Here is a 226,777-nt window from a genome sequence, read left to right on the forward strand (position 1 = left end):
TATGGCCAATCCCAACGTGCCGACCGTCCACATGAACACGCGCATGGTGGTGACTTCCAGGCAATGGTTCGGCGGCGGCGCCGACCTGACGCCGGTGCTGGATCGCCGCCGGACGCAGGATGATCCCGATACGATCGCCTTCCACGCGGCAATGCAGGATGCCTGTGGCCGCCATTCCGTGGCGGATTACGCCCGCTACAAGGAGTGGTGCGATACCTACTTCTTCCTGAAGCACCGCAACGAGCCGCGCGGGATTGGCGGCATCTTCTATGACGGGCTGAACTCCGGTGACTGGGAGGCCGATTTCGCCTTCACGCAGGATGTCGGCACCAGTTTCCTCGCCATCTACGACCGGCTCGTCCGCGCCAATTTCAGCACGCCATGGACCGAGCCCGACCGCGACGAACAGCTGATCCGCCGGGGCCGCTATGTCGAATTCAACCTGCTCTATGATCGCGGCACGATCTTCGGCCTCCGCACCGGCGGCAATGTCGATTCGATCCTCTCCTCGATGCCGCCGCTGGTGAAATGGCCGTGAGCGCCATCGTAAGGCAGTCCCCCTCGGGCCGCGCCCGGCCAATGCGATCCTCACGCACCTTTCGCGCACGAGCCGGGGCTGATGGCCAAGCTCGGTGCCGCCGCTGGCCGCGTTCTCCGTCGTTGATGCCGGATTGCGCACCGCGCGACTGGACGCGGCGCAAAAGCTGGGGCAAGCCTTAGCGCCAACATGCGCGGCTCCGTCCGCGCCATCCCGATTCCCGAAAGGGCCGCGAAAGCCGTCATGACCTCCGAACCCTTCGACTACGCCGCAGCCATCAGGACCATCCCGGATTATCCGGCCAAGGGCGTGATGTTCCGCGACATCACAACGCTGCTCGGCAATCCGCGCGCCTTCCGCCGCACCATCGACGAACTGGTCCAGCCCTGGGCCGGCGCCAAGATCGACAAGGTCGCCGGCATCGAGGCGCGCGGCTTCATCATCGGCGGCGCGGTCGCACACCAGCTTTCGGCAGGCTTCGTGCCGATCCGCAAGAAGGGCAAGCTGCCCTTTGAGACGATCGGCATGGACTATGCCCTCGAATATGGCCAGGACCGGATCGAGATCCATGTCGACGCTGTCGAGAAGGGCGAGCGCGTCATCCTCGTCGACGATCTGATCGCCACCGGGGGCACGGCCGAAGCGGCGATCAAGCTGCTGCGCGAGGCCGGGGTTAAGGTCGAGGCCGCCTGCTTCATCGTCGACTTGCCGGCTCTTGGCGGTGCCGACAAGCTGCGCGCGCTCGATGTTCCGGTGCGCACGCTTGTCGCCTTCGACGGCCACTGACGGAGCGGCGCCATGGCGGATTTCACGCTGCATGTCGGTACGCGCATCTGGTCGAGTTGGTCGCTGCGTCCCTTCATGGCGCTGGCCGCGACAGGCGCCGATTTCAAAACCATTTTGACGCCACTTCGCAGCGCGACCTCCAAGGCGGCGATCACAGCCTTCAGTCCATCGGGCCTCGTCCCGGTGCTGGTCGACCAGCGCCCCGCCGAGCCGGTGACGATCTGGGATTCGCTCGCCATCTGCGAATATCTAGCCGAGAGCTTTCCCGATCTCTGGCCACGTGATGCGGCCGCGCGGGCCATCGCACGCGCGGTTTCCGCCGAGATGCATTCCGGCTTTCGAGCGATGCGCATGGCGATGCCGATGGATCTCTTCGCCGCACGTCCCGGCGAGGGACTGGACGCCGAGGGTGTCGCAACCGATATTCAGCGCATCGATGCGATCTTCGCTGATTGCAGGTCGCGATTCGGCGCAGCTGGACCGTATCTTTTCGGCCGCTTTAGCATCGCCGATGCGATGTTTGCGCCGGTTGCGAGCCGTTTTAGAACCTATGGACCGACGCTTTCGGACCCTGCCTCAGCCTATGTCGCGACGCTGCTCGCCGATCCGGGCTTCAAGGCCTGGGAAGAGGCGGCTCTGAAGGAAATGTGACGGCGGCACAGTGCCTTGCCGCCTTGACCATGGTCTCCCTTAGCTTCAGGCTCGCGAAGGGGTGGCATGCTGATCCTACCGGGATGACGGTATGAATTCCTTCTTCGATGTCTTCAAATGGGATCGTTTCGTCGCGCCATCCGCGATGGAATTGCTCTTCTGGCTTGTCTCCGCGGTCGCGGTGCTGTTTGGCATCTGGGGCCTCGTGGCCGGCCTTGCCATGGTCAACGAGAATGCGCTGCCGGGTCTGATTCTGATCGCAGTCTCGATCATCGGGACGCTGGTCGCCATCATCGCCGCGCGCGTCGCCTGTGAGGCGATCGTCATCCTTTTCCGCGTCAATGAAAACCTGATGGACATCGCCGAGCGCGGCGGCTTGGCGCCCCAGCCGCCGGCGATGTCCGAAAGCGACACCGCCCGGCTCGACCGACGCGCTGCTGACACCCGCGAGCGCCCCGCCGCGCGCTCCGAACCGACGACCGAGCGGCCGGCGATCGACCACCGTCCGGCCGAACTCAATCCTGCGCAGCCGGAGGACCGCGCGCGCGATCCGTTCGCCCCTGACCAGGGCCGTGTCGAACCAAAGGCTTGGGATGTCCGCCCCGCGGAATCCCGCGTCAGCGACGCGAAGCCTGTCGTTGAGATCGAGCCGGTCGAACCGCCCGTTCGTGTTCGTGAAACATCGGCGGAAAGTCGCACAACCGAGCGTCGGACGCCGCCGACCATCGTGCTGCCGGACCGCAGCGAGCCGAAGGCCCCGCAGCGCGAGATCAGGCGCCCGGGCGGACGACCCGACCCGGCGATCGAGCACGCGCTGAAGCGCCTCTCCGAGCCGTCCAGCAGCGAAGCAATGCGCTCGAGCCTCGCCGAGGGACTGGAAAGCCAGTTGGTCGAAACACGTCCGCAGGCAGCCGAGATCACCCCCGCTTTGCCCGAGCCGCGTCGCCCTGCTGTCGCCGCACCCGCTGAGAGCGACGATGTCACCGCGCTCCCCGCCTTTATCGGCACACGCCATTCCGCGGTGCCGGAGCCGGCAGACGAGCCTGTCGAACTGCCGCCCGGGCTCGCCAGGGACAAGGCACGTCGTCGCAACGGACAGGCCGTCGACGCCGTCAGCGAGGTCGAAGGCGCCGCCCCGATCAGCATGCCGCCGACCAAGGTCGCGTTCGACGAAGGGGGAACCGTCGCGCCGAAGGTCAGCCCTTTGCGGGCTCCTGCGGCAAAGCAGTCGGAGAGCGAGCGGGACAAGCCGAAGGGGCAGCAGCCGCAGAAGTCCGCCGGCAAGAACCGCGGCAATGCGCGGCATCAGCCGGCCAAAGGCGGGCAGGCGCCGCTGAAACGCCGTCGGCCGCCGCGCCCGGATCAGGACGGCGGCTGATGTCGCCGCCGCATCGCGTCAGGTATTGAAGCGGAAGAGCAGCACGTCGCCGTCGGCGACAACATATTCCTTGCCTTCATCGCGCGCCCGGCCGGCTTCCTTGGCGCCGGCTTCGCCGCCAAGGCGAACATAGTCGTCATAGGCGATCGTCTGGGCACGGATGAAGCCACGCTCGAAATCGCTGTGAATCACGGCTGCGGCCTGCGGTGCCCGCGTTCCGGCGACGATCGTCCAGGCGCGCGCTTCCTTCGGGCCGACCGTGAAATAGGTGATGAGCCCGAGCAGCGCATAGCCGGCGCGGATCAGGCGATCGAGGCCAGGCTCCTCGAGCCCGAGCGTCTCCAGAAACTCCTTCTGCTCGGCCGGATCGAGCTGCGCGATCTCCGATTCGATCGCCGCCGAGATCACGACACAGCCGGCGCCCTGCGCCTTGGCCATGACCTCGACCTTCTGCGAAAAGGCATTGCCGGTGGCGGCGGACGCCTCCTCGACATTGCAGACATAGAGCACGGGCTTCGACGTCAGGAGGTTGAGCGCGTCGAAGGCGGCCCGATCCTCAGCCGAGACCTTGAGCTGACGGGCCGGCACGCCCTCACGCAGGAGCGCGAGCGCGCCCTCCATCAGTTCGACCTGCTGCTTGGCTTCCTTGTCGGTGCCAGCGCGCTTCTTCAGCGGCACGACGCGGCGCTCGAGACTATCGAGATCGGCGAGCATCAGTTCGGTTTCGACGGTCTCGGCATCGGCGACCGGATCGATCCGGTTCTCGACATGGGTGATGTCGCCGTCCTCGAAGCATCTGAGCACATGGGCGATCGCGTCCACCTCGCGGATATTGGCGAGGAACTGGTTGCCGAGGCCCTCCCCCTTCGACGCGCCGCGCACCAGGCCGGCGATATCGACGAAGGTCAGCCGCGTCGGCACGATCTGCTGCGACTTGCCGATGCGGCAGAGCTCGTCGAGACGCGGATCAGGCACCGCCACCTCGCCGGTGTTCGGCTCGATGGTGCAGAACGGATAATTCGCCGCCTGCGCCGCCGCCGTCTTGGTCAGCGCATTGAACAAGGTCGACTTGCCGACATTCGGCAGGCCGACGATCCCGCATTTGAAGCCCATGATGCTCTTTCAGTTCATTGAAGACGATGAGGCAGAGGACCGCGCGCCGATCAGCGCCGCGCCTGCCAAGCCGATGTTCCGCTGCTCCATAGCCCCCGGCAGCCCCGATCGGCAACCCGCCATTCGCCGCGCCGCGCCGAAGTCGTGATCAACCCGGGCCAGAAACGATCGCTTTGGTGCAAGAACGGCTATTCGCCCTTGCCGAACAGCTTCTTCAGCCCGGCGGCAAGCGGATTGTCAGCGACGGGCGCCTTGGTGGGCCCTGGGGCTGCGGCGGCCGGAGCGACCGGCTTCGCGACGGGCTTTTCGAGCTCGGCCGCGCGGTGGAGGCGGTTGGCGAAGGTGTTGTCCTTGCCATCGGCGAGCAGGCCGACATTCTCCGCAATCGCATCGAGCAGCGGGTTGACCCATGCGCCATCGGCGCGCGCGAAATCATGCAGCACATAGCCATGCACGAGTTCCTTGGCGCCGGGATGGCCGATGCCGAGGCGCAGCCGCCGGTAGTCGTCGCCGAGATGGGCCGTGATCGAGCGGAGGCCGTTATGCCCCCCATGCCCGCCGCCCTGCTTCATCCGAATCTTGCCGGGCGGCAGATCCAGTTCGTCGTGAAGCACGATGACGTCGGCATTGGGAATCTTGTGGAAGCGTGTCGCCTCGGCGACGGCGCGGCCGCTCTCGTTCATGAAGGTCTGCGGTTTCATCAGCAGCACCTTGCGCCCTTGCAGCACACCTTCGGCAACCTGTGCCTGGAAGCGCGCGCGCCAGGGAGAGAAGCCATGGCGGCGGTGGATCGCATCCGCCGCCATGAAGCCGATATTGTGCCGGTTCAAAGCATATTGGCCGCCGGGATTGCCGAGGCCGACGATGAGGAGCATGACGCCCTCCCCGCTCTGAACCGGGATTGCGCCTTAGGCCTTGGCGGCCGCAGCCGCCGCATCCTCAGCCTGCTCTTCAGTCGTCAGCGCAGCCGGCGGAGCGATCGTTGCAAGCGTCGCGTCCTCGGCAGAGGTCGGCTTGACGCCTTCCGGCAGGGTGATCGACGACAGATGCACGGAGTCGCCGATATTGAGACCGGTGAGATCGACAACGATATGATCAGGGATCGCATCGGCAGGGCAATTGAGGTCGATTTCATGCGTGACGATATTGAGCACGCCGCCTGCCTTGAGGCCGGGAGCCTTGTCCTCGTTGATCACCTGGACAGGGATCTGGACGTGGATCGTGGCGCCAGCGGTGATGCGCAGGAAATCGACATGGATCGGCTGGTCGGTGACCGGGTCGAGCGCGAAGTCGCGCGGAATGACGCGGATCTTGTCGCCATCGACGTTGATCGTGGCAACGGTCGTGAGGAAGCCGCCAGCATGCAGCTTCAGGAACACGTCCTTGTGCGACAGTTCGATCGCGAGGGGGGACTGCTTGTCACCATAGATGACAGCCGGGATCTTGCCTTCGCGACGCGACGCCCGGGCGGCCCCCTTGCCCACGCGGTTGCGCACGGAGGCCGTGAGCTCGTAGGAAGTGCTCATCGGAATTCTCCTTTAAAAACGAAAAACGGCCGCGGTGCCTCCAGGGGTGTCGGCGCAGCCGCGGTGCTTATAGACGAGGCGGGGCGCGAGAACAAGGCGAAGGCGGCAAAGCTGCGACCGCAGTCGGCGGGACGCCGGGCCGATCGCGGCGGTTCCTCCGAACTCGTGTCAGATGAAGAGACTCGAGACCGATTTCTCGCTGGCCGTGCGGTTGATGGCCTCACCGATCAGCGTCGAGATCGAGGTGACGCGGATGTTGGCTGCGCTCTGGACCGCCTCTGTCGGCTGGATCGAGTCGGTGATCACCAGTTCCTTGAGCATGGAGCCGGCGATGCGCGCCACAGCGCCGCCAGACAGCACGCCATGGGTGATATAGGCGACGACGGACTTCGCGCCCTTGGCGACCAGCGCCTCGGCCGCATTGCACAGCGTCCCGCCCGAATCGACGATGTCGTCGAACAGGATGCAATCGCGTCCCTCGACATTGCCGATGATGTTCATCACCTCCGATTCGCCCGGTCGTTCGCGGCGCTTGTCGACGATGGCGAGCGGCGCGTCGATGCGCTTGGCCAGCGCGCGGGCACGCACGACGCCGCCGACATCCGGCGAGACCACCATGACGTTCCGAAGCTCGTAATGCTCCTTGATGTCGCGGGTGATCACCGGCACGGAAAAGAGGTTGTCGGTGGGGATATCGAAGAAGCCCTGGATCTGGCCTGCATGCAGATCAAGCGTCAACACGCGGTCGGCGCCGGCATGAGTGATGAGATTCGCCACCAGCTTGGCCGAGATCGGCGTGCGCGGACCCGCTTTCCGATCCTGCCGCGCATAGCCGAAATAGGGCAACACGGCCGTGATGCGGCGCGCGGAGGAGCGGCGCAGCGCATCGATGATGATCAGCAGTTCCATGAGATGGTCGTTGGCAGGAAAGCTCGTCGACTGGATGACGAACACATCCTCGCCGCGCACGTTTTCCTGGATCTCGACGAAGATCTCCTGATCCGCAAATCGCCGCACGAGGCATTTGGCGAGGGGGATTTCGAGATAGGCGGCGATCGCCTCGGCGAGCACCCTGTTGGAGTTTCCGGCAACCAGCTTCAAGGTCTCGGGTCCCCGTTCATCCTTGGTGCAGATGGGCTTGGCGATCCGGTTTGGGATCGTTCTATGGCGCGGCGGCGTTGTAGCAACTCGGTTGCCGCACTGCAAACGCGATTCCGCCGGCTTCGGATCAAGCTCAGCCAGATCCGGCCGGCAGCGTCAACGGTGAGGTCTCAGGCATTGTCGCGGGCGGCAGGTTCGTCGAGGGAATGGCATCGATAGACGGCGCCGTCGTCACCGGTGCAGCGGCGGACACCGCGCTCACCGGCGGCGCGCCCCTGCCCCAATCGACCAGCGCGTTGATCGTTTGGCGCGCCACATCTGCCGTGGTCCCCGCATCGACGCCAGACCAGGGATCGCGCGTCGCGCCAGGCGCCATCGACTGGCCGGAAATGCGATGAACCCGCTGGCCGCTGCGATCGAAAACGTCCCAGACAAAGACGAGGATCGTGCCCGAAGCATCGCCCACCGCAGAGAGATAACCCTTGATGATGTAGGTCGCAGCGGGATCGTTCGAGGGGACCAGAGTCACCTGCTGGGTGAACGCCTCCTTGCCGAGCTGCGCCGAAATATTGGTGAGGACGGTTGCCGGCGCGCCCGTCACAGGCGCGAAGGCGATCTTCGCCTGAGAAAGCGGCACAGCGGGCGGAGCCACGGCTGTCGGCGTGATCGCCGTTGCCATGGATTGGGCAGCGCCAGTGATGCCGTCACCGCCGCCACAGGCCGACAGAGCCGTCGCCGCCGTCATGGCGACAAGGGCCCAAACCGGCCAATTTCCCTTCTCATTCATAGTGATCGTCCCACCGGCGCAAGTCCGGAGCCCCTTGGGCCCTGTCTAGCGACAAAACGGGGGTGGGTCCAGAACGCCACCCCTGCATCGCTCAGCCTCAAGCAAGTTCGGGCATCACGTTTCATCATCGTCGAGTGCAATCGCGTGAAGCAGGCGGCCGTAGTCCGCCTCGCCCTGATGCGTCATGCGACGATAGGAATAGAAGCGTGCGGGATCCGCATAGGTGCAGAGCGCGAGATCCTGGAAACAGCCGACACCTGCGCCGATGGCACGCGCGCCGATATAGGCCGGCAGGTCGAAATAGTGATGCCCCGCATTTTCGGAAGGCGAGAAGAAACGGGCATTTGCGGCATCGGCATCAAGGAAGCGGGCGATGAATTCCGGGCCGACTTCATAGGCCGCGGCAGAGATGGTCGGGCCGAGCACGACCGTGATTCGCCCGCGTTCGGCGCCCAGCGCCTCCATCGCGCCGAGCGTTGCCTCGATCACGCCCGTGAAGGCGCCGCGCCAGCCGGCATGGGCCGCGCCGATCACCCGCGCGCGAGGATCGGCGAACAGCAACGGGCCGCAGTCGGCTGTGCCGATGCCGATCGCGATGCCCGGCCGGGCCGTGACGACTGCGTCCGCCTTCGGCCCTGCCCCGGTCTCCCAGACGGCATCGACCGTCGCGACGTCGGGACTATGCACCTGGAACGGCGTTGCCAGCCGGTCGGCCGCGACGCCGAGGTCGCGCGCGACACGGGCGCGGTTCTCAAGCACGCGGTCGCGGTCGTCTTCCGAGCCGACGCCGCAATTGAGGCTGGCATAGATGCCATCCGAAGCGCCGCCCTGCCTGGTATAGAAGCCGTGACGAATGCCTGGCAGGTCGAGCGCTTCGGCTGTGATCTTCATCGGAGGCTTCTCCCTCGTCTAGAATGGCGGCGGCACGAGGCCGTTGCGGGCGACGACCAGCACCTTGAACAGCGTCCCCATCGCGTCCGGCCCGGCCAGCCGCTCGGCAGCGGCGCGGATCACTTGCTGCGCGGCGGCGTCCTTGCCGGCCCCGAGGCGCCCGGCCCGCTCGACGAGGCCGAGGCGGATGAGAAAATCCCCCTGCGTCATCAGCGGAAACGCCGTCGCACCCGCTGCGCGCGCGGTCGCGGCCAGCGCTGCGAAATCGACATGCGCTGTCAGGTCCGCCGATCCAGGTTCGTCGAGCGATGCGACGAAAGCATGGCGGCGCATCGCCTGCAGCGTGTCGCCGAAACCGCCGTCATGGCCATAATCGATGGCGAGGACCGCGCCTCCGAGGGCCGCGATGCGTTCGGCGAGGGTCGCCATCACGGCGGCAGCCGGTCCAGCAATCTCGACGACGGCACCCTCCGGCGGATCGCCCATCACCCCTTCGATCACCGCATCCGGTCGCAGACCGAAGGCCAGCCTGCCATCGACGACGCCGACCATGCGTTCGGCATAGCCGTCGGCAACGCGTACGAATTGCCGGATCGGCAGCGCGTCAAAAAACTCGTTGGCGATGACGATCGCCGGGCCATCCGGCAGGTCCTCGGCGCGCGCGGCGAAGGTGATATCGTGCCCTGCCAGCCGAGCACGCTGCATCGCCATGAGATGCGGGCTGGTCTCGACCAGCGCGATCCGCGCCGCAGCCAGGAAATCCGGCGAAAGCCGCGCAGCCCGAAGGGCATCGGCCATGAGCGTGCCACGGCCGGGCCCGAGCTCGGCGAGGACGAAGGCCCGTGGCTCGCCCATGCGCCGCCAGGTCTCGACCGCCCACAGCCCGATCAATTCGCCGAACATCTGGCTGATCTCTGGCGCGGTGATGAAATCGCCGGACGCACCGAACGGATCGCGCCGCATGTAATAGCCATGCTCGGGATCGCCGAGGCACGCCGCCATATAGTCGGCGATGGTGATCGGTCCCGTCGCCAGGATGCGGGCGATGAGGCGCTGTTCGAGCGTCACGAGCGCGGTCTCAGGCCGTCCTGGCATCACGGCGGCGGACATAGATCAGCAGTCCTATGCCCGCGAGCACCATGGGCAGCGACAGCAGCATGCCCATCGTGAGCCCGCCCGAGAAATAGCCGATCTGGATGTCCGGCTCGCGGAAGAACTCGGAGATGATGCGCGCGAGGCCGTAGCCGATCGCAAAAACGGCCGCGACATAGCCCGGCTGCTGGAGGCGCAATTGCCGATGCGTCAGAAGGCGGAGGACCAGGAACAGCACGATGCCTTCGAGCGCCGCCTCATAGAGCTGGCTCGGATGGCGCGGCTGGCCGTCGGCATTGGGAAACACCATCGCCCACGGCATGTCACTCGGCCGACCCCACAGCTCGCCATTGATGAAATTGGCGATGCGGCCGAGGCAAAGACCGATGGTGGCACTCGGCGCGATGACATCGATCAGCGAGAGGAACGGGATGGCGCGCCGGTGGGCAAACAGCACCATCGCGATGACGGTTCCGAGGAAGCCGCCGTGGAATGACATGCCGCCATGCCAGACTTCGAAGATCGTCAGCGGCGCGGCGAGGAAGGCGTCGAAATTATAGAACAGCACATAGCCGAGACGCCCGCCAACAATGACGCCGATCGTTGCCCACATCACGAAATCATCAAGATCGACCGGCCGGATCGGCGCACCGGACGCGCCCCAAAGGCGCGGCTGCGACACGAGACGTTTGGCGTACCACCAGCCAAACAGAATGCCGACGATATAGGCGAGCGCATACCAGCGGATTGCGAAAGGGCCGATCTCGATCAGCACCGGATCGATGGCCGGAAACGGCAGGACGTTGAGCATCGGCATCCTTGGGAAGCGGGGCGCGGCATTGGTGCGCCGAACCGCGCTTGCCGGTCAAGAGCGTGCCGGTCAGGAGGCGGCGTTTCCTGCCAGCTTGGTCACCGCCCCCGCGACGCTTCCGGCTCTTGTGAGCCGGTGGCGCCCTGCCCATAGTAAAGGTCACAGAAACACCGCCGGAGGGTTGCCATGGACCAGGGCTCGAACCGACTGTTCGACGAATTCGCCAAGCTGATGACCGACGCCGCCGGCGTCGCGCAAGGCGTCAAGCGCGAAGCCGAAACCGTGGTCCGCCATCAGGCCGAACGCTTCTTCTCGGAGATGGACTTCGTGAAGCGCGAGGAATTCGACGTCGTCCGCGAGATGGCTCAGAAGGCGCGGACCGAAAACGAAGCGCTCGCCGCCCGCATTGCGGAACTCGAGGCGAAGCTCGCGCTCCATACCTCTGGCCATGTCGTCGCGACGCCGCCGACGCCCGAGCAAACCTGAGATCGCAGCGAGGCTGTCGCTCACGCCTCGTCGTCGAACAGACGGGCGATATCGATCTCGGCCTGACGACCGGTCTCGAGCAGCGTCTTGAGGCCGGAGAGGATGACAGGCCACACACGGCGCGCCGCCACAATCCGGCGCCCTGACACCGGCGCGGCATGGACCTCGCTGAACGCGAGCCGGCACATGCCGCCGCAATCCGTGATCTCGAACGATACGGCGGATGACATCGCATCCGGTCCCTCCCGCACCGGCGAGAGGTTGAAGCGGACGAGCCTTGGCGCATCGATTTCGGTGATCCGGCCGCTCGCCTCGATTCCGCCATTCGGCATGCGGTAGCAAAGCGCCGAGCCGGCGCCCCAGTCGCTTTCGATTCGCCGACCGAAGAACCAGAGCCGCGAGACGGAAGCATCCGTCAGCGCCGCCCAGATGCGCTCCGGCGCCGCCGCTATGTAGATCTCGTAGTCGATCTCGGCAGTGCCGCCGTCGCTCGCCATGCGCGCCTCGCCCTCCGTTCGGCCGGATGCACCCGTGACTGTCGCCAAAGCGCAACAGCACAACCAATTCACCTGCGACATCTTGCACAGCGACGACGCCGAGCGGAAACTCCGCCGCGTCAGGAAGCGCGCGACATCAGCGCGCAGCGAACGCGAACCAGGAGGGCTGGATGGATAATATCTTTTCGATCATCCGGTCCGCGATGTGTTCGAGCCAAGGTCGCAACCTGACCCTCTGACCAAGACGACCATATGACCCGGCCGGCTGGTGCCTCTTCTGAGGCCCGGCGGCGGATCGCTGCGTCTCCCCATCGCCAGGACCGGCTCGAGCCGGCGCTCGACGCGCCGCATCGAGGCATCTCCCGTTGTCGCTTCTTCGGCCGTTCGCCCGTTCTGGCCGCGCCTTTCCCGGACGCCATCATGTTCCGCAAATTCGAAACGCTCATCGATCCGTTCCGGCCGCATGACGATTCCATGCCGCCGCCGACGCTGCTCGCCTTCTACTGGCGCTACTGCCGGCAGATGTGGCCGTACCTGCTCACATTGATGGCGATCGGCCTCATCGTCTCGCTGATCGAGATCGCGATGCTGCGCTATATCGGCTCGATCGTCGATCTCTTGAAGGCGACCTCGCCGCAGCAGGTGCTGGCGGATTACGGCACGACATTCATCTGGATGGCCATCGTCATCCTGGTGGCGCGTCCGCTCGCGCAGATCGCACACGACCTCCTGAACCAGCAGGCGATCGCGCCGTCCTTCACCAACCTCATCCGCTGGCAGACGCACCACTATGTGATGCGGCAGTCCGTGACCTTCTTCGCCAACGATTTCGCGGGCCGTATCGCCTCCAAGATCGTCCAGACGGGGCCGGCGCTGCGCGAATCGGTGACGCAGGTGATCGACGCGCTCTGGTTCGTCACGATCTTCGCCGGCTCGGCGCTGGTGATCTTCTGGGATACCGACTGGCGGCTCGCCATGCCGCTGGCGCTGTGGATCCTCGCTTATGTCGCGACGCTCGCCTGGTTTGTGCCGCGCATCCGCGACCGCGCGACCATCATGTCGGAGATGCGGTCGATCGTGACCGGGCGCATCGTCGACAGCTACACCAATGTCCAGACGGTGAAGCTGTTCGCCCATCCCGATCGTGAGGATGATTATGCCCGCGAGGCGCTGGTCGACCACACGACGCATTTCCGCAACGAAACGCGTCTGATCACGGCGATGAACGCCACGGTCTCCTGCCTCAACGGCTTTCTGGTCGTCGCCACGGGCGCGCTGGCGATCTGGCTCTGGTCTTGGGACGGCATCACGCTCGGCGCCATCGCAGTCGCCTCGGGCCTCGCGATCCGCATCACCAACATGTCCGGCTGGATCATGTGGGTCTCGATCGCGATCTTCGAGCAGATGGGCACGGTGCAGGAGGGTCTCGAGACGATCGCCCGGCCCTACACGCTGCTCGACACGCCTGGTGCGCCGGACCTCAAGGTCGACAAGGGCGAGATCCGCTTCGAGAACGTCCACTTCCACTACGGCAAGGCGGGCGGGATCATCGAGGATCTCACGATGACGATCGCGCCCGGCGAGAAGGTCGGCCTTGTCGGCCGCTCCGGCGCGGGCAAGTCGACGTTGGTGAACCTGCTGCTGCGCTTCTACGACGTGGAGAGCGGCGCGATCCGCATCGACGGCGCTGATGTCGGCGCGGTGACGCAGGACAGCCTGCGGCGCCGGATCGGGCTCGTGACGCAGGACACCTCGCTGCTGCACCGCTCCGTTCGCGACAATATCCGCTACGGGCAGCCGGATGCGACCGAGGCGGCGATCATTGAGGCGGCGCGCCAGGCGCATGCGCTCGACTTCATCGCCGAGCTTTCCGATCCGCACGGCCGGACCGGGCTCGACGCGCATGTCGGTGAGCGCGGCGTCAAGCTCTCCGGCGGCCAGCGCCAGCGGATCGCGATTGCCCGCGTCCTGCTCAAGGACGCGCCGATCCTGATCCTCGACGAGGCGACGTCTGCGCTCGATTCGGAGGTGGAGGCGGCGATCCAGGAGAGCTTCTTCCGCCTGATGGCCGGCAAGACGGTGATCGCGATCGCCCACCGCCTGTCGACCATCGCGGCGATGGATCGCCTCATCGTGCTCGACAAGGGCGCGATCGTCGAGACCGGGCGCCATGACGAACTGCTGCGTCAGGGTGGCCTCTATGCCAGCCTCTGGCACCGTCAGTCGGGCGGCTTCCTCGACGCAGCCTGAACAAGAACGGCTCGCCGCCCCGAGCGGCGAGCCACCCTTCAGATCACTGCCGGCCCGAATGTCCCGATCTCGGCCACGATGCCGTGGGCAGCGGTGAACGCCGCCCGATCGACGCCATCAGCGGCTGCAGCGGCGGCGATTGCAAGATCGGCGGCATCGAGAGCCGTCTGGTCGGCCCAGGTCGCGATGGTGACATAGTTGAAGCGGCCCGGCCCGCTCTGCTGCTCATAGGCATGTTGCGCGATGAGGCCCGGCTGCTGCTGCACGAGCCTTTTCACGATGGCTGCGCGTTCGACGAACGCGTCACGCGCAGCCTCGGGAACAGCGAGACTTGCGATTCGGTAGACCGGAGACGGGGATAGTTCAGACATCACGAAACTCCTGCATGGGAAGAAGTGGCCACGCATCTGATATGCATGCCTCATGCATTTATATGAGTAACGCATCTATTCGTCAACCGATGGCAGGTCGCTCGCTTCGTGCTAGATCGAGATGATGACCGCGCCCGAACGCCCCGACCCCGACGACGAGACGCCCGAGGCAACTCGCATCGCAGCAGTCGCCGAGATCGACGCCGCGCTCGGCAGGCTGCGCCGCTCGATGGCGCGCCGTTCGCTCGGCAGGCGCGTCCTCGACGAACTCGGCCTCGCAATCGAACCGGCCGTCGTTGAAGTTGTCGACATCATCGCCGAATCCGACGTGACTGAACCCGCGGGGGTTGCAATCGGTACTGTGGCCGCGCGTCTCGATGTTGACCCGTCACAGGCGAGCCGCCTCGTCGCCGAATGCGTTCGCGCCGGCATGGTCGAGCGCCTCGCCTCGCAGGACGATGGGCGGCGCAGCGTCCTGAAACTCACGCCGGCCGGCCGCGACATCATTGCCTCGACGCAGCGCCAGAAGCGCGCGCTGTTGCTTGGCCATGTCGCCGACTGGAGCGATGACGAACTCGCCGGCTTCGCGCGATCCTTGTCCCGTTTCGCAACGCTGGCACGCGGCTGACCATGTCGCGGCCCTGAATGCGCCATGACGGCCGCATTGCTGCCGCGACAATGTGCGCATCGCCGCTGCCGTCTCTGGACATTGAAGGCCGGCGATGGCTAAACAGCTTCACGTGTCATGGGCGTGCTGACCGCGCCCCGGCCGTGTCTGTTCGGCTGCGCGTGCGGCCCATGCCTGGCGCCGCAAGGCGAAGGGGAACGGGCTGCGGCCTTAGGGATCGAGAGGGGATTTATCTTGGCACACAGCGCTGCGGCAGAGCCGACCCGACGCGACTTTCTTTACATCGCGACCGGCGCAGTCGGCGCGGTCGGACTTGCGGCGACCGTCTGGCCGTTCATCAACCAGATGAACCCGGATGCGTCCGCGCTCGCGCTCGCCTCATCCGAAGTCGACATCTCCTCCCTGAAGGAAGGCGAGTCGGTCACGGTGAAGTGGCGCGGCAAGCCGGTCGTCGTGCGCAACCGCACGGCCAAGGAAATCGCCGATGCCAAGGCGGCACAGCTTTCCGACCTCAAGGATCCGGTTGCCCGCAACGCCAACCTGCCCGACGATGCCCCCGCGACCGACGCCAATCGCGCCGCGACAGGCAAGGAAAACTGGTTCGTGATGGTCAATGTCTGCACCCATCTCGGCTGCATTCCGCTCGGCCAGGAAGGTGAGTACAATGGCTGGTTCTGCCCCTGCCATGGCTCGGTCTACGACACCGCGGGACGCATCCGCAAAGGACCGGCACCCGAAAACATGGCCATTCCGGTCTATTCATTCATGACCGACACCAAGATCAAGATCGGCTGACGGGAGCACCACGCAACCATGTCCGGACCTTCGACCTATCAGCCGCAGCACCCCGCCTTGAAGTGGCTCGAGGCGCGCCTGCCCATCCTCGGGCTGGTGCACTCGTCCTTCATCGTGTTCCCGAACCCGCGCAATCTGAACTACTTCTGGACTTTCGGCGGCATCCTTGCCTTCATGCTGGTCGCCCAGATCGCGACTGGCGTCGTGCTGGCGATGCATTACACCGCCCATGTCACGCTGGCCTTCAATTCGGTTGAAGGCATCATGCGTGACGTCAACGGCGGCTGGATGCTGCGCTATCTGCACGCCAACGGCGCGTCGATGTTCTTCATCGCGGTCTATATCCATATCTTCCGCGGACTTTATTACGGCTCCTACAAGTCGCCGCGCGAGGTTCTCTGGATCCTCGGCATGATCATCTTCCTCTTGATGATGGCGACCGGCTTCATGGGCTATGTGCTTCCCTGGGGACAGATGTCCTTCTGGGGCGCCACCGTGATCACCAACCTCTTCGGCGCCATTCCGCTGGTCGGCGGCTCGATCGTGACCTGGCTCTGGGGCGGCTTCTCGGTTGATAATCCGACGCTCAACCGCTTCTTCTCGCTGCATTACCTGCTGCCGTTCATGATCGCCGGCGTCGTGGTGCTGCATATCTGGGCGCTGCACATCCCGGGCTCGAACAACCCGACCGGCGTCTCGGTCAAAGACAAGCAGGATACGCTGCCCTTCCACCCGTATTTCACGGTGAAGGATGCGCTTGGCCTCGTCGTCTTCCTGATCTTTTACAGCTATTTCGTCTTCTATCTGCCGAACTACATGGGCCACGCCGACAACTATATCGAGGCGAACCCGCTCGTGACGCCGGCGCATATCGTTCCGGAATGGTACTTCCTGCCGTTCTACGCGATCCTGCGCTCGATCCCGGACAAGCTTGCGGGCGTCATCGCGATGTTCGGCGCCATTGCCGTCCTGTTCGTGGTTCCGTGGCTCGATACCTCGAAGGTTCGCTCGGCCAATTTCCGTCCGCTCTACCGCCAGTTCTTCTGGATCTGGGCAGTGGCTGCCGTTGGCCTCGGCTATATCGGCGCGATGCCTCCGGAAGGCGGCTACCTGATCGCCGGCCGTATTCTGACGGTCTATTACTTCGCCCATTTCCTGATCATCCTGCCGCTGCTTGGCCTCTTCGAGAAGCCGAAGCCGCTGCCGGTCTCGATCACGGAATCGGTTCTCGGTCATGGCGGTGCGGCCGTTACGGCTGGCGCGCCCTCCGCGCCGCAGACCAAGTGAGCGTGGGACAGGAAACGGATCGATGACGATGAAAACCTTGTCCACGAAGCTCGCCGGTCTCGGCATCAGCGTGATGCTCGCAGTGTCGGCGCTCGGCGCCGGCGCGGCCATCGCAGCCGAGGAAGGTGGCGAGAGCGCGCAGCCGACGCATTTCCCCATCCTGAAGCCGACGCTGGAGCCTTGGTCGTTCGCCGGCCTCTTCGGCAGCTACGATACGGCTCAAGTGCAGCGCGGCTATCAGGTCTACAAGGAAGTCTGCTCGGCGTGCCACTCGATGCACCTGCTCTCATTCCGCAACCTGGCGCAGCCGGGCGGCCCGAGCTTCACCGAAGCGCAGGCACGCACCGTCGCTGCGAGCTATCAGGTTCAGGATGGTCCGAACGATGCGGGCGACATGTTCGAGCGGCCGGGCCGGCTGTCCGATCGCTTCCCCTCCCCCTTCCCCAATCCGCAGGCTGCGGCCGCCGCCAACAATGGCAAGGCCCCGCCGGACCTGTCGTTGATGGCCAAGGCCCGCGCCGTCGAGCGCGGTTTCCCCTGGTTCGTCCTCGACCTGTTCACGCAGTATGAGGAAGGCGGCCCGGACTACATCCACAGCCTGCTGACCGGCTACAAGGAGCCGCCGGCTGGCCTGCAGATCCCGCCTGGCCTGCACTACAACCCGCATTTCATCAGCGGACCCGCGATCGCGATGCCGCCGCCGCTTTCGGACGGCCAGGTGACCTACAGCGACGGCTCTCCCCAGACGGTCGACCAGTATTCGCGCGATGTCGCGGCGTTCCTGATGTGGGCAGCCGAACCGCATCTCGATGCCCGCAAGCGCGCCGGCTTCCAGGTCATCATCTTCCTGGTCGTCTTCGCCGGGCTGCTCTACTACACGAAGAAGAAGATCTGGTCGAAGGTCGCCCATTAAGGCTGACTCGCCGGCTTTCCAGCAAAGCGCCGCGGCTCCTCCGAAAGGAACGAGCCGCGGCGTTTTTTTGTGCCCGAAGCCAGACCCCGATGGGCTCGCTCCGCCGCAGCCCGGACGCTGTCGTCGGCAGGCTTGCATCACGGCGCAGCGTCGGCCGACCGAAAGGCGCTACTGCTGCGCCGCGATCATCGATTGCAGGCGCCGCCGCAGCGCAGTCTCGTCCGGGCGGAAATCCTCGGCCAGCCACCAGCGCTCGAGATCACGAAGGATGACCCCAACCGCCGGCCCGCGACCGACACCGAGATCGACAACATCGCGGCCGCCGAGCGGAAAGACCGGCGGCGTGAATGCCGTGACGGCGTCACGCCGCGCAGCGATCTCGGCGGCGGGCAGCCTGTTGCGCGCGGCCAAGAGGGTCAGCCCGCCAAGCACAGCCTCGCGTCCACGCCTATAGACGGCGACGCGATCGCCGATAATCGTGCCATGCACCAGTTGCTCCGCCGCGGCGAGCACATCGGTCATCCGGTCGCGCTCGCGATTGGAAAGGCGGAAGCGACGGACGGTCCGGTCGACGTCCTCCTGCACGCGAACGAGCAGCACCGCGAAGCGGAGGCTCGCGTCATCGGGCGCGGCGGCATCAGCCACGAGCCGCTCGAAGCTGCCGAGATCGCCGACGCCGGCCGCAACCAGCGGCAGGATGCCGCCTTCCTGCATGGCGCGCAGCGTCGGTGCGGCGCCGACCGCCATCACCAGCTTGCGCATTTCCTGCCCGACGCGTTCTGCGGAAAGCCCGCCGAGATCGTGACGCGCACGGATCGCGGCCGACAGGCCTTCGGCATCCGGCGCGCCGGAACCATATGAAGCGTGGAAGCGGAAGAAGCGCAGCACGCGCAGCCGGTCCTCCGCGATGCGCTGGTCGGCGGCGCCGATGAAGCGCACCCGCCGCGCGGCGATGTCGGTCAGACCGCCGACGGTATCGTAGAGATGGCCCGCGGCATCGACCGAGAGAGCGTTGATGGTGAAATCACGCCGGGCCGCATCCGCCGCCCAGTCAGTCCCGAAGCGCACCACGGCATGGCGACCGTCGGTCTCGATATCCTCGCGCAGCGTCGTCACCTCGACGACGCGGTGGCGGCCGATCAGTGTGACCGTGCCGTGCTCGATGCCGGTTGGCGCCGACTGCATTCCGGCGGCGGCCGCACGGGCGAGAACCTCGTCGGGCTCCAAAGTGGTGGCGATGTCGATATCGCCGGTGACCGGCTGGCCCATCAGTTCGTTGCGCACCGCGCCGCCTATGACGCGCGCCTCGCCGCCATCGGCAGAGAGAAGGCGCAGAACGTCGACAACAAGCGGATCAGACAGGAACGAAGCGCCGGCGAGGGAGGTCGTGGTCATTCGGGGTCAGTTACTCGAAATTGCCGGGGATGAGGCGTCCGTTCTCGATCCGGGCGGGATGATAGACCCGGCCGGCATCACCGCCGGAAAACGAAACCAGCACAGCGATCGCGACCAGCATGGCCAAGGCTCCGACGCCGGCAAGGCGCAGCAGGACGATATTCGGCCAGGTCTCGCTGCCGGGCGCCGCGCCATGGCGTACGAAGCGCCACAGCCCATAAGCGAGGAAGGGCAGCAGGAAGCAGAGAATCGTGAAGCCGAGGAAACGCAGCATGGTCAGGCGAACACTCGCTCATAGAGCCCGCGGATGATCCCGGCGGTGATGCCCCAGATATAGTGTTCGTCATAGGGCATCTCGTAGAAGAAATGACGCGCGCCATCCCACTCGCGGCTGCCGCGGCGATGATTCTCGGGCGTCATCAGGAAAGCGAGCGGCACTTCGAACGCCGCCTCGACCTCATCGGGGTTCAATCTCAGCTGCAAAGCCGGGTCGACGCGGGCGACCACGGGCGTGATGTGGTAGCCGGTCGGCGCGATATAGGGATCGAGAAGGCCGAGAGGCTCGACGAGCCTTGGATCGAGCCCCACCTCCTCCTCGGCCTCGCGCATCGCCGCCTCTGCCACCCCGGCGTCGTCAGGATCGATCTGCCCGCCGGGAAACGAGATCTGGCCGGCATGCTTGCGCAGGCGCGTCGTCCGCTGCGTCATCAACACGGTCGGCGTTTCACGCGCCACGATCGGGATCAGCACCGCCGCCGCCTTGGGGCGGAAGCCATGCGGCGGATGGAATTCGGGATTGAGGACGCGCTCCGCAACGCCGCTGCCGGAGATCGGAATCAGCAGCCGCTGCACTCGCGAAAATACGCGGTCGGGCCGGAAACGATCATCTTCCACCACGACGGTCATGCGCTCTGAGCCGTCCCGGCCTCGTCGATGACGAAGAATTGACCTGATGACATCACGCCGAGCCGGCCCTCGCGCGTGATGGCGAGGTCGGCGAGCTCGGCGGCGACGGAACGCGTCAGCCTGGCTTCAAGACCCGAGCGAACAGTCACATAGGGCACGAAGGGTGCGTCCGGCCCGCCGCCGGGAATCCGCAGCGGATGGTCACGATCGAGCCTCACCGCCTCGCCGACATTGGTCACGAAGACCAGCTCCGGCGGATCGCATGTTTTAACCTCGACGAGATCGGTCGCCAGGAACGGGGCATCCTCAACTGTGATGGTGAGCTTTTCATGAGGCGTCACCAGAACATGGCTCCCATCCGCCTCGCGTCTGAGAACCGTGGCGAAGAGGCGCACCAGCGCGGCCCGCTCGATTCGCCCGCCCTCGTGATACCAGTCGCCATGGCGATCGATCCTTATGTCGATCGTGCCGCAAAGCGCCGGATTCCAGTGCTCGACCGGGGCCGGACGGAAGTCCGTCAGGAGGGTCTCGAGACGGTCCATTGCCGTCTGTCCGTGGCTTCCTTCCGTCATGGCCTTGGTTTCGCCTTGCTTTGACCCTGCCATGATCCGGCATTTCCCACGCGCCGGCGCTGGCGCCGGCGAACCGATCTGCGAAGATGCGTCTGCGGTGCTTCGCGCTTGACGCTCGCCGCAGCGACAACAGAAACTATATGGGCCGACATGAGCGCGTTCAATCAGACACACCTCGCCGACCCCGATCCTGCAGCCATCGTCGCCGAGGCGGATGCGGCGGTTGCCACCATCAAGGCGGCCCGCGCCGCGATCGGCCAGATGATCTATGGCCAGGAGCAGGTCGTCGAGCGCGTGATGGTCACGCTGCTCTCGGGCGGCCACGGCCTTCTTGTCGGCGTGCCAGGTCTCGCCAAGACCAAGCTCGTTGAAACGCTCGGAATCGTGCTCGGCCTCGACGAGCGCCGCGTCCAGTTCACGCCGGACCTGATGCCATCCGACATTCTCGGCTCCGAAGTGATGGACCAGGACGCCGAGGGTCGCCGCGCCTTCCGCTTCCTTAAGGGGCCGGTTTTCGCCCAGCTCCTGATGGCCGACGAGATCAACCGCGCCAGCCCGCGCACGCAGTCCGCTTTGCTGCAGGCGATGCAGGAATATCACGTCACCATCGCCGGCCAGCGCTACGATCTGCCGACGCCGTTTCATGTTCTCGCGACGCAGAACCCGCTCGAGCAGGAGGGCACCTATCCGCTCCCCGAGGCGCAGCTCGATCGCTTCCTGCTGCAGATCGACGTTCTCTATCCCGATATCGAGGCCGAGCGGCGCATGCTGTTCGAGACGACCGGAACCAGTGACGCCGTGGCGACACGCGTCATGACCGCCGAAGGTCTGCGCGACATCCAGCAGCTCGTCCGCCGCCTGCCGGTCGGGACCAGCGTCGTCGAGGCGATCCTCGATCTCGTTCGCTCGGCCCGCCCTGGCGCCACGGCCGACAAGAAGCTGGCCGATTCCATCGCCTGGGGTCCTGGGCCGCGTGCCAGCCAGGCGCTGATGCTCGCCGTGCGCGCCCGTGCGCTGATCGACGGCCGCTATGCACCGTCCATCGACGATGTGCTGGCGCTCGCCGAACCCGTGCTGCAGCATCGCATGAGCCTTTCCTTCGCGGCCCGCGCCGATGGCGAGACAGTGCGCGGCGTCATCGGCCGTCTGAAGTCGCGGATTGGATGAACGGGTGAGCGAGACCGCCGCCTCATACGACGCCGGCAAGGGACTGGGCGTCGGCGCGGGCCGATCGCTCGCCGAGGCGAAGAGCCTTGCCGACAGCCTGCCGGGCCTATTGGTCGAGGCGCGCCGTATCGCGACCACCGTGCTGGCCGGCTGGCATGGCCGCAGGCGCGCCGGGCCGGGCGAGACGTTCTGGCAGTTTCGCCCCTTCGTCGCCGGCGAGGCACCGGGCCGTATCGACTGGCGCCGCTCGGCGCGTGACGAGCATCTCTATGTGCGCGAGCGTGAATGGGAGGCGGCGCACACGATCTGGCTCTCCGCCGACCTGTCGCAATCCATGGACTTCCGCTCCAAGCTCGCCACCGTCTCGAAGCGCGATCGCGCCGTCGTGCTTCTCTTGGCGCTGGCCGAACTGCTGGCAGGCGCCGGCGAACGCATCGGGCTGCTCGGGATTGGCGATCCGGTCCTCGCGCGCAACGCCGCCGAACGCCTTGCCGAAACGCTGGCGCTTCGCGGCGGCGGCGCGACAGGCCTGCCCGATACACGCCGACTGACACGGTTTTCCGATCTGGTGCTGATTGGCGACATGCTCGATCCGCTGGCCGAGATCGAGTCGAAATTCGCCGAGTTCTCCCGCGCCGGCGCGACGGTCCATCTGGTCGAGATCCGCGATCCGGTCGAAGAGACGTTTCCCTATGCCGGTCGCGCCGAATTTCGCGATCCAGAATCCGGCGCCGTCTATCTGGCCGGCCGCGCGGAGCAGCTCGCGGAGGACTATCGCCGCCATCTCGCGGCGCGGCGCGACCATCTCGCCGCCACCTGTCGTCGCATGGGCTGGACCTATCTCCTGCATCGAACAGACCGCCCGGCGACGGAGCCGCTGCTGGCCCTGCACGCCCGCCTTTCCGACCGGTCGCTGGCCGGAGGCGCTGTCTGATGGGCGGCCTGCCGCTCGCATTTGGCGCGCCGCTCGTTCTTGGCGCGCTCGTGCTGCTGCCGGCAATCTGGTGGCTGCTCAAGCTGACGCCGCCGCGACCGCGCATCGAGACCTTTCCGCCGACCCGCATCCTCGCCGAAATCGTGCCGAAGGACGAACAACCGGCACGCAGCCCCTGGTGGCTGACCGCACTGCGATTGCTGCTGGCGGCTCTCGTCATTTTTGCGCTGGCCGCGCCGATCTGGCGTCCGGTCGGCGAAACCGCGCCGGGCGACGGACCGCTGCTGCTGGTGCTCGACAATGATTGGGCCGCCGCGCGCGACTGGCCGGCCCGGATCGACACCGCGAAGCGCATCGCAGCGCTCGCCGAACGCGGCGGCCGCGCCGTGACGCTGATCGCCACCGCCGAGCCGCCCAACCAGGAATTCGCCCCGACCGATGCCCGCTCGGTCGGCGCCAAGCTTGATGCGCTGCAGCCACGTCCGTTTGGCGCCAACCGCGCCGCGATTGCGGCCGCCATGGAGCCAGGCCTTTCCGAGCGGCCGTTCGGCGGCGTCGTGTGGCTGACCAGCGGCCTCGGCGGCAGCGACGCCGAGGACTTTGCCCGCTTCCTGAATGACAGCGTGAAGGCGCCGACCTCCGTCTATGAAGGCGATGGCAAGACCCTCATCGGCCTGACGCCGCCAACCGCGGGAACCGATGCGCTGACGCTGCCCGTCATCCGCAGTGACGGGCGCCTTCCAGGCGGCGGCATCGTCGAAGCGCGCGACCTGAAAGGCCGCTCCATCGGCACGGCGCCGTTCACCTTCAAGCCCGGCGAGACCAAAGCCGACGCGGCCTTCGACCTGCCGGCCGAGCTTCGCAACGAGATCGTGCGCGTCGAGATTGCCGGCAGCGCCACGGCGGGCGCGGTGCAATTGCTCGACGACCGGTTCAAGCGCCGCCGCATCGGCATCGTGTCAGGTGCCTCGAGCGACAACGCGCAGCCTCTGCTGTCGCCGCGCTACTATATCGCGCGCGCGGTCCAGCCCTTTGCCGACGTGATCGAGCCGCGCGACGCCAATGCCGCCACCGCGATTCCGCAGCTTATCGACGCTGGTGCGGCCATCATTGTCTTGGCCGATATCGGCACGCTGACGCCCGATATCGAGCAGCGGCTGAGAAAATGGGGCGAGGATGGCGGCACATTGCTGCGCTTCGCCGGCCCACGCCTTGCCGCCGCGACGGCGGACGAGAACACACTGGTACCCGTGCGGCTGCGCGAGGGCGGCCGCGTCCTCGGCGGCAGCCTGTCCTGGTCGAGTCCGCAGCCGCTCGCCTCCTTCTCGGAAAATGGTCCCTTCGCGGGCATGCCCGTCCCGGCCGACGTCACCGTAAATCGCCAGGTGCTGGCCGAGCCCGATGCCAATCTCGCGTCGCGGACCTGGGCGGCGCTGGCCGATGGTACACCGCTCGTCACCGCCGGACGCCTCGGCAAGGGCTGGCTCGTCCTGTTCCATGTCACCGCCGATACGAGCTGGTCCAACCTTCCGCTTTCGGGCAGCTTCGTCGACATGCTCCGCCGCATCGCCGCCTTCTCGACCGTCCCGCTGGCCGCCGCCGACGCGCAGCCCGTCGAGGGCACGGCTGGCGGCGTCATGCTGCCGCCCTGGCGCCTGCTCGATGGATTCGGCCGCAGCGCCGCGACCGACCCCTTCGCGCGGCCACTGGCGGCGACCGCCGAGAATGTGACGCCGAATCGCGATCATCCGCCCGGCCTCTATGGCACCGACGATGCGTTCCGCGCGGTGAACCTCCTGCGTGACGGTGCGGCGCTGCCCGCCTTCGACGCCTCTCTCGTCAGCGGAGCCGCGGTGCAGCCCTATCCGACCACGGCACCGACCGATCTGTCGCCCTTCCTGCTTCTCGCCGCGCTTGCCTGCCTGATCGCCGATGCGCTCGCCGTGCTGTGGCTGAATGGCGGGCTGCGTCTCCGCCGTGCCGCGCCGGCCGCGATCGTCCTGCTCGCCCTTTTGGCCGCAGCCGCGCCAAGGCCCGCCGAGGCAGATGCGGCTTCAGACCAGTTTGCGATGGATGCGGTCAATGCGACGCGCCTTGCCTATGTCATCACCGGCAATGCCGCGATCGACGAGGTCAGCAAGGCGGGCCTTTCGGGCCTGTCGCACGAGCTCGCCAATCGGACTGCGCTCGAGCCGAGCGACCCGATCGGCGTCGACATCGCCAAGGATGAACTGGCCTTCTTCCCGCTGCTCTACTGGCCGATCGATCCCAGTTCGCCGATGCCGTCCTCGGAGACGCTGGCGCGGATCGACGCCTATATGAAGCAGGGCGGCTCGATCCTGTTCGATACCCGGGATGAACTTGCCCGTCCGCCCGGAACGGATGGCTTCGGCGGCACGCCCGAAGCGGAGCGGCTGCGCACGATGCTGGCCGGGCTGGACATTCCGCCGCTGGAGCCGGTTCCCGGCAACCACGTCCTCACAAAGGCCTTCTATCTTCTCGCCGATTTTCCGGGCCGCTATTCCGGCGGCCCGCTCTGGGTTGAGGCCTCGGCCGCCGGCGAGGATCCCGCCGACGCGGCCGACCGGCCCGTCCGGCCGGGCGACGGTGTCTCGTCGATCCTCATCACCGAGAACGACCTGGCCGGCGCCTGGGCGACCGATCCGGATGGCCGCTATCTCTACCCGACCGTGCCGCCCGATCCGCGCCAGCGCGAGATGGCCTATCGCACCGGCATCAACATCGTGATGTACACGCTGACGGGCAACTACAAGGCAGACCAGGTGCATGTCCCGGCGCTGCTTGAAAGGCTCGGCCAGTGAACTGGTCCTTGACCTTCACGCCGCTAGTCCCGCTGCCTGTCCTGGCGGTGCTTGCTGCGATCGGCCTCCTCGCTATCGCGCCGCTTCTCGTGCGCCGGACGCGCGGCGCGCTGCTGCGCCTCCTCGCGCTAGCGGCGCTGGTGATGGCGCTCGCCGGCCCGATCCTGCTCGAGGAACAGCGCCAGTCGCTCCCGACCGTCGTCGCCATGGTCGTCGACAAGACCGCGAGCCAATCGCTGTCCGACCGGGCAGCCCAGACCGAAGCGATGCGTGCCGAGCTTGCGAAGCGTTTCGGAGACCTGCGCGACATCGAATTGCGCACCGTCGAGGTCGGCGGCAAGGCGGGTGGCGCGCCGGTCGACGGGACCGAGCTTTTCAAGGCGGTCCAGGCCGAGCTTGCCGATGTGGCGCCGGAACGGATCGGCGCCGTCGTGATGCTCACCGACGGTCAGGTGCATGACGTCCCCGCCAATCCGTCCGAAACGCTCGGCAGCGCGCCGCTGCACGCGCTGATTTCCGGCCGCGCCAATGAGATCGACCGCCAGCTCGCGATCCGCTCGGCGCCGCGCTTCGGCATAGTCGGCGAGAAGCAGGTCATCGATTACAGCGTCATCGACAGCGGCACGACATCGGCGGCGCCGGTCAAGGTCACCATCTCGCGCGACGGCGAGCCGATCGCGACCGAACTGGTCGTGCCCGGCGCCAGCAACCGCTTCGAGATCGAGGTCGCCCATGCCGGGCAGAACATCTACGAATTCGAGGCCGAGCCGCTCGCCGGCGAGCTGACCCCCGTCAACAACCGCGCAGCGGCGGTCGTCGACGGCATTCGCGAGAACCTCCGAGTCCTGCTCGTCTCCGGCGAACCGCATGCCGGCGAACGCATCTGGCGCAACCTCCTGAAATCGGACGCCTCGGTCGATCTCGTCCATTTCACCATCCTGAGGCCGCCGGAAAAGCAGGATGGAACGCCGATCGACGAGCTGTCGCTGATCGCCTTCCCGACCCGCGAGCTGTTTTCGGTCAAGATCGACCAGTTCGACCTGATCATCTTCGATCGCTACGCCCAGCAGGGCGTGCTGCCGGTGCTCTACTTCGACAACATCGCCCGCTATGTCCGCGACGGCGGCGCGCTTCTCGTCGCGTCCGGCCCGGACTATGCCTCCGACAGCAGCCTCTATACGACGCCGCTGGCCGATGTTCTGCCGGCGGCACCGACCGGACGTGTCATCGAGAAGCCGTTCACGCCCGAGGTGACGGATCTCGGCAAGCGTCATCCGGTAACGCGCGGACTTGAGGGCGGCGACACAACGCCGCCGCATTGGAGCCGCTGGTTCCGCCAGATCGAGACCGACAAGCCGACCGGCGAGGTCATCATGAAGGGCGCCGACGGCGATCCGCTGCTGGTGCTCGACCGCGAGGACAAGGGCCGCGTCGCGCTGCTGCTCTCCGACCAGGTCTGGCTCTGGGCGCGCGGCTATGAAGGCGGCGGGCCGCATGTTGACCTGCTGCGCCGCCTGGCGCATTGGCTGATGAAGGAGCCCGACCTCGAGGAAGAGGCGCTGCGGGCCAGCGCAACGGGCGGCATGCTGCATATCGAGCGGCAGACCATGCAGGATAGCGCAGGGCCCGTGACGACGATTTCGCCCTCCGGCAAGCGCGGCACGGTCACGCTCAACGCCGATGGGCCGGGCCTCTTCCGCGCCGATCTGGCAGCGGACGAGATCGGTCTGTGGCGGGTCGAGGACGGCCAGCACCGCGCCTTCGCGCTGGTCGGACCGGCCAATCCGCGCGAATTCCAGGATGTGCGTTCGACCCTCGACAAGCTGCAGCCGGTCGCCACGGCCTCCGGCGGCCACATCGCCCGCATGGCCGACGCGAGCGGCAAGCTGGAGGTGCCGCGCGTCGTTCCGGTTCGATCGGGACGCGCCGTCTCGGGGCGCGACTGGATCGGCGTGCGCATGACGGAGGCCTCGCTCTTGACCGGCGTCGACCGATTGCCCCTGTTTACGGGCTTTCTTGGCCTCGCCATCCTGCTTGGGCTTGCCGCCGCGACCTGGTATCGCGAAGGCCGCTGACCCCCCAATCATCAAAGAAATACCACGCGCCTCTGGTGCGGGCGTGGCGATTCCGCTATTTATATCTCAATATTCATTGAGATATTGAAATGACGATGGACGAACCTCGCGCGCTGGATGCCTTTGCCGCTCTCTCGCAGGAAACGCGGCTTAAAATGGTGCGGGTTCTGGTCCAGGCGGGCACAGACGGCATGGCGGCGGGCGCCATTGGCGACGCGGTCGAGGCCTCCTCGTCAAGTGCGTCCTTTCATCTCGCTCATCTCGAACGCGCCGGCCTCGTTCGGTCGCGCCGCGAGTCCCGCTCGATCATCTACAGCGCCGACTATGCCGCCCTTTCCGGTCTCGCCGAATTCCTGATGCGCGATTGCTGCCAGGGCCATCCGGCAATCTGCACGCCGGCGCCGCAGACGAGACAGACCGCCACGGGCTCGCCGCGCCGTGACCTCTAGTGAGGCGCAATCCCGCGCGCGGCTGACGACCATCGCTGCGCTCGGCGTCACGCAGATCTTCGCCTGGGGCGCCACCTATTATCTGCCGGCGGTGATCGCCCGGCCGATCGCCGCGGACACCGGCTGGCCGCTGTCGCATGTCATGGCAGGCCTTTCGGTCGGGCTGTTCGCTTCCGGCATTGTGTCGCCGCGCATCGGCCGGTTCGTCCGCGACCATGGTGGCCGGCATGTCCTCCTGATCGGCGTGATGCTGCTCGCGGCGGGGCTGGCGCTGCTCGGCCTCGCCACCTCGGAGGCGATGTTCTTCCTCGCCTGGCTCGTGCTCGGCTGCGGCATGGGCGCGACGCTCTATGACGCCGCCTTCGCCACGCTGGGCCGCTATTACGGCTATGAGGCGCGCAGCGCCATCACCGCCCTGACGCTGTTCGGCGGCTTTGCGAGCACCATCTGCTGGCCGCTCAGCGCGTTCCTGCTCGAACGATGGGGCTGGCGCGCCACGTGCTTCGTTTATGCGGGGCTGCAACTCGGCCTGTCGCTGCCGCTGCTGTGGCGCTTCCTCCCTGAGGTCGCGCGCGCCTTGCCCTTGAACGGCTCGCCCGGCCCGGCCCGGCGCGATGCTCCCGACGCTCGGCCCGGCCCTGAATTCATCATCCTCGCGGTGATTTTGACGCTGGGTGGCACCATCGCGACGACGATCTCCGTCCACCTGCTCGCGATCCTCGGCGCGCACGATGTCGCCCTCGCCGCCGCGGTGGCGCTCGGTGCGTTGATCGGCCCGTCTCAGGTCGGCGCCCGCCTCTTCGATATGGTCGTCGGCAAGCATCTGCCGGCGATCGCCACCCTTGCCATCGCCACGGTACTGATCGCGATCGGCGTCCTCGCCCTCGCGTCGGGCTTTCCGATCTTCGCGCTGGCCCTGATGCTCTATGGCGCCGGCAACGGCATCTGGTCGATCGCGCGCGGCGCGCTGCCGCTCGCGCTGTTCGGGCCGAACCTCTTCCCGGTCCTGATGGGGCGCCTCGCCATGCCGACCCTTCTTGCGCAAAGCCTGGCGCCGCCGATGACTGCGCTCGTCATCGAGCGCTTCGGCGCGCTGCCCCTGGTCACGGTTCTCGCGGCGGCGGCGATCATCAATGTCGGTCTGGTCGGTCTGCTGTGGCGGGTGGCGCGGGTTCGATCACAGGCGGCGGCCCGGAGCGTTCCGGACGAGGTCAGCGTCTCCTCGCTGGAGGAAGGCCTCGGCAATAGCCTCGCATCAGAGAGCGCGCCGCGCGGCGCCTGACAATCCCTCGATAGCGCCCTCGACCAGAGGGCAGACCAGGACGCGCGCCGGATCGGCCGGCGCCGGCAGGGTGATGCTGTAGGGCGGAACGCGGACAAAGCCGAAGGGGCCGTAATAGGGCTCGTCGCCGACAAGCAGCACAACCTGGTGTCCGGCCTCCCGCGCGGCCGCGAGCGAGGTCCGCATCAGCGATTTGCCGGCGCCCCTGCCCTTCCAGCCGTCGACCACGGCGAGCGGCCCGAGCAGGATTGCCGGCCGCGCGCCGATCACGATCGGCGTCAGACGCACCGATCCGATGAGATCGGGCCCGGTCGTCGCGACGAAGGAAAGGGCCGGATCATGCGGCACGCCCTCGCGCAGCAGCGAGGCGGCACGTGAAAAGCGCCCCGGGCCGAATGACGCCTCATGCAAGGCTTCGATGGCGCCGTCGTCGGTCGGCCGCTCGGCCTGGACCGTGAAACTGTCGATCTTCATGGAAAGTGGCTCTCGTCGGAGGGCGCGGTATCCGACGGAGGCCGCCAATCAGGCGTGGCAGGTCCGGCAGACGAACAGGCAAGCGGCGTCGCGCGACGGGGTGTCGCGGCCGTCGCTTCGTCGTCGCAGGGAAAGCCTCGCAGCCATCAGCGGTTCCACTCGTGAGCCGGAAACGCGCATATCACGCGCCGGCCGCGCTCGTAAAGCGCCAATCACCAGAACGGGTCGACCGCTTCACCGTGCAGGATCTCGGCGAGCCGCCGCCGCGTCGCTGGCGTCGAGTCATCCGGCAGCGCGGCGGGGTCGAAGAAACCGGCCTCGGCGATCTCGCGATTGGGATAATGCGGCGGGTTCGGCCGGCCGAAATCGCGGCTGACATAGACCAGCACATGATCACGCACGCGCCGGCGATTGTGATAGATGCCGAACAGCGCCGGCTCGCCTTCGAGCACGATGCCGCCTTCCTCGCGCAGCTCACGGCCAAGCGCCTCGATCGCCGTCTCCCGCCTCTCGATGCCGCCGCCGGGCAGATACCACCCGGGCATATAGCTGTGGCGGACCAGGAAGACGCGGCCGTCGGCATCGATGCAACAACCCCGCACGCCGAGCGTCATGCCGCGCGTCAGCGGCGCGACCGTTCCGGCGAGACGGGCCAAGGCGGAGAAAACGGGCAAGCGATCTGTCCTCGAAAGAAGGATGTGGTCGGCGGGAAGGATGGCGCAGTTCAGCCGTCCCTGCCAGCGGCGATCGCAGGCGTTTCAGGGAGCGCTTTCGCGGCGCATGCGTTGGGACAAGTCGGCGCGGTCGCCCCGGCGCGCTTTCGCCGATCCCGGAAAGGCTCTAATCGATACGACGATGTTCGTTCTTGCCCACCTTTCCGATCCGCATCTCGGCCCCCTGCCCCGGATCCGCGCCCGTGAACTCGCCTCGAAGCGCGTGCTCGGCTACGTCAACTGGCGGCGCGGCCGCATGCATGCGCTGGCCGGGCCCGTTCTCGCGGGGCTGCTCGACGATCTCATCGCGCACCGGCCTGATCACATCGCGGTCACCGGCGATCTCGTCAATATCGGCCTGCCCGGCGAGATCATCGCGGCGCGCGAGTGGCTCGAGGCTTTCGGTCCACCCCATCACATCTCTGTCGTGCCAGGCAATCACGACGCCTATGTGCCCGGTGTCCTGCGCAAGGCGCTTACCGCCTGGGCTCCCTATCTGACCGGCGACGGTCATTCGCATCCGGGCGCTGTGCGGTTTCCCTATTATCGCCGGCGCGGCAATGTCGCGCTGATCGGCATGTCGAGCGCCCGCGCATCGGCTCCCTTCATGGCCACAGGCCATGTCGATAGCGCCACGTTGCCGACATTGCGCGACGAACTCACGCGGGCCGGCAAGGAAGGCCTCTTCCGCGTCGTGATGATCCATCATCCGCCAACGCCGAATGCCACCCCATGGCACAAGCGCCTCGTCGGTTCGGGCCGTGTGCGCGCCGTCATCCGCGAGGCAGGCGCTGAACTCGTGCTGCATGGCCACACCCATCTCGACAGCCTGGTCGAGATCGAAGGTCGCGATGGGCCGGTGCCGGTGATTGGCGTTCCCTCGGCGTCAAACGCGCCCGGCGGCCCAAAGCCGGCCGGGCGTTACAACCTGTTTTCGATCGATGGGGCGCCCGGCGCCTGGCGCTGCCTGATGACGGAGCGCGGCTATACGGGCCCCGGCTCAGTGGTCGGCACGATCCGCGAGCGCAAGCTGCGCTGACGGCAGCCAGACAGGCGCATGCTCAGCCGACATGCACCCAGGCATAGGCGAGCAATGCCGCCACGCCGACAAGGAGGCCGCCCAGAAAGGCCGACACGATCCAGCCGGGATGCACGCGTGAACGCGGCGCAGCCGGCTCGACGGTTTCGGGCGACTTCCGCAGCAGCGCCGACCGCTTGTCGGTCTTCACCGGCGTGTCGTCCTGGCGCTGGATGCGGTCGGCGAGCCAATCCGCCTCGAGTGCCCGCTCGCGCTCGATGATCCGCTCGGCGACATATTGCGTGACACAATCGGCCATGTCGTCGAGATCGGCCGTCTCGAGAATCACCGTGCGGCCGAGCCGCGTATCCTTGACGAACCGATAGGTCCGGCGGTCGCGGCCCATCAGGACCATCGACGTCATGTCGATCCAGAAGCGCGGCTGGCTGCCGCCCGAGATCTGGAACACGAACTGCTCGTCGCCTTCGGGCACTTCCGCGAAGACGGTGCGGAGTTCGTCGGCCAGCATGTCGAGGCGCGCACGCTCCGCCTCGCGCAGCTCGACGACGACGTCGGTGCGCTCGGATTCCGCGACGCGAACCTTGCGGATTGCGTCGGTCAGGTTACGCACGTTCGACGTGGTGCCGCTCCGCCCGCTCGTGTCATTCATCGCTTGCTCCGAATTGACGCGAAGTTGTTTAGACTCCGTTTAGCAAATTTGGTCACACGACGCATCATCCATCCGCCGTTTGGCGAGCAGGAGGCTTCAATCCGACGATGACCGAGATCAACGGACCCGCATCCCGCGTGAAGGGCGCCGCCGAATCCTTCGGCTTATCCGTGATTCCCCGGATTATGCCCGAGAAGACCCGCACAGCGGAAGAGGCGGCGGCCGCCTGCGGCTGTTCAGTGGATGAAATCGTGAAATCGCTGGTGTTTCGCGGTGCGCAATCCGGCAAGGGCGTGCTCCTGCTCGTTTCGGGCGCCAATCGCGTGGACGAGGAAAAGGTGGCCGGCCCGCTCGGCGAACCGATCATGCGGCCGGATGCGGCCTTCGTGCGCGCGCTCACCGGTTTTGCCATCGGCGGCATCCCGCCCTTCGGCCATGCAACGCCGCTGCCGACCTATATCGACCGCGACCTCCTGGCGCATCAGACTGTCTGGGCCGCAGCTGGCACGCCGCACGCCGTCTTCGCCATCGATCCAAAGGCGCTCGCCGATGCGATCGGCGCCATCATCATCGACGTCAGATAACGCCCGCCGCGCATGGGTCCGAGGCGCCGCCGCAGCGTCTCGCGCCTCGCGGCGACGTGGGCTCCATCCAGCGGTCGCGCATCGGGAGACATTGAGGACATGCAGCATCGCTTCAAGGAGCCGGATGGTTCGACATGGCGGATTGGCGGCGCATTCGCCGCGGCGCTGCTCTTGGGCGGAACTCTCGCTCCGCCAGCCATGGCCGCGACAGTGCTGAAACGTGGGCTTGTCGGACCTGTCACCATCCTCGACCCGCAAAAGGCGGCGACGACAAGCGAAACGGCGCTGCTGCTCGATCTCTTCGAGGGGCTCGTCACGCGCGACGCCGCGGGCAAGATCGCGCCGGGCGTCGCCAGCAGTTGGACGGTCAGCCCCGACGGCCTCGCCTATACCTTTACGCTGCGCGACGGCGCCCGCTGGTCAAATGGCGATGTCGTCAAGGCCGCCGATTTCGTCGCTTCGTTCCGCCGTCTGTTCGATCCGGCCACCGAGGCGACCGACGATGGTCCCTTGCAGGCGATTGCCAATGCCAGCGCCGTCAAATCGGGCGCCGCCAAGCCGGATACGCTCGGCGTCACAGCGAATGACGAGAAAACGCTGACGATCCGGCTCGATCGGGTAACACCGACCTTCCTGGAAAGACTGGCCGCGCCGGTGGCGTTGCCGGTCAATGTCACAGCCGGCAGGAAGCTCGGCACGGACTACGCTTCGGGCGCGAAACTCATCTCGAACGGCGCCTATATGCTGGGAACCACCGGCGCCCGCACTGGCTATGTGCTGGCGCGCAACCCACGCTGGAACGGGGCGGACACACCGGCGATCGACAGCGTCATCTATCGCCCGTTCGACGGGGCCGCGTCCTGCGTCACCGCCTTCCGGGCGGGCGAGGTCGATATCTGCCCTGACGTCCCGACCGAGAACCTTTCAGATCTGAAGGCCGAGTTTGGCGACGCGCTGCATGTCTCTCCCTATGCCGGAACCTACTTCTACGTCGTCAATCAGCGGAAAAAGCCGTTCGACGACCCCCGCATCCGCCGCGCGCTGAGCCTTGCTGTCGACCGGAATGCACTGGCCGCCAAGGCATGGTCCGGCGGCATGCTGCCGGCCGATGATCTCGTTCCAGCTGGATTGGCGCCGACCGACCCTGCTCCGGCTCCCCCGCTCGCCGCGCGGCGCGACGAGGCGCGCAGCCTCATTGCCGCTGCTGGCTTCGGACCCGGCAAACCGCCGCTGAAGCTTGCGATCCGGGTCGGCAGCGGCATGGCTCATGAAGCGACGGCCGACCTTGTCATCGATGACTGGAAGACAATCGGCGTCGACGGCCGTGTCGTGAGCGAAACGGACGGATCGCATTTCGCAGCGCTGCGGGACGGTGCGGATTTCGACCTCGCCTGGTCCGGATGGATCGCCGACGAGCCGAATGCCCTTGCGATGCTGGACATCCTGAAAAGCGATAGCCGTTTCAACTATGGCCGCTACGCGAACCGCGAATTCGATCGGCTCATCGCCTCAGCCGACATCGAGACCGATCCCGAGAAGCGCAAGGCCGCGCTCGCCGACGCGGACAGGCTGGTTGCGACCGACGCTCCGGTCATCCCGCTTCTGTCCTATGCGGCGCTCGGTCTCGTCTCGCCGAAGGTCAAAGGCTGGACCGACAACCTCGTCGACCAGCATCCTTCGCGGCTCCTAGGCCTCGCCGATACAGATTGATCGGCGCCAACGAAAAAGGCCCGGATCCGATCCGGGCCTTCTCAGCTGAATGTCCGCTCTGCCTTAGCGGCAGGGCACGTAGTGACGCTGGCCATAGCTGTCGCGCCAATAGCAGCGCTTGCTCGCTGCATCGGCGATGACCGCACCACCGATCGCGCCGACACCGGCACCGATCGCTGCGCTCTGCACATTGCCGCCGGCGATCCCGCCAACCGCCGCGCCCGCCAATCCGCCGACGACCGCGCCGTCGCCCGCAGGGGAACCGGTCGAACAGCCGGCAAGGGCTGCGCCCGCGAGCGTCACGGCAACGATGAGAATGGATGGCTTCATCTCGAAATCTCCTCTCGGCACGGCACGGTCTCGGCCGCCTTCGCGGACCAAATGCCTGAGGAGGGGATTCCGTTCCGTCCTTTTTTGACCGCCCGGATCTCGACCCGTACCGCATCGAGCCCGCCCGGCCGGCGATATCGGGGGCGGCCTTGAAACAAAAACGGCCGGGCATAGGCCCGGCCGCTTCAAATCCAACCGCGCCTGATCAGCGGCAGGCGGTGTAGTGCTTGCGACCCTGCTGGTCGACCCAGTAGCACTTGCCGGTCGCATCAGCGATGATCGCGCCGCCGATGGCGCCGACGCCAGCGCCGATCGCCGCGCCGCCCCAGGTGCCCGTGGCAAGGCCGCCAACCGCTGCACCGGCAAGACCGCCGACAACCGCGCCATCGCCGGCGCGCGAGCCAGTGGTCGGCGTATTGCAGCCTGCGAGCAGCGCGCCGAACAGCGCAACCGAGACGAGGGTCGTGACCTTCTTCATTCTGTGGTCCTCCTTGGACGATCGGCCAGGCCATACCCGGCTTCCGGCTTTGCAGCCATATTGAACACCCGTTGTCGGAAACAGACCCTTACGACGACGAGCGCCGCACTGAAATCCGTCCCGCGCACGACCCCGGTGGGTCAGGCTCAAGCGCGAGCCTAGCCGTTCCGGCGCGCCCGGAGAAGAGGCAAGCGCCGCCGATTGTTGCTGAAGGTGACCAGTGTCACAGCGACATTCAGACGATGCCGCTCGAACTGCCCCCTGAGGATGGCCGCTGCTCGGTGACGCGGGCGCGGTAGCCGGAAGCCCGATAGGCGCCGATCGGATCGATTGCACCGCCCTTGGCAAGCCGCGCCTTGGCGATGATCGGCCCGACATCGGTGGTGAAGGCCCGCTTCAGTGTCTGGTTGGCCATCAGCGCGTCATTGACGTCCTGATAGCCGGCAAGAACCGAACGGTCGACAAGCAGCGCCTGCGCATAGGCGCGGAGGATCTCGATGGCACTGGCCATCAGGCTCTCGATCGGATCGGTGACGTTGTGCGACTGGTCGATCATGTAGGCCGGCTTGAAACCCGCCGCCTTGCGATGATCCGCATCGACCAGTTCGTTGAAGATCAGGAACAGCTGGAACGGGTTGATCGAACCGGCATCAAGATCGTCGTCGCCATATTTCGAATCGTTGAAATGGAAGCCGGCGAGCTTCTCGAACTGGATCAGCCGCGCGACGATCATCTCGATATTGACGTTCGGCGCATGGTGGCCGAGATCCACCAGGCAGAAAGCCTTCGGACCGAGTTCCTGCGCGATCAGATAGTTGGTGCCCCAGTCCTGCACGACGGTCGAATAGAAGGCCGGCTCATAGAGCTTGTGCTCGGTGAAGACACGCCAGTCATCCGGCAACGCCGCGTAGACCGACTTCATCGCGTCGAGATAGCGCTCGAAGGCCCGCGTGAAATTCGACTGGCCGGGAAAGTTCGATCCATCGCCGACCCAGACGGTGAGCGCCTTGGAGCCGAGTACCTTGCCGATCTCGATCGTCTCGATGTTGTGCTCGACCGCCTGCTGGCGAACGGCGGCATCGGCATGCGACAGCGAGCCGAACTTGTACGAGAGCGCCTGGTCCTTGGCGTCCGAGAACGTGTTGGAGTTCATGGCGTCGAAGCCAAGGCCGAGCTGATCGCCCTTCGCCTTGATCTCGGAAGGATCGGCCTTGTCCCAGGGGTTGTGCAGCGAGACGGTCGGCGTCGAGCGCGTCAACTGGTGGATGACGGCGCAGTCGTCGAGCTTCTCGAAGATGCCGCGCGGCTCGCCCGGCCCGGCAAAGCGGGCGAAGCGGGTGCCGCCGGTACCGACACCCCAGGACGGGATCGCCACGGCGAACGACGCGACCTTTCGGGTGATGGCGTCGATATCGATGCCGCGCCGGTCGAGCTGTTCGCCGAGCGAGGCATAGTCGTTGGCGAGCGCCGCCTCGCTGGCCTTGTTGTTCTCGGCAAGGAGGTCGGCGGAAATCGGAAGATCGGTCATGCTGCGGGTCCTCCCCGGTCTGTTGTCAGCGCTGCGCAGTCCGCCCCGTCATGGCCCAGGGCGAGGCCTGGGCACGACAGGACGAGGCGTCAGCGCGTGAAGCTGATCGCGTTGCCTGCGTCCACATTGATGATGTTGCCAGTCGACTTGGCGGAAAGGTCGGCGGCAAGGAAGAAGGCGGCCTCGGCGATGTCCTCCGGGAAGACCGAGCGCTTCAGCAGCGAGCGGTTCCGGTAGAATTCCTCGAGATCGTCCTCGCCGATCTTGTTGGAAGAGGCACGCTGCTGGCGCCACTCGCCCTGCCAGATCTTCGAGCCGCGCAGCACGGCGTCAGGATTGATCGTGTTGACGCGGATGCCGAACGGCGCACCTTCGAGCGCCAGGCAGCGGGCGAGATGGATCTCGGCCGCCTTGGCGGTGCAATAGGCAGACGCGCCAGCCGAGGCGGCAAGACCGTTCTTCGAGGCGATGAAGACGATCGACCCGCCGAGCTTCTGCGTCTTCATGATCCGATAAGCGGAGCGCGAGACGAGGAAATAGCCGGTGGCGAGGATCGCGATGTTGCGATCCCAGGTCTCGAGCGTGGTTTCTTCGAACGGCGCGGCCGAGGAAATGCCGGCGTTGGAAACAAGGATGTCGATGCCGCCGAATGCGAGCAGCGTCTCGTGGAACGCCTTCTCGACGTCGCTCTCGCTGGTGACATTCGCGATCACGCCGCGGATATTGTCCTTGCCGAACGCCTTGCCGAACGAGGCCACGGTGTCGTCGAGCGCCTTCTGGTCGATATCGGCGATCATCACGACCGCACCCTCGCGCAGATAGCGCGCGGCCGTCGCCGAGCCGATGCCGCCGGCGCCGCCGGTGATGAAGGCGATGCGGCCGGCGAGGCTCTTCGGCTTCGGCATGCGCTGGAGCTTTGCTTCCTCCAGCAGCCAATATTCAATGTCGAAGGCTTCCTGCTCGTCGAGGCCGACATAGGTCGACACCGTCGAGGCGCCGCGCATCACATTGATCGCGTTGACATAGAACTCGCCGGAAATGCGGGCCGTCGCCTTGTCGCGGGCAAAGGTGATCATGCCGACGCCGGGGATCAGGTAGACGACGGCGTTCGGATCACGCATCGCCGGGCTGTCCGGATGCTTGCAGCGCTCGTAATAGGCCGCGTAGTCGGCGCGATAGGCGTCGAGCGCGCTATCGAGGCCGGCGATCACCGCGTCAATATTGTCGGCGGCCGGATCATAATCGAGCACCAGCGGACGGATCTTGGTGCGCAGGAAATGGTCCGGGCACGACGTGCCGAGCGCCGCAAGCGCCTTCAGATCTGCGGAATTGACGAATTCGAGCACAGCTGGCTGATCGTCGAAATGGCCGATCTTCGATTCCGTCTTGCCGATCCGGCCGCGGATCTCGGGCATAAGGCGCGTGGCGACGGCGCGGCGTTTCTCGGCATCGGCCGAAGAGGCGACCGAGCCGCCGAAGATCGCCTTGCCTTCGGTTTCCTTGGCGAACCAGGCGATCGCCTTGTTGATGATCTCGAGCGTCAGCTCGTAGCAATCCTTGGCGTTGTCGGCCCAGGTGAACAGCCCGTGGCTTTCCAGCACGACGCCCTTGGCGTTCGGGTTCTCATTGGCGAATTTCGACAGCCAGAGGCCGAGTTCGAAGCCGGGGCGCTTCCAGGGCAGCCAGCCGATCTCGTCGCCATAGATCGCCTTGGTCAGCTCCTTCGAATTCTTCGAAGCAGCGATGGCGATGATCGCGTCGGGATGCATGTGGTCGACATGCTTGTACGGCACATAGGCGTGCAGAGGCGTATCGATCGAGGCGGCGCGCGGGTTGAGATTATAGGTGCAGTGCGGCAGCAGGCCGACCATTTCGTCCTCATAGGCGAGGCCGCGATAGATGCCCTTCAGCGCTTCAAGCTTCGACTGGTAGAGCGTCGCGAAGCCGTCGAGCTTGATCGAGCCGACATCGCCGCCCGAACCCTTGACCCAGAGCACGGTGACGTCCTCGCCGGTGAGCGGATCCTTCTCCGTCACCTTGGCCGACGTGTTGCCGCCGCCGAAATTCGTGATGCGCTTGTCGGAGCCGAGGAGATTGGAACGATACAGCAGGAGCTCGGACTCATTCATTCCGGCCGCCGTGGCATCGTCCCAGCGATTGTCGAGAAGGAGTGAAGTGCCTGTCATGATCGGAAATGCCTGTTTTCGGAGCCAGGCCGGCTGGCGCCTCGCCCGGCCGACACGCAAAGACGCGCCGCGACGGATGCCGGGCGGGTTGAATGCTCCAGCTTTCTCAGGCGAACGCGACCTTGTCAATCATGAGCGATCACAAACAATCATATTGCGTCGCAATATGCCTAAATATCCGGCTGCTGCGGCGCGATATCCCTGTGCTGCGACGCGGTATAAGTGGTTTTGATCGAAATTGATTGACAAGGCTTCACCTGCCTGCAAGATCAACCGGTCTGGGAGGGCACATGCACGAAATCGAGCGCCAGCGGATCATTCTGAGCGAGATCGCCGACCGCCCGGTCGTGACGGTCGGCCAGTTGGTCGAGCTGACGGGCGCCTCCGAGGCGACCATCCGACGCGACATCAACGCACTCCACCAGGACGGCAAGCTGCACAAGGTGCGCGGCGGCGCCGAGGCGCTGCATCCGCCGCAGCTGGTTGGCATCGGCGGGCGCCACTTCGCGGTCAGCGAAGAGATGAACGTCGCCCAGAAGCGCGCCATCGCAAAGGCGGCGGTCGATCTTTGCGAGGATGGCGATTCCATCATCATCAATGGCGGCACCACCACCTTTCAGATGGTGGATCATCTCGCCAGCCGCCGCATGCAGATCCTGACCAATTCCTTCGCCATCGCCGAAACGCTGGTCCGCACCTCGAAGAACACGATCATCCTGCCGGGCGGCGCCGTCTATCGCGAGCAGAGCCTGATCCTGTCGCCGTTCGAGAACGACGTGACGCGGAATTTCTATGCCCGGCGGATGTTCATGAGCGCGCAGGGCGTCAGCCCGATCGGCATCATGGAAGGCGATCCGCTGCTCATTCAGGCCGAGCAGAAGCTGATCAACCAGGCCGACGAGCTGATCCTGCTGCTGGATTCGTCAAAATTCGAGCGGCGATCCTCGCTCATCCTCTGCGCGCTCGACCGCGTCGGCATGATCATCACGGACAATGGCATCAAGAATAGCGACGCCAAGCTGATCGGCGAGGCCGGCGTGCGCCTGCTGGTCGTCGAGCCCGATCCGACCGAAGTCTCCGAGGCAATGGGAACGCCATGACCACGACCCTCGCAACGGACGACGCGTCGGCGATGCCACTCGTCCAGCTCCGCAACATCTCGAAGACCTTCGCCGGCATCAAGGTTCTGAAGAATGTCGATTTCGACGTTCGCAGCGGCGAGGTTCACGCGCTGCTCGGCGAGAATGGCGCTGGAAAATCGACGCTGATCAAGATCCTCTCCGGCTTCCACCATCCGGACGAGGGCGGCGAGATCGTCGTCAACGGCGCGCCGGTCGCCTTCTCGGCGCCGCGCGACGCCCGCAGTGCCGGCATAGCGACGGTCTATCAGGAATTGCTGCTGTTTCCGGACATGACGGTCGCCGAGAACATCTTCATCGGCCACGCGCCGCGCGCCGGCTTCGCACTCGACTGGAACGAGATGCGCCGCCGCGCCCGCGCCCTTCTCGATGATTTAGATAGCCCCGACCTCGACGTCGATGCCCGGGTCGGCGGCCTTTCGGTCGCCAATCGGCAGCGCGTCGAAATCGCCAAGGCGCTGTCGCAGGACGCGCGGCTCCTCATCATGGACGAGCCGACCGCCTCGCTGGCCGACGCCGATGTGCGGCGGCTGCTGGATGTCGTCCGGCGGCTCAGGGAGCGTGGCGTCGCCATCATCTATATCAGCCACCGCATGCCCGAGATCTTCGCGCTGGCCGACCGCGTCACGGTGCTTCGCGATGGCGCGCTGATCGGAACGCGGCCGATCGCCGAAGTCGACGATGCCGCCCTCGTCTCCATGATGGTCGGCCGGTCGATCGACCAGTTGTTCCCGAAAGTCACGGTGCCGATCGGCGCACCGGTGCTCGAGCTCCGCAACGTCTCGTTCAAGGACGAGGTCAGGGACATCTCGCTCGTGCTCCGCGCCGGCGAGATCCTCGGCATCGCCGGCCTTGTCGGATCGGGACGCACCGAACTCGCGCTAACCATCTTCGGCATCACCCCCGCCACATCGGGCGAAATCCTTCTCAACGGGTCGCCGGTCGTGATCCGGAGCCCCGAGCAGGCACGCGACATCGGGATCGCCTATGTGCCGGAGGATCGCGGGCTGCAGGGCCTCGTCAAGGCCCAGACCATCCGCGAAAACGTCTCCATGGCGCTGCTCTCGCGCATCTCGAAGGCCTCGATCGTCAACCGGGCGCTCGAATCCAGCATGGCTCGCGATGCCATCACCCGTTTCGGCATCCGCGCCCGTGGCCCCGAGCAGCGCGCCGGCCAGCTTTCCGGCGGCAACCAGCAGAAGGTCGTGCTCGCCAAATGGGTCGCGACCAATCCGAAGGTGCTCATCATGGATGAACCGACGCGCGGCATCGATGTCGGCGCCAAGTCGGAAATCCATGCCCTGATGTGCAAGCTCGCCGGGGAAGGTCTCGCGGTGATCATGATTTCGAGCGAACTGCCGGAAGTGCTCGGCATGAGCGATCGCATTCTCGTCATGAATGGTGGCCGCATGGTCAAGACCTTCGACCGCAGCGAAGCGACGCCGGATGTCGTCGGCGCCGCGATGACCCATGCCGGCGCAGCCCATGCCCGCGCCGAACAGGCAGGGAGCGCGGCATGAGCCTCGATATCGCCGCGCCCCGCCGGTCGGCCTCGACGGGTATCTTCGCCCGGACGATCAGCACCTATGGCCAGGAATTCATCATCCTCGCCGCCATCGTCGCGTTGTTCGTGGTCGTGGGGCTGATCGCGCCCCGCTTCGTCAGCCAGACCAATCTCACCAGCATCTTCAGTGGCAATGCCTATATCGCCGTCGCGGCGATCGGCATGTCGATGGTGATCATCTCGGGCCATATCGACGTTTCCGTCGGATCGCTGATCGGCGTGCTCGCCACGATCGCCGGAACGCTCGCGGTCAACGGCTATCCGATCTGGTTCGCCTGGTGCGCGCCGATCGCGGTCGGCATGGTCATCACCTCGCTGATTGGTGTGCTCGTTGCCTATGTGCGCATCCCTTCGATCGTGGTCACGCTCGGCATGCTGTCCATTCTCAAGGGCGGCCTGATCAGCGTGACCGGCGGCGCCTGGATCACCAACCTGCCGCCGGACTTCCTGATCGCGCAGTTCCGCCTGTTCGGCGTGCCCTCGCCGGTCTGGTTCATGCTCGGCCTGACGCTCGTCGCGGCGATCTTCATGCGCTACACCGCCTTCGGCCGGTCGATCTATGCGATCGGCGGCAATGCCGAGGCGGCGCGTGTTGCGGGCATCCGCGTTGAGCGCCAGACGGTCGCGATCTTCGCCATCCACGGCTTCTTCGCGGGGATCGCGGCGATCCTGTTCGCGACGCAGCTACAGGTCATTCAGTCGACTGTACCAGCCGGCCTCGAACTCACCGTCATCACCGCCTCGGTGGTCGGCGGTGTCTCGATCCTCGGCGGAACCGGCACCGTCGTCGGCTCGACACTCGCCGCCATTCTCTTCGCCGCGATCGGCTCCTCGCTGATCTTCCTCAATGTCTCGGCCTATTGGCTGCGCTCGGTGCAGGGTCTCCTGATCCTCGCCACCGTTCTCGCCGACATGGCCCGCCGCCGCGGGGTCAAGTGATCGCCATGACCATGACGCTCCGTTCCTTCCTGCGCCACGAGGCGGTGCTCGGCCTGATGCTGGTCATCGTGCTGTTCCTGCTGGCCCAGCAGTCCGACAAGTTCTTCACGACGGCCAACATCCTGAATCAGGGTCGCCTGATGACGGAAGTCGGCCTGATCGCGCTGCCGATGACCTTCGTCATCATCACCGGCGGCATCGATCTGTCGGTCGGATCGATCCTCGGCCTCTGCGCCATCCTGCTCGGCGTCTTCTGGCATAATCTCGGCCTGCCGCTGCCGGTCGCCATGGTGCTGGCGATCGTCGTCGGCGGCATCGCCGGTCTCGTCAACGGGCTGATCATCACGCGCTTCAAGGTGCCGCCGCTGATCGCGACGCTCGCGACCTTGGCGCTCTATCGCGGCCTTGCGGAGGGCATCAGCCAGGCACGGTCCGTGCGCGGCTATCCGGACTGGTTCTTCGTGCTCGGCCAGGGCGAAGTGCTCGGTGTGCCGACCCAGCTCTGGATTCTCGTGATCTTCGCGATCATCGCCGCCGCCATCCTTGGCCTCACCACCTTCGGCCGCGCCACCTATGCCGTCGGCGCCAACGAGACCGCCGCGCGCTTCTCGGGCATCAATGTCGATCGCACCAAGCTGCTGATCTATACCGGCGCCGGCCTCATCTCGGGCCTCGCCGCGGTGATCTTCGTCTCGCGCGTCTCGACGACGCGCTCCGACATGGGCACGGGCGTGGAGCTCGACGTCATCACGGCGGTGGTGCTCGGCGGCACGTCGATCTTCGGCGGGCGCGGCACCATCATCGGCACGGCGGTCGGCCTGATCCTCGTGCAGGCACTCAAGAACGGTCTCGCCCTTTCGGGCGTCAAGGGCGACGGCACGATCGTCGTCATCGGCCTTGTCCTGATCCTCGCCATCCTGGCGACCAACCTCTTCAGCCGCAACGGCGACGGCTGATCGCATACCGACTGCGGAAGAAGGAGCCTCGCCGACAACGGCTCCACCGAAACATGTTCGAGGAGGAGATGAACATGAAGAAGACATTGTTGCTCGCAGCTGGCCTGGTCCTGGCCAGCTCGGCGTCCTACGCGGCGACCTGGACCGGCGGCGACGAGCTGCCGACCAATCCGCTCGCTTGCGACGCCACCCCCGGCACCGTCTCCGCCAAGCCATATGATGGCGGCGTCCCGACCAATCCGCCGGATCGCAAGGACAAGAAGATCACCGTCGTCGACATTCCGAAGCTGATCGGCATCGGCTATTTCAATGCCACGTCGAAGGGCATCGCCGACGCCGCCAAGGAACTTGGCAACATGGATGCCAAGACCGACGGCCCGACCAAGGCCAATATCGACGAGCAGATCACCTTCATCGACAACTACGTGACCTCGGGCGTCGATGGCATCCTGTTCGCCGCCAATGATCCCGTCGCGATCGCACCCGTGCTGAAGAAGGCACTCGCGGCCGGCATCAATGTCGTCGGCTACGACGCCAATTCTACCCCCGACGCCCGCCAGTGGTTCGTCAACCAGGCCGAGTTCAACGGCATCGGCAAGGCGATGATCGATTCGCTCGCCAAGGAAATCGGCGAGGACGGTTCGTTCGCCATCGTCACCTCGACCTTCACCACGCCGAACCAGGCGCGCTGGATCGCCGAGATGGGCGCCTATGCCGAGAAGTGCCATCCCAACCTGAAGTGGCTGGAGACGGTCGAGGCCCAGGAGGACAACGTCCTTTCGTTCAACCAGGCCACCACGCTGATCAACAAGTATGGTGACCAGCTGAAGGGCATCGTCGGCATGACCTCAGTCGCGACCCCGGCTTCGGCCGAGGCGGTGACGCAGGCCGGCCAGTGCGGCAAGGTCGCCGTCGTCGGCCTCGCCACGCCGAACGCGATGAAGCCTTATGTCGAAAAGGACTGCGTCAAGTCGGTCGTCCTGTGGAACCCCGTCGATCTCGGCTATGCAGCGGCCTATGTGCTGCGCGCCGCGGCTGACGGCACGCTGAAGCCGGGCGACACGTCCGTGAAGGCCGGCAAGCTCGGCGAACTGCAGGTCGTCAACGGCTCCGAGATCCTGCTCGGCGCGCCGTTCGTGTTCGACAAGGCCAATATCGGCCAGTTCGACTTCTAGTTCGGATCGACCACCGCGCGAGGCATGGCGAACCCATGCCTCGCGTTTCCATGTCAGCCAGATGCGGAGAAGGGATGTGGCCGGTCCATCGCGCCTCGAAGCGCTCGTCGCCCTGTCGGCTCGCCTCGGCCGCGACCCTTTGAAGACGCAGGCCGCAGGCGGGAATACCTCGCTGAAGCAAGGTGATGCCCTCTGGATCAAGGCTTCCGGCACCTGGCTTGCCGAGGCCGAGACGCGCGACATCTTCCTGCCGGTCGCGCTTGCGCCGCTTCGAGCCGCCATCGCGGCCAATGACTCGCGCGCCGCCAAGGCGACCGATTTCGTCGTCGCGGAGGACAATCCGCTCGGGCTTCGTCCCTCGGTCGAGACATCGGTGCACGCTGTCTTCTCATTCGCCGCCGTGCTGCATGTCCACTGCATCGAGACCGTGGCGCTCGCCGTCCGCACGGATGCGGCCGCGGTGATCGCCGACCGTCTCCGATCGCTCGACGATGTCGCCCACTGCCATATCCCCTACCTGAAGCCCGGCCTTCCGCTCGCCCGCGCCATCCAGTCCGCAGCACGACCCGGCACCAATGTCGTGACGCTCGGCAATCACGGCCTCATCGTCGCGGCGGATGATGTCGAGGCGGCCGGCGAACTGCTCGGTCGCGTCTCGAAGGCGCTCGCCAGCCCCGCACGCGCCGCGCCCGAGGCGGACACTGCGGCGCTCGCCGCGCTTGCCGATGGCTCCGACTGGCGGCTGCCCGCCGATCCCTTGGCGCATGCCACCGCGACTGACCCGATCCGGCTCGCGATCGCGCTGACGGGTTCGCTCTATCCAGATCACGTCGTCTTTCTCGGCAGCGCCGTCGCGGTCCTTCCCGAGGACACCAGGCCGGCCGATTTCACCAGCCTCGCAGCCGTGCCGCAGATGTTGCTGGCCGTTCCGGGCAAAGGCGTCCTGATCCATCGCGACGTCCTGCGCGGCGGCGACGATCTCGCCCGGGCGCTGGCCGAGGTGACGGGCCGGATCGCCGAGAACACGGCGCTGCGCGTTCTTACGACCGATGAGGAGCGTGAATTGTTCAACTGGGACGCCGAGATTTACCGGCGCGCGCTCGCCGCAACAGCCACAGCCTCACCGCAATCATGACGGCGAAACCGGCCGCTATCGCCGTCCTCGACATCGGCAAGTCGAATACCAAGCTCGCGCTCATCGATCGCGGCAGCCGCGCTATCCTGTCGATCAGCACGATGAAGAATATCGTGCGCGCCGGGCCGCCCTACCCGCATTTCGATGTCGAGACGATCTGGGCATGGCTGATCGATGGCCTCGCCGAGGTGAGCGCGACCATCGATGTCGAGGTCATCGCCGTCACGACGCATGGCGCCGCGATCGCGGTGCTGGACGAGGACGGTCTGGCGCTTCCCGTGCTCGACTATGAGCATCCCGGACCGGACGCCGTGGCGGAGTCCTACCGCGCGGTGCGCGGTGATTTCACCGAGATTCTGTCGCCCGACCTGCCTGGCGGTCTCAATGCCGGACGCCAACTCTTCTGGCTCGCGCGGACCTTTCCAGACGATTTTTCCCGGGCAACAACGATCCTGCCCTATCCGCAATATTGGGTCTGGCGGCTGACGGGCCGGCGCGTCGCCGAGCCGACCTCGTTCGGCGCCCATTCCGACCTCTGGAATGCCACCGCCGCGAGCTATTCCAGCCTTGCCATGCGCGAGGGCTGGGCGGATCTGTTTCCGCCCCGGATCGCGCCCTGGGACGACGTCGGCCCCGTCCGGCCCGAGATTGCCGCGGCCGCGCGGCTGCCGGCGCGCTGCCGCGTCGTCGCCGGCATCCATGACAGCAATGCCAGCCTACTGCCGCATATCCTTTCGCGCCCGCTGCCCTTCGCCGTCATATCGACCGGCACCTGGATGATCACGTTTGCCGCTGGCGGCCGCCTCGACCGCCTCGACCCGACCCGCGGCGGCCTCGCTTATGTCGATGCCTTCGCGAGGCCGGTGCCATCCACCATGTCGATGACGGGTCGCGAATTCGAGATCCTGACCGGTGGGCGCGCGAGCGCTCCGAGCGACGATGAGATCGCCCGTATTCTCGACGAACGGATCATGGCGCTGCCCAGCTTCGTTCCGGGCGCCGGCCCCTATGGCCAGCGACAGGGCCGCTGGTCGCATGATCCCGAAACGCTCACGGATGGCGAGCGGACGGCCGCCGCGAGCCTCTACGCCGCCCTTGTCGCCGACACGTCGCTGCGGCTTGCCGGCGCTGAAGGTCCCGTCCTGATCGAAGGCCCGCTGGCCAAGAGCCCGCTCTTCCTTGCGGCGCTCGCGGTGCTGGTCGAGCGACCCGTGATCGGGCGTCCCGACGCCACTGGCACGACGGAAGGCGCAGCGCTCCTCGCCGACGGGCCCGAACGCGCGCGGCAGGGCGCCGCCGATCCCGCACCGGCGGCTCCGCTTGGCGGCAGCTTTGCAGCCTATGCGGCGGACTGGCGGGCCGCAGCCGGCGACTGACGATCCGCTGCGGCGACGCCGCGTCCGAATCCGGCTATCCTGCCCCCTCGTTTCACGGCAAGCAGGTTCCAATGTCGCTTCCCGAAAGCACCGTCGTCCTCGATATCGGCAAGACCAACGCCAAGCTGGCGCTGGTCGATGCCGCGACGCGCGCGATCATCGACATCCGCACGACGGCGAACGAGGTTCTCCGCGACGGGCTCTATCCACATTTCGACACGGACCGGCTCTGGTCGTGGATCGTCGCCGGCCTGAAGGACTTTTCCGCCAAGGGCACCGTCCGCTGCATTTCGACGACAACGCATGGCGCCGCCATCGCGATCGTCGGGCCGGACGGTCTGGTGCTGCCGATCCTCGACTATGAATATGCGGGCCCCTCTTCGATCGACGAGGCCTATCGACCGCTTCGGGGCGCGTTCTGGGAAACGCTGTCGCCCGATCTGCCGGGCGGGCTCAATGCCGGCAGGCAGCTCTATTGGCTCGAGGAGACATTTCCCTCAGCCTTTGGCCGCGCCAAGGCCATCCTGCCCTATCCGCAATATTGGGTCTGGCGGCTCAGCGGCGCCCTGGTCAGCGAGCCGACCTCGCTCGGTTGCCACAGCGATCTCTGGAATCCCGAAGCCGGTACATTCTCCCGCCTCGCCGAGGATCGCGGCTGGTCCAAGCTGATTCCGCCGGTCGTGCATCCGTGGGATACCGCCGGGACCCTTCGCCCGGCGCTCGCCGAAAAGACCGGGCTGCCGGCGGATTGCCGCGTCGTCGCCGGCATCCATGACAGCAATGCCAGCCTGCTGCCGCATATCCTGCGGCGCAGAACGCCGTTCACCGTGCTCTCGACGGGCACATGGCTGATCGTGTTCGCGCTCGGCGGCTCGATGGCCCATCTCGACCCGGCGCGCGATTGCCTCGCCAATGTCGACGCCTTCGGCCGGCCGGTGCCCTCTGCGCGCTTCATGGCCGGGCGCGAGTTCGAGCGCCTGACCGAGGGCGCCAAGGCCGAATCTAGCGAAGACGACATCGCGTCTGTTGTTGCCAAGGGCGCGATGGCCCTCCCCTCCTTTGCCCCGGGCACCGGCCCCTATGCCTTCCTGGAAGGCCGCTGGACCGTCGATCCGGCGACGTTGACACCGAGCGAACGGATCGCCGCGGCAAGCCTTTATTGCGCGCTGGTCGCGAGCACATGCATGACGCTGACAAGCGCAGCCGGGCCGATCATCGTCGAGGGGCCATTGTCGCGGAACCGCCTCTTCCTGTCGGCGCTCGCCACGATCGCCGACCGCCCCGTCATCGCGCGCGCCGACGCGACCGGCACGACGGAAGGGGCGGCGCTGCTTGCCGACGGCCCTGACGGCGCCGGGCCGGGCGCCCCGGATCCCGCGCCGACGGCGCCGCTTGCGACCGACATTGCAGCCTATGTCGCCGCCTGGCGCGCAGCGCTCGACTGAGACGCCGGCGCGACAGCCCCGCGCCCTTCATGCTACTTGATGTTCAATCAACTACTGGGGGAGCCCGATGATGTCGCGCAGAGGCTTGTCAATCATCGCGGGGGCGGCCACATCCGTCCTCGTCCTGCCGGGCGCCTTCGCGCAGACCGTTCACTCAGCACCGGTCACCCGCGCCGAGGTCGAGGCGGTCCTGCCGCAGTTCGAGCAACTCGTCCAGCAGGCCATTACGGACGGTCAGGTTCCCGGTCTTTCGATTGCCATCGTCGCCGAGGACCAGGTCGTCTATCTCAAGGGCTTCGGCCTCCGCGAAGTCGGCAAGCCCGAGACGGTCGACGCCGACACCGTCTTCCAGCTTGCTTCGTTCTCGAAGCCGATCTCCTCCACGGTGGTGGCCGCGGTCGTCGGCGATGGCAAGATCAGCTGGGATGCGAAGATCGCCGATCTCGATCCGTCGTTCCGCCTGTCCGAGGCGTGGCCGAGCGCAAATCTGACCGTCACCGATCTCTTTTCACATCGCAGCGGCCTGCCGGGCGATGCCGGCAACGAGCTCGAAAGCCTCGGTTTCGACCAGAAGACCATTCTGGAACGCCTCGGCCAGGTGCCGCTCAATGGCTTCCGCTCGAATTACTCCTACAGCAATTTCGGGATCACCGAGGGTGCGGTCGCCGTGGCGAAGGCGGAAGGGCAGGATTGGGCCGATCTGGCGGAAGAACGGCTCTACAAGCCGCTCGGCATGACGGCTACCTCCTCGCGCTATGCCGATTTCCTGAAGCAGCCGGACCGCGCCAGCCTGCATGTCGGCGCGATCGGCGCGTGGAAGCCGGGGCCGGCCCGTGAACCGGATGCGCAAGCGCCGGCCGGCGGCGTTTCCTCGACCGCCCGCGATCTCACAAAATGGCTGCGGCTCGAACTTTCGGGCGGCAGTTTCGATGGCAAGCCGCTGATCAATGCCGAGGCGCTCGCGGCGACGCATGTCCCGCTGATGCAGCGTGGCAAGAACCCGATCACCGGTGCGGCTTCTTTCTATGGCCGCGGCTGGAATGTCGAATTCGGCCGCTACGGCCTCTCCTGGGGCCATGCCGGCGCCTTCAGCAATGGCGCGCGCACGCTTGTCAGCATCCTGCCGGAGCGCGGGATCGGCGTCATCGTGCTCGCCAATGCCTTCCCGACCGGACTGCCCGAGGGCCTCGCCGACTCACTGTTCGACCTGATCTTCACCGGCAAGGTCCAGGAGGACTGGATCAAGAATTGGGATACGGCCTATGCAGGGCTCTACGGCCCGATGATGGAGGCCGGCAAGGCGCGCTTCGCCCATCCGCCGGCGAATGCCGGTGCGGCCCTTCCGAACGAGGCCTATGAGGGCCGCTATGCCAATGCCTATTTCGGAACGGCGGTCGTGAGCGCCGACAAGGATGGACTGACGCTTGGCCTCGGTCCTACCGGGGAGACACGCTTTCCGCTCACGCATTTCGACCGCGACCTGTTTCTGATGTATCCCGCGCCGGAAATGCCCGAATTCCCGTCAGCGGTGACCTTCAGCATCGGTTCCAACGGCAAAGCCGCGTCGATCCAGATCGAGAGCCTAGACGATCTCGGCTTCGGCACCTTGAAGCGCGTCGACTGACGACAGCCATACATTAATGTTTGGATGACAGTCGGGTTTCACGAATTCCGTTGATCGCAGCGATCGGCCAAGGTGGCTCATCGCCCACTTCAACGGAGTTCCCGATGCCAACCGCCAATCCGTCCTTCAGCCCCGCCGTCGCCGGCATCCCGCGACGCCTGTTGCAGGCCGAGGGCGCCGCCTTGCTGGCGGCCGTTGTCATCGCGTATGCCTATCTCGGCGGCAACTGGATCGTCTTCGCCGCGCTGTTCCTCGCGCCCGATCTCGCAATGCTCGGCTATCTCGGCGGAAACCGGGTCGGCGCGGCACTCTACAACGCTGTCCACACGACGCTTGCCGCCTTCGCGCTCGGCGCGGCTGGCTATCTCCTCGGCGCAGGCTGGGCCATCGATGGCGCGCTGATCCTCGCCGCCCATATCGGCTTCGACCGCATGCTCGGCTACGGCCTCAAATACGGCACCGCCTTCGGCGACACCCATCTCGGTTCGAAGGGCAAAAGGCCCTAATCCCCTTCGCGCCGGATCGTTTCGAGCGCTTCGAGACGTGCGCGGCCTTCGGCGCCGCGGGCGGTGGCGACGGCGGCGAGGAGGGCCTCGGTGATCAGCATCAGGCCAGCGCCGGAGTCCCAAACGGATGGCGCGGCGACGTGGGCGGGGAGCACATGGCGCGCCACCTTCGAGATCGGCGAAAGCCACTGGTCGGTTACGAGCACGACGCTGGCGCCACGTGCTGCCGCCCGCTCTGCAAAATCGGCGAGATCGGATGAATAGCGGCGAATATCGAACAGCACGACCACGGCGCGCTTCCGGACGTCGAGCAGTTGATCGAGCCAAGCCACCGGCTGACCGGTCACGCGCCGCACATCTGGCCTGAGCACGCGGAGATGCACCGCCATATAGTCGGCGATCGGATCGGTGAAGCGCCCGCCGAGAAGGTGAACTGGACGACGCGGATCGGACAGAAGCGCCGCCACGGCCGCGAACTCGTCGCGCGGCACATTGGCAGCCGTAGCGCGCAGATTGTCGACCGAGGCCGCGGCAAAACCCGCCAGGGGGTCATCGGCATAGCGCTGAAGGCCCTTGGTCAGCGGCGTAGCCCGCCGCGCGGCCAATTCGGCCTTCAGTTCATCCTGAAAGGCGCCGTAGCTCGGAAAACCGAGCTTGGCGATCATGCGCAGCACGGTCGGCGCGCTGACCCCCGCCGCTTCGCCGAAGCGCGCCGCCGAATCCAGTCCCGCCATCGGGAAATCGGCCAACAGGCGCTGCGCCGCCCGCTTCTCGTTCGGCGTCATCCGCCCGAGATCCCGCCGCAGCCGTTCTGCGATCGAGGCGTCGCTGTCAGTCATCTCGTCGCCCTGCCCTGCGCACCCATCGCTCCATCATCACCCTCTGCCAATTCCGGAGGCATTTGACGCCTTCATTTCAGAATTGACGCAATCCAACGCTGCTGTAACGTATCGTTCAGTCGCCCGATACGTCAAAGCACGGATATCGGCCGGCAACCCTTTTTGCGGAGCCGTGGTCGGCATGTCGAGCCTTTCGACCCCAGGTCTGGCGATGAAGCACGGCGCCGACGACGCGCCGCTTGTCAGCCCCGACGAGCCTGCGCCCGTCGAGGTCATCGCCGCACGCGCCGATCCCTTCGTCTTTGTCTGCGAGCATGCCAGCAACCGGGTCCCGCGCGCGCTCGGTGATCTCGGCCTCCCGCCTGAGGCGTTTGAGCGCCATATCGCCTGGGATCCCGGCGCGGCGCTGCTGACGCGCGCCCTTGCCCGCCGTTTTGGCGGCGCGGCCGTGTTGCAGGCCTATTCGCGCCTCGTCATCGATTGCAACCGCGCGCCAGAGCTTCCCGACGCCATCACGCCGATTTCGGAAGACACGGCCATCCCAGGCAATGGCGACCTCACTTCCGCTGATCGCGCGCGCCGCATCGACGCGGTCTGGACGCCGTTTCATGCGGCAATCGACGCTATGATGGCAGGGCGCCGCATGGCAGGCCGGCCTACGGTTTTCGTTACGCTGCACTCCTTCACGCCGGTTTATCGAGGTGTTGCCCGGCCCTGGCATGTCGGCCTCATCGAGGCTGACGATCGCCGCCTCGCCGAGCCGATGCTGGCGGCGCTCGCGGCCGATCCGGCGCGCGTCGTCGGTGACAACCAGCCTTATTCGGCCAAGGACAATGTCGACTACACGATCCGTCGGCATGGCCGCGATCGCGACCTGCCGCATGTGATGATCGAAGTGCGCAATGACCTGCTGCGGACACCCTCCGACATCGAGGCCTGGACGCGGCGGCTCGGCGACGCGCTGGCCGCAGGCACGCGCGGCCTCGGCATCGATTTCAGCGAGGCCGCGGCAGACGGCTAGAGATTGGCCGGGCCTCGGCCCGTGCCGGACGCGGCGGTACCCTTGGCGCGAAGACCAGGGACCACCGGGACGACGGTGCCGACGACAGCACCGGGAACAGTTGATGTGGGGCATCGCCTGGCGGCGATCCGGGCAGGGCCGGATCAGGCCGGGTCAGCGACGGGAGCATGGCATGAGCGTGCGCGACAGCTACAGCGATCAGGACAAGAAGGCGGACATCCACGTCCTCCATTCCATGGGATATGCGCAGGAACTGGAGCGGCGGATGAGCCGCTTTTCCAACTTCGCGATCTCGTTCTCGATCATCTGCATTCTCTCGGGCGGCATCAATTCGCTCGCCCAGGCAACCTCCGGCGCCGGCGGCGCCGCGATCGGCATCGGCTGGCCGCTCGGCTGCCTGATCTCGGGCGTCTTCGCGCTGGCGATGGCGCAGATCTCCTCCGCCTATCCAACGGCCGGCGGGCTCTATCATTGGGGCTCGATCCTCGGCAACCGCTTCACCGGCTGGCTCACCGCCTGGTTCAACCTGCTCGGTCTCGTGACCGTGCTCGGCGCGATCAATGTCGGCACCTATTACTTCTTCGTCGGCGCCTTCGGGCCGACCTTCGGCTGGGTCGACAACACCACGGATCGCGTGCTGTTCCTCGTCGTCCTGACCGGCCTGCAGGCCCTGATCAACCACATGGGCATCGGCCTGACCGCGAAGCTGACCGACTTCTCCGGCTACCTCATCTTCGTCACGGCGCTGGTGCTGGCGATCGTCTGTCTGGTCGCGGCGCCAAGCTATGACTTCGCCCGTCTGTTCACCTTCGCCAACTATTCGGGCGAGGCGGGCGGCAATGTCTGGCCGTCAGTCTCGGGCTGGTGGGTGTTCCTGCTCGGCCTGCTGCTGCCGATCTATACCATCACCGGCTATGACGCCTCGGCCCACACCTCCGAGGAGACGGTGAAGGCCGCCCATTCCGTGCCGCGCGGCATGGTCATGTCGGTGGTTTGGGCGGCCGTGTTCGGCTACATCATGCTCTGCTCGTTCGTGCTGATGATCCCGAACATGGATGACGCGGCCAAGCAGGGCTGGAACGTCTTCTTCTGGGCCATGGACTCCCAGGTGAACCCGGTCGTGAAGACGATCCTCTACCTCGCCATCTTCGTCTCGCAGTTCCTGTGCGGCCTGGCGACGGTGACATCCGTCTCGCGCATGATCTTTGCCTTCTCGCGCGACGGCGGCCTGCCGGCGTCCAAGGCGCTATCGAAGGTCAGCCCGAAATTCCGCACGCCGGTTGCAGCGATCTGGACCGGCTCGATCCTCGCGGTGCTGTTCGTTTGGGGATCCTCTTTGGTCTCGATCGGCGACACCCCTGTTTATACGATCGTCGTCTCGTGCACTGTCATCTTCCTGTTCTTCTCGTTCGCCATTCCGATCGCCCTTGGCCTCTTCGCCTATGGCACCAGCAAGTGGCCTGCGATGGGGCCATGGAATCTCGGGCGAGGCTTGTTCACTCTGTTCGGACTGCTCTCCATCGTCGCGATGGTCCTGATCTTCGTCATCGGCATCCAGCCGCCGAACGAATGGGCGCTCTACATCACGATCGGCTTCCTGGTATTGGCCGCCATCGTCTGGTTCGTCTTCGAGAACCGTCGCTTCCAGGGCCCGCCGATCGGCGACATGATCGCCAAGCGCAAGGCCGCCATCGCCGCTGCTGAAAAGGCCGTCGGCGAAGCCTGATCGCGAACCCCGAAAACGCGGGAGGGGCCGATGCCCCTCCCCTCCACCGCTTCTGACAAGATGGAACATGCCGATGGCCGGAAACATGACGCTGAAGGAACTGGAGGCGGCGATCGCCAACGGCACGATCGACACGGTGATCGTGGCCTTCCCCGACATGCAGGGCCGGCTGATTGGCAAGCGTTTCACCGGCGCCTTCTTCCTCGACAGCGCGTTGCATGAAACCCATGCCTGCAACTATCTCCTCACCGTCGACATCGACATGGAGCCTGTGCCGGGATACCAGGCGGCGAGTTGGGAGAAGGGCTATGGCGACTTCGTTCTGAAGCCAGTCGTCTCATCACTGCGCCGCATTCCCTGGCTCGAAGGCACGGCTCTGATGCTCGCCGATGTCTGCGACCATCACGGCGACGATCTCGCGCACAGCCCGCGCGCCATGCTGAAGGCGCAGCTGAAGCGGCTTTCCGAGCGCGGCATGTCGGCCTTCTTCGCCTCAGAGCTCGAATTCTACGTCTTCGACGAGACCTTCGAGGGCGCGAGCGACAAGCGCTGGCGCGATTTGAAGACGATGGGCAATTACATCGAGGACTACAACATCCTCCAGACGACCAAGAACGAACCGCTGCTCCGGGCGATCCGCAACGGACTGATGGGTGCAGGCATTCCGGTCGAAAACTCCAAGGGCGAATGGGGTCCCGGCCAGGAAGAGGTGAATGTCCGTTATGCCGAGGCGCTGGAAATGGCGGACCAGCACGTCATCATGAAGAATGGCATCAAGGAGATCGCCCATCTCCAGAACCGCGCCGTCACCTTCATGGCGAAGTGGCGCTACGACCTTGCGGGCTCCTCTTCGCATATCCACTCCTCGCTCTGGGATGCCAAGGCGAAGAAGCCCCTGTTCATGGACGCGAAGGACCCGCTCGGCATGTCAGCGACCATGAAGTCGTGGCTGGCGGGTCATCTGAGGCATGCGAGCGAGATGACCTATTTCCTCGCGCCCTATATCAATTCCTACAAGCGCTTCCAGGTCGGCACCTTCGCGCCGACCAAGGCGGTGTGGTCGGTCGACAACCGGACGGCAGGCTATCGCGTCGTCGGCGAGGGCAAGTCGATCCGCACCGAATGCCGCATTGGTGGCGCCGACCTCAATCCTTACCTCGCCTTTGCCGCGCTGATCGCCGCCGGCCTCGCCGGCATGGACGAGAAGCTGCCGCTGGAAGCAGAATTCGCGGGCGATGCCTATGGCGCAGCCGGCATCCGCGAAGTGCCGAAGACCTTGCGCGACGCGCTGGCAGCGCTCGACGGCTCCGCGATGCTGCGTTCGGTGCTCGGCGACGCCGTGGTGGAGCACTATCTCCATACCGGCCGCTGGGAGCAGTTCGAATATGACCGCCGTATCACGGACTGGGAGTTGCAGCGCGGCTTCGAGAGGTATTGATTGCCGCCATCCGCGCCGACACATGCTTGGCGACACGACCTGATCGAGGCTCATCCATGAACGCCCCCGTCCTGAAGATCGTCACGCCGGTCGACGGCTCCATCTATGCCGAGCGCCCGCTCGCCAGCGAAGCTGATGTGCTCGCCGCGCTGGAACGCGCCAAGGCGGCGCAGCGCGCCTGGCGCAGCGCCAGCATGTCTGAGCGGCAGAAGATCGCCACCGCCTTTGTCGACGCCATGGTCGCCGAGAAGGACAAGGTGGCCGAACTGCTCGCCTGGCAGATGGGCCGGCCGATCCGCTACGGCCATGGCGAGATGCGCGGCTTCGAGGAGCGCGCGCGATACATGATCGAGATCGCGCCGGCGACGCTGGCCGATATCGATGTCGGCCCGAAGGAAGGTTTCAAGCGCTTCATCCGCCGCGAGCCGCTCGGTGTCTGCCTTAACCTGCCGGCCTGGAACTTCCCTTATATGACGGCGCTCAACGCGGTGCTGCCCGCCATCCTCGCCGGCAACACCGTCGTCATGAAGCATTCGAGCCAGACGGCGCTGGTTGCCGAGCATTTCGCCTCGGCCTTCGCCATGGGCGGGCTTTGGCCGGATGTTTTCCAGTATGTGAACATGTCGCATGAGGTGACCGACAAGGTCATCCGCTCCGGCCTCGTCGACCAGGTCGGCTTCACCGGTTCGACGGCGGGCGGCCGCCACATCATGGCATCGGTCGCCGGTGCCTCAAACTTCCCGGCGACGACGCTGGAACTCGGCGGCAAGGATCCGGCCTATGTCCGGCCGGATGTGAACCTTCCCTTCGCGATCGAGAACATCGTGGATGGCGGCTTCTTCAATTCCGGCCAGTCCTGCTGCGCCATGGAACGCGTCTATGTGCATGAAAGCGTCTATGACGCCTTCGTCGAGGGCGTGGTCGCAACCGTCAACGCCTACAAGCTTGGGAGCCCGACCGATCCGGCAACCACGCTCGGCCCGGTTGTGCGTGCGGAAGCCGCGCGGTTCATCAAGGCGCAGATCGACGAAGCCGTTCATGCCGGCGCGAAGCCGCTGATCGACGCTGCCCGGTTCCCGGAGGCATCGGAAGGCACCGCCTATCTGGCGCCGCAGGTTCTTGTCGGCGTCGACCATTCGATGCGCTTCATGACCGAGGAAACCTTCGGACCGGCCTTCGGCATCATGAAGGTCACCTCGGACGAGGAAGCGATCGGTCTTATGAACGACTCGCCCTTCGGCCTCACCGCCGCCATCTGGACCGAGGACGTCGAGGCCGCCGAGAGTATCGGCGACCGCATCGAGACCGGCACCGTCTATATGAACCGCTGCGACTTCCTCGATCCGGCCCTGCCCTGGGTCGGCGTCAAGCAGACCGGCCGCGGCGCGACCCTGTCGCGTGTCGGCTACGAGCATCTCACGCGGCCGAAGGCATTCCATCTGAGGACGAAAACAGACTGACCCCCTCCGCCGTCATGCCCGGGCTTGTCCCTGACATGACGGCGGATATCCCGATTCCACGGAGACCATGATGCTCGACCAATACGCCTCGCTGACCGCCAACTGGTCCTATCCGACAGCGATCCGCTTTGGCGCGGGGCGGATCAGCGAACTGGCTGACGCTGTGAAGGCGGCCGGCATCACCAGCCCGCTATTCGTCACCGATCCTGGCCTCGTTACGCTGCCGGTCGTTGCCAAGGCCCTCGGCGTGCTCGATGCCGCCGGTCTGGCCTACACCGTGTTCTCGAAGGTCGACGGCAACCCGACCCTCGCCAATCTCGATGACGGCCTTGCCGCCTATCGCGCTGGCGGCCATGACGGCGTCATTGCCTTCGGCGGCGGTTCCGGCATGGATATCGGCAAGACCATCGCCTTCATGGCCCGCCAGACGCGCCCCGTATGGGATTTCGAGGATCGCGAAGACTGGTGGACGCGCGCCGATCCGAACGGGATCGCCCCGATCGTCGCCGTACCGACCACGTCAGGGACCGGCTCGGAAGTCGGCCGTGCAGCGGTGATCACCGATCCCGCCGACCACACGAAAAAGATCATCTTCCATCCGAAGATGCAGCCGAAGATCGTGATCGAAGACCCCGAGCTGACCCTTGGACTGCCGCCGAAGATCACGGCCTGGACGGGCATGGATGCGCTCAGCCATTCGCTCGAGGCATGGTCGAGCCCGTTCTTCCATCCGCAGTCCGCCGGCATCGCGCTGGAAGGCATGCGCCTCGTCAAGGATTGGCTGCCGATCGCCGTCAAGGATGGCAGCCGGCTCGACGCGCGCTCCTATATGCTGATCGCCTCGTCGATGGGCGCTGTCGCCTTCCAGAAAGGCCTTGGTGCGATGCACGCGATGAGCCATCCCTGCTCCAGCTTGCGCGGCACGCATCATGGCCTGACCAATGCCGTCGTGATGCCCTATGTCCTTGCCCACAACGCGCCTGTGATCACCGACAAGCTGGCGGCGCTGGCGCGCTATCTCGACCTGCCGGGCCAGTCGGCGGCGAGCGTTATCGACTGGGTGCTGGCGCTCCGCGTGGAACTCGGCATTCCGCACACGCTGAAGGAGATCGGTGTCGACGAAAGCGTCCTCCCGGACGCTGCCAGGATGGCCGAGCACGACCCGTCGAATGGCGGCAATCCCATCGCGATCGGCGAAAAGGAATATGAAACGCTGTTCCGGCGCGCGATCGAAGGCACCGTCTGAGGATCCAGCCTCCGGCTACGCCGGACGGCTCTTTATATAATCGACGAAGGCCCGGAGCGGCGGCGGCACCAGCCGGCGCCCCGGAAAATACAGGAAGGGGCCGGTGAAGCTCAGCCACCAGTCCTCGAGTACGGGCTCAAGCGTACCGGCGTCGAGATGCGGGCGCAGCCAGGTTTCGAAAGCCGCGACGATGCCGACCCCGCCGAGCGCGATATCAATGGCAAGGCCGATCTCGCCCGCCGGCCGGATTTCGAACGGCCCCGGCGGATCGACATGCACGACCTCATCGCCACGCTGGAATTCCCACGGATGGCGCGCTCCGCTGGAAAAGCGGAAGCGCAGGCAGTCGTGGCCGAGAAGGTCGCGCGGATGGCTCGGCCTGCCCCGGCGATCGAGATAGGACGGCGCGGCGGCGACGGCAAAACGCTGCACGCGTGGACCGATCGGAACCGCGATCATGTCCTGCTCCAGCCGCTCGTCATAGCGGATGCCGGCGTCGCAGCCGGCGGCGATCAGATCGACGAAACTGTCCTCGGCCGTGATCTCCAACCGGATCTCGGGATAGGTGGCGAGAAAACCGGGCACGATCGCCGGCAGCACCAGCCGCACCGCCGCGACGGGGACATTGAGGCGGAGCGTGCCGGCGGGCCGGTCGCGATAGCCGTCGACGATGTCGAGCGCGGCCCGCACCTCGCCCAGCGCGGGCTCCAGCCGATCGAGCAGACCCTGTCCTGCCTCGGTGGCGCGCACGCTGCGCGTCGTGCGGTTGAGGAGGCGGAGGCCGAGTTGCTGTTCGAGTCGACGCACGGCCTCGCTGAGGCTCGATGCGCTCACGCCCTCGACGCGTGCGGCTTCACGGAAGCCGCCAGCCCGTGCGACAGCCACGAACGCATCGAGATCGCCGAGATCGGTCTTCATTGTTCGCCTTTCCGTACAGCCCGTGCGGACCGTGCATGATTATCGCGCAGCGGAGCAAGGCCTATCTCCGGGACGTCCTCACCGGAGATTGAGCATGAACCGAACCGACACCTCGACCACCTTCCGCCTCGGCGACCGCACCGTGAAGCGCATCGGCTACGGTGCGATGCAGCTGGCCGGGCCCGGTGTCTTCGGGCCGCCGCGCGATCATGCCGCCGCCTTGGCGGTCCTGCGCGCAGCCGTGGAAAGCGGCGTCGACCATATCGACACGGCCGATATCTACGGCCCGCACGTCACCAATCGTCTCATCCGCGAAGCGCTGCATCCTTATCCCGACAACCTCACCATCGTGACCAAGATTGGCGCACGGCGCGGCGAGGATGCGTCATGGAACGTGGCAGCCTCGCCGGCCGAGCTGGAAGAGCAGGTTCAGGAAAACCTCGCGAATCTCGGTCTTGACGTCCTCGAGGTCGTCAATCTGCGCCTGATGTTCTCGACGCACGGACCGGCCGAGGGCCCAATCGAGACTGCGGTCGAGACGCTTGCCGACATGAAGCGGCGCGGGTTGATCCGTCATATCGGCATCAGCAATGCGACCGCGGCGCAGGTCAAAACAGCACGAGCAATCACCGAAATCGTCTGCGTCCAGAATCTCTACAACATCGCTCATCGCGACGACGACGCACTGATCGACGCGCTCGCCAGCGATGGCATCGCCTATGTGCCGTTCTTCCCGCTCGGCGGCTTTTCGCCTCTGCAATCCTCGGCACTCTCCAATGTCGCGGCACAGCTCGGCGCCACGCCGATGCAGGTGGCACTGGCCTGGCTGCTTCAGCGCTCGCCGAACATCCTGCTGATCCCGGGCACCTCATCAACGGCGCATCTTTCGGAAAATCTCGCCGCCGGCGACCTCGTGCTGTCCGCTGATGTTCTCGCTGTGCTCGACGATATCGGTCTCGCCGCCACCGCACACTGATCGATCGCATCCGCTCGCTCTCCAGCGCTTGCATGAAAACGCTCAAGGCTTCAGAAATGCGCGGCCTTGAGCGAGGAGAAGCACGTGAGCCCCGACATCATCTGCATCGGCGAGCCGATGTTCGAGCTGAACCAGCCGAAGGGCGAGACCGTGTTTCATCCCGGCCATGGCGGCGATGCGTCCAACGCCGCCATCGCCGCCGCACGGCAGGAAGCCTCGGTTGGGATGCTGACGGCCATCGGCACCGACAGCTTCGGGCAGTCCTTCCTCGATCTCTGGATGATGGAAGGCGTCGATGCGAGTGCGGTGAAACGCGATGCCCACGCGCCGACCGGCCTCTATTTCGTGACGCATGGGCCTGACGGCCATGAGTTCACCTACCGGCGGGCAGGCTCGGCCGCGAGCCTTCTCGAGCCCGCCGAACTGCCCCTCGACTATATCCGCGGCGCGCGCATCCTGCATGCTTCCGGCATCAGCCAGGCGATCTCCGCGGCGGCAGCCGACGCGGTTTTCCTCGCGATGCACACGATCCGTGCGGCCGGAGGGCTTGTTTCCTACGATACCAATCTGCGGAGCCGGCTCTGGCCGATCGACCGCGCCCGCGCCGTCATCCATGCGGCGGCCAGCCTTGCCCATATCGTCAAGACAAGCATCGAGGATGCGACAGCGCTGACCGGGCTCACGGATCCCGGCAAGGTCGCCGATTTCTATCTCGGACACGGCGCCCGGATCGCCATCGTCACGCAGGGCGGCGCCGGAGCCCTGGTCGCGACGACCGAGCGGCGGCAGCAGATCGAGCCGATCCCCGTCCGGCCGCTCGACGCGACAGGCGCCGGCGATACGTTCGACGGCGCCTTTCTCGCGGAATATCTCGCCCATGGCGAGCCGTTCGCGGCCGCGGTTTATGCCAATGCGGCGGCTGGCCTTGCAACCGAGGGCTATGGCGCAGTGGCGCCGATGCCTCGGCGCGCCGCCGTCGAGGCGGCGCTCGCGGCGCGCTGACAACCCAGCGCGCCGACGCCTTGAACTAGCTGCCGCTCATGGCTGCGAGCAGTTGGCTCTCATTGTTCTGGAACATCTTCACATAGGTCGGGGCAGGCCCGTCCTTCGGCGAGAGAGCGTCGGAGAACAGCTCCCCGCCGACCTTGACGCTGCTTTCGCGGGCGATCTGGTCGATCAGGCGCGGATCGGTGATGTTCTCGACGAAGATCGCCTGGATATGCTCGTCCTTCACCTGCCGCACGATCTTGGCGACATCAGCCGCCGAGACGTCGGCTTCGGTCGAAAGCCCTTCCGGCGCGATGAACTGGATGTCATAGGCAGCGCCGAAATAGCCGAAGGCGTCATGGCTGGTCACGATGCGGCGCTTGGCCTCGGGCAGCTTCCCAAACTCGGCGGCCAGACGGTCATGGATGGTGGTGAGCTGTTCGTTGAGCGCATCGCCATTGCGCCTGTAGTCGCTTGCGTGAGCCGGATCGGCAGCCGAGAACCCGGCGACGATGTTGTTCACATAGAGAATGCCGTTGCGCGGATCCTGCCATGCATGCGGATCGATCGCCTTGCCGTCGGCGTTCTTCTCCAGTTCCTCGGCCTCATCGGCATCGCCCTGCCAGAGGCGCGGCTCGACGCCCTTTGAGGCGATCACGGTTTCGCCCTTGAAATTGGAAGCGGCGACCAGGCGCTGCATCCAATGCTCGAGGCCGAGCCCGTTCTCGACCAGCACTGCGGCCTCGCCGAGCGCCTTGGCATTTTGAGGGCTCGGCTCGAAGGTGTGCGCATCGCCATTCGGCCCGACCAGCGTCGTAACGTCGACAAGGTCGCCGCCGACTTCGGAGGCGAGATCGCCGAGAACCGAGAAGCTCGCGACGACCTTCAGCTTTTCAGCCGCGAAGGCAGGACTGGAGAGCCCTGCCGCAAGCGCTGCGGCGAGGAGGACTTTGGTAATCCGCATGGATAGCTCCGTTGCAGGAAGAAGAAACTAGCCCCTCAAATGCTGCGCTCGCAGCATCTGTCTCAGGAAACTGCCGTGCCGCCCCACCAGCAGCGACAGCGCATGGATGGCGCCGGCCGTCAGGATGATGGCGGGCGAGGTCGGCACGGCGACATGGTAGGAGACGACGAGACCGACATAGGACGAGACCACGGCGATCAGCGCGGATGCGATGATCTGACCGCCGATCGACTCGCTCCAGAAACGGCTGGATGCGGCCGGCAGGATGATCAGGCCAACCACCATCAGCGTCCCGAGCGCATTGAATCCGCCGACGAGATTGAGCACCACCAGCACCAGAAAGAGGAAATGCACGGCCCCGCCCGCGCCACCGACACTGCGCAGGAAGCCCGGATCGAAGCATTCCGCCACCAGCAGGCGGTAAACGAAAGCAAAGGCCAGGAACGTGACCGTCGCGATCGAGGCGATCAGGTAGATCGCCGCATCGTCGAGCGCGAGCACATTGCCGAACAGCACATGCAGCAGGTCGACATTCGAGCCTTTCAGCGAGACGATCAGCACACCGAGGCCGAGCGAGACCAGATAGAAGGACGCGAAACTCGCATCCTCCTTCAGCGGCGTGGTACGCGAGATGAACCCCGCCGCCAGCGCCACCGCAAGTCCGGCGACGACCCCGCCGAGCGTCATCGCGAACAGCGAGAAGCCCGAGAGCAGGAAGCCGATCGCCGCCCCGGGCAGGATGGCATGCGACATGACATCGCCCATCAGACTCATGCGCCGCAGCACCAGGAACACGCCGATCGGCGCTCCGGAAAGCGACAGCGCCAGGCAGCCGATCAGGGCACGCCGCATGAAGCCGAATTCGAGAAACGGCGCCACGAGCAGATTGAAGGTGGTCATGCTGCCGGACGCTCGCAAAGCTCGGCATCGCTATCGAACGCCTCGTCCAGCCCGCGCGAGCGGGCGATATTCGCCTCGGTCAGCACCTCGGAAGTCGGCCCCCACGCGATGGGGTCGCGGGCGATCAGCAGCGTCTTGGGAATGTGCTGCCGCACGGCATTGAAATCGTGCAGGACGGCGATGATGGTCCGGCCTTCCCTGTGCCAGCGGCCGACCAGCCCCAAAAGTGCATCGGCCGTTCGCCCGTCGATCGCGGCGAAGGGTTCGTCGAGCAGGATCAACCGGGCATCCTGAAGCAGAAGCCGCGCAAACAGCGCGCGCTGGAACTGGCCGCCGGAAAGGCTGCCGACCATGCGCTCCTCAAAACCCGAAAGACCGACCGCGTCGAGCGCCGCCTCGACCTCCCGAAGCAGCGCGGCGCCGATGCGCCGAAACGGACCGGTCCGCCGCCAGAGGCCCATCGCGGCAAGATCGAGGACCCGCATCGGAAAGCCGCGATCGAGCGCGGCCTGCTGCGGCAGATACGCGATATCGCTGCGGCGCGCGCCTGTCACCTCGATCGATCCGCCATCCGGCCGGACCAATCCGACAATGCCCTTGAGCAGGGTCGACTTGCCAGCGCCATTGGGGCCGACGACAGCGGTGAAGGAGCCGGGCGCAAAGGTGCCGGTGAGATGGTGCACGGCCGGGTGACGCCGATAGGACAGCGTCAGGTCGCGGCAATGGATGGCGGGGGACGAAGCCATGATCTCAGCGCACGGCCCAGAAGACGCCGATCCATACGAGACCGGCAAAGACGACGGCGAGACCGAGCCGATCGAGCACCGAGGCGAGGAACGGCGAAAACGTCTTGGCAGCCGCGTCGCTGTCATGCGCCTGAGAATGATTATGGGCATGATCGTGGTCACGATCCCCGCCAGCCTTCATCGCCGAACCAGCGGCAAAGCCGGTATTGCTTTCAATGGACAAGGCCTGCGGGCTCCGCATCTCGCATCTGTTGCGATACGTTATGTTATATCATTTCACTTCGTGCAAGGCCCAATTCGCCGCACGGCGCTCAAGTCTAGAATTGGAATAATTTCAATCAGTTGGATATTCTTGACTCAGGCCTTCAACAAGGCCAAACGTGCCTCCGAGCCGTGTGCCGGCCAATCGATGGAGACGGGACTGATGATCGGAAAGCTTCTTCTCGCCGCCTGCGCGGCTGCGGCCATCGCCGCGGCGACGCCGGCTTTCGCAGCCGACGGACCGACGCCTGAGGCCGTGCTGAAGACCTATGCCGACATTGCCGAGGCCAAGTATCAGGACTCGCTCGACGGCGCCGAGGCGCTCCGTGCCGCGGTCGGCGTCCTGATCGCCAATCCGTCTCCGGCGACACTGGCGCTTGCCCGCGATGCCTGGAAGGCCTCGCGCCCGGCCTATATGCAGGCCGAGGGCTATCGCTTCGCCAATACGGCGTCGGATGACCTCGACGGCGCAGTGAACGCCTGGCCGCTCGACGAAGGACTGATCGACTATGTCGACGCCAAGACCTATGGCGAAACGTCCGATTCCAATCCGCTCTATGCCGCCGACGTGATCGCCAACAAGCAGATCCAGATCGGTCCGGACAAGGTCGATGCCTCCACGATCACTCCCGAATTGCTGGCCAAGCTGCAGAGCGCGGGCGATGTCGAGGCGAATGTCGCGACCGGCTATCACGCCATCGAGTTCCTGCTCTGGGGCCAGGATCTCAACGGGACCGGACCGGGTGCCGGCAATCGGCCCGCAACCGACTATGACGTCAAGAACTGCACGCATGGCAATTGCGATCGCCGCGCCGATTATCTCCGCGTCGCGACGGACATGCTGATCGCTGACCTGCAGAAGGCAGTCGACGCCTGGCAGGTCGATGGTTCCGCCCGCAAGGAACTGGAAGCCAAGGGCGTCAATGGCGGTCTCGCGACGATCCTGACCGGCATCGGCTCGCTCTCCTATGGCGAGCTTGCCGGCGAGCGCATGAAGCTCGGCCTGTTGCTGCATGATCCGGAGGAAGAGCACGATTGCTTCTCCGACAACACGCATAACAGCCACTTCTTCGATGAGGTTGGCATCGTCTCGATCTGGAATGCCCGCTACACGCGTCCGGACGGCTCGCTCGTCGATGGCGCCAGCCTGCGCGATCTCGTCGCCGCGAAGAGCCCCGAAGCGGCAAAGCGCGTCGACGATGCCATGGCCGATGCGATGGCGAAGATGGGCGTCCTCAAGGCGACCGCGGATTCGGGCGAGATGGCCTATGACCAGATGATCGGTGCCGGCAACGACAAGGGCAACAAGATCGTGCAGGACGCGATCGACGGCCTGGTCGCCCAGACACGGGCGCTGGAATCGGTCGTCGCGCTCCTCGGAGTCGAGGTCAAGGTCGAGGGGTCCGACAGCCTGGATAATCCCGACGCCGTCGAGAAGTAAGCGGCAAGGACGGCTCGCGACTGCCATGGCGACACGCCACATGGACGGGCTCCATCGCCGAGCCTAGAGACAGTTCCGGCCGCCGAACCCGGCGGCCGGACCTAGAAAGCGGACACAAGCGATGCTCTCCCGCCGCTCCGTTCTCGTCGGTGCCGCCGCGCTCGCCGGCGCCGGGCTGTTCGGCCGCCCTGACGCGGCGCCCGCTTTCTCCCGCGCTTTGCCGCCGCCGCTGCCGCCTGGTCCCGAGACGACCGTTCGTCTCGATCTCACGGCGGCCGAGCGTCAGCTGGCCCTGCCCTGTTCGAACGGCCACGCGCTCCCGCTCTGGACCTTCACCGATCAGGCCACGCCGCCGATCGTCCGCCTGAAGCTCGGCCAGCGGCTCGACACGCATTTGATCAATGGCCTCACACGGCCGGGCGAGCATGTCTCGATCCACTGGCATGGCATTCGCCTGCCGAACGACCAGGACGGCGTGCCCTATCTGGTGCAGCAGCCCGTCGAACCCGGCGAAAGCTACGACTATTCCTTCGTGCCGCCCGATCCCGGCACTTTCTTCTTCCACACCCATTGCAACACCGTCGAGCAGCTCGGCCGCGGCCTGATGGGCCTCTTGATCATCGAGGGCGACGAAACCGAGCCCTATGACGCCGAGCGCATTCTCGCGGTGCGCGACTGGCGGCTGAACCCCGATCGATCCGGCTTCCTGCCATTCCTGACTTTGGAAGGCGCAGGCAAAGCCGGAACGTTCGGTACGGTGCGCAGCGTCAACGGCGCCAGCAATCCCGATATCGAAGTTCCCGCATCTGCCGATGTGCGGCTCCGCGTCCTCAATGTCGATCCGACCCGCGTGTCCGAGATCGGCTTTGACGGCGCAGATGCAGTGGTGGTTGCCATTGACGGCCTCGCCTGCCCGCCCTTCCCGCTGCGCTCCTGGAAAATGGGCCCGGCGATGCGGATCGATGTCGTGCTGCGCACGCCGGCCGATGGCGGCAGCGTGACGATGTTCGACTATTTCGCGGCGTCGCCAGTGCCTCTGGCGAGGCTCGTCGCGCGCGGCCCCGCGATCCGAACCCAGCGCTTCGATCCCGCGCCTCTGGCCGCCGCCCGCATCGCGCCACCAGACCTCGGCAAGGCCGAGCAGCAGCTTTTCACCTTTTCGGCGACCGCGACGGGTGCGGCGGTGGCGGACGCAGCGGGCGAAGATGGCGGCCCGCTTGGGCCGCTCTGCCTTTCGGCAGGCAGTCTCTGGGCGATCAACAAGCAGTCCTGGCCGGGTTCCGGCATGGACCGCCTGCCGCCGCCGATCGCGAGGTTCACACGCGGCACGACGTATCGCTGCACGCTCAAGAATGTGACGCCCCGCATGCACCCGATCCATGTGCATGGCCACAGCTTCACGGTGCTTCGCTCCAGCAAGCGGACGCTGCCGCCGCATTTTGCCGATACCGTGCTGCTGCTTCCGGAAGAGACGATCGAGGTCGCCTTCGTCGCCGACAATCCAGGGCGCTGGATGATGCATTGCCACATCATCGAGCATCAGGAGACCGGGATGATGGCCTGGTTCGAGGTTGCTTGAACATGCGCCGGGGCCGCCTGCTGCTGGCAGCGCTTCTCGTGCTGCCCGGCTTCGCGCTGGCCGATGGGCTCGAGCGCGCGATGGGCAAGGCGCTGTTCGATCGCCAGTGGGTCGCCGCCCCGTCCTCGACCCTGGCCAATGACGGGCTCGGGCCACTCTTCACCGAGAAGGGCTGCATCACCTGCCACACCGGCAAGGCGTTCTCGGCTCGATTGCAGGCTGCACCTGATGGCACCGTCACGGCGCACGGTCTCACAACCCGGCTCGGCAATGCGGATGGCCGGCCCGATCCCGTCTATGGTCGGCAGATCCAGCCACGCTCCGTGCCCGGCCTCGAAAGCGAAGGCACGGTGACCTACCGCGCGCATGAAGGCCTCCCGATGGCGGTCTCCTTCGCGCCGGCTTTCGGAGCGCTCGCGCCGGGCACCCGGCTTGGTCCGCGTCTCGCGCCGCCGCTCGCCGGCATCGGGCGCATCGCCTTGGTGGACGAGACCGCGATCCTTGCGCGCGAGGACCCGGACGATCGGAATGGAGACGGCATTTCCGGCCATGCCCGCCGCCTCGCGGATGGCTCGATCGGACGCTATGGCTGGAAGGCATCGGCGGCGACGCTCGATCAGCAGGTTGCCGATGCGTTCATGCTCGATATCGGCATGTCGAGCCCGCTCAGTCCCCATCCCTCAGGCGATTGCACGGCCGCCGAGGCGGCTTGCCGCGCGGCGCCGGATGGGCGCGATGCCAGCTTCGATGGCGAAGAGGTTTCGCAGCAAATGGTCGGCCTGATAACGGCCTATCTCGACGGGCTCGCCGCGCCGACCCCGCCGGCGACGGACGATCCTGCATTGGCGCTGTTCGCCGCGACCGGCTGCGCGGCGTGCCATGTCCCCTCGCTGCCGCGAACCGGCGGCGGCACCGTCGCGCTCTATAGCGACCTGCTGTTGCACGACATGGGACCGGACCTCGATGACGGCGTCGGCGAGCCTGGCGTGCGCTCGTCCGAATGGCGCACGGCGCCGCTGATCGCGCTTGCCCTTCGCCGCGATACCGAGACGCGCTATCTTCACGACGGCCGCGCCGCGACGGTGGACGCAGCGATCCGGGCGCATGGTGGCGAGGCGTCACGCGCCCGTGCCAATTACGGCGCATTATCGGCCGACGACCGCATGCGGCTGCTCTCTTTTCTGGACAGGCTATGATCGCGATTACCAAGAGGTTCCTGCTGCTTTCCCCATTGGCGCTTATGGCGCGCAAGGCGTTCGCCGCCGCAACCGGGGAACCTCAGGACCTTGGGCCCGAACCGCCGGTGGTGACCGTTGCGCCGACGCCGCTGACACCGGACGCGCTCAATGCCGTCACCAGGCGGGCCGTCGAGGACTTCATCATACCGGCCTACAAGGATCTTGCCGCCGCGACCGCAAAGCTAGTCGCCGCAATCGACGCGGCGGCACCTCAAGCCCCCGCCGCGCCGGACGACGCGACCCGCGCGGCGTTCTCGGCCGTCATTGCCGCCTTCGCCAAGGTCGATTTCCTGCGCTTCGGCCCTATGGCCGAGCAGGGCCGGCTCGAGAAGTTTTCCTATTATCCGGACCGGCACGGCACGGGTGCGCGCCAGCTCCGCCGCATGCTTGCGACCCCCGATCCGACCCAGCTGGAACCGGGGGCAGTGGCAAAGCTATCCGCCGCCGTGCAGGGCCTGCCCGCGCTGGAGAGCCTCATCTTCACGGCCGATAGCGACGCCGAGACCCGTGACTATCGATGGCGCCTCGCGGCTGCCATCGCAGGCAATCTCGACCAGATCGCGCGCGACACGCTCGACGGCTGGACGAAGCCGGGCGGCTGGCAGGCGCTGATGGAACAGCCAGGCGGCAGCAATATCGTCTATCGCGACGCCGAGGAGCCGGTGATCGAAATCCTGAAAGCGATCACCACCGGCCTGCTGCAGATCCGCGACCAGCGCATGCTGCCGGCACTCGGCGAAGACTTCGCCGCCGCCAAGCCGAACCGCGCCGCCTTCGTCGCCTCCGGCAATGCGCTCGCCTATCTGGCAGCTTCGGGCGCCGCGATCGAGGAAATCGCCCGCGCGGCTGATCTCTTCAGCCTGACGCCGACAGAGGCGCCAAAGCTCGGCGCCGCGAGCAGCGCCGGTTTCGCGGCTTATCGCGCCGGCATCACCGCGAGTCCCTCCTGGCAGGCGGCCTTTGCGAATGCCGCCAGCTACAAGCACCTGCGGGACGCCTTCGACGCCCTGAAGGCGCTGGAGGACCTCTACAGTTTCCGCTTCCCCGCCGAGGCCGGCATCTCGCCCGGCTTCAATGCCCTTGACGGCGACTGAGATGGCACAGCTGTTCCGCCGGATGCGCGAAGGTCTTGCCGCGGTGCTCGGCTTCGAGACGGAGTCCGGCGTCGCGGAACACGCTGTCTTCCTGAGTTCCGTCCGCGTCGGCCCGCGCCAGCATGCCTTGCTTCTCATCGACGAGCACGGCCGCGAGATCGGCCGCATGCCGCTCGCTGGTCGCGGCCATGACATTGCGGTCGACGCCGCCCATCATCGCGTCGCCGTCTTCGCGAGGCGCCCTGGTTATTTCGCCGTCGTCGTCGATGGGCGCAACCTGACCCCGCTCGCCACCATCCGCCCGCCCGAGGGTCATCATTTTTTCGGCCACGGCGCATTTTCGGCCGACGGACGTCTGCTCTACACGACAGAGAATGTCTTCACCGGTGAGCAGCCGCGCGGCGTGATCGGTGTCTATGACGCATCCGGCGGCTATGGCCGGATCGGCGAATTCGAAACGCACGGCATGGATTCGCATGAAATCCTGCTGGCGCCCGATGGCCGCACGCTGGTTGTCGCCAATGGCGGCATCGAGACCCATCCGGAGTTCGGCCGTCAGAAGCTCAATGTTGCGGATATGCGGCCCTCGATCGTGCGCATCGACAGCGCGTCCGGCGAACTCCAGGGCGAGACGCGGCTCGAGGCGGGGCTCAACCAGCTTTCGACGCGGCACATGGCCTTCGACGGCAGCGGCGCGCTCTGGTTCGGCTGCCAATGGGAGGGCGAGAAGGGCCGTCGCCCGCCGCTGGTCGGACGGATCGATGCCGACGGCGAGGCGCTGCTCCTGCCCTTCCCGGACGCCGTCGCACCGCTCGCCCGCAACTATATCGGATCGGTGGTGGCGAGCCGCGACGGAACGGCGATCGCGGCCTCCTCGCCGATCGGCGGAACGGTCTTCGTGTTCGACGCCGCTCGAAAGGCGCTGCACGCCGCGCATACCCTTCGCGACGGCTGCGGCCTTGCCGGAGCCACGGATGCAGGTTTTCTGGCGAGCGCCGGCGATGGCCGCCTGATGCGGGTTGCTGGCGAGACGATCGAGCCGATCACGCGAGTCGGCGCTGTCGAATTCGACAATCACATGCGACGCATCGATCTCGCCTGAAAATGATTCAGCGCCAAGGACTTGCGTCGCCGGGCGGAATCAATCCGCGAACGACTTCACGCAGCGCTTGAAGAAGCGAGCCGCCTTTCCTCGTCGACAATGTAATCGCGGATGACCGGAACCGCGTCGCGCTCATTGGCGAGCAGGAGCTGGAACACGAAATTGGAGCCGTTGAGAAAGCCGAGCTCCACTGAAGCGAGATAGAAATCCCACATGCGGCAGAAGCGCTCGCCCATCATGGCGACTGCTTCGGTCCGCTTCGCCTCATAGCCGCGCCGCCAATCCCGGATCGTCCAGTAGTAATGCAGGCGGAGATTCTCACAGTCGGCGCACCAGATCCCCGTGCGCTCCAGCGACGCGAAGACCTCGCTGAGCGCCGGCACATAGCCACCGGGGAAGATATATTTGCGGATGAACGGCGCGGTCGATCCGGGCGGCGACATCCGGCCGATCGCGTGAATGAGCGCGAAGCCACCCGGCTTCAGCAAGCCGCGGATCTTGTCGAAATACGTGTCGAAATGTCCGACGCCGACATGCTCCATCATGCCGATCGAGACGACGCGATCGAACTGGCCTTCCAGCTCGCGGTAGTCGACCTCCCGAAAATCGATCCGATCGGCGACGCCGGCGGCTTCGGCGAGGCGGCGCGATTCGGCGAGCTGCTCGGGCGAGACATTGATCGCGGTGACACGCACATCGGCAACCGAGGCCAGATAGATCGCGAGCGCCCCCCAGCCTGAGCCGATCTCGGCGACGCTCATGCCCGGCTCGAGCTTCAGCTTGGCCGCGATATGGCGCAGCTTGTCCTTCTGTGCTTGCGAAAGGCCGATCTCGGGCTCCGTATAATAGGCGCAGGAATAGATCATCGCCTCGTCGAGCCACAGGCGGTAGAACGCAGTCGGAATGTCGTAGTGGTGGCTGGCGTTCTTGGCCGCACGACCGAGAGCGTTGTTCTGATGACGCCGCTTCAGCGCGCGCCACGCCCGGCGCAGCGCCTTCTGCACCGGGTGGGCCGCAAGGCCGGTGCGATTGACCGAGAACAGCGAAAGCAGGTCGAAGACGGTGCCGCCATCCTCGATGACCATCCGGCCGTCCATGTAAGCCTCGGCCGACTTCAACTCGGGATTGAGAAAGATCTCGCGATCGACCTTGGCATCGGTCAGCCGAATGGTGACGTCGGGTCCGTTGGCGCCGCTGCCGAAGCTCTGTCTGTGACCGTCATGAAATATGACTGTCAAGCGCCCGTTTCGGACGAAACGCGACAGAAGATTCGGCAACCAACGCATCCTGGACGTCCCCCGTGACCTCGGCTGGCATCATCGCAAGCCAGGCCGCTGGTCGCAATCCCGGGTGGCGCCCTGTTCAGCCAAGCTCGAAGCTGGTGATGCCGAAGATGCGGTCGAGCGGCAGGCCGGGCGCTGGCCCCCGATACATCCGCGCCGTCTCGAAAGCCGGCTCGAGGCCGTAGCGCGCGGCGAGCGCGAGCGCCGCCCCGTTCGGCTCCGGCGGATCGAAATAGACCGTGGCGCCCTTAGCCCTCGCAGCAAGCGCCCGGAACAACAGGTCGGCATCCTCGGCGCTCTCGGCGAAGAGCGGCCCGATCTTGGCGCCGGAGATCGCCGGCCGGATCACGCCGTAACCACGCGCGCTGCCATCCTCCACCAACGCAATCGCGACCCGGCCGCCGCGGCCATCGAGAAAGACATCGAGAAAGGCGGCACGATCGGCCGGAAAGAGAGCTGCATCATAGGCGATGACGGCAGGCTTCAGCGCTTCTGAAACCACCATCAGCCGGGGATCCTGCGGCGTTTCACAGTCGACGATGCCGCCGAAGCGGATGTTGCGGTGCGCCAGCGTAAAGCCGGAACGGCGATAGTTCTCCTGCTGCGCGACGACGCCATCGAGCCCGATGACCCGCTTGCCGAGCCGCGCCATTCCGGCCTGCCAGGTCTGCCAGCCAAAGCCGCGACCACGATGCTCCGGCCGGCAGATATAAAGGCCGAGAAAGCCGAATGCCGCGCCGTAAGCAACGACGGAGATCGCGGTCACTGGCTCGTCACCGAGAAATCCCATCAGGAAGCCGGCCGGATCGGCCGCATGGAACGCCGAGGCATCGTCAAGGCCCGGATTCCAGCCTTCCGCGGCGGCCCAATCCATGGCCCGGTCGAGATCGTCACGCGTCATCTCACGGATCGAAAGCATGGTCCCCTCTCCGGCGAACGGTTCGCGCTTCCAGTCTATCCAACCTTGGGGACGGCGAGCCAGAGTACACTTGCCTTGCTCGCAAGCGGACAGCTAACGTCGCCGCAGCCGGGCTCGGCGCGGCGCATTGCCGGTCGGCAAAGCCGGCCGGAAAGCCCCAGGACGTCACAAGAAAATCGGAGGCCGCATAAGGCCGCCGCGGGAGGAATGCCATGCTGATCGAGACCCGTGCCGCCGGTCGCACATCACTTCAGCTTTCGACGCTTGGCCTCGGCACAGCGACGCTCGGCGGCAATGTCAGTCCGCCGATTTCCGATGTCGAAGGCCGCGCGATCGTCGAGCGGGCTGTCGAGCTTGGCATTCGCTATGTCGATACGGCGCCCTATTACGGCTATGGCCGCTCGGAGCACCTCGTCGGCGATGTTCTGCGCCACCATCCAGACGTCATGATCTCGACCAAGGTCGGACGGATGCTGAAGCCACGCGTCGCGCCGCAGCCGGCCGGCGACCAGTGGGTCAACCCGCTGCCCTTCGAGCATCGCTACGACTATTCCTATGACGGCGTGATGCGGTCCTTCGAGGACAGTTTCCAGCGGCTTGGCGTCGACCATATCGAATTGCTGTTGATCCACGACATCGGCGTCGACCAGCATGGCGAGGCCCTCAATGCGGAGTTCTTCCCGGTCGCCATGGCGGGCGGCTACCGCGCGCTCGACGAGCTGCGTTCCGCCGGCGCGGTGAAGGCGATCGGCCTCGGCGTCAATGAATGGCAGGTGCTGGCGGAGGCGACGAAATACGGCCAGTGGGACGCGTTTCTTCTGGCTGGACGCTACACATTGCTGGAGCAGGAGCCGCTTCACACGCTGTTTCCACTTTGCGAGCAGGCGGGCACCAGCATCATCGTGGGAGGGCCGTTCAATTCCGGCATCCTTGCCGGCCGCGACACCTGGAATTATGCCCGCGCGCCCGAGGCGATCATGACGCGCGCCCGCAAGATCGCTGCGGTCTGCGATGCGCATGATGTCGCGCTGCCCGCCGCCGCGCTGCGCTTCCCCCTTGGCAGCCCGCTGGTGACAAGCGTCATCCCCGGCCCGCGCTCGGCGGCCGAAGTCGGCGAAATTGCCGCCTGGTTTGCGGCCGATATTCCACCTTCGCTCTGGACCGATCTTCGCACCGAAGGCCTGATCGATCCCGCTGCGCCGATCCCCGCCTAAAGGACGACGCAGGCAATTTCGGTTCTGGCTGGACAACCCGCGCTGCCAACCCCAGATAGGGAAGACAGCCCCGCCGCAGCCTCGCCTGACTGACAAGGACACGTTTGTTGATGGATTTCGTGACCGCTGAACTGGTTGCGCTCGCAACCGTTGTCCTGATCGACCTCGTACTCGCCGGCGACAATGCGATCGTGGTCGGAATGGCGGCGGCCGGACTGCCGAAGGATCTGCGGCGCAAGGCGATCGTCATCGGCATCGGCGCCGCGGCCGTGCTCCGCATCATGTTCGCGCTGTTCGCGACCAAATTGCTCGGCGTGATCGGCCTGACGCTGGCCGGCGGCATCCTGCTGCTGTGGGTCTGCTGGAAGCTCTGGCGCGAAATCCGCAATGGCCATGGCGCCGAAGAAGCCGAGGGACACGCCGCGCTTGAGGATCAGCCCGCCGCCACCGGCGGCAAGACCCTCGGCCAGGCGCTCAGCCAGATCGTCATCGCCGACGTCTCGATGTCTCTCGATAATGTTCTCGCCGTCGCCGGGACGGCGCGGGATCACACCTGGGTCCTCGTCGTCGGCCTCGTGCTTTCCGTCGCGCTGATGGGCGTTGCCGCCAACTTCGTGGCGCGCATCCTGAAACGCGCGCCCTGGATCGCTTATGTCGGCTTGCTCGTCATCGCCTGGGTCGCCTTCCGCATGATCTGGGATGGCGGCCTGGAGATGTTCCACTTCGCCGACAAGGCCGGTGTCATCTGACAGGCCGGTCGGCCTCAGCCTTTCAGCATTCCGTCAATTGCATGCGCGTCGATCGCTGCAATCTCCTCCGCCGTAAAGGCGAGATTGTCGAGCGCGTTGACGGCATCCTCGATCTGCGAAATGCGGCTCGCGCCGATCAGCGCCGATGTCATGCGCGGATCGCGCAGCACCCACGCCAGCGCCATCTGCGCCAGCGTCTGCCCGCGCGCCTTGGCAATGCCATCGAGCGCCGCGACACGGCCGAGATTGGCTTCGGACAGCACCTTTTCCTGCAGGAAATGCGAATGGCGCACGCGGCTGTCGGCCGGGATGCCCTTCAGGTAGCGATCGGAAAGAACGCCCTGCTCGAGCGGGGAGAACACGATGCAACCCATGCCCTCCTCTTCCAGCGCATCGAGCAACCCGTCTCGCTCCGTCCAGCGATCGAGCATCGAATAGCGCGGCTGATGGATGACGAGCGGGGTGCCGAGCCGGCGCGCGATCGCCGCAGCCTCATGCGTCTGCTGCGAGGAATAGCTGGAAATGCCGACATAGAGCGCCTTGCCCTGACGGACCATCGCGTCGAGCGCGCCGATCGTTTCCTCCAGCGGCGTGTCGGGGTCGAAGCGATGCGAATAAAAGATATCGACATAGTCGAGCTTCATCCGCTTGAGGCTCTGCTCGAGGCTGGCGAAGAGATATTTCCGGCTGCCCCATTCACCATACGGCCCCGGCCACATGTAATAGCCCGCCTTCGATGAAATGATCATCTCATCGCGGTAGGGTTTGAAATCGCCCTCAACCATCGTGCCGAAGAATTCCTCGGCTGATCCGGGCGGCGGACCATAATTGTTTGCAAGGTCGAAATGCGTGATGCCGAGGTCGAATGCACGATGACACATCGCCCGCATTGTCTCAACCTTGCCGTCGTAGCCGAAATTGTGCCAGAGCCCGAGCGATATGGCCGGAAGCTTGAGCCCGGTGCGGCCGACGCGATTGAAGCGCATCGTGTCGTAGCGTTGGTCGGCGGCGACATAGATCATGAAACGGCTCCAGCGATCTGAATCGATTTAAGGCTTCGTTTTTTGAGCGTTGCCGCCGCTGCCGTCAAGCGGCTATGAACGGATGTCAAACGCGGGAGGCCGGCATGGCGATGAAGCTGTTCGATCTGACCGGGCGTGTCGCGCTCATCACCGGCTCCAGCCGCGGGATTGGCCTCGCCATCGCGCGCGGGATGGTCGAGGCCGGTGCGACGGTTGTGCTCAACAGCCGCAGCGAGACGGCGCTGGTCGAGGCATCGGCAGCCCTGAGGGGGCCCTTCCCGGACCAGGTCTCGACCGCTGCCTTCGACGTGACTGACCCCGATGCCGTGACAGCGGAAGTGGCGCGGATCGAGGCCGAGATCGGACCGATCGACATTCTCGTCAACAATGCCGGCCTGCAGAAGCGCTTGCCTCTGGAGGATTTCCCGCTCGAGGATTTCCGCCGCGTGCTGGAGACCAATGTCGACGCGCCCTTCATCGTCGGCCAGGCCGTCGCGCGCCACATGATCCCGCGCCGGCGCGGCAAGATCATCAATATCTGCTCGGTCACCAGCGAACTCGGCCGCGCGACCATCACGCCCTATGTGACGTCGAAGGGCGCGGTCAAGATGCTGACCAAGGGCATGTGCGCCGAATGGGCCAAGCACGGCCTCAACGTGAACGGCATCGGCCCCGGCTGGTTCAAGACGGAACTCAACAGGGCGCTCGTCGAAAGCGAAAGCTTCAATGCATGGCTGACCCAGCGCGCGCCCATGGGCCGCTGGGGCGAACTGGACGAACTCGCCGGCGCCGCGATCTTCCTCGCCTCCGACGCATCGAGCTATGTCAACGGCCACATTCTCTATGTCGACGGCGGCGTAACGGCCGTTGTGTGAGATATCGGTAGACCCGCCCGCCCAAGCCGGTGTCGGGAAACGCCGCCGCCGCACGTCCTTGGTCAGTGCTGACAAGATGGTCTGGAGGACGGCATGCTGAAGAACAAGCGAGCGGTGATCTATGGCGCGGGCGGTGCCGTCGGAAGTGCCGTGGCCGAGGCTTTCGCCCGCCATGGCGCGACCGTGGTACTTGCCGGCCGGCGCCGCTCGCCCCTCGAAGCGGTGGCAGCGCGCATCGGCGCCTCCGAGGGCTGGGCGTGGGTGCTGCCGGTCGATGCCCTCAATCCTGAGGCCGTCGCCGAGCATTGCGACGAGATGGTCGCCGCGCTCGGCGGTATCGATATCTCATTCAACGTGATCGATCTCGGCGACGCGCAGGGTGGAGCGCTGACCGCGATCGAAGCGGAACATTTCCTGATGCCCGTCGCCAACGCGATGCGCACGCATTTTCTGACTGCAACGGCGGCGGCGCGGCATATGAAGCGCCAGCGGTCCGGCGTGATCCTGGCGCTCACCGCCCAGGCAGGCCGCAAGCCCTATGTCGATGTCGGCGGCTTCGGCGTCGCCTGCGCCGCGATAGAGGCCCTATGTCGCCAGCTTGCCGTCGAGCTCGGTCCGGACGGAATCCGCGTCGCCTGCATCCGCTCGGCCGGCTCGCCCGATACGCCGGGCGTTGCGGCGGCGCTACGGCTACATGCCGAGAATGCCGGCATCACGCCTGAGGAGCAGGAAGCGAAGATCGCATCCGCCTCGATGCTCAAGCGCATGCCGCGCCTCGCCGAGATCGCCGACGCCGCCGTCCTTCTTGCTTCAGACCATGCCCGGGCCGTGACCGCCGAGGTGATGAACCTCACCGGCGGCGAACTCGCCGACTGACCCACGCGTCACCTGATCACCTTCTCGATACGCCGATCCGGCACGAACCAGATCACGGAAACGACCGCGTAGCATGCAATGGCAATGCGGATGTCGATGAAGGCGAATGCGATGCCGATCACATAGAGCACCAGCGAAAGGTAGCCCTTGAAATCGTGCCCGATGGCACGGGCCAGGCCCGAACCAGCGCCTTCATGTTTCAGAAGGACGTGCATCAGCACGGCATAGGCCAGGGCGCACATCACAAGATCCCCGCCATAGAGGGCCACCGGCACGGCTTCGAGATGGTTCTCGCCCATCCATGCCGTCACGAACGGGATAAGCGACAGCGCGAACAGCAGGAACAGGTTGGCCCACAGCACCGCCCCGTTAATGCTTTTCACGACCTGGAAGAGATGGTGATGGTTCGTCCAGTAGATGCCGACGAAAACGAAGCTGAGAACATAGCTGAGAAAGATCGGGATCTCGGGAACGAGGGCGGCGAGGGTCGTTTCGTGGGGCGCGTGCAACTCCAGCACCATGATGGTGATGATGATTGCGATCACGCCATCACTGAAAGCCTCGACGCGCCCCTTGCCCATGCCCAGCCCCCGATTGCGCATTCCGGTCTCGCGGCCGCGAGAGGCCCGAAACCGGAATGAACGGCAGACTAGCGCGATTCGCTTTTCGGCGCCCTGACGGCCCGTGAGAGCATCAGCGCCAGTTGAACAGCGGCTTGTAGCCGAGCATCGACTTGGCCTTCTCGATCGACAGAAGCGTCTCATGCGGACCAAACGGCCGCTTGCGCGTCACGCCGGGGAAGGCTTCGTCGAGAAGTTCATCGTTCGGCTTGCCCATCACGCCGTCTTCGTTGGCGATGATGAAGACCTCGGCGCCGGTGAGCTTCGATTCGAGCGCCAGGCGGACGGCCTGCGCCGCGTCACGCGCGTCGATATAGGCCCAGAGGTTCCACTTGCGCAGATTGATGTCCTTGTCGAAATCCGGGAACTCCGAATAGCGATAGGGCGCCATGATATTGGAGAAGCGCAGTCCGAAGATCTTGAAGGCGGGATCCCAGCGGCAGAATTCCTTCGCCATCTCCTCGGAGAGGAACTTCGACAGCGAATACGCCGACTCCGGCCGGCCGCGATATTCCTCGTCGACCGGCACGTAGGGCGGCGGCGTTTCGAACGGCAGGCCGAGCACGGTCTCGCTCGACGCCCAGACGACGTTGCGGATGCCGAGCACGCGCGCCGCCTCGAAGATGTTGTAGGTCGAGATCATGTTGGTCTCGAAGATGACGTGGTTCGGCGCGAGGCCCGGCGCGGGAATAGCGGCGAGGTGGATGATGCCCTCGACATTCGAGACGCGCTCATCGATGGCCGAGAGCGCTGCGACGGTCTGCCCGTAATCGGTCAAGTCGGTGCGCGAATATTTGGCCGCCTGCCCGGCTGGCTGCGGCGCGCTGTCGATCGACGTCACCTCATATCCATGCGAGACAAGGTCCTCGACCACGGCGCGGCCCGCGAGGCCGCTTCCTCCCGTCACGATGATCATAGTCGTTCTCCTGAATCGATTTAGGGTCCGGACGCGAACTTAGGGCGCAGCGCCGTCTTGCGCCAGCGTCGGCATGCGAATGAGGTGATGAAAATGGATCGCGCCCTTCTTGCGGCAGCCGGGCTTGCCGGCGCGCTCGGCGTCGCGCTGGCCGCCGCCGGAGCCCATATCGCGGGCGCCGAGCGGCTGGTCACGGCAGGCCAGATGGCCATGGCGCAGGCCCCCGCCCTGCTGGCGCTCGGGCTTTATGGAGCGGCGCGGGGGCGCATGATGACCATCGCGGCTGCCCTGATCGCACTCGGCCTTCTCGTCTTTGCCGGCGCGCTCGCCTTTCACGATCTCTCCGGCAGCGCCGCGCTGGCCTTTGCAGCGCCCTGGGGCGGCACGGCCATGATCCTCGGCTGGCTCGGCATTATCGTCGCCGCGCTCGTCCGCAAGCGCTGAGGGCTGGCCTTTCGCGCGCGTGTCGTCTAACCATGCGCGCCACACGGAACATCGCCAGAAGCACGCAGATCCTATGGACGCCTCCACCGGACCCGTCGACCGCCGACGGACATTCGCCATCATCTCGCATCCCGACGCGGGCAAGACCACGCTGACCGAAAAGCTGCTGCTGATGGGCGGCGCGATTCAGCTCGCCGGCGAGGTCAAGGGTAAGCGCGATCGTCGCCAGACACGTTCGGACTGGATGGGTATTGAGCGAGAGCGCGGCATCTCGGTCGTCACTTCGGTGATGACGTTCGAGTATGGAGGCAGGATTTTCAACCTGCTCGATACACCGGGCCATGAAGACTTTTCAGAAGATACCTACCGCACGCTGACCGCCGTCGATTCCGCCGTCATGGTGATCGACGCTGCGAAGGGCATCGAAGATCGCACGCGGAAATTGTTTGAGGTCTGCCGCCTCCGCGACATCCCGATCGTGACATTCGTCAACAAGCTTGACCGCGAGACGCGCGACCCGTTCGACTTGCTCGACGAGATCGAAAAGGTGCTTGCGCTCGACACCGTGCCGATGACATGGCCGATCGGCCGGGGCCGCGACTTCGCCGGCACCTATGACATCATCGCCCGCACGGTCCGCCGCATCGACACCGACGATGCCGTCATCCCGGTCTCAGGCCCGAACGATCCACAGATCGACGGCCTGACCACGCCGGAAGCCGTAGCCACCTTCCGTGAAGAGATGGAACTGATCGAGGGAGCAGGTAACGGCTTTGACACCGACAGCTTTCGCCAGGGTCATCTGACGCCGGTCTATTTCGGTTCGGCACTGCGCAATTTCGGCGTCCACGACCTGATCGACGCGCTCGCCGCTTTCGCCCCCTCCCCGCGCCCGCAGCAGGCCGAGGGGCGGATGGTCGAGCCGACCGAAGAAAAGATGTCCGGCTTCGTGTTCAAGATCCAGGCGAACATGGATCCAAACCACCGCGACCGCATCGCATTCCTGCGCGTCTGCTCGGGCCGCCTGCAGCGTGGCATGAAGGCGAAGCTGGTGCGCACAGGCAAGCCGATCCCGCTGTCGAGTCCGCAATTCTTCTTCGCACAGGATCGACTGCTCGCCGATGAAGCCTTTGCCGGCGACGTGGTCGGCATCCCGAACCATGGCACGCTACGCATCGGCGACACGTTGACGGAAGGCGAAAACCTCGTCTTCCACGGCGTGCCGAGCTTTGCGCCGGAAATCCTCCGCCGCATCCGGTTGCAGGACCCGATGAAGGCCAAGAAGCTGAAGGAAGCGCTGCAGCAGATGGCCGAAGAAGGCGTCGTGCAGGTCTTCGTGCCGCAAGACGGCTCGCCGGCCATCATCGGCGTCGTCGGCGCGCTGCAGCTCGATGTGCTCAAGGAGCGCATGCAGGTCGAATACGGCCTGCCGATCGATTTCGAGCCGTCCCGCTTCACCGTCTGCCGCTGGGTCACCGGGACAGACAAGGACGCGCTCAACACGTTCGTGGAGCGGCACCGCAGCTCGATGGCCTCCGATCTCGATGGCGCCCCGGTCTTCATGGCCCCCTCCGCCTTCGAGCTCCGCTACGAACTCGAGCGGGCGCCGACGATCACCGCAAGCGAGATCAAGGACTATCAGCGCCAGCAGGCGGCTTGAGACGAAACAGGATCCACTCTCTGTTTGCTTGTGACGGCCGAATCCGGTAATCGGCCGCCAGTGCTTCATGGGGTGGATCTATGAGCGAACTGGCGGTCTTCAGCGGTCACGCAAACCCCGATCTCGCCCAGGAAATCTGCGCTCATCTCAAGGTCCCGTTGCTGCCATCGCGGCTTAAGCGCTTTTCCAACGACTGTCTCGAAGTTCAACTGCAGGCCAATTGCCGCGATCAGGACGTGTTCCTGATCCAGCCGCTCACGGCGCCGGTGCAGGAAAACCTGTTTGAGTTGATGCTGATGCTCAACGCCGCGCGCGGGGCCTCAGCGGCGCGCATCACGGCCGTCATTCCGTATTTTTCCTATGCGCGGTCCGACAAGAAGGACGCCCCGCGTATTTCGCTGGGCGGACGCTTGGTCGCCGATCTCCTGTCGACAGCCGGTGCGAGCCGCGTTTTGACCATGACACTGCACTCGCCGCAGGTGCACGGCTTCTTCAGCGTGCCCGTCGACCAGCTGCACGCGCTCGATGAGCTGTCGTCGCATTTCCAGTCCTACGATCTCAGCCGCGCCGTCGTCGTCTCGCCGGACCTCGGCAATGCCAAGAACGCCGCTGCTTTCGCACGGCGGCTCAACCTTCCGGTCGCGGCAGGAGCCAAGGAGCGCATCAGCGATACGCAGGTGCGCATATCGACATTGATCGGCGATGTTCGCGACCGGGATGTCATCGTCCTCGACGATGAGATCGCCAGTGGCGGCTCCGTACTCGAACTGTTGCAGCATCTGCGGGCAGGCGGCGCCCGCTCGGTTCGCATCGCTACGACGCACGGCGTTTTCGCCGGCGAAAGCCTCAAGCGCCTGGCGGCCGAGCCTGATATCGTCGAGATTGTCTGCACCAACACCGTACCGCTGCCGGCTGCCAAGCGGGTACCAAAACTGACGGTCCTGTCGGTAGTGCCGGCCCTCGCCGAAGCGATGCGGCGCATCAACAGCGGCGAATCCGTCAGCGCCCTGTTTTATGCCGATCTGGACGCTGCCAAGATCGCCGCGGAGTAAAAACGGCCACAGCCGCACGCGTTTGCCGGGAGCCAGATGATGGCGACGACCCCAGATGACCTCCGCCGCCTGTTCCTCGCGCTTCCCGGCGTCGCGGAGTCGACGCATCACGGCACGATGTCGTTTGTCGTCGCCAAGCGGTTCCTTGGCCGGATTCGCGACGAGGGCATGGTCTTCGCGCTCCGCTGCGAACTCGACGAGCGCGATTTCCTGATCGAGATCGAGCCCGAGGCGTTCTTCACCACCGATCATTATCGCGGCTATCCCTATGTGCTGATCCGCCTCGCCGCGATCGATGCAGACCGGTTGGCGCCGCTGGTCGAGCGATCCTGGCGCATGGCCGCGCCGAAGAGGCTCGTCGCCGGCTTCGACAATGCTCGCGCGTCGGGCTGCTGACGCGCCAGGTACTCGCCATCGTACTCGCCATCCTGCGGCAGACATGTAACGCGGCGCACGGATCGACCCGAAGGCCCGCATCGGCGTTGCATTCCCGGCGCGGGAATGTCACGTGTCGCCAAGGACATGACGCCTTTCGGAGATTTCACGATGCTGAAGGCCGGGCTGCGGCTCCTCACAATGCTTCTCGCGATCGCAGCGGCGAGCGCTGCCTCGGCCGCGACGTGCGCCACCAACGGTGCCGGTTTTGCGGCCTGGCTGAAGGACTTCGAACGCCAGGCTCTGGCGAGTGGCATTTCGCCAGCGACTGTCTCCTCCGCGCTGGATGGCCTGTCCTATGCGCCCGATGTCATCGCCAAGGACCGCGCGCAGAACGTCTTCGCCCAGAATTTCCTGCAGTTTTCCGATCGCATGGTCGCGAAATACCGCCTGCAGAAGGGCGCGCAGCTCATCAAGGCGAACGCCAAGCTCTTCACGCGCATCGACAAGGACTACGGTGTCACGGCGCCGGTCCTCGTCGCATTCTGGGGTCTGGAGACCGATTTCGGCGCCAATCTCGGCGATATGCCGACGCTCCGCTCGCTGGCGACTTTGGCTTATGACTGCCGCCGTTCGGACCTTTTCCGCGATCAGTTGATGGCGGCGCTCACCGTCATCGATCGCGGCGACCTGACGGCCGCACAGATGAAGGGCCCCTGGGCCGGCGAACTCGGCCAGGTCCAGTTCCTCGCAACGCATTATCGCGACTTCGCTGTCGACTATGACGGTGACGGCAAGCGCGACCTGCTGCATTCGACCCCGGACGTGCTTGCCTCAGCCGCCGCTCTGCTGGTGCATGAAGGCTGGCAGCGCGGCCAGCCCTGGCTGACCGAAGTCCGCGTCCCCGCCACGTTGGATTGGTCCCAGTCCGATCTCTCGGTCCGCAAGAGCGTTGCCGAATGGCAGAGCCTCGGCATCACCGCCGCTCCCGGCTCGACGCTCGGCGCCGCCAGCCTGCCGGCAACACTGATCCTGCCGATGGGGCGCAATGGCCCGGCCTTTCTTGGCTATGCCAATTTCGACGTCTACCTCCAGTGGAACCAGTCCTTCGTCTATGCCCTGACCGCAGCCTATTACGCGACCCGCCTCGCCGGCGCGCCGCCCGTCAGCCGCGGCGGCAATGTCGATGGCCTCTCCTTCAAGGAGGTGCAGGAATTGCAGAAGCTGCTCGCAGTGCGCGGACATCCCGTCGGCAAGGCCGATGGCATGATCGGATCAGGCACACGGGCATCCGTTCGCGCCGCGCAATTGGAGCTCGGCCTGCCGGCGGATGGCTATCCCGACACGACGCTGCTGCAGAAGCTGCGCGCCGGCGGCTGACGCGCAGCGACGGCTCGGCATCGCAACAGACCTCATCGCGCGATGGTAAAATCGGGAGGCTGACGCCGCGCGAGGCATCGCGGCGATGGGAGGCGCATTTCACGGCCGGACAGGCTAGGATCGACGGAAGAGCGCCATCATGGGATCGGACCAATGACCATCTGGATCGTCCTCGCGATCATCGTCGTTCTCGGCGCCTACGCGGTCGCGCTCTACAACAAGCTCGTGCGACAGCGCAATCTCGTCCGCGAGGGCTGGAGCGGTATCGACGTACAGCTGAAGCGCCGCGCCGACCTCGTCCCCAACCTCGTCGAGACGGTGAAGGGCTATGCGGCCCACGAGAAGGGCATCTTCGAGGACGTCGCCGAAAAGCGCGCTGCCAGCATGAAAGCCGGCAATGTCGAAAGCCAGGCCGCCGCCGACGCTGCGTTGTCGGGGGCGCTTGGCCGCCTGATCGCGATCTCCGAGGCGTATCCCGAGCTGAAGGCCGACGCCAATTTCCGCCAGCTGCAGACCGAACTCAGCGCCATCGAGGACGAAATGCAGAAGGCCCGTCGCTACTACAACGCGACGGCGCGCGACCTCAACACCTCGGTCCAGTCCTTCCCGGCCGTGCTGGTCGCGGGCACGCTCGGTTTCCGTGAAGAGCCCTATTACGAGATCGAGGATCGGGCGGCCGCATCGATCCCGCCCAAGGTCACCTTCTGAGGGCCGCGATGCGCCACTTGCTCATCGCTGGCCTTGTTCTGCTGGTGGCGCTGCTGCCGGCCAGGGCCGAAGAGCGCATCCTCACCTTCGTCAGCGACGTCGTCGTCGCCCGCAATGGCGATCTCGGCGTAACGGAACAGATCCGCATCGAGGTCGAGGGTGACCAGATCCGGCACGGCATCGTCCGCGATTTTCCGACCCGCTATACGGACAGGCGCGGCGCCTCGGTCATTGTCGGCTTTACGGTCCAGGGCGTCAGTCGTGATGGCAACGCCGAACCTTACAGCCTCGAACCGCTCGCGAACGGGACAAGGATTCGCATCGGCTCCGCCGACGCGACCGTTCCGCACGGGCCGCATGACTATGTCATCCGTTACAGGACGACGCGGCAGATCGGTTTCTTTCCCGATTTCGACGAACTGACCTGGAACGCGACCGGAACCGACTGGACATTTCCCATCGATAGCGCGGAAGCGCGGATCACCCTCCCCGAGGCGGTGTCGTTCCAGAACTTCATCGCCTATACCGGCCCGCCCGGATCGCGCGATCATGCAGCTTCCGTGATCTGGGATACCGCGCATCCGGGAACCGTGCTCTTCCGCACGACCGAGCCGCTCGCCGTTGGCAGCGGCCTGACCGTTTCGGCCTCCTGGCAGAAGGGGATCGTCGATCCGCCTTCCTTCGAGCGCCGCGCGCGCTGGTGGTTCCTAGATAATCTCGGTGCCCTTGCCGCGCTCGCTGGCAGCTTCCTCACGCTCGGCTATTTCTTCCTCGCCTGGCTGAAGGTCGGCCGCGATCCACCGCGCGGGCCGATGGTGCCGCTGTTCTCGCCGCCCGAAGGCATTTCGGCAGCTGCCGCCCGCTATGTCTCGGCCATGGCCTTCGACAATCGCGCTTTCACGGCCGCCCTGCTCGATCTCGGCGTTCATGGCCGCCTGCAGCTTGCCGACAGCGGGTCAACCCTCGTCGTTTCCCGCCAGGAGAGCGCCGCGCCGGTCGGCCCTCCCGAAGCCGATATGGAAGCCGCGCTGTTTCGTGGTGCCGCCGCGGTGCCGCTGGAGCAGAAGAACCATCAGGTGCTGCAAGCCGCGAAGGCGGCTCTGTCGCGCGGCCTCGCGCGCAGCTATGCCGGCACGATCTTCCACTGGAATGGCGGCTGGCTGGCCATCGGCATGCTGCTGACCGCGCTGACCTATCTCCTGACCGGGCTCGGCCTTGTGACGGCGATTGGCGGTGATCGCGGCGTCCAGGCCATCATCGGCCTGCTCTTCGCCTCGGTCGCCGGCATCGTGGTCGGCATCGCCCTGAACGCCGGCCAGACCGGACAATCGCTGTTCTCGAGGCTGCTGACATGGATCTTCCTCGGCGCCTTCGCGATCGCGTTCGGCGGTTCCGGCGTCATCGCCTTTGTCGGAACGATCGTTGCGCCGCTCGACGCCGCGCCGCTGCTGCTGCCGGCGGTGGTCTTGCCGGTGCTGGTCTCGTCATTCGGCTGGATGCGCAGTCCGACGGCGGCAGGCCAGAAGCTGCGCGATGCCGTTGCAGGTTTTCGCCACTATCTCGGCACCGCCGAGGAGCATCGCCTCGAGATCCTGCATCCGCCAGAGAAGACGCCGGTCTTGTTCGAGCGCTATCTGCCTTATGCCGTGGCGCTCGATGTTGAAAACGCCTGGGCCGCCAAATTCGCCGGTGTCCTCGCGACCGCGGGGGCTTCAGCCGCGGTCGCCAACTGGTATGTGACGAGTTCGCATCGCGACCCCTCCAGCCTTGTCGACCGGCTGGGATCGAGCCTGTCGCAGAGCGTGGCCTCGGCTTCGACGGCGCCCGGGTCGAGCTCCGGCTCGTCGGGCGGCGGTTCGTCAGGATCGGGCGGAGGAGGCGGCGGCGGTTCGGGCTGGTGAGCGTCAGGGGATCGCAAGTTCGGCGATCACCGCAAGATGATCCGAGCCGAAGGGCTTGCTGACCTTGATCCCGGCGAGACCAATATCCTTCGAGACAGCGATGCGGTCGATAGGCGTGCCGAGCGCGGGAGGCAGTCCGAACTCCCGGAAAAAGCGCGTTGGCTGCGGCCAGGGGCCGGGCTCGGTGGTAACCAGCCCCGACTTCCTCAGAATGCTGGCCAGCGTGGGCGACCAGTATGACGTGTTCCAGTCTCCAGCCATGATGACGTCGGTGCCGACAGGCTCGCGCAGGATGCGGCCGGCGATCTGGTTCAGATAGGCGTTGCGGGTGGACCAGCCACGCGCGAGCCGCGTGGTCGGCGCATGGATCGCGTAGAGCACGAGCGGACGGATGGCGCCGGGCCGGTCAATCTCGACCCGCACGGCGCGAGCGCCGCCGGTCCGCCCATCGGGCGCGGCCGCCGGCACCAGTTGCACAGGCGCGGAGCGCATCGGATAGCGGCTGACGACGACGACCGAGCTATTCGGGTCAGGCTGCGTGACATAGCCGAGGCCGGGCAGGCTGGTCGCGGTCGGGCGCCAGGCCGGCACCGCTTCGTTCATCACGACGATGTCAGGATCGGCTCCGGCCACGACCTGTCGGAAGCGATCGAAGTCAGTGTTTGTCCGCAGCACATTGGCCGTCATCACGCGGAGATTGCCCTCCGCCGCCGCCACGGCTTTCGGCAGGCCGGTCGAGATGAGCGGCACCAGTGCCGCGCCGAAGATCAGCACAGAGACGGCGATCCGTGGCACGCTCGTCGTCGTGACCGCCAGCAGGACGAACAGCAAGGCGGCGACCGCGATATGCGGTCGGAAGAAATTCGTCATCTCGAACAGCCAATCCTGCTGCCCCCACCGCCCGACGATGACGAGCACGGCGATCGGCACCAGCGAGGCGTCGAAGACGAAGCGAAGGATGGAAGACATCATGGCGGTCCGCCACGATGCAGCGAGCGTGCCAGACGCGGCTTTCCCGCGAGGAGCCGGGCCCGCGAGCGGCACCGGCTCCGCCAGCGCCACTGCGGGATCGCCGTCCACGACTGCATTTGCCTCGCCGGCTCCGCTCAAATGCAGCGCCTATCGATCGGCGACGGGTTCGACGGCGCCGGAGAGCCGCCGGTTGAGTCCGTCGAGAATCCGTCGCGCCAGCCCGTCATAGTCGCCGTCGAAATGATGGCCGCCGGTGGTCTTGATCAATTCGACGCCAGTCCCCTCGAGTTTCGGACAGAGACTGTCATCTTCTTCCTCGCCATAGAAGCACTGGATCAGCGAGGGCTTCATCGCCTTGATATCAGGCAGCGTTTCGGCGTCGCCCGAATTGGTCCCGAGGAAGGCGCCGACCGAGATGACGTAGTCGACCTGGTCCGAAAGACCGAGCAGCGAAACCTCGCTCACCTGGCTCTGCTCGTCCGGCGGCAGCAACCGATAGGCGGAGGGCAGCACGTCGGCGCCGAAGGAGTAGCCCACCAGGACGACATGATCGATACCCCACTTCTCGGTGTAGTAATCGATGATGCGAGCAAGATCCGCCGATGTCTGTTGCGGCGTCTTGCGTGACCAGAAATAGCGCAGTGAATCGACGCCGATGGTTGGAACACCCTCCTTCTGGAAGGCGTCGCCGATCGACTTGTCGAGATCGCGCCAGCCCCCATCACCGGAGAAGATGATCGCCATCGAGCTGTGCTGCACGGGCGCGGGGAGCTCGACGAGCGGCAGATCGGCCAGCGGATTGTCCGTGTCGGGCTTCGGCGACAGCAGCCGCGTCAGGCGCGACTTCAGCGCAGGAAAGGCGCCTTCCGTCACGTCCTTCGACTTGATCGCGAAACCCTGCCCCTGCAACGTCGTGACATGATCACGGCCATCCTTCGGCGCGGCGCTGGTATAGAGCACATCGACCGGATTGGTGAGATCGCCCTCGGCCAGGCCGTAGATCGAGCCATCGGCGGTCGCCTGACGCGGCGCGTCGGTGCAGAGCGGCTTCTTCAAGGGCAGCGCCAGCGTCGGGTCGACGACGACGCTATGGCCGAAGGTGGCGTCCGGCGTCTGTGCCGCGATGGCCAGCGCGAGCGTCCCGGCCGTGCCGACGCCGGCGATGATCGGCGAATGATAATTCGGCGTTCCGAGCGCGCGCTGGATCTGGTGCGACAGATCCTCGATATCGGCGACGAGATAGATGCACTCATCGTCCTTGTCGGCCTCGAGACCGGCATACATCGCGGTCGTATCGACGCCCACGACGATGGCACCGCTCTTCTGGAGGTCGGTGGCAAGGCTCGACTCGTCCGACGTCCAGCCATCCTTGTCGGCGAACAGGACCACGGTGCCCGTAACGGGCACTGTCGGCAGCAGGATCTGCGGCTTGCCGAGCAGGCCGGCGGTGAATTCCGGCAGCGGCTTCGGGGCGTCGTCCGCGAGGGCCGGAAACGCGAATGCAGCCGCGACGACCGCCGAGGCGAGAAAACGGATCATTTGCCGACGACTCCCTTGAGACCGCCACTGATCAGGACGGTGACATCAGCCAGAACCAGAACCGGGCTCGCGCCGCCGGAAACGGCAAGATAGCGCGGCTGCCATTCGGGCTGGAACTTGGCCTTGAATGCACGAAGACCATTGAAGTTGTAGAAACGCTCGCCGTGATCGAAGACGGCGCTGCCGATCCGGTGCCAGAAGGGCGCGGTCGGGCCGCCGGTCAGCCCCGAAAGCGGCGCCATGCCGAGATCGAAGGTGCGATAGCCTTCGCCCTTCAGCGCCAGCATCAGGTTGACGAACAGGAACTCCATCGTCGAGGCCGGCGCGTCGGGCGCAAAGCGCATGAGGTCGACGGTCGCCTCCTGCTTCAGCGCCGTTGTCATGACGGTGGCGAATGCGATGATCCGCCCTTCACGCCGAACGATGGCTGCCGATTGCGCCGCGACATAGCCGCGGTCGAAGGCCCCGATCGAAAAGCGCTTCTCGCGCGCCTTGTGCTCGGCGAGCCAGAGATTGGACACGCCCTGCAGCGCATCGATCTCCTCCGCCACCCGTTCGGGCGGCAGAAGCTCGAAGCTCAGACCCTCGCGGGTCGCGCGGTTGTTGCCATGGCGCAGCCCTGCCCGTTTGGCACCCTTCAAGTCGAACGTCGCAAGTTCGACCTGCGCCGCCTCGCCAAGCTTGAAGGCCCTGAGGCCGGCATCGGCATAGAGCGAAAGGTTGTGCGGCTGGACCTGGTAGAAGACGGCGCGGCCGCCGGCAGCCTGCGCCATCTCGACGAACTGCCAGACGAGGCCCGGCCAGGCATCTCGCGGACCGATGGGATCGAACAGCGCCACCCAGGAATGAGCCTGCCGTCCGAACATGATGAAGGCACGGCGATCTTCCGAGAACAGCAGGGTCTTGTCGCGCATGCGGGCGAGGTTCGCATCCGGATAGGGCTGCTCGGCCAGGATGTTGACGGCTTCCGCAATTTCCGCGTCGGTCGGCGTGCCGGTCTTGCCCTTGGAGGGGCGGAGCAGCGACCAGGCGGCCAGCGAGCCGGCGGCGATGACGACGCCGAGCAAAGCGCGCAGGCTGCGCGGTGCTTCTTCGGAGAATTCAAACTGCCACCAGAGCTGTCGCGAATAATCGACATCGCTGTAGACGAACAGCAGCACGACGACGGCGCTGCCGATGACGGTGGCAATGGCGAAGAACCAGCCCGGCGTCAGCCGCTGATGAAACAGCGAGGCAGGCCGGCTGAATTCGCGCCGCGTCGCCAGCAATGCGATGAACAACAGCGCCAGCGCGATCGACTCGGTGATGGCGATCGCCTTCAGCAGCGACAGCACCACCGCGACGCCAACCGAAACGACGGCGGCCCACCAGGCTCCGTCGAGCCTGTGCGCGAGGCCGCGCGAGATCGCGATGAGTCCAAGGCCGAGCACGCTCTCGATGAAATGCGCGCCCTCCAGGATCGGCAGAGGGAGAATGTTCGAGAGGATGTCGAGCCGCTCGTCGGCAGCAGGCGTCACGCCGGAGAAGATCAGCGCCGCGCCCATGGCGAGCGTCAGAGCAGAGAGAACGCGCGGCGAAAGATGCGCGCCCGCCTTGATCACCCGCGAGGCCTGCGTGCCGGCCGCGACGCGGCGAAGTTCCAGCGACGTGACGAGGCCGGAGGCGGCGATGAGCGGCACGCCGTAATAGATGATGCGGTAAAGGAACAGCGCCGACAGCACCTGGTCGACCGGCGCTGTGCGGCCGATGACGGCGACGATCACCGCCTCGAACACTCCGAGGCCAGCGGGCACGTGGCTGGCGACGCCGAGGCCGATCGCGACCGCGTAAATTGCGATGAAGGCAGGGAAACCGACATCGGTCTGCGGCAGCAGCACCCAGAGCACGGCTGCGGAGGTCACGACGTCGATCAGCGTGCCGCCGAACTGCATCAGCATGATGCGAGGCGTCGGCAGCGCGAAGGAGACGCCGCGCCAGCCGATCCGGCCAGAGCCGAATGCCGACCAGGCGAGCAGGGCGGCAAGACCGGCGAGGATGGCCGAGCCGATCGTCGTCAGGATCGCAGGCGGCAGTCCAACCGGCGCCGCGACATCGGCCGGATCGAAGAGAAGGCCGAGGGCGGTCACGCCCGCCAATCCAAGCCCGAAGGCAATCGTGATGAAGGCGACGATGCGGGCGACGTCGGCCGGCTCGAAGCCGAGGCGACCATAGAAGCGAAAGCGGATCGCGCCGCCGGTGAGCGGACCGAACCCGGCCGTATTGCCCACGGCATAGGCGCAGAACGACGTCAGCGCCACCATCGGATAGGACACGCGCCGGCCGAGATGGCTGAGCGCCGACCAGTCGTAGATGCTGAGCGACAGGAAGGAGAGAGCGGTGAAGCCGAGCGCCGCCGCGATCGCCGTGATCGGCGTCGCATGCAGCGCGTCGATCACATCGTCATAATCGACCTCGCCGATCAGATGATTGATCGCGAGCCACACGAGGACGAGGACGGCCAGCCCGGCCGCAGCACCAATGGCCGGCTTCCAGGCTGACAGTGTGCCCAGGATCCGATCGAGCGGCCGCGGGCGCGGCGAAACCAAGCCAGCGTCCGATGCCGACTCTCCGGCGGCAGCCGACCGGGGCTCTTCGAGTCCCCCTTCCGAATGGCGAGAGGCTGTTGCAGCCTGTGACATGGTACCCCTGAGGCCTCGCGATCCGGCCGATCAAATGCCGGCCCGCGACGTGCCCTTCCCAGATATTGCGTTGCCTCTGTGATGAGGCCGTAAATCTGGCCGGATTGAGGCCGGCAGGGGCGTGGCGGCATGAGGCCGCGGTGATGGCCGGCGCTTTCCGTCGGCCTCACAGAAATGTGCGCGAGCGACGGCCGCCGCTGACGGTCAGACCCACTCACCCTTGCGCATGATCGGCTCGGCGGCGCCCGATGCGGAGACGCCGTCGATATCGACTTCGCCCGAACCGATCATCCAGTCGATATGGATGAGGCTGCGATTGGCGCCCTTTTCAGCGAGCTCCTCGACGGTCATCTGGTCGCCGCCACGGATGCATTTGGCATAGGCCTGGCCCAGCGCGATGTGGCAGGCGGCGTTTTCGTCATAGAGCGTGTTGAAGAACAGCAGCCCGCTGGCCGAGATCGGCGAGGAATGCGGTACCAGCGCCACCTCGCCGAGCCGCGCAGCGCCTTCGTCGGTCTCGAGTACCTTGCGAAGCACGTTCTCGCCCGACTTGGCCGATGCCTCGACGATACGGCCTTCCTCGAAGCGCACCTGGATCTCGTCGATCAACGTGCCCTGGTAGGAGAGCGGCTTCGTGCTCGACACGGTGCCGGAGACGCGGTCCTTGTGCGGCGTCGTGAACACTTCCTCGGAGGGGATGTTCGGGTTGCAGATGACGCCGTTCTTGGCCGTCGAAGCGCCGCCTTCCCATTCATGATCGTCGGCGAGCCCGACAGTCAGGTCCGTGCCGGGCCCGGTGAAATGCAGCGCATGATAGCGCTTGTCGTTCAGCAGCTTGGTGCGTGCATGCAGCGCCTTGTTGTGCTCCGCCCATGCGGCGACCGGATCGACGCGGTCGACGCGCGAGGCGGCGAAGATCGCCTCCCAGAGCTTGGCGACGGCAACCGTCTCGGCCTCGTCCGGGAACACCGCCTTGGCCCATGACGGCGAGGCATAGGAAACGATGGTCCAGTTGATGTCGAAGCCGGCGATCAGTTCCAGCGCCGGCTGATAAGCCTTCGAACGGGCGCGGTTGGCACGCGCGACCTTGTCTGGGTCCTGCGCCGAAAGCAGCGACGGGTTTTCACCAGCGATCGCAAGGCGCGCGGCGCCGCCGCGGAACGCCGACGCCATGCCCTCATAGAGCCAGGCCGAGGCGACATCGAAGGTGCCATCCGCAGCGAAGCGGAAGCGCATCAGTGTCGAATCCTCGTCGGTAAACAGCGTCGTCACCAGCGAGGCGCCGGCCCTGTACGCGTGCTCGGTGATGCGGCGCGCGAGCGGCAGCGCCTCGATCGGCGCCGTCATGACCAGTTCCTGTCCCGGCTGCAGACCGAGCCCGACGCGCACCGCGACCTCGCCGAGGCGATCGAGCTTCACGTCATGAGTGAGGAAAGGATCGCGATTGATGGCATTCATGGATGACTCCTTGGATCGCGGCGGCAGGCCCTGCGGGGATCAGCCCCGGTGTCGTGCCTGGCGGCTCGTGGGCGCGAGATATTGCCTGTGCCCGCCCGGCGTCAAGTGCGCGGCGCCGCGGCGCTTTCACGATGTCGATGGCGGCTGACAACGGCGCCGGCGTCGCGCGGCAAAGAGAGGCTGTCATAGAGCCCCATCAATCCCAGCACCCCGATGATCAGGAAGGCGTAGCGGAAATCGACGAGGCCGAGCGTCTCGGCGCCAGGCGTCGCGAAACTATCCGCGAAGCGCAGCGCCACGGCGCCGATGGCGATGCCGAGGCCGAAGGTGATCTGCTGGATGAGGCTGAACAGCATATTGGCGCCGGCCATCTTTGGCTGTGGCACGTCGACGAAGGCCAGCGTATTGATCGCCGTGAACTGCATCGAGCGAGCCGCGCCGCTGACGACGAACAGCCCCGCGATGATCCATCCGGGGGTCGCCGGCGTCAGGAAGGCGCAGGCCACCATCGTCGCAACGAACACGAGCCCGTTGCCGATCAGCGTCGTGCGGAAGCCGAAGCTGCGAAGCACAAGGCTTGTCAGCGGCTTCATGCCGAGATTGCCGGCGAACAGGGCAAGCACATAGAGCCCGGCCTGGAACGGATCGAGCCCGAAGCCCAGCTGCAGCAGAAGCGGCAACAGGAATGGCACCGCACTCACTGCCGTTCGGAACAGCGAGCCACCCTTCATGGTGACCGCGAAGGTCTGGATCGACACGGCGGAGAGATCGGGCACCGGATGCGGATGACGCCCGGCGTGGCGCCACGCCGCTACTCCGAAGATGAGGCTCGCGATCAGGATGGCGGCACCAATCACTCCCTGCTGCGCCGATTGCCCGATCAGCTCCAGGCCATACATCAGGCCGGCGCAGGCAAGGCTCGTATAGAGGAAGCCGAACCAGTCGAAGCTTGGCCGATCGCCAGTCCGATCATTCGGGATCAGCCAGAACGACAGCGCCAGCGCGACGATGCCGATCGGCACGTTGAGAATGAAGATCCAGTGCCACGAGGCATAGGTGGTGATGAAGCCGCCGAGCGGCGGGCCGAGGATCGGTGCCGAGAGTGCGGGCCAGGTCAGCGTAGCGATGGCGCGCATCAATTCGGTTTTCGAGGTATTGCGCAGCACCACAAGCCGGCCAACCGGCACCATCATGGCCCCGCCCATGCCTTGCAGCACGCGCGCCAGCGTGAAGGAGAGGACGCTATCGCTGATGGCGCAGAAGACGGAGGCGATCGTGAACACTGCGACGGCCGAAGCAAAGACAGTCCGCGCGCCGAAGCGGTCGGCCATCCAGCCGCTCGCCGGAATGAAGATCGCGAGCGTCAGCATATAGGCCGACATGCCGATGTTGAGATCGACCGGCTGCACACCGAACGAACGCGCCATCGCCGGCAGCGAGGTGGCGATCACCGTCCCGTCGAGGTTCTCCATGAAGAACGCACCGGCGACGAGAAACGCGATCAGGGTCGATTTGGGAACGGTGGATGTCATCGGCAAGGGCGGGGCATTGACCGCACTTCCTTCGCGCGTTCCGGTCCGCCACACAAGCGGCAATGCATAATCGAACGTTCCGGGTCCGTCGGTTCAGAAGGTCAGCGCTGGCGCCCTGCCCTTGCCGAAACCTCCACCACCGGCGCATAGGCGAAATCGCGCTCGAACGGAAATATCGGCCGCTGGCGGCGGCTGTTGCCGATCCGCGGGATATCCTGATCGACGACGCCCTCGCTGAGCGCCATCAGGTTCGGATTGGCGATCGGGCCGAGATCCGGCGAGAGATAGCCAGACTTCACGACCACCAGATCGAAATCCGCCGGATGAAAACCGAACCGCGCGAAGTCCGCGATGTCATGGAACGGACGTCGCCGCGCGGTGAGGATGATCGTCGCGGTCCCCGTTCGGACAACCGCTTCGCGTCGGGGGCCTTCCGCTTCGAGCAATGCGACGACCTCGGCCTCGATCGAGACCGGCTCGCTTGACGGATCGAGCGTGCCGCCGACCTGGAGCCATAGCCGCGCGCCGATCCCGGCGCGATAGGCCGCCTCGGTCGCCGGACGGTCGGCGATGCCGGCGAAGAGTGCGCTGCCCCGGCCCTGCGCGAGAAAGGCGGCGAGCACATCCGCCCTGTCGCCGACGCCGCCGCCGGTCGGGTTGTCGCCGGAATCGGCCAGGATCACCGGGCGGGTCGCCGACGCATTGGCGAGCGCGAGGCATTCATCGACCGAAGTGGTGACAGGCCCGAAGGCGAATGCCTCGCGCGCCTCGAAATAAGCGGCGGCAAGCTTTTCCGCCTCAGTTGCCATTGCGGCGCGATCGTCCCCGGTCAGGATGATCGAGGCGGTGGCGCGCGGCTCATCGGCCCACACATAGCCGACCATGATCGAGGCATCGAAAATGCCGGACACCGCGTCGACAGCCGGCAACCGCGCATAGAGCGACCGCGCCGGCTCGTCGACCGTGCTGGTCCGCTCACCCGGCAGCAGCACCGGAACCTTGGCCCAGACGACGAAGGGATCGATCTCGCCATTCAGCCGGCGATGGAGCATGGCGAGCGCGCGCCGCTTGGTCTCGGTGACATCGATATGCGGTGCCGTGCGATAGGCCGAGAACATGTCGATCGCGTCGATCACCCGCTGGCTGACATTGCCATGCAGATCATAGCTGACGGAGATCGGACAATCGGGGCCGACCACTTCGCGGGCTGCCGCACACCAGTCGCCCTCGCAGTCATCCATGCCGTCGACCTTCATCGCGCCATGCATCGCAAGATAGAGCCCGTCGATCGGCAGCGCCGCTGCGAGCCGCTCGAGAAACTCGGCACGAAACGCCTCATAGGTGGCGCGCTCGACCGGGCCACCGGGGATCGTCCGCGCATGCAGCGTCGGCGCGACGTCCCAGTCCCATTCGGCGAGACAGGCGAAGTCTTCGGCCCCGGTCAGTTCGGCTCCGCGCAGCACCGTGAAATCGTCAGACGTCGCGAGAAGCGGATTGTAGGTCGAGCATTCGGTATGAATGCCGCCGACAGCGATCTTCATGCGCCGTCTCCCGTTGCGTCCTGCCAGCCATAGAGGATCGGCATCAGCCCCGCGATGGAGCGGAAGCGCTCCCAAGATTTATCGGTGGCGCGCGTCCAGCCGCTTTCGGCGATTGCGGAAAGGCGCGGAAAGACAAGGCGGTCGAAGATGGCGCGATCGGCCATCGGTTCGGACCAGATACAGGCCTGGATGCCAAGGAAATGCGCCTGCTGCGCCTCGCTCCAGCCGGCGGTCGGATCGAAGCGATAGGTCTTTTCCGGGCTCGAATAGCCCGCCCAACCGGCGCCGGGCTCCGACCAGTCGGTCGCCTGGGACATATCGAGATAATAAGCCTGTCCCGGCGAGACGACGATGTCGTAGCCCTCGCCGGCGAGTTCCGCCGAAACCTCGTGGTTGCGCCACCCGACGAGATAGACCTTGGCCTTGTCGATGACATGGCCATGCGCGGCCTCTTCCCAGCCGCCGGTGATGCAGCCGCGCGAGGCGAGAAATTTCTGGATGCGGGCGAGGAATTCGGCCTGCAGGACGGCCGCGCCCGAACCCTCGATCTCGTCGGCGCCGTGATGGTTGGTGACGACATTGTTCCGCTTGGCATGCGCTTCCGCCGCGGCCTTACCGGCTATGCTTTCCAGCCGCGCAAGCGCGATCGGCGACCCCGACCAGGCGCCGATCGGCACTTCATCGGCACCGATATGGACGATCTTGTCGGGGAAGAGCGCGATGATCTCGTCGAAGATCGTCTCGAGGATGGCGTAGGTCTCCTCGCGCGCCGGATTGAGGCAGTTGTTCGGGAAGCCCTGCACCGAGAAATACTCGCCGCTCTCGCCGGGATCGCGCAGCTCGGGGATCGCCTTCAGCATCGCATAGCAGTGACCGGGGATATCAATCTCCGGCACCACCGTGACGCCGAGCGACTTCGCATAGGCGACGATCTCGCGGATCGCCGCCTTGGTGTAGTAGCCGCCGGTCTTCTGCGGCCCGGTACCCAGCAAGGGCGGCAAAGCGAGACCATGGCCGCGCCAGGCACCGATCTCCGTCAGAGCCGGATAAGCGTCGATCTCGATGCGCCAGGCCTCGTCATCGGAGAGATGCCAATGGAAGCGGTTCATCTTGTTCCAGGCGAGGATGCGGATCAGCGCCTTGATCTCACCGGTCGAATAGAACTGCCTGCTGACATCGAGATGGGTGCCGCGCCATGAAAGCGCCGGCGCATCGGCGATCATGCCCGAAGCCGGGAACAGGAACGTCGCGGGATGACGCAGCGCGCCGCGCAGCATCTGGCCGAGCGTGATCAGGCCATAGAGATAGCCGCCCTCCGAGCCTGCCGTGACGACGATGCCGTTCGGCGCGAAGTCGAGACGATAGCCTTCGCTGGAGATCCCCTTCCCGGCCTCGAAGGCTACCGGAAGTCCACCTTCCGACACCGGTCGCACCAGAGCATCGCCCGGGAACAGCGCATCCGACAGAGCCATGAAGCTGGCGGCCGCGGCCGCCGCTGCACCGCCGGATGCCTGGAGCGCCAGGCCCGCCGGGGTCGGCGCACGGCCGCTGATCCGGACATCCGCCGGCCACGGGATCACCGAGACGGAAACCGGCGCGCTGACCGGAACGGGATAGACCACCGCGCCGCGCTTCAGCGGCGCGTTGTCGCCGCGGGCCTTCGTCGCCGCGACGCCCACCGGCGCCGTGCTGCCATCGGCGAAGGCGAGATAGGCGGCCGCCGCGCCATCGCTCCAATGGCGCAGCGGGTAGGAAAGCCCGTGCACCGTGACGGTCCAGGTGGCGCCGGGCGCCAGCACGAACCCTTCCGGTGGTTCAAATTCAGAGTGATTGGAAAGCCGCTCGACCAGAACGCCACCCTCGATCTCAGCCGCCGGATCGATCCGGGCCGGCCCGCTGACGCAGAGGCGAAACCCGCTGACGGGCCCGTCGGAGCGGTTGGTCAGCTTCAGCGTATAGGCAAGCGCCACACCCTCGGCGGGCGGTGTCCATTCGGTTTCGAGACGGAAAGCGGCGCGCGGGGGAAGGGTCATGCTGGTCTCACTGTCGTGAATGTCTTGAAGAAGAACGCGTCAATCGCCGAGCGGCTGGGTATCGTCGCCGTCGCGATTGATCATGAGCTGATGCTTGATCCGCCGCATGCTTTCGATGGCGCGGCCCTGCATGCGGGTCGCGACGGTCTGCGCAACGGCATCGATCATCGCAAGAAAGGCGTAGCGCGCCGATGACGGCCGGAGGATGTCGTCCTGTTCAGGCACGTCGATGGCAAGGAGCACATCGGCATGCTCAGCAACGGGCGATCCCGGCCGCGTCAGGACGATCCGGTCGAGGTGATACTCGCCGGCGATCGCCAGCGTATTGGCCAGCGGCAGGTTTCGGCCGCTGGTCGAAGAGGCGATGATCACCGTCCCCTTGGGCGCGCCGGCGGTGCGCATCATCTGCGCCTGGTGATCGATCGAGGAGGTGACGCGGAGGCCGAGCCGGAACAGCCGCGTCTCCAGCTCGTTCGCGATCATCGACGAAGCGCCGCCCGAGCCGAAGGACAGGATGTAGCTGGAGCCGACGATCTTGTCGGCCGCCGCTTCGATCGCCAGCGGATCGATCTGCTCGAAGAACGAATAAAGCGTCGTCTGGGCGCAGTTGACGATGTGGCGGGTGATTTCCGTCGCGGTTTCCGGCCCGCTTGGCGGCACAAGATAGCGCCGCGCGATGAAGCGGCTCTGCGCCAGGCGCACCTTGAAGTCGGCGAAGCTCTGGCATCCGAGCCGGCGGCAGAAGCGCGTCACCGTGGGCGGCGACGTATCGGCCCGCGCCGCGAGTTCGACGATCGATGCATTGACCGCCGACTGGACGTCGGACAGCACAAGATCGGCCAGCCGCCGTTCGGAACGGCTGAAGCTCTCCATATCCGCCTGCAAGAGCCCGACCAGATCGAGCATGATGACCGAACTCCTCCTAAGACGCGCGCCAAAAAGGCTTTGGAACCGCAAGCCCGAGGCGCCGCCGGACCCGTATCAGGCGGCGAGCCCGACCGCGAGGCCCGCCTCGTCGAACAGATGACAGAGGGCCGGATCGACGCTGACCTCGATGTCGGTGTCATCAGCGACCGGAGGATCGCCGTCGAACAGCGCGACGAATGTGTCGCCGTTCGGCAGCGGCGCATAGGCGACCGTGTGGATGCCGAGCCGCTCGATGATGCCGGGCCGGATCGTCAGGCGGAAGCCGCCCGGCGCGTCGAGGCTGAGATGCTCGGGGCGAATGCCGACCTCCAGCCTCTGGCCGACGAGAGCGGGGCTGCCGGCCCGCGGCAGGGTGATCAGCCCGAGCGGCCCGAGATCGACCGTGATGCCGGCGCCATCGGCCGCCGTGCAGGTGCCCTGCAGGAAATTCATTTTGGGATTGCCGATGAAGCCGGCAACGAAGCGATTGGCGGGCCGATGATAGAGGTCGAGCGGCGAGCCGACCTGCTCGATCTGGCCGGCGTTCAGGACGACGATCTTGTCGGCCATGGTGAGCGCCTCGACCTGATCATGCGTCACATAGATCATCGTCGCGCCGAGCTTCTTGTGCAGGCGTGTCAGCTCGATCCGCATGTCGGCGCGCAAGGCGGCATCAAGATTGGAGAGCGGCTCGTCGAACAGGAAGATCTTCGGTTCGCGCACGATGGCTCGGCCGATCGCGACGCGCTGGCGCTGGCCGCCGGAAAGCGTGCCGGGCCGCTGCTGGAGCCGGCTTTCAAGCTGCAGGACACGCGCCGCCTCGGAAACCCGGGTGCGGACCTGATCCTCGGGCAGTTTCTCGACGCGCAGCGGAAAGGCGATGTTCTCGTAGACGCTCATATGCGGATAAAGCGCATAGGACTGGAACACCATCGCGATGCCGCGCTTCACCGGCGGCAGATCGTTGACGGTCTTGCCGGCAATGACGATCTCACCCGACGTGACCTCCTCGAGCCCGGCGATCATGCGCAGCAGCGTGGACTTGCCACATCCCGAAGGCCCGACGAAAACCACGAACTCGCCCTGCGTGACGTCGAGATCGACGCCCTTGATGACGGCGGTTCCCGCAAAGGACTTCTTCAGGCTGGACAGCGTGAGTTCGCTCAAGGGACGTTCTCCGGGGAAGAAGGCCCTCACCCGCCCTCTCCCGCGAGCGGGAGAGGGGGAAGAAAGGCGTGCGATCCAAACCGTGTCCCCTCCCCCGCAGCGCGGGAGAGGGCCAAGGTAAGGGTGCTTACTTGAACTGGTCGATCGACCCGGCCGCCTTGGTCAGCGCAGCGGCGGGCTCCGCGTTGCCGGTCACGACGGACTGGACCATGTCGATCATGGCGTTCTGGAAGCCCTTGTAGTCGAGGAACAGCGGCTCCGGGCCACCGAAGGCGATTCCGTCGAGGAACGGCTTCCAGCTCGGATCTTCCGAGACCAGCGTATCAACGCCGGCGACGGGACGCAGCGGCGTCAGGCCATGCGTCTTCTCATAGAGGAACTGGTTTTCCGGGTTGGTCAGGAGCTTGGCGAGATCGATCGCCTGGTCCTCGACGCCCGTGCCCTTGAACACAGCCATGCTATCGGTGATGAGCAGCGTACCGGCGCCCTTGGCCTGCGGTCCGACCGGCAGCGGCGCGACGCCCCACTGAATGTCCTTCGAGACCTGGTTGCGAACCCAGGGCCCGCCCTCGATCATCGCGACCTTGCCGTCCGAGAACAACTTGATCATGTCGTCCTGGTCATAGGCCGAAGGACCATCTTCGGAGACCGGAACGAGCTTCTTGATGAATTCGAGTGCCTGCAGGTTCTGCGGGCTGTCGAGCGTGATCTTTCCGTCGGCGTCGATGACCGTGCCGTCATTGGTGTACACGTAATGCAGGAACTGATGCATCGTGTTGTCCATCGTCTTGGCCGGCAGGCCGTAGCCGGCGATGCCGGTCTTGTCCTTGATGGCCTTGGCGTCGTTATAAAGCTCGTCCCAGGTCGTCGGCGGCTTGGCGGGGTCCAGGCCGGCCTTCTCGAACAAGGCCTTGTTCCAGAACAGCGCCTTCGTCGAGAAGGCGACCGGAATGCCCCAGGCCTCGTCCTTGAACGTCACCGTGTCGACGATATGCGGATAATAGGCGGCCTTCTCGGCGTCCGTCATCGGGATCGGCACGATCAGATCGCTATCGGCGAACTGCTTCAGCGTGCGCGAGCCGACATAGGCAAGTCCGACCGGCGTGCCGGCGGCGGCGAGCGTCGTGATCTTGTCCTGGCACTGCGCCCAGCCAACGATCTCGACATTGACCTTGAAGCCCGGATTCTTGGCTTCCCAAGCCTTGATCAGGTCCGGATAGGTCTCGGCGATGGCATCGCCGCACTGGATCATGCTGACCGTCTTGTCCTCCGCGAAGGCCGAAACGGACATCGTCGAGAGGACGACGGCCGCGCCTGCGAGGAGTGTCCCGTAATGTTTCATTGCTCTTTCCCTCATTGTCTGGCCGCCCCTTTTCCCGGGACGGTTCGGATGCCTGGACCGCTACTGCTTGACCGCGCCGGCTGTGAGCCCGGCGACCAGATAGCGCTGCAGGAATATGAAGCCGATCATCACCGGGGCGATGCCGACGAAGCTCGCCGCCATCAGCTCGTTCCAGACCACGCGCTCCTTGCCGAAAAAGGCGAACAGCCCCACGGCGAGCGGCATGAATTCGGATTTCGAGTTGAAGGTCAGCGCGAAGATGAATTGCTGCGCATAGGCGCCGATGAAGGTGGCGAGCGCGACGACGAGAATGCCCGGCGCGGCGATCGGCAACACGATGCGGCGCAGGATATAAAGCCGGCCGGCACCATCGACCCAGGCCGCCTCGTCCAGCTCGCGCGGAATGCGCAGGAGATAGGTTCGAAGCAGCCAGATCGCGGTCGGGATCAGGAAGGCGACTCCCGGGACGATCATCGCGAAATAGGTATTGAGCAGGCCCATCGAGCGCATCAGCCGATAGAGCGGGATGAGCAGCACCGCGCCGGAGAACATGTTGACGGCGAGGAAGGCGCCGAGCAACGGCCCGCTGCCCGGAAACTCGAACCGCGCGAACGCATAGGCGGCCGGCACGACGAGGATCAGCACGGCGATGGTGGCGAGGCTCGAGATCAGCAGCGAATTGAAGATGTAGCGCCCGAGCAGCGGCACATGCTCCCACATCGTGAAATAGGCATCGAACGACCCATCCTCCGGCCAGAACCGATAGGGCGAGGAGAAGAGATGCGTCAGCGGCTTCAACGAAACCAGGAAGCCCTCGATGAAAGGCGACAGCACGAAGCCCAGAAACAGGAACATGCCGACATAGATCGCGACATATTCATACCATCTGTAACGGTCGATCATCGGGCGCCCGCTGCTCATTTTGCCTCCCCCGATGAGATCTTGCTGATGACGCGGAAGTAGAAGAAGCAGAACACCGACAGGAACAGACAGATCATCACGGCGCGGGCGGCACCCTCGCCATATTTGTAGCTGCCGATCGCCGTCTTGTAGGTGTCGATGATCATCGTCGTGGTCTGGCCGTTCGGTCCGCCCTGCGTCAGGATCCAGATGATGTCGAAGGAATTGAAGGTCGCGATCAGCGACAGCATCGACATCGTGACCAATGCCGGCACGATCAGCGGCAGCGTGATGCGGCGAAAGCGATAGAAGCGTCCGGCGCCGTCCGTCCAGGCTGCCTCATAGAGGTCCTTGGGGATCGACTGGATCGCGGCGAGCAGATAGAGCGTCACCAGCGGCACGCCGATCCACACATCGGTCAATATCGTCGCGCCGAAGGCCGTGCCGCCATAGGCCAGCCACGCCAGCGGCCGATCGAGCAGGCCGACATTCTGCAGGATGCCCGAGATCATCCCGAACTGGCCATTATACATCCAGCCCCACATGAAGATGCCGATGGCCATCGGCACGATCCACGGCGGCAGCGTCAACACGCGAAAGAGCGCGCGGCCAGGCACCAGCGCGTTCAGCAGCACAGCGCCGCAGGTGCCGATGATCATCTTGAGGCCGACGGAAAAGAAGGTCCACACGAAGGTGCGGATGATGACGGTGGCAAAGTCACCGCCGAAGATCTTCTGGTAATTGACCCAGCCGACCCACTTCACCGTCCGCCTGAGCGAGGCGTCGGTGAAGGAGAGCGTGAACGTATCGACGAGCGGATAGGCGACGATGAAGAGAATGTAGATCGTGGCCGGAAGCAGAAGCGCGAAGGCGAACAGCGTGGCACTTCGGGACCGCGTCATCCGCCCGCCCCGTCAGCTGTCGCGGCCGGAAAGCGCCGCATCGAAGCGCTTCCAGGTCTCGGACATGTCCACGACGGTCTTGCTGCGGCGCGCTTCGTCCATGGCGAGGGCCAGCAGGCCGGCTTCGAGCGCATTGACCACCGAAACCGGCAGCGGTGCGTCGTTCAGCATATGCGCGCCAATATCGCGCGCCATCTGTTCATCCGCGCCGTAATGAACCGAGAGTTCTGAGCCGCTATAAGTGGTGTCGATCAGTTTTGACGAGGTGCGGGCGTCATGCACCTTGAAGAAATTGCGGACGAAATCACCCTCAGCCATACCCTTGGCGCCGATCACGCAGAACCGGCGGTATTCATCGGGCACGTTCAGATTGGTGTGGAAGGTCATCGAGGCGCCGTTCGCATATTCCACGATTGCCGTCTGGAAATCGATGATGTCGGCATCGCTGTCGAACACCTTGTCGGTTCCCATCCAGCCGCTTGGCTTGCGATGATAGACCTCGGTGTCGTTGATGCCGAGTCCTTCCGGCGCATTGCTTGGCACGAAGCTGCGCTTTCCGCCGAAGCTAGCAACACGCGCCGGGCGAGCGCCCATGACGCCATTGTACAAATCGAGATCGTGGCAGCACTTCTCGAGCATGAACGAGCCCGAATACTTCTCATAGCGCCGCCAATCGCGCATGAAGAACGCGCCATGATAGGGCGCGATATGCTCGGAGGCCTCAATCGAGACGATATCGCCGATGAGCCCGTCCTTCTGGGCCTTGCGCAGGTCGACATAGAGCGGCGCATAGCGCAGCACGAGACCGACCATGACGTTGTCGGAGCCGAATTCCGCGATCAGCCGTGCGAGCTCCATCGTCTCCTCGACCGTCGTCACGACGGGCTTTTCGGAGAAGACCTTCACGCCGCTATCGAGACCGGTACGGATATGGCCGAGATGTAGGTGATTGGGCGAGCCGACCATCAAAAGGTCGAGCGTCTCGCCGGCCAGGAGATCCTCGAGTGACCCGTAGGCCTTCCCGACGGGGACGTCGAACTGCTTCGTATAGGAAAGCCCGGCCGGCTCGGGGTCGACATAGCCGACCACATCGAAATCCGGGAGCGAGGCGGAAAAAATGCGCGCCAGATAGCCCAGCCGATAGCCAAGCCCGACAATGCCGACTTTCATCGAATCCCCTGCTTCATCAAGACAGCCGCTTGGACGGGCATCAGCGCCGACCAGCCGCTTTGTAAATTCTTTCCACGATCATGCCGCAAGACGCACCCCTGTCAAGCACTCTTTTGCAGTTTCTCCGCAAGAATGCCCCGTTCTTGCATACAATCTGAAAGGCGTTTTCACTTCACCGTCAAAGTTTGATCGACAAGCGCAAAAGGATCCTCGACCCGCGGCCAGATCGGCCGGTCGAGCTTGCGATAGGCGGTAAGGCGGGGATTGGACGGATAAGGCGCGCCCGCGTCGATATAGACGATCTCCGCTGCGATCGGCGCGAAGCCCGCGTGGAAGTGATTGGTCGATTTCACCAGCAGCATCGCCTTCGCCATCGGATCGATGCCAAGATTGGTGAAGATGTCCGGCTCGAAGGTCTGGGTGCGGTTGGTATTGAGGATGACGTCGATCGTCGTTCCGACGAGGCGGACTACTGCCGCCGGACCGAGCGTCACGCGGCTGCGGCCGAAGCTTTGCCAGCCCTCCTCCACCGCCCTGATCACATCGACCTCGGCATCGACGGGCGCGCCGCCATCGGGGCCGGCCTTGCCGCCAAAGCGGAGCTGGATGCGGGCGCCCTCGCCGGCTGCCAGACAAAAGGTCGTCGCGACCGGGTCCCAGATCGTCGCGACCGCAACATCCTGCATGCCGCGCTCGATGATGCGGCGAAGAATCAGCGTCCCGTCACCGGCAACGCCGCCACCTGGATTATCCCAGGTATCCGCGACGACGACAGGCTTCCCCGGCTTTGTCGCGGCGAGCGCCGAGGCACGGTCGAGGCCGTCCTCGATACCCAATTGCGGCATCATGGTCTGGCCGCGCAGCGAGAAGATCTCAAGCCCGAGACGCCGCGCCAGCGCGTCGCCGCCCACTCGGTCGTCCTCGGTGACGACGAGCAGGCGCGTGCCGAGCTCCGGCACGTCGCCGGCCATGAAGCCATGGATGAGCGAGATCGACAGGACGCCGTCATGCCCCTCCATCGCCTTGACGCGGTCGATAAAGGAACGCATCGGCTCGCGGCTAGTCGGAAACACTTCGATCATTCGGCAATCGAAGGTCGAGATCACCGGCTTGATTGCGCCGCGGATCGCGCGGATGGCGAGATCGACGACATGCTCGCCGCGCTCGTAGAAATCGGTGTGGGGAAACTCGAGAAAAGCTGCGAGGATATCGCTGTTGGCGACGCGCTTCGCCGTCAGATGGCTGTGTGGATCGAGCTCCGCCGCGATGACGACATCCGGACCGACGATCGCGCGAATGCGTTCGAGCAGGTCGCCCTCGCAGTCGTCATAACCCTGCGCCACCATCGCGCCATGCAGTCCAAGCACGACGCCGTCCACCGGCAGCGCCGCACGGAGCTGACCCAAAATCTCGTCGCGCAATCCCTCATAGGCCGCCCGCTGGATCAGACCGCCAGGTTCGGCCCATGTCGCAGTGCCCTCGACGAGATCGATCCCGTCCGCCTCGGCCCGGCGGCGCAGCGCGACGATCGGCGAGGAGCAGAGCGTCGGCGTTGCCGGATGCTCGCCGGGCGCGGCATAGAAGGCCATCTCGAAGCTGGCCCGGTCAGTCGGCACCGGCGAGAATGTGTTGGTCTCGGTCGCGAGCGACGCTGTGAAGATCCGCATGACGATCAGCCGAGCGGCGCGTAGGCGATGGCTTCGATCTCGATCTTGATGTCGATCATCAGCTTGGCCTCGACAGTGGTGCGGGCTGGCGGCTCGGCCGGAAAATAGGTGGCGTAGACGGCGTTGAAGGCGGCGAAGTCGTTCGCGTCGGTGAGGATGACGAAGGTCTTCACCACCTGGTCGAGCGTGCAGCCGGCCAGCGCCAGAGCCGCCTTGACGTTCTCCATCACCTGCCGCGTCTGCGCCTCGATGCCACCGGCAACAACAGCGCGGTTGCTATCGGTCGGGACCTGGCCGGAGATATAGACAAAGTCGCCCGCCCGAACGGCCGGCGACAGCGGAACATGAGAGGCTCCGTAAACCGTTTTCAACTTTGCCACCAATCTCTCCCGCTCTGAAGCACCGTGATGCCTGGATTGCTATGTAAATTCCTGCGCTGGCGGCCCGTCAAGCGCCAAATCATGTTGCTTTTTTTCATTTTGGCGCGAAGCTGGCGCCTAGAATGAGGGGACGCGCGATGTTTGGAATGACGGGGAAGCATGTCGTGATCAGCGGGGCCGGCGGCGGCATTGGCCGCGCCCTCGTCGCCCTGTTCCGCGAATGCGGAGCGCGCGTGACGGCGTGCGACCGCGATGCGGATCTGCTGGCGGCGCTGGAGGGCGTCACGACAGAGGTCTTCGAACTCACCAACCGGGCGGCGACGACCGCTGCCATGGAGCGGATCATCGCCCGGCAGGGCGCGCCAGACGCCATCATCGGCAATGCCGGCTTCACGCGGGCCGAACGGATGGTCGATGTCGGACCGGAGGCCTGGGACAGCGAACTCGCCATCAACCTGACGGGCACCTATAATCTCGTCGCCCCTAGCCTTCCCGCGATGATCGCGGCAGGCGGCGGATCGATCGTCCTCGTTTCCTCCGTCAACGCCCTCGCCCATTTCGGCAATCCGGCCTATTCCGCCGCCAAGGCCGGGCTCAACGCTTATGCACGCGCCCTCGCCGTCGAGCATGGCCGCCACGGCATCCGAGCCAACTGCATCTGCCCCGGTTCCGTGCGCACGCCCGCCTGGGATCACCGCATCGAGAAGCAGCCGGAATTGCTCGACGAAGTGGTGCGCTATTATCCGCTTGCCCGCCTTGTGACGCCGGAAGAGGTTGCGCAGACGGCGCTGTTCCTCGCCTCGCCGCTCTCATCGGGCATCACCGGAACGGCCATCGCCGTCGATGCCGGTCTTACGGCCGGAAACCGCCGCTTCGTCAGTGAAGTTCTCGGCGGCTGATACGCTGCTTGACCACGGCCGAAGCGTCGGCAAAGCCTTGGACAGTTGTCGCGACATCAAAGGACATCGGATGCCCACCCATATCGACCAGTTGGACACGCCGGCCGTCCTGATCGACATCGATCGCGTCGAGGCCAATCTTACCCGCACCCAGACCTATGCCGATGCACATGGCCTGAAGCTTCGCCCGCACATCAAGACCCACAAGCTGCCGCGCTTTGCCCGGCGACAGGTCGAACTCGGCGCCATCGGCATCACCTGCCAGAAACTCGGTGAAGCCGAAGTCATGGCAGATGCCGGCATTGAGGATATCCTGCTGCCTTACAACATCCTGGGCACGGAGAAGCTGCACCGGCTGCGGCGCCTCGCAGAACGCGTCGCGCTCGCGGTCACCGCCGACAGCCTCGTCACCATCGAGGGCTATGCACGCACCTTCGCCGACGCCGCGTCACCGCTTCGCGTGCTCGTCGAATGCGATACGGGCATGGGGCGTTGCGGCGTGCAGACGCCCGACGAGGCCGTGGCGCTGGCGCGCGCGATCGATGCCAGCTCGGGCCTCGCCTTTGCCGGCCTGATGACCTATCCCCCCGCAGGCGCACCGGCTGCGGCACGGGCCATCCTAGCGGCCATGGCGGAAGCGCTGCGCAGCGCGGGCCTGCCGCCGACAATGATCTCGACCGGCGGCACGCCCGATCTCTGGTCGGCGCATGAAACGACGATCGCTACCGAATATCGGCCTGGCACCTATATCTATCTCGATCGCTACCAGGTGGCCAAAGGGGTCGGCACCATGGACGACTGCGCGCTGACGGTGCTTGCGACCGTGGTGAGCAGCCCGACACCGGATCGCGCCGTGATCGACGCCGGCTCGAAGGCTCTGACCAGCGATCTGCTTGGTCTTTCGGGATATGGCACCGTGCTCGGCTATCCTGATGCAGTGATTGCAGGGCTCAGCGAGGAACACGGCACGATCGATCTCTCGGGGTCGGCGCTGAAGCCCGCGATCGGCGAGCGGCTGCGCATCGTGCCGAACCACGCCTGCCCGGTATCGAACCTCTTTGACCGGGTCCATCTCGTCTCGGCCGACCATGTGGTCGCAACCGAGATCGTCGCGGCGCGCGGCCGGGTCGACTGACCGCCTGCCCGCCCGCGGATCAGTCCTCGGTCTGCTGCTGCTGGCGCAGGGTCTCGATGCCGCGCGTCAGCTGATCTTCGAGCTGGCGCAGGAAGGCGACATGGGTCCCAAGCTCGTCGCGCCGTCTCTCGCCGCGCACGAGGAAGCGTTCGGCCTCCTGAATCAGGATCGAACTCTTGCTGGCCTCGCCGCCATCGCCCTCGATGACGTCGCCATAGAGGAACGCAGCACGCGACCGCGCGTCCTCGAGACGCGCCGCAAGACCCGTCGACTCGCTCTCTGTGTCCGACAGAGCGCGCGAGACGACCTCCTGTATGGACGACAGACGGTCGATGTCACTGCGGAGATCACGCTCCTTCGAGCGAAACCGGGGGAAAAGCACGTCACTGCCCTCATCGAACGATGCCGCACCGCAATAGATACGGCGCCTTATTAAACCATACTATTCCTCCAGTGGATTTACCAGCGCGATACCACCCAAGATAGAATGCTGGTCGCCATCATCGCGCGAGCGGCGCGCCATCACGCTTTGCCGGCGGCACTCTTGGCCGGAGCCTTGGTCGTCCCCAATTCCTCGATCATGTGCTCGACGGCCATGATCGCGTTCTCGATATCCGAGATCTTGCGCACGGCGCTATCGGTTGGCAGAACGCCGGATGACGCCGCCTGCATGATGAGCTTCTGCTGTTCTTCGACAAGCCGCCCCCTGAGGGCAACCAATTTCTTCTGCATCGGTCATGAACTCCTGAACCGCCTCTATTATAGGCCGCGCCCGTTCAGCGGCAACGAGTTTCACTGAGCGTGAATTTTGCCCCGCGCTCGGCAACATCCGGCGAGACCGCCTCAGGAGCGCCGCTGCGCTGGGCACAACCGTTCGAAATCCAGGGCAATCATCAGACAGGCGGCTATGAACGCTTGATTTCGTCGCCGAATGAACCGATTCTTCATGAAGAGAATCAAAACGGCGGGAGGAGATCGATGTTGCGTCGAATATTCCTGACGGCTGCCCTCGAACGGCTGGTGGATGAGGGCAAGATCAAGCGCCGCTCCAAGGCGTTCCGCATCATGCAGATGGTGATCAGCGACGGTGCCGCAGTGCTCGACGACACGCAGCGGCGCGTCTATGACCAGATTATCGTTCCGCAGATCGAGCAACTCGAGCGCCGCGTCTCCTGACGCTGGCTAAGCCTTCTGATGTAACCCTGGAATGCGATTGCGCATGCGGCGTTCTGGGCGCCTGGTTGTGCTGTCGCCGCCGGGATAGAAGTCGCTTCAGCGCAAAATCATTCCCCGCTCGTCCATCTGATGGAGATGTCCCGCCCTTGAGCGGGGCCAGCCTTCCAACTAGATGAAGGCAAGGCCCGATGCGGGAGGCAGGATGATGACGAACTCTCTAGGCGATGCCGCGCTTCCTTTGCCGCCGCCGGTGCGCTCCAGCCTGGACCTGATTGGCCGTACGCCGATCGTTGAATTGACGACCTTCGACACCGGCCCTTGCCGCTTGTTCGTCAAGCTCGAGAGCCAGAATCCCGGCGGATCGATCAAGGACCGTATCGCCCTGTCGATGATCGCCGCCGCCGAGCGCGATGGACGTTTGCAGCCGGGCGGCACCATCGTCGAGGCGACCGCCGGCAATACCGGCCTTGGCCTTGCGCAAGTCGGCCTCCCCAAGGGCTATCACCTGATCCTGGTCGTTCCCGACAAGATGTCACGCGAAAAGGTGCAGCATCTGCGCGCCATCGGGGCGGAGGTTCGTACAACCCGTTCCGATATCGGCAAAGGTCATCCCGATTATTATCAGGACATGGCCGAGCGAATCGCGGTCGAAACGGGCGGCTTCTTCGTCAACCAGTTCGGCAACCCCGCCAATCCACTCGCCCACGAGACGACGACCGGTCCGGAGATCCTCGAGCAGCTCGCTGGCGATGTCGACGCGGTTGTGGTTGGCGTCGGCTCCGGCGGCACGCTGACAGGTCTCGGACGCTTCTTCCGTCGCGCCTCGCCGAAGACGAAGATGGTGCTCGCCGATCCCAAGGGCTCGGTTCTGGCGCCGCTGATCGAGACCGGGCAGATGATCGAAGCCGGCTCCTGGGCGGTTGAAGGTATCGGCGAGGATTTCGTGCCGCCGAATGCCGATCTCTCGCTGGTCTCACGTGCCTTCACCATCACGGATCGCGAGAGCATCGCGGCCGCACGCGCCTTGCTGGCGAAGGAGGGCCTTCTCGCCGGCTCCTCATCGGGAACATTGCTGGCGGCAGCCCTTCGCTATTGCCGCGAGCAGACCGAGCCGAAAAATGTCGTCACCTTCGTCTGCGACAGCGGCAACAAATACCTGTCGAAGGTCTTCAATGACGTCTGGGTCGCCGAACAGGGCCTCGCCCAACGGCTGCAGCATGGCAACCTCCGCGATCTCGTCGCACGCTTCCATGCCGAGGGCGGCACGGTGACGGTCTCCCCGGCCGACACGCTCTCGACCGCCTATGGCCGCATGCGCGGCGCCGACGTCTCGCAATTGCCCGTCATCGAGGAGGGCCGTCTCGTCGGCATTCTCGACGAGAGCGACGTGCTGGCAGGTCTGGGACGGCTGAGGAATGGCGAGGCCGGCAAATTCAGCGCTGTTGTCGCCGACTCGATGGTCACGCATCTCCACACCGTCCCCTCGACGGCGTCCGTCGACGCGTTGCTGCCGATCTTTGAGCGCAACGAAGTCGCGATCGTCATGGACGACGACGAATTCGTCGGGCTCATCACCCGCGTCGATCTCATCAACCATCTGAGGCTCTCGCCTTGACCGCACCCGAACGCCCGAACCGCCTCGCCTTCGCCACCCGCACGATCCATGGCGGCCAGAGCCACGATCCGCTGACCGGCGCGGTCATGGTGCCGATCTACGCCACCTCGACCTATGCGCAGGAGAGCCCGGGCGTTCACAAGGGCTTCGAATATGCCCGTTCGCAGAACCCGACCCGCTTTGCCTTCGAACGCGCGATTGCGGATCTCGAGAGCGGCAGCGCTGGCTTTGCCTTCGCCTCGGGCCTCGCGGCGATCTCGACGACGCTGGAACTGCTCGACAGCGGCGACCACATCGTTGCGACCGACGACATCTATGGCGGCACGTTTCGCTTGCTGGAGCGCGTGAGGAAGCGCTCCGCAGGCCTCGACGTCACCTTTGTCGACTTCACGGACCTCGCCGCTGTCGAAGCGGCGATCCGGCCTGAGACCAAGATGCTCTGGGTCGAGACCCCGACCAACCCGATGCTGCGCATCGTCGATCTCGAGGCCGTCGCGGCGCTCGCCCGCCGCCGCGGCATCATCTCGGTCGCCGACAACACCTTTGCCAGCCCCTATATCCAGCGCCCGCTGGAGCTCGGCATCGACATCGTCGTGCATTCGACGACCAAATATCTGAACGGCCATTCCGACATGGTCGGCGGCTGCGTGGTGGTCGGGCCACGCGCCGATCTCGCCGAGCAGATGAAATTCCTGCAGAACGCCGTCGGCGCGATTTCGGGGCCTTTCGACAGCTTCCTCGCGTTGCGCGGACTGAAGACCCTCGCGCTGCGCATGCAGCGGCATTCGGAAAACGGCATAGCGATCGCCCGCTTCCTCGAAGCACGGCCTGATGTAAAGAGCGTGCGCTATCCGGGCCTTGCCAGCCATCCGCAGCACGATCTCGCCAAGCGGCAGATGCATGCCTTTGGCGGCATGATCACGGTCGAATTCGACCGCGACCTCGCCGGCACGAAGCGGTTCCTGGAGCGGGTCGAGCTCTTCGCGCTCGCCGAGAGCCTTGGCGGCGTCGAAAGCCTGATCGAGCATCCGGCGACGATGACGCATGCCTCGATCCCGGCCGATCAGCGCGCCGCGATCGGCATCTCGGATTCGCTCGTGCGCATCTCCGCCGGCATCGAGGCCGCTGACGATCTCATAGCCGACATCGTGCAGGCGCTGCGCTGAGGCTGCCGCCTGAGGCCTTGCTTGGCAGCGCACCCACAATGCAGCGCGCGCCTTCCTATACGGGCAGCGCGTCGAAGCTCTCGGCCTGCGCCCGTGCCCAGATGGTCTGGTAGAAACCTTCCTTCCCCGCGGGCTCCAGCAATTCGCCGGGCTTCAGGAACACATGCAGCTGCGACAGCAGACGGATTTCCGTCGGCGTGACGCGGCGCGCGAGGTGGTGCGGCGCGAGTTGCGCGGGATGGCTCAGCCCCGCGGCAGCCAGCATCTCCGCGAGCGCCTCCAGCGTATGGCGATGAAAGGCGGCGACACGCGCGGCCTTGTCCTCGACGACCAGCGAGCGCTGGCGCAGCGGATCCTGAGTCGCGACCCCGGTCGGGCAGGTGTTGGTGTGGCAGGACAGCGACTGGACGCAGCCGATCGCGAACATGAAGGCGCGCGCGGCATTGACCCAGTCGGCGCCGATCGCGAGGCAGGACGCGATATCGAAGGCGGAGATCACCTTGCCGGCCACACCGATCTTGACGCTCGGACGCAGACCAGCGCCGACCAGCGTGTTGTGGACCAGCAGCAGGCCCTCATGCATCGGAATGCCAATATGATCGGTGAATTCGACCGGCGCAGCACCCGTCCCGCCCTCGGCGCCATCGACGACGATGAAATCCGGCACGATCCCCGTCGCCAGCATCGCCTTGACGATGCTCATGAACTCCCAGGGATGGCCGAGGGCGAGCTTGAAACCGACCGGCTTGCCGCCGGAGAGGCGCCGTAGCTCGGCGAGGAAGCGCATCATGCCGAGCGGCGTGTCGAAGCTCGAATGGCGCGCAGGCGAAATGCAGTCGCGCCCTTCGGGAATGCCGCGCACACGCGCGATTTCCGCCGAGACCTTGTGGCCCGGCAGGATGCCGCCATGTCCGGGCTTGGCGCCCTGGCTGAGCTTCAATTCGATCATCTTGATCTGCGGGCTTGCCGCGCGCGCCGCGAACAGATCCGGATCGAAAGTGCCGTCATCCTTGCGGCAGCCGAAATAGCCGCTCGCCACCTGCCAGACGAGATCGCCGCCGAATTCCTCGTGATAGGGACTGACGCTGCCCTCGCCCGTGTCATGCGCAAAGCCGCCGGCTCTTGCGCCCTTGTTCAGGGCGCGGATCGCCGCCGCCGACAGCGAACCGAAACTCATCGCCGAGATGTTGAGGACTGAAGCATCGTAGGGCTGATCGCACTGCTCGTTGCCGATCGGCACGCGAAAGCTCGCCGGATCCGATACCGCGATCGGTCGGACCGAGTGCCCCATGAATTCGTAGCGTTCGCCATAGACATCGAGCAGCGTGCCGAACGGCCGCTGGTCCGCCTCGCTCTTGGCGCGCTGATAGACGAGGGACCGCTGCGTCCGTGAGAAGGGCAGCTCATCCCGGTCGTCCTCGAAGAGATATTGGCGCAGCTCCGGCCGGACCTCTTCGAAGAGATAGCGGATATGGCCGATCACGGGATAGTTGCGCAGGATCGCGTGCCGTGTCTGGACGAGATCGCGAATGCCGATGAGGCCGAGCCCGCCAAACAGCGCGAGCGGCAGGAAGCCGCGTCCCGTCGCGATCACCAGCGCGAGAAAGGCCACCGCAAGCACGAGGCAGGCGGCGAAGACGAAATAGCGATTGAGAATGGACGGCATGACGAAGCGCTTGTCTGGCATTACGCCGCCCCTCCCCGGAGGCGTCGCCCGCGGCGGAATCACGGCCATCAGGAATCGAGCGCGGCCCGGACGCTGGCCGCGAGTTGATCGAGCGAGAAGGGCTTGCCGAGCAGCCGGACGCCCGGATCGAGCAGGCCATTATGCACCACGGCGTTATGCGTGTAGCCCGTCGTATAGAGGACCTTCATCAACGGACGCAGCACCCGCGCCCGGTCTGCGAGTTCGCGGCCATTGATGTCCGGCATGATGATATCGGTGAACAGGAGATCGATGCGTGGACTCGATCCAATCAACTCGAGGGCGCGGCCGGGCCCCTCGGCATCGATGACCGTGTAGCCGAGATCGCGAAGCGCCTCGACGCTGAGCCGCCGCACACCGGCTTCGTCCTCGACCACCAGGATCACCTCGTCGGGCGAGCCGGTCGGTCGGCTGTCGCCCTGCGACTGTCCCTTCTCGATCTCGGCATCGACCCCGTAATAGCGCGGCAGATAGATCTTGACCGTCGAGCCCTGGCCAAGTTCGGAATAGATCGTCACATGACCGCCGGACTGGCGCACGAAGCCATAGACCTGCGATAGGCCGAGCCCGCTGCCCTTGCCGACTCCCTTCGTCGTGAAGAAGGGCTCGAAGACCCGCTTGATGATATCGGGCGACATCCCCGTTCCGGTATCGGTCACCGCCAGTAACGCATATTGCCCCGAGGGCACATTGCCATGTGCTTCCGAATAGGCCTGATCGATGCTGGCATTGGCCGTTTCGATGGTCAGCCGTCCACCCTCGGGCATGGCGTCCCGCGCGTTGACGGCAAGATTCAGCAGCGCATTCTCGAGCTGGGCCGGATCGACGCGCACCTTCCAGAGCCCCGCGGCGAGCACCGTTTCGATGCGAATGGATTCCGTCAGCGTGCGTTGCAGCATATCCGACATTCCAGCGACGAAGCGGTTCGGATCGATCGTCTGCGGTGCGAGCGGCTGCTTCCGCGCGAAGGCGAGCAGCCGCTGCGTCAGCGCTGCCGCGCGGCTTGCCCCTTCCTGCGCAGCGGTCAGGTATTTCTCGATATCGCGCTCGCCCCGCTTCAGCCGCTTCTCCATGAGGCCGAGGCTGCCGACGATGATCGCGAGCATATTGTTGAAGTCATGCGCGATACCGCCCGTCAACTGGCCGATGGCCTCGATCTTCTGGAGCTGGCGGAGTTGATCCTCGGCGGATTCGCGGCGGCTCATCTCGACGTGCAGCCCCTCATTGGCTGCAGCCAGCGACAGCTGCGAGGCGCGCTGCAGGCGGGAGCTGCGGATCGCCAGCCAGCTCAGCACGCCGAACAGAGCGATCGCCACTGCCGGAACCGGCAGAATATTGGCGAACCATGATCGCCACCCGGCCACCACGGCGGCATCCGAGATATCGACCGTCAGATAGATCGGATGTTCACCGACCCTGCGGAAGGCGCCGAAGCGGCCATCCGGGCCATGGGTCGCGTATTGACCCGCGGAGGGCGCATTGGCGACGCTTTCGCTGAGACCGGCCGGCGTTGCCGGCTGCTCTCCGTGCTCGGGAAATTCAGCGAGGACTTCCAGCGTCGGCACCCGCGTGATCGTGACGCGCGCATCATAAGGCAGCGCCACGCCCGCCCAGTAATCGCTGAAATAAGCGAGATCGGCGGTGACAGAGACCATGCCGTTGAAACTGCCGTCTGCCGCCTGCATGCGGTTCGACAGAAGGAAGGTCGGCCGCCGCGTGATCTTACCCCTGATCAAAGTCCCCACGAACAGTTCGTCGACGGGGAGCTTCGCCGCCTTGAAGTTCTCGCGGTCGGAAGCGTCGGATTTCGGCGAGGGAAAGGCGAAGGACGTAGCGCGGAGCTGGCCAGTCGCGTCATTCAACCAGACATCCTCGATATAGGGGATCGCGTCAGCGAAATCGCGGAGCTGACGCGCGAGCTCCGGGTTGCTCGCGATCTCTTCCCAGCTCCGGCCCACGGTCAACGAGCGCGCGCCGGACAGCGCGATCATCGCGACCTCGAACAGCCGATTGGCGTGGTCGGAGAGGAAGAACGCCTCGGTCGCCAGCTGCTCTTTGGCATCATCGAATCGCCGTTGATATTCGCGCTGCGCCAGATACCCCGTCGCCGCCAGCGTCAGCACAATGCCCAGCATGCCCATCAAGGCGACGAGGCGGGTGACGTCGAGGCCGGGGCGTCGGCGTCCGGCAGTCAGGGAGGGCAATTCGTGGCTCGCTGTCGTTCAAAGGGCGTCGTCCGAAACCTATACGCGACTCGCTGCGGACGCCAATCTCCCAGGCACTCGAAGCCGGCTCGCATTCTCTCGTTTCGCCGCCCGGTCCGTTCACACGGATCATCCGCAGGAGCGAGCAAAGAATGCGATTTCGGACACATTTGCCGATGACCGATAAGAACGAATAGGGTACAGTTCTTGAAATTTCGCGGCAGCGCCCAACCCTATGCTCGGGGGCCGCACGCGCGCCTGTCATCCAGACACATCGAATGCCGCTTAGTGGGCGGCCCTTTGAAGGAGACGAAGCATGATCGCCATCCTCAATCGCCGCGCTCTCGTGGGAGCGGCACTGGCAACACTGATGGGCGCGACGCTCGCACAGGCCGCAGACCCGGTTCGTGTCGGCTCCAAGATCGACACGGAAGGCTCGCTGCTCGGCAACATCATCATCGATGTGCTTGAGGCTAACGGCATTCCCACCGTCAACAAGGTCTCGCTTGGCAACACCAAGATCGTGCGCGGCGCCATCACAGCCGGCGAGGTCGACCTCTATCCGGAATATACTGGCAATGGCGCGTTCTTCTTTTCGATCGACAGCGATCCGGTCTGGAAGAATGCCAAGGAAGGCTACGAGAAGGTCAAGGCCCTTGATTACGACGCCAACAAGATCGTCTGGCTGACGCCGGCCCCGGCCGACAACACCTGGGTGATTGCGGTCCGCAAGGACGTCGCCGAGGCCAACAAGCTGAAGACGCTGGAAGATTTCGCGAAGTGGCTGAACGGCGGCGGCACGTTCAAGATCGCGGCGTCGGCAGAATTCGTCGAGAGCCCTGCGGCGCTGCCGGCCTTCCAGTCGGCCTACGGTTTCAAGCTGGGTCCCGACCAGATCGTCACGCTCGCGGGCGGCGATACGACAACGTTCATCCGCGCGGCGGCGGAGCAGACCTCCGGCGTCAACGGCTCGCTTGCCTATGGCACCGACGGCGCCCTGGCAGCTCTGGGTCTGGTGGCGCTCGTCGACGACAAGGGCGTGCAGCCGGTCTATGCGCCGACGCCCATCATCCGCGAGGCGGTCCTCAAGGAGTATCCGCAGATCAAGGATCTGCTCACGCCGGTCTTCCAGTCGCTCGATGCACCCACATTGCAGGGGCTCAACGCGAAGATCGCCGTCGACGGCCAGGACGCCGGCCAGGTTGCCTCTGACTATCTGAAGTCGAAGGGCTTCCTGAAATAATCGGAGCTCGGTAACGCGGATGTTGAAGAACCGCGTGCTCCTCGTGCTGATCGTCGTCGGCCTTGCCGCGGCGGCCAGCCTTTCATTCGTAACGCATGCGCCCAACCGGTTGCTTTCCGGCCAGGGTGTCAGCTGGGCAGTCGTGCTCGGCGCCGGCCGTTGGCTGGCGCTGCTGCCCGCGCTGCCGCTTGTCGTCGGCCCCTTCCTGCCGCAACGACGGGCGGCCCACCTCTTGATCGCTGTCTCCGCCTCAGCGCTCGCCGCCGCCCTGCTCTGGCTGGCCGGCGACGTGGCGATCCGCCTCGCCGATCCATCGACGCCGTCAGCGCGCACGGCTTTTGGCGGAGCATTCTGGCTGATCGAGGCGGTGGTGGCCCTCGCAGCGGCCGATGCGGTCCAACGAGGCATCTCCAATCCCGCCGCTCGCATCGGTTTCGGGGCGGCCCTGATCCTTCCGATGCTGGCTCTGATCGGCGGCGGCGCGATCGACCAGCTCTCGATCATGAAGGAATACGCCAATCGCCGGGAGGTCTTCGCGACCGCGGTGGCGACGCATCTTGCCATCGTCGGCGCGATGCTTCTGCCGACGCTTGGCATCGGCCTGCCGCTCGGCGTCCTCGTTGACCGGCGCGCGCGGCTCCGCAGGCCTGTCTTCGCCATCCTCAACATCATCCAGACCGTCCCATCCATCGCGCTGTTCGGCCTGCTGATCGCTCCGCTTGCCGGCCTCGTCGCGTTGGCGCCCTTTCTCAGGCAGCTCGGCATTTCCGGCATCGGCGTGACGCCGGCCATCATCGCGCTGACGCTCTATTCGCTGCTTCCCATCGTCCGGAGCACGGCAGCGGGACTGGAGCAGGTGCCGAGCGCGGTGGTCGACGCCGCAACCGGCATGGGCATGACCCCAGCGCAGGTGTTCCGGCGCGTCGAGATCCCGCTCGCTTTGCCCGTCGTCGTGGCCGGACTGCGGGTCACCATCGTGCAGGCAGTCGGCCTCACGGCCGTCGCTGCGCTGATCGGCGCCGGCGGTCTCGGCGCCATCATCTTCCAGGGACTCAATGGCAGCGCGATCGACCTCGTTCTGCTCGGCGTGGTGCCGCTCGTGGCCATCGCCATCACCGCTGATGTGGCACTGAAGCTCGCCGTCACCATGCTCAGAATGAGGTCCGGATGATCACCTTCGAACATGTCGGCAAGACCTATGGCGACTGGACCGCGATCGAGGATCTCTCGCTGCATATACCAAAGGGCGAATTCTGCGTTCTGATTGGTCCCTCGGGGTCCGGCAAGACGACGACGCTGAAGATGATCAACCGCCTGATCGAACACGATCGCGGCCGCATTCTGTTCGAGGGCGCCGAAATCCGCTCCTTCGCGCCGGAACAGCTTCGTCGCCGCATGGGTTATGCGATCCAGTCGATCGGGCTCTTTCCGCACTGGACGGTCGAGGAGAACATCGGCGCCGTGCCGCGCCTGCTTGGCTGGCCGAAGAGCCGCATCCGAGACCGCGTGACCGAACTGCTCGGCCTCCTGGCGCTGGAGCCCGAGCGCTTCCGCGATCGCTATCCACGCCATCTCTCCGGCGGTCAGCAACAGCGCGTCGGTGTCGCCCGCGCGCTTGCGGCCGATCCGGCGGTCCTGCTGATGGACGAACCCTTCGGCGCGCTCGATCCGGTGACGCGGGATACGCTGCAGGCGGAGATGCTCCGGATTCACAAGGCATCCGGCACGACGATCGTTCTGGTGACGCATGATATCGACGAGGCGATCCGCCTCGGCTCGCGCATCGTCATCCTCGATCATGGCCGCATCGTCCAGTCCGGGTCGCCGCGGGAGATCTTGGCGAAGCCCGCGAGTGACTTCGTTGCCGATTTCGTCGGCCGCGAGGATATCGGCATCAAGCTGCTTTCGATCGAACGCGTCGGCGACCGCATGCGCCCCGGCGAGATGGCGGAGGGCGAGCCGATTGCCGCCGATGCCAGCCTTCGCCATGCCCTGTCGATCTTTGTCGCGCGCGGGATCGATCGCCTGCCGGTGGTCGACCAGTCCGGCACGGTCGCCGGCGCCATTCGGCTGACCGATCTCACCGGAGCGGCGCCGTGAAACGATGGCTTGCCGATCCGCTGATCTGGACCGGCCTTGCGCTGGTGCTGCTCGTCATCTTCATGCCGGCGCTGAAGCCGCTTTTCGCCGTCCTCTTCCCTGATCAGGATCGCCCCCTCTTCGAGCAGGACAGCTTCATCAATCTGACGCTGGCCCATATCGGCCTCGTTGCGGCCTCGAGCGCGATCTCCATCGTCGTGGGCGTCACGCTCGCGCTCTTCGTCACGCGGCCGGCTGGGCGCGAATTCCGGCCCCTCGTCGAAACGGTGGTGGCGACAGGACAGACTTTCCCGCCCGTCGCAGTGCTCGCCGTCGCCGTACCGCTCATCGGGTTCGGCGCGATGCCAGCGCTGATCGCGCTGGCGCTCTACGGCCTGCTGCCGGTGACGGAGGCAACCGTCGCCGCCATCGAACAGGTTCCTGCAGGCGCCCGTGAGGCTGCGCGCGGCATCGGCATGAGCCCGGCCGGCCGGCTTCGGCAGATAGAGCTGCCGCTGGCGGCTCCGGTCATCCTTGCCGGCATCCGCACCTCGGTCATCATCAATATCGGCACGGCGGCCATTGCCTCCACCGTCGGCGCGAAGACGCTCGGCCTGCCGATCATCATCGGTCTCAGCGGCTTCAACACCGCCTATGTCGTTCAGGGCGCAATCGTTGTCGGGCTCCTCGCAGTGGTCACCGACCTGGCGTTCGATCGTCTCGGCGGCCTGCTCGACCGCTGGAAACGCGACGATGTCGCGGCGTCTGCATGAAGCGCAAATTTCGGCGTCGAATCTGGAGCCAAGCAGTGGCACACTCAGGGCGCGCATAACGTCGAGGAACTTCGATAGACTGCCATGCGTTGCAGGTGGTCACAGCCGCGCCGATGAACAGGAGCATGCCATGCCAGGGAAGAGCGACGAAGCGATCCGTATCAGGGCCTATGAGATCTGGCTCGCCGAAGGCCAGCCGCACGGGCGAGAATGGGATCACTGGTTGATGGCGGTCGCTGAAGTCGAGAGCGACGGCAAGCCGGCTAAGAAGGGCAAGAAGCCCGCTGCCGACAAGCCGGCATCCGGCAAGGCAGCCAAGGCGCCCGGTAAGGCTGCGGTAAAGGACGAAGCGCCGAAGACGGCGGCGGCAAAGGCTGCCCCGAAGGCAAAGGCTTCCGCCAAGTCGAAGACGCCGAAGACCGACACGGAAGCTCCGGCCGCGGTAACGGAAGCCGGCACCAGCGCGCCGGAGGCGACATCCGCCGCAGAGGCCGCTCCGGAACAGGCAAAGCCGACCGCGAAGAAGACACGCGCGCCGAAGGCAAAAGCCGCGGTCTGACGGACCGTTTTACTCCGCGCCTCGCAATCAGCCCGCGTCGCCCGCCTCGAAAGCGGCGCGGGTAATGCCATGGCGCTTCAGCTTGTCGTAGAAGGTTTTGCGCGGTAGACGCAGCTTCTCGATCGTCGTGCGAACATCGCCGCCGCTTTCGCGCAGCGTCGCGCGGATGAGATCGGCCTCGAAGCGGTCAACGCGCTCGGTCAGTCCGCCCTCCGCCTCCGCTACGCCCTCCGACGCTGGCGGCGCCTGATCCTCGAGACCGAGCGCATAGCGCTCGGCGAAGTGCAGCAGTTCGCGCACATTTCCCGGCCAGTCATGCGTTTCGAGATGGGTGCGCGCTGCGGCAGTCAGGTCAGGCTGCGGCCGGCCAAAGCGTTGCGAAGCGCGGCGCAGGAAAAAGCCGAACAGCAGCAGCACGTCCTCGCGTCGCTCGCGCAGCGGCGGGACTCGGAGCGTCACCACATTGAGCCGATAATAGAGATCGCTGCGGAAATCGCCTCGCGCGGCGGGATCCGATAAATCGACCTTCGCCGCCGCGACGACCCGGAGGTCGACCGCGCGATCTTCATTGGTCCCGAGCGGCGCCACGCGCCGGGTTTCCAGCACGCGCAGCAGCTTCACCTGCAGTGACGGGGGCATGGATTCGATTTCGTCCAGAAACAGCGTGCCGCCGTCCGAATGCTCGATCCGGCCGACACGGCGTTTTTGTGCGCCCGTGAACGCGCCAGCTTCATGGCCGAACAGTTCGCTCTCGATGACGCTTTCGGGCAAACCGCCGCAATTGAGGGCCACGAACGGGCGGGCTGCACGCCGGCTCCAGCGATGCAGATGCTCGGCGACGACCTCCTTGCCGGATCCGGTCTCGCCCTCAACGAGCACGTCGACATCCGCATCGGCGATCTGCCGGATCGTGGCGCGAAGCCGCCGCATCGCCGGTGCATCGCCAAGAAAGGTGATGTCATCAGCGCCGCCGGTCGTTGCGGCGCGCAGCCGCCGGTTCTCCAGCACGAGCGTGCGCTTCTCCAGCGCCCGGTGCACGGCCTCGACGAGGCGGTCGCTGGCGAAGGGCTTCGATATGAAATCATAGGCGCCGTGTTTCAGGGCGCTAACGGCGAGCTCGACGTCGCCATGGCCGGTGACGAGGATGACCGGCAGGTCGGGATCGAGCGCGCGGATGCGCTCGAAGAGCTGCAGTCCCGAGAGGCGGGGCATGCGGATATCGCTGACGACGACCCCGGGGAAATTGGCGTCGAGCGCGGCAAGCGCAGCCGCAGCGGCGGCGAAAACGCGCGGTTGATAGCCGGCGAGCTCCAATGTCTGCGCCGTCGCGGCGCGCATGTCGGGATCATCCTCGACGAGGACGACGGGCAAAGCTTCGCTCATGCGGCAAGCCTCAGTTCAAGGAGGAAGACGGCGCCCCGCGCATCGGTGGGTTCGAAGCGCAAGGCTCCGCCGAATTCGCGCGCGATCTCGCTGGAGATGACGAGTCCGAGACCAAGGCCGGTTTCCTTGGTGGTGACGAAGGGCATGAACAGGGTTTCCGCGATGTCGGCCGCAACGCCCGGCCCGTTGTCGGACACACGAAGGCGCGCCGCCAGGTCGTCGCTCTCGACGCTGATCACGATCCGCCCCTGCGCCTCGCTCTTGACCGCATCGAGCGCGTTCTGAAGCAGATTGACCAGGATCTGCTCCAGCCGGATGCGGCTCGCCCGCACGATCGGCCCCGGCGTTACCCGAACGCGCTCCAGCACGACCCCGCTGTCGCGGATGCGGCCGGCGAGGAGCGACAAGGCGCCGTCGATTGCGTCATCGAGTGGGACAGGCCCTTGCGGGCTGGTGGCGCGGCGCGCAAATCCGCGCAGCGTGCCCGTGATCTCGCCGATCCGGTCCGCCATCCGTCCGATCGCGCCCATGTTTTCGCGCGCCGGATCGGTGCGGCCACTCTCGATCAAGCGCCCCGCATTGTCGGCATAGGCGCGAATGGCGGCGACAGGCTGGTTGATCTCATGCGCGACGCCCGCCGCGATCTGTCCAAGAATGGAGAGGCGGTTGGCCTGCGCCAGTTCATCACGCAGCCGCCGCACCCGCTGCTCCGCGGCCGCACGCACTTCGATCTCGCCGGCCAATGCCGTATTGGCCTGACTGAGTTCGCCCGTGCGCTCCAGCACGCGCCGCTCGAGCTCGGCATTCATGGCGCTGAGCGCCGCCTGCCGCCTCCGGATCGACAAGCGCCGACGCTGCACCGCGACGGCGACTGCGATGATCGCAAGAAGCGCCGCGAGCGCGATCGATATCGCCATGCGCGAGGCCGATGCGATCACCGCATCGGCCGGCACCAGGACCGTCATCCGCCAGTCCGGCGCAGCGGCTCCGATGGGTCCCGTTGCAACGGCGAAATGTGCGCGGGCATTCCGCGGGCCAACTCCGACCAAGCCGCCGCCATCATCGGCGAGCGGCACGGAAGCGAGCGGCGCCTCGCCCAGCTGCAGCGCCTGCCGCGCCGCGGCCTCGTCCGCAAGCGGCGCGAGAAGACCGAAGCGCCAGTCCGGGCGACTGGTCGCAAGCACGATGCCGTGCGGATCGGACGCGAAGACCGTGTAGCCGCTCTCGCGCCAATTGGCCTCCACACGATCCAGCTCGACCTTGACGACGACGACGCCGAGCGCGCCTGAAGGCCCGTCGACGCGATGCGACAGATAAAGGCCAGGGCGGCGGCTGACGGTGCCGAGCGCGTATTGCAGTCCGCGCCCGGAAGCCATTGCGTCAGTGAAATAGGAGCGGAATCCGTAGTCGCTGCCGACGAAGCTGTCCGGATCATCAAAATTGGAAGCGGCAACCGTGATGCCGTCGCGGCCGATGAGATAGAGCACGCTGGCGCCGGCCTCATCCGCAAGCGCCTCGAGCTTTGCGCTCAGCCGCCCTGCCCGCTCCGCATCCGGAGCCGCAAGCAGCGCAACGACATCGCTGTCGACAGCAAGCACGGCCGGCAGGAGCTGCTGTTTGGAGATTTCGCCGGAGAGCGCGGCCGCCGCGAGCGGCAAGGTCGAGGCGGCGCGGGCGTCGAGATCCGCGGTCGCCAACGAGCGACCGTAGCGATCGGCCACCATCACGACGGCGCTGATGACGAGAACGGCCAGGAGCAGCCCAGCGGCCGACCAGAGCCACGCCGAGCCCCGCGAAGCCACGATGCGCGCGCCAGTCAGGGTCATCGGCGAAGCCTAGTGCGGAAATCCACACAAGGAAATGCGCCTCGTGCGGAAAGTCGCACACTCGGCGCGCGACTTAGCCAAGAAACTGGCTGAGTTCCGCGGTTTTAACGCCTTGGCACAGCGTTTGCGCCTCTCCCTGCGAGACGAAGCGCGTGTGCGAAAAAAGTGCCGCCGCTGCGGGAGGAACCGGTCCGGGTCCGCCGTCTCACCCGGACGAGGAGGAGGACCTTTCCATGGCCATCATGATCGCAGCCGGCGCGCCTGCCCCGCGTCGCAAGCCATTCTACGCTCAGCTTTACGTTCAGGTTTTGACGGCGATCGCACTCGGCATCGCGGTCGGCCATTTCTATCCCGAACTCGGCACCAGCCTGAAGCCGCTCGGCGACGCGTTCATCAAGCTGGTGAAGATGATCATCGCGCCGGTGATCTTCCTCACCGTCACGACCGGCATCGCGGCGATGCATGACCTTCGCAAGGTCGGCCGCGTCGTCGGCAAGGCGATGGCCTATTTCATCACCTTCTCGACGCTGGCGCTCGCCATCGGCCTCATCGTCGCCAATGTCGTGCAGCCTGGATCAGGCTTCAATGTCGATCCGGCAAGCCTCGACCCGGCAGCGGTCCAGAGTTTCACCGAGAAGGCGCACGACCAGACCATCGTCGGCTTCCTGATGAACATCATCCCGACGACGATGGCCGATGCCCTCTCCTCGGGCGACATCCTGCAGGTGCTGTTCATCGCCGTGCTGTTCGGCATTGCGCTGGCCATGGTCGGCGAGGCCGGAGAACCCGTGACGCGCTTCCTGACCGCGCTGACCGTTCCGATCTTCCGTCTGGTCGCGATCCTGATGAAGGCGGCGCCGATCGGTGCCTTCGGCGCGATGGCCTTCACCATCGGGAAATATGGCATCGGCTCGGTGGTCAACCTCGCCTTCCTGGTCGGCACATTCTACCTGACGTCGATCCTGTTCGTGCTGGTCGTGCTCGGCGCCGTCGCCCGCTACAACGGCTTCTCGATCCTGAAGCTCATCCGTTACCTGAAGGAAGAGCTGCTGCTGGTGCTCGGCACGTCGTCATCGGAAGCGGCCCTGCCCTCGCTTATGGAAAAGATGGAACGCGCCGGTGCCAAGCGGTCGGTGGTGGGTCTTGTTGTCCCGACAGGCTATTCGTTCAATCTCGACGGGACCAATATCTACATGACGCTCGCGGCGCTGTTCATCGCGCAGGCGACAAACACGCATCTCTCGCTCGAGCAGCAGGTGTTGCTGCTGCTGGTGGCGATGCTCTCCTCGAAGGGCGCAGCCGGCATCACCGGCGCCGGCTTCATCACCCTTGCGGCAACCCTCTCGGTCGTCCCGAGCGTGCCGGTCGCCGGCATGGCGCTGATCCTCGGCGTCGACCGCTTCATGTCGGAATGCCGTGCATTGACCAACTTCATCGGCAATGCCGTCGCCACGCTGGTGGTCGCCCGCTGGGAAGGCGAACTCGATGTCACCAAAATGAAGGCGGCGCTCGACGGTGCGCCTGGCCGGATGGAGGCCGAAACGGCGCTGGCACCCGGCCTCGTCGCTGCCGAATAATCCACAGTAACACCCGCATTGAAGGGCGCGCTGGTCGCGCCCTTTTTCTTGCGTCGGAACCAAAGACCCAATCGTGCCGTTTAGCCACCGTCTGGTTCAATAGCGGAGGCTGAAAATGGGTCGCTCAATTCTTCTCTGGTTCCTTGGGGTGCCGATTCCGATCATCATCCTCCTCGCCCTCTTCTGGCATTGAGGGCAGTACGATGACCATCGTCGCAACATCGGCGCCCGCATCGGCGCCGGAGTCTTCACAATCCGCGATCTCGTGGGGCGCAATCCTCGCCGGCGCGGCCGTGGCAGCCGCGACCTCGCTTTGCCTCTTCGTGCTCGGATCCGGTCTCGGCTTCGCTGCCGTTTCGCCTTGGTCGAACGCTGGTATCGCTGCGGGCACCTTTGCGGTGTCGGCTGCAATCTGGCTCGTCGTCGTGCAATGGCTCGCCTCGGCGCTCGGAGGCTATGTAACCGGCCGCCTGCGCACGCGCTGGGTCGGCGTCCACACCGACGAGGTGTTCTTCCGCGACACGGCGCATGGCTTCCTGGCCTGGTGCGTCTCCACGCTCATCGCAGCCGTGCTCCTCGGCTCGGCAGTGGTCGGCACGGTTTCGTCGGGCGTTCAGGCAACCACGGCCGTGCTCTCCGGTGCGGCGCAGGGCGCTTCGCAGGGGGCAGCTCAGGCCGCTGGCAACGCAACCGATCCGACGGGGTATCTCGTCGACACGTTGTTCCGGTCAGTTGCTGACCAGCTGCCGCCGGCCACGCCGGCGACCAACCCGGGCGATGTCCGGTCAGAAGCAGCCCGTATCGTTGCCACGGGCATCGCAAGCGGCGAAATGCCGGATGCGGACAAGGCCTATCTGGCTCAGCTCATCGCTGCGCGGACCGGCATTCCCGCGGCTGACGCCGAGAAGCGCGTCAACGACATGCTGGCCCAGGTCGAGGCGACCAAGACCAAGGCCAAGGAAGCAGCCGACGCCGCCCGCAAGGCTGCGACCACAACGATGCTGCTCGGCTTCGTGGCGCTTCTGGTGGGTGCCTTCATCGCAGCTGTCTCTGCCGCGCTCGGCGGCAAGCTGCGCGACGAGGATGTTCCTTCGACCACCTGATGGTGTCGACGGGGTAAGGAAAAGGGACGGCTTCGGCCGTCCCTTTTTTGTTGCTGGGCCTGCCCAGCAAAACGAGAGCGGCCCGCCGATGTGGGTACCGGCGAGCCGCTCCACGATCCCCGAACCGCCCCTCTGTGGGAGAGGATTGGCAGGGAATCTCTTGTGCCAGGTCAGCCCATTTCGTCGGCCGCCATTCCGCGCTTTCTCCCGGTGATCATGGCCAGCGGCAGGTTTTCGCGATGGCGGATGCTGGCGAGGACGACCCCCGCGACATGCAGGCCGATCAACCCGAGAATCACATAGGCGAAGGCGCCATGGACCTCCTCCAGCCAGGCGACCCCAAAGAAGGCGTCGGTGGTGAGCAGGTAGCCCATCGTCACCTGGGCCGCGATCGCCAGCATGAGCGCGACGATCATCGCGCCGCCTGCCGGGTTATGGCCGATAAAGCGGCGCTCACGACCCGCGGCGATGTCACGGAGATAGCCGATGACCGTCGAGGGATGCCGCACAAAGGACGAGAAGCGCGCCGTGCGAGGCCCGATCAGGCCCCAGATGATGCGCACTGCAAGCAAGCCGGCCGCGACATAGCCTGCGACAAGGTGCACCGACTGCATGTCTTCCGCCGTCAGCCAGGCAACGGCGATCGAGATCGCCAATGCCCAATGGAACAGGCGGATGACGGGATCCCAGACCTTGACCTCGCCGGACATCGCCGCCTCCTCAGTCCGCTGCCACGTCGAGCATCTTGAGCGTCGCCGGATCGAACAGCTTCTCCATCCGGGCGCTGCCCTTCACCGCATAGGCCTCGTAGCAACCCTTCTGGTGCTTGATCTTGCGGACGGTCCAGCCGTCCTTCTCAAGCTGCATCTTGAGGGCATCGGTGCTCTGGGCCTTGGCCTCAGGCACATTGCAGACATCGGCTGCGAGAGCCGGACCGGCCGCGCCGATCGCAAATGCCGCTGCAGTTGCGAGAAACAGGGCGGAAGAGAACGACTTCATCAGGAAACCTCGTTGTTGCCGTCGATTGGCTCGACAACGCCGTTTTCCCTCCTCGCCCTGACGCGAAGCTGACGGCGGCGGCGCAAACCCGTAAGCTCCGCGTCAGCCAGGACTGATCCGGTCGATGATCGGACGGGGGCAACATGCGGATCTTGCTGGTCGAGGATGACGAGATGCTGGGTGGCGCCTTGCGCGATCACGTCGCCGCAGAAGGCCATGCGGTCGACTGGGTGCGCCGGATCGACGACGCCGGGCATGCGCATGTCACCGTCGCCTATGACCTGATACTGCTCGATCTCAGCCTGCCCGACGGGCGCGGCCTCGACTTCCTGAAACGGCTTCGGCGGCGCGGCGACACGACACCCGTCATGATCCTGACTGCCATGGACCAGCTTTCGATGCGCATCGACGGGCTGAATGCCGGCGCCGACGACTATCTGGTCAAGCCGTTCGATCTTTCCGAACTCATGGCCCGCCTTGGCGCCGTGGCCCGCCGCTATGCGGGCAACCCGAACCCCCTCGTGACCATCGGTCCTCTCGATATTGATCAGGCAAACCGCACCGCGAGCATCGAGGGCCGGCGGCTCGACCTTACGGCGCGTGAGTGGGCGATCCTCGAGCGCCTTGCGCAGCGACCCGGCATGCTCGTCTCGCGGCCGCAGCTTGAGGATGCGCTCTATGCCTTCGGCGCGGAGATCGAGTCGAACGCGGTCGAGGTCTATGTCAGCCGCCTGCGCAAGAAGCTCGGCGTCAGCCTGATCCAGACGGCACGCGGCCTCGGCTATCGGCTCGCTACCGAATGACGAGAGCGGTCAGCAAGCGTCCGGCCAGCCTGACCCGCCGCCTGATCCTCTGGCTGACGCTTGGCGCGTCCGGCCTGTGGCTCTGCGGCGCGCTCGCTGCCGCCGCGATCCTGCAACACCAGCTTGAGGCCGCCTTCGACGCCGGCCTCCGCGAGACCGCTGAACGCTTGCTTCCGCTGGCTGCGGAAAGCATCGACGGCGGCGCGCGGGACAGCGACGAAAGCCATGAAATACCCGTCTTCGACGCCCGAGACGGCGAATATATCGTCTATCAGGTCCGCAACACCAAAGGGCAGATCCTCGTCCGCTCCTATGATGCCCCGCTCGAGCCCTTCAACGCGGCACTGGCCAATGGCTTCAGCGAGGACGATGGCTGGCGAGTGCTGACGATCGGCACGCCGGACGGAAGGCTCTTCATCCATGTCGCCGAACAGATCAGCCATCGTGCCGAGACATTGTTCGGCAGCATCGCGACGCTCATCCTGCCCATCGCAGCGCTGATCCCGCTTTCAGGGATCGGCATCTTTCTGATCGTTCGCGCCGCCTTGAGGCCGCTCACCGCCTTCAGCGCGGAAATCAGCCGGCGTGACGCGCGCAATCTCGCCCCGATCGAGACGGGCAGTCTGCCGACCGAACTCGCCCCGACCGGAGCGGCCGTTCAGGCATTGATCGCGCGCCTCGCCGCGGCCTTCGAAGCCGAACGATCCCTCGCGGCAAACAGCGCGCACGAGCTCAGAACGCCGATCGCCGGCAGCCTGGCGCAGACCCAGCGTCTTCTGGCTGAATTGAAGGGCCAGCCGGCCGAGGCGCGCGCCCGTCAGGTCGAGGACAGCCTGCGGCGGTTGCGCCGCCTCTCCGAAAAACTGCTGCAACTCGCCCGCGCGGATTCCGGGATGAGCAGCGCCGCAGAGCCGCGCGATCTCCTGCCGGCGCTGCGTCTCGTGGTCGATGATGCGCGGCGCCCGATGGCAAATCCTCGCCGACTGACGCTCGACATCGCCGCCGACGCATCGCTGCTGTCGCCAGTCGATGTCGACGCTTTCGGCATCGCCATGCGGAACCTGCTCGAAAACGCGCTTGTTCATGGCGACGTAACAATGCCCGTCACCGTGTCAGTTCCGGCGGATCGCATCGTGACCGTGACGAATGCCGGCCCACCCGTTGCGCCCGACCGTCTGGCGCTCCTCACGCGCCGCTTCGAACGCGGCGACACCCGGGCCGAAGGCTCAGGCCTCGGCCTCGCCATCGTCGACCAGATCATGAACAATGCGGGCGGAGAACTCCGCCTCGCCTCACCGGCCCCCGGCCGAACCGGAGGTTTCGAGGCACGGCTCATCCTCCCGGAAGCCGATCACGTTGTCACGGGCGACCTCAAAACTTGATCGCCGGCTCCTCCGGTTCGTCGCCGATGTTTGCCGCGCCGACCGCACTGGTCGCAATGGCGACCAGTGCGCGCATGTCCCACAATTCCGTCGAGACATAGTCGCTGCCGCGGGTCGCCCGGACGATGGGGCGGCAACCAGACCAACCCGCCAAGGTTTCGTTATTCGGTCCGCCAACCGGCGTTCGCATTGAAAGGCGCGTGCTCTGCAGCAGCCTGATCGCCTCTTGGTGATCCGGACCGGAGATGGTCCGCATATTGTGCGACATCGACAAAGAGAGGCTGCACACACCCTGATCAATTTTCTTGTCCGCCCAGATCCAGGTATGGCTGGCTTCGTCGTGCATTGAGGGAGCGCCATATTTTCCGATCAGCAGCTTCTCGATTCCCTTTTCAGGCACGGTGGGCGCGACCGCCACGAAGCGTTCGACCCCAATGACATGCTGCGGCTGATCGTCATGCGGAAGCTGCAAGGCGATGTTCTCGCTCTTGTCGGAACTGACATAGACCCGAACATGATCGAGCGCGTCGAAGTTCGTCCTATCGTCGGCGTTCTCAAGCACCCAGCCGACATCGATTGCCTTCCGCACAATCGCATCGGCCTCATCGATCGACATCCCCAGCCGTATACCGAGCACATCCGGTCCCGAGACGTCTCCGTCGAGATAACCGGCGGCCGTGGTGCGGACGGCTGCGTCCGAAGACTTCTGTTGGTTCTCCGCCTGTGCCGCGATTGCAGCCTTCGCTGCGGCGGCAGCCGCGGCTTCGGCCGCTTCCTTGTCGAGCGCTGCCTGCTTCTCCTGTGCGGCCGCCTGTGCGCGGCTGACTGCTGCTCCGCTCTGGTCCTCCGGCGGAGGAAATCCAACGCTCGCTACCACCTTTTCACCGACGCGCAGCCGGGACGAAAGAGGCGTCACCTCGAGCACGCTGCCCGTTCCCACAGTCCTTGCCGGCCCGAGCCTCAGCACGGTTTCCAACACCGCGGGGTCGGTACCGTTTATCTCCGGGGTGGGAATGACATAAGCGCTGCCCCCAAGGGGGGCGACGGCGACGATCGGTCCCGTGACGGCCGGGATTCGAAAGTCGTTGCCGACGATGTTGCTGGAACCGCGGCCGGTCGACGCCAAGCTCTGGATCAGGGCCTGATTGTCCGTCGAGATGTAGCTTCGCTCCTGCCCCAGCGCCAGCAATCCGCCCTGTGCTGAAGCGAAGGGGCGCTCCTGTCGAAGAACGACCTGGTCGCGCAGCGCTGCCACGCGTCGCATGGTCCAGCCCCGGAAGCGCGCCACCAGATCGGGATTGCCGCTCGGCCTTGCAGTGAACCAGAGGCCCCAGGGGTCGACGTTCGTCCAATCGGTCCGATGGCTGAAGATCTGTTCGTCGTCGTAGCGCTTCTGGGCGGCGTTTTCCCAATTGACGCGATCCGGAGAAAGAACGCCGCTCTTGAGCAGCACTAGCATCATCGTTTCGTCGTTGAGCGGCACGTCGCCAAAGATGGGCACAGCGCCGCCTTTGTCGGCGATGACGCGAGGCAGCCGAGCCTGGGTGGGGAAGGCATAGAGGCGGTTCGTCAGGTGCTCGTCGTCATAGAGCGCGGGGTCTCCAGCCTCGATCTCCCAGCGAAACCCCCCCGGCAGACCATTCGTCGAATAGACCTTGCCCGCCGCGACACCTTTGATGGTCATCGGAATGGCAATGAAGGCCCGGTAGCTGTGTTCTTGGGTAGCTGCGAAGGCCCGGGCTTCTTTTTCCGACGCCGGCCAGATGAGATTCCTCAAAACGAGGTTTGTGGAACTGCCAAGCACGCCGTAACTCTCGTCTCCCCGGTGCTCCGGCGAGATTCGAAACTGCCCCGTCGTCAAATCATAATCGCTAACACCAGCGGGAACCACGATGACGACTTCAAATGGCGGCTTTGGGCCCGCGGAAATGATTTTCGGCAGATAATCGGCTTTGAAGCGGCTGGAAAAGTCATGTAATGCGAACTCGGCGCCTGGAAAGTTTACGCGGGCCTCTCCGGCACGCAGATACTGACCATACTCTTCCGAGTTGCCTGTATGAAAGGACATATATCGACAAAGCTCCTGCGTGCCGATCTTTGTTATAATATCCTCATCCAGCATAGTGCAGCCAATAAAAGCAGCAGTGTCTTCGTTATACTGCGGCGCGAGATCAGGCTCCGCCGCGAGACCGGCCGCCAATATAAAAGTCTTCCAAGCGCTCAGCGCGGGGCCGTCGCTGGAAAAATGGGAGAGGCGATCGATGTCAGGCTGCGGAAGATACAACCGACCGCGTAAGATCGGGAGGTTCCACTCTGCAGCGATACGCCGCGTTGTCTCGGCCATCGCCGGAGACGCGACGTCCGAAGGCTTGTCTCTAGGAACGAAATCCGCGAGCTCGGCGAGTCGCTTGCCATAGAGGCTCGATATGCAGGTATCGTTGCCGCAGTCATCCCGCCTCGCCACCCACGCCAGTTGGCTGGATTCGAAATCGCGGGGCTTCGTCTCAGACGTGAGAATGGCAGAAACAGCCGAAACCATCTTGCCGTCGAGTTGCATGAGGCCCGCATTGAAGCACACGAAGCGGCTTCCGTTTGGCGGCGGGGGATCGCAAGGGACCGGGCTCGCGATGGACGGCGGCTCGATGCCGGACGTCGGAGTTCCAACAAAAGACGGAGCCCCTAAAGGGCTTGTTTCCGCTGAAGTCTGATTGATATCCGCTGCAGCATCATCCGAGTCCGTCCCCGCTGCCGCCGGGTCGAGACGTGCGATCTGGTCCATCATCGCCTGGCGGAGACAGTCCGCCGATCCGCCGCAGGCGTTTCGCCTGGCGATGTAGCGCTTCTGCTGCGCTTTGAGGGCGGCTCTGTTACCAGGATTGGCGAGCAGTGCCATCTTGTAGCTCTCGGCCATGGCCCGATCGAGCGCAGCGAGATCGGCCTGCGAACAGATCGCCGCTTCCGCGGCGAGCTTGGCGCGCCGACAGTCGAAGCTCGGACGGACGGTCGTCCGATTGGCAGGTCGCTTTTGCAGCGACCGCTGTCCGGGCGGCGGCACCTCGCGCTCGCCAAGACCGCGGAACATCGGGAAGATGTCGGCTGGGAACAGCTGTTGAGCGCTCGATGGTCCCGTAAAAAAGGCCAGAGACGCCAGGGCGCAGGCAAGCGCAACGATATACCAATGCCGGGAGACCGCTTGCATGGACAGCTCCGTTCATCCGAGCCAGGCCAACGCCATTTTCCGATGTGACAGCGATGATGCGAAGCTTCGGCAAATCCGGTCAATCCGACTTCCTGATAAGATCGGCCGTAGCGGGCTACCTCTTTCTTGGGTGCGCTCCTGGATATCCACCCTCATCCCGTGCAGGCCGGCCCGAAATCGGGGCACATGCGTCGAACCAGCAGTTCATATCGGGGCAGGACCTCGGGAGCACGCTTCGCTGAAATTCGCGCGCGGCAGAACGCCTCGCAGCGCGGACAGCGCGCTACAGGCCTCGGCTGGATGAAATCTTGGGAGAAATTGGTAGCGGGAGAGGGACTTGAACCCCCGACACGCGGATTATGATTCCGCTGCTCTAACCAGCTGAGCTACCCCGCCACGCTTCGCCCATGGGCGAACATTTGTGCCGCGCTTATAGGGAGGGCGGCAAAGTGCTGTCAAGAGCGATGCACGTTTCGCCCCCAGGCGTTGCTCAGGCTATCCCGGCGAGGGCAGGATCGAGCGTCACGCCGTCGATGTCGCGCGTCGCCTCCAGCCTGCCATCCTCGACGTGAAGCCGCGCGACATGGATCACCGTGCGCCGCTCCTCGAAGGTGAGCGGCACCGGCGTCAGCGTTTCCGCCCAGTGCAGGTGCGTGAAATAGAACAGCGCCGCCCAGTCGCCCTGCGTGACGACATCGCCATGGCGCGCGAAGCGCTGGTCGTCGGGATGCGCGCCCGGTTCGGCGAGGATCAGGCCCTGCCGATGCCAGCCGAGGGCATCATCGGAGCGATAGACCGCCTGGCCGCGCCATTCATCGACAATCAGCCACCAATATCCTGAAAGGAAGAAGACGTTCGGCCCCTCATGCGGCGGTGCGTCGGGCGAGCCGGGGATGACTTTGCCTTCGAGCGTCCAGGCATGAAGGTCAGGGCTCGTCAGCGACCAGGTGCTCGAGCCGTCGCCCTCGTCCTTGTACCAGAGGCGGTGAAGCCCATCCGGCGTCCGCGCCACGGCGGCGTCGATGACATTGCGCGAGGTGCGCGGCAGGACGCCCTGACGCGTCCATGCAACAAGATCCGGGCTCGTGAAATGCACGATGCGACGATCGGGCTCGCCGAGGGGCTCACCTGTACCCGTCATGTAGGTGAGATACATGTGATAGGTGTCGCCCGCGCGGATCACCTCAGGCGCCCAATGGGTGTTGAGGCCGGCATCCTCGGGCGCGTCGAGACCTGCCACCGTGCCGCGATAGACCCAGTTGCGGCCGCCATCGGCCGAGACCGCGACGCCGATCGCGCTGCCATGGATCCAGCCGAACCCCTCCCCACCGAGATCGGCGCGGCGGTTGGTGTAGAACATCCACCATTCATCCGTCCCGGCACGATGGACGACGACAGGGTCTGCGGCGCCGTCATGCACCGGATCGGCATAGACAGGGCGCGACATGGAAAATCCCTAGAGCCGCTCGAAGACCAGCAGCGTGAAAAAGCCGAGCGGTCCGACGCGGCGCTTCTCGACCAGGCGGAGATCGCTCCGGCCCAGGATGCGGCCGAGCTGAAAGTCCGTATGCCAGCCGAGCGCGGCCGAGAGCGGCGCGAACACCTCGCCGATCGTCTTTCGCCAGCCCTTCTGGTCGGCGAAATGGCTGACGAGTATCACGGTCCCGCCCGGCCGCGTGACGCGGGCGAGCTCCGACATGACGGCGGCCGGATCGGGCACGACGGTGATGACGAACATTGCGACGGAGGTATCGAAGGCCGCATCGCCGAAAGCGAGGTCGCCGGCATCGGCCTCCTCCAGCGCCTCGACATGTTGCAGCCGCTCGCCCTCCACGCGTGCCCGTGCCCGCTCGAGCATTTCGGGCGAGAGATCGACGCCGGTGATGCGATGGTCGCGGCGGTAGTCGGGGAGCGAGATACCGGTGCCGACGCCGCATTCGAGGACGCGGCCCGGCGGCAGTTCGTTGACCACCACAACGGCGGCGCGACGTCCCGAATCGAAGACGGCCCCGAACACCCAGTCATAAACAGGCGCCCAGCGTGCATAGGCGGCCCTGACGGCGCCGTCATCCATGCGCCAGCCGCGACTTCTGCCTCCTGAAAAAGACTTGAACCGCCGCGCAACGTCTTCGAACAGATCCGGCATGCGAACTCCCTAGCTGGTCGCCAGCGGCTCGGCGGCGAGGCGGGCCAGCGCCGCCTCGGCTCCATCCGAGCGCCGGCTGCGTTCGATCCAGCCGCCGCCGAGAACACGCGTCCCGGGCTCGTCGCCCTGATAGAAGACGCAGGCCTGGCCAGCAGCGACGCCCGTCTCCTCGCCGAGGAGCTCGACCTCGACCACGCCGCCCGAAGACGCGAGGCGGGCTGGCTGTGGCGCGCGCGTCGAACGCACGCGGGCAAAGACTTCGACGCCCTCTTCGCCAAAATCGGCGAGCGGCCTGTCGCCGAGCCAGTTCACGTCGCGCAGCACCAGCCGGCGGACGGCAAGCGCCGTGCGCGGTCCAACGACGACGCGTCGCCTGGCGGCATCGAGCGCCACGACATAGAGCGGCTCGCCGGCAGCAACGCCGAGGCCGCGCCGCTGGCCGATCGTATAATGGATGATCCCCTCGTGGCGCCCGAGTACGGCACCGTCGAGATGCACGATCTCGCCGGGCTCGGCCGCGTGAGGCCGCAGCCGGGCAATCACGTCCGCATAGCGTCCGCCGGGCACGAAACAGATGTCCTGGCTGTCATGCTTGTCGGCGATCTCGAGCCCGAGGTCGCGGGCGATCGCGCGCGTCTCGGGCTTGGTGAGGCTACCCAAGGGAAAGCGCACGAAATCGAGCTGCGCCTGGGTCGTCGCGAACAGGAAATAGCTCTGATCGCGATCAAGATCGGCCGGACGAAAAAGCCCACGATGGCCGGAGGAAAGCGGCTTCGTCGAGACATAATGGCCGGTCGCGAGCGCCGCCGCGCCAAGGCCCTGAGCGGTCGCCAGGAGATCGGAGAACTTCACCGTCTGATTGCAGGCGATGCACGGGACCGGAGTCTCGCCGGCAATATAGCTGTCGGCAAAGCGGTCGATCACCGCCTCTCGGAAGCGCGATTCATAGTCGAGGACGTAATGCGGGATATCGAGCCGCTCGGCCACCCGGCGGGCGTCGTGGATGTCCTGTCCGGCGCAGCAGGCGCCCTTCCTGTGCGTCGCCTCGCCGTGGTCATAAAGCTGCAGCGTGATCCCGACGACGTCATAGCCCTCGCGCTTCAAAAGCCCGGCGACGACAGAGGAATCGACGCCCCCGGACATGGCCACGACGACGCGGTTGTCCTTGGGAAGCCCGGGAAGATCGAGGCTGTTTGGCATGACCGCTGTCGTTGAGGCCGGCCGGCGGCATCGGCCGGCGGACTGACGTTTTGATGCGGCTCGCGCCACGGAGGTTCGCCGGAATATAGCCGCGCTACCTCGATGTTCAAGACTGCTCTACCGACACCGGCAGCGTGCGACAGGTCTTTCCGCAAGTTTGCAAGTTGTCGCTGCCGGGACGGGGCGCGTCGCAAAACGCTGCGATTGCTCGCAATTTGCAAGAAATGTCGACGAATTTTGCCATTTGGCTTAGCCAAAATTTAAGGGCCGAGCTCTAGTCTCACTCTACGACAAGGTCAGGTTGAGTGTGAGTGTAGAATGACCGATCAGATGCGTCCGCGGGTGAAGTATGTCATCGGGCCGGACGGCAGTCCGTTGACGATCGCGGATTTGCCGCCGCGCGATACCAAGCGTTGGGTCATCCGCCGCAAGGCCGAGGTGGTCGCAGCCGTTCGTGGCGGATTGCTCAGCCTCGAGGAAGCCTGCCAGCGCTATACGCTGACCGTCGAGGAATTCATCTCCTGGCAGCAGTCGATCGACCAGCATGGACTTGCCGGCCTTCGGACGACCCGCATCCAGCAATACCGCCAATAGTCCCCTGCACCAATTCTCCCGCCCCATGGGCGATCGAGGCCGGCCAAGCGCCGGCCTCGATCGTTTGCGGTCTCAGAGCGTCAGGGTTTCGCCAACCGTCGGCACGACAACCTTGGTCGCAGCCCCCTTCATGCCTTCGAGAAAGGCATCCGCGGTCGCATCGACCATCGGGAAGCTGGCGTAATGGCCAGGGATCACCGTCTCGAAATGGAAGAAGCGCCGCGCCGCCATCGCCGCCACCGCGCCGCCCATCGTGAAACGGTCGCCGATCGGCAGGATGCCGATTTTCGGCTGATAGATTTCATCGATCAGCGCCATGTCGGAAAAGATGTCGGTGTCGCCAGCGTGATAGAGCGTCTTTTCGCCTGGCGCCCGGATCACGACGCCATGCGGATGGCCCAGCGAATGCGAGACGCCATTGTCGTCGATCATCGCCGAGGAATGATGCGCGACCGTATAGGAAATGCGGAACGGTCCCTGGTCGACTGTGCCACCTGAATTCATCGGATCGACATTGGCGACACCCTGCCGCGCCAGAAAGCTGACGAGGTCCGCATCGCCGATCACCTTGGCGCCGGTCGCCTTCGCGATCGATACGGTGTCGCCGACATGGTCACCATGGCCGTGCGTCAGAACGATATGCGTGACGCCCTCACGCGCGGCAGCGTGATCGCCCGGAAATTTAGGGTTGCCGGTGAAAAACGGGTCGATGAGAATGACCGCGTCCTTGATCTCGATGCGGAACGCGGCGTGGCCCAGCCAGGTCAGTTTCATGAAATCGACACCCTGTCGTTGTTGGTGTCGGGATTATGGGGTTGCGACCGGACGGCGACCAGTGCACGTCCGGTGAACAGTCTCGCCGTTTGAATACGGCGGGCAGGGCTGACAAAGGGCAAGGGCTTCAGGTGACGGATCTGGAAACGACGGCGGATCGCGGCAACCGCGGCTTGTTGAAGCGGCTCTTCGACCGCATCATGGTGCTTTCGGCAGGACCGCATGCGCTCTGGCTGCTGGCCGGGGTCTCCTTCGCCGAGGCCTCGTTCTTCCCGATCCCACCCGATCCGGTGCTTGCTGCGATCGTCCTCGCCCGACGCGATCGTGTCTGGATCGCCGCGCTGGTCTGCACGCTCGCCTCCGTCGTCGGCGGCCTCGCAGGCTATGCCATCGGCGCCGTACTCTATGAGGCGATCGGCCAGCCGGTGATCGCGTTCTATCATCTCGAAGAGGCGTTCCATAATTTCCAGCTCCGCTTCGATGAATGGGGCGGCTGGATCATCGTCGCCAAGGGTCTGACGCCGATCCCCTTCAAGCTCGTCACCATCGCCTCCGGCGTGGTGCATCTGAACCTCGTCACCTTCATCGTCGCGGCGGCGCTGACGCGCGGCCTCCGCTTCTTCGTCGTCGCCTGGCTCTTCTATCGCTTCGGCCCGCAGGCAAGGGCGATGATTGACAAGCATTTCAGCAAGGTGATGATCGCCGGCACGATCCTCGTGATCCTCGGCTTCGCCGCCATCGTCTATATCTGAGCCGAAGATTGGCAGCCTCCCTCCTCGACATCGCTGACCTTGCACCGCAGCTCGCCAAGACCGCGGCCCTGTTCGGCCTCGATCTTGGCACCAAGACGATCGGGGTCGCGATCTCCGATCTTGGCCGCCGCATGGCTTCGCCGCTGGTGCTCATCGTCCGGCGCAAGTTCACGCTCGATGTCGAGGAACTCGGCAAGCTGATCGCCAGGCATAAGCCGGCCGCCATCGTCATCGGGCTGCCGCTCAACATGGATGGCTCGGAGGGACCGCGCGCGCAGGCGACGCGCAGCTTCGTGCGCAACCTGCTGCCGCTCATCGATATCCCCGTGGTGTTCTGGGATGAGCGGCTTTCGACGGTCGCGGTGACACGGACGCTGCTCGAAGCCGACACCAGCCGCAAACGTCGTGGCGAACTGGTCGACAAGATGGCGGCCGCGTTCATCTTGCAGGGCGCGCTCGATCGCCTGGCGCGGATCGCATCGGATCTCGCCGGCGACGACTAGGGCATATCGGAACATCGACGAGACATGACACGCAACCATTTCGTTGCGTCAGCCTCTGAGATATGCCACAAGAGACGCAACCAGGAGGTTGCGCATGGACACCAACGAGATCAGGAAGCAGATCGTCCTCAAGGCCCCACGCGAGCGGGTCTGGAACGCGATCGCCGAGTCCGGGGCGTTTGGAACCTGGTTCGGAGTGGAGATCGACGGGCCGTTCGTCGCCGGCCGGGAGGCGGTCGGAAAGATCGTTCCCACCAAGGTCGATGCCGAGGTGGCCAAACTTCAGGAACCGTATCGTGGGACGGTCTTCCGCATCAGGATCGTGCAGATCGATCCCATGCATTTATTCTCGTTTCGCTGGCACCCATTCGCGGTTGATCCCACGAAGGACTATGAGTCCGAGCCGATGACGCTTGTCAGCTTCGAGCTTGCCGATGTCGAGGGGGGGACACGCCTCACAATCACCGAGACCGGATTCGATCAGCTTCCGATAGACCGTCGCAGGGCCGCGCTCGAAGCCAATGACGGCGGCTGGGAACACCAAGCCCAACTGGTGGCCAAATATCTCGCCTCTGCAGGCGAACGGCCCGCGCCGTGATGAGCGGCGGCACTACCGTCCAGCACCTGGAGGTCACGGCACCGATTTTCGCGGCGCTTGGCGATCCGTCAAGACTTTCGATCATCGAGCGTCTGGGCGCGGATGGTCCCCTTCCGACCACCCGATTGAACGGTCCCGGCAGCGGCGTCACCCGACAGGGCATCACGAAACATCTGCGCGTGCTTGAAAACGCCGGTCTCGTCGAGAGCTTCCGCGTCGGACGAGATCGACTGTGGCGCCTGCGCACCGAGCAACTCGTGATCGCCCGGGGCTATCTCGATCAGGTATCCGCCGAATGGGACGGGCGGCTGGCCCGGCTCAAGTCGCTTGTTGAAAGCGGGTCGGAGTAAAGCTGTTCCGCCGCACGTTCCGGCTCTAGAACTGAAGCTTTGATAAGGCTCGCTGGATACGAAGCCTTCTTCTGTTCTGGACTTCGCCAAGGGGACGAAATGCTGTCGCGCCTGATGACGAACTGGGTCTATGGCGGCTTCCTGGCCGCCTTCCTCATCCTTGCACTGATCGGGGTCGTGGGGCGCGATCTCCCGGCCGCGCTCGTGCTGATCGCGCTGCAGCTCCCGATCTACATGCTGCATGAATATGAAGAGCATGATGATGATCGCTTCCGCCGCTTCTTCAATGCGTTGATCGGAGGCGGCCGCGAATTGCTGACCGTACCGGCGGTCTTCATCATCAATATCGGCGGTGTCTGGCTGACCTATCTCGCCGCGATCGTGCTGGCGGCGACCGTTGATCTCGGCTTCGGCCTCATCGCCATTTATGGGACGCTGGTGAACGCTGTCGTCCATCTCGGCGCCGCAGCGGCCAAGCGCAGCTACAACCCGGGCCTCGCGACCGCTGTCATCCTCTTTCTGCCGGCAGGGATCGCCGGTCTCTGGCTGGTCTCGGCGGCAGGGACGACGCTCGGATTCCACATGCTCGGGCTGACGGTCTCGATCGGCCTCCACGCCGTGATCATCGCCTATGTCCTCGTAAGAAGGCGCCGCCTCGCTGTGCCTTGAAACGCGCCGCTACATGCGCGGCACGACATAATCGACGAAGGCGCGGGCATCGAAGCGTGCGTCGAGCATGCCATAGGTCGAGCGCCACGGCTTGCCGAGCCGCGTTTCCAGAAAGGCGTCGGCGATCACCGAGGGGAAACGGCGGCGAAGCGCGGCAGCGGCGACGGTCATCGCAAGTTGCTCGGTGAGGATGCGCGCGGAGCCCTCGTCGGCGAGAGCCACGGCCGTCGCGGCGCGCAGGACGTTGAGCGTCGACCGCGCGGCGCTGCCAAGACCATCCTCGATCACCTTCAGCACGGCTTCCAGCGGCTCCGGCGAGCGGCGCAGGACGCGCAGGACATCGAGGCTCAGCACGTTGCCGGGCCCATCGGCGAGCGGCAGCGCCAGAACGTCGCGCGCCAGCCGGGCCAGAAGACTGTCCTCGACATAGGCATTGCCGCCAGCACACTCCATCGCCTCCATCACGATAGCCGGTGCGATCTTGGCGACCCAGTATTTCACCACCGGCGTCATCAGCCGCGCGAATGCCGCTTCGGCCGGATTGTCCTGCGAGCGGTCGACGGCCTCGGCAAGGCGGAACACCAGCGCGGTCGCCGCCGTGACGTCGAGCGCCATGTCGGCGAGCACGCGCGTCATCAACGCCTGGTCGATCAGCGGCGATCCGAAGGCGCGGCGGTGGCGAACCACATGCACCGCTTCGGCGAGCGCCGCACGCGCAACGCCGGTTGCCGCCAGCGCATCGTCAACGCGCAGCAGCGTGACCGTCTCCGCAATCGTCGAAACGCCGCGGCCGGGCTCCCCGACCATGACGCCGATCGAGCCGGGCAATTCAATCTCGGCGGCCGCATTGGAGCGGGTACCAAGCTTGTCCTTGAGCCGCATCATCTTAAGCGGGTTGCGCTTGCCGTCGGCCTGGAAGCGCGGCACCAGAAACAGCGACAGGCCTTCGAGCGTCTGCGCCAGGACGAGCAGCGCATCGCTCATCGGCGCCGACACGAACCATTTGTGGCCAACGAGGCGGAAGGTGCCGTCGCCCATCGAATCGGCGCGCGTCGAGGAGGCACGAAGATCGGAGCCGCCCTGCTTTTCCGTCGTCGCAAAGCCGATCAGGGCGCCGGTCTTCTGGCCGGTGGGCACGGGCCGGGAATCATAGCGTCGAGAGCGTAGCAACGGCAGCCAGGCCTCGGCGAGCGGCTGTGCATGGCCGAGCGAAGCGACGCTGGCGCTGGTCAGCGACAGCGGCCCGAGATGGCCGAGCTCGACCTGCGCCGTCATGTAGATCCGGGCGCCGCGCGCCACGGCGCGGACATTCGATTCATCGCCGACCGCATCCCAGATCGAGGCGTGCAGGCCCGCGCCGACGGATCGGCGCATCAGGGCATGGTAGGCGGGATGGAATTCGACCAGATCGACGCGGCGGCCGCTCGCATCATGGGTTTTCAGGTGCGGCAGGACGGTGTTGGCGAGGCGGGCAAGATCGGCCATCTCGGCTGAGCCCCATTGCGCACCATGCTGCGTCAGCCCGTCGACGACAGGTTGCGGCAGGTCCTCGACCAGCGCTGCAAGGACAGGATCGGAGACATAAAGATTGGCACCGGTCCGCGGCGGGACCTGGTTGCCGACCTCGTGCGTCTCGAAATCCGGCGCGACCATGCCTGCCCCTGCCCTTCAGCCTCAAGTCGCAATCATGCGGCCGCACCTGTTAATAGGCGGAAAAGAGGCCAGTGTCTCGTTCCCCGCCCGGACCGTCAGCGCCGCTTGGCCCCCGGGCGCGGCTTGCCGCCCGGCTTGGCGCCGGCGGAGCCCCCCGGCCGTGGCTTGCCGCCCGGACGACCGATGGAATTGCGGAAGCCGCGCTCGATGACGCGCCGCTCGCCCTTGGGAACATGGCGGCCGTCCGAGACGAGCTGGAAGCGGAGCGCACCGGCAATCGGCGCCACCTCGACCAGCTTCACCTCAACGCGGTCGCCGAGCTGGTGCATCTCGCCGGTGCGGCTGCCAATGACGGCGTGGCGCGCCTCGTCATAGTCGAAGAAATCGGCGCCGATCGAGCCGATCGGCACGAAGCCGTCGGCGCCAGTCTCATCGAGCTTCACGAAGAGGCCCGAACGCGTCACGCCCGCGATACGGCCGCTGAACGTTGCCCCGATCCGGTCGGCGAGCCAATGGGCAACAAGACGATCGATCGTCTCGCGCTCGGCCGCCATGGCGCGGCGCTCGGCCCCGGAGATTTCCTGCGCGATCGCTTCGAGATCCGTCTCGGCACCGTCCGGCAACCCGCCCTCGCCAAGCTCCAGCGAGCGTACGAGCGCGCGATGCACGATGAGGTCGGCATAGCGGCGGATCGGTGAAGTGAAATGCGCGTAGCGGCGGAGATTGAGGCCGAAATGGCCGATATTCTCCGGGCTGTACACCGCCTGGCTTTGCGAGCGCAGCACCACTTCGTTGACGAGCGCCTGATGCTCGGTGTCCTTCACCTTGTCGAGGATCGTATTGAAATGACCCGGACGCAGATTGCCGCTCCTTGGCAGGTTCATCTCGATCGACGCGAGGAATTCGCGCAGAGATTCGAGCTTCGCCAGCGACGGCGCGTCATGCACGCGATAGACGAGCGGCGATTTCTTGCGCTCCAGCGTCTCCGCGGCCGCGACATTCGCCTGGATCATATATTCCTCGATCAGGCGATGCGCATCGAGCCGCTCCGGCACAACGATCCGTTCGATCGCACCGTCGGCCCCGACGATGACCTTGCGCTCCGGCAGATCGAGATCGAGCGGCTCGCGCTGATCGCGTCCGCGCTTCATCACCGCATAGGCGGCCCAAAGCGGCTTCAGGACGGGATCGAGCAGCGGAGAGGTCTTCTCATCGGGACGGCCGTCGATGGCGGCCTGTGCCTGCTGGTAGGAGAGCTTCGCCGCCGACCGCATCATGATGCGGTGGAACCAGTGGAACTTCTTCTTTCCCTCGGCGGTGAACTGCATGCGCACAGCGATTGCAGGCCGATCCTCGCCTTCGCGCAATGAGCAAAGATCGTTGGAGATCCGCTCCGGCAGCATCGGCACCACGCGATCGGGGAAATAGACCGAATTGCCGCGCTTCAGCGCCTCGCGATCCAGCGGCGACCCCGGCCGCACATACCAGGCGACATCGGCGATCGCGACCGTGACGATAAAACCGCCGGGGTTCTCCGGATCACTATCCGGCTCGGCATGAACGGCGTCGTCATGATCCTTGGCATCTGCCGGATCGATGGTGACGAGCGGCATCGGCCGCCAATCCTCGCGCACGCCCGAAATCGGGGCCGGCTGCGCGCGTTCGGCGGCCTCGAGCACCGGCGGCGGAAAGATATGCGGGATATTGTGCGCATGGATGGCGATCAGGCTGACGGCCTTCTCGCTGTGCATCGCGCCGATGACCTCGATGACGCGCGCCGCCGAAAGGCCATAGCGCGTCATGCGCTTGACCTCGATGGCGACGAGGTCACCGTCCTTGGCGCCGTTCAGGTCCTCGGCGGCCAGCGAATATTCGCTCTGCTTGCGATCGACCGGTTCGATGCGCCGCTCGCCATCGATGGTGCTGCGCACGACACCGAGGATCGAAGGCGCGCGTTTTTCGAGCACCTTGATGACGCGGGCCGTATAGGGAAAGCCGGATTCGGCCGCGGCATCCGGCTCGACACGGGCGAGCACGCGGTCGCCGATGCCCGGCGCTGGAACCAGCGGCCGGCCGCGGCCGGGCACGAGCAGGACGCGCGGCACCCCGCCCCGGTCGTCGTTCCAGGAGACGGGCTGCGCGACGAAATCGCCATCGGCGTCGCGGTCGACGATCAGGAGGACGCTCACGGTCGGCAAGGTGCCCACGGGCGTCAGGCGCTTGCGTTCCTTGTTGACGAGGCCTTCCTCGCCGAGTTCCTTCAGCATGCGCTTCAGCGCAATCCTGGCACCGCCGGAAACGCCGAACGAGCGCGCGATCTCGCGCTTGCCAGCCTGTCCCGGATGTTCGGCGATGAAGGTAAGGATCTGTTCGCGCGTCGGCAGGCCGTTCGCGTCGGGAACGACCGGGGCGCCACGCGCCGCCGATCGAGAACCTTTTGAAATGGGATGATCTGGCTTCTTGGCCAAGTTGTCTCTTTTTCCAATGAAATGCAGGGGCCGCTACGGCCGGCCGCGCACCGCCACTCCGGCCGGCTTGCTGCCGGTCAGAATGGCGAGGTGCGCGTCGCCTGGCAACAGGCGGCGGGATCAGGACGCTTGCGCGGCCTTCTTGGTCTTGGCGGCCGGTGCCTTCTTGGCAGCCGGCGCCTTCTTCGCGGCCGGAGCCTTCTTGGCAGCGGCCGTCTTCTTGGCCGCCGGAGCTTTGGTCGTGCTTTTGGCCGCGCGGACGGGTTTTACCGGTGTCTTGCTGGCGCGTTCGGCGATCAGCGCGACCGCTACATCCATGCTGACGGTTTCGGGCGGCGTGTCCTTCGGCAGCGTGGCGTTGACGGCGCCATGCTTCACATAAGGACCGTACTTCCCGGAATGAACCGTGACCGGCCCCCCTAAGGTCGGATGGTCGCCGAGCGTTTTCAAGGGTTCGGCGCCACGCGCGGCGCGCGGACCCTTGGCCTGCTTTTCCGCAAGAACGGTCACGGCCCGGTTGAGGCCGACGGCGAACACCTCGTCGATGCCGTCCAGATTGGCATATTTGCCATCATGCAGCACGAACGGCCCATAGCGGCCGAGGCCAGCCTGGATCAGCTTGCCGTCCTCAGGGTGAATGCCGACCGTGCGCGGCAGCGACAGCAAAGCGAGCGCCCGGTCGAGATCAAGGCTCGCCGCTTCCCAGCCCTTGGGAAGGCTCGATCGCTTCGGCTTCTCGGTGCCCTCGGCCTCGCCGAGCTGCACGTATTGGCCAAAGCGGCCGGCGCGCAGCGTCACCTCTAGGCCCGTCTCCGGATCCTTGCCAAGCACGCGGGTGCCATCGGCCCCGAGCATCGCGCCGTTCTCGCCCGCCTCGCCAGCGCCCTCGTCGCCCTGCACCACCAGCTGCCGCGTATAGCGGCATTCGGGATAGTTCGAGCAGCCGACAAAGGCGCCGAACTTGCCGAGCTTCAGCGAAAGCTTGCCGTTGCCACAGGCCGGACAGGCGCGCGGGTCGCTGCCATCGGCCTTTTCCGGGAAGATGTGCGGGCCGAGCAACTCGTTGAGCGCATCGAGAACTTGCGCGACGCGCAGTTCCTTGGTCTCGCCGACATCGAGCGAGAACTGCGTCCAGAAATCGCGCAGCACGTCCTTCCACGCGATCTCGCCGGCCGAGATCTGGTCGAGCTTGCCTTCGAGATCGGCCGTGAAATCATATTCGACGTAGCGCGCGAAGAAGCTCTGCAGGAAGGCGGTGACGAGCCGGCCTTTGTCCTCGGGAACGAGACGCTTCTTCTCGAGACGCACATATTCACGGTCGCGCAGCACGGTGAGCGTCGCGGCATAGGTCGACGGGCGGCCGATGCCGAGCTCCTCCATGCGCTTCACCAGCGACGCCTCGCTGTAGCGCGGCGGCGGCTCCGTGAAATGCTGTGTCGCGGTGATCGCACGCTTTTCGAGCGCCTCGCCCTTGTCAATCCGCGGCAGGCGGCCGTCCTCCTCGTCGCCCTCCTCATCCTTGTCCTCGTTGTAGAGGGCAAGGAAGCCATCGAAGGTGATGACCTGGCCGGAAGCGCGAAGGTCAAGCTTGCGCCCGCCAGCCTCGGCGAGAATGTCGACGCTGGTGCGCTGCATCTCGGCCGATTCCATCTGGCTCGCGATCGTGCGCTTCCAGATCAGTTCATAGAGCTTGGCCTGATCGGCATCGAGATAACGCGTAACGTCGCGCGGACGGCGATCAGGCGCCGTCGGACGGATCGCCTCATGAGCTTCCTGCGCATTCTTCGACTTGACCTGATAGCGGCGCGGCGCATCGGGTAGATGGCGCGGCGAGAAATCGGCGCCGATCACCTGGCGCACCGCCACGACCGCCTCCGGCGCCATGTCGACGCCGTCGGTTCTCATATAGGTGATGAGGCCCACCGTCTCGCCGCCGATATCGACGCCTTCATAGAGGCGCTGGGCGAGCTGCATCGTGCGGTTGGGTGCAAAGCCGAGCTTGCGGCTCGCCTCCTGCTGCAGCGTCGAGGTGGTGAACGGCGCAAAAGGATGGCGCCTTGCCGGCTTCGATTCGACATCGGAAACGGTGAAGCGGCCGGCTTCCAACGCCGCGCGGAACGCGGCGGCTTCAGCTTCGGTGCCGACATCGAGGCGGCTGATCTTCTTGCCGTCAGCCCCGACGAGACGCGCGTCGAACTCATCGCCGCGCGGCGTCGCGAGCCGGGCGACCAGCGACCAGTATTCGCGCTTGCGGAACGCCTCGATCTCGCTTTCGCGGTCGCAGACGAGCCGCAGCGCCACCGACTGAACGCGGCCGGCCGACCGCGCGCCCGGCAGCTTGCGCCACAGCACCGGCGAGAGCGTGAAACCGACGAGATAATCGAGCGCGCGGCGGGCGAGATAGGCATCGACAAGCGCCGCGTCGATCGGGCGCGGATTCTTCATCGCCTCGAGCACGGCCTGCTTGGTGATGGCGTTGAAAACCACCCGTTCGACCGGCTTGTCCTTGAGGACGCGCTTCTGCTTCAGCACTTCCAGCACATGCCATGAGATCGCCTCGCCCTCTCGATCCGGGTCGGTTGCGAGAATGATGCGGTCGGCCGACTTTGCAGCCGTCGCCATATCGGACAGGCGCTTTGCCGATTTCGGGTCCGCTTCCCAGAGCATGGCGAAATCATCGTCCGGCGACACGGAGCCGTCCTTCGATGGCAGATCGCGGACATGTCCGTAGGAAGCCACGACCTGATAGGCCGAGCCCAGATATTTGTTGATCGTTTTCGCCTTTGCGGGCGATTCGACGATGACGAGATTCATCGGTGCCGTTTGCGCAAGGCCGGCCGGGCCAAGCAGCCCGGAACGGCGGAAAATGGGAATGGGTCGCGCCGGATCGACGCCGCGGCCCGAGCCCGCTTGTCTCGGGGCGGCTCCCGGGCGAAGTCGCGCAGGACAATCCCGGAAAGCGGCTGGCCTGTCAATCAATCGGCCGTTATCGAGCTCCTCACGACGTCCTGGGGACAATCAGGCGTCGACGCAATAGGCCTTTCACGCCTATTGATTGTATTAAAGACATGATGCAACCTTTGAACGAGCCCGGCGACGGTGATCGTCTAGGGATGGGATATGGGAATGCCGAAGACAGATTCCACTCGCAGCCGCCTTATCGATGTTCCCGAGCCCGCGGATCGTAGGGAAACGGCGCGCTATATCGGCCGGATGTCGAGCGAACTTCGCGCCATCGCGCAGCGCACCGATCTGCCCTTTCTCGCCTATCTCCTCTCGATGGTAGAGGACGAATCGCGGGCGGTGATCGGACCGGATCGGAGCTGACCTGGACCGGTCAGCTCAATCGATGAGCGATACGCGCTGGCCTGGATGGCGGTTGATCCGTCCTGCGAGGTCGAGTTCCAGCAGGAGAACCTGGACCGTCGGCGTGCTGAGACCCGTGAAACGGATGATGTCGTCGATCGTCGTCGGGACGGGCCCGAGTGCCTCGACGAGGATCGCACGGTCGCCTTCGTCCGGCATATGCAGCGTCACGGGTTCCACGATGTCGTTTTCACTCCATGCTGGCGGCGGCGCGATCACGCGGCCGAGCATCGGTGCCACGATGTCGACGACGTCGCGCACCGTGGTCACGAGATGTGCGCCTTCCTTGATCAAACGGTTGGAGCCGGTTGAGCGCGGGTCGAGCGGCGAGCCCGGCACTGCAAAGACGGTCCGCCCCTGGATGCCCGCGAGCCGCGCCGTGATGAGCGAACCGGAACGTTCGGCCGCCTCGACCACGACGACCCCGGCCGACATGCCCGAGACGAGACGGTTGCGCCGCGGAAAGTCACGCGCCCGCGGCTCCCAGCCATAGGGCATCTCCGAAACATGCGCGCCGCCCGAAGCGATGATCCGCGCCGCGAGATCGGCATGCTCGGGTGGATAGAGCCGATCGAGACCGCCGGCGAAGGCCGCGACCGTCCCGCCTGCCAGCGCGGCGTCATGGGCCGCCGCGTCGATGCCGCGCGCGAGCCCCGACACGACGACGAAGCCCTCGTCGCCAAGATCGCGGGCGAGGATTGCCGCGATCTTGCGACCGGCGACAGACGCGTTGCGTGCGCCCACAATGGCGATCATCGGCCGCTCCGTCAGCGTCACGCCGCTGCCCTTCATCGCCAGCAAAGGCGGCGCGGCGTCGATGGCGCGGAGCCATTCGGGATAATCGGCTTCACCGATCGCGACGAGCCTCGCCCCCATGGCAGCGAGCGCTTCCATCTCGCGTTCGGCATCGGCAAGCCCCGCGATGCGGATCGGCTTGCCAGCCCGCCGCACGAGATCCGGCAGCCCTTCGAGTGCTGCCCCTGCCGAGCCGAAATGCCTGAGCAGATCGCGGAACGTCGCCGGCCCGACATTCTCGCTGCGGATCAGCCGCAGCCAGTTGAGCCGCTGGCCCTCCGTCAGTCCTGGCGCATGCCCCATACCGCTCACGAAATGAGCCCGCGACCGCGATCACCCGTCCCACCGGCCATGCTCAACCCCCGCTTGCGACGCCACCCGTCAGAAAAGCGAGTTTGGCGACGTCGCGGCGGAAGCGAAAGAGGTGATGCACCCTGGCAACACGAAAAGGTTGTGGAATTCTTCGGTCGGCGTCAGCTCTTGGCGCCGATGCGGGTTTCGGTCCCGGCGCGGAGCCGAACGATATTGGCCGCGTGCCGCCACCAGACGATCGCGGTGAGGACGACGAACAGGATGGCCTGCGGCCGATCGCCGAGGATCGCAAAGGCGATCGGCGTCGCCAATGTCGCCACCAGCGCGGCGACCGAGGAATAGCGGAACAGCGCCGCCACGGCGAGCCAGACCACCGCGAAGCCGATTGCCACCGGCCAGGCGATCCCGATCAGCACCCCGAGAAAGGTCGCGACGCCCTTGCCGCCCTTGAAGCCGAGCCAGACCGGGAAGACATGGCCGATCAGCGCCCCAAAGGCGGCGATGAGCGCATTGCCCTCGCCGACATGGCTGGCGATGACCACAGCCAGCGTCCCCTTCAAGGCGTCGCCGATCAGCGTTGCCGCGGCGAGGCCCTTGCGGCCCGTTCGCAACACGTTGGTCGCGCCGATATTGCCCGAACCGATGGCGCGGATATCGCCGGCGCCGAATAAGCGAGTGAGAATCAGTCCGAAGGGCACCGAACCCAGTAGATAGCCCAGAATCAGCGTCACGAAGATCTGCACGCCTTGGCTGGCCATGCGGCTTCTCCCTCGAATCCATATCCTGCCTGATCGGATCAGGCGTCGGCGAAACTATATACTGTGCGCCCCGCAACGATGGTCCTCAAAACACGACCCTCAAAACGTGAACCCTCGAAAGGCGTATTCTTCGAGCGCGAATGCAACGCTTCGGTTGTGCAGATCCACGGCATGCCGAGATCGACGAGGATGAGATCGGCGGGCGCGCCGGGGGCGATCCGGCCCGCTTCGAGCCCGAGCAGTGCCGCCGGCCGCGTCGAGAGCGCGTTGACCACGGCCGCAAGCTCAGCCTCGCCATTGTGGACGAGCCGCAGGGCGGCCGCGAGCAGCGTTTCCAGCCCGACGGCCCCATCGGCCGCCTCTGCAAACGGATGCCGCTTCGTATCGACGTCCTGCGGATCGTGGCTCGAGACGATCACGTCGATCGACCCGTCGGCAACGCCCTCGACCATCGCACGGCGATCATCCTCCGAGCGGAGCGGCGGTGACAGGCGGTAAAACGTCCGGTAGGGCCCGACATCGCGCTCGTTGAGCGCGAGATGCGTCGCTGAGACGCCGCAGGAGACGTTCAGACCCGAAGCCTTTGCCCGCCGGATCACGGCGAGCGATTCAGCGCAGGAAATCTGCGCGGCGTGATAGCGCCCGCCCGTCAGTGCGGCGATGCGGATGTCGCGCTCGAGCATGATGATCTCCGCTTCACGCGGAATTCCGGGCAGCCCCAGCCGAGTCGCGGTCTCGCCCTCGTTCATGACTCCCGAGCCGACGAGATCGGGATCGGCGGGGTGATGCATGATCAACGCGCCGAAATCGCGCGCATAGGTGAGCGCGCGCCGAAGCACCAGTGCGTTGGTGATCGAGTGGCGTCCATCCGTAAAGCCGACCGCGCCGGCCGCCTTCAGGAGGCCGAACTCGGTCATCTCGCGCCCCTTGAGCCCCTTGGTCAGCGCAGCCATGGGCAGCACATTGACCGAGGCGGTATCACGGGCGCGGCGGGCGATGAAATCGACCAGCGCGACGTCGTCGATGACAGGATCGGTATCCGGCATCGTGACGATGGTGGTGACGCCGCCGGCTGCTGCCGCCTGCCCGGCCGAGGCAAAGGTCTCGCGGTGCTCGGCGCCGGGCTCGCCGACGAAGACGCGCATGTCGATGAGGCCAGGCAACACGGCCCTGCCCCGACAATCGACGATCTCGGCGCCTTCGGGCAGCGCGGGCGTTGGACCCGGTCCGGCATGCGCGATCCGCCCGTCGATGACGATAGCGGTACCGAACGCATCGATCTTGCGTCCGGGGTCGACGATACGCGCATTCGAAAGGACGAGCGGACGCGGCTCGGAACGCAGAGAAACGGCGCTCATGCGAAATTCGCCTGGTCGGGGAGATGGCTCGCCAAGGCTTCGAGCACGGCCATGCGGACGGCAACGCCCATCTCGACCTGTTCCCGGATCAGGCTCTGCGCACCATCTGCGACGGCCGAATCGATTTCGACGCCGCGGTTCATCGGCCCCGGATGCATCACGAGCGCGTCAGGCTTGGCATAGCCGAGCTTCTCCTGGTCGAGGCCGAAGAAGTGGAAATATTCTCGCACTGAAGGCACGAACGAGCCATCCATACGCTCACGCTGCAGTCTCAGCATCATGACGATATCGGCATCGGCAAGGCCGGCTTTCATGTCGGTGAAGATCTCGACACCGAGCCGGTCGAGCGCCTTCGGCAGCAGCGTCGACGGGCCAATGCAGCGCACCCGAGCGCCGAGCGCATTGAGGAGAAGAATGTTCGAACGAGCGACGCGCGAATGCAGGATATCACCGCAGATCGCGACGACGAGCTCGCCGAAGCCGCCTTTGTGGCGGCGGATCGTCAGCGCATCGAGCAATGCCTGCGTGGGATGCTCATGCGCGCCGTCGCCGGCATTGATCACCGAGCAACCGACCTTCTGCGCCAAGAGATGCACGGCGCCAGCCGCATGATGGCGGACGACGAGAATGTCCGGGTTCATGGCGTTCAGCGTCATCGCCGTATCGATGAGCGTCTCGCCCTTCTTCACCGAAGAAGAGCCGACCGACATGTTCATCACGTCGGCGCCAAGCCGCTTGCCGGCGAGCTCGAATGAGGACTGCGTCCGCGTCGAGGCCTCGAAGAACAGGTTGATCTGCGTGCGGCCGCGCAGCACCGATTTCTTCTTCTCGACCTGACGGCTGACATCGACAGCCTCCTCGGCGAGATCGAGCAGCGCGACGATTTCCGGAGGGGTCAGCCCCTCAATGCCCAGCAGATGGCGGTGGGTGAACACCGCCGCGGGCTGGTCCGCGTCCGTCAAAAGGTTTCGTGTCATTTGAAGCGACCCCTATAGGGACAAAGCACGGCCTCGACAAGGCGGACATGCCGCGACGCGCGAGGATTCCCACCGCAAGTGGCGCTGCCGGCCCCAATGCCATTGAAGCTGCGCGTGGCATGGTCAGCGATGCAAAATCGTACATCCCTGCATCCGAAAAGTATTGAACGATCGATCGCGCATGCAAGCGGGGCAACGATTGCGTAGGGCTGGCGCATCCGCATGATTTTTCATGGCGATAACAGTCGTCTTCAGCTCGGCTGCTTGCCGGGCTGAAGACTTGACATTGATCGACGGCTTGCCGTCACATGAGAAGAAGTCGCGCGGCCGGCGGCGGGGAGGCCACGGTCATAACAGGCGCGACATAAGGGAGGAAATGCCATGACCCGTCTCATAGGGACCGTATCGCTTTTGGCCCTGGTGGCCGCGCTAGGCGCCGGTTCGGCGCTGGCCGACACCAAGGACAAGAAGATCGCGCTTTCGAATAATTATGCCGGCAATTCCTGGCGCCAGGCGATGCTGCGCAGCTGGGACAAGGTCACGAAGCCCGCCGTCACCGCCGGCATCGTCGCTGCTGCCGATCCGTTCACAACCGCCGAAAACCAGGTGACCGAGCAGGCGGCGCAGATCCAGAATCTGGTGCTGCAGGGCTACAACGCCATCGTCATCAACTCCGCTTCGCCCGATGCGCTCAATGGCGCGGTCAAGGAAGCCTGCGATGCCGGCGTTACTGTCGTTTCCTTTGACGGCATCGTCACCGAGCCCTGTGCCTGGCGCATCGCCGTCGACTTCAAGCAGATGGGCAAGGACGAGATCACCTTCCTCAAGGAGAAATTCCCGTCCGGCGGCAACGTGCTCGAAATCCGTGGCCTTGCCGGCGTCTTCGTCGACGACGAGATCTCGAAGGGCATCCACGAAGGCGTCGCAGAGAACCCGCAGTTCAAGATCGTCGGCTCCGTGCATGGCGATTGGGACCAGGCCAAGGCCCAGGCGGCCGTTGCCGGCATTCTCCCCTCGCTTCCCGACGATATCGTCGCCGTAGTGACCCAGGGTGGTGACGGCTATGGCGCCGCACAGGCGTTCAAGGCTGCCGGCCGCAAGATGCCGACGATCATCATGGGCAACCGTCAGGACGAGCTTGCTTGGTGGAAGGAGCAGAAGGACGCCAACGGCTACGAGACCTATTCGGCCTCGATCGCCCCGGGCGTCTCGACGCTCGCCTTCTGGGTTGCGCAGCAGATTCTCGACGGCAAGGAGGTGCCGAAGGACCTCGTTGTGCCGTTCCTCCGTGTCGACCAGTCCGGCCTCGAAAAGGCGCTCGAGACAACCGAAAAGGGCGGCGTTGCCAATGTCGAATACAGCGCCGAAGACGCTGAGAAGGTCGTCGGCGCGGCCGCCAAGAAGTAGTCGCCCGCGCTGCTGAATGCGCCGCCGCTGGCCACCGGCCGGCGGCGGCGCATGCTTTGCCACGGTCTTCTAGCCGTTCAGGAGTTGCCCGTTTCATGCCTGTGGGCGAGCCAATCATCCGCCTTGAGGAGGTTCGCAAGAGCTTCGGAGCCGTGCGCGCGCTTCAAGGTGTCGATCTTGCCTGCCACGAGGGTGAGTGCATCGGGCTGGTCGGCCATAACGGCGCCGGCAAGTCGACGCTGATGAACCTTCTCGCCGGCGTTTTCGGTGCCGAAGGACGGATGTCGATCGACGGCATCGAGCCGGCCGGCCCCTACACGATCGCGACGGCGAAGGCGAATGGCATCCGCTGCGTCTTTCAGGAACTGTCGCTCTGTCCGAACCTGACGGTCGCCGAGAATGCGCGCGTCATGCACCGCGCCCTCTCCGGCTTTGGCTGGCGCCGCCGCGCCGGACGGTTGATCGTCGAAAAGCTCGACCAGGTGTTTCCGGACCATGGCATCGATGCCGGCGATATCGTCGGCGACCTGCCGATCGCCCGCCGGCAAATGGTCGAGATCGCCCGCGCCTTCACAGTCACCGACGCGCCCGCCCGCCTCGTCATCCTCGACGAGCCGACGTCCTCGCTGGACGCACACCTCGCCAGCCAGTTGCTGGCCTATGTCCGCCGTTTCGTCGCCGAGGGCGGCTGCGTCGTGCTGATCTCGCATCTCCTCGGCGAAATTCTTGCCGCCGCCGACCGCGTCATCGTCATGAAGGACGGCCGCGTCGTTGCCGAGCGACCCGCCGCCGAATTCACCCGCACAAGCCTCGTCGCGGCGATGGGCAGCGTTGCGCATGAGGAAGCGAAGTCCCGCGACGTCTCCGCAGCACGGCGCGAGGGCAGTCCCCGCATCCGGGCGCGCGCCCGTTCCGGCGGCAATGAGCTCATCGCCCATCGCGGCGAGATCGTCGGCCTTGCCGGCCTCGGCGGCCAGGGCCAGTCGGAAATGCTGATCCGCATCTTCGATGCCGCGCGCCGCCATGCACAGGGCATCACAGTAGAAGGCGGCTCGGCGCTGGTCGCGGGCGATCGCCAGACCGATGGCGTGTTCCCGCTGTGGTCGATCGCCGAGAATATCACCATCACCTCGTTGAAGCGCCTGCGCAGCGGCATCCTGATCGATCGCGAAAAGACCGATGCCATGGCCGAGGACTGGCGGGCGCGCATCGGCATCCGTACGCCCGATGTGCACAACCCGATCCTGTCGCTCTCCGGCGGCAACCAGCAGAAGGCGCTGTTTGCCCGCGCGCTTGGTTCGACCGCCGAGACTGTGCTGATGGACGACCCCATGCGCGGCGTCGACATCGGCACCAAGCAGGAAGTCTACGGCATGATCCGCTCCGAGGCCGAACGCGGCCGGACCTTCCTCTGGTACACGACCGAAATGGACGAGCTGAAGCACTGCGACCATGTCTATGTCTTCCGCGACCACCGCATCGTCGCCGATCTCTCGCGCGGCGAGCTGACCGAGGAGCGCGTCCTGCACGCCTCCTTCGAGGACGTCGCATGAACGGCGCCTCGCTCGCACGGAACCTCCGCATGCTGCTGCCGGCGATCTCGCTCGTCGTGCTGCTGGTCGCGATCTATGCCCTGCAGCCACGCGCCATCAGCTATGTCGGCTTCAACTTGATGCTGAACCTCGCGATCCCCATAGCGCTGGCGACGATTGCGCAGATGTGCGTCATCACGGTCAACGACCTCGACCTCTCCATCGGCACCTATGTCGGCTTTGTCGCCTGTGTCGGCGCGACCATGCTGACCGGCGGCGTCGCGGCGCTGCCGTTCGTCAAGGATCTCCAGGCCTCCGGCGCTCTGCCCGCCGTGCTGCCATGGATCATGCAGACGCCACTTGCCGGCGTGCTGGTGCTCGCTTTTGGCATTGTCATCTATGCCGCCCTCGGCGCGCTGATCCATTGGCGAAACCTGCCTTCGATCGTCGTGACGCTTGGCATGTCCTTCGTCTGGCTTGGCCTCTCCGTGCTGATCCTGCCGGTTCCAGGCGGCCAGGCGCCGGCCTGGATTCGCCAGATGATGACGCTGAAACCGGCCTTCATCCCGTTTCCGATCATCGCCGCCATCGTCATCGCCGTCATCGCCCATGTTCTTCTGATGCGAACCTCCTATGGCGCGGTGCTGCGCGGCGCCGGCGGCAATCCCAGGGCGATCGAGCGCGCCGGCTGGTCGCTGCTCCGCGTCAAGGCCGCGATGTTCGCGCTTGCCGGCTTCTTCGGGATGCTGGCCGGCCTCTCGCTGGTCGGGCTCACGACATCGGGCGATGCCAATATCGCGCTGCGCTACACGCTGCTCTCGATTGCCGGCGTCATCCTCGGCGGCGGCGAATTCGTCGGCGGCCGCATTTCGCCCGTCGGCGCCGTGATGGGCGCGGCGACGCTGACCCTTGCGGGCTCGATGCTCTCCTTCATGCGCATCTCGCCGGACTGGCAGATCGGCGCGCAGGGAGCAATCCTGATTGTCGTGCTGGCCGCGCGAACATTGATCGACAGGGCGGAGCGCAGCCGATGAACGCCGCCGCTTTCCTGCGCCGCCTCGCCGGCCGGCCCTGGCTCTGGGCCTATGTTGCGGCAATCGCCGTGTGGATCGTGACGATCCTCTTCACAGGCGGCCGCGGCGCCGGTGAGGTACTGACGGCCGCGTTCACCTTTGCCACCTTCTCGGTCATCGTCGGCATCGGCCAGATGTATGTGGTTACGCTCGGGCCGGGCAATGTCGACCTGTCGATCCCCGCCACGATCACCCTGGCCGGCGCAGTCGCCACCAAGGTCATGGACACGCAGGACGGCATGATTCTCGCCGGCCTCGCCGTGGCGCTTGCTTGCGGCGTCGGCGTCGGCATCGTCAACTATGCGCTGATCTGGCTGCTGCGCATTCCCCCGATCATCGCGACTCTCTCCTCGAGCTTCCTGATCCAGTCGACGGCAATCGCCTATGGTCGCGGTATCCGCATCAAGCCGCCACCAATGCTGGCCGATTTCACCACCGCGCAGGTTTTCGGCATGCCGGTGCTGGCGATCTGCATCATCGCGCTCGCTGCCGTCATGGAACTCGTCCTGCGCCGCACGCTTTATGGCCGCTGGGTCACGGCCATCGGCCAGAATATCCGCGCCGCGCGTCTTGCCGGTATCGATGTCGGCCGCACGCGCTTTGCCGCCTATGTCATGAGCGCCGTCTTCGCCGGCCTATGCGGCTACCTACTCTCGGGTTTTTCGGGCGGATCGTCGCTGTCGATGGGCGAGGAATATCTCCTGACCTCGATTGCGCTCGTCGTCATCGGCGGTTCGTCGGTCGCCGGCGGCAACTCGAACGTGCCCGGCCTCTGGGGCGCCGCGCTGTTCCTGTTCCTCGTCGTGACGATGCTCAACACCTATGGCTTCGGAGCTGGCACGCGCTATCTCGCGACTGGCCTCATCATCATCGCCGTCATCGTGGCGGCCAGCGCGCGCCGACCGGCGCGATAGAGCCGCGGCCTTATCCGTGAGGCAGGGCCGATTGACGCGTTCCCTTGTTTGCAAGTCGGCCATCGCGATATGTAGAAGCGAAGGAGACCTTCGATGAGCGAGTGGACAGGACAGGCCAGCGCGGCCGCAGCGGCCAGGCCGCCTCGCTCGCCATGGAATGCGATGGCGCGCGGCTTCCGCTGCCGCTGCCCGGCTTGCGGCAAGGGCCGCGCCTTCAACGGCTATCTCACGGTCGTCGATCGTTGCGGAGCTTGCGGCGAGGATCTCTCGCATCAGCGCGCCGACGACGCCCCGCCCTATTTCACGATCATGGCCGTTGGCCATATCGTCGTTCCGCTGATCCTCATCGTCGAAACGACGTTCCACCCCTCCAATTTCGTCCACCTCGCGATCTGGCTGCCATTGACGCTCATCTTGACACTGGCGCTGCTGCGTCCGATCAAGGGCGCCGTCGTCGGCCTGCAATGGGCGCTGTATATGCACGGCTTCGATCCGGATCACGTTCCGGAGGAAGATGCCAAGGCGCCCTGGCAGCCGGACCTCAGTTGAACCGCCACCGTCCCGGTGGTGCCGTCGGCTGACCCCGCGGCCCAGCTTCGTGGCGCTTGCCCGAGCCATCGATTCCTGAGGTTTATTCATGACAGGCGAGGTCATTCCGGGCCGCGACGGCGGTGCTGAGCAGCATGCCGGAGGGGGCATAGCCGGCCTGGTCGCGGCAATCGGCTCGATCGCGGCCGTCGGCCTCGGCTTCTCGATCACGCTGCCCTTGCTCGCGCTGACGCTCGAGGATCGCGGAATCTCCTCGACCTGGATCGGCCTCAACACGGCGTTCTGGGGGCTCGCCTCGCTCGGCATCACGCCTTTCGTCTCGCGCCTCGCGACGCGATTCGGCACCGGGCAGATGCTGATCCTGTCGATCCTCGTCCTCGCCGCCTGCCTGCCGGTGTTTTATTTCGCCCCCTTCTGGCTGTGGTTCCCGCTCCGCCTTATCGCCGGCGCGGCCTTGACGATCACATTCGTGCTCTCCGAGTTCTGGATCTCGAGCGCCGCCCCGCCGGAGCGGCGCGGCATCATCATGGGCATCTATGTATCGGTGCTGTCGGCCGGCTTTGCGCTCGGCCCGGGAATTCTTTCGATCACCGGCACGCGGGGCCTGACACCGTTCATCACCGGCGCCTGTGTGCTGGCGCTTGGTATCCTGCCGGTATTAGCGGGCCTCAAGGTGGCGCCCAAGCTTGGCCACCGTCCCAGCGGTTCCTTCGCCCGTTTCCTCGTCCTGGCGCCGATCGCCACCGGCGCAGCTCTTCTCTTCGGCGTGGTGGAAAGCGGCGCCTTCGCCCTTCTGCCGATCTATGGCCAGCGAGTCGGCCATGACCGTGAAACGGTGATCCTGCTTGGCATCGCGGTGACGATCGGCAACATCCTCCTGCAAATGCCGATGGGGCTCCTGTCGGACCGGGTCGACCGGCGCAAGCTGCTGCTCGCCATCGCGACGTTCGGCCTTGCGGGCACGGTCGTGCTGCCGCTGGTTTCGGCTGATTTCTGGCCCTTCATGATAGCGCTCGGCATCTGGGGCGGCACGATCGGCTCGCTTTATACCGTCGGCCTCGCCCATCTCGGCTCGCGCTTTACCGGCGAAGATCTCGCAGCGGCCAACGCGGCCTATATCTTCTGCTATTCGCTCGGTGGCCTTGCCGGTCCCGCAACGCTGGGTGCAGCGATGGACATCGTCGATCCGCACGGCTTCGAGATCGCGCTCGGCCTGTTCTTCTGCGCCTATCTCCTGCTCGTCGTCACCCGCATCCGCAGGATCACCGTGGCGTGACGCCGTTTTCCTTCGCCAGATGGCGTCGATAGGCGCAAGCTTCCTTGACTTTCGAACGCATATCCGTAGGGTGCGCGCACATTTCCAGTCGGCGGGGCATGCCCGGCCGGCACCATGCAGAGGTTTGTCATGGCCAAGGCCACCACCATCAAGATCCGGCTCGTCAGCTCGGCCGACACCGGCTTCTTCTATGTCACGAAGAAGAATTCCCGCACGATGACCGAGAAGCTCGCGGTCAAGAAGTACGATCCCGTCGTGCGCAAGCACGTCGAGTTCCGCGAAGCCAAGATCAAGTAAGTCGCGACGCCACAGCGTCCGTCGACCGCTTCAAAGGCACCGCTTGCGCGGTGCCTTTTCGTTTGGAGCGAGTGCTGGCATTTGCTTTCGTGCGCGAGACCCGGCGACCGACATCGTCCGGCGACCCGATCGATGATCCGGCCGACCGAATGCGGCGATCCCGGCCGCTCGTTCAGGCGACGGCGGCGCTGACGCGATTGCGACCTTCACGCTTGGCCTTGTAGAGCGCGTCATCGGCCCTGCGCAGCAGCGAATCCTGCGCATCGCCGCTGCCGAGGCGCGCGGCAAGTCCGATCGAGACAGTGATGGCGATCTGTTCCTCGCCGCCCTCGATCAGGAAGGGCTGGCTCGCGATTCGCTCGCGGATGCGCTCACCGACCATCGCCGCGAGGCGGATATCCGTATCCGGCATCACGACGACGAACTCTTCCCCGCCCAGCCGGCACACGAGATCCATGCTCCGCACGGTCCGGCGAACGCGGCGCGAGAACTCGCGCAGGACATCATCGCCGGCATCGTGGCCATGCGTGTCGTTGACCTGCTTGAAGAAGTCGATATCCAGCAGCAACACGCTGAGCGGCCGTTCGCGCTGCGCCGCCTGGTCGACAAGGCCGGCGAGATGACGCTCCAGATAGCGCCGGTTATGCAGGCCCGTAAGCCCGTCGGTGATCGCCATTTCCATGGTGAGATGGGCGGTGTCGCGCAATCTCTCCATGAAGCGATTGCGGCGGACCTGGGTCCGGACGCGGGCGAGCATTTCATTGGTCTCGATCGGCGCCATCAGATAGTCGTTGACGCCGAGATCGAGGCCGCGGACCAGACGATGCGTCGCATCGGGCTGCGCGATCACCAGGATCGGCAGCAGCCGCGTCCGCTCCAGCGAGCGGATCTGCGAGCAGAGCCGCAATCCGTCGAAATCAGCAAGATCGAGGCTGACGATAACAAGGTCGTGTCTGCCCTCCATGACGCGGAACAGCGCCTCCTGCGGATCGCTCTCGGCATCGACGTGGTGGCCGGCCTCGGTGAGGCTGTCGGCGATGCGATTGCGCCGCGATTCCTTGTCTTCGACCAGAAGGATGGTGCCGTGTTCGCCCGAAGCGATGGCGCCTTCAAACGGATCGGCGAGCGTGAATTCGCTGCTCGCTCCGGCCCGCAGCATCCATTGGTCGGTGAGCGTCTTCAGCCGTACCAGGCTCTTCACGCGGGTGATCAGCGCCAGTTCGTTGATCGGCTTGGTCAGGAAATCATCGGCGCCCGCCTCAAGCCCTTTCAGGCGGTCCGAGCGCTGGTCGAGCGCGGTGACCATGATGACCGGCAGCTGCGCGGTGAGCGGATTTTGCTTCAGCCTGCGGCAGACCTCGAACCCGTCCATGCCCGGCATCATCACGTCGAGCAGCACGATATCGCACTGGCCGCGCGCGCAAACTTCCAGCGCCTCGATCCCGTTCGACGCCGTCACGACCTCGAAATATTCGGCGGACAGCATCGCGTCGAGCAATTTCACATTGGTCGCGATATCGTCGACGACGAGGACGCGGGCGGTCATCAGGCGTCTCCGAGATAGGCCTTCACCGTTTCGATGAACTTGGTCACCGATATCGGCTTGGACAGATAGGCCTCGCAACCGCCCTGGCGGATTCGCTCCTCGTCGCCCTTCATCGCGAAGGCGGTGACGGCGATGATCGGGATCGCGCGGAGCTCATCGTCCTCCTTGATCCACTTCGTCACCTCGAGGCCGGAGACCTCGGGCAATTGGATATCCATCAGGATGAGGTCGGGCCGATGACGGCGGGCAAGATCAAGCGCCTCCAGCCCGTTGCGGGTCTGGATGATGTTATAGCCATGCGCTTCGAGCAGGTCGTGGAAGAGCTTCATGTTGAGCTCGTTGTCTTCCACGACCAGAACGGTCTTCACCATGCGAACTCAGCCTCTGCCGCGCAGCCTCACCAGCCTCGCGGTTACGCAACATCCCGGCGCCGCTGGTGTCGGCCCCACCTGGTTCACTTCGCGCTAAGTTCTAGCGACGATTCGTTTCGGAAAGGAAAATACATGATCCGCGACCGCGAGCCGCCGATGTCGCTGGAAGGCGCCGAACAGCTGGCGATCAAGGCGCTCGCCTTTCTCGCCAGCGAGCCCGAGGAGCTGGGCCGTTTCCTGGCGCTGGCTGGAATCGGGCCGGAGACACTGCGAACCGCCGCTGCCGATCCAGGCTTCCTCGCCGCCGTTCTCGAATATTTCCTTGAGAACGAGCCCCTTCTCCTCGTCCTCGCCGCGCGCGACAATATCCGGCCGACCCTGTTCGCCGCCGCCCGCTTCCTGCTCGACCGAGAGATCTCCGATGGCGACCATTCCGCTTGACCTCGACGGCTATACCGATCTCCCTCCGGGGCTGATCGCCAATGTGGTCACCTATCTCAAATTGAACGACCGCAGCGCCGGACGCGTCGCTTCGCTGCCGGAGGGACTGGCGGTCCGCCGCCTCGAAGCGCCCGACCTCGCGGCCTATCGCGATCTCTATCGCCGCATCGGCGAGCGGTGGCTGTGGTTCTCGCGCGCGGTGATGTCGGATGGCGAACTCATGGCGCAGCTCAGCCGCGCCGGGGCGGAAATCCTGTTTCTGGAGCGGTCAGGGGAGGCGCTTGGGCTTGCCGAGCTGCAGCATTCCGAGGATCGGCGCGAAATGGAGATCGCGATGTTCGGCGTGGTCGATACGGAAAGCGGAACCGGCGCGGCTCGCGGCCTGATGTCGGACGTGCTCGACAGGGCCTTTGGCGGCGGCGCGGAGCGGGTCTGGCTGCACACCTGCCATTTCGACCATCCGGCCGCCCTGCCCTTTTATCGGCGCATGGGGTTCAGGCCCTGGAAATTCGCAATCGAGGTCTCGCGCGATCCACGCCTCGACGGCTTCCTGCCACGAGAAGCCGGACCGCATGTTCCGCTGATCGATCCGGCGGAGGGTCGGGACGAACCCTCGAAAGGCTAGACGCTGCGGCGCTCTCCGGCGAGAGGATGGCGGCCACGGCGGGCAGGTTCCTTCTCGCCGACATGGTCCGTCGGCCCGGCACCCCGATCACGCTCCTGGTCGCGTTCGGCGAGGAGTTCGTGCTTGCGCAGCTCGTCGGTCGCGGCGAGCAACTCATCCTGCGCCGTCTCGAGCTGGACCTGCAGCTCTTGCGCGGAAGCGCGGAGATTGTCACGCCGCTGCGAGGCGGCCTTGGCGAAGGTCGGATAGGCGAAATGGCTTTCGTCGCGAATGCCGCTTCGTTCCTGCTCGATCTTGATCTGATCCTCGAGATCGCGCGCCATCCGTTCGAATTCAGCGATCATGAGTTCGATCTGCTGGACGCGGCGACGCTTCTCCTCAGCCTGGAAACGCTTCAGCCGAATGAGGCTCTCACGCGACTTCATTACACCCACAACTCCCCTCAGCCCCCAGCGCCGGCACAACGCCGGCTCCGAAGCGCTTGCATGTCCGCCCCCGATGCGGCGCAACCGTCCGCCAAAGCGGACCAGTCACTTGTCAAAACCTTAAACCTTCGGCTCCGCGCTAACGTTTCGTTTACGTCTCGCGTTAATCATGGCGAAGGAGGGCTTAAGGCCAGGTAAACCCCATCGGATGCTGACCCATCCTAAAATGCGGAGTCCGACGAATTGGTTACTGCGATCCGTGCAATTGTGCCTATCGACCCCTCGGGGTGCTGACGGGCGTTCAATTCAGGCGGCGGGAGGAATTTTCGTCCCGTGCGTCCAAGCCGCTTGTAGGCGCGAATCGGAATTTGTTAACCATTGTTCGTTAGGCTTCGAATCGGGGTTGAGCCGTTTCCCATGGCGGCCGGTTCGAAAGACCGGAACGCCAAGCCCAGGATAGGCAATGAGGGGATTGGTATGAGAGTTTTGCTGATCGAGGACGACAGCGCCACGGCGCAGAGCATCGAGTTGATGCTCAAGTCCGAGAATTTCAACGTCTACACGACGGATCTCGGCGAAGAGGGTGTCGATCTCGGCAAGCTCTATGACTACGACATCATTCTTCTCGACCTGAACCTGCCGGACATGTCGGGTTATGAGGTGCTGCGCGCGCTGCGTCTCTCCAAGGTCAAGACGCCGATCCTGATCCTTTCCGGCCTCGCCGGCATCGAGGACAAGGTGCGCGGTCTCGGCTTCGGTGCCGACGACTACATGACGAAGCCGTTCCACAAGGACGAGCTCGTCGCCCGCATCCACGCCATCGTCCGTCGCTCGAAGGGCCATGCCCAGTCGGTCATCAACACCGGCGACCTGACGGTCAATCTCGACACCAAGACCGTCGAGGTGAATGGCAGCCGCGTCCATCTGACCGGCAAGGAATACCAGATGCTGGAGCTGCTCTCGCTCCGCAAGGGCACGACGCTGACCAAGGAGATGTTCCTCAATCATCTCTATGGCGGCATGGATGAGCCCGAGCTGAAGATCATCGACGTCTTCATCTGCAAGCTGCGCAAGAAGCTCGCGACCGCCACCAGCGGCCACAATTACATCGAGACCGTCTGGGGCCGCGGCTATGTGCTGCGCGAGCCGGACGAGGTTCCGATGCGCGTTTCCGCCTGATCGAGATCGGCGCTCAACACTGAAAAGACCCCGCTCCGGCGGGGTTTTGCTTTTGGGGCGGAGGCTCGTCCCGACCCTACCGGCATCGCGCCGCAGGCGGCGTCTGCAGGATGGAGACTTAAAGCGCTCGGGTAGGACGGCGCTGCCGGATTCCACCGACGCGCGGTACCCACGCCAGCGGCAGGCCGACCTTAAGCGGCGGCAGCCCGGGTCTTGGCGGTGATCAGGACGTCGGTTCCTTCGAGCGCGGCGACAACGTCCATGTTGCAGGCGCGGGCGAGCAAGCCGGCATAATAAGGCTGCACGGCATGGGCATCGACATGCACGTCGATCAGTTGGCCGGGGACGAGCTTTTCGAAAGCGGCGGGGACGCGCGCATTCGGGCCCGAGCAATGCAGGCTGAAATCCGGCGCCGACGGCGCGCCATCGACCACCACCTTAATATGGCCGCCGCGCGGCACGGCCGAAACCGCCAGCAGCACGAGGTTGAGCAGCAGCTTGACGCGGTTCTTGGCCATCAGGGCGGGCGGGGCCGACCACGAGATATCGGCCTTCTCGCCGTCCATCCAGCCGCGCGCCACCTTCTCGGCATCGCCGAGATCGATCTCGGCACCGGCCGAACCGGCTGCGCCGAAGGCAAGGCGGGCGAATTGCAGCTTGGCCGAAGCCTGGCGGGCGCTCTTGCGGATGAGATCGAAGGCGAAGGCCTTCATTTCCTCGTTGTTCTCCTCGTCGAGAACCTCGAGCCCGTTGTTGATCGCGCCGACCGGCGAGATGATGTCGTGGCAGACGCGGCTGCACAGCAGCGCTGCAAGGTCGAGCGCCTCGAGTTCGACCGGCTCAGACATCGCCGTCCCCCAACATGCTGTTGCGAATCGCGCGCCTCCTGGAGCGCAGCACGGGGATACACCGCCCCGCCGTCGCTGCCAACCGCATCGGCTCCGCGCCAACCCTCCGATCCCTGCCCGGCCACCGCCCCGAAGGGGCCGCTTTTCTGCGCCATCGTGTCGTTGCCTCAGGGCTCGCTACTATGCTGGCCGGCAGCAAGACTTGCCGCCGGGCGGCTGCTTGGGGCACGCTGACGCGCCATATCCGTCACCTGGCGGATTCGCCTCTTGCTCGAAAGGGATCGCCTCATGTCGTTCGCCCTCCGATTCGGGTCTTGGCTCGGCATGCTGGCCCTTGCGGTCATGCTGTCGTCGGGTCAGGCCAGCGCACAGTCATCCGAGCAATACTCGGTTGACGAGATCGTCAAGGCTGGCGGCAATTTCTTCGGCGAAGTCTCGGGCGGACTCGCCTCCGTCGTCGAGCATTCGATGAAGCAATATGGTCAGCCGAACGGCTATGTGCTCGGCGAGCAGGGCAGCGGCGCGCTCATCGCCGGCGTCCGCTACGGCCAGGGCACGCTCTACACCAAGAACGCCGGCAAGCATCCGGTCTTCTTCCAGGGCCCGTCGATCGGCTGGGATTTCGGCGGCGAAGGCTCCAAGGTGATGATGCTCATCTACAACCTGCCCTCGGTGAATGCGATCTATGACCGCTTCGTCGGGATCAATGGTTCCGCCTTCCTCGTCGGCGGCATCGGCATGACGGTGCTCTCGCGCGACAATATCTTCGTCGTGCCGATCGTCTCCGGCGTCGGCGCGCGCCTCGGCGTCAATGTCGGCTACATGAAGTTCACCGATCACCAGACCTGGAACCCCTTCTGACCTGACGCTGGCCTTCACGCTCCGGAGAGATTCTCGCGCTAGGCTGTCGGCGCTGGACTCGCGGCCACGCCCGGTGTCATCTGACGGTCGGGGGCTGCGCACGGACAGGGACCGACGGAGCACGGCGTGATCGAAGCGGTGATGTATGTGGCGCTCGGCGTGCTTTCGGCAGGCCTGGTCGCGCTCGTTCTCATTCCTCCGTTCTGGCGTCGGGCGGTCCGCCTCAACCGTCGCGATATCGAAATGACGCTGCCGATGACCGGGGCCGAAATCGCGGCCGACAAGGATCAGCTCCGCGCAGGATTCGCCGTGTCGCTCCGCCAGCTTGAATCGACTGTGGAACGGTTGGAAACCCGTGTTGCGGCGCGCGAGGTCGAGCTTGGCCAGAAGCGCGAAATCATCACGCATCTGACCTCCGAGAGTTCGGTGTCGGCGCAGGGTTTGGGCGTCCTCGAAACCGAGCGCGATCAATTGCTGACGACGCTCGCGACCCGCGATCGACAGCTGGCCGAGGCCGACGACGCGCATAAGGCCGCCGAGAAGCGCATTCTGGATATCGAGGGCCGGCTCGACGCCGCGCGGCAGCAGATCGAGGCCGTGATCGCTGAGCGCGAGGCGCAGAAGCTGGAGCTAGTCGCGCGCGAGACAGAACTCGGCAATCTTCGTGATCGGATCGCTGTGGCCACGGGGCTGGCGGGCGACGCCGGCGCCGTCGCCTCCGAAATGGCCGAACTCCGGACCGCGCTTGCGAGCGAGCGGGTGCGCCGCGAGGCTGCCATGGAGGAAGTCCGTGCCGCCGAGGCCGGACGTCGCGCCGTGGACGTCGAGGCGAAGGCGGGGGCGGTTGCGCTGTCGGCCGTGCACGAACAGCTTGCCGAGGCGACAAGCCGGATCGAAGCGCTGTCGACACGGCTTGTCGAAGCCGAGGCCAACAGCATGAGCCTCGCCGTGCTGCGGGACGAGAACACCGCGATGCAGGCACGCTTCGCTGCGCTCGAAGCGGCTAATCTGCGGATCGAGGCATCCAGCGACACGCCCGAAGGCGAAACCGCCGCGCTGCGCAGGAAGCTGCTCGAAATCGGTGATGCGGTCGCGAGACTAGCCGCGCCGGCGCTTCCCGCCAGCAACGCGGCCATGGCGGCGCTCCCCGAAAGGAGCAGCATCGTTTCCATGCTCCCGGCGCCGGCCGGTCTTCCGTCCTCCGACGAAAGGTCGGCCCGCGCGATGGGACCGATCGGACTCGCCGAACGCATCCGGGCGCTGCAACAGACCTCGCAGGCGGGCTGACCGCCGGACCCCCCGGCGCCTTCAGCGAAGGGCAGCGACAGGCTGCGTTTTCGAAGCCTCTTCCGCCAGACAGCCGAGGCCCTCCAAAGTGGCGCGGATCGCGATCGGCGTCGGCGTGTGCGGCTCTGCCCCGAGGAAGGCGGTGAGCTTGCTATTGTCCAGCTCGAGCCTCTCCTTCCAGAGATAGCGCATCTCGAGAATCTCGCGGAACATCTCGACGAACGGCGCCCCGGCATAGATCATCCACCAGGGGAAACGCCCGATCCTGAGCTCGGGCTTGCCGACCACCGACCGCACGGCTTCGGCGATGCCGATCCCGCGGTCGAAGAAGTGTCCGCGAAAATGGAACGGTGCGAAGGTCGGCAGTTCGTCGGCGCGCTCGATCAACCGTGCAAAGGTTTCGGCGAGATCCGGCAGATAGGCAAAGGCGTGGCCGATGTCGGGCGTTCCCGGATAGGTGATCGCGGTCACCGGCTTGCCCGGCTTCACGATGCCCTGGCCGAACCAGCTATTGCCGACCGAGGGGCCGAAGAAATCCCCCGCCCGCAGGATGATGACCGGCACGCCTCCCGACGCTGCCTTGGCGAGACGCTCTTCCATCGCGACACGGATGCGGCCCTTGCGCGTTAACGGCTTCTGCGCAGCCGTCTCGGCAACAAGAGGCATTGCGTCGGGCCCGTAATTATAGACCGTGCCGGGGAAGACGATCCGCGCGCCATGCGCCTCGGCTGCCGTGATCGTGCTCTCCAGCATCGGCATCGCGAGGCCCGCCCAGTTCCTGTAGCCGGGCGGATTGGCACCATGAAAGATGACGTCCGCGCCGGCCGTCGCAGCCACCACATCCGCGGCCTGCATCGCGTCGCCTTCGACCCACGTGATCGCCGGCCCACGCCAGCGCCGCTGCGCCGCCTCGACATCGCGGGTGAGGCCTCGAACCGTCCAGCCACGGGAGGACATGACGCGCGCCACCGCGCCGCCGATCCCGCCCGTTGCCCCGATCACCAGCATCGTCTTGGTCATGGTCACGCTCCATCGCTTGAGAATGACGACAAGCTAGTGCCGCATCCTTCGCAACGAAATTGTTGAACTATGACTGGAAGGCATGCATTATTTTATAATGCAGTTGTCCTGGGATCATTGCCGTTCATTTCTCGCCGTGCTCGGCGAGGGCAGCCTCTCGGCTGCTGCGCGCACGCTGCGACTGACCCAGCCGACGCTCGGCCGGCATGTCGCGGAACTCGAAGAGACGCTCGGCGTCGCGTTGTTCACACGCAGCCCCTCCGGCCTGCAGCCGACGGAAGCCGCACTCGAGCTCCGACCGCATGCCGAGGCGATGGCCGCAGCAGCAGAAACGCTGCTGCGCACCGCCTCGGGCGAGGCCGCGGACGATCGGGGCACGGTTCGCGTCACGGCGAGCGAGATCATTGGAACGGAGGTGTTGCCGCCGATCCTGGCGCGCTTCAGCCGTCGCCATCCGCGTATCGCGATCGAGTTGGTCGTTTCGAACCACACCGACAATCTGTTGCGCCGTGAATCGGACATCGCGGTAAGGATGGTGACGCCGAAGCAGGACGCCCTGCTGCAAAAGCGGATCGGCACTCTGGCGATCGGGCTGCATGCACGCCGCGACTATCTCGAAGCGCATGGCACGCCGCAAAGCCCGACTGACCTCATGGACCATGTGCTGATCGGCTTCGATACCGAAACGCCGACCGTGCAGGCTGTGCAGCGGCTCGGGCTTCTCCCGGAGCGCTCGGCCTTCAGGTTCCGCACCGACAGCGACATCGCTCAGTTGCAGATGATCCGGGCGGGCGCAGGCATCGGCGGATGCCAGGTGATGCTGGCCAAGCGCGATCCCGAACTCGTCCGCGTGCTGCCGGAAGCGTTTGATTTCGGCCTCGAATGCTGGCTGGCCATGCATGAGGACTTGAAGTCGGTCCGTCGGATGCGCCTCGTCTATGACGAACTGGCGGACGGGCTCGCCGCCTATGTCAGGGGGCAAGACGACTGAGCGGCGCGGATCCGTGGATTCGGCACAAAAAAGACGCCCGTCGGGGAGGAGGTCGACGGGCGTCTCTAGAGAAGGCGCTGGGCTGGGGAGGAGATCAGCCGCGCGCCGATCGCGGGGAACGAGGGAGGAGGTTCGTTCCCGGCGAATTCTCGAAACTCAATATCCGGCGGAGCGCTTGGCGACCTTGGAGATTTCGCCGCGTGCGATGCCGAGGTCATCGAGCTCGCGGGTCGTCAGCCGATTGAGCTCATTGCAGGTCTGGCGATACTTCAGCCAGCTCTTGTAGGAAGCAACGATGCCATTTGCCATTTGTTCGGTCCTTCTTCCGGAAGCGCCGGGCCAGTGCCGTGCCGCTTTCGATGATTGGAAGATAGGCCAGTCCGCCGGAGATGAGCACTCGGTGAAAAGTCATGGCTGGCCTGCGTTTGATGCAGAGCAATATCACATTGCCGCTCTATGTTGCGCCGCACAATCGCCATGTTCCGAGGTCTTCAAGGAGACTGCTGCATCGTGCCGGATTCTCGCCACATCGCCGGCGCGGTTGAGCCGCATCTCGGCATGAGCCTCCCGCGATCACGCCATGAACTTCAGGCCGCTCGTCACCTTGTCGATGATCTTGCGCTCGCCATGCAGGCCGATGCCGACGGGATCCAGCGCCTCGCTTGTGACCGAGGCGACCGCCGCGCGGTTGGCGGCATCATGGGTGGTTGCGAACATCTCGCGTATATAGATCGCGATATCGAGTGAGCGGGACAGCGCCCGTCCATGCGTGCGCCTGAGGCCTGCGGCATCCGTGCCGTAGATGAAGACCGGCTCGCGGATCAGCGCGGCATAGGCCTGGCCGCTGGCATCGCGATAGGGCTCGCCGATGATGGCGTGCCGCGCGGCGAGCCCTCCGGCGAGGAAGGCGGCGATATTGACCTTCTGCCAAGGCAGCAGATCGTCGAGGATCACGAGGGCAGTCTTGGTGGCGTAAAGCATGGCGGCAAGGCTAGGATCGGCGCGAGCCCGCGTCTTGAACGATCGTGCATGGAATGACCGACGACTTTATCCTGACCGAACCGGCCGCGAGCGGCGTGCAGCGTCTCGTCGCCCGCTTCGGCGGCCATGCCTATGATCCGCATCGGCACGAGACTTATGCGATCGGCGTCACGCTCTCCGGCGCACAGGGATTTCGCTATCGCGGCGCGGGCCGGGTCAGCCGTCGCGGCCAATGCATGGTGCTGCATCCGGATGAATTGCATGACGGCCGTGCGGCGGCACCGGACGGTTTCCTCTACCGGATGGTCTATATCGAGCCGGCGCGGATTGCCGAGGCGCTCGGCCAGCCCGGCGCGCTTCCCTTTGTCGGCGAGGCGGTCGCAGCCGATCCTCGGCTCGCCGATCTGCTGACCGAGATTTATGCCGGCTTTCCGCATGCGGCCCCTCCCCTTGCTGTCGACGGGTTCCTCGCCGAACTCGCCGCGTTGCTGGCCCGGCGCGGCGGCTTGCAGCCGCAAGCGACAGCGCCGCCGGTTGCAGCCGTCACGCGCGTGAAGGCCTTGCTCGAAGCGGAATTCGACCGGCCGATCGGCTCGGCCGATCTCGAGCACGTGTCCGGCATGGACCGTTTCGAGACGGCGAGACACTTCCGCCGCTTCGCGGGCACCTCCCCGCACCGCTATCTCGTCGGTCGCCGGCTGGCGGCCGCGCATGAGCTGATCGCAGGCGGCGCGGCGCTGTCGGATGTAGCGGCACGCGTCGGCTTCGCAGACCAGAGCCACATGACGCGCGCCTTCAAGGCGCGCTACGGCATGACACCCGGCCGCTTCCGGGCACTGGTGACAGCCGGCACGGACGCGGCATGATGGATCCGCTCCGGCTCGGCCTCGTCTCACCCAAGCTGCATTATTTCCAGCTCGTCGCCAGGCTCGGTTCGATCCGCAAGGCAGCGCGCATGCTGAATGTCGCGCCCTCCTCGATCAGCCGCGCCCTGGCGCAATTCGAGCAGGAGCTCGACACGCCGCTGTTCGATCGCCAGACGCGGCGGCTGAAGCTGACCAGCGCGGGCGAACTGATGCTCTACCGGGCCCGCGCAAGCGGCGCCGAACTCGCGCGCGCCATGAGCGAACTCGGCGAGTTGAAGGGTCTCCGGCGTGGCGCCTTTTCCATCGCGGTCGTCGAGAGCGTCGCGCGCGGGCTCACCGCCGAGGCGCTGGCAATCTTCTGGCAACGCTATCCCGAGATCACGGTCGACATGCGCGTCGTCGATTCGCGTGGCGCCTTCGCCGCCGTCGCGGAAGGCGATTGCGAGATCGGCATCGCCTTCGACATCGCTGCGCCCAAGGCAACGCAGCGCCTCACCATCGTCGAACTCGGCATCGGCGCCCTGGTGACGCCGGATCATCGCCTCGCCGGCCGCTCCGGCGTCCGCCTGCATGAACTGGCCGGCGAGCGCATCATCCTTTCGGACAATACGCTGTCGCTCGGCCGCGCCCTCGAAGAGGCGCTGGAGGCCTCGGGCGTCGGCGTCGTCAGGCGGATGCGCACCAACTCGATCGAGTTGATGGTCGATCTCGCCTGCCGCGGCCTCGGCGCCGCCTTGCAGACCCGGGTCGGCGTCGAGCGCGAGATCACCGACGGACGCCTCGCCTTCGTTCCGATCCGTGACCCCCGACTGAAGCCGCGCCGCCTGACGCTGGTGACACGCGCGAAAGGCGAAACCTCCGACGCGGCGACCGCGCTTGCCGCGCAGCTCAGCCTCGCCATGGAACGGGCCGCCCGATCCAACGGCTGAGTGTTGCGCTGGACGCAACAGCGAGGCCGTCATTTTAGGGCTATGCGGTGCGCGAGACGCTTGCGATGCTCGATCATCACAAGGAACCGACACCATGCAACAGAGCGCGGTCGACGCCGTCCTCCGCGGCCTGAAAAAGGCCGGGGTCACGGTCGCCTGCTACCTGCCGGATTCACTGTTCAAGCCGCTCTACCCGGCACTTGATGCCGATCCGGATATCCGCACCATCCGCGTCACCAATGAGGGCGAAGGCGCCGCGATCTGCGGCGGCGTCTTTCTCTCCGGCAAGCGCGCCGTGCTGGTCATGGAAAATTCGGGCCTTCGCGCCTCGGTCGAGCCGCTCGCTCGCATGGGCCTCGGCGCCGGCATCCCGGTCGTCATGCTGATGAGCTATCGCGGCGAGCTTGGCGAGAACAACTGGTGGGCCATCCCGCATGGCATCACCATGGAGCCGGTACTGGACGCTCTCCGCATTCCCTATCGCGTGGTGCGGGAGGAAGACGAGATCGAGCGCGGGATTACCGACGCCTATGACTGGTCCTACGCCTCTTATTATCATTCGGCGGTAGCCCTCGGCGGGAGCGTCGTCCGATGAAGCGCTATGACTGCATGAAGGCGCTGGCAGCCCGCCTCGACAACGAGCTCGTCATCCTCTCGCTCGGCGCCAGCGTCGACGAATGGTACAACGCGGCCCCGCATATGCGCACCGCGAGCCTCTTCCAGCAGCAACTCGGCTGCGTCACGCCCGAGGCCTTTGGCCTCGCGGTCGGCCTGCCACATCGGCGGATCGTCTCGCTCGATACCGATGGCGGCATGATGTTCAATCTCGGTATCCTCGCGACCGTTGGCAACGAGCAGCCGAAGAACCTCTTCATCGTCGTCTGGGACAATGAAATGTACCAGTCGATCGGTGGACCGCCGACGCACACGGCCTCGGGACGTGTCGACATCGCTGCCATCGCCCGCGGTGCGGGCATCGACGAGGCTCATACCGCCCGTACGATCGAGGAATTCGACGCCCATTGCGCCGCAGGGCTCGCCATCGACGCGCCTTATCTCGTCGTCGCCAAGGTGGCGGGCACCGTGCAGCCCGACATCAAGCGCAAGCATTCGGATGGACGCGAGGACAAGTATATCTTTGTCCGTCATGTCGAGGCGAGCGAAGGCATCACCATCATGGGGCCGAGCGAGCACAACTGATGCCCTATATCCGCGCCGCCTCGGAGCTTCGTCCCGCCTACGACTTCATCGTCATCGGCGGCGGCTCGGGCGGCTCGGTCATGGCGCGGCGCCTCACAGAGGGCAGCGACGCGACGGTCCTGCTGATCGAGGCAGGTCCGCTCGATCTCGGCATCCGCGAAATCGACGATCCGACGAAATGGGTGAGCCTGACGCGCGGCCCCTATGACTGGGGCTATGACTATGCCCCGACAGATCATGTGAATGGCCGCATCATCGGCATTCCCCGCGGCAAGGTGCTGGGCGGCTCGTCATCGATCAACGCGATGATGTGGTATCGCGGCCATCCGTCCGATTATGACGCCTGGGAAACGGCGGGCGCGACCGGCTGGAACTTCGCCAGCTGCCTCCCCTATTTCAAGCGCTGCGAGGACTGGGAAGACGGCGAGACCGCGCTCCGTGGGGCCGGCGGACCGTTGCGCATCGAGCGCAGTGCCGAACCGCATCCGGTGGCGCTGGCGCTACGCGACGGCGCCATCGAGCTTGGCGTGCCACCGGTCGACGACCCGAACGGCCCGGTCAACGAAGGCGCGACGCTGTCCAACTTCAACATCGCGAGCGGCACGCGCTGGAGTTCCTCGCGCGGCTATCTCCGCCCCGTCGCAGACCGCCCACACCTCTCCATCCTGACCGGCTCGCTGGCGATGACGCTGAGCTTCGAAGGCAGCCGCTGCGTCTCCGTCTCGCATGTCGTCGATGGCGCCGTCGTCACCACGCATGCGCGGCAGGAGATCATCCTGGCGCTCGGCGCGATCGATACGCCGCGGCTGTTGCTGAATTCGGGTATCGGCGATCCGGCCGATCTGCGGCGGCTCGGCATTCGGGTGCAGACCGCGCTGCCGGGCGTTGGAAAGAACCTCCAGGACCATCCGCTGGTCCGCGCCGTCAATTTCCGCGCCAAGGGCCCGCTTCCGCCGATGCGCGATAATGGCGGCGGCTCGATGATCAACTGGAAAAGCCGGCCGGACGTCGAAAAGCCCGACCTGCACGCTTTCTGCATCCAGGGTCGCAGCGCGGTTCCCGAAATCGCCGCGGCGCATGATCTTTCCGGCGATGTCTTTGCCGTCGCGCCAGGACTGATGGGCTCGAAAAGCGTCGGCTACCTGAAGTTGCTCGAAGCGGGTCCCGGTGGGCGCATCGAAATCCAGCCGAATTATCTCGCTGAGAAGGCCGATCTCGATGCACTGGTGGCGGGTGTCGAGTTCGTGCTCGACCTCGCGGGCACCAACGCTTTCGCTGATCTCTTTGCCGGCTATGCAGCGCCAGCCGGACGGCTCGATCGGGTCGGAACTGAGCAATTCGTCCGCAATGCCTGCTCGACCTTCTTCCACACCTGCGGCACTGCGAAGATGGGCACCGATGCGGACGCCGTTGTCGACCCGGCGCTGAAGGTGCGCGGCATCGAAGGGCTGAGCATCGCCGACGCGTCGGTGATCCCGCTGATTCCAACCTCCAACACGCACGCTCCTGTGACGATGATCGCCGAGCGGGCGGCGGATTTCGTGCTGGGGAGAGCCTGAGTGCCTGGCGCCGCCGAAAGAATAATCCTGCAGTTGTCAGCGTCGGCATGCGGCCGTTCGCGGCTATCGGATAGACTTCGGCACGCTCTTCCAGAAAACGATAAACGGACCCCGAGGGCCCCATGACCGACACGATCTACGCCGCCGACTTCCTCCTCACCATGGATGCCGACAACCGGACCATTCCAGATGGCGCGATCCTCGTTTCCGGCAATCGCATCGCCGCCGTCGGGACGGCCAGCGACCTCACCAAGGCGCATCCGGAGACAGCGGTGGTCCGCCTCGCGGATCGCCTGCTGATGCCCGGTCTCGTCAACGCGCACATGCATTCCGGCCTCCTGCGCGGCACGGCCGAACATCTCCCGGTCTGGGACTGGCTGACGCTGCATATCAATCCGATGCACCGCGTGCTGAACGCCGAGGAAGCTGAAGTCGCCTCGCTGCTCTGCTACGCCGAGAGCGTACTCGGCGGAACGACGACGCTGGTCGACATGTGGCGCTTCATGGACGGCAGCGCCCGGGCGGCACAGACGATCGGAAACCGCTTGGTCGCGGTGCCCTATGTTGGCGCCCATCCCGATTACAACTATTTCGAAAGCCTCGACGACAACGAGCGCACCATCGCCGACTGGCACGGCAAGGCCGGCGGCCGGATCAATGTCTGGGTCGGGCTCGAACATCTGTTCTATGCCGACGAAGCAGGCCAGCGCCGCGCCGTCGACATGGCGAAGCAGTATCGGACCGGCTTCCACACCCACTGCTCGGAATCGAACATCGAGGCGGCCGAGTTCGACAAGCGCTACGGCAAGCGCGCGATGTTCGTACTCGACGAGCTCGGCTTCTTCGAGACGCCGCGCGCGATGATCGCCCACGCTGTCTGGCTGGACGAAAGCGAGATCGATTTGATCGGCCAGCGCGGCGTCTCCGTCGCACATAACCCGGTTTCCAACATGAAGCTCGCCAGCGGCATCGCCTCGGTCGAGGCCATGCTCGCCGCCGGAGTCGCGGTCGGCATCGGCACCGATGGTGAGAAGGAAAACAACAATCTCGACATGTTCGAGGAGATGAAGGTCGCCTCGCTGCTCGGCAAGCTGAAGAGCCTCGATGCGGCCGCGCTCGACAGCTGGCCGGTGCTGCGGATGGGTACGATCACCGGCGCGAAGGCCATTGGCATTGACCGGGAGGTCGGCTCGCTCGAGGTCGGCAAGAAGGCCGACTTCATCGCCGTACGCACCGATACGCCGCGGATGACGCCGCTTTTCGGCGTAGGCGAGTATTTCAACCTGCAGCACAATCTCGTCCACGCCGTGCGCGGCGGCGATGTCGACATGACGGTGATCGACGGCGAAGTCGTCGTGGAGAACGGCGCGCTCAAGACGGCGGATCTCAAGGATCTCATCGCCCGCGCCCACGCCGTGGCACCCGGCCTCTTCGCGCGGCGCAAGGCCTGGCTCGCCGAGAATGGCGGCGGCTCGAAGCAATGGACCAAGGACTGACGGGGCGAAGGACTGACATGACCCGCACCACGGATCGCGTCGCGCTGGACGATTGGTACGCCGTCGAAACATCGGCCGAGCTCGGCGCGATACCCATGCGAAACCGACTACTGGGTCAGGACATTGTCAGCCGCCGGCTTGCGGATGGCGCACCGCTGATCCGCGAGGTGCTGGACGATGGCAGCTTCGGTCCGCCCCTCCCCGTTGCCGAGCGTTACGGCTGCGTCTGGACCTCGCTTGGCACGCCGGTTCGGCCGATTGTCGACATCCCCGAAGCCGCCGAGACGGACCGTCGCTTCGTGCCCTGCGGCTGGGTCAAGATGCGTGCCTCGGGTCTCCGGATCGTCGAGAACTTCCTCGACATGGCGCATTTTCCCTTCGTCCATACCGATATTCTCGGCGCCGAGCCCTATACCGAAGTACCGCAATATCAGTCCGAAATCCGGCGCGATGTGGACGAGGTTTGGGCGACAAACTGCACCTTCTTTCAACCGCGCATTGCCGCGACGGAGGATAAGGGCGATTTCGTCCACCTGACCTACCGCGTCCCCTCGCCCTTCATCGTGATGCTCTATAGGGTCTGCCCGACATCGCCGAACCGCCTCGACGCCATCGCGCTGTTCATCCAGCCGATCGAGGAGGACCTCTGCCGCGCCCAGCCGGTGATGTATCTGGTCGACAGCCTGTCGACCCAGACGGCACTGCTGCGCTTCGAACAGGTCATCTTCCTGCAGGACCGCATCATCGTCGAGAACCAGCGCCCGCTCCTGTTGCCGCTGGAGCCGCGGGCCGAGATCCCGACGCGCGCTGACTCGTCGTCCATCGCCTATCGCCGCTGGCTGAAGGAAAAGGGCATTCGATACGGCACCACGAACCGGGCCGCCTGACGATGCGCGTCGCGACGCCGACGACGATCGAGGACGCCGCTAACCTTCTGGCCCGGTCCGGCAGCCGCGCGATCGCCGGGGGGACCCTGATCCAGCTCGGCTGGGCGCGCGGCGAATCAATGCCGGAATGCCTTGTCGACCTTTCGCGGCTCGACCTCTCCGGTATAGACACGGCGAGCGGCACCCTCCGCATCGGCGCCACCGCCCGCCTGGCCATCATCGAGCGCGATCGGCGCGTCGCGGACGGCTGGCCGCTGCTCGCCGAGGCCATCCGAAGCGTCGCGGCGGCGCCGGTCCGCAACCTCGCAACCATAGGCGGCAATATCGCTGGCGGAGTCGGCTGTCTCTGGCCGGCGCTTGTTGCGCTGGACGCATCAATCGATGTGATCACGGACGGCCATTTCGCGACGCTGCCGATCCTCGACTGGTTCACGCTGCCTGCTGGCGCGCTGTTGCTAGCCGTCCTGATCGGCCCGGTGCCGGCCGACGCGCGCGTAACTGTCCGCAAGACCGGCCTTCGCGCAGCCTTCACGCCGAGCATCATCGGCGTCGCTGCCGTGGCGCCGATCGTCAGTGGCGTTTTCAACGCGCCGATCATCGCCGCCGGCGGCGGCATCACCCGGCCGCAACGGCTTCGAGCGAGCGAGCGCTACCTGCATGGACAGGCCTCCGACGCCGTCGATTGGTCGGCGTTCCGTGCGATCGCCGCCCATGAAATCGAAACGCAGTCGGACGCCTTCCGCAGCGCCCGCTATCGCAAGGCCGTCGCCGCCAACGCATTGGCGGCCGGCCTCGGCGGTACCACCTCTCTGCCGGCTGGACGGCCGTCCCGGCTGCGACAACCGACACAGCCGGGCGGCACGCATCAGAGCATCGCCGTCTCGCGCGAAAACCTTGCCGGCCGCTGGGGCGTGCGACCCGATATCGCCGCCAAGGTGGCTGGGCGCCTCATCTATCTGACCGACCGGCGCAGCGACGATATGCTGGTCGGGCGCATCCTCCGCGCCGGCATTCCGCACGGTCTCATCCGCACGATCGACACCAGCGCGGCGGAGGCGTTGCCCGGCGTCGTCGCGGTCGTCACAGCGGCCGATATCAAGGGCATCAACGCCTTCGGTATCGTCGAGCCGGAGCAGCCGGCGCTCTGCTTCGATCGCGTTCGACACGCTGGCGATCCGGTCGCGGCCGTCGCGGCGGGGGATGCCGAGACGGCCGCGCGGGCGCTCGCACTGATCTGCGTCGACTATGAGACTTTGCCTCTGGTCGGCAGCTTCGAAGCCGCCATGGCAGCGGACGCGCCGGCGCTTCATCCAGGCGGCAATCTCCGCCTGGAACTCAATCATCGCCGCGGCGATATCGACGCCGCCTTCGCCCGCGCCGCCCATATCGTCGAGGACATCTATGAGACGCCGCGCCAGATGCATGGCTTCATGGAGACCGAAGGCGGCGCCGTCATCCCCGAAGCCGATGGCTCGCTGACGGTGGCGGTCGGCGGGCAGCACGGCTCGCGCGACCGTTTGCAGCTTTCGCGTATCCTCGGCATGCCCGAGGAGAAGATCCGCGTCATCACCTCGCCGACCGGCGGCGCCTTTGGCGGCAAGGATGAATTGACCGTGCAGCCTGCGATGGCGCTCCTGGCGCTGAAAACCGGCCGGCCGATCCGTCTGCAGCTCGATCGCGCCGAGTCGGTTGTCGCCGGCATCCGCCGCAATCCGATGACGATCCGCATGAAGACGGCCTGCGATGCCGACGGCATTCTCATCGCGCAGTCCGTCGACGTCACGTCCGAATGCGGCGCCTATGCCTCGCTGAGCCCGGCCGTGCTCGAAACCGCGCTCGAACATGTCGCCGGCCCCTACCGCATTGACAATATCACCAGCCGCGGGCGCCTCGCCTACACCAATAACGGCATCTGCGGTGCCTTTCGCGGCTTCGGCGCCAACCAGATGGTGTTCGCCATCGAAAGCCAGATGAACCGCCTCGCACAGCTTGCAGGCCTCGACCCGGTCGAGATCCGCCGCAGAAACCTGCGCGTGCCCGGCGATCCCGGCTTCTTCGGCCACCCTGTCGCGCCGACCGAGCGCCTGTCCGAAATGCTCGACCAGGCGGCGCTGAACCCGCTCTGGCAGGCGCCGCGCGGCCGCGACGACAGGGGGCGGCTGATCGGCACGGGCATGGCGCTGCATCATCAGGGCACCGGCCTCGGCTCGCTGCCGCCTGATCCCGGCGGCGGGCGGCTGACCTTCCGCGCCGATGGCCGGATCGAGGCTGCCTTCGGGCTCGACGAGATGGGCCAGGGCGTCATGCCGGCGATCGAGGCCGCCGTTTCCGCCGCGCTCGGCTGCGCGCGGGCCGATATCGTCGCGGTGGTCGGCGATACCGCGCTCGCGCCGGAATCGGGCTCGACCACGGCGGCGCGCGGCACCTATGTCATCTGGCGGACGGCACAGGAGGCCGGCCGGCCGTTTGCTGCTGCTCTCCTGACCCTCGCAGCGAGGACGCTTCGCCGACCCGCTGAACAGCTGGCGCTCGCGCCAGGCGGCATTCGCGATGCCGGCTCCAACAGCGGCGCTCTGCTCATGACCTTTGCCGAACTCGCCGCGAGCCTCGACGAGAATGAGCGGCCGGGCGAGACGGTGGCCTTCCACTTCCCAACCGCCGATTACAAGGATGGCAACGCCCGCTACGTCTTCTGTTTCGGCGCCGCCGTCGTCCGCGTCGCGGTCGATCCCGTCACCGGCATGGTCGCCGTGCTCGATCTCGACCAGCACATCGCCGCCGGCCCGATCGTCGATCCGGCGGCCTATCTCGGCCAGATCGAGGGCGGCGGCGGCCAGGGGCTCGGCTTCACCCTGACAGAGGACGCGTTGATGCGGAACGGCGCCTATGTGACTGGCAATCTCGACACCTATATGCTGCCCTCGATCCGCGACGCGCCGCAGCGCATGCGGGTCACCGCGCTGGAGGATCTCGATGATGGCGATCCGCATGGACCGCGCGGCGTCGGCGAAATCGGCATCGGCGCGGTGACGCCGGCCATCGCGGCCGCCATCGCCGATGCCATCGGCCACTACCCCGCCGTGACGCCGATCCGGCCGGAGGAGATCCTCGATGCGCTCGCAAGGTCTGGGGTTCACGAGGGTTCGCAATGACCGCTGAGGGGGAACAGTCGACGGTCCGCTTCACGGTCGACGGCGAAACGGTCGCCGTGGTCGGTGCGCCGGACCGGCGGCTCGTCGATATCCTGCGCGAGGACTGCGGCCAGACCGGCGTCAAGCGCGGCTGCGATATCGGCCGCTGCGGCGCCTGCATCGTTCTTGTGGATGGCGCCGCTGTGAACGCCTGCCTCGTGATGGCCTTCCAGGCGGCAGGAACCGCGATCACCACGCCGGCCGGGCTCGATAGAATGCTGGTCGCGCAGGTCGTCCGCGAAGCGCTGATCGAGGAAGTCTCGTTCCAATGCGGCTATTGTGCGCCAGGTTTCGTAATGTCGCTGACGGCGCTGTTCCTTCGCGATGAAGCGCCGACGACGGACGCGATCCTGACCGCGCTCGAAGGCAATATCTGCCGCTGCACCGGCTATCATTCCATCCTGCGCGGCGCAGAGAGCGCCGCACGGAAATTCGCCGCCCAGCGGAATGGCGCGGCAGAAGGACAGACATCATGACGATCCATGTCGCGCCGCTGGCCCCCTCGAGCGAGAGCGCGCGCGCCTTTCTCGGCGGTCGCAAGAAGCTTCTCATCGATGGTGCCTGGGTCGAACCGGCCTCCGGCGCCTTTTTCGCCAGTATCGATCCGGCGACAGGCACGACGCTGGCCGAGATCGCGGAAGGTAGCGCCGAGGACGTCGATGCGGCCGTTGCAAGCGCCCGCCGCGCCTTTGAGAGCGACGCCTGGCGCGCGATGACGCCGACCGACCGGGGACGGCTGCTGTTCCGCATCGCCGATCTGATCGAGGCGAATGCCGATGCGCTGGCCGAAATCGAGACGCTCGACCAGGGCAAGTCGTTCCGCACCGCGCGTTTTGGCGAGATCCCCGGCGCCATCGCGCAGTTCCGTTATTATGGCGGCTTCGCCAACAAGATCCTCGGCGAGACGATCCCAACCTCGATCGGCTACCAGCCGCCTGGCAAGAAGCTCTTCGCCTATACGCTGCGCGAGCCGGTCGGCGTCGTCGCGGCGATCACGCCGTGGAATTCGCCGCTGCTGATGGCCGCGATGAAACTCGCCCCGGCGCTCGCCGCCGGCTGCACCGTGGTGCTGAAGCCGGCGGAGGACACCTCGCTCACAGCGCTCAGGCTCGGCGAACTGCTGATCGAGGCGGGACTGCCGGCAGGCGTCGTCAATATCGTCACCGGCTATGGACGCACCGTCGGGGCGGCGCTCGCAAACCACCAAGGCGTCGACAAGATCGCCTTCACCGGCTCGACGATCACCGGCAAGGCGCTGCTCGATGCGGCCAAGACAAACTTGAAGCGGTTGACGCTGGAACTTGGCGGCAAGTCGCCGGCGATCGTGCTCGCTGATGCCGATCTCGATCTTGCCGTTCCCGGCACGGCGCGCGGCATCTTCGCCAATGGCGGCCAGGTCTGCGTCGCCGGCTCGCGCATCTATGCCGCGCGGCCGATCTATGATGCGTTCGTCGAGCGCCTTGCCGCGGAGGCCGGCAAGCTGCGCCTCGGCCATGGTCTCGACCCTAATGTCGATCTGGGCCCGCTCGTCAACCAGCGCCAGGCCGATCGGGTCGCCGCCTATGTCGAGGGCGGCCGCTCGGACGGGGCTGAAATCCTTGCCGGCGGCGAGCAGGACGGCACCTTCTATCGCCCGACCGTCGTGGTGAATACGCGGCCGGATATGGCACTGATGCGCGAGGAGATCTTCGGGCCCGTCGTCGCCGTGACGCCGTTCGACGATGTCGGCGAGGTGCTGGCGCTCGCCAATGACAGCCGCTACGGCCTCGCGGCGAGCGTGTGGACCGAAAGCCTTTCCAACGCGCATCGCATGGCGGCGGCGCTCCGCGCCGGCACGGTCTGGATCAACTGCCACTCCTATTTCTCGCCGGAACTGCCGAAAGGCGGGCACAAGGAATCCGGCTGGGGCTATGAGAACGGCCCGCAGGGGCTCGAGAACTATCTCGAGACCAAGACCGTCTGTGCGGTGATCTGATGCGCCTCCGCCTCATCGTCCATGGCAAGGTTGCCCGCGAAGCGCGCGTGCATGACGCTGTCGATGCCGTGCGCGCCGATGGCCATGTCGTCAGCGTCCGCGTCACCTTCGAGGCTGGCGATGCCGGCCGCATGGCCGCCGAGGCCGTCGCCGAGGCGAAGGCCGGAGCGCTCGACGCGATCATCGCCGGCGGCGGCGACGGCACCGTCAACGAAGTCTTCGCCGCGGCGCTCGCCGCCGACCCGCCGCCGACCTGCTCCTTCGGCGTGCTGCCGCTCGGCACGGCCAATGATTTCGCCCGCTCGGCCGACCTCCCGGCATCCGACGCCACCGCCGCGCTTCGCCTCGCCGTGACGCGCGCCGCCCGGCCGATCGATGTCGGGCTCGTCGACGGGCGACCCTTCATCAATCTTCTGACGGGCGGCTTCGGCTCGCGCGTCACCGTCGAAACCGATCCGGACCTGAAGCGCAGTATCGGCGGGCTCGCTTATGTGCTGACCGGCGTCTCGCGCTTTCGCGAACTCGCCGCCAATTCGGGGCGGATCACCGGCGAAGGCTTCGCGTGGGAAGGCGCCTTCCTGGCGCTCGCCATCGGCAACGGCCGCTTCGCCGGTGGCGGCATCCTGCTCTGCCCCGACGCGCTGCTCGACGATGGCGCGCTCGACTTGATGGTGCTGCCGGAATTGCCGGCGGAAAAGCGGCTCGATGCCCTGACCGGGATTGTCCTGCAGGGCGCGGCGGCTCTCCCCGGCCTGCAGGTGCGCGCCCGCAGTTCCTGGTTCGAATACCGTTCGGACAAGGAGCTTTCGGTCAATCTCGACGGCGAGCCGATCAAGGCACGGCGCTTCCGCGTCGAGTGCCGTCCACGCGCGCTCAACCTGCATCTCGGCCCGGCCGCCGTGGTCACGCCGCTCGATTGAAGGGTTGCGCGAAGCCGGGCCGCATCGGATGAAGGCGGATCGGAAGCCGATGCCGGGAGCGAGCATGACCACGACGACACCACCCCTCAAGCGCAATCTCATTGTCATGGGCGTCTCCGGCTCGGGCAAGACGACGATTGGCGAAGCGCTCGCGGCCCATTTCGGCACCAGCTTCCTCGAGGGCGACAAGCTGCATCCGCCGGCCAATGTCGCCAAGATGTCAGCGGGCACCCCGCTCGACGACGCCGATCGCAAGCCCTGGCTCGAGGCGATCGCCGCCCGACTGGCCGAGAGCGACGCAGGACCCTCGGGCATCGTTGCCGCATGCTCGTCGCTGAAGCGCAGCTATCGCACGATCCTGACCAGCGCGACGCGGCGGCGCACCACCTTCATCTTCCTCGATGGCTCGCTCGCGCTGCTTCGCGAGCGGATGAACACGCGCAAAGGCCATTTCATGCCGGCGTCGCTACTCGATAGCCAGCTCGCGACGCTCGAAAGGCCGGGGCCGGACGAGGATGTCCTGACCATCAATCTCGACGGCGATATCGAGGCCCAGCTGGCCGCCACGATCGCAGCGATCGAACGCGGCGGCTGAACCGCTCGGCACTGCATCGCGGATGCGACTGACGAGCCGGTGAAGCGGCGGCGCGAATTTGCTAAGGCTTTATCGTGGCAACGGGGACCCGCCAGACATGACATCGCCCAGATACCGCATCGCGCACCCGACCGACTTTTCGCCGGCCAGCGAGGCAGCCTTCGCCCATGCGCTGAAGCTCGCCGTCCTGCTCAAGGCAGAGCTGGATATCCTGCATGTTCATCGCCATGGCGAGGCACGGCCTTCCGGCGAACACGCCCCGGCAGTGCGCGAGACGCTGGCGCGCTGGGGCCTGCTGCCTGCCGATGCGCCGAGAGAGGCCGTCGAGCCGGCCACGGGCGTCGCGGTCTACAAGGTCGACATCCGCGATCACGATCCTTCCGCCGGCGTGCAGCACTTCATCGAGCGGAGCGGCACCGATCTGCTGGTGCTCGGCACGCATGGCCGCGAGGGGATGGACCGAATCGTGCATGGCTCGGTCGCCGAGAAGATCGCGGCGCTCGCTGACGCGCCGGTCTTGCTGGTGCCCTCGGAGTCGCCGGGCTTCGTCGACAGCGCCACCGGCGCGCTGACCCTCGACCGTATCCTCGTGCCAGTCACGAAAGACCCCAACCCCGCGCATGCGCTTTCGCTGCTGGCGCGGCTGATGAACGGAAGTAGCCTTGCGCCCGAGATCGCCGACTTCATCCATATCGGCACCGAGCCGCCGCGCGTCACTTGGGGCGGCGATGATCAAAAGGCCGTCATCCGCGGCGTGAGCGGCCCGATCATCGAGACGATCCTCGATGAAGCGGACGGCGCCGGTCTGATCGTGATGCCGACCCGCAAGCGCGACAGCCTGCTCGACATGCTGCGCGGCTCGCATACCGAGCGCGTGATGCGTCAGGCCCCCTGCCCCGTTCTGGCGATCCCCGCCTGAAGCGCCGGTTGAGCGAACCTCATGCTGCATCGCACCATGATCGGCGCTGACTTTGCTGCTTTGCACTGGTCGCAGCCCAGCCATGCGCTTTTTCCGTCTGCTCGAATAGCAGGACCCGGCCTATCTTTCAGTCAACAAGAACGGACGGACGGCAACAGCCGGCGCCCATCGAAGATCGAAGGAAAGGTGCCGAGATGAACATCGTCAATGGCTTCAAGAACTGGCGTAAATACCGGGAAACCTACAATGAGCTTTCCCGCCTGACCAAGCGTGAGCTTGCCGACCTCGGCATCAACCGTGCCGACATCGACCAGGTCGCTCGCCGCTCCGTCGGCTACTGAGTTTCAAGGCTTCGCGCGGACGGTCCTCCCCCGTCCCTGCGATCTGGCAGCAGGCGAACCTCCTCCCTCGCCTGCTTGCCCTTCATGAGAACGCCCGCCGATCTCCTCCCCGGCGGGCGTTTTCGTGTTCAGAGCAGTTTGAGGCCCCGGACGAGGTCATTCGCCGCCCGCCTTGCCCGCGGCATCCTTGAGGCGCTGGATCGTCTGCCCCTGACGCGCCGCTCATCCGCACCGGCATTTGGACCTTCGGCAATGGCGGGCTGAAAGACGGAAAGGCCGCTCGACGAATACCAAGCAAAACGGCGAGGTCTTGCCACCTAAGCGCTAAAACGCCTCATGGAGCGTTCTCGCGATCGGCGGAACGTTTGCCGGCAGACGGGCATTCTCATCGTGCCGTGCTGCGCTGGGTGATTTCATTTCCTCTCCGGCGCCAAAGCAGCGGCAGACAGGAACAACATGCTGAAAATAATTACCGCGTCGATGCTTGCCATTTCACTGGCCGGTGTATCCGTTGCCAACGCCAAGACAGTAGAACCGGCAAAGGTCGTCACAATCGGCAAGGAGATTCTCCTCGCCGACGCCAAGGGTATGACGCTCTACACCTACGACAAGGACACGGCCGGCAAATCGGACTGCACGCTGCTCTGCGCAGCAGCCTGGCCGCCTCTGATGGCCAAGGCGGGCGCGAAGGCATCCGGAGAATGGAGTTTGGTCAAGCGCGCCAACGGCTCGATGCAGTGGGCCTATAAGGGTGCACCGCTCTATACCTACCGTCTCGACACCAGGCCCGGCGCCACATCCGGCGAGGGCGTCGAAGGCGAATGGCACATCGCCAAGCCCTGAGGACCGGCGATAAATATCGACAGACAACGGCGAATGGCGGGACGGGCGATGATCCTGCTGTTCGCCGCCGTTATTGCCGGGTTGATCGCAAGCAAGGGTCCGTAGAACCATCCTGCGAGAAAATGACCGGCCAGTGATTGAATGAAAAGATTTGGCGCGCCCTAGGGGAATCGAACCCCTGCTTTCGCCGTGAGAGGGCGTAATTCAACCGATCCTGACAGCACTAGATTGGCCCTGATCGCATTGAAAAACAATACCTTTCTTTCACACAGCGTCATGGGGTATCAACCGCTATCGTGTGGTTCTTGTCAACGAATGCGGCAACGAAATGGCTCATCGGAGAAGCTCTCTAGCTTCCAAGTCTTCCCGTGCATCTCTACCAGTCTCCGATGCACCCGAGTGGGAAGTGATCAGCCCCGGGCTGCGCCTCGGCTATCGCCGCGGCCGCGGCACGAACGGACGTGGTGGCACGTGGCTGGCAGCGTCTCGCGAGGACAGTGGAAAGCGTGTGCAGACCCGATTAGGGCGGGCAGATGATCTCGCGGCGGCCGATGGCGCAGCCGTGCTCACGCACGAGCAAGCCAAGGACAAGGCCCGCGCCTGGGCAAAGTCATTGCGAGCCGGCAGCTCCGCATCTCCAGCCTTGACCGTAGACATGGTGTTGGACCGCTATTTCGAGGCCCGCGCCGCCGAAGGAATGAAGTCGCTATACGACGCGAAGTCCCGCGCAAGCACGCACATCCGCCCTCGCCTCGGCCCCCTTCGCGTCTCAGATCTCAGAGTTGAGACGATCCGCAAATGGCGAGACGGAATGACGGTGGCGCCGAAGCTCGTGAGAACAGGCAAGTTCGCCAAGAAGCGCAATGTCCGGGAGGTCGATATGGCTGATCCCGAGGTCGCTCGGCGGCGGCGGGATACTGCCAACCGGACCCTGACGACCCTTAAGGCGGCCCTAAACTGGGCACGCGACAACCGTCTGGTGGATGACGATACCGCCTGGCGCCTGGTGAAGCCCTATCGAGGCACGACAGCCGCCCGGGTTCGCTTCCTTGCCCCCGACGAGCAGCAGCGGTTGATTGGGGTCGTTCAGGGTGATCTTGGAGATCTCGTTGCCGCGGCGCTGATGACCGGCGCCCGTTTCAGCGAGTTGGCACGCCTGACCGTCCGCGATTTCGATGCCGCAAACGGTTCGATCTTCATAGCCGAAAGCAAGAGCGGCAAGGCGCGCCACATCCCGCTCCCTTCAGAGGGACGCCGTTTGTTCGAAAGATTGGTGGCCGATAAGTCCGCCTCGTCACCGGTGCTGACGCGTAACAACGAGGCCTGGAAGCCGGCAGCATACCAGCGCAGTTTTCAGTCAGCCCTCAAGGCCGCAGGCTTGGCTGACATCACGCTTCACGAACTCCGGCACTCTTATGCCAGCACCATGGTTCGGGCCGGCGCGCCGCTGATGGTTGTGGCGCAAGCGCTCGGCCATACGGATACACGCATGGTGGAAAAGCACTATGCCCATTTGGCGCCGTCCTACATCGCCGACACGATCAGGAGCACCGCCCCTAACCTGGCATTGGGTGACCGCCCTGCTTTGCAGAACAGCGACTGCTGACCCGGCCATTGCTCGGCGCTTGACTCGTATGCACCCACAACTGATGGTTGAGACGCTCGGGTATTGCGAGCACGGGGGAATTCGAGATGAGAACTCTAATTATTGCGGCGCTGCTCACGGTGGTGTCGTCGGCTGCATTCGCCGGCAACTGCCAGTACTCAAGTGACCGCGCAGCAGATGGCTCTCGCTGCGGCGGTCGCGCCGCGTCGGAGCGGCCCGGCGGCGATTGAGCCGCTGTGAACTGTCGCGGAGCCTGACGTGCAACGGGATCGGGTTCCGCGATTTTTTGAGGCCCTGCCGGACACGTCCGTAGCGATCCTCACGCCACAGCCTAACGGCCTGCACTCGGATGGACTTCGTCATGCCAGTGTTGCGTTGAACATGCCGATGCTGACTCTCCCGATCGTGACGCCGATGAGTTGCGATCGCCGGCTTCGGCGCTAAGGTTGCAGACTTCTCGCGCTGGGGATCGTCATGCCGCCAAATGCAGAGCCGAGCATTCTTGTTATCGGAGCAGGACCGGTCGGTCTCACATTGGCTGCCGAACTCGCCCGGCATGGCGTTCCATGTCGGATCGTCGACAAAGCAGCGGAACCTTCGCCGTTCTGTCGAGCAATCGGAATCACGCCTCGCTCGCTGGAAGTGTTCGAGGACATGGGCATTGCGCGCGAACTCATCGATGCCGGTATCTGGCTAACTGGCCAGAGAACCGAGATCCAGGGTGCACCGGCCCGGGAAACTCTGATCGACTTCTCAGATCTCCCATATTCCGCGCTCGGAGTTCCGCAATATTCGACTGAAGCAGTTCTCGCACGCCATCTCGCCGGCTTCGGCATCAGAGTCGAACGGAGTACGTCCGTGACCGCTCTTCGTCAGGATGAGAGTGGTGTCGAGGTCGAGCTCGAAACCCCGGAGGGCCCGGAGCAAGCCGTGTTTCGGTTTGTAGTCGGCTGCGACGGCGCCCACAGCGTCGTCCGGAAGGCCCTCGGTATCGCCTTCGACGGCGAGGCCTTCCCAATGGAATTCATGCTGGGCGATGTGCGAATAGACTGGGATCTTCCGCGGGGCATGGCCATGCGCGCGCTGAAGCCCGTCGAGAATGCCGCGCCCGATCTGTTCATCGCGATCCCGCTGCCGGAACAGCACCGTTATCGCGTTACGATGCAGGCGCCTCAAAGCCTCGCTGCGCCAGTCGATAAGGGAACCGACCACGGGATCCAGCTGGACCGGCCGGGAGCGACCATCTCCGATCTTCAGGCCGTCGCTGATCGGCTCTTGGCAGAGCCTGCGGCGCTGTCGGACATGCGTTGGTCTTCAATCTTCCGCATCAGCATGCGCCTCGCGGAACATTATCGCGTGGGTAACGCCTTGATCGCAGGCGATGCATGCCACATCCACCCACCAACTGGCGGACAGGGCATGAATACCGGCGTTCAAGACGCCTACAATCTGGCCTGGAAGCTGGCACTTGTTGTCGCCGGCAAAGCGACCGATAAGCTGCTGGACAGCTATGAGGCCGAGCGTAGACCTGTTGCGGAAGACGTTGTAGCGCGGACAACCGAACAGAGCATGCAGCTCGGCCGCGAGCGAAAGCCTCCGGACCGGCTCCAGGATACGCAACTGCTTGTCAATTATCGCGAAGGGCCACTGGCATCGGGCACGACATCGGCGGGTGTCCGAGCGGGCGACAGGGTGCCAGAAGTCCAGGGACTGCGGCGACAGGGCGTCGGCTTTGCCCTTCGAATGTCCGATCTGCTCAGGGGCCCATCCTTTGTACTCGTCGTCGCGGCACCGGACGGAAACGCCGGAGATGCAGAGGCGTGCGCCGCCGAACTGCGCCGTCACTGGCCGGGGCTAGTAAGGGTCGTAGCGGTGGTGGCGGCTGCTGCCCCGACGTCACAGCCATTTGGCGTGGAGCTCGTGCATGATGCGGCCGGAGAATTCGCGAAGGCATTTGCCCCTGACCCCAATGGCGCTTGGCTGATACGACCCGACAAATATGTCGGACAGCACCTAGGTCGCGTGAGCGTGCCCGACATCGTCGCCTATCTGCAGCAGACAGTGGGTATACTAGATACTGCGCCTGCCTGACTCCCTTCAGGTACAATGCTGCCTGCATCCAGCGCTGGGGCTGCAGCGATCCGATCGAGTTGAACAGGCTCGGCACCATACCGGACTGGTTCGATGAGACGGGGAATGCGGGGGATGATGGTCTGGATCGTCAACCGTAATCTGGGAAGACTTGCCGGTTTCTTAACACGGCAAAGTCCTTCTGACGCGGTCTAGACACGCAACTGAGAAGCGCAATGAGGAGTGCCCGTCGGGGGATAGCAGGGGTAACTCCTAACAACCCGAGAATTCTCTCAGTCTTCCTTGACCAGGGCCCGCCACACGGCGGATATTACAAATGGAAACGCCGCCGACCATGTGGGCCAGCGGCGCGATTTCCAAAGGTTACGATCTCGGCTGACTAGCACCCTCCGACCGCAGACCTCCTCCTTGACACGCGGACAATGCGATTGTTTGGATCGAATGTCTAGCTGCCTTTGATTGTAAATCATAAGGCTCTCCATCTAATGGTTCCTCAACCTGTCAAGGTTCGCGGTCGCTCGATCGATCGTGACGAGAACGGACTCTTGAACCTCTCTGATATTTGGTCTGCGTCTGGCCGAACGGTGAACCAGAAGCCCCACGATTGGCTCCGGCTCGGGAGCACGCTACGACTGGTTGAAAGTGTCTTCGAAGCAATTACGGGAAAATCCCGCAATTGGTCGAAACAGGAAATGAAATCAGCTCTTTACACGAAACGGGGCAAGGGCGGTGGCTCATACGCCGACGTGCGTCTCGCACTTGCGTACGCTGAATACCTCGATCCTAAGCTCGCGCTAGAAGTCCGCGAGATCTTCCTTCGCTACAAGGCGGCGGACCCAACGCTCGCCGACGATATCCTCGATCGCGCTAGCCCAGAAGCCAACGAATGGGTGGCGACTCGTGCCCTTGGAAGGGTAACTCGGAACGACTACACCGACACGTTGCGCGACCACGGGGTAACTGGCGGTGGATACGGCCTTTGCACCAACGAGACGTATCTCGGCCTGTACGGCAAACCGGCCGCAACGATCCGCCGGGAACGCGGGCTCCCAGCGAAAGCCAATGTGCGCGAATCGATGACAAAGGTCGAGTTGGCAAGCGTGATGCTCGCCGAAGCGCTCTCAACCGAACGCATCCGTGACGAAGACAGCGCTGGCACTGAAGAATGTCGTCGCGCGACGCGGCGGTCTGCTACTTCGATCAAGAACGCGATCGAGAACGATCGCCAGTCCCGAAACCGACGCATGATTGGCTAGGGCGATCTGCCGACGCAAAGATCAAGCCCGCTCACCGGCGGGCTTTTTCATGTCGGCCCTTCAGCCTTGATCCTCGCCCACTCTTCTGCCGACAACGCCGCCTCGAGCACAGTGTCGGCGTCTTCCAGATAGTCGTGCCACATGGGCTTGCCCTCGAACTGAGTGTCCTCCGGGTGTCCATCCAGCCGAGCAAGGGCCCGGGCGGCGCGTTCGCGCGGGGATTGTGTCGTGATCGGCACGGAATCCTCTCGATTTGCTGCTGTCCGACCTACCGCTCGCGTCGTATTTATCGCCCGGTGGCCGCAGTCCGATGAGCTTCAGCCGGCGCTTGGGGCGGCTTCAAAACTTGACCGTGTTCGGGAAGCCTTACGGGAACCAAAACGGTGTGTCCGCACCTGTTGCCAGAGTTCTTCGAATTCAACGGCAGTGACGAGATCGAGCGGTAGGCCGTGCATGGTCTTCATGAATGGTCCGTTTAGGAGAGACGGGCAACTGTCTCCCTTCCGCTCCTCAAGTGCGATGCTGTCGCGCTCGATGCGATCGTCGGGAAAGACGTCTACTGAGCGCAAGACAGCATCCGCAACGATGTCGACCTCGTAATAAATCCAAATCGGCTCGCCTGGAGGGACATCGGCATCGGGCCAGCCTGATCGGTAGCACTCGATGCTAACTGGTGTTGGTGGTAGAGGATTCGTCAATCTGTCCAGGCCTGACGGTGTCTGTTGGAGGGAGCCTATTCTGTGTCTTCGCAGACAGCCCTCCTTTTTGGCGCAGATTGTGTCGGCGGCGAGGTCGAACCAGTCCGAGCAGTCCGACGATAAAGCCCAAAATGGCGGCGAAATGTATCCGCTGGAGATCATCTCGGGAATCCCATTCCGCCCCGCCGCTTCATGTCCGCTGTGATCTCGTCGAGGAGACTGTGCATGCGGATCTCGTGCCGCTCTTGGTCCTCGTCCGGCTCAGGCGTGGCCAGGCTCGGCGACGGAGCGGCGGCGCGGCGCATCGCAGCGATGCGCGCCTGTTCGCGGACGCCCCATCTCCCGAGCAGGATGTGCATGATCGCCGTGACAACGGTCATGAGGCAGATGCTGATCAGGAACGCCACCATAGCTCACAGATCCTGCTTGACTCCACGCGCTACGATCTTGAGCGAGCCGTCTGCCAGGGGCTGCTTTAGCGAAAGCGCCAGTTCCGTATCGGCAGTCAGCCACATGTCCACCTCATCATGGGTCGTGAGGATGACCGGCATCGCCTTCAGGTGGATGGCCCCGACCTCGGCATTCGGCTCCGTCGTGAGGAAGCCGTAGAAGTCGGCCGTCTCGAAGCCGGTCCTGATCTTTCGTACAGAGGTCCATTGCGACACCCAGATTCCAGCGAAGAACGCGAGCGGCCGGCTGTCATCGAATGCGAACCAGATGTCCCCGCCAGCCTCGCGATTAAACTCGCTGAACGAGGTGAAGGGCACGACGCAGCGGTTCTCCACGCCGAGCCAGCGCGTCCAGTGCCGGCTCGCCGTGTTGCGGATATTGGTGGTGCCGTTGTCGGGTTCGGCCTTCAGCAGCGCGGGGAAGTCGACGTCCTTGCCCTTGGCCCGCAGCTTGTCAGCGCGGGTCGTCGCGGCCTTGAACAGCGCCTGGGACGATGAGGGCATGCCCCAGCGCACGCGTGCGAGCTCACGGCCGCTGGGCGTGTTGCGGACAATCGGTGCGAGATAGTCGGGAAAGATGCCGGGCTGCGGCTCGAGGTTCCCGGTCGAATCGAGCATCGCGCGCGCAAAGGCGCGGATCGCCTCCGGGTTCGACGTCATGCTGTAGAGATTGCACATGCGACCATCATGCCACGGTGGCTAAAAGCTCTCCACTCTCGGATCGTACCGAACTCGACTTATGCGCGTGCAGGCGTAGGCTATCGGTATTCGGGGGAGGAAGTTGTGCGAGCTCATGTAATAGTCGCCGTCGCGATGGCCTTTATCGTTTCGGGGTGCACGGCTTCTCCAAACTTTGGTCCAGCATCAAGTTACCGAGCTGATTTGGCGAATGCCACTTGCCAAGCGCAGTCCGGCACCGATGCCTACTTTGATTGCTATTCAAAGGAAATCTCTTCGCCAGGCTCGTTTGGAGAATCTCTGCCGCAGCTTGCCATGGAGTCCGCGACCCCGCCACCATCGCCTGTATCCTCCGGCGTCACAGCAGACCCTTCGGGGAGCGCTGGGACAGTAGCCTACCAGTCACCGCCGCAGACCTTCACGTATCAGACTTATCGTGCCCCTCCGTGCGTGGGCGAGAGCTGCTACGGCGTCGTCAGCACCGTGACGGGCCTGCCAAGAACGCAGCATGTCAGCGGCTATTTTCGAAAGAACGGGACGTACGTGCATTCCTACTACCGAAGCCATCGCTAGAACCGCCGCGCGCCGTTCTTGACTCCAGCCATGTGGTGAACAAAATAAGAACAAATTCTGGACGATGGAAGCTGCAGTGGTGGACCCGAGCTGTGATCTGAACAAACAGGAAGAGGCCTTGCTGAAGCGGGTCGATGAACTGATCGCCGTGCATCAGGGCGATCTTCGCGCGGTGATCGAGACGCTGCTGATGGCCTATGACGATCGCGTTGATCAGGTGTCAAACGGCTTTGTGCGCGGGCGGAAACGTGGATGAACCCTGGACCGCGCTCGCCTCTGACGCCATGGGCCATCATCAAACGATTGGAGGAGCGGGTCGAGAAGAAGCGCGGGGCACGTCTCACCTGGGAAACCAGCTTCGTCGTACTGCAGGCCCTCCGCGCCTATGTCGCCAATCCGAAGCGTGAGGCGCTCGCCCGCGTCATCTGCATGCGGACCCATGCCAAGCGCACACCGTGCGAGCCGCTCTGCCGACGCTGCGTCGATCTCGGCTATGAGCTCAAATGCATGATGCGTGGCGAGCCCGATCAGTTCGCCGACCGCGGCTGGTACGACGGTGGCAACCGGGTACATCGCAAGTAAAGGGAATTTCCCCTCATTTCCCCTCATTTCACCCCCGCTTCAAATTGACTTCATACCTCGGCAAAAAACTGAGATGCGGTCAAAAAGTAAACAGCGATCGCATTGCGGACCGCACATCTTTCCCAATAAGTTGTCAGAGTGTGAAAGACAACCAACGCTAGGCATCCATTCGCCTAAGGCGGGAGACCCAAGCCATGACGGCCAACGTTCTGTATATCGAAAAAGAAGCACGCCGCATGGCCCGCGACGCCAAGCTCACAAAAATGCCGTTCTTAAGCTATCTACTGGAAATGGCGGCAGATGAGGCGAAGCGTGAAGCAATTAGCCGAGAGCAGGCAACCGGATCCGACGGGCGGATTGGAACAAATCCGTCAGAGGCTCCCCCAGCTCATCGCGTTGGCTGAGCGGTCGGGCCTCTGCGAGGTTGCGGAGCGTCTTCGCACAGCAGAGCGGGAGGCCAACCGGCCGTGCGACGGCGCGGCGCCTTCTATCTCTCCAGATATTTGAAGCTGCAGCCAGATCAGTCCCGCAAAGAAGCAGCCTTTGTCGGCCAGTCAAAGTGGCTCGATCTCGATCCGATTTCGGCCGCGCGCCTTCGCCTCGTACAGCCGTTCATCAGCGGCGTTGAAGAGAGCGTTGAAGCTGGTAGAGCCGGCAAAGGTCGTCCCGCCGATGCTGATCGACAGGCGTCGATGATCGTGCAGAAAATGGGCGTCGGCACTATAGATCGTCTGCCGCATCTGCTCAGCCATGGCTGCTGCTTGGCTCGGGCTCGACCCTGGCAAGAAGACCGTGAACTCGTCACCGCCTACGCGTCCGACTAAGTCCTCCGGACGCAGAGTTTGCCGGATCGTCGATGCAATCAGACGCAATGCGGAATCGCCGGAGCTGTGGCCATAGAGATCGTTGATCCGTTTGAAGTCATCCGCATCAACGACCAGGAATGCCCCTCTCATGCGATCGGCGTCGCTGCTGAACTTGTCGAGATAGGCGTCTACCAGAACCGTGAAGGCGCTGCGCGTCAACACGCTTGTGAGGCTGTCGGTGGCGGCGATGTTTGCGAGCTTGTTGTTAGCGATCGCCAGCTCGCGCAGCTTGCTCATAAGGAGGAAAAGCATTGGAACTGCCAGGCCGATCGGCAGCAAAATATCCACTGCTATCGCGCGAGCGAGCTGGGTCTCATCAAAACCAGAGAAGTTGAACGAATCGACGAAGAGGGCGGCCGCTATGCAGATGAAGGTTCCGACAATCGTGACGATTATCACTCGACTCCAGCCGGTACGGGTAAAATCGAACTTCATTTAGGTCCTGCTAGCCGGCGCTACGTTAACTGATCCCAAACAACGACGGAGGGGCCTCCTGTTTCCTTATAACTGAACTACTTCTTTCGGATGAGAGAAATTGCTGGGACTATCGAGGCGCCGGAAGGTGCCTTCCGGGCGGGAACGCATGGGGAAAGCTGAGGAACAGGGCGCCAGGTATCTGCATTGGGCAAATGAACGCAGAGGAGATGCAGATGGCCGAAACGCTTTCAATTGGGGAGCGATCGACGCTCGAAGATGTAGCCGATCCGAGCCGCTGCCTAATTCATGATGGTCCGACCATCGAGAGCCTTGTCGCAAGGGATCTGATTATCTGGGACGTTGTCGCCAACTGTTTCCGGATCACGGAAGGCGGCAGAGCCGCTCTGCGGTCACAGTTGTACGCCGCAGAGTGATCCCCTCGTCAGAACAACAAGTTTTCTGTGGCGTTGCACCCATTGATGATGCATTGCAATAACGGGCGCGGCACGACGTGATTGTCGGGCCGGGCGAGGGAGTTCCCCCGATCATTTCTCGCCGTCCGAGGCGTCCTACACGCTGAGGACCGTCCGCCTTGCCTCGATGCGAGATTAACATGGCGTTTCACCAAGCTTCGCCTTCCCCCCGCCGGGCCAAGCATGAGGCACGCCAAGCGCGACGGCACGGCTATCGCCTACCGCACGGCCATCCCTATCGTGTCGTGCCGATCTGGGTTCCGTACGGCCTAGCCAAGGCTATCGCGCGCATTTTCGGCTGATGGCGGGATCAGGTCACGTCACGCTGGAGGCTCGCATCGCCTGGAAACGGGGCCGCATGAGAACGGCGCGTGGCACGACTGGTGTGGGAACAACCTTCGTCGCGCCGGAGGTGCTGCGGGCCATCAGACACAGTTGCGAATAGCAATTGCAATCTCATAAGGTCGATGAAGTAATATGGCGGCGAAGCCGCTCCCGAGTTCGCCTGACTGTCATGACCAACTTCGCGACGACTGAGGTTTCCGCCGGGAATGCGGAAGCGGGCCACATCAGCGGATGCCTTGCTCCCGCGATTCTGGCAGCGCTTCCCGCGCCCGTTTATACGATCGACCTTGAAGGTCGGATCACGTCCTACAATCCGGCCGCCGCGGATTTGTGGGGTCGTCATCCTGTCCTTCATCAAGACCGCTGGTCGGGAGCATGGCGCCTCTATCGGCCGGACGGCACACCTATGGCCCATGACGAGAGCCCGATTGCGGTCGCTCTTGGTCAAGGCCGAGCAATCCGCAACGCCGAAGCGGTGGCCGAGCGCCCGGACGGAACGCGCGTCCCGTTTCTTGCCAATCCCACACCGCTCCGAAACGACCAGGGTGACATCGTCGGAATGGCGAACCTGCTCGTCGACGTCACCGAGGCGCGGCGCGCGGCACTGACGGAGCACCATTTTGCGTCGATCGTGGAATCCTCGCACGATGCCATCATCAGCAAAGATATCAACGGCATCATCGCGACCTGGAATCCCGGAGCCGAGAACCTGTTCGGGTACACGGCAGCCGAAGCCGTGGGGCGGCATGTCAATTTGCTGATCCCAGAAGATCGGCTTGACGAAGAGCCAAGAATAATCGACCGCATTCGCAGGGGCGAACGCGTGGATCATTTTGAGACAATCCGCAGACGCAAGGATGGCAGTTTAGTCGACATATCCCTGACCATTTCCCCCGTGCGTGATGAACAGGGACGCATTGTCGGAGCTTCGAAGATCGCGCGTGACATCTCCGAGCGACGGCGCTCAGAAGAACAGCAGGGGTTGATCCTTCGGGAGATGAGCCATCGGGTGAAGAACCTCTTCTCGGTTGCGGCGTCTCTCGTCACGATGAGCGCCAGGGCGTCGACGACGCCGGAGGAGATGGCCGAATCCGTGCGCGCTCGGTTGAATGCGCTCACGAAGGCGCACGAACTAACGAGACCGGGCCTACTCGATATCGACACAGCGATGACCAATACGACGCTGGCGGAGCTGCTACGGGCGATCTTCGAGCCCTACGCACGAGAGAGCGTCGGCCAATACGGGTCGATCCAACTCTCGGGGCCGGAAGTGCTACTCGGTGGAAATGCCGTCACCAGTTTCGCCCTGGTATTCCATGAGCTTGCCACCAATGCCGCGAAATACGGAGCCCTGTCAGACCTTGGTGGAAGGATCCGGGTCAACTGGCACATGACCGAAAGACGGCTTCTCGTTAGCTGGCAAGAGGCCGGTGGCCCCTCGGTGCCCGGTCCGGCGCGCCATCGTGGCTTTGGTAGCACTCTGTCGCAAAGGCTGATCTCAGGACAGTTCGACGGAAAGATTGACTACGACTGGAGGCCCGAGGGGCTCGCCATTCACATCGATGTCGAACTGTCGCGGCTCGGCTGGAAGGGGCCGGGTTAGCGCTGCTCCATCAAAATATCCCGCAAGGCCGAGACCATCCTTTCGGGCGCGTATGGCTTCGTCAGGAAGGGAACGCCTGCTGGCAAATCACCTGGCTGCGGTTTCCTATGGCCCGATGTCACTATGAGTTTGATCGGCGGCCAACGGTTCCTAATGACAGCTGCCAAACGTAGACCGTTCATTGAGCCCGGCATGTCGATATCGGTGAACACCGCCTCGATATCGGATCTGCATTGAAGGATCGCGATCGCTTGATCGGCATCGGCTGCTTCAATGACGGCGAAGCCCGCAGCGAGCAAATCGTCGTGGGTCGCCATCCGCAGGAGCGGTTCATCCTCAACCAGCAAGATAAGGGCCCCACGTCCCAGCACCGCCATCGGGCCCCCACTCCGCATCGCCGACCGCAGTAAAACCCTGGACCGGGATCGGAGTTCCCCATCTTCGACGAATTCCTTCTCGGCGGCGAAACTCTCACCCTGAGTGGTCAGCTGCGCAACTTCGCGGCGACCCGGCGCAAGCTGCGACTGTGGCTGTCGGTTTAATCAGGATGCGGCCTAATTGATCCGCAGGCACTACAGGTAGCGGAGGGCCAGTGATCGTCAGGGGCCAAACCGAAACTTGCTCGCACTTCGTCCGCAATATCTCTATGCCGGCCCCTCGGCCTTGATGCGCGCCCACTCGTCTGCCGACAGCGCCGCCTCGAGCACCGTGTCGACGTCGGGCAAGTAGCTCACCCACATCGCTTTTCCTCCGAATTGGATGGTCTCGGGATGACCATCCAGGCGTGACAGAGCCCGAGCGGCGCGTTCGCAGGGAGGTTTGGGCTTGATTATGCTCGGCCTCACCGACTCCCACAAATGACGGTTCTGAACTGTCATGAAGCTTACCGCCTGAGCCATTCCTGAACAGCGCGACTCTGGCGCAGCGCGGCCGGTCATGGTCGGTCGCGCGCCGGCATTTCCGTGTCCCAGGGTATGCCGAGACTTGCAGCCAGCGTCACGATTTCTTCGCCCTCGATATGTGAGCCCGCCGTGGTCGCTATCCATGCTTTGCGACGTCGAGCTGCCGGAACCTCGCGCATGAGGAACCGCACTGCGTCTTGAAGCGTGTTGAACTCTTCGACATATAGCCTGTCTTCCAGGATGTGGACGACGGCAGGGGCGTCGGGATCGCGCATATCAATTTAGCTCTCGCGCGACGATCGCGCACATATGGCCCATCGCCACTATCGAAACACCTTGCCCGGTTCAACCAGGCCAAAGTCTGCACGCCTCTCGGTCAAACCGAGCGCATGTGTCCGAGCATGATCGCCACTCCCCGCTTTGTGGCCTCATCCACCAAGCGCGCCGAGATTTCGTCCAACGTTACCGGCTCGTTTGGCCTGGTCGCCTTGAGCCGCGCCGTTATTCTGTCTACATCAAGAACAGAGTTGTCTTCGGCGGCAAACAATACTTCAGATATAATAAGTTCGCCCATCATCGCGTTCATCTGAGGCCCTCCTCAACAATCTTGAAGATTGCCCCTAATTTGTTGTCGTTCAAGACCTAATTTTGTACGATTTTGTACGTCGGATCGTTTGCGTTAGAGCGTTTGAACGTCTTCCGGGCCACGATGTACGCATTCGTACCAAGTGCCGGCAGTGAGCGAATATTCGGACGCGATCGCGGCAAAGAGCCTATGGTTCACTGCAGATAAGAGGATGGACGCGGCAATACCGCTGCATCCTAGTGAGGTATGCCAGTGGCGATCGCCCTAGGAGTGCGTCCGCGCAATTGTCTATTGCGCGCGATGAGCGAGCGGGACCTCGCCATTTTGAAACCCGGCCTCGAGCGAGTTTCCCTCGATATGCGGATGAACCTGCAGCTTCCCGGTCGTCCAATCGAACGCGTCTACTTTCCAGAGTCGGCTATTGCATCTGTCGTCGCGATTGCAGGTGATCACAGTCGCAGTGAAATCGGCCTCGTCGGATATGAGGGCGTTTCGTCACTGGCGGTCATCCTAGGCGATCGACGTTCGCCGCATGAGATATTCATCCAGCTTCCCGGCTCCGGATTTCAGCTGCCCGCTGACCTGCTGGCGGCGGGAATGGAAAGCAGCCCAAGCCTGCGCCGTTTGATGCTCGCCTATGCCCATGCCTTCGCGATCCAGATTGCGTGGACGGCCTTAGCCAATGCCCGACTGAAGCTGGAAGGTCGACTTGCCCGATGGCTGCTGATGTCGCTGGATCGGGCGGAAGGTGACGAGCTTCCGCTGACCCACGAGTTCATTTCGGTAATGCTGGGCGTACGCCGCCCTGGAGTAACCGTGGCGCTGCAGATTCTCGAGGGACGCGGGTTGATCCGAGCTGTTCGCAGCCGCATCCACATCCTTGACAGAGAGGGCCTGGAAGAGAGCGCGAAAGGCTTCTATGGCACCCCAGAGTCGGAATACCGACGGCTCATCGGCTGACGTTCTTCAAGTTCATTCAACCAGCGCGACGGCATCTGTGAACGGCACCAAGAGAACGACGGCGCCTTGCTCATCGGTGATCTCGAATCGGCGGCTAGAAATATCGACGCCAGCGTGAATGGCCTCACTCATCATCTCGCGCGCACCATCGATCGCCTCCCGTCGCGCGGCATCGATGTCAGGAAGTTGCGATCCTTCGGAATCCTCGATAAGTCCGCCGCGCCTCACCTGATGGAAGAAATATCGCGGCATGACCTGTCCCACTTCGCTTCGTCAGCAAACCGTACCGTCGAGCAATCTGCAAAACTGCATATCTCCGCTAATCTCCCGATGCTCTGGCGGTTGCGTGGCAAGATGCTGATTGCGCCGCCTCAAGCACGGTCTCGACGTCGGCTAGGTAGCCGACCCTCATCGGCTTGCCTTTGATGGATCGGTTTTCCATGTGACCGTCTAGGCGACATAGGGCGCGAGCAGCCCGCTCGCGCGGCGGCGTCGATTAAATCGGCATCAATAGCCCCGCGGTTGCTGGTGACTAAGTACATTACCCCGTGGGGGAGCTTGCGACTCTTGTCAACGCGGCGAGATCGAGTCGTGCGGAAAGAATGAGCGGTGTTGATCGCGCTTTAGTGGCGCGTGCTTCGTCTTGAACGGTTAACATGGCGGGCGTCACTGGCCGCTTCTGCCTCTGCGTCATTACTACCCGGTCCGTATACCCCTCAACGCGGAGAAACCCGTCTTGTCATCGACCAGTACGTCGCTGAGCCGACTTCGGGATGCGGTTGTCGCGTTCTGCGCTCGGCTTGGCGCCAAAGCCGGCGTCAGAGACCGCCTGTCCCTGACCATCATACTGATCGTGCTGGTTACGATCGTCGCGACCTTCGTCACATTCGTCGGTACAACGCGCGGACAGGCCGAATTGACACTTGCAAGATCCAAGGGTCGAGAGCAGCGCATCGTTCAGCAAGCTCTGCTCGACTTGGAAACCGGCGCCCGAGGCTTCAGCCTGACTGGCCGGGTGGACTATCTGCGTCCCTATATCGGCGCGCAGCAGGTTCTCGACGATAACAAGTCGATTATCGACCGCCTGGACCAGGAGGCAAAGGTCGCCAATCCGCAGGTGAAGCCGATTTCAGGGATGATCGGCGAGCTGCGGGCGAGCCTTGCGGCGCTAGTCGATCGCACGCATTTCGGGTCGGCGGACACACAACAGCAGGATCAGAACCTCGACCGTTCCAAGGCGATCATGGATCAGCTACGCGCCTATTTCGCCGATGCCGTCGGACAGCGGCTGGCGGCGACCGACCAGATCGAGGAGCGGCTGCGCTTTCTCCAGCGGCTGGCGCTCGTGCTGCAACTGGTCGGCGGCGGGATCATACTGGCCGCTCTGATCATCGCCTTCCGGGCCAGCAGCCGTCAGGCAGCCGGCAGAGCCGAGGCCGTGAACGCGGCAGTGACCGCCCGTCAGGAGGTCGAGCATCTCTTCGCCATGACCGATATACTGCAAAGCGCGAACGACTACGCCGACGCTAATGCCGTGCTGGTTTCCACCGCGCGCCGGCTGCTGCCCGATTTTGGGGGCGCTCTCTATATCTTCAACAATTCGCGTGACCGACTGGACCTGTCGGTCGCATGGGCCAGCGGAGCCATCGATCCTGCGGAGGATATCCCTCCCACCATCGCTCCGGATGCCTGCTGGGCGATGAAGCGCGGCAAATCGCATATCAACGAGACGGGCGGCCATGCCCTGCGCTGCGAACACGCCACAACACAGAAAGCGTTCTTGGAAATTCCGATGCTTGCCCGTGGCGAGATCTATGGCCTCCTCCAGATCGTGCCCGCGGTTGACCTCTCAGCGCCGAGTCTCGCGGACGTCACGCCGCTTGCCGTTGCGCTCGCCGATGGCATGTCACTCGCGCTGTCGAGCATCGGCTTGCGGGAAAAACTGCGCAATCAGGCGCTTCGCGATCCGCTGACCGGCCTCCATAACCGTCGATTCATGGAAGAAGTGCTGGAACGCTTCGTCCTGCAGGCCGAGCGTCGCGGCTCGCCCATTGGCGCGATCATGATCGATCTTGACCATTTCAAGCGTCTCAACGACCAGCATGGCCATGCGATTGGCGACGCGGTGCTGCGCGATGTGGCGGGAACACTCCTCGCCGCGCTCCGTCGCACGGATGTCGCCTGCCGCTATGGCGGCGAGGAACTGCTCGTGTTGCTACCCGATGCGGATCTCGCTGCGACTATAGCCAAGGCAGAGATCATCCGCGCACGGATCGCTGATTTGTCGAGCGCGCATGGCTTTCCCATCACCGCGTCGCTCGGCGCTGCCGCAATCCCCGAGACTTCGGTTCAGTCGGTCGATCTTCTTAAATCCGCCGATGCCGCACTCTACGACGCCAAGCATTCCGGTCGTAACAAGGTCGTCTCTGCCCCATCGCGTCCGGCGATCGATCAGCTTTACCCCTCGCCAGTTGAAAGGCAGCGGGGCGCGGCGGGCTAAATCTACGGGACCCAAACAATCCGGGCCTTGCGGGATTTGCCATTCGCTGTCTCGTAACCCGACCTGAGGCCCCCGCAGATGCGATCTCCCTCGCCTGCATCGCAGCATCGATCCGGCCGGTTCAGCAGGGGCAACTGACATGGCGGAGGGGATCGATTGGCACGAACTGAAGCTGTCGTCGGCGGCGCGCTGGGCCTCATCGTGAAATACCCGCTCAGCCGCGCTGCTTGCCTTACATTAATTCCGCCGCCCCCTTGGGGTGAAACGACCGCCTTAGGGCCGCACATTCATAAGGAGCGCCGTACGATGAATTCAGTCACCGTTGAGCTTCGCAACGTCGTGGGGACAGAGGCCGCAATGGGCTGGGCCGGCAGCCACACTGTCATCATCGATCGGCCCGAGGGAAAGGCTGGCGGCATGGGGCTTGGCTTCAACGGGGCGCAGATGCTGGCGCTCGCGCTTGGTGGATGCTTCTGCAACGACCTGCGATATGTGGCGCAGGAGTTGGGCGTCAGCATTCGCAGTCTCGCGGTGTCGGTGACGGTTTGCCTGGAGGGTCATCCCCTCCTCACGACATCGGCGACCATGTCGGTCACCTGCGATATGATTGACGGATCCGATCCTCTGCCCCTTATCGATAAGGCGAAGGAGAGCTGCATGGTCAGCAACTCGCTCCGGAAGGGCATTCCTGTCACGATCAAGGCGGCTTCGGAGCGCAATGCGTAGGCGGCGACCGCAAAGACGAAGAAAGTGGCGACCCAGCTTTCTTCACGCTCCCTAGGCGGTGCGTGACTGGGAACGGCCGTCCGGAAAGCTCAGGCCGGCGAGTTCCTCGGAAACTTGCCAGAGACGCGCCGCCCCTGCCTTATCCAGAGCCTGGGTCGGAACCTTGGCGGGCGTCGGGTAACCACGCATCTCCGCGATGCCATCTGGGCCGTAATAGGCGCCGCCAGCCGCGTCGGGCGCGGTCGCCGCGTAGAGCGTCGGCAATGCCCCGCGATCTGCCGGCTGGAATAGGAACGGCAGCAGCGTCCTCGCGAGCCCGTGGGCGCTGCGGCGGCCGGGACCATTGTGCAGCAGGTCCGTCCGCGCGACCCCCGGATGTGAGGCGATGCTGCGGATCCCCCAGCCCATCGCGTCGCTCCGCCTCTGCAGTTCCAGCGCGAACATCAGGCAGGCCAACTTCGACTGGCTGTAGGCCCTCATCGCCGCGTAGCCGCGCGTCGAGTTCAGGTTGTCGAAGTCGATGACGCCGGCGCGCGCGGCGACGCTCGACAGTGAGACGATCCGCGCGCCTTCGCGCATCAATGGCAGAAGATGGGCGGTTAATGCAAAAGGGCCCAGGTAGTTGGTCCCGAACTGGAGTTCGAATCCATCGGCCGTGGCCTCGCGGCGAGGTGGCACCATCACGCCGGCGTTGTTGATCAGCATCTCGATCGGCTCGTGCCGTTCGGAGATGCGGGTGGCGAACGCCGCGACCGAGGCGAGGCTGGCGAGATCCAACTGCTCGAAGCGGACCTGTGCCGACGGGACGGCCGCGCGGATCCTGCCGAGGGCTTCGGCACCCTTGGCGGCGCTCCTTCCCGCAACGACGACGGACGCACCCGCACGCGCCAGCGCAAGGGCGTCCTCGAACCCGAGCCCCCCTGTGCCGGTCACGATCGCTGTCCGGCCGTGCTGTTCGGGAATGTTGGCCTGCGTCCATCTGGTCATAACTGCGCCTTTCAAAAAACATGCACTCAGTGTAATATAATAAGTGCACTCGGTGCAACTATTTCATTGGGGCACGCCTGTGAATGACTATCCTGCTGCTTCCCCGTCAGTCGGGGTTCGTGAACGCAAGCGTCACGAAACGCTCCGCCGCATCAGGGACACCGGTGTGCGGCTGTTCATCGAAAAGGGCTTCGATGGAGCGACCGTGGAAGAGATCGCAACTGCGGCTGGGATCTCGCGCCGGACGTTCTTCCACTATTTCGAATCCAAGGACGACATCCTGCTCTCGCTGCAGGGCGATGTGGGCAAGCTGTTCGCCGCCGAAGTCCGCCGGGCGCCTCCGGCCACTTCACCCTTCGCGCTCGTGCGCGACGCGGCGCTGAGGGTATGCGCGTCGATCCCGGGCGACGACATGCTGGCCATCGACCGTCTGATGCGCGGCAGCGCGTCGGTGCAGGCTCGCAAGCAGGCCAGCTACCGGCAGCAGGAGGAGGCGCTTTTCTCGGCGATCCGGGAGCGCTGGCCCGAGCCCGAGCGCGAGACGAGACTTCGGGTGCTCGCGATGGTCGCGGTCGGCGCGACCCGCCTCGCGTCCGAGACGTTCAACCAGGAGGGGGGCGCCCGGCCTTTCGACGAGGTGCTGCGCGGCGCATTCGACGCGGTCACCGCCGAATTCACCACCACCGCGCCGTAAGCAGGCGTGGCGGCGCGATCTCATGGCATGCACCACACCCAAATACGTTTCTGACGCGGGCTGGGGGCAGCAGAGCCACAAGCTGATGCACGTCTATCCGACGCGGCGCGGCCCGCGCAATCCGAACCTCGGCCACGAGGTCATGCAAAAGCCGGCAGACATCGCCCTAACGCTGCAATGCCCGCCCGCCCTTTTTCGTCCGTTCGTACCCACTGCGGGCGGCGTCAGCAGACGCTAGCGAAATTGAGCGATTTTCGATTGCGGCTGCCAGTCGGCGACGGCGGATTACAGCACGGCTAGATGTTTCGGTTGTAAATTGAGTATCTGGTCGGTTATGAAAAAGATGACGTACATTTCTTGTGCGATCTCCCAGCTTGAATCCGAAGAGGCGTGACAAGACTTGATTGGGCGCAGATCAGCGTCTGGTTTTGATGCCTCGCTTCATTTCTGCCAATGAGGAGACTTTCTACAGGGTCAGCGTATCTTTCATCCACAGGTTTCCAGGGCGGCTCACTTCCTTCATATAGTCGACGAAGGCGCGCACGACCGGCGAGAGTTCGCGGCGGCTAGGGAAGACCAGGTTGACCCCGACAGCTGACGGTGACCAGTCCGGAAATACGTCCACAAGCTGACCCGCTGCGATCTGCGGGGCGCAGATATAGCCGCTCAAGAGGCCCAACCCCGCGCCGTTGGCAACCAGGCGGTGAATGGTGAGCGCCTCATTGACCGAGATGCGCGGCCGGGTTTCGACGCGCGCGGTCTCGGTTCCGCGTGAAAAGGTCCAGGGCCTCGCCCTGCCATTCGGGCCGGGCATATCGATCGTGTCATGTTGGGCAATATCTTCGATCGAAGACGGTCTTCCTCGGCGCTCGAGGTAGGCGGGCGCGGCGCACAGATATCGGCGAATTTCGCCAATCTTCACGGCGACCATTCCGGAATCGGGCAGTGGCCCCATGCGGACCGCGACATCGACCGCATCCGCGACGAGGTCGGCGGATCGGCTATCGAGATCGAGCGCAATCTCGATATCGGGATAGAGCAGCAGGAATTCGGGCAACTGCTCGGCCAGCACGTTGACGCCGAACCCCACCCCCGCGCTGATCTTCAGCAATCCACGCGGCTTCCCCGCGAGGCCGCGAACATAGTCCATTGTCTCGCTGAGATTTGCGATGACGTCGGGGCTGCGTTCGAGTAGCGCCTGACCGGTGAGGGTCAGGACGACGTCGCGCGTCGTACGCTGGAACAAGCGGGTGCCGAGTTCATCCTCCAGCCGGGCAATGGCGCGACTGACGTTGGATTTCGGTACGCCAAGCGCGCGCGCCGCGGCCGTAAAGCTCTTCAGCGACGCGACCCGCTCGAACATCCTCAGGGAGTTCAAATCCAGCATCCCATATTGTCGCACTTTTCGGCACAGTGTGTCCAATGGCGGCGCCGAACTAACCCTAGGCGTCGAGATTGAGGCATGCGAGAGCTTGATCGCAACGACAAAGCGTAAGGATTGACCGGATGGTTGAAACAATCTTGGTCGTAGGGGCGAGCGGAAAGTTCGCCGGGCTGGTGCTCCCCGAACTGGCCAAGCGAGGCGCCGAAATCCGCGCGATGATCCATCACGACGGCGACGAGGCGGCCGTTCGCAAGGCAGGCGCGCAGGATGTCGTGATCGGCGACCTGACCGACCCGGCGAGCGTCGACGCTGCGCTTCGGGACGTCCATCGCGTCTTCTACGTCCCGCCCGTCGCGCTTCCAGACGAGGCTAGAGTGGGCAAAGCATTTGTCGATGCGGCGATCGCGGCTGGTGTCCGGCGCTTTGTGTTCTCGTCGGTCATTCATCCGGTGCTGAGCGCTCTTCCCAACCATGCGCTCAAGGCGCCGGTGGAGGATGCGGTGCTCAATTCCTCGTTGGAATACACCTTCCTGCATCCTACCGTGCTGTTTCAGAACTTCGCGGGCGCATGGGACGGGATCGTCACGAGCGGGGTCGTCGCCGAGCCCTGGTCGAATGAAACGCGCTTCAGCCGGGTCGACTACCGCGATGTTGCCGAAGTGGCCGCGATTGCCCTAACGGAAGATCGCTTGCTGTGCGGAACATTCGAGTTGTGCGCCGAGGGCTGGCTGAATCGGCATGATGTTGCAGCGCTGGTAGGCGAAGTGCTGGGTCGCGAGATTATCCCCAGACGGATCGATCCACGCACGCTTCCGGGCAATGCTCAGGCGCTGCGCCCGATGTTTGATCACTATGACCGTATTGGTCTGCGCGATCGGCGCGAAAGGCGTCTCGATGGTCGATATTCGCGACATCGGCGAGGCCGCGGCGATCGAACTGGTTCGCCGCGAGCAGGCTGCGATGCCGCTCGGCCGCGAGACCTACGCCCTGGTCGGTCCCGACGGACTGACCGGTGAAAGCGTCGCCGCAATCTGGAGCGAGGCCCTTGGCCGGGCAATCCGTTATGGCGGTGACGATCTCCTTGTCACGGAGCAGCGCATGAAGGCCATGGTGCCGGCCTGGCACGCGCTCGACCTGCGCCTGATGTTCAGCCGCTATCAGACGGAAGGCGCAGCGGCGACCGCCGACGACCTCGTGCGCCTGATGAAGCTGCTCGGTCGCGTGCCCAGCTCCTATGCCGCCTTTGCGAGGGATGCCGCCGCCCAATGGGCGAACGGCTGATCCCCTCTCCACAGGAAAGAGACCTGCCATCATGACAATCCAACCTCTATCGCCCGAAGATGCACCTGCCGTCGCCGCGATGCGCCAGGCTGCCTTGGCTCACAAGGGCGAGCCGCTCGGTCCCGAGGCGCGGCCGATGTTCGACGCCATGATTGCCGCCACGCCCGCCGCCCCGGATGTGCGGGTTGAGGCCGCGACGGTAGGCGGGATTGCGGGTTTCTGGCTCCGGCCGGCGATTGCGCGAGCGGACGCGCACATGCTTTACATCCACGGCGGCGGTTATGTGCTCGGCTCGGCAGAGGCGGTCATCCATTTCGCGGGCCAGATTGCCGCACGCGTCAGCGTGGATGCCTTCGTACCGGAGTACCGCCTTGCGCCCGAGCATCCGTTCCCGGCCGCCATCGACGATGCCGTCGCGGCCTATCGCGGTCTGGTCGCGGAAGGGGCCGAGCGAATCGTGGTCGTAGGCGATTCGGCCGGCGGTGGCCTGACGCTGGCGCTGCTATCGATCCTAGCCGCCGATCGTGCCAAGGGCACGGTGTTGCCGCTCGGTGCGGCGGTGATGTCGCCGTGGACCGATCTGGCGCTCACCGGCGAGAGTTATGAGACGCGGGCCGAGGCCGATCCGATTTTCACACGCGGCGTGCTCCAGGGTTTCGCTGACATGTATCTCCAGGGCCAGGATCCCACGAACCCCAAGGCGTCGCCGCTCCATGCTCGGTTCGACGGCCTGCCGCCTGTTCGCATTGATGTCGGCGACAATGAAGTGCTGCTCGCCGATTCCGTCCGCTATGCCGACCGGGCACGCGCGGCCGGTGTCGATGTCATGCTATCGGTCTGGGAGGGCATGCCGCATGTCTTCCAGTCCTCCCTCGGTCAGTTTCTCGCGGCCGAGCAGTCCGTGAACGCCATCAGCGACTTCCTCCGCCAGCGTCTCGATGCCTTGGCCGACGCCGCCGCTCCCTCCATCCCGCTCAAAGGAGCTTGATTATGACGCGCGTATTGTTTGTCGGGCAGACCCCGGAAACCGTCGACTTTACCGATCCGTCCCTGCCACCCGGGTTCAACGCTGAGAAAATCCGCGAGGGCTTCGAGGTCGCGAAGACGGCAATGAGCGAGCGTGGTTGGGACAAAGACCTCTGCATGATTGCGCCCGACGACAGCGGCATTGCCATGTTGGCGGCTCAACTGGCGAAGCAGGATTATGACTGTGTGGTAGTCGGCGGTGGCTTGCGCATCCCGCCAAAAGGGTTGCTCTTCTTCGAAAAGGTCGTGAACGCCATTCATCAGGGCGCCCCAAAGGCGGCAATCGCCTTCAACACCCGTCCCCAGGATACCGCGGAAGCCGCAGCGCGGTGGGTCGACGCAGATTGACTGCCGGGGGGGATATGGGACGCACCGCCCTGGTCGGGCCCCCAGTTCGCCGGCAGCTACGCTCTTGCTATGTTTGGTCTGCCAGCTTCCCATTAAAGCTATGTTGCCGCGGTGTCTTGGTCGGCGCGGCGAAATCGAATGAACATGACCGTCGTGGCTAGGAAGGCTGTCCCGCTACAGCGCACCAGCTAACCCTTGATGGTCAGTGATCGGGGCAGATCCTGGCGGACCAAGGGCGCCGGAGTTGGGCGGTGGTATGTGCCGGCGCTGAAGCGCGCCGGCGGCCGATCGGGCGTGGGGCTGCATCCAGATTCTAACAGCCGCGGTGCGCGTCAACGTCGGGAACTCAGTCCCGGCTAGGCGAATCACAGCTTTCAGAATTCCGCCCCGCGGGCGTAGACGGCAACAATGAGGGCACAAAGCTGACCGGCGGCTTGGGGGCCGGGAGCGGACCGGCCGGTTTTGGCTACCGCTATGCAGATAGCTGCCGTTCTGCATCCGATCCCAAGTCAGCCGGTCACCCTGGCGCTTGATCGATCCTGAGATCGGACGAACCGGCTTGAGTTCGGTTGCATGGTCGGGGACCCCGCGGCCTCGTCCTTAGCGCCCCAAGCCTAGGCCAAATGCGACCGTGAAACTGCAGATGGTCATAACGGCGGCTGCGAGCCACCGCCGGGACAGGCACGGGAACGGCAATTCCATGCCGTCCCGCGACGGGGCATCAGGCGACCGTCAGTGTGCTTCCGCAAGTGCTACGGCATCGGGCCCCGCGGGGAACCGAAGCCGGCCGCTTGCATCATGCACGGCGTTCCAGACGCCTTCGGCGACATCGTTTTCCCGGGTCGTCAGCGCCGGCGCGGCAAAGCCTTCCATGATCGGCCTGGCGAAATCGGCATACTCGCCCGGGAGCAATTGGTCGAAGGGGATGATGGCATTCGCGCCGAAGTTGGTGGTCGGCGCGTAGCCGGGCTCCACCAGCTTCACCGAAATACCAAAATAGGCGAGTTCATGGGCGAGCGAGCCGGTGAAGCCCTGGATCGCCTGCTTGCTCGCGGTATAGGCGGCAGCCAGCGGGAACGACCCGAGCGTGACGCTCGAGGTCACATTGACAATGATGCCCGAGCGGCGCGCGCGCATCTGCGGGATAACCGCCTGGCACATCGCCATCACGCCGATCGTGTTGGTCTCGAAGATCTGGCGCACCAGCGATATCGGCGTCACCTCGAACGCCCCGACCGCGCCGATCCCGGCATTGTTCACCAGCACATCAATCGGACCCACGGTTTCAATCAGTGCTGCGATGCTCGCTTCGTCGGTGACGTCAAGCGGCAAAACCCGCAGGCGGCTGGTATCGCCAGCGAAGCTGGCCGCCTCGGGCCGCCGCATCGTAGCGATCACGTTCCAGCCCTGTGCGAGGAAATGCTCGGTGATCGCCTTGCCATAGCCTGACGAGGTTCCGGTAATGAGGATGGACTTGGTCATGACAGTCTCCTTGGTTTCGATACCCAAGGAGATAGCCAGAGCGACGGATACGATCTATAAGCATGAAGCCACGTTTATTTATGGATCGTCCAGAAACATGGATCCGCTCAGCGATATGATCGCCTTGTTGCGCCCGAGCGCCGCGGTGTCGAAGCCGATTTCAGGCAGAGGCCGCTGGGCTGTTCACTATGACGCGCACGACCTGCCGGGCTTTACGATCATCCTCTCGGGTCAGGCGTGGCTGACCTTCGATGGCAGGGAGCCGCTGCGTCTCGCTGAAGGAGACTTTCTCTTGCTGCCGACGACGCCCGCATTTTCGCTGGCGAGCGCCCCCCATATTGCCGGAACGCCTGTCGCGCCGAGTGACAAACCCGTCCGGCATGGCGATCCCGATGGTGCGCCCGACTTCATCGCGTTAGGCGGGAGCTTTGTGTTCGAGCGGGTGAACAGCTCCCTCCTGCTGTCGCTTCTGCCCGAGCGTATCAACATCCCGGCATCGGAAGGCCGCTCGACGCGGTTCGGACGATTGACCGATCTCCTCGCGGAGGAATGCGCCACCGATTATCCCGGCAAGGAGCTGATCATTCAGCGCATGCTGGAGGCCTTGCTGGTCGAGGCGCTGCGCTGGCGCAGCCTCGGCGACGAGGTTGTACCGGCAGGCCTGTTGAGCGGGATGCAGGTCCCGGCGGTCGCCCGCGCGCTGCAGGCGATCCATGCCGATGTCCGCGCCAGCTGGACAGTGGCGGACCTCGCGAGCATCGCGGGCATGTCGCGCTCTGCGTTCTCGGCCCGGTTCGGTGAGGTGCTGGGATGCGCGCCGATCGAGTATCTGATGCGCTGGCGCATGGCGATCGCAAAGGACGCGCTGACTCGCGGCAACAAGACGCTCGATCGGATTGCAGAAGAGATAGGCTACGAGTCGGCCAGCGCCTTCAGCACTGCGTTTCGTAAGCGCCTCGGGTGCCCGCCCGGCAAGTTCGCGCGCGCCGCAGCCTGAGACCACATTCGAGCGCTCTTGCTGTCTCGGAAAACTAGCCTTTTCGACATCACGTGCTGCCGAAGCAGGGCTCGGACCGAAGCGGCGCGTTCGTCTAGCTAACTAATCTTGGCTCAACGCAAGGCGCCCTCATGGCGGCTATCCGGGGTTGGAAGATTGGCAGCGGACCGGCAGCTCAGGGGCCGATGGCAGACAGTCAGCTGCTGGACAAGAAAATGCCGAAGCGGACCAAGCTCGGTCTCGGTGCGCTCAGGCGGCCTGCGCGAGCAGACTCCGAATGTGCGATCAGCGATTGCCCGACGATAGGTGCCGACCCGTGTAGAGGACTGTACGCCAACCAGGGGGCGCCTGTTTGATTGCTTTCCTATTTAATTCCTGAGCAAGGGCGAGTTCATCGTGCACCGATTAGGTCATAGCTGACAACGCGACATCCACCCGAGCGGCGGTCAAGTTCAAGCAACCTCTCTCCATTAACGCTGAATTGGCGGATGCCAGACACCGGCTCAACGTCCGGGGAATTTGCAGGCACACCGTGCCGTGGTCAGCGCGCCTCCGATACTGATCAATCGGCGTGCGAAGATGCGTTGGTGTCAGGGAGTTCCGGCGCGGTCAATTCAGCGGCAAGGAGACGAAGCGCGTTTCGCCTTGCGCGTTGGTGATCAGGAACACCGCCGATCTGCGGCCCTGATCCTTGAGGGCCTTCATCCTGGCGGGAACGTCGCTGGGCTGGTTGACAGCTTCCTGGTTCATCTCGACGATCGTGTCGCCGGCCCGGATGTGCCGCTCGGCGGCGAGCGAATTTGGATCGACATCAATCACCGGCACGCCCTTCACGGCATCCTTGACGGCAGATCTCGTCCGGCTGGTGATGTCGAGGCTCGATAGTTCCATGCCAAGCACTGTCGGCATGGTCGCGCGCCGCGTGGTCGTGCGCTGCTCAGGCGCAGCCTCGCTGTCATCCGCGTTCAACCGAGCATTCAGCGCATAAGGTGCCACCGGAACGCCCGTCATCTCGTTATGCTTGTAAGACTGCTGGATTTCGTACCACCTGATAAGTGAGGTATCGAACAACCTTCGGGTGACGAGTGCAGGTACACCATTCCAGTCATGTTGCTTGTCGCCGTTCCGGTAGCCCATGTCCTCGTAGAACGCCTGGAGAACGGGACCGCACTTATACAGCAGCTTGTCTTCGAAACTCGGATTGGTCATGACCAAAAGGGCGAGTTGTCCGTAGAGGCCCTTTTCGCCATGCGAGAGGCGCTCCAGATTGGCCGAGGATTTTGACGCAACCTCCGCTTCGCCCTCGAGGCTGTTCCACTCTTTTTTGTCCAGGCCGAGCAACCATGGCATGCAGCGGGGTGCCTGCTCGTTCGTCATGCCCCATGCTTCCATCTGTCCAGTTCCGTTGAATGCCTGACCCGTCGGCCCTCCCTGTTCAGCGATCAATGCGGCGGACTCGACGCTTTCCTGCTCAGCAGGGACAAGCGCGGTATGCTCGAGTTCGAAGACCCGGCCGGGCAGGTTCGCCGCAGTCATGACCGCGACATACTCCGAACCGTCGCCGTTGACATAAAGGCGACCGCCCAACTGCCATCGCCATTTGTCGCGTGGCAACTGCAAAGCCTCTCCTCCGAAGAACGGATGGTTATCGGTCCTGAGGTCGTATACGGACGCCACTTGCATATGGAGCCTGATCTGATGGTCTGCGTCGACCATGGCCTGCCCAAGCCGCACGCCCATATATGTCGGCCCGTAGCCGTCCGGAGCCAGCATCTTCACGACTGGTTCGTCCGGGAAGTCAAAGTTCGGCGCGACCGGCTGCGGCAGGTGGGCGTTGCCGGGGCACGCTGCCCGGCGCTCCTCTGGAAAGCCCTTGCAGGCGCAGACAAAGTCAGCCCCGTCCAGATTGGCCGACAGATCCTCGAAGGAGCAGGCTTCGTTCGTGACGACGCGCATCATCTCAAAAGCGTTTTTCTCTTTCAGGCACGCTTCGAACTCTATCCAAAGCGCCTTGTGTGCGGCGACAAGCTTCGGGTCCGCGTCCGGCGGCGGAAAGTCGTGCAAGCTGGCATTGTTGAGGCCGCGAACCTGGCGGTAGCAGATCTCCACGGCGTCTGCCGCATCCTCTCTAATCCGATGGTCGCGGTATTTCCTTAGGCAGCCATCGACATCGGCGGCATCCCGGGAGGCGATCGTGCAGTAGTTGACGATGGTCCTATCCAGTTGGGCATCGAACTCCAAGAGCTCAGCCGGACGGTCGGGGGTGCCGAAGCCCCGCAGTCGATTTACGAAATCGCCAAAATCCTTTCCGGGCAGGTTGAGCGATTTCAGGGCGATCCCCTCTCCCTTTTTGATCGTGTTCCACTTTTCGACGGCCTCGTCCAACTCCTGCTCAAGGGCGGCGCGGTCTTCGCATTGTCCGCATCGATCCAGTATCGCGCGCAGAGACTGAATGCGGTCTTGGAGCTCGCCGGACGCTTGCAGGTAGTTGCCGACAGCTCTACCAGGCGCAAGCAGTTCACCTGAGTCAGGATCGCGTCCCGTGAACGACTGGGAGTGGACTGGGCCTGCAAAGAAGACGGCGGCCATGGCGAACAGCGCGGCCAACGACATCTTGGCCGACCAGCATCTATTCATGCGGTGTGCGAAGCCGCAATAAGCGGCGATGGCCCCGGCGAACGCGGAGAAAACACGGCTGCCCATGACATCCCTCTTCATCGCCACCGGTCCCAATTACGCTGTTGCCGGCGAGAACCTTCTCTTGGCGACGTCAACTTCGAACAGCCGTGCCGCACGGAGAACGAAATTCGAGAATCAAAGAGGATGATCGGATGGCGCGACGATGCGCAAGTCCGTCTTTTTGAGGAGGCGGCCTGACTTCTACCCGGACTTATGACGCGATCGCTCTACCGGTTGTAGCGGCGGCCAGGATCGTCAACGCCGCAGCTGTTTGAGCCGCCAGGCTGCCCGCGCGGGCCCTTGGGCGCTTCTCTCCACAGGCCGCAAGCACGGATGGGACGCTCAGCGGAACCATCGCCGCAGCCGAAACAAGCGTTTCAATGCTAAAAGAGCCTCGCCCTCCATCCCCCGGAGTGGATTTAAGTAATCGTAGCGGGAGCGGCCGGCGACGAAAATTCCAGCTTCGGCCGGATGATGCAGTTGGGAAGGAAAGCCTTTGAGAGAAAGTGCTCTTGAATTGACAGGAAACCCGCCATGGTCGGAATGTCGGCGACAGGGCAGTTAAGTGCCCGAATTGTCCGACATTCGCACGCTGGATAACAGGTAAGGTCAGACCGGCGACATCGCCTCCAGTCGAAGATTGGTTGCTAGTTTCGTTCTGGAATTGTGGGAATTTGGCGCGCCCGGCAGGATACAAACTATCTGATGGTCGCGAGCCAATTGGGTTTGCATTGTCCGCTTTTAGGGAGCGTCGACTAGAACCTGAACGCCCGACTTGAGGGCGCAACGCGGACGTCGCTAGAGGTGCAGACTCGATGCGAGCCTAAGCCAGAAATATCGTGACCCCGAAAGCATGGCTCATGGCTGTATGGCGTCCCGGGCGGACACGAGGCTGAAGCGGCCAGGGTCGATATCAGTCTGCCCGACTGCGATACCGCTCGTGCAGTGGTAGTCCGTGGCGGGCTCAGCCTTAGCTGCGCCGCCCGCAGGCCAATCCTATTCTTGGTCGTGAGATCGAGCGCGTCGCATCTCAGCCCGCACAGTTGATGTGCCGGTAAAAGGTCTCGACGGGTTCATCGACCGTGTCCACATCGAGGTATAGTGACCGCGGCAGCCTCATCCGAACGCGCTCCTCCAATATCAACGCCACGTCTGTCGCATCATCTGAATCCAAGCGGAGATCCGACTACACCCACAAGAAGCAGACCGGCGGCACGGGCCAGTTCGCTCGCGTCAAGTTCGTGATCGAGCCGAATGAAATCGGCGGTGGTTACGTCTTCGAGAACAAGATCATCGGCGGTGTGGTTCCGAAGGAATACATCCCGGGTGTCGAGAAGGGCCTCAACTCGGTCATGACCTCTGGTCCGATCGCCGGTTTCCCGGTTGTTGATATCAAGGTCGCTCTGATCGATGGCGCCTATCACGAAGTCGACTCGTAGGCGATCGCCTTCGAAATCGCTTCGCGTGCGGCTCTTCGTGAAGGTATCGAGAAGGCCAGCCCGGCCCTGCTCGAGCCCATCATGAAGGTCGAGGTCGTTTCGCCGGGGGAATATGTGGGTTCGGTCATCGGCGATCTGAATTCGCGCCGCGGCCAGATCCAGGGCCAGGACATGCGCGGCAACGCGAATGTCATCACCGCCTTCGTCCCGCTCGCCAACATGTTCTCTTATGTGAACACACGCCTTCACTGGCAGCAAACCGGGCGGACGTAGGTGTTGGCGAAGGTCAGCATACTGTCCTCCGGGATGAGACCGCGGCTCTTCAGCGCTTTCAATGTCTGCTCGCCAGCCTCTTTGCGGTCGAATGTTTGCTTGAGCGCTATGGCGAACCACCCATTGGCGGTGAGAAAGGCTTCTGCCGACACGGAAGAAGTCGCGACCATGGCCCGGGCCGCTTCGATGGTTCGGGCACTGCGGATCTGAATTCGGCGAAAGCCGGACAGCGCCGCATCGAATTGGTCCACCATAATCCAGGTGGCGTGAGCGTAGCCCGTGCTGCCGCTAGCGCGAACCAAATACCAGTCGCCCTCAACCGAAAGAATTTCGAGCGGGATGCCGTTCGCAAGCCGACGTCCGCTCCTAGCTCCAGGGTCAGGCCCGCGTTTGAGTTCGATGTAACCTTTGGGATGTTGCACACGACCCGATCGTGCCCTGGGGATGGCAAGGGACGACAGGGTCTGGGGTGCTGCTGATGTGCTGGGCCGTGGCGCGGTGACCGGGGTGGTCGTCGACGCCGACGAAGCGGCGATCGTGCTGTCCAGTCCAACGACGACCCGATATCTCTCCATCTCGCTAGATGAGAGATAGCGAATGTCATCGGAACCGTACTGTAGCGCCAGTTGCAGCAGCGACGGATCGACGCCCATCTCATTCATGTAGGCCATGATATCCGCTGTCAGCTGCTGGATTGACGACACGGCATCTTCGACTGGCATCGAGGAGGTGTCCGAAAAGGAGCTTCGGTGGACGCCGATCGATCCGGCCATCGCGAGCCGCGCCGCGCCGCCCATAAAGGCCAGAGCACAGGCCGACGCGCATTCGCTTGACCGGACCTGCACGGTAGAGAGGCCGTAGCGGCGGATGAGCCGGCCGAGATCCATCGCCTTGTATGGACTGCCACCCGGCGAGTCGAAAGTCACGAAACGCGCACGGCCTTGGCGCGCCAGCGCCTCGAAGGGCGCGAGGCTATCGGTGAACTCGATCTCTCCACTCACAACGATGAACGTGCCGGCGTCGAGCTCGCGTTCGTCAAAGGTTATGGCTGCCAGCGCGTGCCCTGCCATCGCGCACGTCAAGCCCAATGCGGCGAGCCCGCCCGTCCATGCCCTCACCATGAAGTCCCCCTGTCGAGCGACTATAGCTGCACAACGCTCGATCGGATCAAGGGCATCTCGAACTCAGCGTTAAGACGGCGCCAGCGAGGCGTCTGTCGATTGCCCGTTCGCACGGCCAGCGTCTATCGCCCCTCGACTTGAGGTTGCAGCTGCAACATGCTGATGCCGGGAGGCCGGCGAGTGGGGAAAGCATCAAGACTAGGATGGGTCTTAGCCATGGGCATCGGGTTGCTCTGGTTTGCGGGCCGGGAAAGTTCGCAGCCGCCGCCCGTCGAGCCATCATCGAAAACAGCGGCGCCGGCGATCGCGAAGGCCCCAATAAATCCTCCCGTCGCCAGCCCCGAATACGGGCCGTCCCAGCCAAATCGGCAGACGCCGGCCGTCCCGACTGAACGACTGTATGCGACGACGACTGCAAGGCTTCGCGCGGGACCTGGCACGTCGTTTCCGATCGTGGGACGCGTCACCCCGAACCACGTCGTTGACGCAACGGAAGCGAATGGAGACTGGCGCCGCGTGACGGTGGGAGGATTGAGCGGTTGGGTGCATGCCGGACTTCTGTCGGCGACAGTTGCCGGCTCGCCGCCCACGGCATTGGCGCAACCTCAAGGGTTTGTCGCACCCGCGCCGCCACGACAGCAACCTATCGCTCCGGTTCGTCGTGGCGGCGAGCCCATCCGCGGGCCGTACGTTGGCAGGTGCGATTGCCCCTACGATCTTATGCGTAACGGACGGATGTGTGGTGGCCGCAGCGCTTACAGTCGTCCGGGCGGCCGAAACCCCGTCTGTTACGAGTGACGCATCGACCGGTCACACGCGAGTGCTCGACTGCGTTGACCACTGGCGCGCCCATCGCAGCAGTCCCTTGATCAGCGTCAAGCCGAGCGCGCCGCACATGAAGCCGGCCAGGCTTTCGATGCTGGCTTGCGGGATCGCATGCGCCGACGGGACGTGCCACCAAGCGCTCGCTGCGAGGATCGCGTTGTGAAGCACAGGCCCGGCAGTCGGGCCGACGTAAACCGCCATCAACGCGCCGCCGATATATTCGACGACCCGCTCCCGCCAAGGCTTGTGAGGTGGAAAGATATTCGCGACGAATGCACCCGCTAGGCCGGCCAGAATCGCGGCAGCCTTGGCTATCATCAGCGCGAAGATCTCGTTCTGGTGGCTGCCGCCGCCCTGCCAATCTGCCATGTTGCGCTAGAACCTTTTGGCGGCGCGGCGGGCCCTGCCGGCCTCGCCTTCAATAGAGACTGAAGGGCGACTTTTTCGCGATCTGCGGCGCGGGCCGCAATCGAGGCAGGATGGTGTCGATAGTCGTTCCGGCCGAAGAGGTCTTTCCGAGATAGTCCTCGGGCGCGCTCAGCCCTGCATCGACCGCAAAGCCTCCAGCAAGGTTCAGGATGTCGCCGAACATCTTCGCGCCGTCACCAGCGCTGCTGGCGGCGTCGAGCTCGTAGGGCAGCACGGCGGAAGAGCCCTTCTTGAAGCCGCCGATCTGGCCGATCAGCGAGGCGTCGCGCGCCTGACCGCGCCCGGTCTCGCCGAGCAGATCGCCGAAGGCACGCAGCTGGCCGAGCGCGGCGCCCTGCGCGTCGGTGAACGCCTTGGCCTTGCCGCTCTGCTTCGCGTTCTCGGCCACCGTGATCCCGGACGCCGCAGGCATGATGCCTTGCGCCTGTTCCGCTGCGGCGGCCTGATTGCCGGCGTCCTGCGAAACCTTCTGTCCCTGGAAATAGTCGCCGAGCTGCTGGCCGCGCTGATCCTGCTGGCCGGAGAAGTCTTGATAGCGGTCCTGGCTCTTGACGTTCAGCGCCTGCGCTTCCTGGTCAAGGCCATTCTGCCGGATGCGCTCGGCGGCGAGGGCGTCATTGCGCGCGTTCTCGATCTTGCTCTGCGCGACGGAATTCGCCACGGCGGAACCGGCCGAGAGAGCAATGCCTGCGATGGTTAATGGATCACACGTTTTCAGGGCACTCCTCTGCTATTCGGTCAGTGCAGCCGGCCAACATTGACTGCACTTGCGCCGGGTAGCCCGAACACGCCGCCGCCGCGCTTCTTCATCTCTCGGCGATGGTGCAGCTCCTCAAGCGCGCCGCGCAGCCAAAGCATCTGATGGCCCAGGCCGATGATGCACTGCTCGCTGACAATATCGATGCTCGTCCGCGGCCCCGAATACAGCCGGAACAGGTGTGACGCCGCACCGATGGCGTCCACAATCTGGTCGTGCGGGAGATCGTCCGCGACGCCGTCAATGACAACGGGGATTGTCGCCCCGAGCGCCGTGACGACAGCATCAACGGTATCCCCCGCGAGCTCCGGGCCGGGCATATTCACGCAGGAGACGAGCGCATAGAACGCGTTCGCCATGGAACGCAGCGGCTCGTCTGCGTCCATGACCTGGCGAAATTCCTCGAGCGCGGCGTCGGCAAACTGGACGCGTGTCGCGGCCAAAGCACCGCGGGGTTCCGGGCTCAAGATTTGATCTCCATCGGCAGGTCGAGCGTCGCGATTGCGCGCTGGTCCGCTCGAGCGCTGATCTGATGCCGGTGCCAGGCGATCCCAACGGCGTATTTCGCGATGCGCACGTGATCCCAGAGATCATCGATACGGCCGGCCGATATCCGCGCCTCCGCGCCCGACGGACGGGCGTAATGGACAGCCAGTGACTGCATGGCTCGCAGTCCTTCGTCGCAAGCGTTTTGATCGAAGTCGAGGCCGTGGAGCTCGACGCCGACGCGCGCAGTGGTCAAACCCGCCAAGAGATCATCGCGTTGACGGCCTGAAATCCCGCCGAACAATTGGAATACCGGCCGCAGGTTTTCGAATGAGCGGAACGCCAAGTCTAATACCCACCCGACGTCATCCGCCTCATGCCTGTTGGCGATGCTTGCCAGATAGCCGCCGACGCGCGCGACGTTGATATCGAATTCGATCTCTGCCGCCGACGGCGGAGAAGGCGAAAAATCGTCGCCATCGTCGCTCAGATCTTCGGTCAGGTGTTTCTTCGCGAGCGCGCTCATGGTTCGCCCCATGCAAAAGTGTCGATAGTAAGCATATCCCAGCCGCGATCCGAAAGCAACTTTCAGTTTGATATTGACGAGAGCCGGCAAAGAGCGGAGCATCGACATACAAACGGCTTCGAACTGTATTACATAACGCTGCATTACACTCGACGCGTATTTGACATTATGTCAAAAAGTTACGGATTTCCGGATTTTTATACAGAGATCAGATGCCGGAGCAGCCACAGCGAGCGGAGTGTACCCAGGGGGGGGCGGCCGGGGCGTCGGCGTCAATGATGGCGGGCGAAAGTGGAGGACTACCGAGGATGCGAGCAGATCTGGAGACGAGCAGCCGCTGTGCAATGGCTGCGCTCGACGTGCTGAGCCGTGAGATCGGCCAGCTCAACCTGAGTGCCGAACAGGGGAAGCGGCTGGCCGTCCTGGCGCGCATGACGCGCGAGCACGTCGCTGATCTTTTGCAAAGCGGCGAACTGTCGACTGAGCCTCCAACCGTGGCCCTAGGCTCTGCTCGGGCCAGCTCGAGACCAGATAGCGTCTCGGTCCGCGGCAGCTTGGAGACCACGGCTAGCGAGGCATGGGCTGCCGCAGCGGAGCTGCGGCGCGCGACATCTCCGTCAAATCGTCAGGCCCTCCTCACCAGGCTTCACGACATAGCAGCGGGCGCAACGAACGACCGACTTCGGCGGCTGTGCCTGCAACCGCTGGCCTAGTCGCCGAGACTGACCTCCATATCCGACAGATTGTCTCTTTAGGGTATACCCCGGCGAGTCGCGGCGGCGAGACGCTTTTGATGTCTCATTAGGGTTGACTTGGGCATTCCGAGACGATATCGCTCTATGGTCTAGACCCAAACGAGACATCGGGGGAAGCCATGACGACATACGGATATGCCCGCGTGAGCACCACGGACCAGGACCTCGGCATTCAGGTTGAGGCCCTCCGCCTAGCCGGCTGTGAGTTGATCCGGGAGGAGAAGCGCAGCGGCACATCGATGGAGGGACGGCAGGAGCTTGAGACCCTCCTCGCCTTCATCCGCCCTGGGGACGTGCTCATGGTCACCCGTGTGGACCGCCTCGCTCGCAGCATCGGGGACCTTCAGGATATCGTCCGTACCCTGCGGTCCAAAGGCGCCGCCCTCAAGGCTACAGAACAACCGATCGATACCAGCACAGCGGCCGGGAAAGCTTTCCTCGATATGCTGGGGGTTTTTGCCGAGTTCGAGACCAATCTCCGCCGCGAGCGCCAGCTTGAAGGCATCGCTAAGGCGAAGGAGAAGGGCGTCTACAAGGGACGCACCCCCTCCATCGATCCCGAGCGGGTCCGTGCGATGAGGGCCGAGGGCAAGGGCGCCTCCGAGATTGCCATGGCCCTCGGGATCGGCCGTGCCAGCGTCTACAGGCTACTTGCCGAAGACAACTAGCGAAAGCCATCGACTGCACGCCCGCGCGGGTCGGATGCGCCTGAGCGCTACAATGGGGCTCAGGCGCTTAATGGCGTCACCTACAGGCGCGCCGCCAAGCCGTATAGCGGCAACATCTCCTCGTGCAGACACGCCATCGGGACTACCTACTGTGATGCGAGATTGTCGCGTATTGGCGTAATTTCGTCACGCATCCAATCGGCCATCTGGTTCAGCGGCACACGAAACGCCAGGCGCTCGCCGCCAGTACCATTGGGTTCTCTGTGATAGCCCATCTTATTCGCCGTAGCCCTTCCTTGACGCTCCCACAAGCGCAAGTACGCGGCGCGGTACGGTTCTAGTTCAGCTGGCGTCCCCTCGAAGATGAAATGCCCGAATTCAAGGCCCCCAACCCGAGTGCGGGCGATCGTTCCTGTCGTCATATCTGTAGCTCCAAATTGACCGCTTCCTACGGCGGCTGAGGTGTCCGGAGCTTAGGAAGCCTGCTACAGCGGCCCTCTACGTCTTTGGGCTAGCGCCTTGGACATACACGTAGAGGCTCCGAACGCACAGAGATACAAAATTGGATTAAGCCGCCTCCTAAGCGTGTATATCATCTATTTTATACTACGTAACTGTCAATAAATATTTTATCATTTCCGTCAATGGACAAAATGGACAGAATTGACAGATACAGGATTGCATTTTTTCTGTTATAGATCTGGATTTACTGTACTATCATTCAGGTGACTTAACCGGGGTTCCCTGCAATGAGTTATCTCACTCAAGAGGAAGTGGCTGAGCGCCTTCGCTGCTCGACAACGAAGGTGAAGCGCCTGCGTCTTTCAGGCCGGCTGCCCTTTATCAAAGGTCGGCCTGTCCTAATAGACGAAGCGGATCTGCTGACCTTCATCGCTTCAATGAAGGAAGGCGCCATCGCTCAGCCGGCAGCGCCGGGGAGTTACCAGGTGGAAGTGCCAGCTCGTGGCGGCGCATCGCCATCGGAGACCGGGGCGGCCAGAGCTCAGAGGTTGTGGCAACTTCGCCAGCTTCGCGCTCAGCATGGAAAGCGGTAAAGGCGTCGACCATGGAACGCGACATGGACGGTGCCGCCTTGCTACCCATTGAGGAAGTCGCCGCACGAATACGCCGCTCGGTACGCTCCACGATGAGCCTTTGCCAGCAGCGCCAGCTCGGCTACGTCGTGGGCACGCCTATAATAGTTCGCGAGGATCAGCTTTGGCTCTATCTGATCGAGACGAAGAATGTTCGCCCGGAGGCTTTTGGAGCGGAGCCGCATTCGGAGGGGGCCGCAAGTGCTCTCGCCGCGGCCCGGGCGAAGGTGATAGCCGACCGCCTTGCCGAGATTGAGTACGACGATGCGCGACGAGCGCGCATAACGGACGCCGCCCGCGAGCGGGCTTCGAAGCCCCGCCCGAAGGTGCGACGGCGGTAGTCGCACCCCTCTGGCCCTTGCGCGACTAGCCGAACACGCCAGGGTCGTCCTCATTGAGCGGTTCGTCCGACGGCTCATCGTCGAGCTCAGCGCTTCGGTCCCGCGCACGACGAAGACGCCCGAGGCGTCGCAGCTCGGCGTGCAACTCCGCGGGAGTCATTTCGCTGGGGTCCTTATTGACCGCCTCGGCGGCTGCGCGATCCCGTTGGTTCAACATGCCGGCGATCTCAAGCAAGGTACGCGCGGCCCCGCCCCGAGCCGCCGCGGGCGTTTTCTTGTCTCGGGCGAGATCAACCGCGGCCGAGTAAGCCACCCTCAGCCCTTCTGTTTGGGCGAGATGAGCTATCTCGGCACGGACGCGCGCAGTTTCCGCGTCGTCGAAGCTGGCATATGGGTCGTCATAGTCGATATCGTCGGTCATCCGAATACCCCTTTGTCTTCATCCTCGCGCGCTTCCAAAAGCGCTTGCAGTTCTGCAAGCCGCTCGGCGATAGCGATCTGCTCCGGACTTTTGGGCACCGGCGCCACCGGCGCATCCATCAGCGCGCGGAAGGACGCCGCGTCTCCGCGTTCCCGACGGGCGGTCGCGCGGGCCGCCGCCGATCCCGGCACATGGGCCTTTCTCCAAGCATCGTGCGCGGTTCGCTCTTCTGCGGTCATCGCACGCAGGCGCCTCTCTCGTTTCTTCGCTGCCCGATCGAGATCGCGGAGTTTCCTGTTGAGCTTGTCCATAGCATTGGGACTGCCGGGATCCGGCCACAGGGGTTTGTGCCAGCCCGCACCCTTGGGGGTCCGGCCGCCGTGATGGTAGCATTTGCCGTTAGCCATAGCGGCCTGCTTGCACTGGGCTCCGGTGTGCTTTGCGATTGCCGTGCACCGCGGCGCGGCCGCCCGCCTGGCATTGATCCGGCGAACGGATGCCCGCCCGATCTCTTTGAAACGGGCCGAAGTCGCCCAGGCCCTTTGACTGGGAGTTTGCGGCCGTCGGGGAGAGCGCTTTCTACCAGCCATTGGAAAATGCTCCCTTGAGGTATTGTTGACGAAGCGCCCGACAGACAAAATGTCCATGGCCTCTAACTGGTCTGTGGCCCCACGCGCCTCGGGGGCTGAGCCGACGCCTCCGGCCGGCGCAGCCGGGCTCACCCCGTAGGGGCGCACTTTGCAGCAGATTACTTTGCTGCAGCATAAGCCGTTGAAAACGTTGGGCTTTGCGGCACTTTGCAGCGCTTTGCGCGGCTGTTTTGCGCAAAGTACATTGAGCAAGTAAAATCAATGACTTAGCTCTCACTTTGCTGCGCTTTGCAGCAGATTTCCGCCACTTTGAGCAGCCGATCCGTCGCCACATCACGACAACGAGCCGCCCACTTCGCCCTCTTGCGCCGACAATTTGTCGTGGTCGATGACATAGCCGTAGACGTTGCGGCGGGAGGCGTCCTTCCCAACCACGTCGCTGCGTATCGCGCCGCGGGCCTCCAGCTGCAAAAAGGCCTTCCGAACGTCGTCCTCTGTGAACACGCCGAGATGGTTCGGGCAGCGCGACCGGAGGACGAGCCACGCCCTATGCGCGCTGTTTGGCGCGGTGGAGAGCTTGACGCCTTCGCATTCCGTGAGGGCAAACAGAACGGCCCGCTCCGTCGCGTCCTCTAGGTTGGGTACGCCTTGGCCTGTAGAAAGTGCCGAGGCGGTGGCGGGAGCGTTGCTGAACAGCACGTCGAACGCGCCCCGATGCCACCGGATCTTTAGCAGCCGGCCCTTGGGCCCGTAGTTAGCTTTCATGCCTTCGAGCTCGCGCACGTCGCCCGTGGCCGTGCCCTTCGGATACCGCAGATAGAGACGCGACCGCACGGAATTGTTCCAACCGGACGAGCCGGACGTTCCCTGACCGGATGCCATGCCGCTCAACGAAGGGTGCGCGAGGAGGATGACGGATCGCCCGGAGTTGCCGCTCAGTCCGCCAAGACACGTTTTCACGAATGCGTTGACCTGCATCCGGTTCTGCTCCTCGCCCGCGAACACGTCGGCCAGCGTGTCGAGGATGATGACGTCGGCTTTAAATTCCTCGGCGTCCCTGCGCAGCTGGTGCCAGATGGATTGCTTCTGCATCTTGCCCCCGTTGCGATCCCATACGGCGAGCACGTTGTCCTCCCTCTGACGACTGACGACCCGGAGATTGTCAGCGGTGTCCTCGTATCTGAGATTTAGGGCCTGTAGGATGCTGTTGTGCCGCCGGTGAACTTCGCCCTCGCTGTCCTCGCAGAAGAAGCCCATGACCCTGGCCTGACGGGTCTTCTGGCCAAGCCAATCGATCCCGGCCGCTGCACATATGGCGTACTGATGCATGACGAGCGACTTGCCTGTGGCGCCGTCACCGTACAGCGCGGTCACCTCGCCGCGCGGTATCAGGTCGGCGACCTCCCACTGACGGACAGGGACAGGGACGTCCCGCCACTTTTCAGGATTGATCCACCGGATCGCCTCGACCGGTGCGCCCTTGCCCTCGACGGGCCGCTGGTCCTCGTCCGGAAAGAGCGGCTCGTTGTCGGCCGGGTCGTCGAACCATGCCTCTATCTTCTTTCGCGCCTCGGCGCCGCTCCGTCCAATCCGCGCCCATGCACGGGCCACCTGGCGGGCGCCTCCGTTCGGGGCGTCGTCTTCCGGGTCGTAACTCCCCGATGCGACGACGGCGGGGTGTTCCCACTCGACCAGCTTGCGCGCGAAGTCCACAGCGGTGAAGTCGGCGGCCTCGGCCATCTGACGGGCGAGCGTGGCCACCCACCCGGAACCGCTGGTGTCCTTCGGCGCAACAGCCTTGTTGTGCCGCCACAAGCGCGCCAACCTGTCGTTGCTCCTACAGGCGGCGGCGAAGCGCGCATCCAGATCCTCGAATTCGGGCAAATCTTCCGGGCTGCAGCCGTCACGGCGTAGTGTCGTAGAACGATAGAGCCGCATTGCCTCGTTTTCAGCGGCTCTTGCGGCGTCTTCATCGCGCGTGTCTTGCCGATCGTCCGCGGCCGCCGGATAGGCGCGTCCGAGTTCGTCGACATCGACGCGGCGGTCTGTGCGCTGGAGCAACCGGACCGGGGCGTCCGTCCGCCCGTGTTCACGCTTCTTCTTTGCCGGATGATTGATCGAGCCCGGAAGACCGAAAATGCGGTTTATGTCATGGGTACTGTCGCCGCCGACGCTGCGGGCCAGGGCGCGACCTGTCGCCTCGACCACATCTTGCGCCGTCCGCGCGTTGAGCTTTTCGTTCAGCTTCCA

The 226,777-nt window shown here is 64.9% G+C and carries 216 protein-coding genes, 1 tRNA gene and 1 pseudogene (2 of these 218 only partly in view); 123 read left to right on the forward strand and 95 right to left on the reverse strand.

What is annotated here, in order from left to right:
* The 4 genes from hemF to LB518_RS09045 form a co-directional block, all read left to right on the forward strand.
* Positions 1-538, forward strand: the 3' portion of a protein-coding gene (gene hemF / locus LB518_RS09030) for an oxygen-dependent coproporphyrinogen oxidase (protein WP_502845809.1). Its footprint begins 368 nt before the window's first position; the window shows 538 of its 906 coding nt (coding positions 369-906); its start codon lies off the left edge, out of view; the stop codon is at positions 536-538.
* A gap of 243 nt (positions 539-781) precedes the next feature.
* Positions 782-1,324, forward strand: coding sequence for an adenine phosphoribosyltransferase (locus LB518_RS09035; protein ID WP_224576228.1), 543 nt, complete (start codon positions 782-784; stop codon positions 1,322-1,324).
* 12 nt (positions 1,325-1,336) lie between these two features.
* Positions 1,337-1,975 (forward strand): glutathione S-transferase family protein, encoded by a 639-nt coding sequence (locus tag LB518_RS09040; RefSeq protein ID WP_224576229.1) that lies wholly within the window; start codon positions 1,337-1,339, stop codon positions 1,973-1,975.
* 91 nt (positions 1,976-2,066) lie between these two features.
* Positions 2,067-3,353 carry a DUF4282 domain-containing protein gene (locus LB518_RS09045; protein ID WP_224576231.1) on the forward strand — a complete coding sequence of 429 codons (1,287 nt, stop codon included), beginning with the start codon at positions 2,067-2,069 and terminating at the stop codon, positions 3,351-3,353.
* 18 nt (positions 3,354-3,371) lie between these two features.
* Here LB518_RS09045 and ychF read toward each other — a convergent pair whose 3' ends face one another.
* The 8 genes from ychF to lgt form a co-directional block, all read right to left on the reverse strand.
* Positions 3,372-4,466, reverse strand: a complete 1,095-nt coding sequence (ychF, locus tag LB518_RS09050) for a redox-regulated ATPase YchF (RefSeq protein WP_224576241.1) — start codon at positions 4,464-4,466, stop codon at positions 3,372-3,374.
* A 188-nt stretch (positions 4,467-4,654) separates the two neighbouring features.
* Entirely contained in the window at positions 4,655-5,341 is a 687-nt protein-coding gene (pth, locus tag LB518_RS09055) for an aminoacyl-tRNA hydrolase (RefSeq protein ID WP_224576254.1), read from the reverse strand.
* Positions 5,342-5,374: 33 nt separating this feature from the next.
* On the reverse strand, positions 5,375-5,992 hold the full coding sequence (locus LB518_RS09060) for a 50S ribosomal protein L25/general stress protein Ctc (protein WP_224576256.1): 618 nt from the start codon (positions 5,990-5,992) through the stop codon (positions 5,375-5,377).
* A gap of 168 nt (positions 5,993-6,160) precedes the next feature.
* Positions 6,161-7,093 (reverse strand): ribose-phosphate pyrophosphokinase, encoded by a 933-nt coding sequence (locus LB518_RS09065; RefSeq protein WP_224576258.1) that lies wholly within the window; start codon positions 7,091-7,093, stop codon positions 6,161-6,163.
* 133 nt (positions 7,094-7,226) lie between these two features.
* Positions 7,227-7,880: a hypothetical protein gene (locus LB518_RS09070; protein WP_224576259.1), complete on the reverse strand. Its 654-nt coding sequence runs from the start codon at positions 7,878-7,880 to the stop codon at positions 7,227-7,229.
* Positions 7,881-7,994: 114 nt separating this feature from the next.
* Entirely contained in the window at positions 7,995-8,771 is a 777-nt protein-coding gene (gene pgeF / locus LB518_RS09075; protein WP_224576261.1) for a peptidoglycan editing factor PgeF, read from the reverse strand.
* An 18-nt stretch (positions 8,772-8,789) separates the two neighbouring features.
* On the reverse strand, positions 8,790-9,881 hold the full coding sequence (locus LB518_RS09080; protein WP_224576263.1) for a class I SAM-dependent methyltransferase: 1,092 nt from the start codon (positions 9,879-9,881) through the stop codon (positions 8,790-8,792).
* Complete coding sequence (gene lgt / locus LB518_RS09085) at positions 9,850-10,674, reverse strand: prolipoprotein diacylglyceryl transferase (RefSeq protein WP_224576265.1); 825 nt, start codon at positions 10,672-10,674, stop codon at positions 9,850-9,852. Before lgt ends, LB518_RS09080 begins: the two co-directional genes overlap by 32 nt.
* Positions 10,675-10,860: 186 nt before the next feature.
* Here lgt and LB518_RS09090 point away from each other — a divergent pair, with 186 nt between their 5' ends.
* Positions 10,861-11,160: an accessory factor UbiK family protein gene (locus LB518_RS09090; protein ID WP_224576267.1), complete on the forward strand. Its 300-nt coding sequence runs from the start codon at positions 10,861-10,863 to the stop codon at positions 11,158-11,160.
* 20 nt (positions 11,161-11,180) lie between these two features.
* Here the strand turns inward: LB518_RS09090 and LB518_RS09095 are convergent, their stop codons facing one another.
* Complete coding sequence (locus tag LB518_RS09095) at positions 11,181-11,657, reverse strand: SRPBCC domain-containing protein (RefSeq protein WP_224576277.1); 477 nt, start codon at positions 11,655-11,657, stop codon at positions 11,181-11,183.
* A gap of 420 nt (positions 11,658-12,077) precedes the next feature.
* On the opposite strand from LB518_RS09095, the gene LB518_RS09100 reads away from it, so the two are divergent.
* A complete protein-coding gene (locus tag LB518_RS09100) occupies positions 12,078-13,907 on the forward strand; it encodes an ABC transporter ATP-binding protein (RefSeq protein WP_224576279.1) in 1,830 nt (609 codons plus the stop codon).
* Positions 13,908-13,945: 38 nt separating this feature from the next.
* Here the strand turns inward: LB518_RS09100 and LB518_RS09105 are convergent, their stop codons facing one another.
* The gene (locus LB518_RS09105) at positions 13,946-14,278 is read right to left on the reverse strand and encodes an antibiotic biosynthesis monooxygenase family protein (protein ID WP_224576281.1); all 333 of its coding nucleotides are present in this window, start codon (positions 14,276-14,278) and stop codon (positions 13,946-13,948) included.
* Positions 14,279-14,402: 124 nt separating this feature from the next.
* Between LB518_RS09105 and LB518_RS09110 the strand changes: the two genes are divergently transcribed.
* From LB518_RS09110 to LB518_RS09125, 4 genes are all read left to right on the forward strand, one after another.
* On the forward strand, positions 14,403-14,906 hold the full coding sequence (locus LB518_RS09110; RefSeq protein WP_224576284.1) for a MarR family winged helix-turn-helix transcriptional regulator: 504 nt from the start codon (positions 14,403-14,405) through the stop codon (positions 14,904-14,906).
* A 234-nt stretch (positions 14,907-15,140) separates the two neighbouring features.
* Positions 15,141-15,701 carry a ubiquinol-cytochrome c reductase iron-sulfur subunit gene (petA, locus tag LB518_RS09115; RefSeq protein WP_224576287.1) on the forward strand — a complete coding sequence of 187 codons (561 nt, stop codon included), beginning with the start codon at positions 15,141-15,143 and terminating at the stop codon, positions 15,699-15,701.
* Between the two features lie 18 nt (positions 15,702-15,719).
* Entirely contained in the window at positions 15,720-16,988 is a 1,269-nt protein-coding gene (locus LB518_RS09120) for a cytochrome b (RefSeq protein WP_224576288.1), read from the forward strand.
* 28 nt (positions 16,989-17,016) lie between these two features.
* Positions 17,017-17,901, forward strand: a complete 885-nt coding sequence (locus LB518_RS09125) for a cytochrome c1 (protein WP_224577105.1) — start codon at positions 17,017-17,019, stop codon at positions 17,899-17,901.
* A gap of 168 nt (positions 17,902-18,069) precedes the next feature.
* Here LB518_RS09125 and LB518_RS09130 read toward each other — a convergent pair whose 3' ends face one another.
* From LB518_RS09130 to LB518_RS09145, 4 genes are read right to left on the reverse strand one after another with little or no spacing between them, the layout of a single operon-like run.
* A complete protein-coding gene (locus tag LB518_RS09130; protein WP_224576290.1) occupies positions 18,070-19,296 on the reverse strand; it encodes a CCA tRNA nucleotidyltransferase in 1,227 nt (408 codons plus the stop codon).
* Between the two features lie 10 nt (positions 19,297-19,306).
* On the reverse strand, positions 19,307-19,570 hold the full coding sequence (locus LB518_RS09135) for a DUF6111 family protein (protein ID WP_224576293.1): 264 nt from the start codon (positions 19,568-19,570) through the stop codon (positions 19,307-19,309).
* 2 nt (positions 19,571-19,572) lie between these two features.
* The gene (locus LB518_RS09140; protein WP_224576295.1) at positions 19,573-20,202 is read right to left on the reverse strand and encodes a CoA pyrophosphatase; all 630 of its coding nucleotides are present in this window, start codon (positions 20,200-20,202) and stop codon (positions 19,573-19,575) included.
* Positions 20,199-20,744 (reverse strand): DUF1285 domain-containing protein, encoded by a 546-nt coding sequence (locus LB518_RS09145; protein ID WP_224576297.1) that lies wholly within the window; start codon positions 20,742-20,744, stop codon positions 20,199-20,201. The genes LB518_RS09140 and LB518_RS09145 overlap by 4 nt, the downstream gene beginning before the upstream one ends.
* Before the next feature lie 180 nt (positions 20,745-20,924).
* On the opposite strand from LB518_RS09145, the gene LB518_RS09150 reads away from it, so the two are divergent.
* The 6 genes from LB518_RS09150 to LB518_RS09175 all read left to right on the forward strand — a co-directional run bounded on the left by LB518_RS09150 (position 20,925) and on the right by LB518_RS09175 (position 29,503).
* Positions 20,925-21,941 carry an AAA family ATPase gene (locus LB518_RS09150; RefSeq protein ID WP_224576299.1) on the forward strand — a complete coding sequence of 339 codons (1,017 nt, stop codon included), beginning with the start codon at positions 20,925-20,927 and terminating at the stop codon, positions 21,939-21,941.
* Positions 21,942-21,945: 4 nt separating this feature from the next.
* Positions 21,946-22,875 (forward strand): DUF58 domain-containing protein, encoded by a 930-nt coding sequence (locus LB518_RS09155; protein WP_502845810.1) that lies wholly within the window; start codon positions 21,946-21,948, stop codon positions 22,873-22,875.
* Positions 22,875-25,697, forward strand: coding sequence for a DUF4159 domain-containing protein (locus LB518_RS09160; RefSeq protein WP_224576301.1), 2,823 nt, complete (start codon positions 22,875-22,877; stop codon positions 25,695-25,697). The genes LB518_RS09155 and LB518_RS09160 overlap by 1 nt, the downstream gene beginning before the upstream one ends.
* Positions 25,694-27,772: a hypothetical protein gene (locus LB518_RS09165; RefSeq protein ID WP_224576303.1), complete on the forward strand. Its 2,079-nt coding sequence runs from the start codon at positions 25,694-25,696 to the stop codon at positions 27,770-27,772. The genes LB518_RS09160 and LB518_RS09165 overlap by 4 nt, the downstream gene beginning before the upstream one ends.
* Positions 27,773-27,867: 95 nt before the next feature.
* On the forward strand, positions 27,868-28,221 hold the full coding sequence (locus LB518_RS09170; protein WP_224576305.1) for an ArsR/SmtB family transcription factor: 354 nt from the start codon (positions 27,868-27,870) through the stop codon (positions 28,219-28,221).
* Positions 28,211-29,503, forward strand: a complete 1,293-nt coding sequence (locus LB518_RS09175; RefSeq protein ID WP_224576307.1) for an MFS transporter — start codon at positions 28,211-28,213, stop codon at positions 29,501-29,503. The genes LB518_RS09170 and LB518_RS09175 overlap by 11 nt, the downstream gene beginning before the upstream one ends.
* On the opposite strand, the gene LB518_RS09180 is transcribed toward LB518_RS09175, so the two are convergent.
* Both LB518_RS09180 and LB518_RS09185 read right to left on the reverse strand, forming a co-directional pair.
* A complete protein-coding gene (locus LB518_RS09180; RefSeq protein ID WP_224576309.1) occupies positions 29,477-29,977 on the reverse strand; it encodes a GNAT family N-acetyltransferase in 501 nt (166 codons plus the stop codon). The genes LB518_RS09175 and LB518_RS09180 overlap by 27 nt on opposite strands.
* 212 nt (positions 29,978-30,189) lie before the next feature.
* Positions 30,190-30,651, reverse strand: a complete 462-nt coding sequence (locus LB518_RS09185) for an NUDIX domain-containing protein (protein WP_502845811.1) — start codon at positions 30,649-30,651, stop codon at positions 30,190-30,192.
* Positions 30,652-30,832: 181 nt separating this feature from the next.
* On the opposite strand from LB518_RS09185, the gene LB518_RS09190 reads away from it, so the two are divergent.
* A complete protein-coding gene (locus tag LB518_RS09190) occupies positions 30,833-31,729 on the forward strand; it encodes a metallophosphoesterase family protein (protein ID WP_224576311.1) in 897 nt (298 codons plus the stop codon).
* A 22-nt stretch (positions 31,730-31,751) separates the two neighbouring features.
* Here the strand turns inward: LB518_RS09190 and LB518_RS09195 are convergent, their stop codons facing one another.
* Positions 31,752-32,378 carry a hypothetical protein gene (locus LB518_RS09195; RefSeq protein ID WP_224576313.1) on the reverse strand — a complete coding sequence of 209 codons (627 nt, stop codon included), beginning with the start codon at positions 32,376-32,378 and terminating at the stop codon, positions 31,752-31,754.
* 107 nt (positions 32,379-32,485) lie between these two features.
* Between LB518_RS09195 and LB518_RS09200 the strand changes: the two genes are divergently transcribed.
* On the forward strand, positions 32,486-32,962 hold the full coding sequence (locus LB518_RS09200) for a YbaK/EbsC family protein (RefSeq protein ID WP_224576315.1): 477 nt from the start codon (positions 32,486-32,488) through the stop codon (positions 32,960-32,962).
* A 99-nt stretch (positions 32,963-33,061) separates the two neighbouring features.
* On the forward strand, positions 33,062-34,672 hold the full coding sequence (locus LB518_RS09205; protein ID WP_224576317.1) for a peptide ABC transporter substrate-binding protein: 1,611 nt from the start codon (positions 33,062-33,064) through the stop codon (positions 34,670-34,672).
* A 63-nt stretch (positions 34,673-34,735) separates the two neighbouring features.
* Here LB518_RS09205 and LB518_RS09210 read toward each other — a convergent pair whose 3' ends face one another.
* From LB518_RS09210 to LB518_RS09225, 4 genes are all read right to left on the reverse strand, one after another.
* Positions 34,736-35,002 carry a YMGG-like glycine zipper-containing protein gene (locus LB518_RS09210; protein WP_224576319.1) on the reverse strand — a complete coding sequence of 89 codons (267 nt, stop codon included), beginning with the start codon at positions 35,000-35,002 and terminating at the stop codon, positions 34,736-34,738.
* Between the two features lie 205 nt (positions 35,003-35,207).
* Complete coding sequence (locus LB518_RS09215; RefSeq protein WP_224577157.1) at positions 35,208-35,480, reverse strand: YMGG-like glycine zipper-containing protein; 273 nt, start codon at positions 35,478-35,480, stop codon at positions 35,208-35,210.
* Between the two features lie 235 nt (positions 35,481-35,715).
* Complete coding sequence (gene rhaI, locus LB518_RS09220; RefSeq protein WP_224576328.1) at positions 35,716-37,008, reverse strand: L-rhamnose catabolism isomerase; 1,293 nt, start codon at positions 37,006-37,008, stop codon at positions 35,716-35,718.
* An 89-nt stretch (positions 37,009-37,097) separates the two neighbouring features.
* The gene (locus tag LB518_RS09225; protein WP_224576330.1) at positions 37,098-39,194 is read right to left on the reverse strand and encodes a bifunctional rhamnulose-1-phosphate aldolase/short-chain dehydrogenase; all 2,097 of its coding nucleotides are present in this window, start codon (positions 39,192-39,194) and stop codon (positions 37,098-37,100) included.
* 290 nt (positions 39,195-39,484) lie between these two features.
* Between LB518_RS09225 and LB518_RS09230 the strand changes: the two genes are divergently transcribed.
* From LB518_RS09230 to LB518_RS09275, 10 genes are all read left to right on the forward strand, one after another.
* A complete protein-coding gene (locus tag LB518_RS09230; protein WP_224576331.1) occupies positions 39,485-40,294 on the forward strand; it encodes a DeoR/GlpR family DNA-binding transcription regulator in 810 nt (269 codons plus the stop codon).
* Entirely contained in the window at positions 40,291-41,853 is a 1,563-nt protein-coding gene (locus LB518_RS09235; RefSeq protein ID WP_224576333.1) for a sugar ABC transporter ATP-binding protein, read from the forward strand. Before LB518_RS09230 ends, LB518_RS09235 begins: the two co-directional genes overlap by 4 nt.
* Complete coding sequence (locus tag LB518_RS09240) at positions 41,850-42,836, forward strand: ABC transporter permease (protein ID WP_224576334.1); 987 nt, start codon at positions 41,850-41,852, stop codon at positions 42,834-42,836. The genes LB518_RS09235 and LB518_RS09240 overlap by 4 nt, the downstream gene beginning before the upstream one ends.
* 5 nt (positions 42,837-42,841) lie before the next feature.
* Positions 42,842-43,792: an ABC transporter permease gene (locus LB518_RS09245; RefSeq protein WP_502845812.1), complete on the forward strand. Its 951-nt coding sequence runs from the start codon at positions 42,842-42,844 to the stop codon at positions 43,790-43,792.
* Positions 43,793-43,866: 74 nt separating this feature from the next.
* Complete coding sequence (locus LB518_RS09250) at positions 43,867-44,967, forward strand: autoinducer 2 ABC transporter substrate-binding protein (protein WP_224576336.1); 1,101 nt, start codon at positions 43,867-43,869, stop codon at positions 44,965-44,967.
* A 76-nt stretch (positions 44,968-45,043) separates the two neighbouring features.
* On the forward strand, positions 45,044-46,102 hold the full coding sequence (locus LB518_RS09255; RefSeq protein ID WP_224576338.1) for a class II aldolase/adducin family protein: 1,059 nt from the start codon (positions 45,044-45,046) through the stop codon (positions 46,100-46,102).
* Positions 46,099-47,478: an FGGY-family carbohydrate kinase gene (locus LB518_RS09260; RefSeq protein ID WP_224576340.1), complete on the forward strand. Its 1,380-nt coding sequence runs from the start codon at positions 46,099-46,101 to the stop codon at positions 47,476-47,478. Before LB518_RS09255 ends, LB518_RS09260 begins: the two co-directional genes overlap by 4 nt.
* Positions 47,479-47,549: 71 nt before the next feature.
* On the forward strand, positions 47,550-48,923 hold the full coding sequence (locus tag LB518_RS09265) for an FGGY-family carbohydrate kinase (protein ID WP_224576342.1): 1,374 nt from the start codon (positions 47,550-47,552) through the stop codon (positions 48,921-48,923).
* Positions 48,924-48,993: 70 nt separating this feature from the next.
* Positions 48,994-50,547, forward strand: a complete 1,554-nt coding sequence (locus tag LB518_RS09270) for a serine hydrolase (RefSeq protein ID WP_224576344.1) — start codon at positions 48,994-48,996, stop codon at positions 50,545-50,547.
* Positions 50,548-50,651: 104 nt separating this feature from the next.
* Complete coding sequence (locus LB518_RS09275) at positions 50,652-51,053, forward strand: DUF4260 domain-containing protein (protein WP_224576346.1); 402 nt, start codon at positions 50,652-50,654, stop codon at positions 51,051-51,053.
* On the opposite strand, the gene LB518_RS09280 is transcribed toward LB518_RS09275, so the two are convergent.
* Positions 51,050-51,892, reverse strand: a complete 843-nt coding sequence (locus LB518_RS09280; protein WP_224576348.1) for a MurR/RpiR family transcriptional regulator — start codon at positions 51,890-51,892, stop codon at positions 51,050-51,052. The two genes, LB518_RS09275 and LB518_RS09280, sit on opposite strands and share 4 nt — an antisense overlap.
* A gap of 181 nt (positions 51,893-52,073) precedes the next feature.
* On the opposite strand from LB518_RS09280, the gene LB518_RS09285 reads away from it, so the two are divergent.
* From LB518_RS09285 to LB518_RS09305, 5 genes are all read left to right on the forward strand, one after another.
* On the forward strand, positions 52,074-52,913 hold the full coding sequence (locus LB518_RS09285) for an N-formylglutamate amidohydrolase (protein WP_224576350.1): 840 nt from the start codon (positions 52,074-52,076) through the stop codon (positions 52,911-52,913).
* A 172-nt stretch (positions 52,914-53,085) separates the two neighbouring features.
* Positions 53,086-54,639 (forward strand): amino acid permease, encoded by a 1,554-nt coding sequence (locus tag LB518_RS09290; protein ID WP_224576352.1) that lies wholly within the window; start codon positions 53,086-53,088, stop codon positions 54,637-54,639.
* Between the two features lie 73 nt (positions 54,640-54,712).
* A complete protein-coding gene (locus LB518_RS09295) occupies positions 54,713-56,077 on the forward strand; it encodes a glutamine synthetase family protein (RefSeq protein WP_224576354.1) in 1,365 nt (454 codons plus the stop codon).
* Between the two features lie 56 nt (positions 56,078-56,133).
* On the forward strand, positions 56,134-57,537 hold the full coding sequence (locus tag LB518_RS09300; protein ID WP_224576356.1) for an aldehyde dehydrogenase family protein: 1,404 nt from the start codon (positions 56,134-56,136) through the stop codon (positions 57,535-57,537).
* Between the two features lie 70 nt (positions 57,538-57,607).
* Positions 57,608-58,783 (forward strand): iron-containing alcohol dehydrogenase, encoded by a 1,176-nt coding sequence (locus LB518_RS09305; protein WP_224576358.1) that lies wholly within the window; start codon positions 57,608-57,610, stop codon positions 58,781-58,783.
* Positions 58,784-58,798: 15 nt separating this feature from the next.
* Here LB518_RS09305 and LB518_RS09310 read toward each other — a convergent pair whose 3' ends face one another.
* Positions 58,799-59,701 (reverse strand): LysR family transcriptional regulator, encoded by a 903-nt coding sequence (locus LB518_RS09310; RefSeq protein WP_224576361.1) that lies wholly within the window; start codon positions 59,699-59,701, stop codon positions 58,799-58,801.
* A 94-nt stretch (positions 59,702-59,795) separates the two neighbouring features.
* Between LB518_RS09310 and LB518_RS09315 the strand changes: the two genes are divergently transcribed.
* Complete coding sequence (locus LB518_RS09315; RefSeq protein WP_224576364.1) at positions 59,796-60,677, forward strand: aldo/keto reductase family oxidoreductase; 882 nt, start codon at positions 59,796-59,798, stop codon at positions 60,675-60,677.
* Between the two features lie 84 nt (positions 60,678-60,761).
* Positions 60,762-61,679 (forward strand): sugar kinase, encoded by a 918-nt coding sequence (locus tag LB518_RS09320; RefSeq protein WP_224576366.1) that lies wholly within the window; start codon positions 60,762-60,764, stop codon positions 61,677-61,679.
* A gap of 25 nt (positions 61,680-61,704) precedes the next feature.
* Here the strand turns inward: LB518_RS09320 and LB518_RS09325 are convergent, their stop codons facing one another.
* From LB518_RS09325 to LB518_RS09340, 4 genes are read right to left on the reverse strand one after another with little or no spacing between them, the layout of a single operon-like run.
* Positions 61,705-62,628 (reverse strand): metal ABC transporter substrate-binding protein, encoded by a 924-nt coding sequence (locus LB518_RS09325; RefSeq protein WP_224576369.1) that lies wholly within the window; start codon positions 62,626-62,628, stop codon positions 61,705-61,707.
* Positions 62,629-62,655: 27 nt separating this feature from the next.
* Positions 62,656-63,528 carry a metal ABC transporter permease gene (locus LB518_RS09330; RefSeq protein WP_224576378.1) on the reverse strand — a complete coding sequence of 291 codons (873 nt, stop codon included), beginning with the start codon at positions 63,526-63,528 and terminating at the stop codon, positions 62,656-62,658.
* Positions 63,525-64,274 carry a metal ABC transporter ATP-binding protein gene (locus LB518_RS09335; RefSeq protein ID WP_224576380.1) on the reverse strand — a complete coding sequence of 250 codons (750 nt, stop codon included), beginning with the start codon at positions 64,272-64,274 and terminating at the stop codon, positions 63,525-63,527. Before LB518_RS09335 ends, LB518_RS09330 begins: the two co-directional genes overlap by 4 nt.
* Positions 64,275-64,278: 4 nt before the next feature.
* Positions 64,279-64,497 carry a hypothetical protein gene (locus tag LB518_RS09340; protein ID WP_224576382.1) on the reverse strand — a complete coding sequence of 73 codons (219 nt, stop codon included), beginning with the start codon at positions 64,495-64,497 and terminating at the stop codon, positions 64,279-64,281.
* A 201-nt stretch (positions 64,498-64,698) separates the two neighbouring features.
* On the opposite strand from LB518_RS09340, the gene LB518_RS09345 reads away from it, so the two are divergent.
* The 5 genes from LB518_RS09345 (at position 64,699) to LB518_RS09365 (ending at position 70,989) form a co-directional block, all read left to right on the forward strand.
* Positions 64,699-65,976 (forward strand): imelysin family protein, encoded by a 1,278-nt coding sequence (locus LB518_RS09345; protein ID WP_224576384.1) that lies wholly within the window; start codon positions 64,699-64,701, stop codon positions 65,974-65,976.
* 121 nt (positions 65,977-66,097) lie between these two features.
* Positions 66,098-67,555 (forward strand): multicopper oxidase family protein, encoded by a 1,458-nt coding sequence (locus tag LB518_RS09350; RefSeq protein ID WP_224576386.1) that lies wholly within the window; start codon positions 66,098-66,100, stop codon positions 67,553-67,555.
* A 2-nt stretch (positions 67,556-67,557) separates the two neighbouring features.
* A complete protein-coding gene (locus LB518_RS09355; protein ID WP_224576388.1) occupies positions 67,558-68,751 on the forward strand; it encodes a di-heme oxidoredictase family protein in 1,194 nt (397 codons plus the stop codon).
* A complete protein-coding gene (locus tag LB518_RS09360) occupies positions 68,748-69,887 on the forward strand; it encodes an imelysin family protein (RefSeq protein WP_224576390.1) in 1,140 nt (379 codons plus the stop codon). Before LB518_RS09355 ends, LB518_RS09360 begins: the two co-directional genes overlap by 4 nt.
* A gap of 1 nt (position 69,888) precedes the next feature.
* On the forward strand, positions 69,889-70,989 hold the full coding sequence (locus tag LB518_RS09365; protein WP_224576392.1) for a DUF1513 domain-containing protein: 1,101 nt from the start codon (positions 69,889-69,891) through the stop codon (positions 70,987-70,989).
* 56 nt (positions 70,990-71,045) lie between these two features.
* Here the strand turns inward: LB518_RS09365 and LB518_RS09370 are convergent, their stop codons facing one another.
* Both LB518_RS09370 and LB518_RS09375 read right to left on the reverse strand, forming a co-directional pair.
* On the reverse strand, positions 71,046-72,275 hold the full coding sequence (locus tag LB518_RS09370) for an SAM-dependent methyltransferase (protein ID WP_224576394.1): 1,230 nt from the start codon (positions 72,273-72,275) through the stop codon (positions 71,046-71,048).
* 76 nt (positions 72,276-72,351) lie between these two features.
* On the reverse strand, positions 72,352-73,191 hold the full coding sequence (locus LB518_RS09375) for a GNAT family N-acetyltransferase (protein WP_224576396.1): 840 nt from the start codon (positions 73,189-73,191) through the stop codon (positions 72,352-72,354).
* Positions 73,192-73,403: 212 nt separating this feature from the next.
* Between LB518_RS09375 and LB518_RS09380 the strand changes: the two genes are divergently transcribed.
* Both LB518_RS09380 and LB518_RS09385 read left to right on the forward strand, forming a co-directional pair.
* Positions 73,404-74,405 (forward strand): aldo/keto reductase, encoded by a 1,002-nt coding sequence (locus LB518_RS09380; protein WP_224576398.1) that lies wholly within the window; start codon positions 73,404-73,406, stop codon positions 74,403-74,405.
* Positions 74,406-74,515: 110 nt separating this feature from the next.
* Complete coding sequence (locus LB518_RS09385; protein ID WP_502845813.1) at positions 74,516-75,154, forward strand: TerC family protein; 639 nt, start codon at positions 74,516-74,518, stop codon at positions 75,152-75,154.
* 14 nt (positions 75,155-75,168) lie between these two features.
* Here the strand turns inward: LB518_RS09385 and mgrA are convergent, their stop codons facing one another.
* Positions 75,169-76,176, reverse strand: coding sequence for an L-glyceraldehyde 3-phosphate reductase (gene mgrA / locus LB518_RS09390; protein ID WP_224576402.1), 1,008 nt, complete (start codon positions 76,174-76,176; stop codon positions 75,169-75,171).
* A gap of 104 nt (positions 76,177-76,280) precedes the next feature.
* Between mgrA and LB518_RS09395 the strand changes: the two genes are divergently transcribed.
* Positions 76,281-77,051, forward strand: a complete 771-nt coding sequence (locus LB518_RS09395) for a glucose 1-dehydrogenase (protein ID WP_224576404.1) — start codon at positions 76,281-76,283, stop codon at positions 77,049-77,051.
* A gap of 93 nt (positions 77,052-77,144) precedes the next feature.
* The gene (locus LB518_RS09400; RefSeq protein WP_224576406.1) at positions 77,145-77,927 is read left to right on the forward strand and encodes an SDR family NAD(P)-dependent oxidoreductase; all 783 of its coding nucleotides are present in this window, start codon (positions 77,145-77,147) and stop codon (positions 77,925-77,927) included.
* Between the two features lie 8 nt (positions 77,928-77,935).
* On the opposite strand, the gene LB518_RS09405 is transcribed toward LB518_RS09400, so the two are convergent.
* Entirely contained in the window at positions 77,936-78,529 is a 594-nt protein-coding gene (locus tag LB518_RS09405; RefSeq protein ID WP_224576416.1) for a TMEM175 family protein, read from the reverse strand.
* A 91-nt stretch (positions 78,530-78,620) separates the two neighbouring features.
* Complete coding sequence (locus tag LB518_RS09410; protein WP_224576418.1) at positions 78,621-79,463, reverse strand: NAD-dependent epimerase/dehydratase family protein; 843 nt, start codon at positions 79,461-79,463, stop codon at positions 78,621-78,623.
* A gap of 93 nt (positions 79,464-79,556) precedes the next feature.
* Here LB518_RS09410 and LB518_RS09415 point away from each other — a divergent pair, with 93 nt between their 5' ends.
* From LB518_RS09415 to LB518_RS09445, 7 genes are all read left to right on the forward strand, one after another.
* Positions 79,557-79,907, forward strand: coding sequence for a DUF423 domain-containing protein (locus LB518_RS09415; RefSeq protein WP_224576420.1), 351 nt, complete (start codon positions 79,557-79,559; stop codon positions 79,905-79,907).
* Between the two features lie 73 nt (positions 79,908-79,980).
* Entirely contained in the window at positions 79,981-81,567 is a 1,587-nt protein-coding gene (locus LB518_RS09420; RefSeq protein ID WP_224576423.1) for a peptide chain release factor 3, read from the forward strand.
* An 80-nt stretch (positions 81,568-81,647) separates the two neighbouring features.
* Positions 81,648-82,619: a ribose-phosphate diphosphokinase gene (locus tag LB518_RS09425; RefSeq protein WP_224576425.1), complete on the forward strand. Its 972-nt coding sequence runs from the start codon at positions 81,648-81,650 to the stop codon at positions 82,617-82,619.
* Positions 82,620-82,658: 39 nt separating this feature from the next.
* Positions 82,659-83,015 (forward strand): MmcQ/YjbR family DNA-binding protein, encoded by a 357-nt coding sequence (locus LB518_RS09430; protein WP_224576427.1) that lies wholly within the window; start codon positions 82,659-82,661, stop codon positions 83,013-83,015.
* Between the two features lie 105 nt (positions 83,016-83,120).
* On the forward strand, positions 83,121-84,374 hold the full coding sequence (locus tag LB518_RS09435) for a lytic murein transglycosylase (RefSeq protein ID WP_224576429.1): 1,254 nt from the start codon (positions 83,121-83,123) through the stop codon (positions 84,372-84,374).
* 159 nt (positions 84,375-84,533) lie between these two features.
* A complete protein-coding gene (locus LB518_RS09440) occupies positions 84,534-85,082 on the forward strand; it encodes a LemA family protein (RefSeq protein ID WP_224577112.1) in 549 nt (182 codons plus the stop codon).
* A gap of 8 nt (positions 85,083-85,090) precedes the next feature.
* Positions 85,091-86,983, forward strand: coding sequence for a DUF2207 domain-containing protein (locus LB518_RS09445; RefSeq protein ID WP_224576431.1), 1,893 nt, complete (start codon positions 85,091-85,093; stop codon positions 86,981-86,983).
* Between the two features lie 3 nt (positions 86,984-86,986).
* On the opposite strand, the gene LB518_RS09450 is transcribed toward LB518_RS09445, so the two are convergent.
* The 15 genes from LB518_RS09450 to LB518_RS09520 all read right to left on the reverse strand — a co-directional run bounded on the left by LB518_RS09450 (position 86,987) and on the right by LB518_RS09520 (position 107,170).
* The gene (locus LB518_RS09450; protein ID WP_224576433.1) at positions 86,987-87,952 is read right to left on the reverse strand and encodes an endonuclease/exonuclease/phosphatase family protein; all 966 of its coding nucleotides are present in this window, start codon (positions 87,950-87,952) and stop codon (positions 86,987-86,989) included.
* Positions 87,953-88,102: 150 nt separating this feature from the next.
* Complete coding sequence (locus LB518_RS09455) at positions 88,103-89,494, reverse strand: virulence factor family protein (protein WP_224576435.1); 1,392 nt, start codon at positions 89,492-89,494, stop codon at positions 88,103-88,105.
* A complete protein-coding gene (gene mprF / locus LB518_RS09460) occupies positions 89,491-92,079 on the reverse strand; it encodes a bifunctional lysylphosphatidylglycerol flippase/synthetase MprF (RefSeq protein ID WP_224576437.1) in 2,589 nt (862 codons plus the stop codon). Before mprF ends, LB518_RS09455 begins: the two co-directional genes overlap by 4 nt.
* A 297-nt stretch (positions 92,080-92,376) precedes the next feature.
* Positions 92,377-93,630, reverse strand: coding sequence for an aminopeptidase (locus LB518_RS09465; protein WP_224576438.1), 1,254 nt, complete (start codon positions 93,628-93,630; stop codon positions 92,377-92,379).
* Positions 93,631-93,731: 101 nt separating this feature from the next.
* On the reverse strand, positions 93,732-95,162 hold the full coding sequence (locus tag LB518_RS09470; protein WP_224576440.1) for an MFS transporter: 1,431 nt from the start codon (positions 95,160-95,162) through the stop codon (positions 93,732-93,734).
* Positions 95,163-95,263: 101 nt separating this feature from the next.
* Positions 95,264-96,703: a M81 family metallopeptidase gene (locus tag LB518_RS09475; protein WP_224576442.1), complete on the reverse strand. Its 1,440-nt coding sequence runs from the start codon at positions 96,701-96,703 to the stop codon at positions 95,264-95,266.
* Positions 96,700-98,736 carry a beta-N-acetylhexosaminidase gene (locus LB518_RS09480; RefSeq protein ID WP_224576445.1) on the reverse strand — a complete coding sequence of 679 codons (2,037 nt, stop codon included), beginning with the start codon at positions 98,734-98,736 and terminating at the stop codon, positions 96,700-96,702. The genes LB518_RS09475 and LB518_RS09480 overlap by 4 nt, the downstream gene beginning before the upstream one ends.
* 39 nt (positions 98,737-98,775) lie before the next feature.
* Positions 98,776-99,642 (reverse strand): MurR/RpiR family transcriptional regulator, encoded by an 867-nt coding sequence (locus tag LB518_RS09485; RefSeq protein WP_224576446.1) that lies wholly within the window; start codon positions 99,640-99,642, stop codon positions 98,776-98,778.
* A gap of 75 nt (positions 99,643-99,717) precedes the next feature.
* Complete coding sequence (locus LB518_RS09490; protein WP_224576448.1) at positions 99,718-100,809, reverse strand: ABC transporter ATP-binding protein; 1,092 nt, start codon at positions 100,807-100,809, stop codon at positions 99,718-99,720.
* 127 nt (positions 100,810-100,936) lie between these two features.
* Positions 100,937-102,151 (reverse strand): ABC transporter substrate-binding protein, encoded by a 1,215-nt coding sequence (locus LB518_RS09495; RefSeq protein WP_224576450.1) that lies wholly within the window; start codon positions 102,149-102,151, stop codon positions 100,937-100,939.
* A 60-nt stretch (positions 102,152-102,211) separates the two neighbouring features.
* Positions 102,212-103,072: a carbohydrate ABC transporter permease gene (locus LB518_RS09500; protein WP_224576452.1), complete on the reverse strand. Its 861-nt coding sequence runs from the start codon at positions 103,070-103,072 to the stop codon at positions 102,212-102,214.
* On the reverse strand, positions 103,069-103,953 hold the full coding sequence (locus LB518_RS09505; protein WP_224576454.1) for a carbohydrate ABC transporter permease: 885 nt from the start codon (positions 103,951-103,953) through the stop codon (positions 103,069-103,071). The genes LB518_RS09500 and LB518_RS09505 overlap by 4 nt, the downstream gene beginning before the upstream one ends.
* 12 nt (positions 103,954-103,965) lie before the next feature.
* Entirely contained in the window at positions 103,966-105,123 is a 1,158-nt protein-coding gene (locus LB518_RS09510; RefSeq protein ID WP_224576456.1) for a Gfo/Idh/MocA family protein, read from the reverse strand.
* Between the two features lie 167 nt (positions 105,124-105,290).
* On the reverse strand, positions 105,291-106,790 hold the full coding sequence (locus LB518_RS09515) for a M81 family metallopeptidase (RefSeq protein ID WP_224576458.1): 1,500 nt from the start codon (positions 106,788-106,790) through the stop codon (positions 105,291-105,293).
* Positions 106,791-106,795: 5 nt separating this feature from the next.
* Positions 106,796-107,170, reverse strand: coding sequence for a RidA family protein (locus LB518_RS09520; RefSeq protein ID WP_224576460.1), 375 nt, complete (start codon positions 107,168-107,170; stop codon positions 106,796-106,798).
* 137 nt (positions 107,171-107,307) lie between these two features.
* Here LB518_RS09520 and LB518_RS09525 point away from each other — a divergent pair, with 137 nt between their 5' ends.
* Positions 107,308-108,069 (forward strand): SDR family oxidoreductase, encoded by a 762-nt coding sequence (locus LB518_RS09525; protein WP_224576462.1) that lies wholly within the window; start codon positions 107,308-107,310, stop codon positions 108,067-108,069.
* A 70-nt stretch (positions 108,070-108,139) separates the two neighbouring features.
* Positions 108,140-109,204, forward strand: coding sequence for a D-TA family PLP-dependent enzyme (locus LB518_RS09530; RefSeq protein ID WP_224576465.1), 1,065 nt, complete (start codon positions 108,140-108,142; stop codon positions 109,202-109,204).
* A gap of 19 nt (positions 109,205-109,223) precedes the next feature.
* On the opposite strand, the gene LB518_RS09535 is transcribed toward LB518_RS09530, so the two are convergent.
* Together LB518_RS09535 and LB518_RS09540 are read right to left on the reverse strand one after the other, a co-directional pair.
* Positions 109,224-109,586 carry a hypothetical protein gene (locus LB518_RS09535; protein WP_224576467.1) on the reverse strand — a complete coding sequence of 121 codons (363 nt, stop codon included), beginning with the start codon at positions 109,584-109,586 and terminating at the stop codon, positions 109,224-109,226.
* A gap of 140 nt (positions 109,587-109,726) precedes the next feature.
* The gene (locus LB518_RS09540) at positions 109,727-109,936 is read right to left on the reverse strand and encodes a hypothetical protein (RefSeq protein ID WP_224576469.1); all 210 of its coding nucleotides are present in this window, start codon (positions 109,934-109,936) and stop codon (positions 109,727-109,729) included.
* A 69-nt stretch (positions 109,937-110,005) separates the two neighbouring features.
* On the opposite strand from LB518_RS09540, the gene LB518_RS09545 reads away from it, so the two are divergent.
* The 3 genes from LB518_RS09545 (at position 110,006) to LB518_RS09555 (ending at position 113,161) form a co-directional block, all read left to right on the forward strand.
* Positions 110,006-110,380 (forward strand): hypothetical protein, encoded by a 375-nt coding sequence (locus tag LB518_RS09545; RefSeq protein ID WP_224576470.1) that lies wholly within the window; start codon positions 110,006-110,008, stop codon positions 110,378-110,380.
* A gap of 205 nt (positions 110,381-110,585) precedes the next feature.
* Complete coding sequence (locus LB518_RS09550) at positions 110,586-111,995, forward strand: pyridoxal-phosphate dependent enzyme (protein ID WP_224576472.1); 1,410 nt, start codon at positions 110,586-110,588, stop codon at positions 111,993-111,995.
* Entirely contained in the window at positions 111,992-113,161 is a 1,170-nt protein-coding gene (locus LB518_RS09555) for a cystathionine gamma-synthase (RefSeq protein WP_224576474.1), read from the forward strand. Before LB518_RS09550 ends, LB518_RS09555 begins: the two co-directional genes overlap by 4 nt.
* A 55-nt stretch (positions 113,162-113,216) precedes the next feature.
* Here the strand turns inward: LB518_RS09555 and LB518_RS09560 are convergent, their stop codons facing one another.
* Together LB518_RS09560 and LB518_RS09565 are read right to left on the reverse strand one after the other, a co-directional pair.
* Positions 113,217-114,848, reverse strand: coding sequence for an FMN-binding glutamate synthase family protein (locus LB518_RS09560; RefSeq protein ID WP_224576476.1), 1,632 nt, complete (start codon positions 114,846-114,848; stop codon positions 113,217-113,219).
* Positions 114,849-114,895: 47 nt separating this feature from the next.
* A complete protein-coding gene (locus LB518_RS09565; protein WP_224576478.1) occupies positions 114,896-117,070 on the reverse strand; it encodes a hybrid sensor histidine kinase/response regulator family protein in 2,175 nt (724 codons plus the stop codon).
* A gap of 325 nt (positions 117,071-117,395) precedes the next feature.
* Between LB518_RS09565 and osmF the strand changes: the two genes are divergently transcribed.
* The 5 genes from osmF to LB518_RS09590 all read left to right on the forward strand — a co-directional run bounded on the left by osmF (position 117,396) and on the right by LB518_RS09590 (position 121,724).
* Complete coding sequence (gene osmF / locus LB518_RS09570; RefSeq protein WP_502845817.1) at positions 117,396-118,313, forward strand: glycine betaine ABC transporter substrate-binding protein OsmF; 918 nt, start codon at positions 117,396-117,398, stop codon at positions 118,311-118,313.
* Between the two features lie 19 nt (positions 118,314-118,332).
* On the forward strand, positions 118,333-119,484 hold the full coding sequence (locus tag LB518_RS09575; protein WP_224576480.1) for an ABC transporter permease: 1,152 nt from the start codon (positions 118,333-118,335) through the stop codon (positions 119,482-119,484).
* Positions 119,481-120,413, forward strand: a complete 933-nt coding sequence (locus tag LB518_RS09580; protein ID WP_224576482.1) for an ABC transporter ATP-binding protein — start codon at positions 119,481-119,483, stop codon at positions 120,411-120,413. Before LB518_RS09575 ends, LB518_RS09580 begins: the two co-directional genes overlap by 4 nt.
* Positions 120,410-121,165, forward strand: a complete 756-nt coding sequence (locus tag LB518_RS09585) for an ABC transporter permease (RefSeq protein WP_353619941.1) — start codon at positions 120,410-120,412, stop codon at positions 121,163-121,165. The genes LB518_RS09580 and LB518_RS09585 overlap by 4 nt, the downstream gene beginning before the upstream one ends.
* A gap of 130 nt (positions 121,166-121,295) precedes the next feature.
* Positions 121,296-121,724 carry a DUF2934 domain-containing protein gene (locus tag LB518_RS09590; protein ID WP_224576484.1) on the forward strand — a complete coding sequence of 143 codons (429 nt, stop codon included), beginning with the start codon at positions 121,296-121,298 and terminating at the stop codon, positions 121,722-121,724.
* 27 nt (positions 121,725-121,751) lie between these two features.
* On the opposite strand, the gene LB518_RS09595 is transcribed toward LB518_RS09590, so the two are convergent.
* Positions 121,752-123,107, reverse strand: a complete 1,356-nt coding sequence (locus tag LB518_RS09595; RefSeq protein WP_224576486.1) for a sigma-54-dependent transcriptional regulator — start codon at positions 123,105-123,107, stop codon at positions 121,752-121,754.
* Positions 123,104-124,933: a sensor histidine kinase gene (locus LB518_RS09600; RefSeq protein WP_224576488.1), complete on the reverse strand. Its 1,830-nt coding sequence runs from the start codon at positions 124,931-124,933 to the stop codon at positions 123,104-123,106. Before LB518_RS09600 ends, LB518_RS09595 begins: the two co-directional genes overlap by 4 nt.
* Positions 124,934-125,166: 233 nt before the next feature.
* On the opposite strand from LB518_RS09600, the gene LB518_RS09605 reads away from it, so the two are divergent.
* Both LB518_RS09605 and LB518_RS09610 read left to right on the forward strand, forming a co-directional pair.
* Positions 125,167-126,510 (forward strand): dicarboxylate/amino acid:cation symporter, encoded by a 1,344-nt coding sequence (locus tag LB518_RS09605; protein ID WP_353619942.1) that lies wholly within the window; start codon positions 125,167-125,169, stop codon positions 126,508-126,510.
* A 203-nt stretch (positions 126,511-126,713) separates the two neighbouring features.
* The gene (locus tag LB518_RS09610) at positions 126,714-127,613 is read left to right on the forward strand and encodes a hypothetical protein (RefSeq protein ID WP_224576490.1); all 900 of its coding nucleotides are present in this window, start codon (positions 126,714-126,716) and stop codon (positions 127,611-127,613) included.
* Positions 127,614-127,783: 170 nt separating this feature from the next.
* On the opposite strand, the gene LB518_RS09615 is transcribed toward LB518_RS09610, so the two are convergent.
* Both LB518_RS09615 and LB518_RS09620 read right to left on the reverse strand, forming a co-directional pair.
* Positions 127,784-128,323 (reverse strand): cytochrome b/b6 domain-containing protein, encoded by a 540-nt coding sequence (locus LB518_RS09615; protein ID WP_224576492.1) that lies wholly within the window; start codon positions 128,321-128,323, stop codon positions 127,784-127,786.
* A gap of 10 nt (positions 128,324-128,333) precedes the next feature.
* A complete protein-coding gene (locus LB518_RS09620; protein WP_224576494.1) occupies positions 128,334-128,612 on the reverse strand; it encodes a PepSY domain-containing protein in 279 nt (92 codons plus the stop codon).
* A gap of 143 nt (positions 128,613-128,755) precedes the next feature.
* On the opposite strand from LB518_RS09620, the gene LB518_RS09625 reads away from it, so the two are divergent.
* Both LB518_RS09625 and LB518_RS09630 read left to right on the forward strand, forming a co-directional pair.
* Positions 128,756-129,415 carry a response regulator gene (locus LB518_RS09625; RefSeq protein WP_224576496.1) on the forward strand — a complete coding sequence of 220 codons (660 nt, stop codon included), beginning with the start codon at positions 128,756-128,758 and terminating at the stop codon, positions 129,413-129,415.
* A complete protein-coding gene (locus LB518_RS09630; RefSeq protein WP_224576498.1) occupies positions 129,412-130,797 on the forward strand; it encodes a sensor histidine kinase in 1,386 nt (461 codons plus the stop codon). The genes LB518_RS09625 and LB518_RS09630 overlap by 4 nt, the downstream gene beginning before the upstream one ends.
* Here LB518_RS09630 and LB518_RS09635 read toward each other — a convergent pair.
* The 5 genes from LB518_RS09635 to mnmA all read right to left on the reverse strand — a co-directional run bounded on the left by LB518_RS09635 (position 130,787) and on the right by mnmA (position 137,342).
* The gene (locus LB518_RS09635) at positions 130,787-133,996 is read right to left on the reverse strand and encodes a lysozyme inhibitor LprI family protein (RefSeq protein ID WP_224576500.1); all 3,210 of its coding nucleotides are present in this window, start codon (positions 133,994-133,996) and stop codon (positions 130,787-130,789) included. The genes LB518_RS09630 and LB518_RS09635 overlap by 11 nt on opposite strands.
* A gap of 319 nt (positions 133,997-134,315) precedes the next feature.
* Positions 134,316-134,392, reverse strand: a tRNA-Met gene (locus tag LB518_RS09640).
* A gap of 94 nt (positions 134,393-134,486) precedes the next feature.
* On the reverse strand, positions 134,487-135,443 hold the full coding sequence (locus LB518_RS09645; RefSeq protein WP_224576502.1) for a glycoside hydrolase family protein: 957 nt from the start codon (positions 135,441-135,443) through the stop codon (positions 134,487-134,489).
* A gap of 9 nt (positions 135,444-135,452) precedes the next feature.
* Entirely contained in the window at positions 135,453-136,142 is a 690-nt protein-coding gene (locus tag LB518_RS09650) for a class I SAM-dependent methyltransferase (RefSeq protein WP_224576504.1), read from the reverse strand.
* Between the two features lie 9 nt (positions 136,143-136,151).
* The gene (gene mnmA / locus LB518_RS09655) at positions 136,152-137,342 is read right to left on the reverse strand and encodes a tRNA 2-thiouridine(34) synthase MnmA (RefSeq protein ID WP_224576506.1); all 1,191 of its coding nucleotides are present in this window, start codon (positions 137,340-137,342) and stop codon (positions 136,152-136,154) included.
* 318 nt (positions 137,343-137,660) lie between these two features.
* On the opposite strand from mnmA, the gene sciP reads away from it, so the two are divergent.
* Entirely contained in the window at positions 137,661-137,936 is a 276-nt protein-coding gene (gene sciP / locus LB518_RS09660; protein ID WP_026303994.1) for a CtrA inhibitor SciP, read from the forward strand.
* A gap of 72 nt (positions 137,937-138,008) precedes the next feature.
* On the opposite strand, the gene LB518_RS09665 is transcribed toward sciP, so the two are convergent.
* Positions 138,009-138,710: a metal-dependent hydrolase gene (locus LB518_RS09665; protein ID WP_224576509.1), complete on the reverse strand. Its 702-nt coding sequence runs from the start codon at positions 138,708-138,710 to the stop codon at positions 138,009-138,011.
* A gap of 131 nt (positions 138,711-138,841) precedes the next feature.
* Between LB518_RS09665 and LB518_RS09670 the strand changes: the two genes are divergently transcribed.
* The 5 genes from LB518_RS09670 (at position 138,842) to LB518_RS09690 (ending at position 141,582) form a co-directional block, all read left to right on the forward strand.
* Positions 138,842-139,462, forward strand: a complete 621-nt coding sequence (locus tag LB518_RS09670; protein WP_224576511.1) for a YqaA family protein — start codon at positions 138,842-138,844, stop codon at positions 139,460-139,462.
* Between the two features lie 8 nt (positions 139,463-139,470).
* A complete protein-coding gene (gene ruvX / locus LB518_RS09675; protein WP_224576521.1) occupies positions 139,471-139,965 on the forward strand; it encodes a Holliday junction resolvase RuvX in 495 nt (164 codons plus the stop codon).
* Between the two features lie 94 nt (positions 139,966-140,059).
* Positions 140,060-140,563: an SRPBCC family protein gene (locus LB518_RS09680; protein WP_224576523.1), complete on the forward strand. Its 504-nt coding sequence runs from the start codon at positions 140,060-140,062 to the stop codon at positions 140,561-140,563.
* Positions 140,563-140,913 carry an ArsR/SmtB family transcription factor gene (locus tag LB518_RS09685; protein WP_224576536.1) on the forward strand — a complete coding sequence of 117 codons (351 nt, stop codon included), beginning with the start codon at positions 140,563-140,565 and terminating at the stop codon, positions 140,911-140,913. The genes LB518_RS09680 and LB518_RS09685 overlap by 1 nt, the downstream gene beginning before the upstream one ends.
* A 99-nt stretch (positions 140,914-141,012) precedes the next feature.
* Positions 141,013-141,582, forward strand: a complete 570-nt coding sequence (locus LB518_RS09690) for an HXXEE domain-containing protein (RefSeq protein ID WP_224576538.1) — start codon at positions 141,013-141,015, stop codon at positions 141,580-141,582.
* Between the two features lie 9 nt (positions 141,583-141,591).
* On the opposite strand, the gene LB518_RS09695 is transcribed toward LB518_RS09690, so the two are convergent.
* The 3 genes from LB518_RS09695 to topA form a co-directional block, all read right to left on the reverse strand.
* On the reverse strand, positions 141,592-143,235 hold the full coding sequence (locus LB518_RS09695) for an acyl-CoA dehydrogenase family protein (protein WP_224576540.1): 1,644 nt from the start codon (positions 143,233-143,235) through the stop codon (positions 141,592-141,594).
* A 95-nt stretch (positions 143,236-143,330) separates the two neighbouring features.
* A complete protein-coding gene (rnr, locus tag LB518_RS09700) occupies positions 143,331-145,703 on the reverse strand; it encodes a ribonuclease R (RefSeq protein ID WP_502845814.1) in 2,373 nt (790 codons plus the stop codon).
* A gap of 120 nt (positions 145,704-145,823) precedes the next feature.
* Positions 145,824-148,517: a type I DNA topoisomerase gene (gene topA / locus LB518_RS09705; RefSeq protein WP_224576542.1), complete on the reverse strand. Its 2,694-nt coding sequence runs from the start codon at positions 148,515-148,517 to the stop codon at positions 145,824-145,826.
* Positions 148,518-148,829: 312 nt separating this feature from the next.
* On the opposite strand from topA, the gene LB518_RS09710 reads away from it, so the two are divergent.
* The gene (locus LB518_RS09710; RefSeq protein ID WP_224576544.1) at positions 148,830-149,030 is read left to right on the forward strand and encodes a hypothetical protein; all 201 of its coding nucleotides are present in this window, start codon (positions 148,830-148,832) and stop codon (positions 149,028-149,030) included.
* 15 nt (positions 149,031-149,045) lie between these two features.
* Here the strand turns inward: LB518_RS09710 and dprA are convergent, their stop codons facing one another.
* The 4 genes from dprA to LB518_RS09730 form a co-directional block, all read right to left on the reverse strand.
* The gene (gene dprA, locus LB518_RS09715) at positions 149,046-150,167 is read right to left on the reverse strand and encodes a DNA-processing protein DprA (RefSeq protein ID WP_224577140.1); all 1,122 of its coding nucleotides are present in this window, start codon (positions 150,165-150,167) and stop codon (positions 149,046-149,048) included.
* A 170-nt stretch (positions 150,168-150,337) separates the two neighbouring features.
* A complete protein-coding gene (gene plsY, locus LB518_RS09720) occupies positions 150,338-150,934 on the reverse strand; it encodes a glycerol-3-phosphate 1-O-acyltransferase PlsY (RefSeq protein WP_224576554.1) in 597 nt (198 codons plus the stop codon).
* A gap of 38 nt (positions 150,935-150,972) precedes the next feature.
* Positions 150,973-152,292, reverse strand: coding sequence for a dihydroorotase (locus tag LB518_RS09725; RefSeq protein ID WP_224576556.1), 1,320 nt, complete (start codon positions 152,290-152,292; stop codon positions 150,973-150,975).
* Positions 152,289-153,269: an aspartate carbamoyltransferase catalytic subunit gene (locus LB518_RS09730; protein WP_224576557.1), complete on the reverse strand. Its 981-nt coding sequence runs from the start codon at positions 153,267-153,269 to the stop codon at positions 152,289-152,291. The genes LB518_RS09725 and LB518_RS09730 overlap by 4 nt, the downstream gene beginning before the upstream one ends.
* 381 nt (positions 153,270-153,650) lie before the next feature.
* Here LB518_RS09730 and LB518_RS09735 point away from each other — a divergent pair, with 381 nt between their 5' ends.
* The 7 genes from LB518_RS09735 to rpmG all read left to right on the forward strand — a co-directional run bounded on the left by LB518_RS09735 (position 153,651) and on the right by rpmG (position 160,317).
* The gene (locus LB518_RS09735) at positions 153,651-154,676 is read left to right on the forward strand and encodes an ABC transporter substrate-binding protein (RefSeq protein ID WP_224576559.1); all 1,026 of its coding nucleotides are present in this window, start codon (positions 153,651-153,653) and stop codon (positions 154,674-154,676) included.
* Between the two features lie 95 nt (positions 154,677-154,771).
* Positions 154,772-156,229, forward strand: coding sequence for an ATP-binding cassette domain-containing protein (locus LB518_RS09740; RefSeq protein ID WP_224576561.1), 1,458 nt, complete (start codon positions 154,772-154,774; stop codon positions 156,227-156,229).
* Entirely contained in the window at positions 156,226-157,242 is a 1,017-nt protein-coding gene (locus LB518_RS09745) for an ABC transporter permease (RefSeq protein WP_224576563.1), read from the forward strand. Before LB518_RS09740 ends, LB518_RS09745 begins: the two co-directional genes overlap by 4 nt.
* Positions 157,239-158,195: an ABC transporter permease gene (locus LB518_RS09750; RefSeq protein ID WP_224576565.1), complete on the forward strand. Its 957-nt coding sequence runs from the start codon at positions 157,239-157,241 to the stop codon at positions 158,193-158,195. Before LB518_RS09745 ends, LB518_RS09750 begins: the two co-directional genes overlap by 4 nt.
* A gap of 93 nt (positions 158,196-158,288) precedes the next feature.
* Complete coding sequence (locus tag LB518_RS09755; RefSeq protein WP_224576567.1) at positions 158,289-158,744, forward strand: DUF983 domain-containing protein; 456 nt, start codon at positions 158,289-158,291, stop codon at positions 158,742-158,744.
* A gap of 88 nt (positions 158,745-158,832) precedes the next feature.
* Positions 158,833-160,020, forward strand: coding sequence for an MFS transporter (locus LB518_RS09760; protein ID WP_224576568.1), 1,188 nt, complete (start codon positions 158,833-158,835; stop codon positions 160,018-160,020).
* Between the two features lie 129 nt (positions 160,021-160,149).
* Entirely contained in the window at positions 160,150-160,317 is a 168-nt protein-coding gene (gene rpmG, locus LB518_RS09765; protein ID WP_073058119.1) for a 50S ribosomal protein L33, read from the forward strand.
* A 172-nt stretch (positions 160,318-160,489) separates the two neighbouring features.
* Here rpmG and LB518_RS09770 read toward each other — a convergent pair whose 3' ends face one another.
* Together LB518_RS09770 and LB518_RS09775 are read right to left on the reverse strand one after the other, a co-directional pair.
* Positions 160,490-161,863 carry a PleD family two-component system response regulator gene (locus LB518_RS09770; RefSeq protein WP_224576570.1) on the reverse strand — a complete coding sequence of 458 codons (1,374 nt, stop codon included), beginning with the start codon at positions 161,861-161,863 and terminating at the stop codon, positions 160,490-160,492.
* On the reverse strand, positions 161,863-162,234 hold the full coding sequence (locus tag LB518_RS09775; RefSeq protein WP_224576573.1) for a response regulator: 372 nt from the start codon (positions 162,232-162,234) through the stop codon (positions 161,863-161,865). Before LB518_RS09775 ends, LB518_RS09770 begins: the two co-directional genes overlap by 1 nt.
* A gap of 132 nt (positions 162,235-162,366) precedes the next feature.
* Between LB518_RS09775 and LB518_RS09780 the strand changes: the two genes are divergently transcribed.
* Positions 162,367-162,675 (forward strand): DUF3572 domain-containing protein, encoded by a 309-nt coding sequence (locus LB518_RS09780; RefSeq protein WP_224576575.1) that lies wholly within the window; start codon positions 162,367-162,369, stop codon positions 162,673-162,675.
* On the forward strand, positions 162,656-163,300 hold the full coding sequence (locus tag LB518_RS09785) for a GNAT family N-acetyltransferase (RefSeq protein ID WP_224576577.1): 645 nt from the start codon (positions 162,656-162,658) through the stop codon (positions 163,298-163,300). Before LB518_RS09780 ends, LB518_RS09785 begins: the two co-directional genes overlap by 20 nt.
* On the opposite strand, the gene LB518_RS09790 is transcribed toward LB518_RS09785, so the two are convergent.
* Entirely contained in the window at positions 163,297-163,725 is a 429-nt protein-coding gene (locus LB518_RS09790) for a flagellar export protein FliJ (RefSeq protein WP_224576580.1), read from the reverse strand. The genes LB518_RS09785 and LB518_RS09790 overlap by 4 nt on opposite strands.
* Before the next feature lie 477 nt (positions 163,726-164,202).
* Here LB518_RS09790 and ctrA point away from each other — a divergent pair, with 477 nt between their 5' ends.
* A complete protein-coding gene (gene ctrA, locus LB518_RS09795; protein WP_224576582.1) occupies positions 164,203-164,904 on the forward strand; it encodes a response regulator transcription factor CtrA in 702 nt (233 codons plus the stop codon).
* A gap of 191 nt (positions 164,905-165,095) precedes the next feature.
* Here the strand turns inward: ctrA and chpT are convergent, their stop codons facing one another.
* Positions 165,096-165,752, reverse strand: coding sequence for a histidine phosphotransferase ChpT (gene chpT / locus LB518_RS09800; protein WP_224576584.1), 657 nt, complete (start codon positions 165,750-165,752; stop codon positions 165,096-165,098).
* Between the two features lie 288 nt (positions 165,753-166,040).
* Here chpT and LB518_RS09805 point away from each other — a divergent pair, with 288 nt between their 5' ends.
* Both LB518_RS09805 and LB518_RS09810 read left to right on the forward strand, forming a co-directional pair.
* Positions 166,041-166,613, forward strand: coding sequence for a DUF1134 domain-containing protein (locus tag LB518_RS09805; protein WP_224576586.1), 573 nt, complete (start codon positions 166,041-166,043; stop codon positions 166,611-166,613).
* A gap of 126 nt (positions 166,614-166,739) precedes the next feature.
* The gene (locus LB518_RS09810; RefSeq protein ID WP_224576588.1) at positions 166,740-167,900 is read left to right on the forward strand and encodes a coiled-coil domain-containing protein; all 1,161 of its coding nucleotides are present in this window, start codon (positions 166,740-166,742) and stop codon (positions 167,898-167,900) included.
* A gap of 21 nt (positions 167,901-167,921) precedes the next feature.
* On the opposite strand, the gene LB518_RS09815 is transcribed toward LB518_RS09810, so the two are convergent.
* Positions 167,922-168,920 carry an NAD-dependent epimerase/dehydratase family protein gene (locus LB518_RS09815; protein ID WP_224576599.1) on the reverse strand — a complete coding sequence of 333 codons (999 nt, stop codon included), beginning with the start codon at positions 168,918-168,920 and terminating at the stop codon, positions 167,922-167,924.
* An 82-nt stretch (positions 168,921-169,002) separates the two neighbouring features.
* On the opposite strand from LB518_RS09815, the gene LB518_RS09820 reads away from it, so the two are divergent.
* Entirely contained in the window at positions 169,003-169,911 is a 909-nt protein-coding gene (locus tag LB518_RS09820) for a LysR family transcriptional regulator (RefSeq protein ID WP_224576601.1), read from the forward strand.
* Between the two features lie 156 nt (positions 169,912-170,067).
* Here LB518_RS09820 and LB518_RS09825 read toward each other — a convergent pair whose 3' ends face one another.
* Positions 170,068-170,220 (reverse strand): DUF1127 domain-containing protein, encoded by a 153-nt coding sequence (locus tag LB518_RS09825; protein WP_073058097.1) that lies wholly within the window; start codon positions 170,218-170,220, stop codon positions 170,068-170,070.
* A 264-nt stretch (positions 170,221-170,484) separates the two neighbouring features.
* A complete protein-coding gene (locus tag LB518_RS09830; protein ID WP_224576603.1) occupies positions 170,485-170,892 on the reverse strand; it encodes a DUF2000 family protein in 408 nt (135 codons plus the stop codon).
* Between the two features lie 53 nt (positions 170,893-170,945).
* Between LB518_RS09830 and LB518_RS09835 the strand changes: the two genes are divergently transcribed.
* From LB518_RS09835 to LB518_RS09920, 18 genes are all read left to right on the forward strand, one after another.
* The gene (locus LB518_RS09835; protein ID WP_224576605.1) at positions 170,946-171,758 is read left to right on the forward strand and encodes an AraC family transcriptional regulator; all 813 of its coding nucleotides are present in this window, start codon (positions 170,946-170,948) and stop codon (positions 171,756-171,758) included.
* A complete protein-coding gene (locus LB518_RS09840) occupies positions 171,755-172,687 on the forward strand; it encodes a LysR family transcriptional regulator (protein WP_224576607.1) in 933 nt (310 codons plus the stop codon). The genes LB518_RS09835 and LB518_RS09840 overlap by 4 nt, the downstream gene beginning before the upstream one ends.
* 94 nt (positions 172,688-172,781) lie before the next feature.
* Complete coding sequence (locus LB518_RS09845; protein WP_224576608.1) at positions 172,782-173,282, forward strand: thiamine pyrophosphate-binding protein; 501 nt, start codon at positions 172,782-172,784, stop codon at positions 173,280-173,282.
* On the forward strand, positions 173,279-173,887 hold the full coding sequence (locus LB518_RS09850) for a thiamine pyrophosphate-dependent enzyme (RefSeq protein ID WP_224576610.1): 609 nt from the start codon (positions 173,279-173,281) through the stop codon (positions 173,885-173,887). Before LB518_RS09845 ends, LB518_RS09850 begins: the two co-directional genes overlap by 4 nt.
* Positions 173,887-175,446: a GMC family oxidoreductase gene (locus LB518_RS09855; RefSeq protein WP_224576612.1), complete on the forward strand. Its 1,560-nt coding sequence runs from the start codon at positions 173,887-173,889 to the stop codon at positions 175,444-175,446. Before LB518_RS09850 ends, LB518_RS09855 begins: the two co-directional genes overlap by 1 nt.
* 122 nt (positions 175,447-175,568) lie before the next feature.
* Complete coding sequence (locus LB518_RS09860) at positions 175,569-176,942, forward strand: amidohydrolase family protein (protein WP_224576614.1); 1,374 nt, start codon at positions 175,569-175,571, stop codon at positions 176,940-176,942.
* Between the two features lie 17 nt (positions 176,943-176,959).
* Entirely contained in the window at positions 176,960-177,829 is an 870-nt protein-coding gene (locus LB518_RS09865; RefSeq protein WP_224576616.1) for an aromatic ring-hydroxylating oxygenase subunit alpha, read from the forward strand.
* A gap of 2 nt (positions 177,830-177,831) precedes the next feature.
* Complete coding sequence (locus tag LB518_RS09870) at positions 177,832-180,981, forward strand: molybdopterin cofactor-binding domain-containing protein (protein ID WP_224576627.1); 3,150 nt, start codon at positions 177,832-177,834, stop codon at positions 180,979-180,981.
* Positions 180,978-181,496 carry a (2Fe-2S)-binding protein gene (locus LB518_RS09875; RefSeq protein ID WP_224576629.1) on the forward strand — a complete coding sequence of 173 codons (519 nt, stop codon included), beginning with the start codon at positions 180,978-180,980 and terminating at the stop codon, positions 181,494-181,496. The genes LB518_RS09870 and LB518_RS09875 overlap by 4 nt, the downstream gene beginning before the upstream one ends.
* Positions 181,493-182,995: an aldehyde dehydrogenase family protein gene (locus LB518_RS09880; RefSeq protein ID WP_224576631.1), complete on the forward strand. Its 1,503-nt coding sequence runs from the start codon at positions 181,493-181,495 to the stop codon at positions 182,993-182,995. The genes LB518_RS09875 and LB518_RS09880 overlap by 4 nt, the downstream gene beginning before the upstream one ends.
* Positions 182,995-183,915: a lipid kinase YegS gene (yegS, locus tag LB518_RS09885; RefSeq protein WP_224576633.1), complete on the forward strand. Its 921-nt coding sequence runs from the start codon at positions 182,995-182,997 to the stop codon at positions 183,913-183,915. The genes LB518_RS09880 and yegS overlap by 1 nt, the downstream gene beginning before the upstream one ends.
* Positions 183,916-183,979: 64 nt before the next feature.
* On the forward strand, positions 183,980-184,510 hold the full coding sequence (locus LB518_RS09890; protein ID WP_224576635.1) for a gluconokinase: 531 nt from the start codon (positions 183,980-183,982) through the stop codon (positions 184,508-184,510).
* Between the two features lie 97 nt (positions 184,511-184,607).
* On the forward strand, positions 184,608-185,429 hold the full coding sequence (locus tag LB518_RS09895; protein WP_224576637.1) for a universal stress protein: 822 nt from the start codon (positions 184,608-184,610) through the stop codon (positions 185,427-185,429).
* 194 nt (positions 185,430-185,623) lie between these two features.
* The gene (locus tag LB518_RS09900; RefSeq protein WP_073058077.1) at positions 185,624-185,770 is read left to right on the forward strand and encodes a DUF1127 domain-containing protein; all 147 of its coding nucleotides are present in this window, start codon (positions 185,624-185,626) and stop codon (positions 185,768-185,770) included.
* 456 nt (positions 185,771-186,226) lie between these two features.
* Positions 186,227-186,613, forward strand: a complete 387-nt coding sequence (locus LB518_RS09905; protein WP_224576638.1) for a COG4315 family predicted lipoprotein — start codon at positions 186,227-186,229, stop codon at positions 186,611-186,613.
* A 406-nt stretch (positions 186,614-187,019) separates the two neighbouring features.
* Positions 187,020-188,219 (forward strand): tyrosine-type recombinase/integrase, encoded by a 1,200-nt coding sequence (locus LB518_RS09910; protein WP_224576640.1) that lies wholly within the window; start codon positions 187,020-187,022, stop codon positions 188,217-188,219.
* Between the two features lie 474 nt (positions 188,220-188,693).
* Positions 188,694-190,310, forward strand: coding sequence for an FAD-dependent monooxygenase (locus LB518_RS09915; RefSeq protein WP_224576643.1), 1,617 nt, complete (start codon positions 188,694-188,696; stop codon positions 190,308-190,310).
* Positions 190,311-190,795: 485 nt separating this feature from the next.
* Positions 190,796-191,566: a KilA-N domain-containing protein gene (locus LB518_RS09920; protein WP_224576656.1), complete on the forward strand. Its 771-nt coding sequence runs from the start codon at positions 190,796-190,798 to the stop codon at positions 191,564-191,566.
* A gap of 47 nt (positions 191,567-191,613) precedes the next feature.
* Here the strand turns inward: LB518_RS09920 and LB518_RS09925 are convergent, their stop codons facing one another.
* The 3 genes from LB518_RS09925 to LB518_RS09935 form a co-directional block, all read right to left on the reverse strand.
* Positions 191,614-191,805, reverse strand: a complete 192-nt coding sequence (locus LB518_RS09925; RefSeq protein ID WP_224576658.1) for a hypothetical protein — start codon at positions 191,803-191,805, stop codon at positions 191,614-191,616.
* A 617-nt stretch (positions 191,806-192,422) separates the two neighbouring features.
* The gene (locus LB518_RS09930; RefSeq protein WP_224576660.1) at positions 192,423-192,674 is read right to left on the reverse strand and encodes a hypothetical protein; all 252 of its coding nucleotides are present in this window, start codon (positions 192,672-192,674) and stop codon (positions 192,423-192,425) included.
* A 3-nt stretch (positions 192,675-192,677) separates the two neighbouring features.
* Positions 192,678-193,391: an SOS response-associated peptidase gene (locus tag LB518_RS09935; RefSeq protein WP_224576662.1), complete on the reverse strand. Its 714-nt coding sequence runs from the start codon at positions 193,389-193,391 to the stop codon at positions 192,678-192,680.
* Between the two features lie 637 nt (positions 193,392-194,028).
* On the opposite strand from LB518_RS09935, the gene LB518_RS09940 reads away from it, so the two are divergent.
* The 3 genes from LB518_RS09940 to LB518_RS09950 all read left to right on the forward strand — a co-directional run bounded on the left by LB518_RS09940 (position 194,029) and on the right by LB518_RS09950 (position 194,950).
* The gene (locus LB518_RS09940; protein ID WP_224576664.1) at positions 194,029-194,220 is read left to right on the forward strand and encodes a hypothetical protein; all 192 of its coding nucleotides are present in this window, start codon (positions 194,029-194,031) and stop codon (positions 194,218-194,220) included.
* The gene (locus LB518_RS09945) at positions 194,217-194,546 is read left to right on the forward strand and encodes a hypothetical protein (protein WP_224576667.1); all 330 of its coding nucleotides are present in this window, start codon (positions 194,217-194,219) and stop codon (positions 194,544-194,546) included. Before LB518_RS09940 ends, LB518_RS09945 begins: the two co-directional genes overlap by 4 nt.
* 194 nt (positions 194,547-194,740) lie before the next feature.
* Positions 194,741-194,950, forward strand: a complete 210-nt coding sequence (locus LB518_RS09950; protein WP_224576669.1) for a hypothetical protein — start codon at positions 194,741-194,743, stop codon at positions 194,948-194,950.
* Between the two features lie 150 nt (positions 194,951-195,100).
* Here the strand turns inward: LB518_RS09950 and LB518_RS09955 are convergent, their stop codons facing one another.
* Positions 195,101-195,847 (reverse strand): GGDEF domain-containing protein, encoded by a 747-nt coding sequence (locus tag LB518_RS09955; protein ID WP_224576671.1) that lies wholly within the window; start codon positions 195,845-195,847, stop codon positions 195,101-195,103.
* Positions 195,848-196,062: 215 nt separating this feature from the next.
* Between LB518_RS09955 and LB518_RS09960 the strand changes: the two genes are divergently transcribed.
* Together LB518_RS09960 and LB518_RS09965 are read left to right on the forward strand one after the other, a co-directional pair.
* Positions 196,063-196,263 (forward strand): hypothetical protein, encoded by a 201-nt coding sequence (locus LB518_RS09960; protein ID WP_224576673.1) that lies wholly within the window; start codon positions 196,063-196,065, stop codon positions 196,261-196,263.
* 553 nt (positions 196,264-196,816) lie between these two features.
* A complete protein-coding gene (locus LB518_RS09965; protein ID WP_224576675.1) occupies positions 196,817-198,250 on the forward strand; it encodes a PAS domain-containing HWE histidine kinase family protein in 1,434 nt (477 codons plus the stop codon).
* Here LB518_RS09965 and LB518_RS09970 read toward each other — a convergent pair.
* From LB518_RS09970 to LB518_RS09980, 3 genes are all read right to left on the reverse strand, one after another.
* The gene (locus LB518_RS09970) at positions 198,247-198,627 is read right to left on the reverse strand and encodes a response regulator (RefSeq protein ID WP_224576677.1); all 381 of its coding nucleotides are present in this window, start codon (positions 198,625-198,627) and stop codon (positions 198,247-198,249) included. The genes LB518_RS09965 and LB518_RS09970 overlap by 4 nt on opposite strands.
* Positions 198,628-199,184: 557 nt before the next feature.
* Complete coding sequence (locus LB518_RS09975) at positions 199,185-199,427, reverse strand: hypothetical protein (RefSeq protein WP_224576679.1); 243 nt, start codon at positions 199,425-199,427, stop codon at positions 199,185-199,187.
* Between the two features lie 101 nt (positions 199,428-199,528).
* Entirely contained in the window at positions 199,529-199,738 is a 210-nt protein-coding gene (locus LB518_RS09980) for a hypothetical protein (protein WP_224576681.1), read from the reverse strand.
* A gap of 252 nt (positions 199,739-199,990) precedes the next feature.
* Here LB518_RS09980 and LB518_RS09985 point away from each other — a divergent pair, with 252 nt between their 5' ends.
* Positions 199,991-200,698, forward strand: a complete 708-nt coding sequence (locus tag LB518_RS09985) for a Crp/Fnr family transcriptional regulator (RefSeq protein WP_224576683.1) — start codon at positions 199,991-199,993, stop codon at positions 200,696-200,698.
* A gap of 12 nt (positions 200,699-200,710) precedes the next feature.
* Here LB518_RS09985 and LB518_RS09990 read toward each other — a convergent pair whose 3' ends face one another.
* Positions 200,711-200,950 (reverse strand): DUF6894 family protein, encoded by a 240-nt coding sequence (locus LB518_RS09990; RefSeq protein WP_224576685.1) that lies wholly within the window; start codon positions 200,948-200,950, stop codon positions 200,711-200,713.
* 484 nt (positions 200,951-201,434) lie between these two features.
* Here LB518_RS09990 and LB518_RS09995 point away from each other — a divergent pair, with 484 nt between their 5' ends.
* Both LB518_RS09995 and LB518_RS10000 read left to right on the forward strand, forming a co-directional pair.
* Positions 201,435-203,198, forward strand: a complete 1,764-nt coding sequence (locus LB518_RS09995) for a diguanylate cyclase (protein ID WP_224576694.1) — start codon at positions 201,435-201,437, stop codon at positions 203,196-203,198.
* Between the two features lie 156 nt (positions 203,199-203,354).
* Positions 203,355-203,924: an OsmC family protein gene (locus LB518_RS10000; protein WP_353619943.1), complete on the forward strand. Its 570-nt coding sequence runs from the start codon at positions 203,355-203,357 to the stop codon at positions 203,922-203,924.
* Between the two features lie 51 nt (positions 203,925-203,975).
* Here the strand turns inward: LB518_RS10000 and LB518_RS10005 are convergent, their stop codons facing one another.
* Entirely contained in the window at positions 203,976-204,911 is a 936-nt protein-coding gene (locus LB518_RS10005; RefSeq protein WP_224576696.1) for an SDR family oxidoreductase, read from the reverse strand.
* Positions 204,912-204,990: 79 nt separating this feature from the next.
* Between LB518_RS10005 and LB518_RS24825 the strand changes: the two genes are divergently transcribed.
* Positions 204,991-205,605, forward strand: coding sequence for a TetR/AcrR family transcriptional regulator (locus LB518_RS24825; RefSeq protein WP_353619944.1), 615 nt, complete (start codon positions 204,991-204,993; stop codon positions 205,603-205,605).
* Between the two features lie 466 nt (positions 205,606-206,071).
* Here LB518_RS24825 and LB518_RS10015 read toward each other — a convergent pair whose 3' ends face one another.
* A complete protein-coding gene (locus tag LB518_RS10015) occupies positions 206,072-207,124 on the reverse strand; it encodes a LysR family transcriptional regulator (protein WP_224576700.1) in 1,053 nt (350 codons plus the stop codon).
* Here LB518_RS10015 and LB518_RS10020 point away from each other — a divergent pair.
* From LB518_RS10020 to LB518_RS10035, 4 genes are read left to right on the forward strand one after another with little or no spacing between them, the layout of a single operon-like run.
* The gene (locus LB518_RS10020; protein WP_224576702.1) at positions 207,112-208,005 is read left to right on the forward strand and encodes an NmrA family NAD(P)-binding protein; all 894 of its coding nucleotides are present in this window, start codon (positions 207,112-207,114) and stop codon (positions 208,003-208,005) included. The two genes, LB518_RS10015 and LB518_RS10020, sit on opposite strands and share 13 nt — an antisense overlap.
* The gene (locus tag LB518_RS10025) at positions 207,950-208,270 is read left to right on the forward strand and encodes a Rossmann-fold NAD(P)-binding domain-containing protein (RefSeq protein WP_224576704.1); all 321 of its coding nucleotides are present in this window, start codon (positions 207,950-207,952) and stop codon (positions 208,268-208,270) included. Before LB518_RS10020 ends, LB518_RS10025 begins: the two co-directional genes overlap by 56 nt.
* Before the next feature lie 31 nt (positions 208,271-208,301).
* The gene (locus LB518_RS10030; RefSeq protein WP_224576706.1) at positions 208,302-209,258 is read left to right on the forward strand and encodes an alpha/beta hydrolase; all 957 of its coding nucleotides are present in this window, start codon (positions 208,302-208,304) and stop codon (positions 209,256-209,258) included.
* A 2-nt stretch (positions 209,259-209,260) separates the two neighbouring features.
* Entirely contained in the window at positions 209,261-209,644 is a 384-nt protein-coding gene (locus tag LB518_RS10035; protein ID WP_224576708.1) for a hypothetical protein, read from the forward strand.
* Positions 209,645-210,376: 732 nt separating this feature from the next.
* On the opposite strand, the gene LB518_RS10040 is transcribed toward LB518_RS10035, so the two are convergent.
* Positions 210,377-211,126 (reverse strand): SDR family oxidoreductase, encoded by a 750-nt coding sequence (locus LB518_RS10040; RefSeq protein ID WP_224576711.1) that lies wholly within the window; start codon positions 211,124-211,126, stop codon positions 210,377-210,379.
* A 97-nt stretch (positions 211,127-211,223) separates the two neighbouring features.
* Between LB518_RS10040 and LB518_RS10045 the strand changes: the two genes are divergently transcribed.
* Entirely contained in the window at positions 211,224-212,123 is a 900-nt protein-coding gene (locus LB518_RS10045; RefSeq protein ID WP_224577144.1) for an AraC family transcriptional regulator, read from the forward strand.
* 609 nt (positions 212,124-212,732) lie between these two features.
* On the opposite strand, the gene LB518_RS10050 is transcribed toward LB518_RS10045, so the two are convergent.
* A complete protein-coding gene (locus LB518_RS10050) occupies positions 212,733-214,841 on the reverse strand; it encodes a PDZ domain-containing protein (protein WP_224576713.1) in 2,109 nt (702 codons plus the stop codon).
* A gap of 1,097 nt (positions 214,842-215,938) precedes the next feature.
* Here LB518_RS10050 and fusA point away from each other — a divergent pair.
* Positions 215,939-216,478: pseudogene (fusA, locus tag LB518_RS10055) on the forward strand (elongation factor G); the annotation flags it as partial.
* Positions 216,479-216,486: 8 nt separating this feature from the next.
* Here the strand turns inward: fusA and LB518_RS10060 are convergent.
* A complete protein-coding gene (locus LB518_RS10060; protein ID WP_224576714.1) occupies positions 216,487-217,635 on the reverse strand; it encodes an SH3 domain-containing protein in 1,149 nt (382 codons plus the stop codon).
* Positions 217,636-217,851: 216 nt separating this feature from the next.
* Between LB518_RS10060 and LB518_RS24830 the strand changes: the two genes are divergently transcribed.
* Entirely contained in the window at positions 217,852-218,433 is a 582-nt protein-coding gene (locus LB518_RS24830) for an SH3 domain-containing protein (protein WP_224576717.1), read from the forward strand.
* A gap of 12 nt (positions 218,434-218,445) precedes the next feature.
* On the opposite strand, the gene LB518_RS10070 is transcribed toward LB518_RS24830, so the two are convergent.
* The 4 genes from LB518_RS10070 to LB518_RS10085 all read right to left on the reverse strand — a co-directional run bounded on the left by LB518_RS10070 (position 218,446) and on the right by LB518_RS10085 (position 220,658).
* The gene (locus LB518_RS10070) at positions 218,446-218,829 is read right to left on the reverse strand and encodes a hypothetical protein (RefSeq protein ID WP_224576719.1); all 384 of its coding nucleotides are present in this window, start codon (positions 218,827-218,829) and stop codon (positions 218,446-218,448) included.
* A gap of 49 nt (positions 218,830-218,878) precedes the next feature.
* The gene (locus LB518_RS10075; protein WP_224576720.1) at positions 218,879-219,550 is read right to left on the reverse strand and encodes a hypothetical protein; all 672 of its coding nucleotides are present in this window, start codon (positions 219,548-219,550) and stop codon (positions 218,879-218,881) included.
* A 77-nt stretch (positions 219,551-219,627) separates the two neighbouring features.
* Positions 219,628-220,113: a hypothetical protein gene (locus LB518_RS10080; RefSeq protein ID WP_224576722.1), complete on the reverse strand. Its 486-nt coding sequence runs from the start codon at positions 220,111-220,113 to the stop codon at positions 219,628-219,630.
* Positions 220,110-220,658 (reverse strand): hypothetical protein, encoded by a 549-nt coding sequence (locus LB518_RS10085; RefSeq protein WP_224576723.1) that lies wholly within the window; start codon positions 220,656-220,658, stop codon positions 220,110-220,112. The genes LB518_RS10080 and LB518_RS10085 overlap by 4 nt, the downstream gene beginning before the upstream one ends.
* 874 nt (positions 220,659-221,532) lie before the next feature.
* Between LB518_RS10085 and LB518_RS10090 the strand changes: the two genes are divergently transcribed.
* From LB518_RS10090 to LB518_RS10100, 3 genes are all read left to right on the forward strand, one after another.
* Positions 221,533-222,081, forward strand: a complete 549-nt coding sequence (locus LB518_RS10090) for a recombinase family protein (protein WP_224576725.1) — start codon at positions 221,533-221,535, stop codon at positions 222,079-222,081.
* 749 nt (positions 222,082-222,830) lie between these two features.
* The gene (locus LB518_RS10095) at positions 222,831-223,136 is read left to right on the forward strand and encodes a helix-turn-helix domain-containing protein (RefSeq protein ID WP_224576728.1); all 306 of its coding nucleotides are present in this window, start codon (positions 222,831-222,833) and stop codon (positions 223,134-223,136) included.
* Between the two features lie 11 nt (positions 223,137-223,147).
* On the forward strand, positions 223,148-223,516 hold the full coding sequence (locus LB518_RS10100) for a hypothetical protein (protein ID WP_224576730.1): 369 nt from the start codon (positions 223,148-223,150) through the stop codon (positions 223,514-223,516).
* A 25-nt stretch (positions 223,517-223,541) separates the two neighbouring features.
* Here LB518_RS10100 and LB518_RS10105 read toward each other — a convergent pair whose 3' ends face one another.
* The 3 genes from LB518_RS10105 to LB518_RS10115 form a co-directional block, all read right to left on the reverse strand.
* A complete protein-coding gene (locus LB518_RS10105) occupies positions 223,542-223,937 on the reverse strand; it encodes a hypothetical protein (RefSeq protein ID WP_224576732.1) in 396 nt (131 codons plus the stop codon).
* A complete protein-coding gene (locus LB518_RS10110) occupies positions 223,934-224,248 on the reverse strand; it encodes a hypothetical protein (protein WP_224576733.1) in 315 nt (104 codons plus the stop codon). The genes LB518_RS10105 and LB518_RS10110 overlap by 4 nt, the downstream gene beginning before the upstream one ends.
* 612 nt (positions 224,249-224,860) lie before the next feature.
* Positions 224,861-226,777 carry the 3' portion of an AAA family ATPase gene (locus tag LB518_RS10115; RefSeq protein ID WP_224576735.1) on the reverse strand. Its footprint extends 528 nt past the window's final position, so only the last 1,917 of its 2,445 coding nucleotides appear in the window; the start codon falls outside the window, past its right edge — the gene reads right to left on this strand; the stop codon is at positions 224,861-224,863.

Source organism: Mesorhizobium sp. BR1-1-16 (assembly GCF_020165495.1).
In the GTDB taxonomy this organism is placed as follows: Bacteria; Pseudomonadota; Alphaproteobacteria; order Rhizobiales; family Kaistiaceae; genus Kaistia.

Coding starts and splice junctions, on each gene's coding strand:
- LB518_RS09035 (WP_224576228.1), top strand. CDS start 782: ATGACCTCCGAACCCTTCGACTACGCCGCAGCCATCAGGACCATCCCG.
- LB518_RS09040 (WP_224576229.1), top strand. CDS start 1,337: ATGGCGGATTTCACGCTGCATGTCGGTACGCGCATCTGGTCGAGTTGG.
- LB518_RS09045 (WP_224576231.1), top strand. CDS start 2,067: ATGAATTCCTTCTTCGATGTCTTCAAATGGGATCGTTTCGTCGCGCCA.
- ychF (WP_224576241.1), bottom strand. CDS start 4,466: ATGGGCTTCAAATGCGGGATCGTCGGCCTGCCGAATGTCGGCAAGTCG.
- pth (WP_224576254.1), bottom strand. CDS start 5,341: ATGCTCCTCATCGTCGGCCTCGGCAATCCCGGCGGCCAATATGCTTTG.
- LB518_RS09060 (WP_224576256.1), bottom strand. CDS start 5,992: ATGAGCACTTCCTACGAGCTCACGGCCTCCGTGCGCAACCGCGTGGGC.
- LB518_RS09070 (WP_224576259.1), bottom strand. CDS start 7,880: ATGAATGAGAAGGGAAATTGGCCGGTTTGGGCCCTTGTCGCCATGACG.
- pgeF (WP_224576261.1), bottom strand. CDS start 8,771: ATGAAGATCACAGCCGAAGCGCTCGACCTGCCAGGCATTCGTCACGGC.
- LB518_RS09080 (WP_224576263.1), bottom strand. CDS start 9,881: ATGTCCGCCGCCGTGATGCCAGGACGGCCTGAGACCGCGCTCGTGACG.
- lgt (WP_224576265.1), bottom strand. CDS start 10,674: ATGCTCAACGTCCTGCCGTTTCCGGCCATCGATCCGGTGCTGATCGAG.
- LB518_RS09090 (WP_224576267.1), top strand. CDS start 10,861: ATGGACCAGGGCTCGAACCGACTGTTCGACGAATTCGCCAAGCTGATG.
- LB518_RS09095 (WP_224576277.1), bottom strand. CDS start 11,657: ATGGCGAGCGACGGCGGCACTGCCGAGATCGACTACGAGATCTACATA.
- LB518_RS09100 (WP_224576279.1), top strand. CDS start 12,078: ATGTTCCGCAAATTCGAAACGCTCATCGATCCGTTCCGGCCGCATGAC.
- LB518_RS09105 (WP_224576281.1), bottom strand. CDS start 14,278: ATGTCTGAACTATCCCCGTCTCCGGTCTACCGAATCGCAAGTCTCGCT.
- LB518_RS09110 (WP_224576284.1), top strand. CDS start 14,403: ATGACCGCGCCCGAACGCCCCGACCCCGACGACGAGACGCCCGAGGCA.
- LB518_RS09120 (WP_224576288.1), top strand. CDS start 15,720: ATGTCCGGACCTTCGACCTATCAGCCGCAGCACCCCGCCTTGAAGTGG.
- LB518_RS09125 (WP_224577105.1), top strand. CDS start 17,017: ATGAAAACCTTGTCCACGAAGCTCGCCGGTCTCGGCATCAGCGTGATG.
- LB518_RS09130 (WP_224576290.1), bottom strand. CDS start 19,296: ATGACCACGACCTCCCTCGCCGGCGCTTCGTTCCTGTCTGATCCGCTT.
- LB518_RS09135 (WP_224576293.1), bottom strand. CDS start 19,570: ATGCTGCGTTTCCTCGGCTTCACGATTCTCTGCTTCCTGCTGCCCTTC.
- LB518_RS09140 (WP_224576295.1), bottom strand. CDS start 20,202: ATGACCGTCGTGGTGGAAGATGATCGTTTCCGGCCCGACCGCGTATTT.
- LB518_RS09145 (WP_224576297.1), bottom strand. CDS start 20,744: ATGGACCGTCTCGAGACCCTCCTGACGGACTTCCGTCCGGCCCCGGTC.
- LB518_RS09150 (WP_224576299.1), top strand. CDS start 20,925: ATGAGCGCGTTCAATCAGACACACCTCGCCGACCCCGATCCTGCAGCC.
- LB518_RS09160 (WP_224576301.1), top strand. CDS start 22,875: ATGGGCGGCCTGCCGCTCGCATTTGGCGCGCCGCTCGTTCTTGGCGCG.
- LB518_RS09170 (WP_224576305.1), top strand. CDS start 27,868: ATGGACGAACCTCGCGCGCTGGATGCCTTTGCCGCTCTCTCGCAGGAA.
- LB518_RS09180 (WP_224576309.1), bottom strand. CDS start 29,977: ATGAAGATCGACAGTTTCACGGTCCAGGCCGAGCGGCCGACCGACGAC.
- LB518_RS09190 (WP_224576311.1), top strand. CDS start 30,833: ATGTTCGTTCTTGCCCACCTTTCCGATCCGCATCTCGGCCCCCTGCCC.
- LB518_RS09195 (WP_224576313.1), bottom strand. CDS start 32,378: ATGAATGACACGAGCGGGCGGAGCGGCACCACGTCGAACGTGCGTAAC.
- LB518_RS09200 (WP_224576315.1), top strand. CDS start 32,486: ATGACCGAGATCAACGGACCCGCATCCCGCGTGAAGGGCGCCGCCGAA.
- LB518_RS09205 (WP_224576317.1), top strand. CDS start 33,062: ATGCAGCATCGCTTCAAGGAGCCGGATGGTTCGACATGGCGGATTGGC.
- LB518_RS09210 (WP_224576319.1), bottom strand. CDS start 35,002: ATGAAGCCATCCATTCTCATCGTTGCCGTGACGCTCGCGGGCGCAGCC.
- LB518_RS09215 (WP_224577157.1), bottom strand. CDS start 35,480: ATGAAGAAGGTCACGACCCTCGTCTCGGTTGCGCTGTTCGGCGCGCTG.
- rhaI (WP_224576328.1), bottom strand. CDS start 37,008: ATGACCGATCTTCCGATTTCCGCCGACCTCCTTGCCGAGAACAACAAG.
- LB518_RS09225 (WP_224576330.1), bottom strand. CDS start 39,194: ATGACAGGCACTTCACTCCTTCTCGACAATCGCTGGGACGATGCCACG.
- LB518_RS09230 (WP_224576331.1), top strand. CDS start 39,485: ATGCACGAAATCGAGCGCCAGCGGATCATTCTGAGCGAGATCGCCGAC.
- LB518_RS09235 (WP_224576333.1), top strand. CDS start 40,291: ATGACCACGACCCTCGCAACGGACGACGCGTCGGCGATGCCACTCGTC.
- LB518_RS09240 (WP_224576334.1), top strand. CDS start 41,850: ATGAGCCTCGATATCGCCGCGCCCCGCCGGTCGGCCTCGACGGGTATC.
- LB518_RS09245 (WP_502845812.1), top strand. CDS start 42,842: ATGACCATGACGCTCCGTTCCTTCCTGCGCCACGAGGCGGTGCTCGGC.
- LB518_RS09250 (WP_224576336.1), top strand. CDS start 43,867: ATGAAGAAGACATTGTTGCTCGCAGCTGGCCTGGTCCTGGCCAGCTCG.
- LB518_RS09260 (WP_224576340.1), top strand. CDS start 46,099: ATGACGGCGAAACCGGCCGCTATCGCCGTCCTCGACATCGGCAAGTCG.
- LB518_RS09265 (WP_224576342.1), top strand. CDS start 47,550: ATGTCGCTTCCCGAAAGCACCGTCGTCCTCGATATCGGCAAGACCAAC.
- LB518_RS09270 (WP_224576344.1), top strand. CDS start 48,994: ATGTCGCGCAGAGGCTTGTCAATCATCGCGGGGGCGGCCACATCCGTC.
- LB518_RS09275 (WP_224576346.1), top strand. CDS start 50,652: ATGCCAACCGCCAATCCGTCCTTCAGCCCCGCCGTCGCCGGCATCCCG.
- LB518_RS09280 (WP_224576348.1), bottom strand. CDS start 51,892: ATGACTGACAGCGACGCCTCGATCGCAGAACGGCTGCGGCGGGATCTC.
- LB518_RS09285 (WP_224576350.1), top strand. CDS start 52,074: ATGTCGAGCCTTTCGACCCCAGGTCTGGCGATGAAGCACGGCGCCGAC.
- LB518_RS09290 (WP_224576352.1), top strand. CDS start 53,086: ATGAGCGTGCGCGACAGCTACAGCGATCAGGACAAGAAGGCGGACATC.
- LB518_RS09295 (WP_224576354.1), top strand. CDS start 54,713: ATGGCCGGAAACATGACGCTGAAGGAACTGGAGGCGGCGATCGCCAAC.
- LB518_RS09300 (WP_224576356.1), top strand. CDS start 56,134: ATGAACGCCCCCGTCCTGAAGATCGTCACGCCGGTCGACGGCTCCATC.
- LB518_RS09305 (WP_224576358.1), top strand. CDS start 57,608: ATGCTCGACCAATACGCCTCGCTGACCGCCAACTGGTCCTATCCGACA.
- LB518_RS09310 (WP_224576361.1), bottom strand. CDS start 59,701: ATGAAGACCGATCTCGGCGATCTCGATGCGTTCGTGGCTGTCGCACGG.
- LB518_RS09315 (WP_224576364.1), top strand. CDS start 59,796: ATGAACCGAACCGACACCTCGACCACCTTCCGCCTCGGCGACCGCACC.
- LB518_RS09325 (WP_224576369.1), bottom strand. CDS start 62,628: ATGCGGATTACCAAAGTCCTCCTCGCCGCAGCGCTTGCGGCAGGGCTC.
- LB518_RS09330 (WP_224576378.1), bottom strand. CDS start 63,528: ATGACCACCTTCAATCTGCTCGTGGCGCCGTTTCTCGAATTCGGCTTC.
- LB518_RS09335 (WP_224576380.1), bottom strand. CDS start 64,274: ATGGCTTCGTCCCCCGCCATCCATTGCCGCGACCTGACGCTGTCCTAT.
- LB518_RS09345 (WP_224576384.1), top strand. CDS start 64,699: ATGATCGGAAAGCTTCTTCTCGCCGCCTGCGCGGCTGCGGCCATCGCC.
- LB518_RS09350 (WP_224576386.1), top strand. CDS start 66,098: ATGCTCTCCCGCCGCTCCGTTCTCGTCGGTGCCGCCGCGCTCGCCGGC.
- LB518_RS09355 (WP_224576388.1), top strand. CDS start 67,558: ATGCGCCGGGGCCGCCTGCTGCTGGCAGCGCTTCTCGTGCTGCCCGGC.
- LB518_RS09360 (WP_224576390.1), top strand. CDS start 68,748: ATGATCGCGATTACCAAGAGGTTCCTGCTGCTTTCCCCATTGGCGCTT.
- LB518_RS09365 (WP_224576392.1), top strand. CDS start 69,889: ATGGCACAGCTGTTCCGCCGGATGCGCGAAGGTCTTGCCGCGGTGCTC.
- LB518_RS09370 (WP_224576394.1), bottom strand. CDS start 72,275: ATGCGTTGGTTGCCGAATCTTCTGTCGCGTTTCGTCCGAAACGGGCGC.
- LB518_RS09375 (WP_224576396.1), bottom strand. CDS start 73,191: ATGCTTTCGATCCGTGAGATGACGCGTGACGATCTCGACCGGGCCATG.
- LB518_RS09380 (WP_224576398.1), top strand. CDS start 73,404: ATGCTGATCGAGACCCGTGCCGCCGGTCGCACATCACTTCAGCTTTCG.
- LB518_RS09385 (WP_502845813.1), top strand. CDS start 74,516: ATGGATTTCGTGACCGCTGAACTGGTTGCGCTCGCAACCGTTGTCCTG.
- mgrA (WP_224576402.1), bottom strand. CDS start 76,176: ATGATCTATGTCGCCGCCGACCAACGCTACGACACGATGCGCTTCAAT.
- LB518_RS09395 (WP_224576404.1), top strand. CDS start 76,281: ATGGCGATGAAGCTGTTCGATCTGACCGGGCGTGTCGCGCTCATCACC.
- LB518_RS09400 (WP_224576406.1), top strand. CDS start 77,145: ATGCTGAAGAACAAGCGAGCGGTGATCTATGGCGCGGGCGGTGCCGTC.
- LB518_RS09405 (WP_224576416.1), bottom strand. CDS start 78,529: ATGCGCAATCGGGGGCTGGGCATGGGCAAGGGGCGCGTCGAGGCTTTC.
- LB518_RS09410 (WP_224576418.1), bottom strand. CDS start 79,463: ATGATCATCGTGACGGGAGGAAGCGGCCTCGCGGGCCGCGCCGTGGTC.
- LB518_RS09415 (WP_224576420.1), top strand. CDS start 79,557: ATGGATCGCGCCCTTCTTGCGGCAGCCGGGCTTGCCGGCGCGCTCGGC.
- LB518_RS09420 (WP_224576423.1), top strand. CDS start 79,981: ATGGACGCCTCCACCGGACCCGTCGACCGCCGACGGACATTCGCCATC.
- LB518_RS09425 (WP_224576425.1), top strand. CDS start 81,648: ATGAGCGAACTGGCGGTCTTCAGCGGTCACGCAAACCCCGATCTCGCC.
- LB518_RS09430 (WP_224576427.1), top strand. CDS start 82,659: ATGGCGACGACCCCAGATGACCTCCGCCGCCTGTTCCTCGCGCTTCCC.
- LB518_RS09435 (WP_224576429.1), top strand. CDS start 83,121: ATGTCACGTGTCGCCAAGGACATGACGCCTTTCGGAGATTTCACGATG.
- LB518_RS09445 (WP_224576431.1), top strand. CDS start 85,091: ATGCGCCACTTGCTCATCGCTGGCCTTGTTCTGCTGGTGGCGCTGCTG.
- LB518_RS09450 (WP_224576433.1), bottom strand. CDS start 87,952: ATGTCTTCCATCCTTCGCTTCGTCTTCGACGCCTCGCTGGTGCCGATC.
- LB518_RS09455 (WP_224576435.1), bottom strand. CDS start 89,494: ATGATCCGTTTTCTCGCCTCGGCGGTCGTCGCGGCTGCATTCGCGTTT.
- LB518_RS09465 (WP_224576438.1), bottom strand. CDS start 93,630: ATGAATGCCATCAATCGCGATCCTTTCCTCACTCATGACGTGAAGCTC.
- LB518_RS09470 (WP_224576440.1), bottom strand. CDS start 95,162: ATGACATCCACCGTTCCCAAATCGACCCTGATCGCGTTTCTCGTCGCC.
- LB518_RS09475 (WP_224576442.1), bottom strand. CDS start 96,703: ATGAAGATCGCTGTCGGCGGCATTCATACCGAATGCTCGACCTACAAT.
- LB518_RS09480 (WP_224576445.1), bottom strand. CDS start 98,736: ATGACCCTTCCCCCGCGCGCCGCTTTCCGTCTCGAAACCGAATGGACA.
- LB518_RS09485 (WP_224576446.1), bottom strand. CDS start 99,642: ATGCTCGATCTGGTCGGGCTCTTGCAGGCGGATATGGAGAGCTTCAGC.
- LB518_RS09495 (WP_224576450.1), bottom strand. CDS start 102,151: ATGAAACATTACGGGACACTCCTCGCAGGCGCGGCCGTCGTCCTCTCG.
- LB518_RS09500 (WP_224576452.1), bottom strand. CDS start 103,072: ATGAGCAGCGGGCGCCCGATGATCGACCGTTACAGATGGTATGAATAT.
- LB518_RS09505 (WP_224576454.1), bottom strand. CDS start 103,953: ATGACGCGGTCCCGAAGTGCCACGCTGTTCGCCTTCGCGCTTCTGCTT.
- LB518_RS09510 (WP_224576456.1), bottom strand. CDS start 105,123: ATGAAAGTCGGCATTGTCGGGCTTGGCTATCGGCTGGGCTATCTGGCG.
- LB518_RS09515 (WP_224576458.1), bottom strand. CDS start 106,790: ATGCGGATCTTCACAGCGTCGCTCGCGACCGAGACCAACACATTCTCG.
- LB518_RS09525 (WP_224576462.1), top strand. CDS start 107,308: ATGTTTGGAATGACGGGGAAGCATGTCGTGATCAGCGGGGCCGGCGGC.
- LB518_RS09530 (WP_224576465.1), top strand. CDS start 108,140: ATGCCCACCCATATCGACCAGTTGGACACGCCGGCCGTCCTGATCGAC.
- LB518_RS09540 (WP_224576469.1), bottom strand. CDS start 109,936: ATGCAGAAGAAATTGGTTGCCCTCAGGGGGCGGCTTGTCGAAGAACAG.
- LB518_RS09550 (WP_224576472.1), top strand. CDS start 110,586: ATGACGAACTCTCTAGGCGATGCCGCGCTTCCTTTGCCGCCGCCGGTG.
- LB518_RS09560 (WP_224576476.1), bottom strand. CDS start 114,848: ATGCCAGACAAGCGCTTCGTCATGCCGTCCATTCTCAATCGCTATTTC.
- LB518_RS09575 (WP_224576480.1), top strand. CDS start 118,333: ATGTTGAAGAACCGCGTGCTCCTCGTGCTGATCGTCGTCGGCCTTGCC.
- LB518_RS09580 (WP_224576482.1), top strand. CDS start 119,481: ATGATCACCTTCGAACATGTCGGCAAGACCTATGGCGACTGGACCGCG.
- LB518_RS09590 (WP_224576484.1), top strand. CDS start 121,296: ATGCCAGGGAAGAGCGACGAAGCGATCCGTATCAGGGCCTATGAGATC.
- LB518_RS09595 (WP_224576486.1), bottom strand. CDS start 123,107: ATGAGCGAAGCTTTGCCCGTCGTCCTCGTCGAGGATGATCCCGACATG.
- LB518_RS09600 (WP_224576488.1), bottom strand. CDS start 124,933: ATGACCCTGACTGGCGCGCGCATCGTGGCTTCGCGGGGCTCGGCGTGG.
- LB518_RS09605 (WP_353619942.1), top strand. CDS start 125,167: ATGGCCATCATGATCGCAGCCGGCGCGCCTGCCCCGCGTCGCAAGCCA.
- LB518_RS09610 (WP_224576490.1), top strand. CDS start 126,714: ATGACCATCGTCGCAACATCGGCGCCCGCATCGGCGCCGGAGTCTTCA.
- LB518_RS09615 (WP_224576492.1), bottom strand. CDS start 128,323: ATGTCCGGCGAGGTCAAGGTCTGGGATCCCGTCATCCGCCTGTTCCAT.
- LB518_RS09620 (WP_224576494.1), bottom strand. CDS start 128,612: ATGAAGTCGTTCTCTTCCGCCCTGTTTCTCGCAACTGCAGCGGCATTT.
- LB518_RS09625 (WP_224576496.1), top strand. CDS start 128,756: ATGCGGATCTTGCTGGTCGAGGATGACGAGATGCTGGGTGGCGCCTTG.
- LB518_RS09630 (WP_224576498.1), top strand. CDS start 129,412: ATGACGAGAGCGGTCAGCAAGCGTCCGGCCAGCCTGACCCGCCGCCTG.
- LB518_RS09635 (WP_224576500.1), bottom strand. CDS start 133,996: ATGCAAGCGGTCTCCCGGCATTGGTATATCGTTGCGCTTGCCTGCGCC.
- LB518_RS09645 (WP_224576502.1), bottom strand. CDS start 135,443: ATGTCGCGCCCTGTCTATGCCGATCCGGTGCATGACGGCGCCGCAGAC.
- LB518_RS09650 (WP_224576504.1), bottom strand. CDS start 136,142: ATGCCGGATCTGTTCGAAGACGTTGCGCGGCGGTTCAAGTCTTTTTCA.
- mnmA (WP_224576506.1), bottom strand. CDS start 137,342: ATGCCAAACAGCCTCGATCTTCCCGGGCTTCCCAAGGACAACCGCGTC.
- sciP (WP_026303994.1), top strand. CDS start 137,661: ATGACCGATCAGATGCGTCCGCGGGTGAAGTATGTCATCGGGCCGGAC.
- LB518_RS09665 (WP_224576509.1), bottom strand. CDS start 138,710: ATGAAACTGACCTGGCTGGGCCACGCCGCGTTCCGCATCGAGATCAAG.
- LB518_RS09680 (WP_224576523.1), top strand. CDS start 140,060: ATGGACACCAACGAGATCAGGAAGCAGATCGTCCTCAAGGCCCCACGC.
- LB518_RS09685 (WP_224576536.1), top strand. CDS start 140,563: ATGAGCGGCGGCACTACCGTCCAGCACCTGGAGGTCACGGCACCGATT.
- LB518_RS09690 (WP_224576538.1), top strand. CDS start 141,013: ATGCTGTCGCGCCTGATGACGAACTGGGTCTATGGCGGCTTCCTGGCC.
- LB518_RS09695 (WP_224576540.1), bottom strand. CDS start 143,235: ATGGTCGCGCCGGATTTCGAGACGCACGAGGTCGGCAACCAGGTCCCG.
- topA (WP_224576542.1), bottom strand. CDS start 148,517: ATGAATCTCGTCATCGTCGAATCGCCCGCAAAGGCGAAAACGATCAAC.
- LB518_RS09710 (WP_224576544.1), top strand. CDS start 148,830: ATGCCGAAGACAGATTCCACTCGCAGCCGCCTTATCGATGTTCCCGAG.
- dprA (WP_224577140.1), bottom strand. CDS start 150,167: ATGGGGCATGCGCCAGGACTGACGGAGGGCCAGCGGCTCAACTGGCTG.
- plsY (WP_224576554.1), bottom strand. CDS start 150,934: ATGGCCAGCCAAGGCGTGCAGATCTTCGTGACGCTGATTCTGGGCTAT.
- LB518_RS09725 (WP_224576556.1), bottom strand. CDS start 152,292: ATGAGCGCCGTTTCTCTGCGTTCCGAGCCGCGTCCGCTCGTCCTTTCG.
- LB518_RS09730 (WP_224576557.1), bottom strand. CDS start 153,269: ATGACACGAAACCTTTTGACGGACGCGGACCAGCCCGCGGCGGTGTTC.
- LB518_RS09735 (WP_224576559.1), top strand. CDS start 153,651: ATGACCCGTCTCATAGGGACCGTATCGCTTTTGGCCCTGGTGGCCGCG.
- LB518_RS09740 (WP_224576561.1), top strand. CDS start 154,772: ATGCCTGTGGGCGAGCCAATCATCCGCCTTGAGGAGGTTCGCAAGAGC.
- LB518_RS09745 (WP_224576563.1), top strand. CDS start 156,226: ATGAACGGCGCCTCGCTCGCACGGAACCTCCGCATGCTGCTGCCGGCG.
- LB518_RS09750 (WP_224576565.1), top strand. CDS start 157,239: ATGAACGCCGCCGCTTTCCTGCGCCGCCTCGCCGGCCGGCCCTGGCTC.
- LB518_RS09755 (WP_224576567.1), top strand. CDS start 158,289: ATGAGCGAGTGGACAGGACAGGCCAGCGCGGCCGCAGCGGCCAGGCCG.
- LB518_RS09760 (WP_224576568.1), top strand. CDS start 158,833: ATGACAGGCGAGGTCATTCCGGGCCGCGACGGCGGTGCTGAGCAGCAT.
- rpmG (WP_073058119.1), top strand. CDS start 160,150: ATGGCCAAGGCCACCACCATCAAGATCCGGCTCGTCAGCTCGGCCGAC.
- LB518_RS09770 (WP_224576570.1), bottom strand. CDS start 161,863: ATGACCGCCCGCGTCCTCGTCGTCGACGATATCGCGACCAATGTGAAA.
- LB518_RS09775 (WP_224576573.1), bottom strand. CDS start 162,234: ATGGTGAAGACCGTTCTGGTCGTGGAAGACAACGAGCTCAACATGAAG.
- LB518_RS09780 (WP_224576575.1), top strand. CDS start 162,367: ATGATCCGCGACCGCGAGCCGCCGATGTCGCTGGAAGGCGCCGAACAG.
- LB518_RS09785 (WP_224576577.1), top strand. CDS start 162,656: ATGGCGACCATTCCGCTTGACCTCGACGGCTATACCGATCTCCCTCCG.
- LB518_RS09790 (WP_224576580.1), bottom strand. CDS start 163,725: ATGAAGTCGCGTGAGAGCCTCATTCGGCTGAAGCGTTTCCAGGCTGAG.
- ctrA (WP_224576582.1), top strand. CDS start 164,203: ATGAGAGTTTTGCTGATCGAGGACGACAGCGCCACGGCGCAGAGCATC.
- chpT (WP_224576584.1), bottom strand. CDS start 165,752: ATGTCTGAGCCGGTCGAACTCGAGGCGCTCGACCTTGCAGCGCTGCTG.
- LB518_RS09805 (WP_224576586.1), top strand. CDS start 166,041: ATGTCGTTCGCCCTCCGATTCGGGTCTTGGCTCGGCATGCTGGCCCTT.
- LB518_RS09815 (WP_224576599.1), bottom strand. CDS start 168,920: ATGACCAAGACGATGCTGGTGATCGGGGCAACGGGCGGGATCGGCGGC.
- LB518_RS09820 (WP_224576601.1), top strand. CDS start 169,003: ATGCATTATTTTATAATGCAGTTGTCCTGGGATCATTGCCGTTCATTT.
- LB518_RS09825 (WP_073058097.1), bottom strand. CDS start 170,220: ATGGCAAATGGCATCGTTGCTTCCTACAAGAGCTGGCTGAAGTATCGC.
- LB518_RS09830 (WP_224576603.1), bottom strand. CDS start 170,892: ATGCTTTACGCCACCAAGACTGCCCTCGTGATCCTCGACGATCTGCTG.
- LB518_RS09835 (WP_224576605.1), top strand. CDS start 170,946: ATGACCGACGACTTTATCCTGACCGAACCGGCCGCGAGCGGCGTGCAG.
- LB518_RS09840 (WP_224576607.1), top strand. CDS start 171,755: ATGATGGATCCGCTCCGGCTCGGCCTCGTCTCACCCAAGCTGCATTAT.
- LB518_RS09845 (WP_224576608.1), top strand. CDS start 172,782: ATGCAACAGAGCGCGGTCGACGCCGTCCTCCGCGGCCTGAAAAAGGCC.
- LB518_RS09850 (WP_224576610.1), top strand. CDS start 173,279: ATGAAGCGCTATGACTGCATGAAGGCGCTGGCAGCCCGCCTCGACAAC.
- LB518_RS09855 (WP_224576612.1), top strand. CDS start 173,887: ATGCCCTATATCCGCGCCGCCTCGGAGCTTCGTCCCGCCTACGACTTC.
- LB518_RS09860 (WP_224576614.1), top strand. CDS start 175,569: ATGACCGACACGATCTACGCCGCCGACTTCCTCCTCACCATGGATGCC.
- LB518_RS09865 (WP_224576616.1), top strand. CDS start 176,960: ATGACCCGCACCACGGATCGCGTCGCGCTGGACGATTGGTACGCCGTC.
- LB518_RS09870 (WP_224576627.1), top strand. CDS start 177,832: ATGCGCGTCGCGACGCCGACGACGATCGAGGACGCCGCTAACCTTCTG.
- LB518_RS09875 (WP_224576629.1), top strand. CDS start 180,978: ATGACCGCTGAGGGGGAACAGTCGACGGTCCGCTTCACGGTCGACGGC.
- LB518_RS09880 (WP_224576631.1), top strand. CDS start 181,493: ATGACGATCCATGTCGCGCCGCTGGCCCCCTCGAGCGAGAGCGCGCGC.
- yegS (WP_224576633.1), top strand. CDS start 182,995: ATGCGCCTCCGCCTCATCGTCCATGGCAAGGTTGCCCGCGAAGCGCGC.
- LB518_RS09890 (WP_224576635.1), top strand. CDS start 183,980: ATGACCACGACGACACCACCCCTCAAGCGCAATCTCATTGTCATGGGC.
- LB518_RS09895 (WP_224576637.1), top strand. CDS start 184,608: ATGACATCGCCCAGATACCGCATCGCGCACCCGACCGACTTTTCGCCG.
- LB518_RS09900 (WP_073058077.1), top strand. CDS start 185,624: ATGAACATCGTCAATGGCTTCAAGAACTGGCGTAAATACCGGGAAACC.
- LB518_RS09905 (WP_224576638.1), top strand. CDS start 186,227: ATGCTGAAAATAATTACCGCGTCGATGCTTGCCATTTCACTGGCCGGT.
- LB518_RS09915 (WP_224576643.1), top strand. CDS start 188,694: ATGCCGCCAAATGCAGAGCCGAGCATTCTTGTTATCGGAGCAGGACCG.
- LB518_RS09920 (WP_224576656.1), top strand. CDS start 190,796: ATGGTTCCTCAACCTGTCAAGGTTCGCGGTCGCTCGATCGATCGTGAC.
- LB518_RS09930 (WP_224576660.1), bottom strand. CDS start 192,674: ATGGTGGCGTTCCTGATCAGCATCTGCCTCATGACCGTTGTCACGGCG.
- LB518_RS09935 (WP_224576662.1), bottom strand. CDS start 193,391: ATGTGCAATCTCTACAGCATGACGTCGAACCCGGAGGCGATCCGCGCC.
- LB518_RS09940 (WP_224576664.1), top strand. CDS start 194,029: ATGGAAGCTGCAGTGGTGGACCCGAGCTGTGATCTGAACAAACAGGAA.
- LB518_RS09945 (WP_224576667.1), top strand. CDS start 194,217: ATGAACCCTGGACCGCGCTCGCCTCTGACGCCATGGGCCATCATCAAA.
- LB518_RS09950 (WP_224576669.1), top strand. CDS start 194,741: ATGACGGCCAACGTTCTGTATATCGAAAAAGAAGCACGCCGCATGGCC.
- LB518_RS09955 (WP_224576671.1), bottom strand. CDS start 195,847: ATGAAGTTCGATTTTACCCGTACCGGCTGGAGTCGAGTGATAATCGTC.
- LB518_RS09960 (WP_224576673.1), top strand. CDS start 196,063: ATGGCCGAAACGCTTTCAATTGGGGAGCGATCGACGCTCGAAGATGTA.
- LB518_RS09965 (WP_224576675.1), top strand. CDS start 196,817: ATGACCAACTTCGCGACGACTGAGGTTTCCGCCGGGAATGCGGAAGCG.
- LB518_RS09970 (WP_224576677.1), bottom strand. CDS start 198,627: ATGGCGGTGCTGGGACGTGGGGCCCTTATCTTGCTGGTTGAGGATGAA.
- LB518_RS09975 (WP_224576679.1), bottom strand. CDS start 199,427: ATGCGCGATCCCGACGCCCCTGCCGTCGTCCACATCCTGGAAGACAGG.
- LB518_RS09980 (WP_224576681.1), bottom strand. CDS start 199,738: ATGAACGCGATGATGGGCGAACTTATTATATCTGAAGTATTGTTTGCC.
- LB518_RS09990 (WP_224576685.1), bottom strand. CDS start 200,950: ATGCCGCGATATTTCTTCCATCAGGTGAGGCGCGGCGGACTTATCGAG.
- LB518_RS10005 (WP_224576696.1), bottom strand. CDS start 204,911: ATGACCAGATGGACGCAGGCCAACATTCCCGAACAGCACGGCCGGACA.
- LB518_RS10020 (WP_224576702.1), top strand. CDS start 207,112: ATGGTTGAAACAATCTTGGTCGTAGGGGCGAGCGGAAAGTTCGCCGGG.
- LB518_RS10025 (WP_224576704.1), top strand. CDS start 207,950: ATGCCGCTCGGCCGCGAGACCTACGCCCTGGTCGGTCCCGACGGACTG.
- LB518_RS10030 (WP_224576706.1), top strand. CDS start 208,302: ATGACAATCCAACCTCTATCGCCCGAAGATGCACCTGCCGTCGCCGCG.
- LB518_RS10035 (WP_224576708.1), top strand. CDS start 209,261: ATGACGCGCGTATTGTTTGTCGGGCAGACCCCGGAAACCGTCGACTTT.
- LB518_RS10040 (WP_224576711.1), bottom strand. CDS start 211,126: ATGACCAAGTCCATCCTCATTACCGGAACCTCGTCAGGCTATGGCAAG.
- LB518_RS10045 (WP_224577144.1), top strand. CDS start 211,224: ATGGATCCGCTCAGCGATATGATCGCCTTGTTGCGCCCGAGCGCCGCG.
- LB518_RS10050 (WP_224576713.1), bottom strand. CDS start 214,841: ATGAAGAGGGATGTCATGGGCAGCCGTGTTTTCTCCGCGTTCGCCGGG.
- LB518_RS10060 (WP_224576714.1), bottom strand. CDS start 217,635: ATGGTGAGGGCATGGACGGGCGGGCTCGCCGCATTGGGCTTGACGTGC.
- LB518_RS24830 (WP_224576717.1), top strand. CDS start 217,852: ATGGGCATCGGGTTGCTCTGGTTTGCGGGCCGGGAAAGTTCGCAGCCG.
- LB518_RS10070 (WP_224576719.1), bottom strand. CDS start 218,829: ATGGCAGATTGGCAGGGCGGCGGCAGCCACCAGAACGAGATCTTCGCG.
- LB518_RS10085 (WP_224576723.1), bottom strand. CDS start 220,658: ATGAGCGCGCTCGCGAAGAAACACCTGACCGAAGATCTGAGCGACGAT.
- LB518_RS10090 (WP_224576725.1), top strand. CDS start 221,533: ATGACGACATACGGATATGCCCGCGTGAGCACCACGGACCAGGACCTC.
- LB518_RS10095 (WP_224576728.1), top strand. CDS start 222,831: ATGAGTTATCTCACTCAAGAGGAAGTGGCTGAGCGCCTTCGCTGCTCG.
- LB518_RS10100 (WP_224576730.1), top strand. CDS start 223,148: ATGGAACGCGACATGGACGGTGCCGCCTTGCTACCCATTGAGGAAGTC.
- LB518_RS10105 (WP_224576732.1), bottom strand. CDS start 223,937: ATGACCGACGATATCGACTATGACGACCCATATGCCAGCTTCGACGAC.
- LB518_RS10110 (WP_224576733.1), bottom strand. CDS start 224,248: ATGGACAAGCTCAACAGGAAACTCCGCGATCTCGATCGGGCAGCGAAG.